The 222632-nt window shown below is 64.0% G+C and carries 234 protein-coding genes, 3 tRNA genes and 4 pseudogenes; 81 read left to right on the top strand and 160 right to left on the bottom strand.

The features are described 5' to 3' along the window. Positions 1–212: 212 nt before the first annotated feature. Positions 213–1451, bottom strand: a complete 1239-nt coding sequence (locus IVB50_RS19615) for an MFS transporter (RefSeq protein ID WP_247297033.1) — start codon at positions 1449–1451, stop codon at positions 213–215. A gap of 129 nt (positions 1452–1580) precedes the next feature. Between IVB50_RS19615 and IVB50_RS19620 the strand changes: the two genes are divergently transcribed. Next, positions 1581–2189 carry a TetR/AcrR family transcriptional regulator gene (locus tag IVB50_RS19620; protein WP_085384428.1) on the top strand — a complete coding sequence of 203 codons (609 nt, stop codon included), beginning with the start codon at positions 1581–1583 and terminating at the stop codon, positions 2187–2189. A 438-nt stretch (positions 2190–2627) separates the two neighbouring features. On the opposite strand, the gene IVB50_RS19625 is transcribed toward IVB50_RS19620, so the two are convergent. Beyond that, complete coding sequence (locus tag IVB50_RS19625) at positions 2628–2819, bottom strand: hypothetical protein (RefSeq protein ID WP_085386298.1); 192 nt, start codon at positions 2817–2819, stop codon at positions 2628–2630. Positions 2820–3100: 281 nt separating this feature from the next. Here IVB50_RS19625 and IVB50_RS19630 point away from each other — a divergent pair, with 281 nt between their 5' ends. Then, positions 3101–3472, top strand: a complete 372-nt coding sequence (locus IVB50_RS19630; protein ID WP_085384430.1) for a hypothetical protein — start codon at positions 3101–3103, stop codon at positions 3470–3472. Positions 3473–3713: 241 nt separating this feature from the next. Here IVB50_RS19630 and IVB50_RS19635 read toward each other — a convergent pair whose 3' ends face one another. After that, a complete protein-coding gene (locus IVB50_RS19635; RefSeq protein ID WP_018455158.1) occupies positions 3714–5087 on the bottom strand; it encodes a PleD family two-component system response regulator in 1374 nt (457 codons plus the stop codon). Positions 5088–5101: 14 nt separating this feature from the next. Beyond that, positions 5102–5467, bottom strand: coding sequence for a response regulator (locus IVB50_RS19640; RefSeq protein WP_007603272.1), 366 nt, complete (start codon positions 5465–5467; stop codon positions 5102–5104). A gap of 266 nt (positions 5468–5733) precedes the next feature. Between IVB50_RS19640 and IVB50_RS19645 the strand changes: the two genes are divergently transcribed. From IVB50_RS19645 to IVB50_RS19655, 3 genes and pseudogenes are all read left to right on the top strand, one after another. After that, on the top strand, positions 5734–6045 hold the full coding sequence (locus IVB50_RS19645) for a DUF3572 domain-containing protein (protein ID WP_027518410.1): 312 nt from the start codon (positions 5734–5736) through the stop codon (positions 6043–6045). Further along, on the top strand, positions 6042–7331 hold the full coding sequence (locus IVB50_RS19650; protein WP_085395620.1) for a DNA polymerase IV: 1290 nt from the start codon (positions 6042–6044) through the stop codon (positions 7329–7331). The genes IVB50_RS19645 and IVB50_RS19650 overlap by 4 nt, the downstream gene beginning before the upstream one ends. Beyond that, positions 7331–7737, top strand: a pseudogene (locus tag IVB50_RS19655) (ACT domain-containing protein). The gene IVB50_RS19650 and the pseudogene IVB50_RS19655 overlap by 1 nt, the downstream one beginning before the upstream one ends. A gap of 9 nt (positions 7738–7746) precedes the next feature. On the opposite strand, the gene IVB50_RS19660 reads toward IVB50_RS19655, so the two are convergent. Together IVB50_RS19660 and IVB50_RS19665 are read right to left on the bottom strand one after the other, a co-directional pair. Next, the gene (locus tag IVB50_RS19660; protein WP_007603265.1) at positions 7747–8148 is read right to left on the bottom strand and encodes a RidA family protein; all 402 of its coding nucleotides are present in this window, start codon (positions 8146–8148) and stop codon (positions 7747–7749) included. Positions 8149–8213: 65 nt separating this feature from the next. Further along, positions 8214–9059, bottom strand: coding sequence for a cell envelope integrity EipB family protein (locus IVB50_RS19665; RefSeq protein ID WP_007611285.1), 846 nt, complete (start codon positions 9057–9059; stop codon positions 8214–8216). A gap of 234 nt (positions 9060–9293) precedes the next feature. Here IVB50_RS19665 and IVB50_RS19670 point away from each other — a divergent pair, with 234 nt between their 5' ends. Genes IVB50_RS19670 through IVB50_RS19685 form a run of 4 tightly spaced genes read left to right on the top strand, consistent with a single transcriptional unit; the run spans position 9294 to position 12293 of the window. Beyond that, positions 9294–9761 (top strand): RidA family protein, encoded by a 468-nt coding sequence (locus IVB50_RS19670; RefSeq protein ID WP_007611287.1) that lies wholly within the window; start codon positions 9294–9296, stop codon positions 9759–9761. 5 nt (positions 9762–9766) lie between these two features. Next, positions 9767–10513: a glycerophosphodiester phosphodiesterase gene (locus IVB50_RS19675; protein WP_018455163.1), complete on the top strand. Its 747-nt coding sequence runs from the start codon at positions 9767–9769 to the stop codon at positions 10511–10513. Between the two features lie 54 nt (positions 10514–10567). Next, positions 10568–11812, top strand: coding sequence for a GNAT family N-acetyltransferase (locus IVB50_RS19680; RefSeq protein WP_204511402.1), 1245 nt, complete (start codon positions 10568–10570; stop codon positions 11810–11812). Between the two features lie 52 nt (positions 11813–11864). Then, complete coding sequence (locus tag IVB50_RS19685) at positions 11865–12293, top strand: HIT family protein (protein WP_018455165.1); 429 nt, start codon at positions 11865–11867, stop codon at positions 12291–12293. 109 nt (positions 12294–12402) lie between these two features. On the opposite strand, the gene tsaA is transcribed toward IVB50_RS19685, so the two are convergent. From tsaA to IVB50_RS19705, 4 genes are all read right to left on the bottom strand, one after another. Beyond that, entirely contained in the window at positions 12403–12894 is a 492-nt protein-coding gene (gene tsaA / locus IVB50_RS19690; RefSeq protein WP_018455166.1) for a tRNA (N6-threonylcarbamoyladenosine(37)-N6)-methyltransferase TrmO, read from the bottom strand. 31 nt (positions 12895–12925) lie between these two features. Further along, complete coding sequence (locus tag IVB50_RS19695; RefSeq protein ID WP_018455167.1) at positions 12926–13276, bottom strand: AzlD domain-containing protein; 351 nt, start codon at positions 13274–13276, stop codon at positions 12926–12928. After that, complete coding sequence (locus IVB50_RS19700; RefSeq protein ID WP_018455168.1) at positions 13273–14013, bottom strand: AzlC family ABC transporter permease; 741 nt, start codon at positions 14011–14013, stop codon at positions 13273–13275. The genes IVB50_RS19695 and IVB50_RS19700 overlap by 4 nt, the downstream gene beginning before the upstream one ends. Before the next feature lie 107 nt (positions 14014–14120). Next, entirely contained in the window at positions 14121–15065 is a 945-nt protein-coding gene (locus IVB50_RS19705; RefSeq protein WP_039799356.1) for a lytic transglycosylase domain-containing protein, read from the bottom strand. Between the two features lie 115 nt (positions 15066–15180). Between IVB50_RS19705 and IVB50_RS19710 the strand changes: the two genes are divergently transcribed. Beyond that, complete coding sequence (locus IVB50_RS19710) at positions 15181–16221, top strand: TRAP transporter substrate-binding protein (protein ID WP_204513945.1); 1041 nt, start codon at positions 15181–15183, stop codon at positions 16219–16221. 42 nt (positions 16222–16263) lie between these two features. Here IVB50_RS19710 and IVB50_RS19715 read toward each other — a convergent pair whose 3' ends face one another. Further along, complete coding sequence (locus tag IVB50_RS19715; protein WP_018455171.1) at positions 16264–16464, bottom strand: hypothetical protein; 201 nt, start codon at positions 16462–16464, stop codon at positions 16264–16266. 76 nt (positions 16465–16540) lie between these two features. After that, positions 16541–16837, bottom strand: a complete 297-nt coding sequence (locus IVB50_RS19720; protein WP_085351377.1) for a hypothetical protein — start codon at positions 16835–16837, stop codon at positions 16541–16543. 233 nt (positions 16838–17070) lie between these two features. On the opposite strand from IVB50_RS19720, the gene IVB50_RS19725 reads away from it, so the two are divergent. Further along, positions 17071–17709 carry an HAD family hydrolase gene (locus IVB50_RS19725; RefSeq protein WP_085351376.1) on the top strand — a complete coding sequence of 213 codons (639 nt, stop codon included), beginning with the start codon at positions 17071–17073 and terminating at the stop codon, positions 17707–17709. 5 nt (positions 17710–17714) lie between these two features. Here the strand turns inward: IVB50_RS19725 and IVB50_RS19730 are convergent, their stop codons facing one another. Beyond that, the gene (locus IVB50_RS19730; RefSeq protein WP_085384438.1) at positions 17715–18755 is read right to left on the bottom strand and encodes a phenylacetaldoxime dehydratase family protein; all 1041 of its coding nucleotides are present in this window, start codon (positions 18753–18755) and stop codon (positions 17715–17717) included. A 26-nt stretch (positions 18756–18781) separates the two neighbouring features. After that, the gene (locus IVB50_RS19735) at positions 18782–19798 is read right to left on the bottom strand and encodes a carbon-nitrogen hydrolase family protein (protein WP_018455175.1); all 1017 of its coding nucleotides are present in this window, start codon (positions 19796–19798) and stop codon (positions 18782–18784) included. 197 nt (positions 19799–19995) lie between these two features. On the opposite strand from IVB50_RS19735, the gene IVB50_RS19740 reads away from it, so the two are divergent. The 5 genes from IVB50_RS19740 (at position 19996) to IVB50_RS19760 (ending at position 24245) form a co-directional block, all read left to right on the top strand. Then, positions 19996–20952, top strand: a complete 957-nt coding sequence (locus tag IVB50_RS19740) for a helix-turn-helix domain-containing protein (RefSeq protein ID WP_018455176.1) — start codon at positions 19996–19998, stop codon at positions 20950–20952. 98 nt (positions 20953–21050) lie between these two features. Then, positions 21051–21287 carry a hypothetical protein gene (locus IVB50_RS19745; protein ID WP_247297034.1) on the top strand — a complete coding sequence of 79 codons (237 nt, stop codon included), beginning with the start codon at positions 21051–21053 and terminating at the stop codon, positions 21285–21287. 116 nt (positions 21288–21403) lie between these two features. Next, positions 21404–22429 (top strand): aldo/keto reductase, encoded by a 1026-nt coding sequence (locus IVB50_RS19750; RefSeq protein WP_085351373.1) that lies wholly within the window; start codon positions 21404–21406, stop codon positions 22427–22429. A 26-nt stretch (positions 22430–22455) separates the two neighbouring features. Further along, positions 22456–22677 carry a hypothetical protein gene (locus IVB50_RS19755; RefSeq protein ID WP_162496372.1) on the top strand — a complete coding sequence of 74 codons (222 nt, stop codon included), beginning with the start codon at positions 22456–22458 and terminating at the stop codon, positions 22675–22677. A gap of 146 nt (positions 22678–22823) precedes the next feature. After that, positions 22824–24245 carry an MFS transporter gene (locus tag IVB50_RS19760; protein WP_051112982.1) on the top strand — a complete coding sequence of 474 codons (1422 nt, stop codon included), beginning with the start codon at positions 22824–22826 and terminating at the stop codon, positions 24243–24245. A gap of 46 nt (positions 24246–24291) precedes the next feature. On the opposite strand, the gene IVB50_RS19765 is transcribed toward IVB50_RS19760, so the two are convergent. From IVB50_RS19765 to IVB50_RS19785, 5 genes are all read right to left on the bottom strand, one after another. Beyond that, positions 24292–24600: a cupin domain-containing protein gene (locus IVB50_RS19765; protein WP_018455180.1), complete on the bottom strand. Its 309-nt coding sequence runs from the start codon at positions 24598–24600 to the stop codon at positions 24292–24294. Further along, entirely contained in the window at positions 24540–24836 is a 297-nt protein-coding gene (locus tag IVB50_RS19770; protein ID WP_245288412.1) for a hypothetical protein, read from the bottom strand. The genes IVB50_RS19765 and IVB50_RS19770 overlap by 61 nt, the downstream gene beginning before the upstream one ends. A gap of 81 nt (positions 24837–24917) precedes the next feature. Beyond that, the gene (gene clpA / locus IVB50_RS19775; RefSeq protein ID WP_018455181.1) at positions 24918–27323 is read right to left on the bottom strand and encodes an ATP-dependent Clp protease ATP-binding subunit ClpA; all 2406 of its coding nucleotides are present in this window, start codon (positions 27321–27323) and stop codon (positions 24918–24920) included. A gap of 290 nt (positions 27324–27613) precedes the next feature. Continuing rightward, the gene (clpS, locus tag IVB50_RS19780) at positions 27614–27946 is read right to left on the bottom strand and encodes an ATP-dependent Clp protease adapter ClpS (RefSeq protein ID WP_018455182.1); all 333 of its coding nucleotides are present in this window, start codon (positions 27944–27946) and stop codon (positions 27614–27616) included. Between the two features lie 781 nt (positions 27947–28727). Continuing rightward, complete coding sequence (locus IVB50_RS19785; protein WP_007603238.1) at positions 28728–29066, bottom strand: phasin family protein; 339 nt, start codon at positions 29064–29066, stop codon at positions 28728–28730. Positions 29067–29439: 373 nt separating this feature from the next. Between IVB50_RS19785 and IVB50_RS19790 the strand changes: the two genes are divergently transcribed. Next, positions 29440–31287, top strand: coding sequence for a D-alanyl-D-alanine carboxypeptidase (locus IVB50_RS19790; protein WP_247297035.1), 1848 nt, complete (start codon positions 29440–29442; stop codon positions 31285–31287). Between the two features lie 224 nt (positions 31288–31511). Here IVB50_RS19790 and IVB50_RS19795 read toward each other — a convergent pair whose 3' ends face one another. The 4 genes from IVB50_RS19795 to IVB50_RS19810 form a co-directional block, all read right to left on the bottom strand. Next, on the bottom strand, positions 31512–32237 hold the full coding sequence (locus IVB50_RS19795) for a DnaJ domain-containing protein (protein WP_018455184.1): 726 nt from the start codon (positions 32235–32237) through the stop codon (positions 31512–31514). Positions 32238–32290: 53 nt separating this feature from the next. After that, positions 32291–33040: a hypothetical protein gene (locus tag IVB50_RS19800; protein WP_018455185.1), complete on the bottom strand. Its 750-nt coding sequence runs from the start codon at positions 33038–33040 to the stop codon at positions 32291–32293. 121 nt (positions 33041–33161) lie between these two features. Beyond that, positions 33162–34022: an alpha/beta fold hydrolase gene (locus IVB50_RS19805; RefSeq protein ID WP_007603233.1), complete on the bottom strand. Its 861-nt coding sequence runs from the start codon at positions 34020–34022 to the stop codon at positions 33162–33164. A gap of 345 nt (positions 34023–34367) precedes the next feature. After that, complete coding sequence (locus IVB50_RS19810; RefSeq protein ID WP_018455186.1) at positions 34368–35291, bottom strand: division plane positioning ATPase MipZ; 924 nt, start codon at positions 35289–35291, stop codon at positions 34368–34370. Positions 35292–35572: 281 nt separating this feature from the next. Between IVB50_RS19810 and panC the strand changes: the two genes are divergently transcribed. Next, on the top strand, positions 35573–36424 hold the full coding sequence (gene panC / locus IVB50_RS19815; RefSeq protein WP_085395610.1) for a pantoate--beta-alanine ligase: 852 nt from the start codon (positions 35573–35575) through the stop codon (positions 36422–36424). On the opposite strand, the gene IVB50_RS19820 is transcribed toward panC, so the two are convergent. The 4 genes from IVB50_RS19820 to IVB50_RS19835 form a co-directional block, all read right to left on the bottom strand. Then, positions 36421–36861, bottom strand: a complete 441-nt coding sequence (locus IVB50_RS19820; protein ID WP_085395609.1) for a DUF1489 domain-containing protein — start codon at positions 36859–36861, stop codon at positions 36421–36423. The genes panC and IVB50_RS19820 overlap by 4 nt on opposite strands. A 42-nt stretch (positions 36862–36903) precedes the next feature. After that, complete coding sequence (locus IVB50_RS19825; protein ID WP_247297036.1) at positions 36904–37869, bottom strand: hypothetical protein; 966 nt, start codon at positions 37867–37869, stop codon at positions 36904–36906. Between the two features lie 159 nt (positions 37870–38028). After that, positions 38029–38232, bottom strand: coding sequence for a hypothetical protein (locus IVB50_RS19830; protein ID WP_007611353.1), 204 nt, complete (start codon positions 38230–38232; stop codon positions 38029–38031). A gap of 327 nt (positions 38233–38559) precedes the next feature. Further along, the gene (locus IVB50_RS19835; RefSeq protein WP_018455191.1) at positions 38560–39222 is read right to left on the bottom strand and encodes a glutathione S-transferase family protein; all 663 of its coding nucleotides are present in this window, start codon (positions 39220–39222) and stop codon (positions 38560–38562) included. 124 nt (positions 39223–39346) lie between these two features. On the opposite strand from IVB50_RS19835, the gene IVB50_RS19840 reads away from it, so the two are divergent. The 3 genes from IVB50_RS19840 to IVB50_RS19850 all read left to right on the top strand — a co-directional run bounded on the left by IVB50_RS19840 (position 39347) and on the right by IVB50_RS19850 (position 43486). Then, a complete protein-coding gene (locus IVB50_RS19840) occupies positions 39347–40060 on the top strand; it encodes a DUF599 domain-containing protein (protein WP_018455192.1) in 714 nt (237 codons plus the stop codon). A 1111-nt stretch (positions 40061–41171) separates the two neighbouring features. Next, the gene (locus tag IVB50_RS19845) at positions 41172–42437 is read left to right on the top strand and encodes a glycosyltransferase (RefSeq protein WP_247297037.1); all 1266 of its coding nucleotides are present in this window, start codon (positions 41172–41174) and stop codon (positions 42435–42437) included. Next, the gene (locus IVB50_RS19850; protein WP_018455193.1) at positions 42434–43486 is read left to right on the top strand and encodes an HlyD family secretion protein; all 1053 of its coding nucleotides are present in this window, start codon (positions 42434–42436) and stop codon (positions 43484–43486) included. Before IVB50_RS19845 ends, IVB50_RS19850 begins: the two co-directional genes overlap by 4 nt. A gap of 1180 nt (positions 43487–44666) precedes the next feature. Here IVB50_RS19850 and IVB50_RS19855 read toward each other — a convergent pair. The 4 genes from IVB50_RS19855 to mgtE form a co-directional block, all read right to left on the bottom strand. Continuing rightward, on the bottom strand, positions 44667–45650 hold the full coding sequence (locus IVB50_RS19855) for a hypothetical protein (RefSeq protein ID WP_018455195.1): 984 nt from the start codon (positions 45648–45650) through the stop codon (positions 44667–44669). Positions 45651–45699: 49 nt separating this feature from the next. Continuing rightward, positions 45700–46518, bottom strand: coding sequence for an aldo/keto reductase (locus IVB50_RS19860; RefSeq protein WP_247297038.1), 819 nt, complete (start codon positions 46516–46518; stop codon positions 45700–45702). A gap of 172 nt (positions 46519–46690) precedes the next feature. Further along, the gene (locus IVB50_RS19865) at positions 46691–47008 is read right to left on the bottom strand and encodes a helix-turn-helix domain-containing protein (RefSeq protein ID WP_018455197.1); all 318 of its coding nucleotides are present in this window, start codon (positions 47006–47008) and stop codon (positions 46691–46693) included. Positions 47009–47230: 222 nt separating this feature from the next. Continuing rightward, positions 47231–48652 carry a magnesium transporter gene (gene mgtE / locus IVB50_RS19870; protein ID WP_018455198.1) on the bottom strand — a complete coding sequence of 474 codons (1422 nt, stop codon included), beginning with the start codon at positions 48650–48652 and terminating at the stop codon, positions 47231–47233. Positions 48653–48768: 116 nt separating this feature from the next. Between mgtE and IVB50_RS19875 the strand changes: the two genes are divergently transcribed. Together IVB50_RS19875 and IVB50_RS19880 are read left to right on the top strand one after the other, a co-directional pair. Beyond that, positions 48769–49542 carry a polysaccharide deacetylase family protein gene (locus IVB50_RS19875; protein ID WP_162496377.1) on the top strand — a complete coding sequence of 258 codons (774 nt, stop codon included), beginning with the start codon at positions 48769–48771 and terminating at the stop codon, positions 49540–49542. 190 nt (positions 49543–49732) lie between these two features. Next, the gene (locus tag IVB50_RS19880; RefSeq protein ID WP_018455200.1) at positions 49733–51064 is read left to right on the top strand and encodes a polysaccharide deacetylase family protein; all 1332 of its coding nucleotides are present in this window, start codon (positions 49733–49735) and stop codon (positions 51062–51064) included. Positions 51065–51067: 3 nt separating this feature from the next. On the opposite strand, the gene IVB50_RS19885 is transcribed toward IVB50_RS19880, so the two are convergent. Then, the gene (locus IVB50_RS19885) at positions 51068–51442 is read right to left on the bottom strand and encodes a hypothetical protein (protein WP_018455201.1); all 375 of its coding nucleotides are present in this window, start codon (positions 51440–51442) and stop codon (positions 51068–51070) included. 287 nt (positions 51443–51729) lie between these two features. On the opposite strand from IVB50_RS19885, the gene IVB50_RS19890 reads away from it, so the two are divergent. Next, the gene (locus tag IVB50_RS19890; RefSeq protein WP_240543306.1) at positions 51730–51987 is read left to right on the top strand and encodes a hypothetical protein; all 258 of its coding nucleotides are present in this window, start codon (positions 51730–51732) and stop codon (positions 51985–51987) included. Positions 51988–52008: 21 nt separating this feature from the next. Here IVB50_RS19890 and IVB50_RS19895 read toward each other — a convergent pair whose 3' ends face one another. The 7 genes from IVB50_RS19895 to IVB50_RS19925 form a co-directional block, all read right to left on the bottom strand. Beyond that, the gene (locus IVB50_RS19895; RefSeq protein WP_018455203.1) at positions 52009–52197 is read right to left on the bottom strand and encodes a hypothetical protein; all 189 of its coding nucleotides are present in this window, start codon (positions 52195–52197) and stop codon (positions 52009–52011) included. Between the two features lie 10 nt (positions 52198–52207). Further along, positions 52208–52537 (bottom strand): four-helix bundle copper-binding protein, encoded by a 330-nt coding sequence (locus IVB50_RS19900; RefSeq protein WP_007611368.1) that lies wholly within the window; start codon positions 52535–52537, stop codon positions 52208–52210. Positions 52538–52638: 101 nt separating this feature from the next. Beyond that, entirely contained in the window at positions 52639–53583 is a 945-nt protein-coding gene (locus IVB50_RS19905) for a cation diffusion facilitator family transporter (RefSeq protein ID WP_018455204.1), read from the bottom strand. Between the two features lie 18 nt (positions 53584–53601). After that, positions 53602–54507 (bottom strand): NAD(P)/FAD-dependent oxidoreductase, encoded by a 906-nt coding sequence (locus tag IVB50_RS19910; RefSeq protein ID WP_026232902.1) that lies wholly within the window; start codon positions 54505–54507, stop codon positions 53602–53604. Continuing rightward, positions 54504–55580: a flavodoxin family protein gene (locus IVB50_RS19915; RefSeq protein ID WP_018455206.1), complete on the bottom strand. Its 1077-nt coding sequence runs from the start codon at positions 55578–55580 to the stop codon at positions 54504–54506. The genes IVB50_RS19910 and IVB50_RS19915 overlap by 4 nt, the downstream gene beginning before the upstream one ends. An 80-nt stretch (positions 55581–55660) precedes the next feature. After that, the gene (locus tag IVB50_RS19920; protein ID WP_026232903.1) at positions 55661–55861 is read right to left on the bottom strand and encodes a hypothetical protein; all 201 of its coding nucleotides are present in this window, start codon (positions 55859–55861) and stop codon (positions 55661–55663) included. Positions 55862–55863: 2 nt separating this feature from the next. Beyond that, entirely contained in the window at positions 55864–56070 is a 207-nt protein-coding gene (locus IVB50_RS19925) for a hypothetical protein (RefSeq protein ID WP_018455208.1), read from the bottom strand. A gap of 309 nt (positions 56071–56379) precedes the next feature. On the opposite strand from IVB50_RS19925, the gene IVB50_RS19930 reads away from it, so the two are divergent. Further along, on the top strand, positions 56380–56664 hold the full coding sequence (locus IVB50_RS19930; protein WP_018455209.1) for a hypothetical protein: 285 nt from the start codon (positions 56380–56382) through the stop codon (positions 56662–56664). A gap of 47 nt (positions 56665–56711) precedes the next feature. On the opposite strand, the gene IVB50_RS19935 is transcribed toward IVB50_RS19930, so the two are convergent. The 5 genes from IVB50_RS19935 to IVB50_RS19955 all read right to left on the bottom strand — a co-directional run bounded on the left by IVB50_RS19935 (position 56712) and on the right by IVB50_RS19955 (position 62429). Next, positions 56712–56924 (bottom strand): hypothetical protein, encoded by a 213-nt coding sequence (locus IVB50_RS19935; RefSeq protein WP_018455210.1) that lies wholly within the window; start codon positions 56922–56924, stop codon positions 56712–56714. A gap of 138 nt (positions 56925–57062) precedes the next feature. Beyond that, complete coding sequence (locus tag IVB50_RS19940; protein WP_018455211.1) at positions 57063–57809, bottom strand: Crp/Fnr family transcriptional regulator; 747 nt, start codon at positions 57807–57809, stop codon at positions 57063–57065. Beyond that, on the bottom strand, positions 57809–60976 hold the full coding sequence (locus tag IVB50_RS19945; protein WP_018455212.1) for a CheR family methyltransferase: 3168 nt from the start codon (positions 60974–60976) through the stop codon (positions 57809–57811). Before IVB50_RS19945 ends, IVB50_RS19940 begins: the two co-directional genes overlap by 1 nt. A 170-nt stretch (positions 60977–61146) precedes the next feature. Next, the gene (locus tag IVB50_RS19950; protein WP_018455213.1) at positions 61147–61413 is read right to left on the bottom strand and encodes a hypothetical protein; all 267 of its coding nucleotides are present in this window, start codon (positions 61411–61413) and stop codon (positions 61147–61149) included. Between the two features lie 8 nt (positions 61414–61421). Next, positions 61422–62429 (bottom strand): chemotaxis protein CheB, encoded by a 1008-nt coding sequence (locus IVB50_RS19955; protein WP_018455214.1) that lies wholly within the window; start codon positions 62427–62429, stop codon positions 61422–61424. An 89-nt stretch (positions 62430–62518) separates the two neighbouring features. Here IVB50_RS19955 and IVB50_RS19960 point away from each other — a divergent pair, with 89 nt between their 5' ends. Beyond that, complete coding sequence (locus IVB50_RS19960) at positions 62519–62929, top strand: response regulator (protein WP_083926391.1); 411 nt, start codon at positions 62519–62521, stop codon at positions 62927–62929. A 331-nt stretch (positions 62930–63260) separates the two neighbouring features. Here the strand turns inward: IVB50_RS19960 and IVB50_RS19965 are convergent, their stop codons facing one another. Continuing rightward, positions 63261–64043 (bottom strand): SDR family NAD(P)-dependent oxidoreductase, encoded by a 783-nt coding sequence (locus IVB50_RS19965; protein ID WP_018455217.1) that lies wholly within the window; start codon positions 64041–64043, stop codon positions 63261–63263. 171 nt (positions 64044–64214) lie between these two features. Between IVB50_RS19965 and IVB50_RS19970 the strand changes: the two genes are divergently transcribed. The 5 genes from IVB50_RS19970 (at position 64215) to IVB50_RS19990 (ending at position 69057) form a co-directional block, all read left to right on the top strand. Beyond that, a complete protein-coding gene (locus IVB50_RS19970) occupies positions 64215–65390 on the top strand; it encodes a zinc-dependent alcohol dehydrogenase (protein ID WP_018455218.1) in 1176 nt (391 codons plus the stop codon). 12 nt (positions 65391–65402) lie between these two features. Then, positions 65403–65945, top strand: a complete 543-nt coding sequence (locus IVB50_RS19975) for a hypothetical protein (RefSeq protein WP_018455219.1) — start codon at positions 65403–65405, stop codon at positions 65943–65945. 27 nt (positions 65946–65972) lie between these two features. Continuing rightward, the gene (locus IVB50_RS19980; protein ID WP_018455220.1) at positions 65973–67577 is read left to right on the top strand and encodes an alpha-amylase family glycosyl hydrolase; all 1605 of its coding nucleotides are present in this window, start codon (positions 65973–65975) and stop codon (positions 67575–67577) included. Between the two features lie 143 nt (positions 67578–67720). Beyond that, positions 67721–67900: a hypothetical protein gene (locus tag IVB50_RS19985; protein WP_018455222.1), complete on the top strand. Its 180-nt coding sequence runs from the start codon at positions 67721–67723 to the stop codon at positions 67898–67900. Next, positions 67897–69057, top strand: coding sequence for a DUF305 domain-containing protein (locus IVB50_RS19990; protein ID WP_018455223.1), 1161 nt, complete (start codon positions 67897–67899; stop codon positions 69055–69057). Before IVB50_RS19985 ends, IVB50_RS19990 begins: the two co-directional genes overlap by 4 nt. Before the next feature lie 12 nt (positions 69058–69069). Here IVB50_RS19990 and IVB50_RS19995 read toward each other — a convergent pair whose 3' ends face one another. After that, on the bottom strand, positions 69070–69678 hold the full coding sequence (locus IVB50_RS19995) for an isochorismatase family cysteine hydrolase (RefSeq protein ID WP_018455224.1): 609 nt from the start codon (positions 69676–69678) through the stop codon (positions 69070–69072). Between the two features lie 34 nt (positions 69679–69712). Next, positions 69713–72034, bottom strand: a complete 2322-nt coding sequence (locus tag IVB50_RS20000; RefSeq protein ID WP_018455225.1) for an FdhF/YdeP family oxidoreductase — start codon at positions 72032–72034, stop codon at positions 69713–69715. A 177-nt stretch (positions 72035–72211) separates the two neighbouring features. Here IVB50_RS20000 and fdhD point away from each other — a divergent pair, with 177 nt between their 5' ends. Then, the gene (gene fdhD / locus IVB50_RS20005) at positions 72212–73024 is read left to right on the top strand and encodes a formate dehydrogenase accessory sulfurtransferase FdhD (protein WP_085395603.1); all 813 of its coding nucleotides are present in this window, start codon (positions 72212–72214) and stop codon (positions 73022–73024) included. 186 nt (positions 73025–73210) lie between these two features. On the opposite strand, the gene IVB50_RS20010 is transcribed toward fdhD, so the two are convergent. Both IVB50_RS20010 and IVB50_RS20015 read right to left on the bottom strand, forming a co-directional pair. After that, positions 73211–73295, bottom strand: a tRNA-Leu gene (locus tag IVB50_RS20010). 219 nt (positions 73296–73514) lie between these two features. After that, positions 73515–73757 (bottom strand): FliM/FliN family flagellar motor switch protein, encoded by a 243-nt coding sequence (locus tag IVB50_RS20015; RefSeq protein ID WP_026232906.1) that lies wholly within the window; start codon positions 73755–73757, stop codon positions 73515–73517. 79 nt (positions 73758–73836) lie between these two features. Here IVB50_RS20015 and lipB point away from each other — a divergent pair, with 79 nt between their 5' ends. After that, positions 73837–74574 carry a lipoyl(octanoyl) transferase LipB gene (lipB, locus tag IVB50_RS20020; RefSeq protein WP_026232907.1) on the top strand — a complete coding sequence of 246 codons (738 nt, stop codon included), beginning with the start codon at positions 73837–73839 and terminating at the stop codon, positions 74572–74574. 184 nt (positions 74575–74758) lie between these two features. Next, on the top strand, positions 74759–75472 hold the full coding sequence (locus IVB50_RS20025) for a DNA helicase (protein ID WP_018455229.1): 714 nt from the start codon (positions 74759–74761) through the stop codon (positions 75470–75472). 57 nt (positions 75473–75529) lie between these two features. On the opposite strand, the gene IVB50_RS20030 is transcribed toward IVB50_RS20025, so the two are convergent. Then, entirely contained in the window at positions 75530–75952 is a 423-nt protein-coding gene (locus IVB50_RS20030; protein WP_018455230.1) for a 4-oxalocrotonate tautomerase family protein, read from the bottom strand. A 112-nt stretch (positions 75953–76064) separates the two neighbouring features. On the opposite strand from IVB50_RS20030, the gene IVB50_RS20035 reads away from it, so the two are divergent. Both IVB50_RS20035 and IVB50_RS20040 read left to right on the top strand, forming a co-directional pair. Then, positions 76065–76919, top strand: coding sequence for a LysR substrate-binding domain-containing protein (locus IVB50_RS20035; RefSeq protein ID WP_018455231.1), 855 nt, complete (start codon positions 76065–76067; stop codon positions 76917–76919). 147 nt (positions 76920–77066) lie between these two features. Beyond that, on the top strand, positions 77067–78587 hold the full coding sequence (locus IVB50_RS20040) for a PAS domain-containing sensor histidine kinase (RefSeq protein ID WP_026232908.1): 1521 nt from the start codon (positions 77067–77069) through the stop codon (positions 78585–78587). 8 nt (positions 78588–78595) lie between these two features. On the opposite strand, the gene IVB50_RS20045 is transcribed toward IVB50_RS20040, so the two are convergent. From IVB50_RS20045 to IVB50_RS20060, 4 genes are all read right to left on the bottom strand, one after another. After that, positions 78596–78895, bottom strand: coding sequence for an acylphosphatase (locus tag IVB50_RS20045; RefSeq protein ID WP_018455233.1), 300 nt, complete (start codon positions 78893–78895; stop codon positions 78596–78598). Further along, positions 78892–79758, bottom strand: coding sequence for an isocitrate lyase/PEP mutase family protein (locus IVB50_RS20050; protein ID WP_018455234.1), 867 nt, complete (start codon positions 79756–79758; stop codon positions 78892–78894). Before IVB50_RS20050 ends, IVB50_RS20045 begins: the two co-directional genes overlap by 4 nt. 163 nt (positions 79759–79921) lie before the next feature. Further along, positions 79922–81937 (bottom strand): acetyl/propionyl/methylcrotonyl-CoA carboxylase subunit alpha, encoded by a 2016-nt coding sequence (locus tag IVB50_RS20055; RefSeq protein WP_018455235.1) that lies wholly within the window; start codon positions 81935–81937, stop codon positions 79922–79924. 183 nt (positions 81938–82120) lie between these two features. Beyond that, the gene (locus tag IVB50_RS20060) at positions 82121–83191 is read right to left on the bottom strand and encodes a putative zinc-binding peptidase (RefSeq protein ID WP_018455236.1); all 1071 of its coding nucleotides are present in this window, start codon (positions 83189–83191) and stop codon (positions 82121–82123) included. Positions 83192–83407: 216 nt separating this feature from the next. Here IVB50_RS20060 and IVB50_RS20065 point away from each other — a divergent pair, with 216 nt between their 5' ends. Beyond that, the gene (locus tag IVB50_RS20065; RefSeq protein WP_018455237.1) at positions 83408–85885 is read left to right on the top strand and encodes a PAS domain S-box protein; all 2478 of its coding nucleotides are present in this window, start codon (positions 83408–83410) and stop codon (positions 85883–85885) included. 286 nt (positions 85886–86171) lie between these two features. Beyond that, positions 86172–87422 (top strand): arsenic transporter, encoded by a 1251-nt coding sequence (locus tag IVB50_RS20070; RefSeq protein ID WP_018455238.1) that lies wholly within the window; start codon positions 86172–86174, stop codon positions 87420–87422. Between the two features lie 9 nt (positions 87423–87431). Here IVB50_RS20070 and IVB50_RS20075 read toward each other — a convergent pair whose 3' ends face one another. Continuing rightward, positions 87432–88796, bottom strand: coding sequence for an MFS transporter (locus IVB50_RS20075; RefSeq protein WP_018455239.1), 1365 nt, complete (start codon positions 88794–88796; stop codon positions 87432–87434). 25 nt (positions 88797–88821) lie between these two features. Beyond that, a complete protein-coding gene (locus IVB50_RS20080; protein WP_018455240.1) occupies positions 88822–89586 on the bottom strand; it encodes a GntR family transcriptional regulator in 765 nt (254 codons plus the stop codon). Between the two features lie 179 nt (positions 89587–89765). Between IVB50_RS20080 and IVB50_RS20085 the strand changes: the two genes are divergently transcribed. Genes IVB50_RS20085 through IVB50_RS20095 form a run of 3 tightly spaced genes read left to right on the top strand, consistent with a single transcriptional unit; the run spans position 89766 to position 92802 of the window. Next, positions 89766–90965 carry a mandelate racemase/muconate lactonizing enzyme family protein gene (locus IVB50_RS20085; protein ID WP_018455241.1) on the top strand — a complete coding sequence of 400 codons (1200 nt, stop codon included), beginning with the start codon at positions 89766–89768 and terminating at the stop codon, positions 90963–90965. Between the two features lie 11 nt (positions 90966–90976). Then, a complete protein-coding gene (locus IVB50_RS20090; RefSeq protein ID WP_018455242.1) occupies positions 90977–91744 on the top strand; it encodes an SDR family oxidoreductase in 768 nt (255 codons plus the stop codon). 26 nt (positions 91745–91770) lie between these two features. Further along, positions 91771–92802 carry an L-idonate 5-dehydrogenase gene (locus IVB50_RS20095; protein ID WP_026232909.1) on the top strand — a complete coding sequence of 344 codons (1032 nt, stop codon included), beginning with the start codon at positions 91771–91773 and terminating at the stop codon, positions 92800–92802. Positions 92803–92815: 13 nt separating this feature from the next. Here the strand turns inward: IVB50_RS20095 and IVB50_RS20100 are convergent, their stop codons facing one another. Beyond that, on the bottom strand, positions 92816–93688 hold the full coding sequence (locus tag IVB50_RS20100) for a DUF3280 domain-containing protein (RefSeq protein ID WP_018455244.1): 873 nt from the start codon (positions 93686–93688) through the stop codon (positions 92816–92818). 190 nt (positions 93689–93878) lie between these two features. Between IVB50_RS20100 and IVB50_RS20105 the strand changes: the two genes are divergently transcribed. Both IVB50_RS20105 and IVB50_RS20110 read left to right on the top strand, forming a co-directional pair. Then, entirely contained in the window at positions 93879–95264 is a 1386-nt protein-coding gene (locus tag IVB50_RS20105) for a HAMP domain-containing sensor histidine kinase (protein WP_018455245.1), read from the top strand. Next, positions 95261–95923, top strand: a complete 663-nt coding sequence (locus IVB50_RS20110) for a response regulator transcription factor (RefSeq protein WP_247297041.1) — start codon at positions 95261–95263, stop codon at positions 95921–95923. The genes IVB50_RS20105 and IVB50_RS20110 overlap by 4 nt, the downstream gene beginning before the upstream one ends. A 4-nt stretch (positions 95924–95927) precedes the next feature. Here IVB50_RS20110 and IVB50_RS20115 read toward each other — a convergent pair whose 3' ends face one another. After that, on the bottom strand, positions 95928–96770 hold the full coding sequence (locus IVB50_RS20115) for a hypothetical protein (protein WP_018455247.1): 843 nt from the start codon (positions 96768–96770) through the stop codon (positions 95928–95930). A gap of 210 nt (positions 96771–96980) precedes the next feature. Between IVB50_RS20115 and IVB50_RS20120 the strand changes: the two genes are divergently transcribed. Genes IVB50_RS20120 through IVB50_RS20130 form a run of 3 tightly spaced genes read left to right on the top strand, consistent with a single transcriptional unit; the run spans position 96981 to position 100113 of the window. Further along, entirely contained in the window at positions 96981–97859 is an 879-nt protein-coding gene (locus tag IVB50_RS20120; protein ID WP_247297043.1) for an IclR family transcriptional regulator, read from the top strand. A gap of 36 nt (positions 97860–97895) precedes the next feature. Next, positions 97896–98870: a tripartite tricarboxylate transporter substrate binding protein gene (locus IVB50_RS20125; protein WP_026232910.1), complete on the top strand. Its 975-nt coding sequence runs from the start codon at positions 97896–97898 to the stop codon at positions 98868–98870. A gap of 22 nt (positions 98871–98892) precedes the next feature. Next, positions 98893–100113: an ABC transporter substrate-binding protein gene (locus IVB50_RS20130; protein WP_204511431.1), complete on the top strand. Its 1221-nt coding sequence runs from the start codon at positions 98893–98895 to the stop codon at positions 100111–100113. A 120-nt stretch (positions 100114–100233) separates the two neighbouring features. On the opposite strand, the gene IVB50_RS20135 is transcribed toward IVB50_RS20130, so the two are convergent. After that, positions 100234–100725 (bottom strand): SRPBCC family protein, encoded by a 492-nt coding sequence (locus IVB50_RS20135; protein WP_018455251.1) that lies wholly within the window; start codon positions 100723–100725, stop codon positions 100234–100236. Between the two features lie 2 nt (positions 100726–100727). Further along, complete coding sequence (locus IVB50_RS20140; RefSeq protein WP_018455252.1) at positions 100728–101144, bottom strand: metalloregulator ArsR/SmtB family transcription factor; 417 nt, start codon at positions 101142–101144, stop codon at positions 100728–100730. Positions 101145–101512: 368 nt separating this feature from the next. Between IVB50_RS20140 and IVB50_RS20145 the strand changes: the two genes are divergently transcribed. Continuing rightward, positions 101513–102568: a serine hydrolase gene (locus tag IVB50_RS20145; RefSeq protein WP_018455253.1), complete on the top strand. Its 1056-nt coding sequence runs from the start codon at positions 101513–101515 to the stop codon at positions 102566–102568. 70 nt (positions 102569–102638) lie between these two features. Here the strand turns inward: IVB50_RS20145 and IVB50_RS20150 are convergent, their stop codons facing one another. Continuing rightward, positions 102639–103460 carry an outer membrane protein gene (locus IVB50_RS20150; protein ID WP_018455254.1) on the bottom strand — a complete coding sequence of 274 codons (822 nt, stop codon included), beginning with the start codon at positions 103458–103460 and terminating at the stop codon, positions 102639–102641. A gap of 266 nt (positions 103461–103726) precedes the next feature. Then, a pseudogene (locus tag IVB50_RS20155) lies at positions 103727–104430 on the bottom strand (SDR family oxidoreductase). Positions 104431–104550: 120 nt separating this feature from the next. Between IVB50_RS20155 and IVB50_RS20160 the strand changes: the two are divergent. Continuing rightward, a complete protein-coding gene (locus IVB50_RS20160) occupies positions 104551–105393 on the top strand; it encodes a GNAT family N-acetyltransferase (protein WP_018455256.1) in 843 nt (280 codons plus the stop codon). An 18-nt stretch (positions 105394–105411) separates the two neighbouring features. Here the strand turns inward: IVB50_RS20160 and IVB50_RS20165 are convergent, their stop codons facing one another. Then, complete coding sequence (locus tag IVB50_RS20165; protein WP_026232911.1) at positions 105412–105852, bottom strand: hypothetical protein; 441 nt, start codon at positions 105850–105852, stop codon at positions 105412–105414. Positions 105853–106134: 282 nt separating this feature from the next. Between IVB50_RS20165 and IVB50_RS20170 the strand changes: the two are divergent. Beyond that, positions 106135–106419, top strand: a pseudogene (locus IVB50_RS20170) (hypothetical protein). Between the two features lie 53 nt (positions 106420–106472). On the opposite strand, the gene IVB50_RS20175 reads toward IVB50_RS20170, so the two are convergent. From IVB50_RS20175 to IVB50_RS20200, 6 genes are all read right to left on the bottom strand, one after another. Beyond that, the gene (locus IVB50_RS20175; RefSeq protein WP_026232912.1) at positions 106473–106763 is read right to left on the bottom strand and encodes a hypothetical protein; all 291 of its coding nucleotides are present in this window, start codon (positions 106761–106763) and stop codon (positions 106473–106475) included. A gap of 19 nt (positions 106764–106782) precedes the next feature. Continuing rightward, the gene (locus IVB50_RS20180; protein ID WP_245288414.1) at positions 106783–106959 is read right to left on the bottom strand and encodes a hypothetical protein; all 177 of its coding nucleotides are present in this window, start codon (positions 106957–106959) and stop codon (positions 106783–106785) included. Between the two features lie 321 nt (positions 106960–107280). Beyond that, a complete protein-coding gene (locus IVB50_RS20185) occupies positions 107281–107658 on the bottom strand; it encodes a curlin (protein ID WP_018455263.1) in 378 nt (125 codons plus the stop codon). A gap of 32 nt (positions 107659–107690) precedes the next feature. Next, on the bottom strand, positions 107691–108083 hold the full coding sequence (locus IVB50_RS20190) for a curlin (RefSeq protein ID WP_018455264.1): 393 nt from the start codon (positions 108081–108083) through the stop codon (positions 107691–107693). Positions 108084–108202: 119 nt separating this feature from the next. Beyond that, a complete protein-coding gene (locus IVB50_RS20195) occupies positions 108203–108604 on the bottom strand; it encodes a hypothetical protein (RefSeq protein WP_018455265.1) in 402 nt (133 codons plus the stop codon). Positions 108605–108769: 165 nt separating this feature from the next. Continuing rightward, entirely contained in the window at positions 108770–109429 is a 660-nt protein-coding gene (locus tag IVB50_RS20200; protein ID WP_018455266.1) for a response regulator, read from the bottom strand. A 635-nt stretch (positions 109430–110064) separates the two neighbouring features. Between IVB50_RS20200 and IVB50_RS20205 the strand changes: the two genes are divergently transcribed. The 5 genes from IVB50_RS20205 (at position 110065) to IVB50_RS20225 (ending at position 116580) form a co-directional block, all read left to right on the top strand. After that, a complete protein-coding gene (locus tag IVB50_RS20205; protein ID WP_026232913.1) occupies positions 110065–111492 on the top strand; it encodes an efflux RND transporter periplasmic adaptor subunit in 1428 nt (475 codons plus the stop codon). Beyond that, positions 111489–112214, top strand: coding sequence for an ABC transporter ATP-binding protein (locus IVB50_RS20210; RefSeq protein ID WP_018455268.1), 726 nt, complete (start codon positions 111489–111491; stop codon positions 112212–112214). The genes IVB50_RS20205 and IVB50_RS20210 overlap by 4 nt, the downstream gene beginning before the upstream one ends. Next, entirely contained in the window at positions 112211–113434 is a 1224-nt protein-coding gene (locus IVB50_RS20215) for an ABC transporter permease (protein WP_018455269.1), read from the top strand. The genes IVB50_RS20210 and IVB50_RS20215 overlap by 4 nt, the downstream gene beginning before the upstream one ends. 48 nt (positions 113435–113482) lie before the next feature. After that, entirely contained in the window at positions 113483–113800 is a 318-nt protein-coding gene (locus tag IVB50_RS20220; protein WP_026232914.1) for a LuxR C-terminal-related transcriptional regulator, read from the top strand. A 914-nt stretch (positions 113801–114714) separates the two neighbouring features. Next, a complete protein-coding gene (locus IVB50_RS20225; RefSeq protein ID WP_018455272.1) occupies positions 114715–116580 on the top strand; it encodes an alkaline phosphatase family protein in 1866 nt (621 codons plus the stop codon). Positions 116581–116637: 57 nt separating this feature from the next. Here IVB50_RS20225 and IVB50_RS20230 read toward each other — a convergent pair whose 3' ends face one another. After that, on the bottom strand, positions 116638–117210 hold the full coding sequence (locus IVB50_RS20230) for a hypothetical protein (protein WP_018455273.1): 573 nt from the start codon (positions 117208–117210) through the stop codon (positions 116638–116640). 392 nt (positions 117211–117602) lie between these two features. Between IVB50_RS20230 and IVB50_RS20235 the strand changes: the two genes are divergently transcribed. Beyond that, entirely contained in the window at positions 117603–118262 is a 660-nt protein-coding gene (locus IVB50_RS20235; RefSeq protein WP_018455274.1) for a peroxiredoxin, read from the top strand. 56 nt (positions 118263–118318) lie between these two features. Here the strand turns inward: IVB50_RS20235 and IVB50_RS20240 are convergent, their stop codons facing one another. Continuing rightward, complete coding sequence (locus IVB50_RS20240) at positions 118319–120049, bottom strand: Cache 3/Cache 2 fusion domain-containing protein (RefSeq protein WP_018455275.1); 1731 nt, start codon at positions 120047–120049, stop codon at positions 118319–118321. Between the two features lie 95 nt (positions 120050–120144). Here IVB50_RS20240 and IVB50_RS20245 point away from each other — a divergent pair, with 95 nt between their 5' ends. Beyond that, entirely contained in the window at positions 120145–121644 is a 1500-nt protein-coding gene (locus tag IVB50_RS20245; protein WP_346771307.1) for a deoxyribodipyrimidine photo-lyase, read from the top strand. 66 nt (positions 121645–121710) lie between these two features. After that, positions 121711–122025, top strand: a complete 315-nt coding sequence (locus IVB50_RS20250) for a hypothetical protein (RefSeq protein ID WP_018455277.1) — start codon at positions 121711–121713, stop codon at positions 122023–122025. 62 nt (positions 122026–122087) lie between these two features. On the opposite strand, the gene IVB50_RS20255 is transcribed toward IVB50_RS20250, so the two are convergent. The 3 genes from IVB50_RS20255 to IVB50_RS20265 form a co-directional block, all read right to left on the bottom strand. Further along, on the bottom strand, positions 122088–122828 hold the full coding sequence (locus tag IVB50_RS20255) for a hypothetical protein (RefSeq protein WP_026232915.1): 741 nt from the start codon (positions 122826–122828) through the stop codon (positions 122088–122090). A 98-nt stretch (positions 122829–122926) separates the two neighbouring features. After that, the gene (locus tag IVB50_RS20260; protein WP_018455279.1) at positions 122927–123799 is read right to left on the bottom strand and encodes a DMT family transporter; all 873 of its coding nucleotides are present in this window, start codon (positions 123797–123799) and stop codon (positions 122927–122929) included. Positions 123800–123901: 102 nt separating this feature from the next. Beyond that, positions 123902–124348, bottom strand: a complete 447-nt coding sequence (locus tag IVB50_RS20265; RefSeq protein WP_007603109.1) for a hypothetical protein — start codon at positions 124346–124348, stop codon at positions 123902–123904. 289 nt (positions 124349–124637) lie between these two features. Here IVB50_RS20265 and IVB50_RS20270 point away from each other — a divergent pair, with 289 nt between their 5' ends. Beyond that, positions 124638–124901 (top strand): hypothetical protein, encoded by a 264-nt coding sequence (locus IVB50_RS20270; RefSeq protein WP_018455280.1) that lies wholly within the window; start codon positions 124638–124640, stop codon positions 124899–124901. A 50-nt stretch (positions 124902–124951) separates the two neighbouring features. On the opposite strand, the pseudogene IVB50_RS20275 reads toward IVB50_RS20270, so the two are convergent. Then, positions 124952–125393, bottom strand: a pseudogene (locus IVB50_RS20275) (host attachment protein); the annotation flags it as partial. Positions 125394–125705: 312 nt separating this feature from the next. On the opposite strand from IVB50_RS20275, the gene IVB50_RS20280 reads away from it, so the two are divergent. The 3 genes from IVB50_RS20280 (at position 125706) to IVB50_RS20290 (ending at position 127691) form a co-directional block, all read left to right on the top strand. Beyond that, positions 125706–125978: a hypothetical protein gene (locus IVB50_RS20280; RefSeq protein WP_018455281.1), complete on the top strand. Its 273-nt coding sequence runs from the start codon at positions 125706–125708 to the stop codon at positions 125976–125978. 438 nt (positions 125979–126416) lie between these two features. After that, positions 126417–127382, top strand: a complete 966-nt coding sequence (locus IVB50_RS20285; RefSeq protein WP_026232916.1) for a helix-turn-helix domain-containing protein — start codon at positions 126417–126419, stop codon at positions 127380–127382. A gap of 156 nt (positions 127383–127538) precedes the next feature. Continuing rightward, positions 127539–127691 carry a hypothetical protein gene (locus IVB50_RS20290; RefSeq protein ID WP_018455284.1) on the top strand — a complete coding sequence of 51 codons (153 nt, stop codon included), beginning with the start codon at positions 127539–127541 and terminating at the stop codon, positions 127689–127691. 50 nt (positions 127692–127741) lie between these two features. Here IVB50_RS20290 and IVB50_RS20295 read toward each other — a convergent pair. The 3 genes from IVB50_RS20295 to IVB50_RS20305 all read right to left on the bottom strand — a co-directional run bounded on the left by IVB50_RS20295 (position 127742) and on the right by IVB50_RS20305 (position 129230). Next, a tRNA-Arg gene (locus IVB50_RS20295) sits at positions 127742–127818 on the bottom strand. A gap of 152 nt (positions 127819–127970) precedes the next feature. Further along, on the bottom strand, positions 127971–128501 hold the full coding sequence (locus IVB50_RS20300; protein ID WP_018455285.1) for a hypothetical protein: 531 nt from the start codon (positions 128499–128501) through the stop codon (positions 127971–127973). Positions 128502–128660: 159 nt separating this feature from the next. Continuing rightward, positions 128661–129230, bottom strand: a complete 570-nt coding sequence (locus IVB50_RS20305) for a hypothetical protein (RefSeq protein ID WP_018455286.1) — start codon at positions 129228–129230, stop codon at positions 128661–128663. A gap of 179 nt (positions 129231–129409) precedes the next feature. On the opposite strand from IVB50_RS20305, the gene IVB50_RS20310 reads away from it, so the two are divergent. Then, positions 129410–129793 carry a VOC family protein gene (locus tag IVB50_RS20310; protein WP_018455287.1) on the top strand — a complete coding sequence of 128 codons (384 nt, stop codon included), beginning with the start codon at positions 129410–129412 and terminating at the stop codon, positions 129791–129793. A gap of 45 nt (positions 129794–129838) precedes the next feature. Here IVB50_RS20310 and IVB50_RS20315 read toward each other — a convergent pair whose 3' ends face one another. Further along, positions 129839–130336, bottom strand: coding sequence for a hypothetical protein (locus IVB50_RS20315; protein WP_018455288.1), 498 nt, complete (start codon positions 130334–130336; stop codon positions 129839–129841). A 256-nt stretch (positions 130337–130592) separates the two neighbouring features. On the opposite strand from IVB50_RS20315, the gene IVB50_RS20320 reads away from it, so the two are divergent. Next, a complete protein-coding gene (locus tag IVB50_RS20320; RefSeq protein ID WP_018455289.1) occupies positions 130593–130943 on the top strand; it encodes a GrlR family regulatory protein in 351 nt (116 codons plus the stop codon). Positions 130944–131039: 96 nt separating this feature from the next. Here IVB50_RS20320 and IVB50_RS20325 read toward each other — a convergent pair whose 3' ends face one another. The 9 genes from IVB50_RS20325 to IVB50_RS20365 form a co-directional block, all read right to left on the bottom strand. Continuing rightward, on the bottom strand, positions 131040–133727 hold the full coding sequence (locus IVB50_RS20325) for a PAS domain S-box protein (protein WP_018455290.1): 2688 nt from the start codon (positions 133725–133727) through the stop codon (positions 131040–131042). Between the two features lie 124 nt (positions 133728–133851). Continuing rightward, a complete protein-coding gene (locus IVB50_RS20330; protein ID WP_018455291.1) occupies positions 133852–134778 on the bottom strand; it encodes a DMT family transporter in 927 nt (308 codons plus the stop codon). Positions 134779–134858: 80 nt separating this feature from the next. Beyond that, positions 134859–135674, bottom strand: coding sequence for an NUDIX hydrolase (locus IVB50_RS20335; RefSeq protein ID WP_247297045.1), 816 nt, complete (start codon positions 135672–135674; stop codon positions 134859–134861). A 4-nt stretch (positions 135675–135678) separates the two neighbouring features. Next, a complete protein-coding gene (locus IVB50_RS20340) occupies positions 135679–136632 on the bottom strand; it encodes a dihydrodipicolinate synthase family protein (protein WP_018455293.1) in 954 nt (317 codons plus the stop codon). 28 nt (positions 136633–136660) lie between these two features. Then, positions 136661–137539 carry an SDR family oxidoreductase gene (locus IVB50_RS20345; RefSeq protein WP_247297047.1) on the bottom strand — a complete coding sequence of 293 codons (879 nt, stop codon included), beginning with the start codon at positions 137537–137539 and terminating at the stop codon, positions 136661–136663. 150 nt (positions 137540–137689) lie between these two features. Beyond that, complete coding sequence (locus tag IVB50_RS20350; protein WP_018456496.1) at positions 137690–138550, bottom strand: MaoC family dehydratase; 861 nt, start codon at positions 138548–138550, stop codon at positions 137690–137692. A gap of 208 nt (positions 138551–138758) precedes the next feature. Continuing rightward, complete coding sequence (locus IVB50_RS20355; protein ID WP_018456495.1) at positions 138759–139148, bottom strand: OB-fold domain-containing protein; 390 nt, start codon at positions 139146–139148, stop codon at positions 138759–138761. Beyond that, complete coding sequence (locus IVB50_RS20360) at positions 139148–140305, bottom strand: thiolase domain-containing protein (RefSeq protein WP_007611536.1); 1158 nt, start codon at positions 140303–140305, stop codon at positions 139148–139150. Before IVB50_RS20360 ends, IVB50_RS20355 begins: the two co-directional genes overlap by 1 nt. 404 nt (positions 140306–140709) lie before the next feature. Next, positions 140710–144201: an indolepyruvate ferredoxin oxidoreductase family protein gene (locus tag IVB50_RS20365; protein ID WP_018456494.1), complete on the bottom strand. Its 3492-nt coding sequence runs from the start codon at positions 144199–144201 to the stop codon at positions 140710–140712. A gap of 280 nt (positions 144202–144481) precedes the next feature. On the opposite strand from IVB50_RS20365, the gene IVB50_RS20370 reads away from it, so the two are divergent. After that, a complete protein-coding gene (locus tag IVB50_RS20370; protein WP_018456493.1) occupies positions 144482–145708 on the top strand; it encodes a c-type cytochrome in 1227 nt (408 codons plus the stop codon). Between the two features lies 1 nt (position 145709). On the opposite strand, the gene IVB50_RS20375 is transcribed toward IVB50_RS20370, so the two are convergent. Beyond that, a complete protein-coding gene (locus tag IVB50_RS20375; RefSeq protein ID WP_018456492.1) occupies positions 145710–146363 on the bottom strand; it encodes a trimeric intracellular cation channel family protein in 654 nt (217 codons plus the stop codon). A gap of 164 nt (positions 146364–146527) precedes the next feature. Here IVB50_RS20375 and IVB50_RS20380 point away from each other — a divergent pair, with 164 nt between their 5' ends. After that, the gene (locus IVB50_RS20380) at positions 146528–146920 is read left to right on the top strand and encodes a hypothetical protein (RefSeq protein WP_018456491.1); all 393 of its coding nucleotides are present in this window, start codon (positions 146528–146530) and stop codon (positions 146918–146920) included. Positions 146921–146977: 57 nt separating this feature from the next. On the opposite strand, the gene IVB50_RS20385 is transcribed toward IVB50_RS20380, so the two are convergent. The 3 genes from IVB50_RS20385 to IVB50_RS20395 are packed head-to-tail and all read right to left on the bottom strand — an operon-like array spanning position 146978 to position 148535. Continuing rightward, positions 146978–147787 carry an isocitrate lyase/phosphoenolpyruvate mutase family protein gene (locus IVB50_RS20385; protein WP_018456490.1) on the bottom strand — a complete coding sequence of 270 codons (810 nt, stop codon included), beginning with the start codon at positions 147785–147787 and terminating at the stop codon, positions 146978–146980. 51 nt (positions 147788–147838) lie between these two features. Beyond that, entirely contained in the window at positions 147839–148189 is a 351-nt protein-coding gene (locus IVB50_RS20390; RefSeq protein ID WP_018456489.1) for an antibiotic biosynthesis monooxygenase, read from the bottom strand. Between the two features lie 37 nt (positions 148190–148226). After that, positions 148227–148535: an NIPSNAP family protein gene (locus IVB50_RS20395; RefSeq protein WP_007603076.1), complete on the bottom strand. Its 309-nt coding sequence runs from the start codon at positions 148533–148535 to the stop codon at positions 148227–148229. 165 nt (positions 148536–148700) lie between these two features. Between IVB50_RS20395 and IVB50_RS20400 the strand changes: the two genes are divergently transcribed. The 3 genes from IVB50_RS20400 (at position 148701) to IVB50_RS20410 (ending at position 151059) form a co-directional block, all read left to right on the top strand. After that, positions 148701–149399: a winged helix-turn-helix domain-containing protein gene (locus IVB50_RS20400; RefSeq protein WP_018456488.1), complete on the top strand. Its 699-nt coding sequence runs from the start codon at positions 148701–148703 to the stop codon at positions 149397–149399. A 197-nt stretch (positions 149400–149596) separates the two neighbouring features. Then, positions 149597–150604 carry an alpha/beta hydrolase gene (locus IVB50_RS20405; protein WP_018456487.1) on the top strand — a complete coding sequence of 336 codons (1008 nt, stop codon included), beginning with the start codon at positions 149597–149599 and terminating at the stop codon, positions 150602–150604. 203 nt (positions 150605–150807) lie between these two features. Next, positions 150808–151059, top strand: a complete 252-nt coding sequence (locus IVB50_RS20410; protein ID WP_007603074.1) for a hypothetical protein — start codon at positions 150808–150810, stop codon at positions 151057–151059. 146 nt (positions 151060–151205) lie between these two features. Here the strand turns inward: IVB50_RS20410 and IVB50_RS20415 are convergent, their stop codons facing one another. Both IVB50_RS20415 and IVB50_RS20420 read right to left on the bottom strand, forming a co-directional pair. Then, positions 151206–151484: a twin-arginine translocation signal domain-containing protein gene (locus IVB50_RS20415; RefSeq protein ID WP_018456486.1), complete on the bottom strand. Its 279-nt coding sequence runs from the start codon at positions 151482–151484 to the stop codon at positions 151206–151208. Positions 151485–151612: 128 nt separating this feature from the next. Continuing rightward, the gene (locus IVB50_RS20420) at positions 151613–151927 is read right to left on the bottom strand and encodes a hypothetical protein (RefSeq protein ID WP_018456485.1); all 315 of its coding nucleotides are present in this window, start codon (positions 151925–151927) and stop codon (positions 151613–151615) included. A gap of 129 nt (positions 151928–152056) precedes the next feature. Here IVB50_RS20420 and IVB50_RS20425 point away from each other — a divergent pair, with 129 nt between their 5' ends. Further along, entirely contained in the window at positions 152057–152704 is a 648-nt protein-coding gene (locus IVB50_RS20425; protein WP_018456484.1) for a glutathione S-transferase family protein, read from the top strand. A gap of 91 nt (positions 152705–152795) precedes the next feature. Then, positions 152796–152948 (top strand): hypothetical protein, encoded by a 153-nt coding sequence (locus IVB50_RS20430; RefSeq protein WP_018456483.1) that lies wholly within the window; start codon positions 152796–152798, stop codon positions 152946–152948. A 10-nt stretch (positions 152949–152958) separates the two neighbouring features. Here IVB50_RS20430 and IVB50_RS20435 read toward each other — a convergent pair whose 3' ends face one another. Together IVB50_RS20435 and IVB50_RS20440 are read right to left on the bottom strand one after the other, a co-directional pair. Continuing rightward, positions 152959–153306 carry a hypothetical protein gene (locus IVB50_RS20435; protein ID WP_018456482.1) on the bottom strand — a complete coding sequence of 116 codons (348 nt, stop codon included), beginning with the start codon at positions 153304–153306 and terminating at the stop codon, positions 152959–152961. A gap of 124 nt (positions 153307–153430) precedes the next feature. After that, positions 153431–154963: an acyl-CoA carboxylase subunit beta gene (locus IVB50_RS20440; protein ID WP_018456481.1), complete on the bottom strand. Its 1533-nt coding sequence runs from the start codon at positions 154961–154963 to the stop codon at positions 153431–153433. Positions 154964–155112: 149 nt separating this feature from the next. Here IVB50_RS20440 and IVB50_RS20445 point away from each other — a divergent pair, with 149 nt between their 5' ends. From IVB50_RS20445 to IVB50_RS20455, 3 genes are all read left to right on the top strand, one after another. Continuing rightward, positions 155113–155517 carry a DUF4260 domain-containing protein gene (locus IVB50_RS20445; RefSeq protein WP_018456480.1) on the top strand — a complete coding sequence of 135 codons (405 nt, stop codon included), beginning with the start codon at positions 155113–155115 and terminating at the stop codon, positions 155515–155517. Positions 155518–155657: 140 nt separating this feature from the next. Next, complete coding sequence (locus IVB50_RS20450; RefSeq protein ID WP_026233187.1) at positions 155658–156251, top strand: hypothetical protein; 594 nt, start codon at positions 155658–155660, stop codon at positions 156249–156251. A gap of 78 nt (positions 156252–156329) precedes the next feature. Beyond that, on the top strand, positions 156330–157325 hold the full coding sequence (locus IVB50_RS20455; RefSeq protein WP_018456478.1) for a dienelactone hydrolase family protein: 996 nt from the start codon (positions 156330–156332) through the stop codon (positions 157323–157325). A gap of 146 nt (positions 157326–157471) precedes the next feature. Here IVB50_RS20455 and IVB50_RS20460 read toward each other — a convergent pair whose 3' ends face one another. From IVB50_RS20460 to IVB50_RS20485, 6 genes are all read right to left on the bottom strand, one after another. Then, positions 157472–157699, bottom strand: a complete 228-nt coding sequence (locus tag IVB50_RS20460) for a hypothetical protein (RefSeq protein ID WP_018456477.1) — start codon at positions 157697–157699, stop codon at positions 157472–157474. A 102-nt stretch (positions 157700–157801) separates the two neighbouring features. Beyond that, on the bottom strand, positions 157802–158128 hold the full coding sequence (locus IVB50_RS20465) for a hypothetical protein (protein ID WP_018456476.1): 327 nt from the start codon (positions 158126–158128) through the stop codon (positions 157802–157804). Between the two features lie 62 nt (positions 158129–158190). Then, the gene (gene blaOXA, locus IVB50_RS20470; RefSeq protein ID WP_026233186.1) at positions 158191–159009 is read right to left on the bottom strand and encodes a class D beta-lactamase; all 819 of its coding nucleotides are present in this window, start codon (positions 159007–159009) and stop codon (positions 158191–158193) included. A 69-nt stretch (positions 159010–159078) separates the two neighbouring features. Next, positions 159079–159339, bottom strand: coding sequence for an EscU/YscU/HrcU family type III secretion system export apparatus switch protein (locus IVB50_RS20475; RefSeq protein ID WP_007603059.1), 261 nt, complete (start codon positions 159337–159339; stop codon positions 159079–159081). After that, complete coding sequence (locus IVB50_RS20480) at positions 159336–160934, bottom strand: flagellar hook-length control protein FliK (protein ID WP_026233185.1); 1599 nt, start codon at positions 160932–160934, stop codon at positions 159336–159338. Before IVB50_RS20480 ends, IVB50_RS20475 begins: the two co-directional genes overlap by 4 nt. A 56-nt stretch (positions 160935–160990) precedes the next feature. Then, a complete protein-coding gene (locus IVB50_RS20485) occupies positions 160991–161785 on the bottom strand; it encodes an ATP12 family protein (RefSeq protein WP_026233184.1) in 795 nt (264 codons plus the stop codon). Positions 161786–161859: 74 nt separating this feature from the next. Between IVB50_RS20485 and IVB50_RS20490 the strand changes: the two genes are divergently transcribed. Beyond that, complete coding sequence (locus tag IVB50_RS20490) at positions 161860–162306, top strand: hypothetical protein (RefSeq protein WP_018456472.1); 447 nt, start codon at positions 161860–161862, stop codon at positions 162304–162306. 50 nt (positions 162307–162356) lie between these two features. Here IVB50_RS20490 and IVB50_RS20495 read toward each other — a convergent pair whose 3' ends face one another. The 6 genes from IVB50_RS20495 to IVB50_RS20520 form a co-directional block, all read right to left on the bottom strand. After that, the gene (locus IVB50_RS20495; protein ID WP_018456471.1) at positions 162357–163571 is read right to left on the bottom strand and encodes an RluA family pseudouridine synthase; all 1215 of its coding nucleotides are present in this window, start codon (positions 163569–163571) and stop codon (positions 162357–162359) included. After that, entirely contained in the window at positions 163568–163717 is a 150-nt protein-coding gene (locus tag IVB50_RS20500) for a hypothetical protein (RefSeq protein ID WP_018456470.1), read from the bottom strand. Before IVB50_RS20500 ends, IVB50_RS20495 begins: the two co-directional genes overlap by 4 nt. Continuing rightward, positions 163714–164004, bottom strand: a complete 291-nt coding sequence (locus IVB50_RS20505; protein WP_018456469.1) for a helix-turn-helix domain-containing protein — start codon at positions 164002–164004, stop codon at positions 163714–163716. Before IVB50_RS20505 ends, IVB50_RS20500 begins: the two co-directional genes overlap by 4 nt. After that, positions 164004–164351, bottom strand: a complete 348-nt coding sequence (locus tag IVB50_RS20510; RefSeq protein ID WP_018456468.1) for a type II toxin-antitoxin system RelE/ParE family toxin — start codon at positions 164349–164351, stop codon at positions 164004–164006. The genes IVB50_RS20505 and IVB50_RS20510 overlap by 1 nt, the downstream gene beginning before the upstream one ends. Before the next feature lie 63 nt (positions 164352–164414). Next, positions 164415–165749 carry a replication-associated recombination protein A gene (locus IVB50_RS20515; protein ID WP_018456467.1) on the bottom strand — a complete coding sequence of 445 codons (1335 nt, stop codon included), beginning with the start codon at positions 165747–165749 and terminating at the stop codon, positions 164415–164417. Next, complete coding sequence (locus IVB50_RS20520; RefSeq protein WP_018456466.1) at positions 165746–167152, bottom strand: DegQ family serine endoprotease; 1407 nt, start codon at positions 167150–167152, stop codon at positions 165746–165748. The genes IVB50_RS20515 and IVB50_RS20520 overlap by 4 nt, the downstream gene beginning before the upstream one ends. A 310-nt stretch (positions 167153–167462) precedes the next feature. Between IVB50_RS20520 and IVB50_RS20525 the strand changes: the two genes are divergently transcribed. Next, on the top strand, positions 167463–169076 hold the full coding sequence (locus tag IVB50_RS20525; protein WP_247297049.1) for an OprO/OprP family phosphate-selective porin: 1614 nt from the start codon (positions 167463–167465) through the stop codon (positions 169074–169076). Between the two features lie 81 nt (positions 169077–169157). Beyond that, a complete protein-coding gene (locus IVB50_RS20530; protein ID WP_247297051.1) occupies positions 169158–170171 on the top strand; it encodes a zinc-binding alcohol dehydrogenase family protein in 1014 nt (337 codons plus the stop codon). Positions 170172–170202: 31 nt separating this feature from the next. Here IVB50_RS20530 and IVB50_RS20535 read toward each other — a convergent pair whose 3' ends face one another. The 33 genes from IVB50_RS20535 to rpsL all read right to left on the bottom strand — a co-directional run bounded on the left by IVB50_RS20535 (position 170203) and on the right by rpsL (position 190731). Beyond that, positions 170203–170496 carry a DUF1330 domain-containing protein gene (locus tag IVB50_RS20535; RefSeq protein ID WP_204511511.1) on the bottom strand — a complete coding sequence of 98 codons (294 nt, stop codon included), beginning with the start codon at positions 170494–170496 and terminating at the stop codon, positions 170203–170205. A gap of 9 nt (positions 170497–170505) precedes the next feature. Then, entirely contained in the window at positions 170506–171294 is a 789-nt protein-coding gene (locus tag IVB50_RS20540; protein ID WP_247297052.1) for an SDR family oxidoreductase, read from the bottom strand. Positions 171295–171453: 159 nt separating this feature from the next. After that, positions 171454–171870 (bottom strand): 50S ribosomal protein L17, encoded by a 417-nt coding sequence (rplQ, locus tag IVB50_RS20545; protein ID WP_018456461.1) that lies wholly within the window; start codon positions 171868–171870, stop codon positions 171454–171456. A gap of 120 nt (positions 171871–171990) precedes the next feature. Beyond that, a complete protein-coding gene (locus IVB50_RS20550) occupies positions 171991–173022 on the bottom strand; it encodes a DNA-directed RNA polymerase subunit alpha (RefSeq protein WP_007603046.1) in 1032 nt (343 codons plus the stop codon). A gap of 111 nt (positions 173023–173133) precedes the next feature. Then, positions 173134–173523 (bottom strand): 30S ribosomal protein S11, encoded by a 390-nt coding sequence (rpsK, locus tag IVB50_RS20555; protein WP_007603045.1) that lies wholly within the window; start codon positions 173521–173523, stop codon positions 173134–173136. A 122-nt stretch (positions 173524–173645) separates the two neighbouring features. Further along, positions 173646–174014: a 30S ribosomal protein S13 gene (rpsM, locus tag IVB50_RS20560; RefSeq protein WP_018456460.1), complete on the bottom strand. Its 369-nt coding sequence runs from the start codon at positions 174012–174014 to the stop codon at positions 173646–173648. 187 nt (positions 174015–174201) lie between these two features. Beyond that, complete coding sequence (locus IVB50_RS20565; protein WP_247297053.1) at positions 174202–175083, bottom strand: adenylate kinase; 882 nt, start codon at positions 175081–175083, stop codon at positions 174202–174204. Between the two features lie 264 nt (positions 175084–175347). Then, entirely contained in the window at positions 175348–176679 is a 1332-nt protein-coding gene (gene secY, locus IVB50_RS20570; RefSeq protein ID WP_007611601.1) for a preprotein translocase subunit SecY, read from the bottom strand. Positions 176680–176831: 152 nt separating this feature from the next. Beyond that, entirely contained in the window at positions 176832–177317 is a 486-nt protein-coding gene (gene rplO, locus IVB50_RS20575; protein WP_018456458.1) for a 50S ribosomal protein L15, read from the bottom strand. Between the two features lie 73 nt (positions 177318–177390). Further along, the gene (rpmD, locus tag IVB50_RS20580; RefSeq protein ID WP_007603038.1) at positions 177391–177597 is read right to left on the bottom strand and encodes a 50S ribosomal protein L30; all 207 of its coding nucleotides are present in this window, start codon (positions 177595–177597) and stop codon (positions 177391–177393) included. A 25-nt stretch (positions 177598–177622) separates the two neighbouring features. Next, entirely contained in the window at positions 177623–178210 is a 588-nt protein-coding gene (gene rpsE / locus IVB50_RS20585; RefSeq protein ID WP_007603037.1) for a 30S ribosomal protein S5, read from the bottom strand. A gap of 47 nt (positions 178211–178257) precedes the next feature. After that, on the bottom strand, positions 178258–178620 hold the full coding sequence (gene rplR, locus IVB50_RS20590; protein WP_007603036.1) for a 50S ribosomal protein L18: 363 nt from the start codon (positions 178618–178620) through the stop codon (positions 178258–178260). A gap of 11 nt (positions 178621–178631) precedes the next feature. Continuing rightward, positions 178632–179165: a 50S ribosomal protein L6 gene (rplF, locus tag IVB50_RS20595; RefSeq protein WP_007603035.1), complete on the bottom strand. Its 534-nt coding sequence runs from the start codon at positions 179163–179165 to the stop codon at positions 178632–178634. A 16-nt stretch (positions 179166–179181) separates the two neighbouring features. Continuing rightward, positions 179182–179580: a 30S ribosomal protein S8 gene (rpsH, locus tag IVB50_RS20600; protein ID WP_007603034.1), complete on the bottom strand. Its 399-nt coding sequence runs from the start codon at positions 179578–179580 to the stop codon at positions 179182–179184. A gap of 14 nt (positions 179581–179594) precedes the next feature. After that, positions 179595–179900 (bottom strand): 30S ribosomal protein S14, encoded by a 306-nt coding sequence (gene rpsN, locus IVB50_RS20605; protein ID WP_007611604.1) that lies wholly within the window; start codon positions 179898–179900, stop codon positions 179595–179597. A 46-nt stretch (positions 179901–179946) separates the two neighbouring features. Beyond that, positions 179947–180504 carry a 50S ribosomal protein L5 gene (gene rplE / locus IVB50_RS20610; RefSeq protein WP_007603032.1) on the bottom strand — a complete coding sequence of 186 codons (558 nt, stop codon included), beginning with the start codon at positions 180502–180504 and terminating at the stop codon, positions 179947–179949. Next, positions 180497–180811: a 50S ribosomal protein L24 gene (rplX, locus tag IVB50_RS20615; RefSeq protein WP_007603031.1), complete on the bottom strand. Its 315-nt coding sequence runs from the start codon at positions 180809–180811 to the stop codon at positions 180497–180499. The genes rplE and rplX overlap by 8 nt, the downstream gene beginning before the upstream one ends. Continuing rightward, on the bottom strand, positions 180811–181179 hold the full coding sequence (rplN, locus tag IVB50_RS20620) for a 50S ribosomal protein L14 (RefSeq protein WP_007603030.1): 369 nt from the start codon (positions 181177–181179) through the stop codon (positions 180811–180813). The genes rplX and rplN overlap by 1 nt, the downstream gene beginning before the upstream one ends. A gap of 83 nt (positions 181180–181262) precedes the next feature. Then, entirely contained in the window at positions 181263–181511 is a 249-nt protein-coding gene (gene rpsQ / locus IVB50_RS20625; RefSeq protein ID WP_007603028.1) for a 30S ribosomal protein S17, read from the bottom strand. Positions 181512–181524: 13 nt separating this feature from the next. Continuing rightward, positions 181525–181731 carry a 50S ribosomal protein L29 gene (gene rpmC / locus IVB50_RS20630; RefSeq protein WP_007603026.1) on the bottom strand — a complete coding sequence of 69 codons (207 nt, stop codon included), beginning with the start codon at positions 181729–181731 and terminating at the stop codon, positions 181525–181527. 5 nt (positions 181732–181736) lie between these two features. Continuing rightward, on the bottom strand, positions 181737–182150 hold the full coding sequence (rplP, locus tag IVB50_RS20635; protein WP_007603024.1) for a 50S ribosomal protein L16: 414 nt from the start codon (positions 182148–182150) through the stop codon (positions 181737–181739). A gap of 32 nt (positions 182151–182182) precedes the next feature. Then, the gene (rpsC, locus tag IVB50_RS20640; RefSeq protein WP_007603023.1) at positions 182183–182908 is read right to left on the bottom strand and encodes a 30S ribosomal protein S3; all 726 of its coding nucleotides are present in this window, start codon (positions 182906–182908) and stop codon (positions 182183–182185) included. Between the two features lie 18 nt (positions 182909–182926). Further along, positions 182927–183313 (bottom strand): 50S ribosomal protein L22, encoded by a 387-nt coding sequence (gene rplV, locus IVB50_RS20645; RefSeq protein WP_007603022.1) that lies wholly within the window; start codon positions 183311–183313, stop codon positions 182927–182929. Between the two features lie 10 nt (positions 183314–183323). Beyond that, a complete protein-coding gene (gene rpsS, locus IVB50_RS20650; protein ID WP_007603021.1) occupies positions 183324–183602 on the bottom strand; it encodes a 30S ribosomal protein S19 in 279 nt (92 codons plus the stop codon). A gap of 12 nt (positions 183603–183614) precedes the next feature. After that, a complete protein-coding gene (gene rplB, locus IVB50_RS20655) occupies positions 183615–184448 on the bottom strand; it encodes a 50S ribosomal protein L2 (protein ID WP_007611609.1) in 834 nt (277 codons plus the stop codon). A 12-nt stretch (positions 184449–184460) separates the two neighbouring features. Next, positions 184461–184763, bottom strand: coding sequence for a 50S ribosomal protein L23 (locus IVB50_RS20660; RefSeq protein ID WP_007603019.1), 303 nt, complete (start codon positions 184761–184763; stop codon positions 184461–184463). Further along, a complete protein-coding gene (rplD, locus tag IVB50_RS20665; protein ID WP_007603018.1) occupies positions 184760–185380 on the bottom strand; it encodes a 50S ribosomal protein L4 in 621 nt (206 codons plus the stop codon). The genes IVB50_RS20660 and rplD overlap by 4 nt, the downstream gene beginning before the upstream one ends. A 1-nt stretch (position 185381) precedes the next feature. Beyond that, positions 185382–186095, bottom strand: coding sequence for a 50S ribosomal protein L3 (gene rplC / locus IVB50_RS20670; RefSeq protein ID WP_007603016.1), 714 nt, complete (start codon positions 186093–186095; stop codon positions 185382–185384). Positions 186096–186148: 53 nt separating this feature from the next. Then, positions 186149–186457: a 30S ribosomal protein S10 gene (gene rpsJ / locus IVB50_RS20675; RefSeq protein WP_002712302.1), complete on the bottom strand. Its 309-nt coding sequence runs from the start codon at positions 186455–186457 to the stop codon at positions 186149–186151. An 82-nt stretch (positions 186458–186539) separates the two neighbouring features. Further along, positions 186540–187730: an elongation factor Tu gene (gene tuf, locus IVB50_RS20680; protein ID WP_018456453.1), complete on the bottom strand. Its 1191-nt coding sequence runs from the start codon at positions 187728–187730 to the stop codon at positions 186540–186542. Between the two features lie 40 nt (positions 187731–187770). Then, a complete protein-coding gene (fusA, locus tag IVB50_RS20685) occupies positions 187771–189843 on the bottom strand; it encodes an elongation factor G (protein WP_026233180.1) in 2073 nt (690 codons plus the stop codon). Positions 189844–189873: 30 nt separating this feature from the next. Beyond that, positions 189874–190344: a 30S ribosomal protein S7 gene (gene rpsG, locus IVB50_RS20690; RefSeq protein ID WP_007603009.1), complete on the bottom strand. Its 471-nt coding sequence runs from the start codon at positions 190342–190344 to the stop codon at positions 189874–189876. A 15-nt stretch (positions 190345–190359) separates the two neighbouring features. Beyond that, positions 190360–190731 carry a 30S ribosomal protein S12 gene (gene rpsL / locus IVB50_RS20695; protein WP_007603006.1) on the bottom strand — a complete coding sequence of 124 codons (372 nt, stop codon included), beginning with the start codon at positions 190729–190731 and terminating at the stop codon, positions 190360–190362. Between the two features lie 640 nt (positions 190732–191371). Here rpsL and IVB50_RS20700 point away from each other — a divergent pair. Next, positions 191372–192610 carry an NAD(P)/FAD-dependent oxidoreductase gene (locus IVB50_RS20700; RefSeq protein WP_018456451.1) on the top strand — a complete coding sequence of 413 codons (1239 nt, stop codon included), beginning with the start codon at positions 191372–191374 and terminating at the stop codon, positions 192608–192610. Here IVB50_RS20700 and IVB50_RS20705 read toward each other — a convergent pair. The 13 genes from IVB50_RS20705 to IVB50_RS20765 form a co-directional block, all read right to left on the bottom strand. Continuing rightward, positions 192538–194559, bottom strand: a complete 2022-nt coding sequence (locus IVB50_RS20705) for an ABC transporter ATP-binding protein (RefSeq protein WP_018456450.1) — start codon at positions 194557–194559, stop codon at positions 192538–192540. The genes IVB50_RS20700 and IVB50_RS20705 overlap by 73 nt on opposite strands. Before the next feature lie 132 nt (positions 194560–194691). Continuing rightward, positions 194692–196752 carry an FAD-dependent oxidoreductase gene (locus tag IVB50_RS20710; protein WP_018456449.1) on the bottom strand — a complete coding sequence of 687 codons (2061 nt, stop codon included), beginning with the start codon at positions 196750–196752 and terminating at the stop codon, positions 194692–194694. Between the two features lie 191 nt (positions 196753–196943). Continuing rightward, positions 196944–201140: a DNA-directed RNA polymerase subunit beta' gene (rpoC, locus tag IVB50_RS20715; protein WP_026233179.1), complete on the bottom strand. Its 4197-nt coding sequence runs from the start codon at positions 201138–201140 to the stop codon at positions 196944–196946. 128 nt (positions 201141–201268) lie between these two features. Further along, positions 201269–205384 (bottom strand): DNA-directed RNA polymerase subunit beta, encoded by a 4116-nt coding sequence (gene rpoB / locus IVB50_RS20720; protein ID WP_018456447.1) that lies wholly within the window; start codon positions 205382–205384, stop codon positions 201269–201271. 482 nt (positions 205385–205866) lie between these two features. Then, complete coding sequence (gene rplL / locus IVB50_RS20725; RefSeq protein WP_007602994.1) at positions 205867–206244, bottom strand: 50S ribosomal protein L7/L12; 378 nt, start codon at positions 206242–206244, stop codon at positions 205867–205869. 54 nt (positions 206245–206298) lie between these two features. Next, positions 206299–206817 (bottom strand): 50S ribosomal protein L10, encoded by a 519-nt coding sequence (rplJ, locus tag IVB50_RS20730; RefSeq protein WP_026233178.1) that lies wholly within the window; start codon positions 206815–206817, stop codon positions 206299–206301. Positions 206818–207394: 577 nt separating this feature from the next. Then, positions 207395–208342, bottom strand: coding sequence for a 2-hydroxyacid dehydrogenase (locus IVB50_RS20735; RefSeq protein WP_018456445.1), 948 nt, complete (start codon positions 208340–208342; stop codon positions 207395–207397). A gap of 90 nt (positions 208343–208432) precedes the next feature. Continuing rightward, on the bottom strand, positions 208433–209125 hold the full coding sequence (gene rplA, locus IVB50_RS20740) for a 50S ribosomal protein L1 (protein ID WP_007602988.1): 693 nt from the start codon (positions 209123–209125) through the stop codon (positions 208433–208435). Between the two features lie 6 nt (positions 209126–209131). Continuing rightward, the gene (gene rplK / locus IVB50_RS20745; RefSeq protein ID WP_018456444.1) at positions 209132–209560 is read right to left on the bottom strand and encodes a 50S ribosomal protein L11; all 429 of its coding nucleotides are present in this window, start codon (positions 209558–209560) and stop codon (positions 209132–209134) included. A gap of 130 nt (positions 209561–209690) precedes the next feature. Next, positions 209691–210245, bottom strand: coding sequence for a transcription termination/antitermination protein NusG (gene nusG / locus IVB50_RS20750; protein ID WP_007602985.1), 555 nt, complete (start codon positions 210243–210245; stop codon positions 209691–209693). Beyond that, entirely contained in the window at positions 210245–210436 is a 192-nt protein-coding gene (gene secE, locus IVB50_RS20755) for a preprotein translocase subunit SecE (RefSeq protein WP_007602984.1), read from the bottom strand. Before secE ends, nusG begins: the two co-directional genes overlap by 1 nt. Positions 210437–211052: 616 nt before the next feature. Then, positions 211053–211280: a hypothetical protein gene (locus IVB50_RS20760; protein WP_198293367.1), complete on the bottom strand. Its 228-nt coding sequence runs from the start codon at positions 211278–211280 to the stop codon at positions 211053–211055. A 233-nt stretch (positions 211281–211513) separates the two neighbouring features. Further along, positions 211514–211589 (bottom strand) — tRNA-Trp (locus IVB50_RS20765). Positions 211590–211751: 162 nt separating this feature from the next. Between IVB50_RS20765 and IVB50_RS20770 the strand changes: the two genes are divergently transcribed. Then, positions 211752–212987, top strand: a complete 1236-nt coding sequence (locus IVB50_RS20770) for a serine hydrolase domain-containing protein (RefSeq protein WP_018456441.1) — start codon at positions 211752–211754, stop codon at positions 212985–212987. Positions 212988–213153: 166 nt separating this feature from the next. Here the strand turns inward: IVB50_RS20770 and IVB50_RS20775 are convergent, their stop codons facing one another. Then, a complete protein-coding gene (locus IVB50_RS20775) occupies positions 213154–213921 on the bottom strand; it encodes an SDR family oxidoreductase (protein ID WP_018456440.1) in 768 nt (255 codons plus the stop codon). A 67-nt stretch (positions 213922–213988) separates the two neighbouring features. Then, the gene (locus IVB50_RS20780; protein WP_018456439.1) at positions 213989–214687 is read right to left on the bottom strand and encodes a histidine phosphatase family protein; all 699 of its coding nucleotides are present in this window, start codon (positions 214685–214687) and stop codon (positions 213989–213991) included. A gap of 134 nt (positions 214688–214821) precedes the next feature. Here IVB50_RS20780 and IVB50_RS20785 point away from each other — a divergent pair, with 134 nt between their 5' ends. Both IVB50_RS20785 and argE read left to right on the top strand, forming a co-directional pair. After that, positions 214822–215607: an SDR family oxidoreductase gene (locus tag IVB50_RS20785; RefSeq protein ID WP_018456438.1), complete on the top strand. Its 786-nt coding sequence runs from the start codon at positions 214822–214824 to the stop codon at positions 215605–215607. Between the two features lie 1015 nt (positions 215608–216622). Next, a complete protein-coding gene (gene argE / locus IVB50_RS20790) occupies positions 216623–217795 on the top strand; it encodes an acetylornithine deacetylase (RefSeq protein WP_018460214.1) in 1173 nt (390 codons plus the stop codon). Between the two features lie 201 nt (positions 217796–217996). On the opposite strand, the gene IVB50_RS20795 is transcribed toward argE, so the two are convergent. The 3 genes from IVB50_RS20795 to IVB50_RS20805 all read right to left on the bottom strand — a co-directional run bounded on the left by IVB50_RS20795 (position 217997) and on the right by IVB50_RS20805 (position 221139). After that, positions 217997–218623, bottom strand: a complete 627-nt coding sequence (locus IVB50_RS20795) for a LysE family translocator (RefSeq protein WP_018460215.1) — start codon at positions 218621–218623, stop codon at positions 217997–217999. Positions 218624–218712: 89 nt separating this feature from the next. Next, positions 218713–219771, bottom strand: coding sequence for a phosphotransferase family protein (locus IVB50_RS20800; protein ID WP_018460216.1), 1059 nt, complete (start codon positions 219769–219771; stop codon positions 218713–218715). A gap of 132 nt (positions 219772–219903) precedes the next feature. Next, positions 219904–221139, bottom strand: coding sequence for an acyl-CoA dehydrogenase family protein (locus tag IVB50_RS20805; RefSeq protein WP_018460217.1), 1236 nt, complete (start codon positions 221137–221139; stop codon positions 219904–219906). Between the two features lie 223 nt (positions 221140–221362). Here IVB50_RS20805 and IVB50_RS20810 point away from each other — a divergent pair, with 223 nt between their 5' ends. Beyond that, positions 221363–222025 (top strand): TetR/AcrR family transcriptional regulator, encoded by a 663-nt coding sequence (locus tag IVB50_RS20810; protein ID WP_018460218.1) that lies wholly within the window; start codon positions 221363–221365, stop codon positions 222023–222025. A gap of 3 nt (positions 222026–222028) precedes the next feature. On the opposite strand, the gene IVB50_RS20815 is transcribed toward IVB50_RS20810, so the two are convergent. Then, positions 222029–222421: a RidA family protein gene (locus IVB50_RS20815; RefSeq protein WP_026233970.1), complete on the bottom strand. Its 393-nt coding sequence runs from the start codon at positions 222419–222421 to the stop codon at positions 222029–222031. Positions 222422–222632: the final 211 nt, after the last annotated feature.

Genomic DNA, 222632 nt, shown 5'->3' on the forward strand with positions numbered 1-222632 from the left:
CGTCCCCCCAGCGCGGTTTCCTCCTTTGGAGGCTTTCGGACGCCGGCCCCCGTGTGCGCGGCAACACCGTCATGGGGCCGGCATCCGAAACCCTTCACAATTACGGAAGTCCCAAATTGGGCGCGGCGCTGGGCACTGATCGGGGCAGCGGTACCACTCCGTTTGATGATGCCGCGCTCCACGAAGTTCGCTCAAGCCGCTGGACGCCTCGCCTACGCCGTCCGCAACACCGGCGCCGGCGGCTGCGACGGCCGGATCAGCGCAAACGCGACCTGGATGATGCCGCCGGCCAGCCCCAGCGCGACGCCGATGCGCCAGGCCATCGTGTACGAGCCGAGCGCGTCGTAGAGCAGCCCGCCTCCGTAGGCACCGAGGAAGCTGCCGATCTGGTGGCTCATGAAGGCGAGGCCCTGGATCATCGCCTGCCAGCGCAGGCCGAACATCTCGGCAACCGCGCCCGCGACCAGCGGTCCGACACCCATCCACAGGAAGCCCATGATTGCGCCGAACAGCAAGGTCGAGGCAGGCGTCGCCGGCAACATGAAGTACCAGGCCAGCGCCAGCGAGCGCAGGACGTAGATGCCGCCGAGCAGCGCCAGCTTGTTCCAGCGCTGGCCGGCCCAGCCGAAGAACAGCGAGCCGAGCACGTTGAAGCCGCCGATCATCCCGAGCGTCTGCGCGCTCAGCATCGGATCGAGGCCGCAGATCGCGAGATAGGACGGCAGGTGCGTGGTGAGGAACACGAGCTGCATGCCGCAGACGAGATAGGCGCAGGTCATCACCACGAAGGACGCATTGCCGAAGGCGGTCTTCGCTGCAATCATCGCCGTGGCATCGACGATCTCGTCAGTCGCGGGCTTCGGCAGCGGGACCGCGTCGACGCGCCCGGCATACCAGGCCGCCGGGATCATCAGCACCGACATCACCACGAAGCCGGCCAGCCCAATGCGCCAGCCAAAGCCCTCGTTGAGCATCTGCCCGATCGGCGCTGACAGCAGCGCGCCGAGCGAGCCCGCGCCGGAGACGATGCCGAGCACGGTGGAACGCACCGTCGCGGGCACCGCGCGCGCCGCCACCGACATCGCGATTGCCGCCGCGGTGCAGGCGAGCGAGGTGCCGATCAGCACGCCGGCGCCGATCATGATGGCGACGAGACCGTTCGCGGTTGCCATCAGCACCAGGCCCGCGATGTACATGAACGAGCCTGCGATCATGATCGGACGGAAGCCGTAGCGCGTGGTCATTGCCCCGGCGAGCGGCTGGAGAAAGCCCCAGGCGAGGTTCTGCACGGCCAGCGCCAGCGTGAAATCGGAGATCGACAGATGGATGTCGTGGGTCAGCGGCTGCATGAAGATGCCGAGGCTCTGCCGCAGCCCCATGCTCAGCGTCAGCATGATCGAGGCGCCGATCAGGATGGGCAATGTCGGGCGCAGGACCTGCAACAGGGGCATTTTTGTCTCCCTCATCGGCGCGGCGCGAGCGCCGTCGTCTGCAATATCAGTTGATTTTGGTTACACAGACCTGTGTACTTAGGCTATGAATAGCGTGCGCTGTCAAGCAAACAGGACATTCACCGCCGCATGGCTCCCCCGCCCGCCCCACAGACGATGAAAGAGCGGATTCTCGAGACCGCCGACAAACTGTTCTATCTTCAGGGCATTCGCGCCATCGGCGTCGACACCATCGCGGCCGAGATCGGCATCTCCAAGCGCACGCTCTACAACCACTTCCCCTCCAAGGACGCGCTGATCGCCGCCTACCTGGAGCGCCGCTTCGTGCAGCCCCGCCCCTCCGACAAGCCCCCGGCCGAGCAGATCCTCGCCACCTTCGATTCGCTGGAGCGCCGCTTCGCCGCAAAAGATTTTCGCGGCTGCCCGTTCGTGAATGCCGTCGCCGAACTTGGCCCGGCGGACCGCGCCGTAAAGAAGATTGCCATCGCCTTCAAGGAAAGCCGCCGCACCTGGTTTCGCGATCGCCTCAATGAGCTCGGCGTTGCGAACGCAGAGGCACTCGCAACGCAGCTTGTGCTGCTGGTCGACGGCTCGATCGCGCAGGACCTCGTCCGCGACGACCCCGCAATGGCCCGCGCCGCGAAGGAAGCGGCGACGGTGCTGCTGCGGAATGCGGGGGTGACGGTGGGAGATCAGACTACGGTGAAGCGAGGCAAGCGGCCGGCCCGGCATCCCTGAAGCAGCTGCAACATCAGAACCCGCCGCTCGCCGCAAGAAGTACGGATCGGAAAGCACGCACCGCAAGGTCCGTTTGCCGTGCTTCACCCTTCGATCTCTTGAAGCGAGTGGACTGAGAGGAACCATCGTCATTTCGGCGTAGTTGACCTTCTTTACACCGGAGAAGGTCATGAATCGAAAATCGCTTCTTCTTACAGCCGCACTGTCCTTCGCTGTTGCCGCTCCCGTCTTCGCACAAGGCGGCGGCGGAGGTGGTGGCGGCGGAGGCGCGGGTGGCGCAGCTGCGAGCGGCGGCGCGTCCGGATCATCCGCCAGCTCAGGCGCAGGCACTGGCACGTCTGGCGCCGCCAATGGAGGCCACTCGGCGCCATCCGGCATGGGCACAAACGGAACCTCAACCGGCGCTCACACCAACAACTCTCCAACCAACCCGAACGTTCAGCCCCCGACGCCGAACGGGAATACCGCGAGCACACCGACCACCACCGGCGCGGGCAACACCGCGTCAGGATCGACACAGGCGGGCACGCCAAACGGGACCGACAGGTCCGGTATCACGTCCACCAACGGCGCCAACAGCGACAACAAGAACCAGATGAGCCCCGCGGAGCAGGCAAGAACGGGGATCAAGACGCTTCCACAGGATCAAACTCCAGGAGCCGTCAGTGCGCCGGGTGTTGGCGTCGGTCATGCGGCGAACGGCTTGCCGATCGGTACGCCCGGTTCAGGGACCAGCAACGTCGATCAGAAGTGACCCGGACTTTCTCCATCTCCACAGGGCCCGCTACGGCGGGCCCTTTCTGTGACGTCCTGAAGGGAGTGGACGAGGCCTGGGCTGCGAGGGCGAGACATGGAGTAAACTTGGCATCAGGCGGCCCTGCCGATACACTGGTTTTTTTTGGGGCGTGCCCATGATTAGATTTTCGTCGTTGCTGCCAATTTCATTTCTGATCATCTGCACCCCGGCCTGGGCCGACGAGATGAAGATCCAATTCACGTTTGGACCTCCGCGGCCCTGCACCACCGTCTTTCCCAATCCCGAAATCAAGATGAAGAGTGTTCCGCCCGGCACGCGCACGATCGTCGTCAAGTTTCGCAGAGAGAAGAACTACGAGATGGGGGGCCAGGAGATCCCATTTCCTTCAGACAACATCGTGAAGCCGGAGAGCTTGCGAACCTGGGGCCCCTGCAATTCCGGCCTGTACACTTATGAGGTCATCGCGAAGTCCAGCACGGGCGCGGCCCTGGCCAAGGCAGAATGGTCGGAGCCCTATCCTCCCTGACCTGAAGGGTGGACGCCCGCTTGTTCGCCGTGGCGTGCCGGATTCCTCGCTAGCGGGATGACAGCAGAGTTTGTGGATGTTGGATGCTAGCAGGATGCTCCTGTTTTGCCCGACGAGTCAAACGGCAATGCTGTGCGCATCAGCCGTTTTGCAGCCGACGTAAGCCATTGATCCGACTAGTGTCGGCTACTGTGCATGGGGTTGTTTTCGCGTTTTTTTAAGCGGGCGTGTGCCAGCGGCCTCACGCCGCGTGCGACACCACGCGATTGCGGCCGTCGTGCTTGGCGCGGTACAGGGCGGTATCGGCGCGCTTGAGCACGTCGCCAACCGCCTCGCCCTTCTGCTCCAGCGTGGTCAGGCCGATCGAGATCGTGACCTCGATGCGCTTGGTGCCCTTGTGGATCGCAAAGGGCTCGCCGGCGATCGAGCGGCGCAGGCGCTCGGCGACCATGCCCGCGACGTGGAGATCGGTCTCCGGCATCACGATGACGAATTCCTCGCCGCCGTAGCGACAGGCAAGGTCGATGCCGCGGATCGACTTGCGCACCCGCACGGCGAATTCGCGCAGCACGTCGTCGCCGGCGTCGTGGCCGTAATTGTCGTTGATCGACTTGAAGTAGTCGATGTCCAGAATCATCAGCGCCAGCGGCTTGCCGCGCGTTGCGGCCTGCTCGGCCAGCGTCGCGAGATGGCTCTCCATGTAGCGCCGATTGTGCAGCCCCGTGAGCGCGTCGGTGATCGCCATCTCGATCGAATTCTGCACGTTGTCGCGCAAATGGTCGGTGTAGCGGCGACGGCGGATCTGGGTGCGGGCACGCGCCAGCAGCTCGATCTTGTCGATGGGACGCAGCAGATAGTCGTTGACGCCGATCTCGAGCCCGCGCAGCAGCCGCGTCGCGTTCTCTGGGTCGGCGATCGCCAGGATCGGCACATGCCGCGTGCGCTCCAGCGAGCGCGCCTGGCTGCACAGCCGCAGGCCGTCGAAATTGTTGAGGTCGAGCGAGACGATCAGCAGATCGTAATTGCCCTCGGCGGCGTGGAACAGCGCCTCCGTCGGGTTCGGCTCGACGTCGATGGTGTGCTCGGCGGCAAGGATCGTCGCCAGCCGCTCATAGGAGGACTGGCGGTCGTCGACCAGCAGGATACGGCCGCCCTTGCCGGTGTCGGAGATCGCACTGCGCTCGGGCGCCTGCATGCCGATCTCGAGCGAGGTGATGGCGCGCATGCGCAGCTCGTCCGTCATCATCTTCAGCCGGGTCAGCGAGCGCACGCGCGCGATCAGCACGACATCGGAGACGGGTTTTGTCAGGAAATCGTCGGCGCCGGCTTCCAGCCCGCGGTTGCGGTCGGACGGGCTGTCGAGCGCGGTGACCATCACGACGGGAATGTGATGCGTGGCCGGATCGGTCTTGAGCCGGCGGCAGACCTCGAAACCGTCCATGTCCGGCATCATGACGTCGAGCAGGATGATGTCGCATTCGGCGCGGGCGCAGATCGCCAGCGCCTCGGTGCCGTTCGCGGCGGTCATCACGTCGAAATATTCGGCGGACAGGCGGGCTTCGAGCAGCTTGACGTTGGCAGGGACGTCATCGACGACGAGAATACGCGCGGACACTGTGAACTCACTTCCTATCCGATGAAACGTCGGACCGTCTCAATGAATTTGCCGACCGAGATCGGCTTGGACAAATAGGCCTCGCAGCCGCCCTCGCGGATGCGCTCTTCGTCGCCCTTCATCGCGAACGCCGTGACGGCGACGACGGGAATGCTGCGCAGCTCCGGATCGTCCTTGATCCAGCGCGTCACCTCCAGGCCCGAGACCTGCGGCAATTGGATATCCATCAGCACGAGGTCGGGCCGCATCTTGCGAACGAGGTCGAGCGCCTCGTAGCCGTTGCTGGTGCCGGTGGTCTGGTAGCCGTGCGCCTCCAACAGGTCGCGGAAGAGCTTCATGTTGAGCTCGTTGTCTTCCACGATCAGGACGGTCTTAGCCATCCCGCCCTCCTGATTGGTCCGCAGACCGATGCATGTGACGCCTCAGGCGCCGGTCGCCGGCGCTTCGAAAACTGGATTCAAACTAGCCTCGAATTCGCTTGAGTTTCGTTAAACCCGAGGGCCGACTTTCTGCGATGTGGTTTCCAGTTGCTTGTCGGGGGTCGCAAGACTTGGGTAAGAGACTGGGCAAGAGACTTGGAAACGAGACTCGGGCATGGTGGCCCCAAAGTAGACACCGAAAGTTAACGGAAAGGCAAACCGGCCACGTGAAAAAGCCTGTTCACAACCCGCGCGAAGTCGCTGAAATCGTTGCGCTTCAGGCGCTGTCTTTCGTCGCGGGCGAACCCGAGCGGCTGGGCCTGTTCCTGGCCGAGACAGGGGTCGGCCCGGAGATGCTGCGCAATGCCGCCTCGGACCCCAATTTCCTGCTGAGCGTGCTCGATTTCGTGATGCGCGACGACGCCACCGTGAAGGCTTTTGCCAGCACGGCGGAACTGCATCCGACCAACGTTGCCGCAGCGCGGCAGGTTCTCGGCGACGCGCTCGGCGACCCCAATTGGGAGCGCGACGTGCCGTGACCTCCTTGGAGACGGCCGGGCCCCGCTGCTTCTGCCGGGATTGTTCGGCCGATCTGGATATGGGCGTGCGGCGCTGTTCCGCCTGCGGTTCCCCCCGCCTCGCCCGCCACCGCGCGCTCGCAAGCCTGACCATCGCCCATATCGACTGCGACGCCTTCTACGCGACCGTCGAGAAGCGCGACAATCCCGACATCGCCGACAAGCCCGTGATCATCGGCGGGGGCAAGCGCGGCGTGGTGTCGGCCGCCTGCTACATCGCCCGCACCTACGGCGTGCGGTCGGCCATGCCGATGTACAAGGCGTTGGAAGCCTGCCCGCATGCAGCCGTGATCCCGCCGAACATGGCGAAATATGTCCGGGTCGGGCGCGAGGTGCGCCAGGCCATGCAAGCGCTGACGCCGCTGGTCGAGCCGCTTTCGATCGACGAGGCGTTCCTCGATCTCTCCGGCACCGAGCGGGTGCACGGCATGATCCCGGCCAAGGTGCTGGCGCGGTTCGCACGCAACATCGAGCGCGACATCGGCATCAGCGTCTCGGTCGGCCTCTCCTGCAACAAGTTCCTGGCGAAGATCGCCTCCGACCTGGACAAGCCGCGCGGGTTTGCTGCGCTCGACCAGGACGAAGCGCGCCTGATGCTGGCGGAGAAGCCGGTCGGTTTCATTTTCGGCGTTGGACCCGCGACGCAGGAGCGTCTGGTGCAACGCGGCTTCCGCATCATCGCGGACCTGCAGAAGGCCGACGAGATCGAGGTGATGCGGCAGTTTCCGAGTGACGGCCGCAGGCTGTGGCGACTCGCGCGCGGCATCGACGACCGCCGCGTCGAGCCCGATCGGGGCGCCAAGACGATTTCGAGCGAGACGACGTTCGAGACCGACATCCGGGACTTCGCGACGCTGGAGAAGATTTTGTGGCGGCTGTGCGAAAAGACGTCGTCTCGCCTTAAGAGCAGCGAGCTCGCCGGCCTGACCGTCACGTTGAAGCTGAAGACCGCCGATTTCCGCCAGCGCACCCGCTCGCAGTCGATCACGGCCCCGACGCAGCTTGCCGCGAAGATCTTCTCGATCTGCCGCGAGATGCTGGCGAAAGAGATCGACGGCACCGCCTTCCGCCTGATGGGCGCCGGCGTCAGCGCCCTGCGCGAGGGTTCAGTCGCCGACGACACCGACATGCTCGACCGCCGCGCCGCCCATGCCGAGCGCGCGGTGGACAGCTTGCGCAAGAAATTCGGCAGCGCCGCAGTGATCCGCGGCATCGCGTATGAGGGGCCGGAAAAGGCGCAGGAGTGATGACAGGCGAACGCGACCTCCACGCACTGCTGAGACACATGAAGCCGGAGATGCGGCCGGGCATCTTCGTGTTCTGCACGATCCCGACGAACGAGCCAGTTCCCGCAGCGCTCAGTCCACTGCTGACGTTTTGCGAGCAGGAAGGAACGACGCTGGTGCTCCTGCGCGAAGAGGCCGAAGCGGCAGGACTACGCCACGCATTGCATCGTGCCTGATCACCCTGACGGTTCACTCCGCACTCGATGCGGTCGGCTTCCTGGCGGCGATCACGGCACGTCTCGCCGCAGCCGGCATCAGCGTGAACGCCGTGTCGGCGTTTCACCACGATCATTTGTTTGTGCCGGCAGACAGGGCCGACGACGCGATGGTTCTTCTGCGAGAGATGTCCAACGCAACACACTTGTAGCGAAAGATCTCAATCCGCGACAGCCACCGCTTCGATCTCGATCATCCATTCCGGCGCGGCGAGCGCCGAGACGCCGACCAGCGTGCTCGCCGGCGGCTCCATACCTTCGAAGAAGGCCGAGCGGGCCTTGCCGATGATCGGGCGCAGCTCCGGCTTGTAGTTCACGACGAAGGTCGTGATCTTCACGATGTTGGCGTAGCTCGCGCCGGCCGCCTTCAGCGCATGCCCGAGATTCTGCATCACCTGCGTGGTCTGCGCCGCGAGATCGCCCTCGCCGACAATCCGCCCCTCCTCGTCCACCGACACCTGGCCGGAGATGTAGATCGTCCGCGCCCCCGTGGCGGTGACGACATGCGAATAGGCGGGATTGTGATGCAGGCCGCTGGGACGGAGATGATCGAGCTTGGGCATGACGAGCCTCCCGGATGTTTGTGGTTGGGAGGAGCGTAGCCAGAGACCGCGTTGCAGGCCAGCCCTCAATTGCAGGGCTTGCTGTCCTTCGCGTCGAACTTGCCCATCGCGCCCGAAATCACAAAATCGTTGTAATCGAGCACAAGCTGGCGCGAGACGCCGTTCTCGTAGAGCTCGAACGCCATCGCATAGACCGGCGTCTGCTCGCCTTCCTTCTGCTGGGCCTCACGATCGAAATAGCTGACGGTGACGGGCCAGCGCTTGAGGGACTTCATGTGCTCGTCGGACGTCGAGGGATCGGGCGAGCCTTCGCGTTCGGCGGGGATCGGCTGGCCGATCACGGTCAGCGTGTTGTAGACCTTTTGGCCATCGTCGGAGCCGTCATAGACGGAGAGTTCGAGCAGCGACTTGCCGTCCTTGGCGGCGGCAATGATGCGCTGGATCTGTTCGGTCGGGAATACGATCTTGCCGTCGAGCGTAAAGCTCTTCGGGGCCGGCAGCTTCAGCTTGACGTTGATGTGGTCGCCGTCGCGCTCAGCCGAGCCGTCGACCCGGCCGGCATCCGCCTCGTTCATCCGCGTCTCGATCTTGAAGCGGTAGCTTTTGCCGCCGGCGTCCTCCCAGGAATTGGAGCGGAGGTCGCTGAGCGTGACCTTGCCCTCGCCGCTGTCGAGCTCGGAAACCTGGCGGAATTCGGAGGTGTAGCCCTCGCACGAACTTCCGGTGAAATTGTAGAGGATGCGGCCGCGCGCGCTGTTGATCGAATTCGAGCGCGATTTCACCAGGCTCAGATCATAGAGCGCCTGATGCGCGAGAAACGGACCGTTCGCGGCCAACGCCCCGCCTCCGGGGCCGAGAGCGGCCGCCGCGAGCGCCGTCACACCGAGCGAAGTCCGGAAAAGGTGCAGCATGTCTGGTTCCTGAGGAAAGCGCAGATTCGACATTTTAATGACCGTTCCATTGCGTCGCAACTGAGGCCGTTTCACGTAAAGTTGCGGCCTTTGCGTTGAACCTCCTGCCCTGCCTCAACAAAATGCCACCCCCGACGGTTGCTTGCATGTGGCGGCACGATGGGCGAAACAGGGCCCGCCCGGCCTGCAAGGGATGCGCCGGGGCGGATGGATTTTTGGACAACGAGGTCGGACATGGCGGGCACGGTCGAGCAGAAGCTGGCGGAACAGGGCATCAAGCTGCACGAGGCCCCCACCCCCGTGGCAAACTACGTGCCGTTCGTGCGCACCGGTAATCTGCTGTTCGTCTCCGGCCAGGTTTGCTTCGATCCCGCCGGCAAGCTGATCGCCAAGGGCAAGCTCGGCGCCGGCGTGACCATCGAAGACGGCGCCGCGGCCGCCCGCGGCTGCGCCGTCAATCTGCTGGCCCAGGTCAAGGCGGCGCTGGGCGACCTCGACAAGGTCGTGCGCGTGGTGCGCCTCGGCGGCTTCATCAACTCGGCGCCGGACTTCCTGGACGGGCCGAAGGTCCTCAACGGCGCCTCCGACCTGATGGTCGCCGCCTTCGGTGACAAGGGCCGTCATGCCCGCACCACTGTCGGCGTCGCCTCCCTGCCCGCGGATGCGGCGGTCGAGGTCGAAGGCGTGTTTGAGGTCGCCTGAGGCGAATGCGCGCTCCTGATTGGCTGACAGCCCGCCCGGTCGCCCATCGCGGCCTGCACGACATTTCCCGCGGCATCGTCGAGAACATGCCGGGCGCGGTGCAGGCTGCAATTGCGGGCAATTTCTCCATCGAGGTCGACATCCAGCTCTCCGCCGACGGCGAGGCCATGGTGCATCACGACCATGCGCTCGGCCGCCTGACCGAGGCCACCGGCCCGCTGGTCGAGAAAACCGCCACTGAACTGAAGGCGCTCACGTTCAAGGACACGGCCGAGCGGATGATGTCGCTCAGCGACCTCTGCGCCCTTGTTGGCGGCCGCGTGCCGCTGGTGATCGAGGTTAAGAGCCGTTTTGACCGCGACCGCAAGCTGGTGAAGCGGATGGCCGAAGTGCTCGCGTCCTATGATGGCCCCGCGGTCGGCATGTCGTTCGACCCGGACCAGGTGCTGGCGCTGCGCGAGCTGCTGCCATCCCGCCCCCGCGGCATCGTCGCGCAACGGAGCTATCAGGACGACTACTGGGCTCATCTGACGCAGCAGCAGCGCGACAGCATGCTGTACCTGCGCCATGGTTTTCAGACCCAGCCGCAGTTCGTCGCCTTTAGGGTCGACGACCTGCCCGCCCCCGCCCTCTGGATCGCCCGCAATGTGTTCGGCTGCGCTCTACTGGGCTGGACCGTGCGTACGACCGAGCAGCGGACGCGGGTCGCGCAATATGCGGATCAGATGATCTTCGAGGGCTTCGTACCCTAGGCTTGATGTTTCCCACTCTTGAAGTCGCTGCTGCAATGCACGATCTTGGGCACGATGGCACCATCCGAAATCACCCTTGAGGCCGTACCTTCCATTGGCGAAGTATCGCCGGACGACTGGGACGCCTGCGCCAATCCCGGCGGCAAGTCTTGTAATGGGCATGGCAAGGGAACCTCATCCGGACTTCCAGGGGATTCCCTCGGCCTCTCAAAGCCCGGCTATAACCCCTTCGTCTCCCACGCGTTTTTATCGGCCGTTGAGAAATCGGGTTCGGCCACGATCCGCACCGGCTGGGGACCGCGGCATCTCGTGGCCAAGGTCGACGGTCGCGTCGCCGGCGTCGTGCCCTGCTATCTGAAATCGCACTCGCAAGGCGAATATGTCTTCGACCGCGGCTGGGCCGATGCCTATGAGCGCGCCGGCGGGCGGTACTATCCGAAGCTGCAGGTTTCGGTTCCGTTCACGCCGGCGACGGGACCGCGGCTGCTGGTCCGCGACGGCGTTGACCGCGAGCACATCATGGAAGCGCTGGCGAGCGGGTTGGTGGCGCTGTGCGGTGTCAGCAAGGCTTCCTCGGTGCACGTCACTTTCGCCCGCGAGGCGGAGTGGAAGCTGCTCGCCGAGCACGGCTTCCTCCAGCGCACCGACCAGCAGTTCCATTGGCACAACGAAGGCTTTGCGAGTTTCGACGATTTCCTGGCGACGCTGAACTCCCGCCACCGCAAATCGATCAAGCGCGAACGGCGCGATGCGCTGGCTGCCGGGGTCACCATCCACTGCCTCACGGGCAAGGAGATCACCGAGGATGCCTGGGATGCGTTTTTCATGTTCTACATGGAGACCGGCTCGCGCAAATGGGGCCGCCCTTATCTGACGCGGGAATTCTTCTCGCTGATCGGCGAAACCATGAGCCAGGACGTGCTGCTGGTCATGGCATGCCGCAACGATCGCTGGATCGCGGGCGCGATCAACTTCATCGGCTCGGACACGCTGTTCGGCCGCAACTGGGGTGCGGTCGAGCATCATCCCTTCCTGCATTTCGAGGTCTGCTATTACCAGGCGATCGACTTCGCCATCAAACGCGGTTTGGCGAATGTCGAAGCCGGCGCGCAGGGCGAGCACAAGATCGCACGCGGCTACCTGCCGCGGACCACCCACTCCGCTCACTTCATCGCTGATCCGGGCTTGCGCCGCGCCATCGACGATTACCTCAAGCGCGAGCGCGCCTATGTTGCGGAAGCCGGACGGGAGCTGGCCGAGCTCGGCCCGTTCCGCAAAGGCGCCGACGAGGCGCCTTGACGGTTCGTTGCGGCTGGTGACAGTAAGCGCAAAATTCCAGGGAGCCGCCGCCATGACCGCCTACGACCCCGACAACATCTTCGCGAAGATCCTCCGCGGTGAATTCCCCTGCCACAAGGTTTACGAGGATGAGCACGTGCTCGCCTTTCTCGACATCATGCCGCGGGTACCGGGCCACACGCTGGTGATTCCAAAAGCTCCTGCCCGCAACATCCTCGACATCAAGCCGGACGACTACGCCCACGTCGCCCGCGGCGCACACAAAATCGCTGCCGCAGCGATGACGGCGTTCAAGGCCGACGGCATCACCGTGCAGCAGTTCAACGAGGCGGCCGGCGGACAGGTGGTGTTTCATCTCCACATGCACGTGATGCCGCGCCACGACGGCGTGGCGATGCTTCCGCCCGCCAGCCGCAAGGAAGACGTCAAGGTGCTGGAAGAGAACGCGACCAAGCTGATCGCGGCGTTGAAGGCGGGCTGACGCTCTCCACTCGTCATTGCGAGCGCAGCGAAGCAATCCAGACTGCCTCCGCGGCTACAGTCTGGATTGCTTCGTCGCAAGAGCTCCTCGAAATGACGGAGGAGACACTTCACTCCGTCTGAAAATCTCCCGGCTGCGGGGCGGCCAGCGGCGTGAACTCGCAACGATCTGGTTTGATGTCGATCAGCGGCGTGTTGTCGAGGCAATCGAGCCCGCGCACCAGAATCGCGTTGCCTTCGATGCCGACCAGCTTCACGATCGACGTGCCGATCGGATTAGGGCGCACCGGCGAGCGCAGCGAAAACGTGCCGCGGGTCTTCTCGTTGTTCTTAGGGCTTTGCAGGACGATGTCGCGGCGCGACTTGTCGAGCCAGTAAAGCACTTCGAGATTGCTGTAGAAATCGACGCCCTTGATCGCCGGCACGAACGGCTCGAAGATCTCGAGCCGACATATCGGGCCGTCTGTCCGGCCCTGCCGCGGGGTCTCCATCCGCGAGCTCCAGGGCGTGCGGATGCGGCCGATGAAGACGAGTCCGGCATCTTGCGTCGGCGGCAGCTCGATGGAGACTTCACCCTCGCGGAGCTGGTTTTCGCGAACCATATGTCCAATTCCCTGCTGTTCGCCGGCGGTTTTAGCCCAACCACCACTTGCCGGCCAGCATGAAGACTTCGCCCGCGACCACGCCCGCGAAGATCGAGCGGCGGGCCAGCAGGAAGACGACGAGGCCGGCGCCGACCGCACCGTAGCGCAGGGCGTCCGGCACGCTCGCAAGCGCCCCGGGGGGCTCGACCACGATCTGGGCGATGACGCCGGCCAGGGTCGCCGTGGCGACCGCCCGTACCCAGACCAGAAGCTCGGAGCCCTCGTCGATGCCGCCGCCGAACCACAGGCCCAGCATGCGCCATATCTGGTTGGGAACAACGCCGGCGACGAACAGCACCGCCAGCGCGTGCCAGTCGCCGATGAGCTGCGCAAAGCTCATGCGCGCACCTCCCGCCACCAATGCGCGCCATAGGCAATCGTGCCCGCCACGAGCCCGCTGACGAGGATGTCGAGGCCGGAATTGATCTTCGCGGCCAGTGGATACAGCAATATGCCCAGCGCGAGGGCGACGACATCGGCGAGCTCGCGGCTGTTGCGTGCGGTCGAGAACAGGAAGGACAGCGGCGTCAGCAAAAGGATCGCCGCGCCAAGCGTCTGAGTCAGATTGGCGGCAAGGAAATAGCCGACCGCATTGGCGGTGAGACACACCGAGACAAGACCGAAGCCAAGTCCGTTGACGAAGGCGATCCGGCGTTCACGCGGTACCTGCGGCAGGAAGCGATGGCATTCGACCCACAGTGTCACCGCGGTGAGATGCGCCGCGAAAAACAGCTCGCGCCGTTTCGTCGTCGGCGTGCGCATCAACGGCAGCACCGAGACCACCATCGGAAACAGCCGGATCGCACTGACGGTGACCGCGATCGCGGACTGGACGATCGTCGCGCCGGAGCCAAGCGTGGTGATCAGGATGATCTGCGCCGGACCTGCCCAGACGAACAGCGTCGAGCAGAGCGCCCAGAGCAGGCTGAAATGTGTGTCGTGGGCGAGCGCGCCGATGCCGAGATAGGTCACGAACAGCACGAGCGTGAGGATGGTCTGCGTGATCGAGCGCAGCCCCCACGCAAAGGCGCGCCAGGGACTTTGCCATTGAGGTGAATTGAGCGGAGGAAGCGCCACGGGGAGTCTTGGCCGGATGAGGAATCGTGCCCGCATAACGGGCAATGCGGCGCCTCGCGTCAAGAAAAGCGCACGGCGGGGCTGGCATGCACGCTGGGACAGATGCCCTACCCGCTCACACCGCGATTCTTCAGCACGAAGCACGCCCCGCCGGCCTTGCGGATGCGACCGCAGAGTTCATCCGCCTCGCTCCGCGTATCGGCGCCGATGCGCACCTGGTAGAAGGCGCGCGTGCCGCGGCTGCGCATCACCGAGCTGAGCAGGCTCGGATCACGTTCGCCGATCACGGCGTTCAGCCGCGTGACCGCGCGGGAGTACATCGCCAGCGCGCGGTTGCGGTCAAAGCCCGCGGCGAGCTGCACGCCCCAGACCTTTGCAGCCGCAAGCTCCACATGCTGCTCGAGCTCGGCGACGAAGGCATTCGGCGCGCGCTTCAAAAGCGCCATCAGATCGCGGCAGCTCGTCGGCGGCACGCTGGGCGGCCCCTTGCCGGTCGCGCCTGCCTTGGCCCACGCATCGACGCTCGTGCCGGTGATCGCAAGAACGTAATTGCGGGTCTGCTCGGGCATGCCGCCGGTGCCGGCGAGCCATTCCTGCACCCGGCGCGGCCCGGCATTGTAGGCGGCCGCCGCCAGCCCCAGATTGCCGAACTGGTTGCGCAGCTCGTTCAGGAATTCCGCCGACTTCGGCAGCGCCTGCACCGGATTGAAGGGATTGAGCAGCCCGCGCTCGCTCGCGGTGCCCGGCATGAATTGCGCGATCCCCTGCGCCCGCTCGCCGCTGCGCGTCACCGGCCCGACCGCATCGGTCTGGAAGCGGCTTTCCTGCCAGATCACGCGGGCGAAGAACTCCAGCGGAAGATTGGCATCGCGCGCCGCGGCCTCGATGATCAGGCAGATCGACTCCCGCGTGTCGCTCTCCCGCGCACCGGGCTTCTCCGGCTGCACAGCGAGTTCTTCGACGCTTGGGATGGCAACGTCGGTCTTGGCGGACGAACTGTCCCATGCCGCGGCCTGGGTCGACGAGACAAGCAGCGCGGAGATGATGCACATCGCAATCTGCACCCATCGCGCGCAGGCACGGCGGTAGCGCGCCTCGGCGCGGCATGCGACAGTGTGATCAACAATGTTGTGGCATCGTGCCATGGTTCGACGGGTCGCCAATATTATGCTGCCTGACCTGCTTCTCCCAATGCGTTACCCCGCCAACCGGATCCGCGCGATCCTTGTCCTCGCCGCGCTCATCCTGAGCGTCGCGCCAGCCGCCGCGCAGGTGACGTCTCAAGTCGCGTCTCAAGTCAATTGGCGGATGACCACGGAATACCCTGAGAATAACATCTCCGGGATTGGGCTGGCGACTTTCGCCAGCCGCGTCTCCGACCGTACCCACGGCTTCGTGACCGTGACTAACGCCTTCGACAACCAGCTCAAGATCAACTCGGGCGAGATGCCGCGCGCGGCGCTGGACGGCCGGATCGCGGGCGGCGATGCCTTCGCGGGCGCGCTCTCGGGCCTCGACCCTGTGCTCGGATTGTCCACCCTGCCTTTTCTCGTGCAATCGGTGGATCTCGCCCGGGCCACCAATCTGCGGGCGCGACCGCTCTATGAGAAGGCGCTGGCTGCGCGCGGCCTCAAGCTGCTCTATGTGACGATCTGGCCGGCCACGGGCCTCTGGTCGGAGCAGTCGCTCGACGGTGCTGACGACCTGCCGAAACTGAACCTGCGAACCTACGATGCCAATTCCACCGAGGTCATGCGCGCAGCCGGCGCGAACGCGCAATTCCTGCCGATGGATGCGGCGCTCGCCGGACTGAGGGAACACCGGCTGAATGCCTTCCTCACCTCCGGCGACGGCGGCGCGGGACGCAAATTGTGGGACTTCCTGCCGCATTTCACGGCCATCAACTACGCGATGCCAATCTCGATCGCCTTCGTCCGCAGCGACGCCTTTGCCGAACTGTCCGAACCGATGCAGCGCGAGGTGCTGGCGGCGGCGGCCGAGACTGAGCAGAGCCAGCTGGCGCTATTGAGCCACCGCACCATCGAGAACTATGCGCGCATGCGCGACAATGGCGTCCATATCGCCGAGCCGGCGCCTGCGTCCCTTGTCACGGAGCTGCGGAAGGCAGCAACGGGCGCGATCACCGCCTGGGAAACCCGGGCAGGCGCGGAGGCGACCGCCATCGTCGAATGGGCGAGACAGCAATGAGGGAGCGGTAGCGGCGCTCCGCTGGTCTCGCTGCCTACCGCCTTAGTTTTTGACCGCAACCGGGATTTCGCCCCGGATGGCGCGGTCGAGGGCATCAATCAGCGCCTGGATCTCGATAAACTTGTTGCGCGCTCGCTCGGCCGTGTCGCGCACAAAGGGGGCGGCCAGCACTTTCGCATGCGCGTCCCTGTCCTCGATCATGCGCTCACGGGCCTTCTTCAGGGTTTCAAGTCGCTCGCTCATCCGGCCTCTCCTGAAAAAATCGTCTCGATCCCTCGTCCGGACTCGTTGATCGACGAGCGCGGCGAACGAGCAACCCTCAACAGCCGCGGCAGATGTTCTTCAGCTTCGCCGCGGTTCTGGCCTCTTCCGCCACGAACGGGTCCTTGTAGGCAGCACGGGACCCATCGCCTTCCGCAGCAGCGGGCTTTTTTTCCTTCGGAGGAAACGCAGCATCGTAGCAGGCGAGACGTCCGCTCGTGCTTTCGATCGCCCGGCAGTCCGGTCCTGCCGCGACAGCGCCTTGCGACAGTGTGCCAAGTATCAATGTGCCAAGCATCAATGCGACGAGAAGCGCTCTCCGGCGGATCCAGTCGACCAGACGAAATCGAGTCATGCACGCTCCTGCTCAGTCGGCGGGAGCGCTGGTGACCCTCAGTCACCGGTCGATGCCAATGGAAAGGCGGTGATGGCGCGACTCTACGCTTCCCTCCCGCGAATAGCGAGCTTTAAGGGATACGCGGTATCGGGAAGGCGATTTTCGGCGTGACAATGGTTGCGCGTTTGCCTTGGCCCCCGGCCTCGTTTAGGTCTGGCAATAGGCGGCGGTATCAACACAGGCGCGACAATATGGTGACCATTTATTTCGATCTCGACGGCACGCTGACCGACCCGAAGCCCGGGATCACGCGCTCGATCCAGTACGCCCTGGAGCGGCTCAACGTTGCGGTTCCGAGCGAGGACGAGCTGACCTGGTGCATCGGGCCGCCGCTGCATGCCAGCCTGCAAAAGCTCACGGGCAGCGCGGAACTCGCCGACCGGGCGCTGCTGCTCTATCGCGAGCGCTTCAGCGACGTCGGCCTGTTCGAGAACGAAGCCTATGCCGGTATCGTGGACACGCTGACAACGCTTGCCGCGACAACACCGCGCATGTTCGTGGCGACCAGCAAGCCCGCGGTCTACGCCACCCGTATCGTCGAGCATTTTGGCCTCAAACCGTATTTCGAGCGGGTGTTCGGCTCCGAACTCGACGGCACGCGCGTCGACAAGCGCGACCTGCTGCGCTACGCGCTCGACGAAGCCAGGGTCGATCCCGCCAGCGCGATCATGATCGGCGACCGCAGCCATGACGTGGTCGGCGCCCGCACCAACGGCATGACCGCGATCGGCGTGCTCTATGGCTACGGCAGCGAGACCGAGCTGCGGGACGCCGGCGCGCATCACATCTGCGCCGCGCATCCCGAGCTGCTCGGCCATTGCGTGATCTAACTCTATCAAGCGGCGACGGTCTCCACCGCCGCCAGCATGCCGGTCTTGGCGTGACAGTTCAGGTACTCGAAGAACTGCTCGTCGGCAGCAGCCACGGTGACCTCGTGGTAGAGCCGCAGTTTTGCCGAGGGGCCGAGCGTCGACAGGTACTTCATCGCGGCGCCGAATATCCTGACGTGGGACGGATGCGATTCCGCCCACCGCTCCAGCGCCGCCAGGCTCTTCCACCAGCTTTGACCGTAGGACTTTTCACTCGCGTCCCCGCCGGCTGCAAGCACGCGCATGTAACGGTTGGCGTAACAGCCGATGCCAAGGCCGTCATCGCGCAAGAAATCCATGCCCTCGCGCAACACCGGTTCGACGTCGTCGAGATAGAGCTTTCGTTCAGAGGTCTCGGTATCGCTCCAATCCTGGCCTGATCGGATCAGACAGAGATTGTCGTGCGCCTTCACGCGCAGCCGCGCGCCGTCGCGGATCAGCTCGGGATTGCCGCCCGGCGACATCGGGCCGGTCTGTGACAGCGGGATGCGGTCGCGCATGCCGCCCCAATAGGCGTGCTCCTGCACCTCGCCGCTCATGCCGCCGGAGATTGCGGCGACGCCCTCGGGCCGGCCGAGCGAGGAAAACAGCGTCTCGTGCCGCGCCACCGTGGGGCGCAGCACCTCGATGAACGTGCCGATGCCCTCGGGCTGCGCTCCGGTCCAGGCCTCGCGCGCCGATGCAAACCATTTGTCGAACCGCGCAATGTCGTCCCAATAGGCCACCGAGACGACGTTCTCGTAGCCTGCCTGATCAACATATTGCGCCCGGTCCCAATGCGAAGGACCGCCTTCCGCGGCAAACCGCGCCGCGATTTCGGCGAGAGCGTCCGTTGCAGCAGCTGCCGCCGTGCCGCGATACTGAAGGCCGAAATAGGCCATCACGACCCGGTTCACGGAAGGCTTATAGCGCGCCACGAAGGACGGGTATGGCGGCTGGTAATCGTCCGGCACGCGCTTGTGGCGCGTGCGCGGCGTCTCGAGATGCAGAGGAATTGCGGATTCCATGATCGTGCCTCCCTCGATTGCGGCGATCAGCTCGCCGCCGCGGCAATGTCCGTGGGCTCGACGGTGTCGACCGGCAGCGCAAACTGCTCGACGCGCTGGTATCGCTTCTTGTTGAGCAGGAGCCGGGTCACGTCGGGGCGCGAATAGTGCCCGGCTGGATCAGCGGCGTTCTTGGCGACGCCGATGGCGCCAAGATCGATCTCGGCGATCAAGAGGCCCTCCTGGTCCGGCGCGAGCTTATCGCCGATCTGGCTGCCATCGGGGCCGTAGATCGCAGCGAAGCCGCCGCCGGCATGCAGCAGCGCGTGCTTGTCCGGCCGATCACAGAGCTCGTCGATCATGGCTTGCGAGACCGTCGCGCAAGGCGCGAGCACGAAACAGGAGCCCTCGACCGCATAGACGCGCGAGGCGGCGTTGTTCACCTCGGCGCCGAGCGCCGGCGCGAAAGGATCGTAGAGCGAAAAGCTCGGCCAGGCCGCGACATGGACCTGCTCATTCTGGGCATACATGGCGTATTTCGACAGCGGCTGGAGATGCTCCCAGCAGCACAGGGCGCCGATGCGGCCGATGTCGGACCGCGCGTGCACGGCGAGATCGCTGCCGTCGCCCTCGCCATAGACCGTGCGCTCGGCATGGGTCGGCCGCAACTTGCGGCGCTTTGCGATGGTCTCGCCATCGGGCCCGATCAGCCATTGCGCCAGATAGAGACTGCCGCCGTCGCGCTCGGACAGACCGAGCACGGCAGTGAGCTTGGCCTTGCGCACGGCGTCGCGCAGCCGCTCGGCCTGCAGACTGTCATAGGACAGCGAATTGTCGAAATAGCGTTGCACGAAGCCACGACCGATCGCCCAGGCCGGCGAATCCATCCAGATGTGCCAGGGGTAGCCGGGGATGAAGGCTTCCGGAAAAGCGATCAGCTTGGCGCCCTTCTCGGCGGCGTCCCTGATCAGGGCGATTGACTTGTCGATCGAGGCGTCGAGATCGAGCCAGGCGGGCGCCGCCTGCACCACCGCGACCTTGTATTTCGGATGTTCGATGCCCATTCCCGCCTCCCTTGCCGGTTGATCGGAAGCCAGGTCCGATGCAGTCTATTTGACCAAGCCGGGCGGCGGGCGCTCGACCGCGGCGGAACAAAAACTCGACCGGACGGGATTCACCGACCCGGTACGGGATTTGCCTTCGTCAGTCGGGACCAGCGCCGACACGCGATTTTGCGGGATGTGAAAGGGAGGCTCTGCAGATGCCAATCCAGTTCACCACGGACGACAGCCCAGGCCACCGCCGGCTTGCGCTCTGGCAGGAAATCGTTTGCGACGTCTTCGTCGGGCTCGACTGCAGGTCCGATCTTGGCAGCGCCTTTCGCGGCACGGTCACCCGGGCGCCACTGGGCAAGGCGGAATGCTCCGAGGTCTGCTCCGACCGTCAACACGTGTTGCGCACGCCGTCGCGCATCGCGCGCTCGGATCAGGACTTCATCCTGATCGCGCTCGGCAATCGCGGCGCCGGCGGCGTGGTGCAGGACGGCCGCGAGGCCGTGGTCAGTCCGGGAGAGTTTGCGCTCTATGACACCACCCGTCCCTACGAGCTGAAATTCGACGGCATCTTCACGCAGACCATCTTCAAGGTGCCGCGCGAGATGCTGCAGCGCCGGCTCGGCGCGACCGAAACTCTTACTGCCACCTCTTTCGGGCCGGACTCGCCACTGCAGAGGATCGCCTACGATTTCATCTACCGGCTCTGCCAGAGCGCGGATCAGATCGATCTGCACCACGCCGCCGCTCTGTCGGAACAGGCCGTCGATGTCCTGGCGATGGCGCTGGGCGAGCGGCTGGGCAAGACGCCGCTGCCGTCCTCGACGCATCGCTCCGCCCTGCTCTACCGATTGAAGGCGCATATCCGGGCTCATCTTGCCGATCCCGACCTCTCGCTGTCCGAGACCGCAGCGGCGCTCGGCATCTCGTCCCGCTATGTCAACGATCTCCTGGCTGACGAGGACACCTCGTTCCAGCGCTACGTCCTCGGTGAGCGCCTCGCTCAATGCAGGCGCGACCTCGCCTCCCCCGTGCTCGCTCACCGCCACATCAGCGAGATCGCCTTCGCCTGGGGCTTCAACGACCTCTCGCATTTCGGCCGCGTCTTCCGCGAGCATTTCGGGATGTCACCGCGCGACTTCCGGCAGAGCCAGTCGCGGCATTGACGTCCGGGCAGCCAATGGCCCGAGCCTTCGCTTCAGGCGAAGGCCGTGCTCGTGAATTCCAGATTGTCAGGTGCTGCAGCCGGGATCAGGCTCTGCACATGAGAACCAACGCCACGATAAGCGGATCGGAAGTCTTGCTCGGCGTGATCGCGATCCGGCTCGCGGTGCTTGTTGCGGTGGGCTGGAGCCTGACGCTCCTGCCGCGGCCGGCGCGCGAGAGCGAGGCCACCTGCCTTCAATCACCAGTAACGAGGGGCGCGGCTCCGCTTCCGGCGACGACGGGCAGCCCGCGCGTGACTGACGCGGCATTCGATGACATGCGTCTGCACGACTAGGCCGTTTCCAAGCAAGGCCGGTATGTGAGCGCGAGGTAGGACACGGCGCAGCCTTGCATTACGATCCGGCACAGAGGTCGCGGGGATCAATCAGCGGCCAGCCGAGGAGCAAATCGATGGAATACCGACGCTTGGGCCGCTCGGGCCTCATGGTGCCCGCCTTGAGTCTTGGGACCGGCACCTTCGGCGGCGTGGGCCGCCTCGCTGCGTGGGGCACCACCGACGCGACCGAAGCCCGGCGCCTTCTGGATATCTGCCTCGATGCCGGCGTGTCGATGTTCGACACCGCGAACGTCTATTCGCTCGGCGAGTCCGAGCGCGTTCTCGGCGAAGCCATCAAGGGCCGCCGCGACAAGGTTTTGGTTTCGACCAAGGCGACGTTCCGCTTCGGCGACGGCCCCAACGACATCGGGTCGTCGCGGCAGCATCTGCTTACAGCCATCGACGCTTCGCTGAGCCGGCTCGGCACCGATTACATCGACCTGTTCCAGCTTCACGGCTTCGACGCCTTCACCCCGCCTGAAGAGGTGCTCGCGACTCTCGATGTGCTCGTGCGCGCCGGCAAGATCCGCTACGTGGGCGTGTCGAACTTTTCGGGCTGGCACCTGATGAAATCGCTTGGCGTTGCCGACAAGCATGGCTTCCCGCGTTACGTCGCCAACCAGACCTATTATTCACTGATCGGGCGCGACTACGAATGGGAGCTGATGCCGCTCGGCCTCGACCAGGGCCTCGGCGCGGTGGTCTGGTCGCCGCTCGGATGGGGACGCCTCACCGGAAAGATCCGCCGCGGCCAGCCAAAGCCTGACGTAAGCCGCTTGCCCAAGACGGCCGAGTTCGGCCCGCCCGTGCCGGACGAGCACGTCTATCGCGTCGTCGATGCGATCGACGAGGTCGCCAGGGAAACGGGCAAGAGCGTCTCGCAGATCGCGCTGAACTGGCTGCTGCAGCGTCCGACCGTCTCGACGCTGATCATCGGCGCGCGCAACGAGACGCAGCTGCGCGAAAATCTCGGCGCGGTCGGCTGGTCATTGACCAAGGACCAGATCGCCAAGCTCGATGCGGCGAGCAAGGTGACGCTGCCCTATCCTTACTGGCACCAGCGCACAACTTTCACCGACCGCAATCCGCCGGCGGTGTAGAGACCGGCACGCCGGCGCAGTCCGGCTTGAGCTGCATCAAGCCGGCCCGCGCCGACAGTGGCATCGTGCGCTCACGCGAGGCAGCCGATGCGCCGATTTGCCATGAAGGCCCTGTTCACCGCTCTCAATCTCAACCGCGCCGAGCGGAGCGGATCGATTGGGAGCGCACCATCCTGATCGTCTCGACCGCGGTGACGGTTGGGCTCGGCGCGCTCTATGTGTTCGGGAAGTCGACCTCCCGCTGGTGAGCCGCGAGGCCATGCCGACCCATGCCCGCGCTGCCGGGAGACCCGCTCCCGGCGCAGGAACCGCCCGTATCCTGCCGGGTTGCGATGCATCTCGCAATTTCCTAATCCGGAGACGAACCACGGCTCGAATCAAGCACGCCGCCATCATGTTGCCAGCCTCCATGGAGCACGCCGACGGCCTGCCGCAGCCGCAGCGTGGCCAGGCGGTCCTGACCATTGCGCTCGGCATTATCATGGCAGTGGTCGACAGCGCCATCGCCAACGTCGCGCTGCCGACGATCGCGGCCGACCTCGACGCCAGCCCGGCGTTCTCGATCTGGATCGTCAACGGCTACCAGCTCGCGATCACGATCTCGCTGCTGCCGCTGGCTTCGCTCGGCGAGATCGTCGGCTATCGCCGCGTCTATCTGGTCGGCCTGGTGCTGTTCACATTTGCCTCCGCACTCTGCGCGCTGGCGCACACGCTGCCGCTCCTCACGATTGCACGCATCGTGCAGGGGTTCGGCGCGGCCGGCATCATGAGCGTCAACGCAGCGCTGGTGCGTTTCACTTACCCACGCAGCCAGCTCGGCCGCGGCATCGGGCTCAACGCTCTCGTCGTCGCCTTCTCAGCCGCGGTCGGCCCGACGCTCGCCGCCGGTATCCTGGCGTTCGGCAGCTGGCCCTGGCTGTTCGCCATCAACGTTCCGCTCGGCGTGGTGACATTGGTGCTGGGCCTGCGCAGCCTGCCGCACACCAGGCCTGCGAGCCATTCCTTCGACTGGCAGAGCGCGGGGCTGTCCGCGATCACCTTCGGCGTCGGCATCGCGGCCGTCGATAGCGTCGGTCATGGCGAAGCCGCGATCACCTGCCTCGTGCAGTTCGCCATCGCGCTCGTCGCCGGCGCGCTGCTGATCTACCGCGAGACCCACATGGCCTCGCCGCTGCTGCCGATCGACCTGTTGCGCATCCCCGTGTTCGCATTGTCGATTGCGACTTCGATCGCCTCGTTCTGCGGGCAGATGCTGGCCTTCGTCGCGATCCCCTTCTATCTCCAGAGCCGCTTCGGCTATTCGGCGGTGCATATGGGCCTCTTGATCACGCCGTGGCCGATCGCGGTGGCGTTCGCAGCCCCCCTCGCCGGCCGCCTGGTGGAGCATTATCCGGCCGGCCTGCTCGGCGGCATCGGCCTTACGCTGTTCGCCTGCGGCCTCGCTGCGCTCGCCTTGCTGCCGGCTGCGCCCACGCCGCTCGACGTGGTCTGGCGGATGGCGCTGGCCGGCGCCGGCTTCGGCCTGTTCCAGACCCCCAACAACCGCACCATGATCGCGGCCGCCCCGCGCGAGCGTGCCGGCGGCGCCAGCGGCATGCTGGGGACGGCGCGGCTGCTTGGGCAGACCACCGGCGCAGCGCTGGTGGCACTCTTCCTCGGCCGCTATCCGATCGAGGGAACCAGGATCGCGTTGCTGACCGGCGTCGGCTTCGCGCTCTGCGGCGCAGCGCTGAGCATGTTGCGGCTGTCGTCCGCGGGTGCGCGCGGCGCCGAGCATGTTCGCGTGCAGGACGACCAGCGCCTGCGCGGCGAATAGCGCGCGACCATTTGGGAAGGCCGATTTCGGCTGCGTCCGGCGCGCCTCACATCTTCACCATCTCGGTGCGATATTTCGGCAGCAGTGCTGCGATCAGCTTGCCTTTCTCGGCCATCTCTTCCGGGGTCGGCTTCGGCGGTGGCGATGTGCGGCCTTCGACGGGAAAGCCAACCGCCAGGAAGAATTCGTCCTGTCCCGCTGGCGCGCACATGCAGAGCATACGGGCCGTCTTGCCGGACACGTTCTTGAACGCGTGCGGCGCGTTGGCCGGGACGTTGACGGTCGACCCCGCACTTACGGTATGGGACTTACCGCGAAAGGTGAATTCAAGTTCGCCTTCGAGCAGCGTGAACATCTCCTCGAAGTCGTGGCGGTGCGGCGGGGCCCGCCGCCGGCGGGCACCAGCATGTCGACCAGGCAATAGCGTCCTGCGGTCTGCGCGCCCGACACCAGAACCGTGTAGGTGCCGCCGGCCACAGAGATATGCGGCACGTCAGCGCCGTCGGGATCGGCGACCGTCAGGGCGCGGCCGGGATCGTCGGCGGGGATCGAGGAAGCTGACGACGAGTTTGCAGAAGGCGTGTTGGTCATACCGGATCTTCTTGCTTATATTTGGCTGCCAACGAGAAAGGCCGGCTTCTCAGCCGGCCTTTTCAATTCATCGCGCGCAGATCAAGCCTTGACCAGCGGGCTCTTGGTCGGCCCCTTCGAGCCGCCGGGGCCACCGGGCTTGGACTTGCCCGGCGGGCGCTTGCGGGCACCCGGGAGCTTCTCCTGCTTCGGCGTGACCGGACCCTCGACGAACTCGAAGCCGATCTTGTCCTTGGTCTCGTCGGCCTCGTCCTTGACCAGAACGACGCGGACATGGCCGCCACCCTTGAGCTTGCCGAACAGCACCTCGTCGGCCAGCGGCTTCTTGATGTGCTCCTGGATCACGCGAGCCATGGGACGTGCGCCCATCTGCTCGTCGTAACCATGCTTCACCAGCCAGGTCTTGGCGGGATCGGACAGCTCGATGGTGACATCGCGATCGCCGAGTTGCGCTTCGAGCTGAAGCACGAACTTCTCGACCACCGTACCGATCACCTCAACGCTGAGATGGCCGAACGACACGACGGCATCGAGACGGTTGCGGAATTCCGGCGCGAACTGCCGGTTGATCGCCTCGTGGTCGTCGCCTTCCCGCTTCGAGCGCGTGAAGCCGAACGCCTGCTTGGCGAGATCGGACGCGCCCGCGTTCGTGGTCATGATCAGGATCACGTTGCGGAAGTTGACCTGCTTGCCGTTGTGGTCGGTGAGCCGGCCGTGATCCATGATCTGGAGCAGCACGTTGTAGAGATCGGGATGCGCCTTCTCGATCTCGTCGAGCAGCACCACGCAATGCGGATGCTGGTCGACACCGTCGGTGAGCAGGCCGCCCTGATCGAAACCGACATAGCCGGGAGGCGCGCCGATCAGGCGCGACACGGTGTGCCGCTCCATGTATTCGGACATGTCGAAGCGCAACAGCTCGACGCCGAGCGACGCCGCGAGCTGTTTCGCGACCTCGGTCTTGCCGACGCCGGTCGGACCCGAGAACAGATAGCAGCCGATCGGCTTCTCCGGCTCGCGCAGGCCGGCACGCGCCAGCTTGATCGAAGCGGCGAGCGACTCGATCGCCTTGTCCTGACCGAACACCGTGCGCTTCAGGGTCTGCTCAAGATGCTTGAGCACCTCGGCATCGTCCTTCGACACGCTCTTCGGCGGGATCCGCGCCATCGAGGCGATCGTGGTCTCGATCTCCTTGATGCCGATGGTCTTCTTGCGCTTGTTCTCGGCGACCAGCATCTGCGCCGCGCCGGATTCGTCGATCACGTCGATCGCCTTGTCCGGCAGCTTGCGGTCGTGGATGTAGCGCGAAGAGAGCTGCACCGCAGCCTCGATCGCCTCATTGGTGTATTTCAGCCGATGGTAGTCTTCGAAGTACGGCTTGAGGCCCTTGAGGATCGCGATCGCGTCCTCGACCGTCGGCTCGTTGACGTCGATCTTCTGGAAGCGCCGCACCAGCGCGCGGTCCTTCTCGAAGTGCTGGCGGTATTCCTTGTAGGTGGTCGAGCCCATGCAGCGGATGGTGCCGGAAGCCAGCGCGGGCTTGAGCAGATTCGAGGCATCCATCGCACCGCCCGAGGTCGCGCCCGCACCGATCACGGTGTGGATCTCGTCGATGAACAGGATGGCGTTGGGATGCGCCTCGAGCTCTTTCAGCACCTGCTTCAGGCGTTCCTCGAAGTCGCCGCGATAGCGCGTACCGGCGAGCAGCGTGCCCATGTCGAGCGAGAACACGGTCGCAGCCGCCAGCACCTCCGGCACCTCGCTGTCGACGATGCGCTTGGCCAGGCCCTCCGCGATCGCGGTCTTGCCGACGCCGGCCTCGCCCACGAACAGCGGATTGTTCTTCTGCCGGCGACACAGCACCTGGATCGCGCGGTTGATCTCGGAATTGCGTCCGATCACCGGATCGATCTTGCCGTCGCGCGCCTTCTTGTTGAGGTTGACGCAATAGGTCTCGAGCGCCTCGCCCTTCTTCTTGGCGTCCTCGCTGCCCTTGGTCTCGGTCTCCTCGTCGACACCGCGCACCGGCCGCGCCTCGGAGACGCCCGGCCGCTTGGCAATGCCGTGGCTGATATAATTGACGGCGTCGTAGCGCGTCATGTCCTGCTCCTGCAGGAAATACGCGGCATGACTCTCGCGCTCGGCAAAGATCGCGATCAGCACGTTGGCGCCGGTCACCTCTTCGCGACCGGACGACTGCACGTGGATCACCGCGCGCTGGATCACGCGCTGGAAGCCTGCGGTCGGCTTGGCGTCATCGGCGCCGTCCGTCACCAGGTTCTCGAATTCGGTCTCAAGATAATTGACGAGGCTCGTACGGAGCTTGTCGAGGTCGACGCTACAGGCGCGCATGACGGCGGCTGCATCGGAGTCGTCGATCAGGGAGAGCAAAAGATGCTCGAGCGTCGCGTATTGGTGATGACGCTCGTTTGCGATCGCCAGTGCACGATGCAGGGATTGTTCAAGGCTTTGGGAAAAAGTCGGCATTCGCGTCCTCTATGGCCCCCACCATCATGATCGCCATCGCCCGGTCAGGCAACAACAACCTTTGTCACATATAGTTATACAAGATCGCGGCGAAAGACCGGTTCCGCGACTCAGGCGGCTGCACAGCTACGGTATTTTTTGATGCAAAACCCGTTCCGGTTTGGGCACGATCAGCACCGGTCCGAAATTCCGTAGTTTTGCCCTCTGCAACGAACATCGCGCGCAGACATCACGCGGCAATCACACTGCGACATGCACAAGAACCGGCTTCGAATGCGCCGTAACGTGTCTTACTTCTTTTCCATCACGCATTGCAGCGGATGCTGGTGCTTGCGCGCGAAATCCATCACCTGCGTCACCTTGGTCTCGGCGATCTCGTAGGTGAACACGCCGCACTCCCCGATCCCGTGATGATGAACGTGCAGCATGATCTTGGTTGCGGCCTCGGCGTCCTTCTGGAAGAATTTCTCCAGCACATGAACGACGAATTCCATCGGCGTGTAATCGTCGTTCAGGATCAGCACACGGTACAGGTTCGGCCGTTTGGTCTTCGGCTTGACCTTGGTGATGACGGACGTGTTTGGCGCGGAAGGACCGCCGGAACGGTTCTCGTCGTTGCTCATCAGGGCAGCGTGGGCGGCGGCGGCCGCGGAGGGATCTGGTCTGGAAGACAGTTGCGGCATGGCTCAGGCGTTCAAATTCCCCACGGAAGCGTATGACGGTTCGCCGCGCAGCCCCGGCCTTCGGAGCTTCGCACAGGCGCACCGCCTTTTTGGATCGCCGCTTCCAGCCGGTCCGGTCCAAACCGGATCGGCCTCACCGAATATGGGCCTGCCCCCGGCTCGCCGCAAGCGTGCGGCAGTTCGGCCGATGCGGCCATGGCGGTCCCGATTCCCGGTCCGGGCGATCCTCACCAAGGTTAATCAATCCGGACTGATTTGACAAAAGCTTCCGCCCCGCCGGTTTAGAAGATGTTCACCAGGAACCCGGCCAGCAACGCGGCTGCGGCGGTTTCGCGCGGGCTATCTCCGGTTATCTACGGACCAATTTACCCTCAATGGCGTGACGCGAAAACGGGCAAAGGCACAGATTTCCGGGGATCGTCACGCCTCGCAGATCGACGCGCGGCAGAAGAAGCTGTGCGATAACGCCAAGGCGGCGAACATCAGGATCCATACGGTGCAGGTGAACACCGGAGCGACCCGACCTCCCGCGTGCTGCAGTATTGCGCGAGCCGCACCGACAAGTTCTATCTGATGACGAAGGCAGATCAGACGTCTCGATGTTCAAGGAAACCGGCACGCTGTGGAAGCTGCGATGGCGCGCTGAGACCTACACTTCGAGACAAACAAAAAAAGCCCGGCTACTGCAGCCGGGCCTTTGATTCCAGGACGTCAGGAAACGTTAGCTGGCGGCCGGGGTGAACTTCGACACGATGGTCTCGACCGGCTTGAACGCCTGCTTGGCGAGGTCGCTGTAAAGGCCGGCGATCTTCTGCGATTCCGCGACGAAGGACTCGTAGGCGGAACGGGCGAATTCGGTCTGCGCTTCGACGGCCTTGTCCAGCGACTTCACGCCGGAAAGCTTCTCGACGAAGGACTTGGTGTCTTCGAACGACTTCTTGGTGTAGTCGCCATAAGCGCTGGCGATCGCCTGAAGGCCGTGCTGCATCGACGTCGCGGAGGCGACGTACTGCTCGAAGTGCTCTTTCCCGTAGCCCTGAAAGTCTTCAACCTTGAACATTCGGAATCCTTTTCCCTAGCCTGTCGGAAGCCCCGGCTCCCTGACTCTGCTCACGATTAGTGCAACGCACAAAAAAGTCAAGAATTTTGTGCGTCGCACAAAATTTGCCAAGATTCCCGGGGTTTCCCGCAATGGTTCCTTAAGCTTTTGGAAACCGCGGCCCCCTACCTTGATTCCCTGGACGTGTTCAACTTCCACAAGCGGCCAAAAGCCGTTGGAGAACATCACCTTAGCCAGAACAGCGGCTCAGGTCCAACGTCCCCCGCGGCGAACATCTGCGGAGGACAGCCTGAGCAGGTAATGATCCCGGGTCCCTTGGGCACAATTTCGCCTCACGAGCCGGTGATCAAGTCACAAACGGGGACGGGGTTTCATGCTTCGTAAAAACTTGTCTTCCTCGCGCTTGGCGCGGGTTGGCGTTTTTGGGCTTCTTGCGGTCACGAGTGCAGTCATCTTCACCACCGATGCTGCCGAGGCGCGGCGCCACCGGCGTCACTACGCGCAACACCGCGTGCAGCGCGATGTGTCCGAGAGTTCCAGCCCGAAATTCGCGTCGATCATCGTCGACGGCAACTCCGGCTCCGTGCTTCAGGCCACGAGTCCCGACGGGATCCGCCATCCGGCCTCGCTGACCAAGATCATGACGCTCTATCTGCTGTTCGAGCGCCTCGAGTCCGGGAAGATGAAGCTCGACACCGAGATGCCGGTGTCGCAGCACGCCGCCGATCAGGATCCCACCAAGCTGAACCTGCGTGCCGGCCAGACCATTCGCGTCGAGGACGCGATCAAAGGTCTCGTCACCCGCTCCGCCAACGACGCAGCCGTTGTGATCGCGGAAGCAATTGGCGGCGACGAGGACGACTTCGCCCAGATGATGACGCGCAAGGCGCGTTCGCTCGGCATGTCCAGGACGGTTTACCGGAACGCCAACGGTCTTCCCAACGACGAGCAGGTCACGACCGCGCGCGACCAGGCCACGCTCGGCCGCGCCATCCAGGAGCGCTTCCCGCGCTACTATCGCTATTTCGCGACCTCGACGTTCAACTGGCGCGGACAGTCGATCCGGAACCACAATCATCTGCTCGGGAATGTCGAGGGCGTGGACGGCATCAAGACCGGCTATACTCGCGCCTCCGGCTTCAATCTCGTGACCTCGATGCGCCGCGGCAACCGCCACCTGATCGGCGTGGTGCTGGGCGGCCGTAGCGGCGGCTCGCGCGACGCCATCATGCGTAACCTGCTCGCGGAGAACCTCGATAAGGCCGCGACCGCCCACACCGTCGCCGCGGTCACCGAACGCAACGGCTCCGACGCCGCTGCCGAAGTCGCCGATACATCGGACACCCCGGCCCGTTCCGCTCCGCAGGTCCAGGCGTCGGCTGCCCCTCCTCCCGAAGCAGCCCCGTCGCGTCTCGCCGCGCGCCTTTCGACGCTTGCGGCTGCGGCTGCCGCGGTGCCGTCGGCTCAGCCCAGATCTGAAGCCAATAGGCCTGAAGTTCGGCCGATAGAATCCAAGATCGAGCCTGCGCCGCTCACCAATGGCGTGATCTCGAGCCAGCCGCTCTCGATCATCCCCGGTTCGTCCGAACCGATGAAGCCGGTCCGGGTCAAGACCGTCCAGGTCAAGGCCGGCGCGGTGAAGGTCGCCTCCGCCGCCCCGGCTCAGATCGCACCGCAGGTCACGAGCACGATCGCATCCCGCTCCGAAGTCGCCGAAACCTCCGGTGCCGTCGTCGCCCGCGCAGACCTCATCAACAAGCCCGAGGCCAGCCAACCGGAAGCTCCGAGGGCCGAGATCACCCGTGCCGAGCTGCCGCGGCAGCCGGCGGGCTTCGGCACCGGCAACGGCACCCTCGGCGTCTTGCCGGCCGCCACCGCCGCCGCACCCGCCCCGGCTGCTGCGAAGCTCGCATCAGCCGACCCGGCGCTGCAGCCGATCCAGATGAGCGCCACCACGAAGCCGGTTGCTACCCACAGCGGCTGGATCGTTCAGGTCGGCGCGCTCGAGAGCGAGAACGAAGCCCAGCAGCGCATCGACGCGGCGCGCAGCTCGGCTCGCGGCCTGCTCAGCAAGGCCGATCCGTTCACCGAGCCGGTCGTCGCGAAAGATAATCGCAAGCTCTACCGCGCCCGCTTCGCCGGGCTCGACCGGGACCAGGCCGAAGCCGTCTGCCGCACCCTGAAGCGCGCCGAGATCTCCTGCATGACCGTCCGCAACTGAACTTTCGCACCGCTCCAATGAAAATGCCCGCGCCTTGCGCGGGCATTTTCATTTTCGGGATGCGGTGACCGACGAGGCTGTTCCACGACAACCTCTCGTCAAGGATTTACGGTTAAAACTTTACGCAAGGGATCGACCACGCCGACAATGGCGGGCATCGGGGCGACGGCAAACAGAGCAAGCAGAGCTCACGCGGGACGAGCGTTTGTAGCGTGGTGCCGGAGTTAGCCGTTATGCGTGCGAAGCAGAGTATCCTTGGCCTCGTTTACACGGGCAGCGAGATACGTCGAGCCCCCCTGGTCGGGATGCAGTTTCTTCATCAGGGACTTGTGAGCCCGGCTGATGTCGTCACGCCCCGCCCCCGGCTGCAGGCCAAGGATCTGATAGGCCTCCTCCGTCGTCATTTTACCGCTCGCCACCGTGCGGCGCTGCCCCCCTGCCGCGTCGCCCTGCGCGTTCTGACGCCAAGCGGGAAACCGGCGGTCCAGATAGCTTTCAAGTAGGGCCACGCTCTCGGCGTCGAACGCCGGGACCATTGCCAGCAGGGCCGCGAGATCAAACTCATCGAGATCGCGCCCGGCGTGAGGCCCGGCGACGATCTGGCCTCCGAGCTGGCCGGAATCGTGATCGAGCCGCATATCCAGGAATTGCGAGCGCACGCGCGAGGCCTGACCGGCCGGGCGCGTCGCGCCCCCGCCGAACAGCCCGCCGATATTGCCGAAGCCGGCGTTTGCCATCGGTGTCCAGCCCAAGAGCCCGGCGCCGAATATCCCGAGCGGGATCGCCACCACCAGTTCGCCCTTCAAGCCCGTGAACGCTGCGACAGCCAGCGCCACCACGCCGCCACCGAACCTGATCGCGCGTGCCAGCACGGCCGGATTGGCCGAACGGAACATCTGGAGCAGCAAATAAAGGGTGATAATGGCGATAGCGCCGGCGATCAGGGTCATGGCCGGAATATAGTCGGCCTACCGCCAAAAAGCATCGTGTCCTTGCGCCAGCGCTACTTCATCTGGCCGATCAGCCTGGCCGCGCCACTGGCGGTCTTCGCCAATTGCAACAGCGCCTCGCGTCCGCCGGCCGCGTAGGCGGCGGCTGCGCGCAACAGCTCGCGCAACTGCGCCGCCGCGCCCGGATCGAACCGGCACCAAGCGCCGCCGGTCAGGCGCGCGATCTCGCGAAAGGCCTTCTCGGCCACCGCGTCATGGCCTTCCTGAAAGACGAACACAGGCACTTTGAGCATGCCGAGCTCGCCTGCCTTGGCGCAGAGCTGGTCGACGTTCTCCTCCATGGCGTCGCCGACGAAGACGACGGCGCGCACGCCGGATGCGACGGCCTCGCGCCGCGCCTCGCTCAGCACCTTGCCGATCTGGGTGTCGCCGCCACGGCAATCGATCTTGCTCATCAGCGCCGCCAGCCTGGCGCTGTCGGAGATCCATCCCGTGGCGCGGCACTCGTCGAAGCCGCGATAGTAGACGAGCCGGATGTCGAGACTGCCGAGCGCGGCGGTCTCACGGAACATGTCGGCCTGAAGCGCGCAAGCCATGTCCCAGGTCGGCTGCCGGCTCATCGTCGCATCCAGCGCGAAGATCAGCCGCCCTTTTGCACCGGGCGCATGCGGTGACAGCGCGCGCGCGTTGGCGACGAAGGCGGCGATGTCCTCCGAGGTCGAGGTCCCCGCCTGCGGCACAGCGTCGCCTGGTTGCGCCGAGACGGCATCGCGGCCGCGCGGTTTGATGGGTTCGCCGGACATTTCCTTGACCCTTGCGTGAGCGGCTAATGTGGTCAGCACATGCAGCCCGGTCAATGCGCAAAGCCCCCGCAGGCGGCAGCCGGCGGAGGCTTTGAAATTGGTATCGACGACGAGGAAGGCGTCAGCTCTTGGCGGGCGCCATCAAAGCGACCGGCCCGGGCTCGAGAATCTTGGGTGGGGACGATTGCGTGTCGACCGGCGCCACTTCACTGTCGGTCGCGCTCAGGAACTTGTCGAGCATGCCCTGGATCGAGTTCTTGGCAGCATCCGGACCGGTGTCGCGCATGTCGTTGTGCTGGAATTCGGTCTTCACGACCTGGATGCCGGCCTTCTCGCATTCTTCGTCGGTCGGGATCACACCCGCATCGGCCTTGAACTGCGGATCGGTGGAGCGGAACGACAGGATCTTGAACTTCCCGGCGGTGACGAAGGGCACGCGAAGATTGTCGAGTGTGACGACCTTCTTGACCTCATCCGGATACTGCTTGGCGAAATACATCGTGATGTCGCCGCCCATGGAGTGGCCGACCATCGTCACCTTTTCGTAGTCGGCGTTGGGCTGAACCTTCTTCATCTCCTGCATGGCGAGATGGATGTTGGCGACGCCGCGCAGGATCTGCGGCAGCCGGCCGACATAGATCTCGCCCGGCTTGGTCACCATCGGTGGATCGGTCGGCAAATCATGCTGCGGGCTGACGACGAGGTAGCCGCGCGCGGCGAAAATGTTGGCGAGGAAGCCGTACTCGGTGTTCTTGACGGTGTTGCCGTGGTTGATCACGGCGACCGGCATCGTGATCATGCCGGCATTGGCCTGCATTTCCTTGTCACGACGGATCGCGATATCGACGGGCACCGCACGGTTGTCGCGCGAGGCATCGTAGAAGGTGATGGTCTCGTGCCTGATTGCCCACTTGCTCGCCGTGAAATAGGCGACGCCACAGAGGGCACTGACCGAAACCAGAACGGCAATTCCACGCTTCATTTTCGTCCTCAGCCTCAGGCTCTTGCGGCCTGAATCCCTGTTGAAAATCGTGTTCTTCCGGAGCTCTTCGGCCCCTGGTCGCCTATTCCCTAATATATGTCACAGCCGCGTGACAGGAAGGCCAAATATTGTGAACCGGCAGCCCTTTCATTGTGCGGCGCACACGTTTCTTGGGCATCTCGCTCTCACACGGCTACGTCAGGGTGCACGTCACCATCCGACGCAACCTGTCTCGATCGGGTTCCGTTTTGCAGTAAACACGGGGTGAAAACGGTTGAGCGCGGGCTCGGTTCCCCGGGGGAGACCGGCCTCTTGATCGACTGGAAGTAGCGATGTACCGCCGCCTCAAGCGCCGAGGATGTCGTGGACCTCGAGCGGCTTGTCGACCTGGTTGAACCACTCGGCGCGATTGGCCGCGCGGCGACGTCCGCGCTCGTCGAGCGGAAGCTTGAGCTGGCGGAGCAGGCTCGTCACCTCCTCCCGTGCGGTGAGATGGCCGAGATTTGGCCGCATGCCGAGCGTGGCCTCGTCGATCTCGTCCAGCGCGGTCAGACCGCGCGGGAAGAACTCGCGATAGACGACCCGTTCGGCGAAGCCGTCGACGTAGCGGAAGCCGAGCCGCAGCGACAAATCCTTCAACCCATCGGCAACGAGCTGCTTGTTGCGGGAGCCGAGCATCGACAGGCGGTTGCGCACCACGATCCAGTCGGTGGTCGCACCGTCGAGCTGGCGGCGCTTGCGCCTGACATCCCGCACCATCTCGGCGTAGTGGCTCTCGCCTGTCACCGCGTAATTGGCGGGATCGACAGTGCCGAGCACATCGAAATCGAGGAAGCTGTCATTGATCGGGGTCACCAGCGTGTCGGCCATCGAGTGCGCAAGCCGCATCAGGTAGCTGTCGGTGCCGGGCGTATCGATGACGATGAAGTCGAAGCTGCTCTCGACCGCCGAGACCGCCTCCATGAACTGAAGGAACTCCGAATTCTCGTTCTCGGCAACCTGCATCGTTTCGCCAAGCTTGATGCAGCGATGCAACGGCAGTTCGAGGTCGAGCTTGGTTCGGCGCGCCCAGGCGGAACGGTTGTTGATGTAGTGAGTAAAGCTCTGCTGACGGCAGTCGAGGTCGATGGTGGCGACGCGCTGGCCGGCTTTGAGAAGCGCGACTGCGATGTGCAGGGCGGTGGTCGACTTGCCGGAGCCGCCTTTCTCGTTGCCGAGCACGACCACATGCGCCGAGCCGGACTGGCCTTGGCTAGCTTGCACAAGCATCGCGATCCTCAACACCCCTAACGAATATCTTCGAGTTGGCCGCGTCTGCGGTCAAGTGAAATGCGTGACAGGCAAGACAAATCGCGGCGCGCTGACCTTCATCATGAATCGCGGCGCCGCTTCGCGTCTGTGATCCAGCCCACAATGCCGCGACGCTTGCGCGGCTTTGCGCGGGATGCTGTGCCGCATCCGGATGCATGGCGTCCATGGTCGCCGCTTGTTAAGGTTAGCCTGCCGGGCGCCGGAACGCGCCCGTCGATTCCCAATCCCGTCGAGTTCTGATGTCACGCAGCCCCTTGATCGCCCGCACGGTCCCCACCTTGCGACGCGCCGTCGACAATCTTCGCAAGCGAAAGGCGACGATCGCGCTGGTCCCGACCATGGGAGCGCTCCATGACGGCCATGTGTCGCTGGTGCGCCTGGCCAAGCGGCGCGCGAGCCGCGTCGTGGTGTCGATCTTCGTCAACCCGACCCAGTTCGCTCCGACCGAGGATTTTGGCGCCTATCCGCGAACCTGGAAGGCCGATCTCGCCAAGCTCGCCGCCGAGGACGTCGATATCGTCTGGCATCCCGGCGCCGAGGCCATGTACCCGGAGGGCTTTGCCACCCGCATCATGCCGGAGGGACCGGCGCTGGCTGGCCTCGAGGACCGCTTCCGCCCGCATTTCTTCGGCGGCGTCGCCACCGTCGTCGGCAAGCTGTTCACCCAGTGCCGGCCGGATGTCGCGATCTTCGGCGAGAAGGATTTTCAGCAGTTGCGGGTGGTGGCGCAGATGGCCCGCGACCTCGAGCTCGGCGTCAAGGTGATCGGCTCCCGCACCGTGCGCGAGCGCGACGGGCTCGCGATGTCCTCGCGCAACGTCTATTTGTCGCCACAGGAGCGGCAGACCGCGACCACGCTATACCGCGCCATGAAGGAGAGCGCCGGGCGCATTCGCGCCGGCGAAGCGGTCGCGCCCGCAATGGCGCGCGGTGCCGCGATGATCACGGCGGCCGGCTTTGAGCTCGACTATTTCGAAGTGCGCCATGCAGCGACCTTGGCACAGGTCAGCTCGCGCAACGACGGACCGCTGCGCATCCTGGTCGCGGCCAAGCTCGGCACCACCCGGTTGATCGACAATATCGCGGTTTAGAGCAGCCCGAGATCGCGCAGTTCGCGCCGCATCGGCTCCGGCATCGCCGCGATCGAGCCGGCGGCGGACTTGCCGAGATCGGGCGGCACCGAATCGTCGGCGAGATAGCGCCAGCCCTGGAACGGGCGCATCGGCCGCGGCGACACCGGAATCACCTTCGGCTGCATCACGATCCGGCAGCGCCCGATGCCGTCCTTGTCGCGGAACGGCTCGATGCCGATGATCTTTTCGCGCGCGGCGACCTCGCCCTTGATCACCCAATAGAGCGACCCGCCCGACAGGATCTCGGCGTCGCGCTTGGGCACCATGCGGGTGATGTGGATGTGATGTTGCGGCAGACCCTTCTTCTTGGCGGTCTGGATCCGTTCGGCGGTCCACTCCTTCAATTCCTTGACGGATTCGCAGCCGACGGCGAGCTTGATCAGATGTAGTGGCATGCCCCAGCATTAGCCGGACAGCCACGCATTTGGAATGCCGATCTACTCGTTATCCGCAGCCGGGGCAGCCGCGGCCGGCGGCGTGAGCGGAACCGGTGCTGCCGCCGGCGCCCGCGCAGCCTTCGGCGCAGGCGGCTTCTTCGCGGCGGGAGCTGCGGCCTGCGCCGAGGCCGCTGCGGGGGCGCGCGGAGCCGCCGCGTTTGCGGTGGGCGCCGCCTGACGCGTCGGCGGCTCGGGATTCATGATGCTGACCGGCGGCGTCGACGAGGCACTCGGGAAGTCGGCATTGGTCGGCTTGCCCGTCGGCATCGACGGCGGCAGTCCCGCAAGTGCGGCAGTGGCCGGCAACGATTGCGCTGCTGCAGGCGCATTCCAGGTCGGGGCGTAGCGCGCGACCAGCGTGTCGTAGAGATGGGAATCCATGTTGGCGGCGACCTGCTGCTGGTCGGTCAGCGAGCGGAAGGCCGCACAGTCGAACTGCGTGCAGCCGTCGCGCACGACCAGTACCTGCGCGACCAAGCCATAGCGATCACGCTCCAGCGATTTGCGCAGCACCTTGATGTCGGGCGTCAGGCTCTTCTCGGCGGTCGCGGCATCGCCGAGCGCCGTCAGACGGTCGATCCTGGCCGCGGTCGTGGAGACGGCCGCAGCGGCCACGTCCGGCGCGCCGAACAGCGCCTTCTCGCAGCCCATGGCCACGGCATCGCCGGCGAGATCGTCGAGACAGGACAACGCCGGCAGGCTCGCGGTCATCGCCGCCTGTGCGCGCGCCTCGGTCGGCGTGGTCTGCCCCGCCGGTCCATCGACGCGCACAACAGCAGCCAGCGCGATGGCAATGGCGAGCAGCGCAAGGACGGTCAGCGCGCCGTTGGCGACCGATCGTTCGGCGCGCAGCAGCGTGACCAGGAGGATCAGCCCGAAGAAGCCGGCAGCCACCAGCATCATCCACATTGGAAAGGCCGGCGAGCGCCAAATTTGGTCGAGCGACGAGGCCCATGCCCAGTTCATGCGCGACGTCCCCTCACGCGAGCAGAGAGCGAATGGTCAAAGCGAGTACCGAGAGTCGGCAACTGCCCCCGGCCCACCTTTTGAAGGTGAAGCGGGCCTTTTGACGGCGGCAGAATACAAATTCCCGGGGACGCGCCAATGCGCGGATAGCGTCGGCCTTCAGGACAGCGCGAGCTGGCTTTCCTTGGCGACACGTTCGAAGGCTTCGGTCGAGCTCTTGATCCGGTACTGACAGTCGTCACCATCGGTCGGCAGGAGGCGGATGACCTCATACGAACCGCTGGCAGCGGGGCGTGCGACATTGCTGGCGGTGAACAATACGCGCGCGCCAATAGGGAATTTGTGCTTCAACACCCTCTCCATCACTCAAACAACGCCTGCCACGCCCATGGTCCCACTGCGTCGGCCGGCCGGAAACCCGGCCGCTGTATAGCATGCGACGAGCGTTTTTGGCCAGCAGTATGCGACATGGCAAACGTGCGAATTTTGCAGTTATTTCAGAGTGATGCCGTCAGCCGACGATACCGCTGGAACCGGTTCTTCCGGGGGTATGGGGCAAACGGCCGTCGGGGCTGGCGTGATCCACCATCTTGGGCGGTTCCTGGGCCGTGAGGTCCCTCTCCCTGCCGACCATCCTGGCATGGAGCGCCGCCGGCTTGCTCGACGTCGAGCGAGGCCGATCACCGCAGATTACACGTTCTCGAACTTTTCGATGACAAGCGTTTCGGCGAGCGCGTCCCGGGTCCATTCCTGGAACGCCGGAAGCGCCAGCATCGTGTCCATGTAGGCCTTGGTCTCCGGCGTGACCTCAATCGCGTAGGTGCGAAAGCGGTGCACGACCGGGGCATACATCGCATCCGCTGCGCCGAAGCGCCCGAACAGGAACGGTCCATTGGCGCCATACCGGGCCCGACATTCGCGCCAGATCTCCTGCACGCGCGCGATATTGGCCTCGGCGTCCGCCGACAGCGTCACGGGGCGCACCGGACGGTGCAGGTTCATGCCGCATTCGTTGCGAAGGGCCATGAAGCCGGAATGCATTTCGGCGCACACCGAACGGGCATGGGCGCGCGCGGCGGCCTCGTCCGGCCACAGCTTCACTTCCGGATAGCGCTCGGCGATGTATTCGATGATGCTGAGCGAATCCCACACCGTGATGTCGCCATCGACCAGCACCGGCACCTTGCCGGCGCGGCTGAACGAGATGATCTGCTCCTTGTCCGCGGGATTGTCGGTGTAGAGCGGGATGAGGGTCTCCACGAACGGAATGTCGTTGGCGCGGAGCGCGAGCCAGGGCCGCATCGACCATGACGAGTAATTCTTGTTGCCGATTGCGAGTTTCAGCGCAGCCATGTCATCAGTCCTTCTCGATACGCCTTGAAGCGAGCCGCTTTTAACGCCATCGCCTGCCGCCAATCAATCGTTGCTGCACCTCGCCATGCGTGGCAAGCGTTGCGATCCTCTCCGGGAGACTGACATGAGCAGGCATTGGGTCGACATCACAGCCGTCGGCTTCTTCATCATCGAATGGCTGGTCTACGCCCTGACGCTGGAGCAATCGGCCTATGGCCGCGACAGCCTGTCGGCGCGCATGAACCGCTACCGCGAGGTGTGGGTGCGCCGGCTACTCGACCGCGACGCGCGCATGGTCGACATGCAGATCATGGCCTCGTTGCAGAACGGCACCGCCTTCTTCGCCTCCACCAGCCTGATCGCGCTCGGCGGCGCGCTGGCGCTGCTGCACGCGACCAACGACGCGATCACGATCTTGAGCAAGCTGCCGATCGATCTCAGTACCTCGCCGGCGATGTGGGAGCTGAAATGCGTCGGCCTCGTCCTGATCTGCGTCTATGCCTTCTTCAAATTCGCCTGGTCGTACCGCCTGTTCAACTATGTCGCGATCCTGTTCGGCGGCATGCCGGCAGCCGCGCAGCGTGACACGCCGGAGGCCGAAGCTCATGTGATCCGCACCTCGCGCCTGTTCGAATCCGCCGGCCGCCATTTCAACCGCGGCCAGCGCGCCTTCTTCTTCGCACTCGGCTATCTCGGCTGGTTCGTCAGCCCCTGGGTGTTGTTCGTGACCACGGCAACCGTGGTGATCGTGACTTGGCGGCGGCAGTTCGCCTCGAGCGCGTGGGAAGCGATGGCGCCGGAGGTGGTGAATGGCGAGGAGACGCGGCGCGGTCCCTGACGCGCTCGTGTTGCGGCTCTGCAGTGCACCGCTGAGTAGCGGTGCGTCCACAAGAGCGAATGTGGCGCACCCTCTCTCCACATCGTCATTGCGAGCGCAGCGAAGCAATCCAGAATCCCCCCGCGGCGGCAGACTGGATTGCTTCGCTGCGCTCGCAATGACGGAGCATGAGGCGGCAGCGCCACTTTTCCAGCTCGCATCTTGAATTGCGACTATAGCTTCGCACCTTCGCGGCGCATTTTGCCCGAGTCTGGCCACTTCACCCTCTTGTCCCAAGAGGCACAGGGAAGTCTGCGGTCATAGTCCTAAGCCGGCGTCTCGATCTGCTATGTGCAGCGATTGCCGCATGGAACTCCCTAAAGTCGCTTTGATCTATCTCAATTCTCTTACAGACGCGGGCATCAACTTGAGAGAGTCGCGTCATCGCTCCGCCGCGCCGGCCGGGCGGTTGGGCGCTTCCAGGGAGCTCGATATGATCAAGTCGCTCGGAATTGCCACATTCGCCTTCTGCTTCGCAGTATCGGCTCAGGCGATGACACCTGCCCCGATTGCACAGCCCGAAAGCCTCGTTACGGAAGTTGCTGCTGCCTGCGGCGTCGGTAGGACACGTATCAACGGCGTGTGCGTAGCACGGACGACGGTCCGTCATACCCGTCGGGCGGTCCGCAGATGTGTGAGAGGAACAACGTGCTGATTGCTTGTCCTTCAGGACAATACCGCAAAGTGGTCTCGCCATGATTAAAATAGAAGAGTACCGACCCCAACGGTACATCAACGGCCCCCGGCCTCAGCCCTCCAGACTGAGGCCGTCTTGCGCCTGAAAGGTTGGCCGGACCGGTCACCTTGTCGGATTTATCGACCCGGCAACAGCATGAAACCGCAATGCTGATGCCAGCAGGCCAACAAAATCAAAACTCGAGAGCACGCTTCCATCGTCAATTGGCCAAGCCGATGCTGGAGGTGAATAGCGCAGACACACAAAGCAAATGTTTACGCAATTTACCACTCGACCATCAACGCGATGGTCTTCATTTTCCCATCTGATAATTGCCTTGCGCGCCTTGTTTGGTCGGATGCTCGGAATGGTCCTTTCGCAGCGGAGGTGGCCGGCATGTCCGAAATGGTAGAAGTGCTCGCCGGAACGAGTTTGTTTCTGCTCGCCTTCTCGCTGCTGATATTCGACATACCCCGCTACACCTTATCGCTGGTGTCTCTTGCTCTGTTCAGCTCGAAGCGGCGAAGCGCCAGTGGGACGGTTTGCGAGGCGACGGTAAGCGTGATTATCCCGACCTTCAACGGCGGCTCCGGGCTTGCTCCTTCGATCAGCTCGCTGCGCCGGCAAACCCTGCGACCTGTCGAAATCATCGTCGTCGACGACGGCTCCACCGACCAAACACGCGCGGTCGCGGAGCGGGCGAGAGCGCAGGGGCTGGTTGATATGGTCATCTGCCGTGGGACCCGCTGCGGCCGCAGCGCTGCCATCAACGCTGCAGCACGGTTTGCCCGCGGCGATCTTCTTCTGACCGTAGATGCCGACACTGTCTTCGAACCGAACGCGGTTGAGCGCCTCGCGGCTGCGTTCGGCGATGCGCTCGTCGCCGGCGCAAGTTGCAACATCGCGATCAGCAATGAGCGCGATTCGATATGGACAGGACTTCAAAGCGTCGAATACCTGATGTCGATCACTGCGGGGCGGTCGATCCTCGACGTGGTGGATGCGATCGCGTGTCTGTCCGGCGCCTGTTCCATGTATCGGCGGGATATCTTCACGCAGCAGGGCGGGCTCGACGTCGGCCCTGGCGAAGATATGGAGTACACCTTACGGCTCCGCAGGCTCGGCTATGTCATTCGGTTCGTGTCCGACGCCTGGGCGGAAACAGCCGGCCCCGCAAGCGGCATCAGTCTGTTGTGCCAGCGCGCACGCTGGGATCGCGATGCTCTGCGCATCCGTTTCATGATGTATGGCGAGCTGAGTTTTCGCCATCCGCTAGAGCGTTTACCGGACACGATCCAACGGCTGGATTTCATCGTCTTCGATCTCGTTCCGACGCTCAGCCTGCCGTTCTACTTGGCTTACATTGTGCTGTTGTTCGGCCCGGATGCCGTGTTGTTTCTCTCGGCGCTCTACCTGCTGCTCCTCTGGATCTCGGTCTTCAATATGGCACTCGTGTTCGCCCTATTCCACCGATCCGTCGGAAACTTTGGCTGGAAGATGGCGCTGATCTTTCCCTTGTACCAGGGCGTCTATCTGAAATGCGCGCGGTTCTTTTCCTACTCTTCGGAAATCATCTTTGCCTCGTCGCGGAACGATGATTTCGTGCCACCGCGCGTTCGCTGTGCACTATTCGGAGATCGGACAAAAGAGTTGGCCAAATGACGGTGGCCCTGACGCGACTCGATCCGCATATTCCCGATCCTATCGAGAGCCGTCGGCGCGCGGCCGGACGGACCGTCCGCGCCGCCTATGCGACAATCGTATTCGGCATACTCGCATTCTTTGTCGTGTATTTCGGGAGGCCAATTCTCTATCTCGGCGGCCCGGGCAGCGTGTCCTCGCCAAGATATTTGGTTTCACTGCCCTACATCGTGCAGATCAACAGCATCACCGTGGTGAGAGGTGGATCGGTCAAGGCCGGCGAAGAAATCGGAAGGGTGCGGTCTCCGCAGCACGATGAAATCGTCGCTACTTATATGCGCTCGCTCGCGGACATCGCCGGCCGCAAAGCGGAACTGCGTGTCAAAGCCCGGGTTGCGCGCGAATCTCTCAACGCGGCGCGCTCACATCTGCAGCTTGCTGAGGAAGCTGTCCAACTTATCGCAACCTCATCGGCCGCGAGCCTGAATTACCGCATTGACATGTCGCGGGAGCGCGCCCTGGCGAACAAAGCCGTGGTCTCGCAGGAGGCGGAAGCCGCCGAGGCCAGCACTCAATTGGCCGCTCTCGACGAATTCAGCCGGCAACTTTCTGATTGCCTCGAAAAGGTTGAAAGCAGCTTTGCCGACGGAAGAGTCTTTTCACCCATAGCTGGCATCGTCGCGAACAATCCAGCGCGTGCCGGCCAGTCACTGGTGGCGGGCACTCCGATCGCAGAAATTCTCGACCCCACCGATGTCTTCGTCGACTGGTACGTTCCCAACGAACGCCTGTCCGACCCGAAAGTCGGCAACGAAGTCTTTGTCCTGTTCGGCAACCGGCGAATTCTGGGCGAGATCGTGGAAATTCTGCCGGTGTCAGACGTGTACCCCGGAGCGGGCTCATCGGCGGCGCGCGAGCGTACCGCCTCGCAAATCGCGCGAATTCGGTTCAGCCCAGGCGCGCATCCCCCGGCGCTGAACTCGGCCGTCGACGTTCACATGCACTACACACAACTCAGCGCGCGCATCGCTTCCATGCTGGTGAAACTATTCGGGCTCGACGAGCTGTGAGAGGGAGCGAGGTGCAGCATGCAGATCGAAGCGAACCAAACGGGTTGCCCGGCTTGCGGCTCCTCCGCGCTGATGTTGTTTCCAGTATTCCACCACATGATCTGCGCCTATGTTGGTCCGGAGTATGACTTCACGCCAAACATCGCGGGATATACGTGCCCGAAGTGCTGCCGCGACATTGTGTCGGCCGACCCAGCTTGCGAGATCGTGGGCACTAGCGCGCGGTGCACAAGGTGTTGGGTCGAGATGGTGGTGTCCCCAGCGTGTGCTCCGGCTGACTTGTAAGGATTAGCGGCGATCTCGGCTTATCCGTCGCTCAAGTGCGACTGCGGCGAGCAGAGTTGGACAGAGAACAAGCATAGGGTAGCTTCAGCAGCCAGGTAGAGCTGCCTTGGTCGGTAGCACGATGCCCGACTGTAACTACGATAGTTTCAACGGTCTCGCCTGTCTCCACAGGGCGAGTGAAGTTTGAGACAAATGGTTGCAACTCAATCGGTCAACAATGCCGCGCGAGTTGACGAAGGCGGAATTTTCACCACTTTTCCCAAGCGCGCCCGCGCTCCCACACACGGCGTTCTGGACCCAACGCGGTTGGCCGACATTGTGGCGATGGTCGCCGAGCAGGCACAAACTGCATAGACACCCGGTCGTAGCGGAGGCATCATAGCACCCGGTTGGCGTGTATCGGAGGACACCATGATCAGCTTGATCCGCGTTTTCGATATCGCCGTACTCACGTTGGGCATGTTCAACGTCTTGCTGGTGGCATTGATTATCTTTGCATTTTGATGCTCCCGCCGACGCGGCAATCGCCGTGCACGCGCGGCGGCTGCGCTTCAATTTCGCCGCCCGACTCAGGCTGAGGTTGTATTCGCTGCCGGCGTCTCGTCTGTGGCGGTTTGACAGGCGGCGCCGTGACGAAGCTTTGCAGCGCCGCTCGTCGGCACGAAGCTTTGGGCTCACAGAGAGCAATCCGCCCTGCCCTTGGCCTCTCGCACCCGAACGCTGCCGCGTCCACCGCAAGCCGGCTCGCGAACATGACGACCACAAGATCGCCCCTCAAGGATGAGCCGGGATGGCCAACACATACGCCGTGTCCGAATTTCGGCAAAGTGGAATATATTTGCGAAGATGGATTGACAGCAGAGCGACAAAGCAAGGCCGTAGCCCAAGCGAGAGTTTAGCCGCCGAAATCCCGCGGGCTGAACGGCAGGTCCATCACCTTCCATTCCCCGTATTTGTCGGCCGGCAACATCTTGTAGGGCTGGCAGGCCTGAAGCGCGCTCATGGCGGACTTCACGAGCGCGACGCCCTTTGCGGACGGCGGGGCTTCGATCAGGATCGGCTCGCGCGCCAGCGTGCCGTCGGTCGCGAGCACGGTGCGCAGTTTGATGTTGACGTTGTCGGTCGGCGCGACCCCAGCCGGCAGCTTGGCGCAGCTTCGCAAATGACGACGCAGCTCGGCGATGATTTCGACCGGCAGCTTCGCCGCGATTGAATCCTTGGCATCGCCGCCATCGTCTTTGGAGGCGTCTTTCGGCAGCTCCGTCGGCAATTCCGGCGGCAGGCCCAGCATGACGCCGTATTTGACAGTGACGTCGGGCTCCGGCGCCTGATAGGACGGCGGCGGCGCGGCCTCCGGGTGCTGCATCGCTTGTGGCAGTAGCTGTGGCGCCGGGGGCTGCGGCGTCGCCTGAGGCGGCGGCGACTGCGATGGCTGAGGCTGTGGCTGTGGAGGCTGCGGTTGCGGCTGCGCATTTGCCTCGCGCTGCTGCGGCGTCTGTGAAGGCTGTGGCTGCGGCTGTTTCTGCTGCGGCGGTTCAGGCGAGGCCTGCTGCTTCGAGGACTGTGCCGCAGCCTGCTGCTTCGCCTCGGGCTTCGGCGCGGCCGCCGCCTTGTCCTTATCGTTCAAATCGAACTTCGGCAGTTTCAGGTCAGGGGTCGGCTCCGGCGGCTTCGCCTTGAGTTTTTCCCCGGTCTTCTCCTCGGCTTTGGCCTCCTCCTGCTTCACCTGCTCCGGCGTCACGATGCTGACGGAAACCGATTCGGGCGGGCTGGCGTGAAACGGATGGACTTCGCTGATCACGATGATCAGCGCGACCAGCGTCAGATGGGCGATCGCCGACGCTGCAATGTCCGTCCGTATGATCTTCCGCAGTTCCATCGCCTGACTTCAGGTTGCCAAGCTGGTCCTAGCATACGGCAGGCCCCTCTCAATCCCATTTTGGCGCGAAGGCGAAATCGGTCAGGCGGCCCCTGGGACTGGCCAGCGCGGCGATCTGGGCCATCTCGTCGTCCGAAAGCTCGAAATCGAAGATCTCGATGTTTTCCGACAGGCGTTCGACGCGCGAGGTGCGCGGGATCGCAGCAACATTCTGTTGCACCAGCCAGCGCAGGCAGACCTGCGCCGGCGTCTTGTGATGCAGACGCCCGATCTCGGCGAGCGTCCGGTCGGTCTTGATCCGCCCCTTGGCGATCGGGCTGTAGGCGACCAGCGCGAGCCCGTGCTGATCGCAGGCCGCCCTCACCTTCGCCTGGTCGAGATAAGGGTGGTATTCGACCTGGTTGCAGGCCAGCGGCTCCGGCGACAACGCCACCGCCTGCTCGATCAGCGCCACGGTGAAATTGGAAACGCCGATGTGGCGGGTCAGGCCCATGCGCTTGGCATGCGACAGCGCGCCCAGCGTCTCCTCCAGCGGCACGTGCGAATTGGGCCAGTGCAGCAGCAGGAGATCGACGGAGGGAAGTCGCATGCGCGCCAGGCTCTCCTTGACCGAGCGCTCGAGATCGTGGGGCGCGAAATGATTGGTCCAGACCTTTGTCGTCAGGAAGATGTCGTCGCGGCGCACGCCGGAGGCGCGCAAGCCGTCGCCGACCTCGCGCTCATTCTCGTAGACCTGTGCGGTATCGATGTGGCGATAGCCGAGCCGCAGCGCCGGCTCGACCACACGGGTGCACATGCGCCCGCTCAGCTCCCAGGTCCCCAGCCCGATCGCCGGTATCCTTGCGCCATTGGTCTCGACGAACAGCATGAGGAATCCTCTCTGTCGCGGTCGCCCCAAATCATGATCCAGGCGTCATTATGAACCCGGCTGGCAACACTGCCAACGGGCGACACCGGCCGCCGGGTCGGATCTTGCGCGCAATGCTAACGGGAGGTTCGTGCCAGGCCTTGACGTCAGGCCTTGAGGTCAGGCCTCGAGCTCAGGCTTTGGCGAGCGCCTGGAATACGGTGTCAGGCGCATGCGCGATCACAGCGAGCAGCGCGCGGGCGGGTCCCCGCGGGGCCCGCTTGCCCTGCTCCCAATTGCGGATGGTCTCGACGGGAACGCCGAGCTTGGCCGCGAACTCCATCTGGGTCAGGCAGGCACGGCGGCGCAAATCGCGCACGGCGAGCGAGCTGGTGTCGGGCGGCGCTGCGTTAGGTACGGGCTGGATTGGAAACGGCTGGACCGGAAACTCCTGCCCATCCCGCAACTCGACGATCCGTCCGTCCGCCTTCAACCGCACACGCATGCTCATTCCCCCAAGCAAGGCGATGATGCGGCAGCTCGCTTAAGTTCGGATTAAAGATGATGGCTGCGTATACGGTCTCGTGCCCCGGACGCAGCGCAGCGCTTCTTCAGCGGTGCGCTGCAGAGCCGGGGCCCATGTCGCTGCAATACTGTGCCGCTTCTGGGTCCCGGTTGCGCAGCAACGCCAAGGGCGTTGCAGCGCGCCGGGGAGACGAGAGTGCGTGTAGCCCTACCTCAACCCGAACCACAACGTCGCGATGCCGAGGAAGGAGAAGAAGCCGACGACGTCAGTGACGGTTGTCACGAACGTGCCGGAGGCCACGGCCGGATCGGCCCTGACACGTTCGAGCGCCATCGGGATCAGGATGCCTCCGAGTGCGCCGGCGAAGAGGTTCACGATGATGGCGAGCCCGATGACCAGGCCGAGGCCCGGGATCCTGAACCAGGCCACCGCAGCGACGCCCGTGATCACGGCAAAGGCGAGACCGTTGACGAGGCCGACCAGGCCCTCGCGCACCACCACGCGCCAGGCATTGGAGGAGCCGAGCTCGCGCGTCGCCAGCGCCCGCACCGCGACCGTCATGGTCTGGGTCGCGGCATTGCCGCCCTGGCTTGCGACGATCGGCGCCAGCACGGCGAGCGCCACCATCTTCTCGAGCTGCCCCTCGAACAGGCCGAGCACGGACGACGCCAGAAAGGCGGTGGCGAGATTGACCAGCAGCCAGTTGAACCGCGCGCGTGCAATGGTGAACACGGTGTCGGACAGCTCTTCGTCGCTGTTGACGCCGCCGAGCGCCTTGAGGTCCTCGTCCGCCTCTTCCTCGATGACGTCGACGACGTCGTCGACGGTGATGACGCCGACGAGGCGGTCCTGGGTGTCGAGCACCGGGGCTGCGACGAGATTGTACTTGCCGAACATGCGCGCCACCTCCTCCTGGTCCTCCAGGACGGAGACGCGGCGGCGATCCTCGTCGGTCAGCTCGGCAAGCGCCACCGGGCGGCGGGCGCGCAGCAGCACGTCGAGCGAGACCGCGCCTTGCCAGTGCTGCTCCTTGTCGACGACGTAGATCTCGTAGAACCGGTCGGGCAGATCCGGCGTCTCGCGCATGTAGTCGATCGCCTGCCCCACGGTGAAATCCTGCGGCACTGCGATGAACTCGGTCTGCATCCGGCGGCCGGCGGAGTTCTCCGGATAAAGCAGGCTGCGCTCGAGCACGACGCGCTCCTTGAGCGGCAGCTTCTCGAGGATCTCCTCCTGATCGGCCTGATCGAGCGTTTCCAGCAGCTCGACCGCGTCGTCGGATTCGAGCTCGCGCACACCTTCCGCGACCGTCTGCGGCGGCAGTTCCTCGAGGATCTCCTCGCGCACGCCCTCGTCGAGCTCGTTCAGCGCGGAGAAGTCGAAATCGCGCCCCGTCAGCTCAACCAGGCGGACCCGATCGTCGGGCTCGAGAGCCCCAATGAGATCGCCGAGATCGGCCTCGTGCAGCTCGGCAACGCAGGCGCGCAGCGCGGCGCTGTCGCCGGCCTCGATCGCATGGGTAATTTCCGCGACGAATTCGTGACGAATTTCGCCGTCTTCATTGCGCATCGGCACGTGGTCGAGTACCGATTCCGCGGCAGATGCGGCACCGTCCAGATGTTCATCCATGGCGCGCCTCGCCGTTCGACAGGTTGGAACGAGTGGTCTGAGCTGACGGTTCAGGCAATACCCACAAGGCAACTCTGAGCGCAATGACAAAGATGCTTCGACTGAGGTGGACCTCGATGTCGGCAGGCGCAGCCCTCGCCGCCCTCACCGGCATCGCCTCGAGTGAAGCCGCCGAGTGCCCGCGCAAGGACGCGCTCGGCACCTCCCGCATTCTGAGCGTCGACGCCAAGACCGCGCCGCGCGTGGGCCTGAAGAGCTTTCCGCAGACGCTGGAGCTTGCCGATCACGAGGTCGTGCTGACCTTCGACGACGGGCCGCATCCGCCGACGACGTCGAAGGTATTGGTGGCACTGGCGCAGGAATGCGTGCGCGCGACCTTCTTCCTGATCGGCCTGCACGCCTCCGAACACCCTGACATGGTCAAGCGCATCGCGCGCGAGGGCCACAGCATCGGTCACCACACCTTCTCGCACCCGTTCATGGCGCGCATTCCGTTCGACAAAGCGAAGAGCGAAATCGACCGCGGCATCGCGGCCGTCGAGCTGGCTCTGCACGGCACCTCGACAACGACGCCCGCGACCCCGTTCTTCCGCTTCCCCTATTTCGAGGCGACGCCAGCCGAGCTTGACCTGCTCCAGTCCCGCGGCATCGTGGTGTTCGGGGCCGACCTGTGGGCCAGCGACTGGAACGAGATGACGCCGGAGCAGGAAATGAAGCTCGTCACCGAGCGGCTCGCCGCCGCCGGCAAGGGTATCATCCTGTTCCACGATCCCAAGGCGCGTACGGCTGCGATCATGCCGGCCTTCCTGCGGTATCTGAGGGAGAACCGCTATCGGGTGGTTCACGTCGTGCCGGCGGGTGCATCACAGAAGAGTGCCGACGCGCATTGATGCCGGAATGTCACGCCGGTGCAAAATGGGGTGATTTGGGCCCTATTAACAGTCTGTTCATGCTACGCCATGCAAGTATCAAGGGGACTTGTCGCGGCAGGGTTCTGGGTAACGGTTCTTGCGCCTGAACCGTTTGCCGATGTCTCCGACCTACTATGGCGGCAATCGCTTAAGAGGGCAGACGGGGTTCATGATCGGAAGTAGCGTTGTTGCTCGGACGCGATCGTGGATCGTCCTTTGCCTTGGCAGCTTCCTTGGCAGATTTCTTGGCGGATTCCTTGGTGTCCTGACCATCGGCTCGCCGGCCATTGCGGCCGACTGCCCCGGCCATCCGGACGCGCTCGGGACCTCCCGCACGCTCGTGGTCGATCCGCACGAGCATCCCCGCATCGGCACCATGCAGTACCGCGAGACGCTGCCGCTGAAGGACCATGAAGTCGTCCTGACCTTCGACGACGGTCCGTTGCCGAAATATTCCAACCAGGTGCTGCAGATCCTCGCCGACGAGTGCATCAAGGCGACCTTCTTCATCATTGGCGAACAGGCCAAGGCGAACCCGGAAGGCGTGCGCAAGCTGGTCGCAGCGGGCCATACCGTCGGCACCCACAGCATGACGCATCCGCTCACAATGGACCGGATGCCGCTCGACAAGGCCGAGGCGCAGATCAATGGCGGCATCGAGTGGACATCGGCCGCAATGACCGATCCGTCCAAGCTCGCGCCGTTCTTCCGCATTCCCGGCCTGATGCGCGCCGACGGCGTCGAGAACGTTCTGATCTCGCGCGGCATCCAGGTCTGGAGCGCCGATTTCCCGGCGGACGACTGGCGCCATGTGTCGCCCGATCGCGTCTATCAGCTCGCAATCCAGCGGCTTGAGGCCAAGGGCAAGGGCATCCTGCTGCTGCACGACATCCAGGCCCGCACGGTGGCGGCGCTGCCGAAGATCATCCGCGACCTCAAGGCGCGCGGCTATCGCATCGTGCACGTGGTGCCCGCGACCGCCGAGCAGCTGGCGACGCCGACAACGCCGGTGGAATGGCTGCTGCATCCGCCGACCGAGACCACACCGATCGCGCGCTGGCCGGCCGTGCCGAACTTCGTGTTCGCGCAGACCAAGACGCTTCCGGCACCCTCGCTGGCCGACCTCAACGCACAGGCCGCGCACCAACCGCTGCTGCCGCGCAAGACCATGGCGCTCGCCAATGTCGCGGCCACCCTGCCCGCGCCTGGCCGCGATCTCTTTGCGATCCCGGAAGGCTCGGTCGAGGTGCTGCTGTCGACGACCTTGTCGCGGCGCGCCGCGACGCGCCTGGCAATGGCGGCCGAGACGCCTCCTGCGGCCAAGGTCAAAGCCGGCAAGTGGCACGCTCGCCGCACCGCGCGCGCTGCTCATGGCACACCGAACCACGCCGCAGAGACCGAGGGCACTGCAGCCAAGAGCACTGCCCCCAAGAGCGCCGCGCCCAAGAGCACAGCGCCGCGCCCGACCCGTGTGGCAAGCCTGAAGAAGCGCGCGCAGTAGAGCTTACTGTCGCATGATGTTGGCGACGCAGAGCAATACGATCAGCGCCAGGAAGAACAGGTCCATATAGGACTTGACCTCGCCGTCGCGCCGCAGCCGGGCGACGTCAACCACGACCTGCTTGCGCACACTCGTTCCGCCAGTGCCGTCATTGAGCGGAGCCTGAAGGCGCTTGGTCTCGGCTTCCAGCTTCTCGATCTTCTGGTAAAAGTAGAACGCCCGCAGCGTCGAAGCTGCGCGCATGCCGGTATAGACCAGCACCAGGATCGCGATAATCGCCCGGTTCTGGTACTTCTCCATGAAATTCAGGCTGAAATAGACCATCGCCATGAATGCGAAGTTGGTCACGAAGCGATAGACGAAGCTTAAAAAGACCATGCGGGCTTAAGCCTTGAAGGGTGGCGCAACCGACCGTGTTGCAAATGCGGGGATCAGGAGCCCAGACCGGAACAGCCGGCCTGAATGCCATGCAGCCCCGTCTACGCCAACTTTGTTTCAACAAAGATACTATTGCCCCGGCGATGCCGCCTTTTAGCCACGCCCGGCCATAATGCAAGCCGGAGCCCCGGCCGTCGAGCCGTCCGCGCGCCTGTTGGCTGCAACGGCTCCTTGGAGATTTGGCGGAAGTCCCGATAGACTGGGGTCGCCACATGTGGGGTCTGCCGATGCCGAAGAAGGGAATCACCGGCCACGACGACTGGGTTCTGACCGAGGCGCTGGCGACTGCGCTGGTCGCGCTGGAGCAGCTCGACACCAAGCACCAGCCGAGCGCGCATATGGACGACATCCGCAAGATGCTCGCGAACGGCAAGGAGCCGGCGGCGGTGACCCTGCATCTCGCCCAGGCCAAATGCCGGCTTTTTCCCGACCTCGATCCGCTGGAGATCTACCGGGAATACGGCATCGGCGAGGAATATGGCTGAGGGCGCCGTTGACGGCCGGACCTAAGGCCCGCCGGCGACCGATCCGGCGATCACCATGACCAGCGCGGCCAAGTCGATCTTGCCGTTGACGATCAGCTCCTCCGAGGCTTTCGCGTCGTGCGCCCGTTCGACCTTCAGCGATTGCGGCCGGTTCGCCGCCTGCCGCTTCAGCTCCTCGACGATGGCTTCCGTGAGTTTCTCTTCCAGCATGGGCTTGTCCTCAGGCCGCCATCGCACGGCAGGATTGCGCGCAGGAGCGGCACATGGCGACGCACTCGTCCATGCCGCCGACCCGTTCGCAATCCTCGGCGCATTCGCTGCAAATTTCGGCGCATTCGCCGCATGTGTGCCGGTGATGCGGCGTATTGATCAGCATGAAATGCGCCGCCGTCCGGCACATTTCGGCGCACGCCATCATCAGGCGGAAATGCTTGGGCTCGACGTGCTTGCCGCCGGTCTCGAGGCAATGGTTCATCGCGGTGCCGAGGCAGGTCTGATAGCAGCTCATGCAGAGCGCGATGCAGCGCGTCATGTCTTCGGATTGAGCCATCCGGTGTCTCCATTGCTCGCCCCCTGCACCGGTCAACCAGGGGGATGTTGTGATCGTTCCTGCCGTCGTGCCGATTGTGACGTCCAGGGAACCTCGCAAAGCTAGCCGTAACGCCTGGCGCGCACCGCCCGGTAGCGAGCATCGGTCTGCGGCTTGATGAACAAGGCGGCCACGCTTGGATGGCGTTTGCGTATCTCGGTCTCGATCGAAACGACGCATCGCTCGATATCGTCGGCGCGCTTGTCGTCCGCAAATTCGATGCTGAGGGCCGCAACGATTTCGGCCGGCGACAGCTGCACCGTCAGCAGGCCGTTGGCCCTGAGCACGCCGGGCGACCGCCTTGCGATGTCGAGGACCGATCGCGCAAGTTCCGGATCGGCGGGCTCGCCGATCAGCAGGCTCTTGCTCTCGCGCGCGAGACCGATCGACACGATCGCCAGCAATATCCCGATCATGATCGAACCGATCCCGTCCCAGACCGGCTGGCGCAGCCATACGGCCGCGGCAGTGGCCGCCGCGGCAATGGCGATGCCGACCAGCGCCGCGCTGTCCTCGAGCAGCACCATGAATGCCGGAGGATCCTTGCTGCGAACGAAAGCCTGGTAATACCCGAACCGCTGGCCGTCGGAGCTGAAGCGCCGCAGGGCAACCAGCCAGGAACCGCCTTCAAACAGGAACGACAGCCCGAGCACCACGAAGCTGACGATCGGACTTTCGATCGGCTCGGGTGCGGCGACATGCAGAATGCCCTGATACAGCGAGACACCGGCGCCCAGGGCGAAGATCAGCAGCGCAACGATGAAGCTCCAGAAATACAGCTCGCGCCCATAGCCGAGCGGATGGGATTCGTCGGGCGAGCGGCTCGCGCGCCGGTAGCCGTAGAGCAGCAGGATCTCATTGGTCGTATCGACGAGCGAATGCACCGCTTCGCTCGTCATGGCCGAACTTCCCGTCCACGCGGCGGCGCCGATCTTCGTGACCGCGACCAGGACATTGCCGAAGAGCGCCGCATAGACCGCGGTCTTCGAGGATGATTCTGTTGCCAATGTCCGATACCCCGTTCCTCATGCCAGCCGCCGCGGCAGGCTGTTGTGGATCGTGCAGGCGGCGAGCGCGGCGTGGCCGAACGCGACCGATATCTGGTGCAGGTCGGTGACGACGTCGCCGATGCCGTAGAGCCCGTCGACCGAGCTGCGCTGATGGTCGTCGACTTTCAGATGGCCGTCTGCGGTGTGTTCGGCCCCAAGCGTCATCGCGAGATGCGAGCGCACTTCCGCACCCATCACCGGGTAGACCATCTCGAATTGCGCCGTCCGGCCATCGGCGAAGACGGCTTCAACGCCGTCGTCTCGCCGCCTCAGGCGCAGGCCGGGCGCGACGACGATCTCGACACCGGCTACATTGAGCTCCGCTGCCGCGGGCTTCCCGTCATCCTCGCCCGTTGCCAGCAGCGTCACGTCGCGCGAGTAGCCGCGCATGAAGAGCGCCTTGCCGGCGGCGCGGTGAAGCGGACCGACGATGCCGATGCGACGGTCGATCGCCTCGAAGGCGTCGCAAACGGGACAGTAGCGCAACAGCCCGTCCGCGACGGCCGCGCGCCATTCGTCGAACGGCGGATGGGCGTCGACGATGCCGCAGGCAAGGATGACGGTGGCGGCCGTATGCGCGCCGCCGTTCCAGATCGCCTGAAAACCGTGATCGTGTCGTCGCAAGCTGGTGACCTCGGCATCAACGCGCGTGACCGCGAGCTCGCCCAGTTGCGCGGACATGCGCGCGAGCAGGTCAGTGCCGGAGAGGCCGTGGACGAAGCCCGGCACATTGTGACTGCGCGGGATCAGCGCCGCCCGGCTCGCGCCTGCGTCCACGACACAGACGCGGCGCCGAAATCGCGCGAGGTAGATCGCAGCCATCAGCCCGGCCGGGCCGCCGCCGACGATCAGGCAATCATACGGCTGATCATTCGCCATCATTTGGGGTTTGGATCCGACAGGCCCGCACCGGGCTCGCGAAGCTGTCCGCTCCGCGCCAGGCGGACCGCGTTGCCGAGTGCGCGCGCGACGTTCTGCACCTCCGTCTGGAATGCCCTGTCGTCATCGAGGTCGCGGTGCGAGGTGGCGTATGGCTCCATGTAGCCGACATAGCCATCGAGCTCGGCGAAGCGGCCCGCCGAGATCAACTGCATATCGGTCAACCAATCCGACAAGGCCCGGCGCACGCCCTCGGCACCGACCGCATCGCCGTGAACGACGAGGCCGAAATGACGGCCGGCGAGATGGCGCGGATAAGGCCAGCCCTTCAGCTCCAGCGCCTTCGCCTCGGCCGCCTTCTTGCCGTGGGTCGAGGTCGGATCGGGATTGCCGCCGTCGGCGCAGACCATGCGGTCCATCATCGCCTTCAGTCCGGCGGGTACGTGATACCAGTTCACCGGCGTCACGATCAGGATGCCGTGGGCCGCGACCCACAGCGGATAGATATCGTTCATCCAGTCGTCGGTCTGCCCCAGCGAATAGTTTGGATAGCAGCTGCACGGCCAGTGGCAGAGCGGCATCGCGGTTCCGACGCAGGATTTGCAGGGATGGATCGTCTTGCCGAACTCCGAGGCCAGGCGCGACAGGTCCAGGATGTCGACGGCAAACCCAAGCTCGGCAAAGACCGGCTCGGCGAGTTCGACCAGACGCCAGGTCTTGGACATCTCGCCGGGACAGGTGTGCTCGCTGCGGGCCGAGCCGTTGATGATGAGGATGCGCGGCGTCTCGTCCGCATCGTCATGGCGTCGCTGCGCCGCCAGGATCTTCGCGCGCGCATCGAGCCAGTCGATGGCGATGTCGTAATCGGGATCGGAGAATCCCGCGCCCGCCTTTCGCGTCAGCGGGGCCTTGCGTGAATCGCTGTAGGCGTCCCAGGCCGCGCCGACGATGGCGTCGAGCTCGCGCTGGAGCGGTGCAAAGGCGGGATCGACGAACCGGCTCCTGTAGCGGCGCTCGAAGGCCTCGCGCGAGAGCTTGACGGGCGGCATCCCCTTGCGAATGTCGGCTTCCGTCATGCTGGCTCCTCGCGAGGTCGGTACAGTTCGACCAACCCGGGGCGCAGCGCGCGGTTCCTTCTCGCTCTCCTCTCGTCGCCCTACTGGCGGACAACTTCCGGCGGCACATCGAACTGCGCGATGCGCTGGTCCAGCCGCCACAGTTCGATGCGGTGCACCAGCACGAGCGATGCGGCCTCGCGCTTGGCCTGCTCATCATCGTCGCAGACCAGGTTGATGCATCCAAACACATGCCCGTCCGGATCGATCTGGAACGCGCGGTAGTGCTTGATGCTCCGCATCGTCACCCTCCCCGTCTCGGGTAGACAGGTTCGCTCAGCCAGTCCGTCAGGTTCGAGGTCACCTCGTTCTGCTTGGCGCGCTGAAGCAGCATGTCGCGCTCCTTGCCGGGCGGCAGGCTGCGCGCACGCTCGCGAGCGGTTTGGGCGAATGCCGCCAACCGCTCCTGGAGCGATTGGGTCTGTTTCCTGCGGTTGCGTTTCGCGGTCATTGTACTTTCACAAAGCCCTTCAGATGGAAGGATTGGGATGGGAGGAATTGGCCCCGGCGGGAGGTCGGCGCCGGGGCCAGAGTTTCGTGCCGGTTGGGGCGGCCCAGCCCGGCAGTGTTGGCAGCTTCGGCCGCAACCGCAGGTTCCGGCATTTCAATAAGTTAACGGTGCGTGATTTTGCTGGTGCGAAACGAAACGGCCGAGCAGCGACGGATGCGCGCATTCCCTTCGCGCGCCGGCACTGCCTCGAGTGCGCCGGAACCGAAATGCTGATTCGCTTATTGATGAGGGACTTGAAGGAGGATCATCATGGTGAAAGCAGCATGGAAACAACCGGGTTCACCGATCGGCCGCAAGGGCCCGCGCAAGGCAAACCCCGCGTACAAGCGGCGGGCGCGCGAACGATGGACACCTGCGGACGTGAGCAAGCTGAAGCAGCTCGCAAAAGGAAACACGCCCACGGGCGTCATGAGCATCAAGCTGCAGCGTCCGGTCGCGGCCATTCGCAGCAAGGCGCAGCGCGAAGGCATTTCGCTCAAGCCCGTCAACCGCTCGCCTTACAACAGGCGATCCAAAGCAGCGAAGCGGCGCTGAGCGAGGCACCCATCCCGGCGCAGCTAGACGTTTAGTGTCGTCGGCTCCTATTCCGACGGCGCGCGGTGCCGGAGATCCTGTCCTTCCCGGTCGTCGCGGAGGGCCTTGAGCTCCGAGCGCAACATCGCGCTTTCCATCACCACCCGGCGCACCTGGCGCGTGGCGTGATCAAGCTGGTCCGCGACCGCTCTGCGCTGCGCCCGGAGGGCGCGGCTTGCTTCGATCGCGCGCTCAGCGCGGGCAAGCAGGACGTCGTTCATGGAACGACAATACAGGATTCGGGACGAAACTGCCTTTACGTAAGTTACGTCAATTACTCAAAACCAGCCATCCGCTCAAAAAACATTCGCGAACGCTAACCTGGATCAAGTACGACCGTTCCCCAACCGAGCAAACGCTTAGCTCCGTCGATAGAGTTGCAGATAGCTCGGCGAGAACAGCGCCGCGTCCTTGAGCGCATCGAGATCGGTGATGGTCAGCGTGCGATCGCGCAGCACGATCAGACCGGAAGCACGCAACTCCTGAACCGTGCGGTTGAGATGGACCACCGACAGGCCGGTGGCGTCCGCAAGATCCATTTGCGTCACCGGCATCACGCAGGAATTGCCCTCGACCATGCCGACAGGACGCAGCCGCTCGATGATTTCGCAGAACAGATGGGCCACGCGTTCGAAGGCCACCCGGCGGCCGAGATTGATGGCCCATTCGCGCTGGATCGCGTTGTTGACAAGCGTCTCGCACCAGAACGCTTCCGCCAGCGCGCGGTCGCTCGCCACCAGACTCTCGAACCGCGCGCGCTTGATTTCGGTGTAGACGACCGGCGTCATCGCCGCGATGGAATGATCCATCACCGACAACAGGAACGCGTGCGCGTCGCAACTTTCGCCGGGAAAGAGAAAATTGACGATCTGGCGCCGCCCGTCCTCGAGCGTCTTGTAGCGGCAGAGCCAGCCCGACAGCACGAGGCGCACGCTGTCGACCGGATCGCCCTCCGAGATCAGATCCTCGCCCGCTCCTGCGCGCTGGATTCCCTCGAGCATTGCATATTCGAGCGAGGTGCGGGCCTCCGTCGACAGCGGCCTCAGCACGTTCAGCCGGCGAATGACCGGGTCCACCTGGCTGCGATCTAGCGTCGACAAGGGCATCAGCTGGCCACCGCCGGTGTATGAAACGCCCGCTTGCTGAGGGGAATGGTGATCGTGCATTCCAATCCCTTGGGACTGAATGCCAACCTGGTCTGCCCCTTGAACTCGAACGCGAGTGTGCGCTCCAGAAGCTCGGTCCCAAATCCTTTGTGCGGCGGCGGCGCAACCGGCGGCCCACCGCGCTCCCGCCACTCGAACACCAGCTCCGCCGGGTCGGTGCCCTGCTCGAGGCGCCAGGAAATCTCGATGCGACCGTTCGGCCGGCTCAGGGCGCCGTATTTGAGTGCGTTGGTCGCGAGCTCGTGAATGGCAAGGGCAAAGGTTTCCGCTGCCTTCGACTGAAAACGCACCGGGGGACCGCTGACACGTACCTGCTCGCCCTCCCTGGCATTATAGGCCAGCATCTCCTCGACGGCGAGGTATTCGAGATCGACGCCGCCCTCGGGATCGCGGGTCACCAGCGCCTGGGTACGGGCGAAAGCGTTGAGCCGGCCGTCGAGATGAGAGGCAAACTCCTCGACCGTCGAGCTCGTATCGGCCGTGCGACGGGCGATCGAGCGCACCACGCCGAGCGTGTTGCGGACCCGATGCTGGAGCTCGGCCAGCAGCAGGCGCTGCCGCTCCTCGGCGCGGGTCATGGCGGTGATGTCAACGAAGGTGATCACGACCCCGGCGATGAAGTTTTCGATGCTGCGATAGGGCAGGATTCGCACGATGTAGCGCGTGCCGCTGTCCGGCGCCCTCAGCTCGCGCTCGGCGCTGGCAAGCGTCCGCAGCACGCTGCGAACGTCGTCATAGAGGTCCTCGATCGGGACGCGCGCCTTGATGTGCGCGATGGGCCGGCTAATGTCGGTTTCTACGAGATGCAGAATTTGCGTGATCGCCGGCGTGAAGTTCATCACGCGCAACTCGTTGTCGAGGAATACGGTCGCGATCTGCGTGCTCTCCAGGAAATTCCGGAGGTCACTGGTGGCGCGCGTCAATTCCTGGACGCGGTGAGCAAGCTCGCCGTTGACGGTGGTCAGCTCCTCGTTGACCGACTGCAATTCCTCGCGCGAGGTTTCGAGTTCTTCGTTCGCGGACTGGAGCTCCTCGTTGAGGGACTGGTATTCCTCGTTCGAGGACTTCAGCTCCTCATTGGTGCTTTCGAGCTCTTCGATGGTCGCCTGAAGGCGCTCCCGCGTCGCCCGCAGCTCGCCTTCGATACGCTCGACATGCTCGGTCTGCACCAACGCATTGGGCTTGCCTGCGCCGGCATCGATGGCGCGCACCGGGCCGTCCTTGAACAGGACGACAAAATTGCGATCGCCGCTGCCGCTCTCCTGGATCGGCTCCACCGTGATGTCGACGGGAATGTGCTGGCCGTTGGCGCCGAGCTGCACCTGTTCGGCATGGGCGGGCTCGTTGGTCTCCGCCGCGCGGCTGAGCACCGCCCGCAGGTCCAGGCGGAGATCGCGGTGGACGAGTTGGAGCAGATCGAGCGTGGCGGCGCCTGCCGTCGGCTCGATGTAGCGTCCGGTGCGCCCGGAAAAGTGCAGGACCTGAAAGTTGCTGTCGGCGATGACATAGGCGGGCGCATAGCGCTCCGCGATCCGCTGCGCGCGACGCTCCAGCCCGATATCAGGGCGGAAGGAGCGCGCCGGCGCTATCTCGAGGTTTGCCCTCCCCGCGGCGGTCGTGATCGGAAATTCCGGCGGCAGCCGGGTTCCGGTCTCGAGCTTCTTGAAGATGCGGGCGCGGCGGTCGACCGGTACGAACAGTTTTGGATGCCGCGTGACGTTCTCGGAATTGCCGAGGAACAGGAACCGATCCGGCAGAAGGGCGAAGTGGAATAACGGGATCACCCGGTTCTGCAATTCGGCATTGAGGTAGATCAGCAGGTTGCGGCAGGAGACGAGATCGAGCTTGGAGAACGGTGCGTCCTTGATCACGTTGTGCTGCGAGAAGATGCACATCTCGCGCAGCTCCTTGACCACGCAATAGGTGTCACCTTCGCGCACGAACCAGCGCGCCAGGCGCTCGCCGGTCATCTCCGCTTCGATCTTGGTGCGATAGCGGCCGACGCGCGCAGCCGCCAGCGCCCGTCCGTCGATGTCGGTCGCGAAGATCTGAACCTGCGGTGGCGAGTCCATTTTGGCCATGTACTCGCGCAGGAGGATAGCGATCGAATAGGCCTCCTCGCCGGTTGCGCAGCCGAGCACCCAGACGCGAACCTGCTGGCTCGCGTCCTTGCCTTCGAAGAGCTTCGGGACGATCTGGTTCTCCAGCACCTCGAATTCACGCTTGTCGCGGAAGAATTCGGTGACGCCGATCAAGAGGTCGTTGAAGAGGTGCTGCGCCTCGTCCTGGTCGTTGCGCAGGAAATCGACGTAAGCGGAAATGTCGCCGATCTGGACCACCTGCATCCGCCGCTGCACGCGACGCAGGAAGGTGTTCTGCTTGTAGCCGTGGAAATCATTGCCGGTCTTGCTGCGCAGGATGTCGGCGATGCGCGACAGCGAGGTCGCTGCAGCGGCCAGCACCTCATCGAACCCCTGCTTCTCCTCCAGCCGCCGCAGATGACGGGCATAGACCTGGATGTGCTCGGCGATGTCTTCGGCGGTCAGCACGTAGTCGGCGATCGCCGCCGGCGTATCGGCGTCCTTCAGATGATCCGCGTCGTCGCTCGCGCCTTTTTCGGCGATGGCAAGGCCGCCGTGGTCCTTCAGTGTCGCGGTACCCAACGTGCCATCGCCGCCGATGCCGGACAGGATCACGCCGATCGATTGCTCGGCGCGTTCTTCCGCCAGCGACACCAGGAAGCTGTCGATCGTCGCCCGCTCGCCGGGCGCCTGCTCGGCCGGGCGGACGCCGAAGCGACCGTCCTGGATCGTCGTGATCATCGCCGGCGGGCACAGATAAATCGTGCCACCCTCGATGGTCTGGCCGTTGCCGACGTCGGAAATCTTGCCACCGTGGGAATTTCGCACGATCTGGCGCAGCCGCGGCTCGTCGAGGGCCTCATGATGCTGGAATGCGAGCACGACGGCCTGGTCGGCGCTTACGGTCAGCCTGGAAAAGAACCGCTCGACGCTATCCAGAGCTGTCGGCGCGGCGCCCACCCCGATGATCAGCGGAGACCTGGTCTGGCGCTCTCTTTCGACCGACTGGTCGCCGATTTCATGCATGGTCTCGGTAGCTCTCATTCATTGACGGGAACCAGAGGACGCCCGCTCGCCGCAAATAGCAGAATTGATATTATCCCAACAGGTGCAAGGCGGAAACGTCACGCTGCGTTCCGTACAGCGAGCATTGGGCATTAGGCATTGAGCTTGGGTGGCCTGCCAACGCCCCCAGATCACTCCGGACCGACTTGCTGCCGAAGATAGGCGATCCGCTGCTCGATCAGGACGCGATGGCGCAGCCATTCCGTGAGGGTCTGCTTCAGCGCCTCGACCAACCGTTCCGCCTGGCCCGCGTCGTGGCCGCCGGCACTGAGCTCGCGGATGCGCGCCTCCTGATCGAGGATGCGCCGCGAACCCTCCTCGATATCCCGATCGGCCTTGATCAGATGGCGGCGCTCGGTATCGAGCTGCTCGGTCCATTCGGCGAGGGAAATGGCCATCGCGACCCTCAAGCCTCCCGCTTGCGAATGGGAGGATCGAGCGACTTTAGCACAACGCGCCGGATCATGTCGGCATATTCGCGATATTCGGCAGCGCGCGCCTGGTACATCTCGGCCACCGCCGGCCGGCCGTTGCGCCGTCCGTCGGCGGCCATGCGCTGCACCAGCTCGGCCCGCTCCTCGATGATGCGCAGTGCGACCCGCAGGGCTTCATCCACTTGCCCCTCCTGCTCTTTTGCGAGGACGTCGGCGGCGAAGGCGTGACCGACCTGGCAACGGAAGCGCATCGGGTGCGATTCCTTCATCTCGGACAGGACGCCCCCGCAGGCCGGACAGGTCAGCGCAACCGGATCGGCCATCGAGACGAGACGGTCACTGCCGATCCGTTCGCCGGCCGCGATCTCGACCTCGAGCCGGATCTCCGGCGGGATCGGCAGTGCGGCGCCGGCAGCCTCCCTGGCGAGATCAGACAGCACGTCGCCCATTCCGGCGCCGGGAACGCAAAGATCGATGATGGTCGCCTCGAGGGCGCTCCTTGGCATTTCATCGGCGATGGCATCCGAGGGGTCCTGAACCACCGAAATCCCGCCGCAACGCTTGATGGCGTTGAGACCGGCCGAACCGTCCGACAACAGGCCGCTGAGCAGCACACCGATCACACGTGGGCCGTAATTGATGGCGGCCGAGCGAAACAAGGCATCGATGGCCGGCCGGACCATGTTCTCGCGCGGGCCGCGCCCGAGGAATACGCGATCCTCGGACAGCAGCAGATGGTGGTCCGGTGCGGCCAGATAAACCCGGCCTGGCTCGATCTTCATGCCGTTTTCGGCCTGCCGGACCGGGAGCGGACCGGCGCTGCTGGCCACCGTCGAGAGAATGCCGATGCCCTGCGCCGGGATGTGCAGCACGATGAACACCGCCGCGGGCAGATCCGGCGGCAGCCGGCCCAGGATCTGCTTCAGCGGCGCGGTCGCGCCGGCCGAGCCACCTATGACGATGATGTCGCGGTTGCTCATGGAACCCACTATCGGTTGTATTCGTTTGTACCAAGGCGGGTCACCGCCCTATGTTCCTATGAACCGGCAACGAAGGGGTGGAAGGCACCATGGCGATGTCGCCTCGATCGTCAGGTCCAGAGTCGGCGCTCAGCGGGCGACGCATCTTCATTGTCGAGGACGAATATTTTCTCGCCGACGATATTGGCAGAGCATGTCGCGCGCTCGGCGCAGACATCGCGGGCCCGGTGGGCGATCTCAACGACGCACTCCGTATCCTGCACGACGGCAGTGTTCTGGATGCCGCCGTGCTCGACGTGAACATCCGCAGCGAGATGATCTTTCCGGTCGCGCGCGAACTGAAGGCACGGAACGTCCCCTTCCTCTTCACGACCGGATACGACAAGGTCACGATCAGTCCGGAATTCCACGACGTGCCGATCCTGGAGAAACCGATCGATATGCCTGCGATGGCACAGAGGCTGGCGGCGCTGATCGCCGATCCGCACGGCCGAGCCTGACGGCGATCAGAACAGATGCGCGAAAGCGAGCCAGGCGGTCACCGCCAGACACAGAAGCACCGCAGCATAGGGCAACGCGATCCGCAAATCAGCAGCCCTCCCGGTCATCAACCCATCATCATCCAGACGATCGCCGCCATCATGACGAGAAAACCCGTGATTGCCGTTGCGACAAAGGCCTGTTCGACGCGATCCATCGGCATCACAGCCCCCTTTTTCCAGCCGAACCAGTCTGACGGCGCGGGGAGCTTTGCGCATTAGGCTATGTGAATCGGCGTCCTCCTTATCGGTCCGCGCCGCACCGGTTAGCTTAGATTGCGACGGTATCGTTCTACGACTTCGCCGTGCCCGGCTCCGCCATCTTGCGATGCTGCTTGGCCAGCATCTCGTTCGGCGTGACGTTGGCGATCGTGGTCTGGATCTTGTTCTTCATTCCGGTCACGATGTCGGACTCCCCGCGCAACATGGCGTCGAAGCCGGCCTTCGCCACGTCGTAGGCACTGTCCTTCGGCTCGGTGCCGACCTTGGTATCCATCATGTCGGCGCGGCGGAAGAACTCCGTTTCCGTGGCGCCAGGCATCAGGCAGGTGACGGTGACGCCGCTGTCGCGCAACTCCTCGCGGAGCGCGAATGAGAATGAATCAAGAAACGCCTTGCTGGCGTTGTAGACCGCCTGAAAACTGCCCGGCGTGAATCCCGCGATCGAGCCCGTGATCAGGATGCGCCCCGAATTGCGGCGAAGCATCGCGTTGCCGGCGCGATGGATCAGATACAGCGTGCCGGTGATGTTGGTGTCGACGAGGTGCTTGATCCTGGCAAAATCCTGGTCGAGGAAGGCCTTGCCAAGACCAACGCCGGCATTGGCCAGCAGCGCGTCGATCGGCCGGTCGCCGACCGCGGCGCAGAGCTCGTCGACGCCTTCGGTGGTGGCGAGATCGGCCTGGACCGGTTCGACGCTGCTGCCGAGCCTGCGCAGATCGACGGCCACCCTCTCGATCTCGGGCTCGTCCGCCGCGATGACAAGGTTGAAACCTGCTTGGGCACAGCATCTGGCGAGTTCCAGCCCGATGCCGGTGGAGGCGCCGGTGACGACGGCAAGTTGATTGGCGGGCATGAGCGTATCCTTCGCTAATCCTCGAGGGGGATTGATGACGCTCCAATCACCGCAATGGGCGCTCGTTCCTATCGGGGACGCACGCTGGTGCGGCGCAAAGATTTTGCACTGTGCAATAGCAACCATCGTTCGTTGTTCGACTTGGTTGCCTCGTAGCTCGGGAGAACAGAGATGAAGGCGCTGGTTTGGCACGGCAAGGAAGACATACGCTGCGACACCGTCACCGATCCGGAAATTCAGGACGCGCGGGATGCCATCATCAAAGTCACGAGCTGCGCCATCTGCGGCTCGGACCTCCACCTCTTTCACAATTACATTCCGGGCATGCTGCCCGGGGACATCATGGGCCACGAGACCATGGGCGAAGTGGTCGAGGTCGGCTCGGGCGTCGACGGCAAGCTGAAGAAGGGCGACCGCATCGTCGTGCCCTTCACAATCATTTGCGGCGAATGCGACCAGTGCAAGCGTGGCAATTTCTCGGTTTGCGAAACCACCAATCGCAAGAGTCATCTCGCTGAAAAAGCGTTTGGTCATTCGGGCGCCGGCCTGTTCGGCTATACGCACCTGACCGGCGGCTATCCCGGCGGCCAGGCCGAATATTTGCGCGTGCCGTTCGCTGACGCCACGCACATCAAGGTGCCCGCGGGCATTCCCGACGAGCAGTTGCTGTTTCTCAGCGACATCTTCCCGACCGGCTGGCAGGCCGCCGTGCAATGCGACATCGAGCCGACCGACACGGTCGCGATCTGGGGCTGCGGTCCCGTGGGGCAGATGGCGATCCGCAGCGCCATCCTCCTCGGCGCCAACCAGGTGATCGCGATCGATTGCCTGCCCGAGCGGCTCAGCATGGCCGAAGCGGGCGGCGCCACCACCATCAACTTCGAAACCGAAAGCGTCCTCGAGCGACTCGAGGAGCTCACCGACGGCAGAGGCCCTGAGAAGTGTATTGATTGCGTCGGGATGGAGTCGCATGTGATGGCGTCCCTGCCCGACACGCTGCTCGACCGCGCCAAGCAGATGGTCATGGTGGAGAGCGACCGGCCGCATGTGCTGCGCGAGATGATCTATGTCTGCCGGCCCGGCGGCATCATTTCGGTGGCAGGCGTGTACAGCGGATTCTCCGACATGCTGCCGATGGGCGCCTTCATGAACAAGGGCCTGACGATGCGCACCGGCCAGACCCACGTCAACCGCTGGACCGACGACCTGCTCCATCGCATCGAGGAAGGTCAGATCGATCCGTCCTTCGTCATCACCCACACCGTCCCGCTTAGCCAAGGCCCCGAGATGTACCAGGTGTTTCGCGACAAGCGCGACTCCTGCGTCAAGGTCGTGCTGAAGCCCTGAGGAGCAAGACCCATGTTTCATTTCTCCAACATCGTTCGCACCAAGGGCGACCCGAAAATCGTCGAGGGCGGCCCGAGCCTGAAGCGGCCCGAAGACCAGCTCGCCCGTGCGCTCGGCTGGTTCAGCATCGGTCTCGGCGTCGTGGAATTCTTCGCGCCGCGGCGCGTCACGGAAACGCTGGGCATGGAGGGCCATGAGACGCTGGTCCGCACCTTCGGCCTGCGCGAGATCCTGGCCGGGGTCATGACGCTCTCGGTCGAGAAGAACGCCGGCCTGTGGGCCCGCGTCGGCGGCGACGGCCTCGATGCCGCCGCGCTGCTCTCGGGGCTGACCGCGGACAATCCCAAAAAGGGCAATATCGCGCTGGCGCTGCTGATGGTCGGCGGCATCGCGATGCTCGATTACCGCGCCGCGCAGGACACCAAGCCGCAGCGGCCGCAGCGCGACGCACGGCGCAAGCTGTATCCGAACCGCAGCGGCTTTCCCAAGGGCATCGAGAGCGCCCGAACCGCGGCCAAGCAGATCGCAGCGCACGCCGCGACGGAACGGACCTGAGAACGCGCGACGAGGTGATGCAAGACAATGAGCGAAGCGTCCCGTAACGAAGGTGCGTGGTGGGAATCCGCCGTCATCTACGAAATCGCACTGATCTCGTTCCAGGACTCGGACGGCGACGGCAAGGGTGATCTCGCCGGCCTGACATCCCGCATCGACTATCTGAAATGGCTCGGCGTCGACGCGGTGTGGCTGACGCCGGTCTACAAGAGCCCGTTTCGCGACCTGGGCTACGACATCTCCGACTACTGCTCGATCGATCCTGCGTTCGGCAGCCTCGAGGCGTTCGACCGCCTGCTCAAGGCCCTGCACGCGGCGGATATCCGCGTGATCCTCGATCTCGTGCCCAATCATACCGCGAACGATCACGCATGGTTCGTCGAGAGCAGCAGCTCACGGAACAGCGCGAAGGCCGATTGGTACATCTGGGCCGACGCAGCCGAGAACGGCGGCCCGCCGAACAACTGGCTGAGCCGCTTCGGCGGCAGCGGCTGGGAATGGTGCGAGGCGCGGCGGCAATATTACTATCACTCCTTCCTGGTCGAGCAGCCTGATCTGAACTGGCGCAACCCGCAACTGCGCGCCGCGATCGCCGACGTCATGCGCTTCTGGCTCGATCGCGGCGTCGACGGCTTTCGCGTCGATGCCAGCGCGGTCCTGATCAAGGACGCGCTGCTGCGCGACAATCCGCATAACCCGCAAGCGAAAGGCAAGCCGCCGCCGCAGCGCCAGACGCCCGTCTTTACCGACGACCGGCCGGAGACGATGGATTGCATCGAATTCATTCGCGAGGTGATCGACGGCTATCCAGGGCGGATGTTGTGCGGTGAAGTCCAAGGCAAGACCGACCGCATCGGCCACTTCTACGGCAACGACCGACCGCGCCTGCATCTGCCCCTCAATTTCGCACTGCTGGACTCGCAATGGGACGCGCTGTCCCTGCAAGCAACGATCGACGCGTATTTCAACGCCATCCCGGATCATGCATGGCCGGTCTGGGTGATCGGTGGTCACGACAAGCAACGGATCGCGAGCCAAATCGGCGAGCCGCAAATGCGCGTGCTGGCGATGCTGCTGATGACGCTGCGGGGAACGCCCTTCTTCTTCATGGGCGACGAGATCGGCCGCAAGCGCGTTCCCATTCCGCCCGACCGCGTCCACGATCCCTTCGAGAAGCTCGTGCCGGGGTATGGCCTTTGCCGCGATCCCGAACGCGCGCCGATGCGATGGGATGACAGCAGCAACGGCGGCTTTACAACCGGCGATCCATGGCTGCCGCTCGAGCCGCGCGACGGCGCGGCCAACGTGGCCGCGCAGCAGCGCGACCCACGTTCGATCCTGGCGCTGTTTCGCGCGCTGATGCGACTGCGGCGCGAGCGCGCGTGCCTGCGCCACGGCGGCTACGAGCCCCTACGCGCGCAGAACGACGTTCTTGCCTACAGGCGGACGGATGGCGGCAAGGAAATTCTGGTCGCGCTCAACATTGCCGCCGAGCCGCGGAAATTGCATTGGCAAGGTCGCGGCCGCCTGCTGATGTCGACGCATCTCGACCTGCCGTCCGAGCCGCTGCCGGACGCCTCCATCCTGCTCCGCGGCAATGAAGGCGTGATCATCGAACTCGAGCCACGGTGACGGCCGAGGAACCATCCGCGCGTCAGAGAGTCTCATCAACGCCTCCGACGTCCCCCCTGCCGGAGGCTGAATAGACGAAACCGCAGCCCCGGCGCTCACCCCCTTCAAGCGCCGGGGTGGCGGCGTGAGCCAGGAGGCGGATCATGAGCAAGACCAAGGGCCTCGGTCAGCGGATCGCCGGCAAGACGAAACAGGCCGTCGGCGAGATCGTCGGGGATCAGGATCTCCATGAGGAAGGCAAGCAGCAAGCGGAGCGCGGCCGGGACGAACAGAGCAAGCCGAGCGAGCTCAATCCGTTGAAGAAACTCAATCAGCTGACGTGAACGCCGCCGCGCCGTCAGCCATTTCCAAGTCAATTCGCACCGGTGATGAAGCCGCCTCACGGCGACGCTCGCGCTGGGTCGCCGCTGCCGAACTCGGCCTGGTCAGCAGCACCTTCTCGACCATCGTCAGCCAGCTGTTCGCCGCGCGCATCGGACGCGATGCCGCCGTCGACTGGATGACGGTCGCCGCCATCCCCGCGCGCGATTGGGCGATCAGCGCAGAGCCGTCGTGGAGCGCGATCCTTGTCGGGATCGCCTTCCACCAATGGGCGGACTTCTCCTGGGCTCTGGTGTTCTTCGGTGTGCTCGGGCGCTGGACCGCCGACCTGCGGCCGCTGACGATCCTGCTGCTCGCGCTGCCCTGGGCCGTGTTCTCGTCAAGCATGGAATGGTTCGTGCTGGTGCCCCTGTTTCCGTTTTGGCAACCGCTGTTCACGCTGCAGCAGCCCTACTGGATCGGCCTGCTCGTCCACGGCTCCTCGGCCGTGATGTACCCCCTGTTTGCCCGGCTGCGCTGGACCGGGGGAGCAGCACCCGCGCGCGATGTTCGCTTCACCAATGCCTGGATCACCGGCGCGCTGGCTTTGATCGCACTGCTCGGCGCGGCTGCCTTGTTCGGCAGCCATGGTTACGAGCCGCAGTGGGCGGGCCGCGACAGGGACGCGGACCAGACTTACATCCGCCACATGACTGCGCATCACGCCCAGGGCATCGCGCTGGCCCGGATCGCCACCGAGCGCGCGCAGGACCCGCATCTGCGAAAGCTGGCGATGCTGATGGTCGCAAGCCAGACCGGCGAGAACCGGATTTTCGAGACGTGGTGGCTGAGCTGGTTCGACACCGAGATGCCCGATTGCAGCTCGGACGAACGTGCCGCCATGCCGGGCTTCCTGACACAGGCCGAGATGCGACAGGTCAAGGCCGCGCCGGCGGACCAATTCGACACGGTGTTCGTCGAGACGATGAGCAAGCATCACGCAGGCGCGGTCAGGATGGCCGACCAGATGTGGCATAGCCGCGGCGATCTGCGCCTGCGTGTGATGGCCCACGCCATCCGCCATGAGCAACAGGGCGAGATCGCGCTGATGCACGGCGCCAGCGGCATTGCCGCCGTCGCCGCCGCCTTCCGCAACATGCTCGGCGACAATGTCAATTGAGCGGGTCGTGCCCTACTCGCGCCAGAACTCCGCCAATTCCTCGGCGGTCATCAGATCGACCTGGCCGTGAAAGCGGGTGCGATACATCGTCATCAGCGCATCATGGCCGACGTCGGACGAGCTGCACAGCGCATCCTCGACGATGACGACCCTGAAGCCGAGATCGACGGCGCTCAGGACCGTCGAGAGCACGCAGACGTCCGTCTCCGCCCCGGTGATGACGACCGTGCCGACGTTCTTGTCGATCAGCAGGCTCGCGAGGCCAGGATTGCTGAACGCGGAATAGGCCGGCTTGTCGATGACGGCAGCCGGCGGAACGAAGCGGCTCAGAGCCGGCACGAGTTCGAGGCCGGATGGCGGCAGATGTTTGCGGGTCGCTTCGCGCCAGCGACGAAAATAGCGCTGCCACTGTCCGGGACGATCTTCCGGATCTTCCGGCGTGATGAATCGCGTGAAGATCGTTCTGGCCTGATGGCGCGAAACGATCGAGGCGATCGTCGGCAACACTCGCGCCATCCATGGCGTCTCCCAAAGGCCACCCGGAGCGAAGATGTTCTGCATGTCGATGCACAAGTGAACGGCGTCGCTGATGTCGGTCACGTCCGACGCGCTGTCTCTCATCGTCCTTCACTCCTGTGGGCGTGATCGACGGCGTTCACGACGCCGAAATCGGAGCCTCTCCGGCCTCGACGATCTCTGGAAGGATGTCCTTGAACAGACGCACCGGAATGGATTTTGCCGCAGGGACCTTGCTGCCCTCCGCGTAATGCCAGAGCGGAATGAGCACGTTGCACTCCGGATAATAAGCCGCAATGCTCCTGCGCGGGATGCCATAGGGGACGATTTGGAGTTCGCTCAGGCTGCGTTCGACACCGTCGCCCGCCTCCGTCACCAGCGTGACGGTATCTCCTGCTTTCAACCCGTCTCCCTCCATGTCGGCGGGATTCATGAACACGACGTAGCGGCCGCCCTCGATGCCGCGAAAGCGATCGCCTTCGGCGTAGATCGTCGTATTGAACTGCCCGTCCGCGCGCAGTGTCATCAGCTCATAGACGCGGTCGGTCTCGCGCGGCGGCGCGAAGGCCGACTTCGGAACGGTGAAGTTGGCCTTGCCGTTCGGGGTCTTCCACTTCCGCTCGCGCGCCGCGAGCGGCCGCGCAAAACCGCCGGGTTCGAACATGCGCGCATTGAAGTCCTTGAACTGGTCGGGATAGGTGCGCTCGATGGCGTCCCGAACCCGCGAATAGTCGGCGACCCAGGCGTCCCAATCGATCTTGGGGTTGGGCTTCAACGTTGCCTTTGCCAGGGCGGCGACGATCGCCGGCTCCGACAGGAGATGGTCGGCCACCGGCTTGCGCTGGCCGCGCGATCCGTGAATGCAGGTGGTGGAATCCTCCATCGACACCGCTTGTGCGCCGCTGGCCTGCCGGTCGATCTCGATCCGGCCGAGGCACGGCAGCAGATAAGTGACCTCGCCCGGCACGAGGTGGGTCCGGTTGAGCTTGGTCGCGATCTGCACCGACAGGCGCAGGCCGGACCAGGCGGGCTCCATCAGGGACCGCTCCGGAACGGCGCGCAGGAAATTGCCGCCGAGGCCGACGAAGCCGCGAACGTCGCCTTTCAGAATACCCTGGCAGGCGTCGACGGTGGACAGTCCCTCCCACCGCGGCGGCTCGAAACCGTAAAGCTCCGCAAGCTTGTCGAGCGGCACCAGCTTGGTCTTCTCGGAGATGCCGACGGTGCGCTGGCCCTGCACGTTGGAGTGGCCCCGGATCGGCAAAATGCCCGCGCCCGGCTTGCCGATATTGCCGCGAAGCAGCAGCAGGTTGACGATCATCTTGTTCGTCTCGACGCCGTGCTTGTGCTGGGTGATGCCCATGCCGTAATTGGCGATCACAGCCTTGGCTTCCATATAGGTGTTCGCGGCTTCGCGCAGCGCACCGCGCGAAAGCCCCGAGGCCCGTTCGATCTCGTCCCAATCCTGTGTACGGCAGAATGCGGCGAACTCCTCGAAGCCGGCCGTGTGCTGCTGGATGAATTCGACATCCACCACGCGCGCAGCTTCATTCTTGCGCGCGAGGTCGTCCGCCTCGATCACCCATTTGCAAATCCCGACGATCGCCGCAGCATCACCGCCGACCCGCACCTGATAATATTGCGAGCTGATGCGCGTGCCGCCGGCGATCATCTGGACCGGATTTTGCGGATTGACGAAACGCTCCAGGCCGCGCTCGCGCAGCGGATTGAAAGATATGATCGGCACGCCGCGCTGCGCCGCCTCCTGGAGCGGATGCAGCATGCGCGGCGCATTGGTGGTCGTGTTGTGGCCGAAGAAGAAGATGCAACCGGTAGTCTCGAAATCCTCCAGCAGAACGGTCCCGACCGGAACTCCGATCACCTCCGGCAGCGCCACCGACGTGGTTTCGTGGCACATGTTCGAGCTGTCGGGGAAATTGTTGGTGCCGTACATGCGGCCGAATAATTGGTACATGTAGCTGGTTTCGAGCGAGGCACGTCCAGACGTGTACATCACGACCGAACGGGGATCGAGCCGGTTCAGCTCGGCGCCGATAGCCGCAAAGGCCTCCTCCCAGTCGACCGGCAGATATTTGTCGCTTGCCCTGTCGTAACGCATCGGCGTCGTCAGGCGCCCCTGCTCCTCCAACTGATGATCGGACCAAGTTCGTAGTTCAGCCAGCGTATGTTGCGCAAAGAACTCCGGTGTCACGGTCTTGCGCGTAATCTCCCAGGCGGTCGCCTTGGCGCCGTTTTCGCAGAACTCGAACGGACGCGGCTTGGCCGGCTTGGCCCAGGAGCAGCTCACGCACATGAATCCGTCCGGCTTGTTCTGCTTGAGCAGGATCTCGCTGCCGAGAATGGCGACCTCTTCCTGTGTCAGGATACTGGCAACGGCTTTGAGCGAGCCCCAGCCGCCTGCCGGCGCATCATAGTTCTCGACCTTTGCCTTTTGCCGCATGGCGTTTCCTTCAATCGCAAGCCCTGCACGCAAAACCCGAGATGGGATGGCAAGTTCCAAGCGTTCGGAACCTTGCTCCGGTTCGTGCGTCGATGAATCGACGTAGGACGAACACCCATGCACGGCTCTCGATCCGGCGCACACGATCGCGCATCCATGCCCACGGCATCCGTGAGAATGCCCCGGCTGACGTCGAGCGGAACGCGGGATGAGCGGATGCTGGCGGAGGAATGTCCCGTGGCACTCGTCTACGACGGAACGACCGTCGCCGTTGTGATGGCAACTCCCGCCGATCTGACCGATCTTGCTGTGGGATTCAGCCTGACCGAAGGGATCATCGGGGACATCGGCGAGATCGAGGAGCTCACGGTCGTTCCCGGTCGCGACGGCATCGAACTGCGGCTATGGCTGCGAACGAACGCCGGGCGCCGCCTGAAGGAGCGCCGGCGACATCTGGTCGGGCCGACGGGTTGCGGCCTGTGCGGCATCGACAGCTTGCGGGAAGCCGGGCGGATCGTTCAGTGCGTCGAGCAGCCAGCGAACCTCACGGCGGAGCAGATCAGCACGGCCGTCGCAACCCTCAGCGAGTCACAGATCCTCAACTACAAGACACGCGCCGCTCACGCCGCGGGTTTTTTCGAGCCAGTCGGCAAGACCATGACGGTGCGCGAGGACGTGGGGCGCCACAACGCCCTCGACAAGCTTGCCGGCGCTCTCGCGACGGAAGGAGCATCCGGCCGCGCTGGCGCCGTCATTCTCACCAGCCGGATTTCGGTCGAGATGGTGCAAAAAACCGCCGCGATCGGCGCCGGCGTCGTCGTTGCCATGTCTGCACCGACCGCGCTCGCAGTCCGAACGGCCGAAGCCAGCGGGATCACGCTTGTCGGCATAGCGCGGGGCGACGAATTCGAGATCTTCAGCCATCCGGCGAGGGTGTTTAAGCCCGCCGCCACGCAGATCGAGCCGGAGTCTCGACCGCAGGCAAACTAAGGGAACCCGGACGTGAGGGCATAGCGAACTTCGCCAGGCAACTTCATGCCCGATCGCGCCGAGGGAGCGAACCCTCGGCCGCGAGATCGAGCATCGAAGACTTGGGGAGGCCCCGTTCCAGGGTCCGCAGCGCGAACAGGGCGGGCACCGAAAATCGCGAAACAATCTTTCGCGTGTCTGTTTGCTTGGTGCGCTCGGAGGGACTCGAACCCCCACGATTTTACTCACTGCCACCTCAAGGCAGCGCGTCTACCAATTCCGCCACGAGCGCTTTGGGGATGCCGGCTTGAGGCTTGAAGGCCAACCGGATCAACGGCGCCGATCTAACAAATCCGTCAGAGGGGTACAAGCCTCCAAAGGCCCTGAATTCCACAAGCTTGGCAGGAAAGTTCCGGCTCCTTGCGCCGGGATCGGCCTTTTCCGCCTGCCCGGCCGCTACTGCGTGCCCAGGCCGCGACGCGTGCCCGGGCCGCGACGCCTGCCCGGGCCGCTACCGTGTGCCCGGGACACGTGGCAGCATCTGCTTGACCTCGACCGCGATGCGGTTGCGGTCGACCAGCACGACCCCGGAGGCGACCGGCAAATTATTGGCCAGAACCTTGACCTCGTCGGCCTCGGTTGCGTCCAGCTCGATGATGGCGCCGCGGGAAAGACGCAATACCTGATGGATCGGCATGATCGTCGTCCCGAGGACGACCATGAGGTCCACGGTGACTTTGTCGAGAGTAGGCACTTCAGCACCACCGCAACTTGGGACTAGGACTAGGGACTGGTATTTGCTCCTGGGATCATCACCCGGTTATGGTTAGCCAATGGTTAATTCGCCCCAACACCCCCGCCAAGAGCTCGATTTGACGCCGTTTTCCGCTTCCACCGGCGAGCCGGTGGAATGGCGGATTTCGGACGCGCCGGTGCCCTATCCGGAGGCGGTCGCCGAAATGGAGGCGCGCGTCGCGGCGATCGCGGCCGGTGCAGCCCCGGAGCTGGTCTGGCTGCTGGAGCACCCCCCGCTCTACACGTCCGGCACCTCGGGCAAGACCACCGACCTGCTCGATGCCCGATTCCCGACCTTTGCCACCGGGCGCGGCGGCCAGCTCACCTATCACGGGCCCGGCCAGCGCGTGGCCTATGTCATGCTTGACCTGAAGCGCCGCCGGCCGGATGTCCGAGCCTATGTCGCGAGCTTGGAGGAGCTGATTCTGCGAACGCTCGCCGCCTTCAACATCCGTGGCGAGCGGCGCGAGGACCGGGTCGGCGTCTGGGTCAAGCGGCCCGACAAGGGACCCGAGCACGAGGACAAGATCGCCGCGATCGGCGTCCGGCTGAAGCGCTGGGTCTCGTTTCACGGCATTGCCATCAATGTCGAGCCGGAGCTGTCACATTTCGCCGGCATCGTGCCCTGCGGCGTCGCCGATCCCCGCTACGGCGTCACCTCGCTGGTCGATCTCGGCCAGCTCCTGACGATGAGCGATGTCGACGTGGCGCTTCGGCAAGCCTTCGAGGAGCTGTTCGGGCCGACCCAGGCGCTGATGCCGGAAGCAGCGGCCTAACTTCGGTCTCCCTCATTCTCGGCAAACCCGGAATCAGCTACCCTCGATTCCGGTGTCGCCTACGCCTCCCTCCTCCGCCGGGAAAGCAGATGTCATGCCGGGCGAATTGATCATCGGACCGACTGTTCGAGCGCCAAGGCATAAGGAGGGGTTGCGCTTCAGCTTGCAATGGGAGGTTTTTGCGATGAGACTGTCTGCACCCATTTATCATCTGAAACGAAAAGCGAAGCGCTTGTCCCACGAGGTAGGCATCCCGCTGCACGATGCGCTCGACCGCGTCGCTGCGACGCAAGGCTTTTCCGCATGGAGCCTGCTCGCGGCGAAAGCGGCCACAGCGACGCCGGCCAACCGGCTTTTCCCGCAATTCCAACCGGGTGACCTGGTGCTGGTGGGCGCGCGTCCCGGCCAGGGCAAGACCCTGATGAGCCTCGGGCTTGCCGTAGAGGCGATGCGGTCGGGCCACCGCGCCGCGTTCTTCTCGCTCGAATACACCGAGAAAGACGTTCTGGATCGCTTTCGGGCGATCGGCGTGGATCTGGCGGAGTTCGAAAAACTCTTCGAGGTCGATTGCTCCGACGCCATCAGTGCCGACTACGTCGTCAAGCAGATGGCCGCAGCACCGCGCGGCACGGTCGTGGTGATCGACTATCTGCAGCTGCTGGACCAGCGGCGGGAAAATCCCGACCTCACCGTTCAGGTGCGCGCGTTGAAATCATTCGCGCACGACAAGGGATTGATCGTCGTCTTCATCTCGCAGATCGACCGTTCCTATGATTCCTCGCTCAAACCCTGCCCTGACCTGGACGATGTCAGGCTGCCGAACCCGCTCGACCTGAAGCTGTTCGACAAGACCTGTTTCCTGAACAAGGACGAAGTTCAGTTTCGCATAGCGAGCTGACGATCCCTGGCAACGGTTCAGGCCGCGGGTGCGGTTATTCACCCGCGGCCTCCCTCCTCACGCCTTCTCCGGCGAAACCTCGAGCTTGCCGGCGATGTAGCGCCGCTCCTGGGTCAGGCCGCCAAAGCCATAGGCGTCGCCCTTGACCTCGTCGACATGCAGATAGGTCTCGTGATGCAGCGGGCCCAGGATCCCGGCCATGCGCTGGAACATCGCGGCGAGATAGGCGGCCTTCTCGTCCTTGGTGTTGGTGCCTTCGCTGACGTGAATGTCGATCCAGTAGCTCGCGAGCTTTTGCTCTGCGAGCGACTTGCCGCCAGCGAACCAGTCGCTCGCCTCCACCGACTTCACGATAATGGCCGTGACCTCAGGGTCCTTGTGCAGGATTTTTGCGGTGAGCTCGGATACGGCGCTCGCGATGTCGGCCTTCAGCGGCGGCGACTGGCGCGGGGTGGTGTAGGACACGGTGATCAGCGGCATGGTCGTTCTCCTCGGATGTCGCGCAGGTGTTGCGCGGCGTTCATGAGAAGCTAGACCCGCCCTCGACATCTTGGTATCTTATCTCTGTTGATACCAGTGATAAGAAATCGTAATGATAGCAACGCTCGACATCGCCACCGTCCAGGCCTTCCTGCTGGTCGCCGACCTCCAGAGTTTCACGCGGACCGCCGAAGCGCTCGGCACGACCCAGGCGGCTGTCAGCCTCAAGCTGCAACGGCTGGAGACGCTGCTGGGAAAACGTCTCGTCGAGCGCTCGCCGCGCGCGGTCCGGCTCACGGCAGACGGCGCGACGTTCCTGGAGCGCGCCCGCGCGCTGATCGCGGCGCATGACCGCGCGCTATCGGGCGAGGCCTCGGTCGCGCAGTCGCTCTCGCTCGGCATCTCCGACCATGCTGCGGGGCCGGAGCTGGTACCCCTGCTCGAACGCCTGCATGCGATGTCGTCGAACCTCACGCTTGCCGTCATCATCGGCTTCTCGCGCGAGATGCAGGAGGCCTATGATGCGGGCCGACTGGATGCGGTGATCGTGCGCCAGGAAGGCAGCCGGCGCGGCGGAGAGACGCTGGCCGAGGACGAATTCGGCTGGTTCGCGTCACGACGCTTCACCGTGCCAAAGGGGCAGCCTTTGCCGCTCGCGACGCTCGCCCCGCCCTGCGGCGTCCGCGCCATCGCTGTGCGCGCGCTCGACAAGGCCGGCCTGAACTGGCGTGAGCGCTTCGTCGGCGGCGGCGTCACCGCCGTGGTTGCAGCCGCGCTCGCCGGACTTGCAATCGCGCCGCTGGCGCGACGGATCGCGCCGGCAGGCCTGGTCGACGTCGGCCCCGCCCACAAGCTGCCGAAACTCGGCAGCTCAAAGGTGATGCTCCATTCGAAGGTCAGCGATCCCGCAAAGCTGGCGGCGCTGCGTGCGGTGGCGGCGACGTTCCGTAGCGTGGCGGCGGTCTGACGCGCACGGCTTTCCGGCTCGAATGCGGGCGAGCGTCTGCTGGCTTGCGTCCTGCATACGGACGCGCAATGTTGCCTAAAAATGTTCCAACCTCCGGGAACAATCCGCCACCTACTGCGTTTGCCCCCGTTGAGGCAGGGTCCGGGAATGGTCGAGAAGTCTAGTCAGCAGAGGGATTTGTTCGAAAGCGAACGCAGTTTCCGCCTGTTAGTTGAAGGAGTTGCGGACTACGCACTCTACATGCTGGATCCCACCGGGAGAATCACCAGCTGGAACATTGGCGGCGAGCGCATCAAGGGCTATTCACCCGGGGAGATCCTCGGCCAACACTTTTCCCGGTTCTACACCGAGACCGACCGCGCCAACGGCAAGCCCGCCCGTGCGCTCGGCATCGCGCGGGAAAAGGGCCGCTACGAGGAGGAAGGCTGGCGCGTCCGCAAGGACGGCACCTTCTTCTGGGCCAGCGTCGTGATCGATCCGATCTACGAGGCCGGCGAGCTGGTCGGCTTCGCCAAGATCACGCGCGACATCACCGAGCGGCGCAATACCCAGCTCAAGCTCGAGGCGATGCAGAAGCAGCTCGCCGAATCCCAGAAATTCGACGCGCTCGGCCAGCTCACCGGCGGGGTCGCCCACGATTTCAACAACCTCCTGATGATCATCAGCGGCAGCCTCCACATGCTGAAACGAGGGGCCGACGACGAAGCCAAGCTTCAGCGCGCGATCTCGGCCATCGAAACCGCTACCAGGCGCGGCGCCGCGCTAACCAACCAGCTCCTCACCTTCGCGCGGCGGCAGAGCGTCAATCCGCAGGCGATCGACTTCGCCGACCGCATCGCGGCGATCCGCGAGGTACTCGATGCCGGCGTCGGCAGCTCCGTGCGCCTGGCTTTCGACGTCAGCGACGACGTCTGGCCGATCAGGACCGACGTTTCCGAGCTCGAGACCGCGCTGCTCAACCTTGTCATCAATGCCCGCGACGCGATGCCCGACGGAGGCACGGTGACGATCGCAGCGCGCAATCTCGTGCTCGACGAGGACCCCCTCGTGGGCGAATTCATCGCGATCGACGTCACCGATACCGGCCTCGGCATTCCCTCCGACGTTCTCGACAAGATCTTCGAGCCGTTCTTCACGACCAAGGCGATCGGAAAAGGCACTGGCCTCGGTCTCTCCCAGGTGCACGGCTTCGCCCATCAGGCCGGCGGCACGGTCCGGGTCGCGAGCGCGCTCGGCAAGGGCACGACCTTCACCATCCTGCTGCCGCGCGGAGAAGACGAGCCATCGCGTGAGGCGGCGGGAGAACCGGCGTTCCAAGGCAGCGGCACGGTGCTGCTGGTCGAGGACAATCCGGACGTCGCCGCCGTCAGCATCGGCCTTCTGGAGCAGCTCGGCTATCAGGTGCACCGGGTCGCGGACGCCGAAGCCGCCTTGAGCGAGATCGAGAAGAACGGCGTCGACTTCGTGTTCTCGGATATCGTCATGCCCGGCAAGATGGACGGGCTCAGCCTCGCCCATCACCTCCGCCAGATCCGCCCCGGCCTGCCGATTCTGCTCGCCACCGGCTACAGCGAAGTCGCCGCAGGCGTGCGCGGCGATTTCCCGATCCTGCGCAAGCCCTACGAGATCCACGAATTGAGCGAAGCGATCGCCAAGCTGCCGCGGTGATTCTTTAGCTACACCGTCGGCAACACCGAAAACGCCTCGCCTGCTCGGCGCAAGTTCAGTTCATCGACGTCGGCCGTCTCGCTGGTGACGCTGTCGACGCGCGAGGACGGCGGGCCTTGGCGGCACAGCGCAACCATGTCCGCGACGTGCTTCGGCGGCCCCGCGAACAGCGCTTCGACGCTGCCGTCACGGCGGTTGCGGACCCAGCCTTCGAGACCGCACGTCGTCGCCTGATACTCGAGCCAGGCCCGGTAGCCTACCCCCTGCACGCGGCCGCGGATCATGACCTGGAGGATCGCCCGGCTCATTGTTTCAGTCCGAGGACATCGGCGCTCCGCGCCTTGACGTCGGCCTCCCGCGTGACGCGGCTGGTCAAGTCCGACGATGGGAGACCTTTGAGATTCTTCGGCGCAGTGCCGTCGCGTAGCGCCTTCTGCGTCTCGTAGACGGCCTGCGTTGCGGCCGCGATCGGCGCGTGGCCCTGAAGCGCGATGCGCACGCGCTGGCCAGCGAGGTATTCGAGCACGTTCAACTCCTCCGGCGCGCCGCCGAGCACGATCGGCAGGCGCGTCGCAGACACGATGGCCTCGAGCTCGGCGCGCGACTTGATGCCGGTGAAGAACAGCGCGTCGACGCCGGTAGCCTCATAAGCTCTGGCGCGGCGGATCGCATCCTCGATCGAGGTGATCGAGGCCGCACCGGTGCGGCCCATGATGACGAGCGAGGGGTCGCCGCGGCCGTCGAGTGCCGCCTTCATCTTGCCGACGCCCTCCTCGAGCGAGATCAGCTGCGTCTTCGCTTCGCCGAAGCCAGCCGGCAGCAGCGTGTCCTCGATGGTGAGGCCGGCGGCGCCCGCCGTTTCCAGCTCCTGCACCGTGCGACGCACGTTGAGCGCGTTGCCATAGCCGTGATCGGCATCGACCAACACCGGAAGCGCTGCAGCACGCGACATCCGCCGCATCTGCTCGGCAAGTTCCGTGAGCGTGATCAGCGTGATGTCGGGGTCGCCGAGCACCGCGAGCGAAGCCACCGAGCCGCCGAACATGCCGAGCGGGAAACCGAGATCCTCGGCGATGCGGATCGAGATAGCGTCGTAGACCGAGCCGGGATGGACGCACGTCCCGCCCGACAGGATCGATCGCAGTTTTTCGCGGCGGGAACGAAAGGCCATGGTGATGTCTCGGTTAGGTCACGGAGGCCGCAGCATACTCCGTCATTGCGAGCGAAGCGAAGCAATCCAGAAATGCATCCGCAGAGACAGACTGGATTGCTTCGTCGCGGAGCCTGTCATCGGGCCGCGCTTCGCGCGGACCCGGTGGCTCCTCGCAATGACGTTACGCAAATTCCAAAATCAGCGCATCCACCGCGAGCGTCGCGCCGGCGCTGGCGTGGATCTTCTTCACCGTGCCGTCCTGCTCGGCGCGCAGAACGTTCTGCATCTTCATGGCTTCGACCACCGCGAGCGTCTCGCCGGCCTTGACCTCCTGCCCTTCGGTCACCGCGATCGAGACCACGAGACCGGGCATCGGACAAAGCAGCTTCTTGCCGGTGTCGGCAGCCGTGGTCACCGGCATCAGCCGCGCCGAGGCAGCTTCCGCTTCGGTCCAGACATAGACCGGCACCTCGACGCCCTGATGCGCGAGGCGGATACCGTTCGCGATCGGGCGCACCTGCACCGCGACGACATGCCCGTCGATGGTGCCCTGCCAGACAGGATCGCCCGGCTTCCACGGCGACTGCAACAGATGCGCATTGCCGGTCTTGCCGTCAGCATTGACGAAACGCACCGCGACCGCCTCGCCCTCGCGCGCGATCTCCAGCAGGATCTCCTGGCGGTCGAGCCAGACCGCACGGCGACGCTCGCGCTGCACGATGCGGCCGCCCATCTGCCCCGAGATCTGCCGCTTGCGCTCGCCGAGCACGTGATCGATGGCGGCGCCGACCGCAGCGAGCCGCCGTGCGACCTCGCCTTCAGGCACGCGCACGGCAAAGCCCTTGGGGAATTCCTCGGCGATGAAGCCGGTGGAGAGCCGGCCTTCGCGCCAGCGCGGATGATGCATCAGCGCCGACAGGAACGGGATGTTGTGGCGGATACCGTCCACATAGAACGAGTCCAGCGCAGTGGCCTGCGCCTCGATCGCGGCGGCGCGCGACGGCGCGTGGGTGACGAGCTTGGCGATCATCGGATCATAATGGATCGAGATCTCGCCGCCCTCCTGCACGCCGGTGTCGTTGCGCACGGTGATGCCGTCCTGGCTCGCTTCCGCCGGCGGACGGTATTTCACCAGGCGCCCGATCGAGGGCAGGAAGTTGCGGAACGGGTCCTCCGCGTAGAGGCGCGACTCCACTGCCCAGCCGGTCAGCGTGACGTCCTTCTGCGCAATGGCGAGCTTCTCGCCGGCGGCGACGCGGAGCATCTGCTCGACGAGGTCGACGCCGGTGACCAGCTCGGTGACAGGATGCTCGACCTGGAGGCGCGTGTTCATCTCCAGGAAGTAGAAGCTCTTGTCCTGCCCCGCGACGAATTCGACGGTGCCGGCGGAGTCGTAATTCACCGCCTTGGCGAGTGCGACCGCCTGCTCGCCCATCTTACGGCGGGTGGCTTCGTCGAGCAGCGGCGACGGCGCTTCCTCGATGACCTTCTGGTTGCGGCGCTGGATCGAGCATTCGCGCTCGCCGAGATAGATCACGTTGCCGTGCTTGTCGCCGAGCAGCTGGATCTCGATATGGCGGGGATCTACGATGAACTTCTCGATGAAGACCCGGTCGTCACCGAACGAGGCCTTGGCCTCCGCCTTGGCGAGGTTGAACCCTTCGGCGACCTCGGAGGTCGAATGCGCGATGCGCATGCCCTTGCCGCCGCCGCCGGCGGAGGCCTTGATCATCACGGGATAGCCGATCTCGTCAGCGATCTTGACCGCGTGCGTAGCGTCCTCGATGACGCCGAGATAGCCGGGCACGGTCGAGACTTTTGCCTTCGCGGCAGCCCTTTTGGATTCGATCTTGTCGCCCATCGCCGCGATCGCGCCCGGGTTGGGGCCGATGAAGACGATGCCGGCCGCCTCCAGCGCGCGCGGAAACGCCTCGCGCTCGGACAGGAAGCCGTAACCGGGATGCACGGCCTCGGCGCCGGTCTTGCGGCAGGCCTCCACGATCTTCTCGATCACCAGATAACTCTCGGCCGCAGCCGGCGGGCCGATCAGCACGGCCTCGTCGGCCATCTCGACATGGAGAGCGTCGCGGTCGGCCTCGGAATAGACCGCGACCGTCTGAACTCCCATGCGGCGAGCGGTCTTGATGACCCGGCAGGCGATTTCGCCGCGATTGGCGATCAGAATGCGTTTGAACATGCTTTTCTTGAGTCTCGACCTTGGGCGGGACCCTTCCCTGGCCGTTGGAGCCTATGGGAGGGGCCGTGTGGCTCCCGTGGTACATCAAAATAGGCTGGAGGCAACGGTCAAAATCCGGCCCCTCTGGCGTACCAGCGCAAGACCGAAGCAAGACCGAAACGGGCCTGACAGGCCCCGGACGGCCTACGGCTTCCCGGCCTTGCCCACGTTCCGGACCAAGCCGTGAATGAAGCCGAGCTTGTCGACAACGACCGGCGAGAGGATGAACGGATAGAGATCGCGCATGCCCATGGCACGGTTGACGCTGTTCATGGCGAAGGTGAAGGGCAGCCATGCGTTGACGATGGCCTCGACGTCCCTCGCTTCGTACGGGTTGAAGCGGATGCGCGCCGTCAACTCCCCGTCGCGGTCCACCTTGGGCCGCACCTCCATGCCGAACTCGCTAGCCATCTCCAGAGTGTCGACGATGTGAAGATAGTGCGCCCAGGTCTCGGCGAAATCTTCCCAGGGATGCGTGGTCGCGTAGGCAGAAACGTAGTTCTGCTGCCAGTCCGGCGGGGCGCCTTCGGCATAGTGGCGCTGCAAGGCCTGACCGTAATCGGCGGAATCGTCGCCGAACACAGCGCGGCATTCGTCCAGCATGCCGCCGTCGCGCACCAGCACGTCCCAGAAATAGTGCCCGACCTCGTGGCGGAAATGCCCGAGCAGCGTCCGGTAGGGCTCGCCCATCTCCAGCCTGCGCCGCTCGCGCTCGATGTCGTCGGCCTCGGTCAGCGCGATCGTGATCAGGCCGTTGTCGTGGCCGGTCAGGACCTTCTGCCCGCTCTGCGGATCGTCGGCGAGGAAATTGAAGATCAGGCCATGTTCGGGATTGTCCTGCCGGGTCTGGAGCGGCAGCTTCCAGCGGATCAGGGAATAGAACAGCCGGTGCTTCGCCATCTCCAGCTCGCGCCAGCCGGCGAGTTGCGCCTGATCCGACAGATCCGGCACGACGCCGTTATGCCGGCAGGCGCGGCAATAGCCGGTGGTATCACCTGCATCCGTCAGCCAGTTGCAGGAATCATATTCGGCATTACGGCACGGCATGCGTCCGCTGCCCTTGTCGGCGAGCGTGGCCCAGACCTCTCCGTCGGGCTCGATCGCCGACATCGTCTCCTTCTCCGGCAGGAACGCGACCCGATGGCCGCAGCGTTCACAGGTGCGGTTCTCGAAATAGAGGACGTTGCCGCAGGCCTGGCAGACAAAAAGCTTCAAGATTTAGCCTCTTCGGAAAGGGAGCTTTTGGGAATGACAGTTGTGGCGCCTCGCGGATACGCGCGCGGCGGGCTCATCGTTCCAATGTTCGGAACAAATAGCCAGACCTTGGCGTTCGCTCATGCCCACCATACTGCATCCGGCGACGCCTTTCTTTCCATATTCCCTCTGAGCAATGGCCATCGCGCTACGTCTGTGTGAATATCGGTCCGCCACGTGCGCTCTCGCATCACAACGGCCAACGCCTTGAACGATCCTTTGCCCGAGACCATCGCCGCCGAAAAGCTGCGCCAGCACCTGGAAGATGTTGCGCGCGAGCGCGACAACGCCTATCGCGCGCTCCAGGAGCGCGAAGCCGAACTTGCGCGCATCCAGCGCATCGGCAAGGTCGGCGGTCTCGAAGTCGATTTCCGCGAAGGCTTCAAGAACCGCCGTTCGCCGGAATATCTGATGCTTCACGGCCTGCCGCCGGAAGCTGCCGACGAGTCGCACGAGGACTGGATCAATCGCATTCATCCCGGCGACCGGGACGCTACGGTGAAGCACTTCATCGAAGCGCTGTCCGGCACCAGTGAGGACTATACCGCAGAATACCGCATCATCCGCCCCAGCGACGGCGAGACCCGCTGGATCCGCGTCGTCGCCAAGATCGAGCGGGACGGTGGCGGCCGCGCCCTTCGCCTCGTCGGCGCCCATATCGACGTCACCGACCAGATGCTGGTGCGTGAGACCCTGCGCGAGAGCGAAGAGCGCTTCCGGCTGATCGCCGACAGCGCCCCGGTGCCGATCTGGGTCACCAAACTCGACCGCACACGGTCCTTCGCCAACCAGGCCTATGTCGATTTCGTCGGCCTGCCCTACGACCAGGCCATTGCCTTCGACTGGCGCAAGGTGCTGCATCCGGACGACCTGCCCCACGTGCTACAGCAATCCGTTCAGGGCGAAGCATCACTCAAACCGTTCGTGCTGGAAGCCCGCTACAAGAACGCCGCCGGCGAATGGCGCTGGCTGCGTTCGGAATCGCAGCCGCGCTGGGACCCGACCGGCAGGCATATCGGCTTCATCGGCGTTGCCCATGACATCACGGTGGCCAAACAGGCCGAGATCGAGCTCCGGCAGCTCAACGAGACGCTGGAAGAACGCATCGTCCAGCGCACCGCCGAACTCGAATCCAACGAGGCGCGGCTGCGCGCCATCCTGGAGACCAGCAACCAGTATCAGGGCCTCGTCAATCTCAGTGGCGAGCTGCTTTACGCCAACACGACCGTGCTCGACGCCATCAAGGCGAGCCCTGCGGATGTGATCGGAAAGCCGTTGTGGCAGACGCCCTGGTTCAGCACGACGGAGGGCATGGGCGCACGAGTGCGCGAGGCCTTCGACACCGTGCTCAAGGGCGAAGCCGTGCGGATGGAGATGCGCCTGCGCCTTCCCATCGGGGAGCGCGATTTCGAGTTCGGCATGCGCCCGGTGCTCGACCGCCACGGCAACATCACCGGCGCGGTGCCTGAGGCTGTGGACATCACCGAGCGTCGCCGCGGCGAGGAAGCGTTGCGGCAATCGCAGAAGATGGAGGCGATCGGCCAGCTCACTGGCGGCGTCGCGCACGACTTCAACAATCTGCTCACCATCATCCGCTCGGCCACCGATTTCCTGCGCCGCCGCGAGCTGCCGGAGGAGCGCCGTCGCCGCTATGTCGATGCTATCTCGGACACCGTCGAGCGTGCCTCCAAGCTGACCGCCCAGCTGCTGGCGTTTGCGCGCCGGCAGCCGCTGAAACCGCAGATCTTCAACGTCGGCAGCCAGGTTGAAGGCGTGGCGCAACTGGTCCGGCCGCTGGTCGGCGGCCGCATCGAAATCGCGGTGGAGGTTCACGATGGCGACTGCTTCACGGTCGCCGATATCGCGCAATTCGAGACCGCGCTAATCAACCTCGCCATCAACGCCCGCGACGCCATGGACGGCGAAGGCCGTCTCACCATAGCGGTCCGGAAAGTTCAGGGAATCCCCGACCTCCGCACGCAACCGGCGCGCGGCGGCGACTATGTCGCGATCTCCGTTGCCGACACCGGCAGCGGCATCGCGCCCGAAAACATCGAAGCCATCTTCGAGCCGTTCTTCACCACCAAGGAGGTCGGCAAGGGCACCGGCCTCGGCCTGAGCCAGGCCTTCGGCTTCGCAAAGCAGTCCGAGGGCGACATTGCCGTGACGAGCACGCATGGTGAAGGCGCGACCTTCACCATCTATCTGCCGCGGGCACACAGCCCCGCGACAGATCAGGAAGCCGCGGCGCTGACCTATGAGGCCGCGGCCACCGGGCGCGGCTATCGCGTGCTCGTGGTGGAAGACGACGACGAGGTCGGCCGGTTCTCCACCGAGCTGCTGGAAGACCTCGGCTATGTCGTCCGCCGCGCCGCCAACGCCAATGCGGCGCTCGCCATTCTCGGCGAGAACGAGTTCGCCGTCGATCTCGTTTTCTCCGACGTCATCATGCCCGGCATGAACGGCGTCGAGCTCGCCGGCATCATCCGCGAACGCTATCCGGGCCTGCCCGTCGTGCTCACCTCTGGTTACAGCAACGTTCTCGCCGAGAACGCCGATCGCGGTTTCGAGCTGATCCAGAAGCCGTATTCGGTCGAAGCGCTGTCGCGCATCTTGCGCAAGGCAATCACGGCAAAGCCGTCGATGGCGCGATGAGTGTTATGGTCGCACGAAGCTGCCACAAACTCCGTAGTTGCGAGCGCAGCGAAACAATCCAAAATCTTTCCGCGGAAACAGTCTGGATTGCTTCGTCGCTGCGCTCCTCGCAATGACGGCGCTATCGTGCCGCTCCAACCCAACGGGCTTTTGAACAACATTGTGGACTGAAACTCGGGCCGAGACGCGGCAATCGCAGATAGCCGTCCGCGCTCGCGGGGGGAAGACATCGACATCGGCTTCCGCTATCGCTGCCGAATGAACCGACACATCTCAAGGATCGAACGTGCCGTCTAACGCCATCTGGGCCTGGAGCATCATCGTCGTCGCGACCGCAGGCGTCATCATCCGGCCCTTTCGCCTGCCGGAGGCGATCTGGGCCATCATCGGCGCCAGTGCGCTCGTGCTGTTCGGTCTGCTGCCCTGGCGGGATGCGCTCACCGGCATCGAGAAAGGCGTGGATGTCTATCTTTTCCTGATCGGCATGATGCTGATCGCCGAGCTGGCGCGGCTCGAAGGCCTGTTCGACTATCTCGCAGCGCTCGCCGTGGAACATGCCGGCGGCTCGCCGCAGCGGCTGTTCCTGCTGATCTACATTGTCGGCACGCTCGTCACCGTCCTGCTCTCGAACGACGCCACCGCGATCGTGCTGACCCCCGCCGTCTATGCCGCGACGCGTGCGGCCGGCGCCAAGCCGCTGCCTTATCTCTTCGTCTGCGCCTTCATCGCCAATGCCGCGAGCTTCGTGCTGCCGATCTCCAACCCCGCCAATCTCGTCGTGTTCGGCGCCCACATGCCTGCGCTCACCGAATGGCTGCGGCTGTTCGCCCTGCCCTCGGCGGCCTCGATCCTGCTGACTTATGTCGTGCTGCGCCTGACCCAGCACCGCGCCCTGAAGGAAGAGACGATCGCGCGCAGAGTGCCGCATCCCAAGCTCGGCCGCGGCGGCAAGCTGACGGCCATCGGCATCGTGGCGATCGGCGTCGTGCTGGTCACGGCCTCCGCGTTGGACAAGCAATTGGGCCTGCCGACCTTCGTTTGCGGCGTGGTGACAGCCGCAATCGTGCTGCTGCTCAACCGGCAATCGCCGCTCCCCGTGCTGCGCGGCGTCTCCTGGAGCGTGCTGCCGCTGGTCGGCGGATTGTTCGTGATGGTGGAAGCGCTGATCAAGACCGGCGTGATCGGGCAGCTCAGCGCGCTGCTGCATGAAGCTGTCGGACAATCCGTGACGAAGGCGGCCTGGAGCGTCGGCATCGCCACCGCGGTCGCCGACAACATCGCCAATAATCTTCCCGTCGGTCTCGTTGCCGGCTCGGTCGCCGCCAGCGATCACTTGCCCGCGCCGGTCGTGAGCGCCATCCTGATCGGCGTCGATCTCGGTCCCAATCTGTCGGTGACCGGTTCGCTCGCCACCATCCTGTGGCTGGTGGCGCTGCGGCGGGAGAAGATCGAAGTCGGCGCCTGGCCGTTCCTCAAGCTCGGACTGCTCGTGACGCCGCCGGCCCTGATCGCGGCCTTGGCGGCCGCGATCAGGTAACTTGCGAGATCAGTCGTTCTCGTAGCCGTAGACTTCCGGCAGGATGAAGATTGCGGCAAGCAATCCGATCAGCGGGAAGATCGCGACGAACAGCGTGGCATTCGCCTGCCCAATCGCCGCGAACAACGACGGGAACAGGAAGATCGCGAGGAACGACGGCAGCTTCACGAACATGTAGGCGAAGCCGCTCGCGGTGCCGCGATATTTCGGCTTGGCGACCATGGTCGGGATCGTCATGCAGTTGGAGGCATCCCAATAATGGCCCCACAGCATCGCGGCAGCCGCGAACGGCAGCAGGATCTTGTTGTCGGTGTAGAGCGCGAAGGCCGCGACCAGCAGCGAGACCAGCACGATCGAGAAGCCCGTGATCGAGATGCCGCGGTGGCCGATTTTCGGGGTCAGCAGCGGACCGACCCAGCCCGACACGGCAGCGAAGGAGAACAGCGCCATCGTCACCAGATTGATGCCGAGCACGCTCGACACGCCGACCATCACGAAGAGCACCGGCAGGTAGAACGCGAAGGTCGAGAACTCGCTGGCCTGCGCGAAGCAGGCGATCCAGCCGTAGATCGTGGCGCGCCAGCGGATCGGATCCTTCTTGAGGTCGGCGAGGAAGTCGCGGGTGGACACCTTGGGCACCTCCACGTCATGGTCCGGCAGCATGGCGAGGTCGTCGTTGAACATCTCGCGCGCGACCTGCTTGGCCTCGCGGTAGCGTCCCTTCTGCACCAGCCAGACCGCCGTCTCCGGCACGTCGTGCCGCATGATCAGGATGATCAGCGCCGGCAGCGCGCCGAGGCCGAGCGTCACCCGCCATAGCGTTTCGTGGTTGATGTCGAGCAGCAGGAAGATCACGATGACGCCGATCGTCAGGACCTCACCGACCGCGAACATGAATTGCCAGCGGTTGCCCATGACTTCGCGCTCACCCTTGGCCATGGATTCCATGATGTAGGTGTAGCCGGTCGAGATGTCCGAACCGAGCGGAACGCCGAGCAAGAAGCGGATCACGACGAGCCAGAACACATTGGGCACGAAGGCCTGCGCCAGCGCCAGCACGATGAACAGCACCATCGTCACCAGGAACATGACGCGGCGGCCGATCTTGTCGGAGAGCCAGCCGCCGAGCAGCGCACCGATCAGGGCGCCGCCTTGCGTACCGGCCGCGGCCAGGCCCAGCATCAGCGGATCGGGATTGAACTGCTCCTTGATGAAGATCAGCACGAAGGCGATCGAATAAAGGTCCCAGGCTTCGACCAGGATCGAGGCCATCATCAGCCAGCCGACCTTGTTGCCCTTGGGACTGTAGTTCGTGATGAGGTAGCGGACCGCGGCTTCGCTCGCGGTCGGTTGTGGCATCGCCATCGTCGACATCTTTGGTCCTCTCTTCAAAACTTTCTTACGTGCCAAGCAGCGGCTCGATGCTGCAATCGAGCAGGCGCGGGTCGATCCCGACCTCCATGCCGGTGAACATCTCGCCCATGTAGTCGATCAGTGCATCGCTCGCCTTCACCGCGTCCTCGACGCGGCGGCCGGCGACCGCGGCGAGAATGGCGAGGTGACGATCGATCGTGCCTGACAGTTCGGCCTGTCCCGGCATGAACCGGTGGTGGATGTAGCCGATGCGCCGGTACAGCGTGTGTAACGGCCGTAGCGTGTGCACCAGAAACGGCTCGCCTGCCGCCTCCAGCACCAGCGCGTCGATGCGGCGGTCAATACTGTTGAACTCGTCGAGGGTCAGAGTGGCGCGGCGCTCGCGCAAAAGGCGCTCGATATGCAGCGCCTGATTGCGGTGCGAGAGGCTGGCGCGATCGGCCGCAAGCCGGATCACGAAGCGCTCCATGTCGCGGCGCAAGGCCAGCAGCATGCGCTCGCGTGCCAGATCGATCGGCGCAATGCGCAGACCGTGGCGCGGTCGGATGATGATCAACGTATCGGCGGAGAGACGATTGACGGCGTGATGAACCGGCGTACGGCCGAAGCCGGTGATGTGCTGCAATTCCAGCATCGTCATGAACTGGCCTGGCTTGAGCTCGCAATGGACGAGCAGCTCTTCGATCCTCTGGTAGGCGAGCTCGAAGAAGTTGAGACGGTTGCGTCGGAAGGGCTTGCCCTCGCCGTCGTCGTTCCTCACCACCTCGAGCGCGCGCTTGCGCGTTGCCATGCCGTCTCTCCCTCAGCCCGCGCCGTCGTTGCTGGATGGCGCCTTGTTGGTGATATCCCTAAAACATGTTGTGATATATTACAAGCGAGCGTAAGAGTTCGCACGCGCCCGCACCATGTTGCGGTGCGGAATGACAACAAGACGGCGCTGCGCGCGCCTGCGACGGGAGGAGTATTGCCGTGAAGATCACGTCGATAGAGACGCTGCGCACCGAAGAATTCTCCAACGTCATCTGGGTGCGCGTCCACACCGACACGGGCATGATCGGCCTCGGTGAAACCTTTTATGGCGCCGGCGCAGTCGAGGCGCAGATCCACGACACCTTTGCCGGCCGCCTGCTCGGCCGCAATCCGCTGCACATCGAGGCGATCCATCGCGACATGCTGAACCTGCCGATGGCGCAGTCGTCCACCGGCGTCGAATATCGCGCGGCTTCGGCAATCGACATTGCGCTGTGGGACCTGTTCGGCAAAGTCTGCAATCAGCCGGTCCACCAGATGCTCGGCGGCCTCTGCCGCGACAAGCAGCGCATCTACAACACCTGCGCCGGCACCCAATATGTCCGCTCCACCAATATCAGCCCGGTCGCGAACTGGAATCTTGGCGCTGCCAAGAGTCCCTACGAAGACCTCGACGGCTTCATGCACCGCGCCGACGCGCTTGCCGAAAACCTGCTGGAGAGCGGCATCTCCGCCATGAAGATCTGGCCGTTCGATCCGGCGGCGCAGGAGAACAAGGGTCTCTACATCTCCGCCGCGCAGATGAAGCAGGCGATCGAGCCGTTCGAGAAGATCCGAAAGGCGGTCGGCGACAAGATGGAGATCATGGTCGAGCTTCACTCGCTGTGGAACCTGCCAACCGCAAAACAGATCGCGCGCGCGCTCGAGCCCTACAAGCCGACCTGGTACGAAGACCCGATCCGTATGAACTCGCCGCAGGCGCTGGCCGAATATGCCCGCTGCACCGACGTCTGGGTCTGCGCCAGCGAGACGCTGGGGTCGCGCTTCCCCTACAAGGACATGCTCGACCGCGACGCTATGCATGTGGTGATGGCGGATCTGTGCTGGACCGGCGGCCTCACCGAGGGCCGCAAGATCGCGGCGATGGCCGAGACCTATCACCGGCCCTTCGCACCCCACGACTGCATCGGCCCGATCGGCTTCATCGCCGCCATCCACATGTCGTTCAGCCAGCCCAACACATTGATCCAGGAATCCGTGCGCGCCTTCTACAAGGGCTGGTACAACGAGCTCGTGACCACCATGCCCACGATCAAGGACGGTTTTGTCTATCCGATGGAAGGCCCCGGCCTCGGCGTCGACCTTCTGCCCGCCGTCTTCGACCGCTCTGATCTGACCGTGCGCCGTTCCAACGTCTGAGGATTCTTGAGATGAGCACCGCCCTCTTCGATCTTTCCGGCCGCACCGCGCTCGTGACCGGCTCCTCCCGCGGCCTCGGCCGCGCCATTGCCGAGGGCATGGCCAAGGCCGGCGCCAAGCTGATCATCAACGGCGTCGATCCCAAGCGTGTCGAGCAGGCCGTCGCCGAGTTTCGTGCCGCCGGACATCAGGCGGAAGGCGCCCCGTTCAATGTCACCGACGAGCCTGCGATCGTCGCCGCCTTCAACGACTTCGACAAAAAGGGCATCGCGGTCGACATCCTCGTCAACAATGCCGGCATCCAGCACCGCAAGCCGCTGGTGGAGTTCACCACCGACGAGTGGCGCAAGGTGATCGAGACCAACCTCACCAGCGCCTTCGTCATCGGCCGCGAAGCGGCCAAGCGCATGATCCCGCGCAAGCACGGCAAGATCATCAATATCGGCTCGCTCGGCAGCGAGCTCGCGCGTCCCACGATTGCGCCTTACACCGCCGCCAAGGGCGGCATCAAGAACCTGACCCGCTCGATGGCGGTGGAATGGGCCCAGCACGGCATCCAGGCCAACGCGATCGGCCCCGGCTATATGCTGACCGACATGAACGAGGCGCTGGTCAACAACACTGATTTCAACAACTGGCTGATGGGCCGCGTTCCCTCCAAGCGCTGGGGCCGACCGGACGAGCTGGTGGGCGTTGCGATCTTCCTGGCGTCGGAGGCCTCGACCTATGTCAACGGCCAGATCATCTATGTCGATGGCGGCATGATCGCCGCGATGTGAGCCGCGAAACGCTGAGGGAGCCAACCATGCACGCCGTCGTCATTCACGCACCGAAAGATCTGCGGATCGATAGCTATCCAGATGCAGCGCCCGGTCCGGGCGAAGTCCGCGTCAAGATCGCGAACGGCGGCATCTGCGGCTCCGATCTGCACTACTATCATCACGGTGGCTTCGGTGTCGTGCGCATCCAGCAGCCGATGGCGCTGGGGCACGAGATCGCGGGCGTGGTCGCAGCCGTCGGTGACGGCGTCACGAACGTGAAGCCGGGCACTCGGGTCGCGGTCAATCCGAGCAAGCCGTGCGGCCGGTGCCTGCATTGCCAGGAAGGCATGCGCAACCAGTGCCTCGACATGCGCTTCCTCGGCAGCGCGATGCGCTTTCCCCATGTGCAGGGCGGCTTTCGCGAATTCATCACGGTCGATGCGGCGCAGGCCGTTCCGATCGCCGACGAGCTATCGCTGGCGGAAGCCGCGGTCGCCGAGCCGCTCGCGGTGTGCCTGCATGCCGGCAAGCAGGCCGGGCCCCTGCTCGGCAAGCGCGTGCTGATCACCGGCTGCGGCCCGATCGGCGCGCTGATGATTTTGGTCTCGCGCTTCGGCGGCGCGGCCGAGATCGTGGTCACCGATGTCGCGGAGGCGCCGCTTGCGGTCGCCAGGAAGCTCGGCGCCACTTACGCCATCAATGTCGCGGCCGGCGCGACGGCGCTCGATCCGTGGCGCACCGGCAAGGGTGTGTTCGACACGCTGTTCGAAGCCTCGGGCAACCAGGCCGCACTCCGCACCGCGCTCGACGTGCTCAGGCCCAGGGCCACGTTGGTGCAGCTCGGCCTGGGCGGCGAAATGACGCTGCCGATCAACTCCATCGTCGCCAAGGAATTGCAGCTCCGCGGCACCTTCCGCTTCGATCCCGAATTCGAGCTGGCGGTGCGGCTGATGGGCGAAGGCCTGATCGACGTCAAGCCGCTGATCACGGCGACCATGCCGTTCGAGAACGCGGTCGCAGCGTTCGAGCTCGCCAGCGACCGCTCGCAGTCGATGAAGGTGCAATTGACGTTCTGATCGATGAGCGCTGCTATTGGTTCTCGATCAGCCGGTCGCTGACCAGCCGCACGGCGCCCCGTTTCCAGGAATAGTCCGCGCCCAGGCGCAGGCCGCTGTCGCCGCGTGCCAGCACCGCGCCGGTCCTGGCATCGCGCACCTGGAAGCCGAGCGTGTATTCGGTGCGGCTGACCCGCCGCACCACCCCGATCAGAGACTGATCCGCACCGAGCCCTTGCGCCATCGCCGCTTCGCAGCCGCCGCAGTCGCGTAAAGCGCGTGCCTTTACCGCCTCCTCGTTCGCGCTGCCGACATCGACGAGGCGGTAGCGGCCGGATTGGCCAAGGGCATCGCGCACACTGCCGGTCACTTCGGCCAGATAGGATGCATCTGCGGCCGCGAGACCGGCGGCCGGCGCCGCGGTGTTGTCCTCGAGCTCGAATTCGAACACCGCCAGCGCGATCGGCGCGGGTGCGCCGAGCGCGGCCATGATCTCGCGGGACACGAAGATCTCGGCACGCTCCCATGATTCATCATTGTCGCCGCGGAAGGTGTAGAGCTTGTCCATCACGACCTTCCTGGCGCCAACGTCGATCACGGCGACCTTGGCCCATTGCACCAGTGTGCTCGTCTTCTGGATGCCGCCGATCACCTTGAACGCCGCGCCGTCCTGGGCCGAGGGCACCAGCCGGTAGCGCCGGTCTCCGCCGATATCTTGCCGGAGCGCAGCCATGAAGGCCGCCAGCCGTCGCTCGTGGGCGGCGGTCTGGTTGGCAGGCTCCGCTGACGTATCGGTATAACTGAAATCGTCCATGGCGACGCCGACGGCAGTCTCGGCACCAAGCGCATAAGCCGGCGGAAGGACGACAAGGAGACAGACTGAGAGGATCAACCGGCGCAGGTGCATAAATGTGCCTCGTATGACGGAGCGGCGCACAATCTGGACGGCGTAATCAGGGCTCGCAGCAGCGCCGGTCCCGGCGATGACCGGGAAAATTTCACGACGGTGCACCGCACTCACGCCTGACGGCTTTGCGCTAGGTGCGTTCTGCCGTTTAATGCGGGCGCGACAACCCGTTCGCACCAGGTGCCCGCCGATGTGGAACCGCCCGAGGTTCGATCTCAAAGTCCGTCTGACGTTGCGCGTGGCCGCGATATCGGCCGCCTGCTTCGCCGTTATCTCCGCCTATTTCCTGATTACGGCCGACCGCGCGGCGCATGCGCGCCTCGACGACATCGCCGCCATCGTCGCCAAGACGCTGGAGCTACAGCAGGGCAAGATCCAGTGGGTCGCCAGCCCGCGCTCGGACTTTCCCAACCTCGACCCCGTTTCGGCCTATGTGATGACGCCCGGCCTGTGCCTGGCATTCCGCGGCACGAGCGGCGACATCCTCCAGCGCTTCTGCAGCGGCGCGCCCGCCCCGGCAAACCCACCGCCGCAAGCCTTCACGGCCTTCTATCGCAGCCTGTTCGACCCCGGCCGCGAAGCGGCACGGCCTGTGATCGTGCGCGGAGCGAAGCTTGGCGACGCCGTGGTCTCGGTCGAGCCGGCCGTGCAGACGGCGGAGGCCTGGCACGAGGCCGGCCGCCTGATGCTGGCGCTGGCGATCGCGCTGCCGCTGCTCTGCGCCCTGGTCTACGCCGCGCTGGCACGCGCGCTGCGCCCCACCCGCATGATCCGCACCGGCCTGGAGCGGATTGCCGCCAACGACCTCACCACGCGGCTGCCGCCGTTCGACCTTGCCGAGCTCTCCGCGATCCGCGACGGCTTCAACCATCTCGCCGAAAGCCTCGAGACCGCACTTGCCGAACGCAGCGAGCTGACGCGGAAGCTGATCGCGCTCCAGGACGAGGAGCGCCGCCATCTCGCGCGCGAGCTGCATGACGAGTTCGGCCAGTCGCTCGCCGCCATCCGGGCGCTCGCCTCCTCCGCCCGCCAGACCGCCGCGCAGGACTGCCCTTCCTTGCTTGGCGAATGCGACGGCATCGCGCGGACCGCAACCGGCATGATGGAGACGTTGCGCGGCACACTGTTCCGGCTGCGGCCGCCGGATGTCGAGGAGCTCGGGCTCGTCGCCAGCCTCGAAGGCCTGGTCGCGGGCTGGAACGGGCGCAGCCGCGGCGAGACGCGCTTCTCGATCCGGTTCGACGGCGCATTCGAGACCCTGCCGGCCACGATCAGCGCCAGCCTCTACCGGATCGTGCAGGAGGCGCTCACCAATGCCGCCAAGCATGCCGTCGCCACGCGGGTCAGCCTGGAATTGACGATGGGGGCGAGCGAGATCGCGCTTGCGATCGACGATGACGGACGCGCGACCGATCCCGTCGCGAAATCCGGAATGGGCCTGCTCGGCATGCGCGAGCGCGTCGCGGCCTTGCGCGGCCAATTGAGCTTCGAGGCCAAGCCGAACGGCGGCTCCGCACTGCGCGTCGTCATTCCGCTCGCAGCCGCCGATCGGCCGCCGCTGGAGCACGCCGCATGAGCGCGGCCGGCGCGACCATTCTGCTGGTCGACGACCATTCCGTCGTCCGCGAGGGCTATCGCTCCGTGCTCCAGAAGCAGCCGGGACTTCGCGTCATCGCCGAAGCCGCCGACGGCGCCGAGGCCTATCGTCTCTACAAATCGGAGGCGCCCGACCTCGTCATCATGGATCTGAGCATGCCCGGCATCGGCGGCATCGAGGCGGTCAGGCGCATCAGGCAGTGGGACAAGGGCGCGAGGATCCTCGTCTTCACCATGCACGAGAATGCCGGCTTTGCCGTGCAGGCGATCCGCGCCGGCGCCAGGGGCTACGTCACGAAGACCAGTCCGCCGGAGACGCTGGTGCGCGCCGTGATGGACGTGCTTGCCGGCAAGATTGCGATCAGCCCCGACATCGACCATGAGCTCGCGCTGAGCCGGCTGGCCGGGGAAAGCTCTGCCGCCGACGTCCTCACGCCGCGCGAGTTCGAGGTGCTGCGGCTACTGCTCGCCGAGAATACGACAGAGGAGATCGCCGAGACGCTCCATGTCAGCCCGAAGACGGTGGCGAACCTGCATTCCCTGATCAAGGACAAGCTCGGCGTCGGATCCGACATCGAGCTGGTCCGGCTGGCGCTGCGCCAGGGCATCTTGACGGAGGTCGATCTCGGCGAGACCTGATTGCTCAAGCCAGATAGCGCGTGAGATAGCCTTCCATCGCGTAGAGCGCACAAAGCGCAAGGCTCGACCACACGGCGGCGGTGAAATACAGGAACATCCAGGTCAGCTCGCCCTTCCAGTGCGCGATGTCGTGGGTCACGACCCAGCGCGTCGAGACGTCATGCAGGCCTTCGAGGAAGCCGAGCAACCGGTTGCCCTCTTCATACCCTGCCCGCCAGCGGCTGAGATACATCGGCACGTCGACGGTGACGAGGAAGGCCAGGAAGCAGGCGATGCCGACGATGCCGGCAATCAGCGCCCAGCGCACCGGCCCCTGGAATTCCGGCATCAGCCGGCACAGCGCGATGCCCGCGAGGAAGAATGTCACCGCCCACAGCGAGTTCTCGATCGCGTTGAAAAGGAAGTTTGTCGTCACCACCGCATACCAGGAGAAGCACTCCGCGATGATGATGATGGGCACGATCACCCACGCGATGTTCACAACCGTCTCGGCGCCCGTCATGGTCCCGAGTTGATGCAGGATGACCGCCCATTGCGCCGCGAAGCACAGTTCGGCCACGGTCGCGACCGTGCGGCCGACGAAGACGCTGGAGAGCCAGGTGTCGAACAGACAGATGCGCTGCACGTCGGCGCGCGGCAGGAACGAGCGGAAGGCGCAGCCGAAGACATAGCCGGCGCAGAGCAGGAACATCAGTCCGATGTCGGAGCCGCCACTGATGCTGCCGGCGGACGTGGGATAGAACGCGCGGTACAGCATGAACCAGGCGAGAATGTTGGCAGCACTGACCAGCGTCAGGGACCCCCACCACCACGCGAGGGGATTTGTCCGCGCCTGCCACTGCAACATGAATCGCTCCGCTGTAATCGATATGACATTCAGTCGTAATAATCCTGTCACAACAACCCACGGAATCACGACGAGAATCTGTGTGCGGCGGAGCTCGTCGCGCACATTTTATCCGCACGGGCAACGCCGCCGCGTGTCCGGATAGTGGACACAAAATACAATTTTATGAATCTATTGGACAACCGCCCCGACCGGGTTCATTAATCCTGGATGGCCAAAACCGCGTCCAAACCGATCCGCGCCTCCTCGTCCGCTGCCGCCGTGCTGGCGGACAGCATCGACGACGCCGCGTTCGCGACGACGCTGGCAAGGGGTCTCGTGGTGCTCGAAGCGTTCAAGGCGGGAGCGACGCAGCTCGGCAACATGGAGCTGTCGACGCTGACCGGGATTCCGCGTCCAACGGTGGCGCGGCTGACGCATACGCTCGCCGAGCTCGGCTACCTCCGCTACGATTCCGAACGCGCCAAATATCGCGTCGGCGCGCGCGCCCTTCGCATGGCGCATCCGCTGCTCGCCGACATGCAGTTCCGCCAGGTCGCGCGGCCCATGATGCAGGAGCTCGCGCAAAGCGTGCGCGGCACGGTCTCGATCGGCCTGCTCGATGCGACCTCCATGATCTATGTCGAGACCGCGCGCTCCGGCGACGTCGGCCCGCACGTCCCCGACATCGGCATGCCCATTTCCGTGGTGATGACGGCGATGGGCCGTGCCGCGGCGGCGACCTTGCCGCAGGCCGATGCCGCGCTGCTCGAAGAGCGCATTGCAAGCGAGGACACCGAGCTGTGGTCGGCCTTCCGCGAGACATACCGCGCCGGCCTCGCACAATGCATCAGCCGTGGCTTCTGCACCTGCTTCGGCGAGTACATCGCCTCGATCCATGCCGTCGCCGCGCCGCTGTTTCATGCGCGTGAGGCGAAGCAGGCCTTTTCGATCAATTGCGGCATCCCCGCATTCCGGCTCCAGCCCGGCCAGCTGGAGGGCGAGATCGGCCCGCGCATTGCCGCTCTTGCCGACAGCATCCGCACCATGATTGGGGCGGCACCGACGACCGAAACACAAAAGCAGAACAAGAAGAGCGCCAGGCGATGAACAAGACAATCGGCGCTCCGCCATCGGGAGGCCACCATGACCATCACACGGCGAACATTTTTGGGCACCCTCGCTCTTTCGATATCCGGACTTCCATTCGCCGCACGCGCTGAGGACGCCTGGCCGTCGCGTATGGTGCGGCTGATCTCGCCTTACGGGCCCGGCGGCTCCAACGACATCTCGCTGCGGCTGCTGGCCGAAGAGTTCGGCCGCAACCTGCACCAGCAGTTCATCGTAGAGAACAAGCCGGGCGCCGGCACCCGCATCGCCAACGACACGGTCGCGCATGCGCCGGGCGACGGCTATACCCTCCTCTATGTCGCGGCGCCCTACGCGACCGCCGAAGCGCTGTTCGGCAAGCTGACCTATGAGCGCAAGGATCTGCAGCCCGTCGCGATGGCTGTGATCGCGCCGCTGTTCCTGATCATCAGCGCGGATGCGCCGTTCAAGACGCTTCCCGAATTGATCGCCTACGGCAAATCGAAGCCGGATGGCCTGACCTTCGCCTCGCCCGGCGCCGGCTCGCAGCCGCATCTTGCCGGCGAACTCCTGTTCAGGGATGCCGGCGTCAAGGGTCTCAACATTCCCTTCCGTGGCGATGCCGCGTCCTACACCGAACTGCTCGCCGGCCGCGTCGATGCCACGCTGACGGCGCTGCCGACCGCACTGCCCTACATCCAGAGCGGAAAGTTCATCGTGCTCGGCGTCGCCTCGGCCGAACGCAGCGCGCTCTATCCGCAAGCGCCGACCCTGCGCGAGCAGGGTTTTCCCAACGTGGCCGCGGCCGGCTGGTACGGTTTCATGGCGCCTTCGACGACGCCGCGGGCCATCGTCGACAAGCTGCAGGCCGAAGTCTTGCGCGCGCTGGCCGAGCCGGTGGTCATGGACAAGCTGACCGCCCAGGGCCTCGAAGTGCGCGCCGGCACCGCGGCCGAGTTCGGTCAGTTCATCGACAACGAAACAAAAAAGTGGACCGGGCTGATCCGCGAGGCCGGTCTCAAGGGCGAGTGACGGTCACGAACAGGGAATGGAAATGAAAAACGTACTTCTCAACCGTGTCCCGGCAGTCGCGATCGTTCTCGCGCTATCGATCCCGGCGGCACAGGCCCAGAAGAAATACGATCCCGGCGCATCCGACACCGAGATCAAGGTCGGCCAGACCGTCCCGCTCAGCGGGCCGGCCTCGGCCTATGCCGTCATCGGCAAGACCCAGGCCGCCTACATGAAGATGATCAACGACCAGGGCGGCGTCAACGGCCGCAAGGTCAATCTGATCCAGTATGACGATGCCTATTCGCCTCCGAAGACGGTTGAGCAGACCCGCAAGCTTGTCGAAAGCGACGAGGTGCTGCTGACCTTCCAGATCATTGGCACGGCGCCCAATGTCGCCGTGCAAAAATATCTCAACGCCAAGAAGGTCCCGCAGCTCTTCGCGGCAACGGGCGCGGCGCGTTTCACCGATCCGAAGAACTTCCCCTGGACCATGGGCTTCAATCCGTCCTACCTCGTCGAGGGCCGGATCTACGCGCAATATCTTCTGAAGAACCATCCGAACGCCAGGATCGGCGTGCTCTATCAGAACGACGATCTCGGCAAGGATTACCTCGCCGGCTTCAAGGCAGGTCTCGGTGACAAAGCGAAGATGATCGTCGCCGAGACGTCCTACGAGATCACCGAGCCGACCATCGACTCGCAGATCCTGCGGTTGAAGGATGCCGGTGCCGACGTGCTGTTCAGCGCCACCACGCCGAAACAGGCCGCGCAGGCGATCAAGAAGGTGGCCGAGATCGGCTGGAAGCCGCTGCACATCATCGACATCAACGCCTCCTCGGTCAGCGCGGTGCTGAAACCTGCCGGACTCGACAACGCCAAGGGCGTCGTCAGCGTCGGTTATGTCAAGGATTCAGCCGATCCCGAATGGAAGGACGATCCCGGCATGAAGCGATATCTCGCCTTCATGGCCAAGTACTACCCGGAGGGCGACAAGGATTCGAACCTGAACGTCTACGGCTATATCACCGCGCAGCTGCTGGTGCAGGTGCTGAAGCAATGCGGCGACGATCTCACGCGCGAGAACGTGATGCGCCAGGCCGCCAGCCTGAACAACATCGCACTCGACCTGACGCTGCCGGGCATCTCGGTGACGACGACGCCGACGGACTACCGCGTCAACAAGCAGTTCCAGATGGTGCAGTTCGACGGCCAGCGCTGGCAGAAACTCGGCGACATCGTCACGGACGACGCGAAGGAATGAAGCGCCCCTCATCCCGAGGGGCGCGCGCCTTGAAGAATGAAGGCTTCACCAATGGTCCTCGTGCTTCGAGGCGGCCGCTCCGCGGCCTCCTCCGCATGAGAGAGGAAGTGGCTGCTCGCCCTACCTCTTCATCCCACTCACATAGGCCGCGAGCTTGTCGAGTGTCTGGTAGCCGTATTCGACGGCACCGAAGTTGATCATGCCGTCGCGCTGCGCCGCGCTCGACGCCAGCTGCCGCATCATCAGAACCGTCTTGCCGTTGCTCTGCTCGGCGAAGGTGACGGTGAAACGGAACATTCCGGGATCCTCGTCCTGGTCGGTACCGTGATCCATCTCCATCAGCGACGGCCGTTCGATGCGGCGAAAGCGCATGCGGTTCGGGTAGACCGTGCCGTCCGGGCCGATCATGTTGAAGCGCCAGACGCCGCCGACCCGCACGTCGATCTCGAAGGTCTCGAGCTTGAAGCCCTTCGGGCCGAACCATTGCGGCAGATGCTTCGGGTCGGACCACGCTTCGAACACCAGATCGCGCGGCGCGTCGATCACGCGCGACATCACGATCTCACGGTCGAGCGACCATTGCGACAGAGCGGGATTGGCAGAATTCGTCATCGTCAGGAACCTTTCCGTCTGGTTGTCTTGTCGGTTGTCTTGTCGATCGGCTTGTTACTTGTCTTGGTCGCCCGTTTGGCAGCCGCCCGCTCTTTCTTCAGCTTCATTACATAGGTTTCGAAGCGATCGAGCCGCGCCTCCCAGATCGCACGCTGGTGCTGGAACCAGTCCTCCGCAGTGAGGAGCGCGTCAGGACTGAGGCGGCAGGTGCGCACGCGGCCGGATTTCGCCGACAGGACGAGACCGCTCGTCTCCAGCACATGGATGTGCTTCATGAAGCTCGGCAGCGCCATCGCGAAGGGATCGGCGAGTTCGCCGACCGACGCCTCGCCGGCGCAGAGCCGCATCACGATCGCCCGCCGGGTGGGATCGGCAAGGGCCGCGAAAACCTGATCGAGCCGGGATAGTTGGTTAGCCATGGGGCTAACTATAGGGCTGCCATGATCTCGCGTCAACAATTGTTAGCCAATTAGCTAAGTTAAATTCGCCGACTGGTAGCCTGGATGAAGGGAAGCGAATCGGGGCCGCTAGCTCGGCTGCGGCACTTTCCGGATTGCGCTTCGCTCCATCCGGGCTACCGACCACTCGCGCGGAACCCACCACGCGCAATCGTGAATAGGGAGGCTCGGTCCTTCCCGCTACAAGGGACCGGGGGCGCATCGAATCTTGCGCCAGAGCCGTGTCGTCTGTTGTCACCTCATCGTATCTCACCCGACGGGCGCTCGCCCGGGCTGCGCTCGTTCCCGTTGCGCTTGCATGGCCGCGCGGGGCCGCCGCGGATTCCGACATGATCGCGCAGATGCGCGACATCGTTGCGAACGAACTGACGCCGACCGCGACGCCGGACCAGCCGGGCGGTCTCGCCGCTGCACTTTATGCCGGCAGCCATGTCGAGTTCTTCAATTACGGCTTTGCCGACAGCGCCACGCGAAGGCCGGTCACGCCGGACACGCTGTTCAATCTCGGTTCCCTACGCAAGCCGTTTGAGGCGACGCTGGTTGCGCTCGGCACCCTCCGCGGCGAACTGCGGCTCGACGATCGTCTGGCGAAATATCTCCCGGAGCTCACCGGCGACTATGTTCGCCGCATCACTGTCGGCGAACTCGTCACGCACACCTCAGGCATGCTGCTGCCGACCGATCATCCGCCGTGGCCGAGCGACGCGTTTTCCCGCGCGCAGCTCATCGATATGTTCAACAGCTGGAGACCGCAAGCCGGCGAAGTGCCCGGCAAGCAGCGCGTCTACAGCCACGCCGGCTACGTGCTGCTTCAACTCGTGCTCGAGCGCTGTTACGGCGCTCCGATCGCAACCCTGTTTGAACAACACATCCTCAAGCCGATCGGCATGAATGCGACCTCCGTGCCCGAACGCGGCGAGGACAGCCGTGCCGTCATGGACGACGCCTGGATGCAGCTCGCGGTCCAGGGCTACTCGGATCAGGGCATGGCAATCGGCCCCATCGGCAACCAGCAGAGTTATTTTGATTTCCCCGGCACCGGCCAGATGTTTTCTTCGCCGCGGGATCTCGCCGCATTCGTTGCGGCCTGCGTCGATGGGCGGTCGACCGAGCCTCACTTGCGCGAGGCCCTGCGGATGACGCAGCACGAGATTTTCCGCGTCGACGACAAGTTTGGGCAGGGAATGGCCTGGGAGACGGTGCGTCTGCCGGGCGTCACCGTCGTCGACAAGCCGGGTGGGCTCAACAACGCCTCTGGCTATATCGGCCTGGTGCCGGCGCAGCGGATCGGGATCGTCCTGCTCGCCAATCGGGGCGAATATCCGCACGAGATCGCGCGCTACAGGATCCTGCCAGCATTGGCGCATCTGGTGGCATCGCACTGAATCCGCCTAGCGAAAAACGGAAAGCCCCGGCTAAGCCGGGGCTTTCCACGCCAGGTCGGAACGGGAATGCTCAGTACCTGGCAACGACGGGTCCGCCGAACTTATAGTTCACGCCGACGCGCACGATGTTCGATTTGAGATCGACCGAGTGGGTGAAGACGTTGGTCGGAAACGCGCCGCCAAGCAGATTGGTGCTGGTCACGGTGCTGCGTCCGAGGTCGACGTAGAGATATTCCGCCTTGAGCGACCAGCCGCCGCCGAAGGCATATTCGGTGCCGACACCTGCGGTCCAGCCGAGGCGTGTGTCGCGGAACGCGGCCGACTCCGTCGCCGCAGCGAACGTGTCCACGAAGTTGAAATTGCCCTTCACCTCGGCGATCGCCGCACCGCCGGTGGCGTAGAGCAGCCAGGTCGGAGCCGCGAGGAAGCCGATGCGGCCGCGGATGGTGGCGAGCCAGTCGGCCGAGACCTGCGAGGACACGGTGAAGCCGGTCGGGGCGCAGCAGGGATAGAGCGCCGAGCCGGATGCACTGCCCTTCAAGCCGAAATAGTTGATATCGCCTTCCAGGCCGAGCACGGCGTTGTTGAGTTGCCAGTTATAGCCGGCGGTAAGACCGCCGGTGACGCTGGAGCTGTTGACACGCTGGGCGCCGACTGCAGCAATCGCGGTAACACTGGTGTCCGCGAAATAGCCGGCAGGATCGAACGCGGTCGAGGTGGCCGGATCGGCGCTGCCCCATTGCCCGCCGACATTGCCGCCGACGTAAAAGCCGGTCCAGCTGTAGGCCGTCGCCATCATCGGCGCCTTGGTGTAGTGCGCCGCGAGGTCGGCCGCCTGCACGGATGCGGAGCCCAAAACAACCGCGGCAACCGCCAGCAAAAACTTCTTCATTCCAGTCTCCTTGCCCCGCGCGATTGATCTCGCGTTTCGAATGCGCGGGCGGAAGTTGTCCGGCGCAGATTGGGCATAGGCTGCCGGTCCCTCGCCGTCTTGGGCTGCGGCGAAGTTCATAGGGACTGTGACGTAGCGTGAGCCGTGCGGCACGCGAACGCGTGACGGGTGTGACTGGAGGGCCACGCGTCATCCCTCCTCCGTGACGCGCGACGCACACCACTGTCGCATCGCGACAACCCGCGCGCGATCCGACGCTCCGCGTCTCAGACCGAACGCGTCAGTCCGCCGTCGCCGCGGATGTTCTGTCCCGTGATATAGGCCGCGCCGTCGGACGCCAGGAACGAGATCGTCGCGGCGATCTCCTCGACCTTGCCGTAGCGCCGCATCGGCACGCTGTCGCGGCGTGCATCCAGCTGCGGCAGGCTGTCGATCCAGCCCGGCAGCACATTGTTCATCCGGATGTTGTCGGCGGCATGGGTGTCGGTGAAGATCTTCGTGAAGGCGGCGAGGCCAGCGCGGAACACCGCAGAGGTCGGAAACATCGCGCTCGGCTCGAACGCCCAGGCGGTCGAGATGTTGATGATGGCTCCGCCCTTTTGCGTTTGCATGATTGGCATCACCAGCCGGGTAGGACGGATCACGTTGAGCAGATAGGTGTCGAGGCCGGTGTGCCACTGCTCGTCGGTGATCTCCGTGATCGCCGCCCGGGGCCCATGGCCCGCGCTGTTGACGAGCGCGTCGATGCGTCCCCATTTGGCCATCGCGCCATCGACAAGCCGCTTCAGATCGTCGTTCGATTTGTTGGAACCGGTGACCCCAACCCGCCGAGCTCGGCTGCCAGCGCCTCGCCCTTGCCGGAGGAGGACAGGATGGCGACGCGAAAGCCGTCGGCTGCGAGCCGGCGCGCAGCCCCAGCCCCCATGCCGCTGCCGCCGGCGGTCACGAGTGCGACCTTCTCTGCTGCCATCTCTGCTGCCATGAGCGATCATCCTTTGATATCGTGGAGGCGAGCCGTGGGCCCGGCCTATCATGAGGCCTTCTACCGCCGGACCGGCCGGAAGGTCCACCGTCGAAGGCGACTTGAAAGATGAGCGATTTGGAGATCCGCAATTTGCGCCCCGAGGAGATCGCCATCGCCGTCGACTGGGCCGCGGCCGAGGGCTGGAATCCGGGCCTCTCCGACGCCGCCTGTTTCGCGATCCCGGACGCGAAGGGCTTCTTCGTCGGCGAGATCGACGGCGAGCCGGTCGCGACCGTCTCCTGCGTCAACTACGACGATCGCTTCGCGTTTCTCGGCTTCTACATCGTGCGATCGGGTTTTCGCGACAGAGGCCACGGCCTGCGCATGTGGAACGCGGCGATCGCGCATGCGGGCGCTCGCGTGATCGGCCTCGACGGCGTGGTGGCGCAGCAGGATAATTACAGAAAGTCCGGCTTCCAGCTTGCTTACGCCAATATCCGCTATGGCGGCATCGTCGCCGCGCCATCGAGGCCGCCCGCCGATGTCGTTGCGCTCGACACGATCCCGCTCGCGCTCGTTGAAGCCGACGATGCAACGGTTTTTCCGGCTCCGCGCAGTGCCTTCCTGCGTGCCTGGATCGGCACATCAGGACATGTCGGGCGCGCGCTGCTGCGCGACGGCAAGCTCGCTGCATGGGGCGTGATCCGGCCGTGCCGGATCGGCCGCAAGATCGGCCCGCTCGTCGCCGACGACCGCGCGGCGGCGGACGCGATCGTGCAGGCCTTGCTGGAAAGCGCAAACGGCGGCGAGATCTTCCTCGACGTTCCCGCCGTCAATCGCGAGGCGATTGCACTCGCGGAATCGCTCGGGCTGAAGCCGGTGTTTGAGACGGCGCGGATGTACACGGGGCCGGTCGCGCCGCTGCGGATCGACCGCGTCTTCGGCGTGACCAGTTTTGAGCTGGGCTAGCTGAGCCGAACTCGCTGCTCAGTAGCAGCGCATGATGTTGACGGTGTGCTCGCCGCCGCCGCGGCCGGGCACAGTGACCTGCTCCGTCGGACAGCTCGGCACGTAGGGCCGGTCTGACGGCACCACGTTGGGCGGGAAGCGATGCGTCCAGTCCCAGGGAACGTCGTACGTATAGGTGTAGCGCACGTCGCTGGAGACGGGTTGGGCGGTCTCGGCGAAAGGCTGGCCGTAGCCAGCATTGTCATAGTAGAACCCGCCGCCGCCCGGCCAGTAGACCCAGGGCGTGTTGCGGCCACGGAACCTGGCGCCCGGCGCAATCGGCGGACGCGCCGCCGGACCGGAAGGCGTGGCGGCATGCGCGACGGTGCCACCGGGCCTGGCAAAACCGACGCTGGGGGCAAGGAGCAGCGCGGCTGCGCTGAGCGAGGCGAGCAACGCCCCAAATGATCTCGACATCATGATACGCACCAACTCGTTTGGCTTCGCGAATAGCGGCTCCCCACCGCACGCTAGGCCGGGCTGTCGCCCACCCGCAAACGTATAATTAATTATTGGTTAAGGCACGGGATGAACAGGGAACAAGCTGCGGCAAGACGCCCGGGATTCCGGCTGATGTCGCTCGTGTTCCCGGGAAACGGACTTCATAACCAGTTGATCGGAGTTGATCGCTTCGGCCGACAACACCCGGAACGCTCCCGCACTGCGGTCGTTGGCTCCCGACACCAGCAAGGAGCATCTCCAATGCAGAACAAATCAAAACTCCTCTGCCTGATCACGGCTTCCCTCGTCGCGGGCACGACGGCCGCCTCGGCCCAGGGCTATGATTGAAACGGATCCCGCGCGGGTTGGGATCGCACCGCCCCCGCTTACCAACCGGTTCAGCCACGCGCGTACTATCCTGATGTGGCCGGACCTTACAGTGCGCTCAACGGCACCAACCATCCCGCGCCGAGCTCGACGCAGGGCGATGTCGGCCCGGAGGGCAACAACAACGGCACCCTGACCGGCGTCTATCGCAGCTGGTAACGCCCGCTCACGATGAGGCCCATCGTCCATCACGGACGATGGGCCTTCGTGCGTCAGCGGCCCTGCTGCTTGCGTAGCCAGTCCAGCATGTCCTGTGGATTTCCGGTGCTCTGCGTCACAATGGCGGTGTTGCCGCCGCTGCGACGATAGACCATCGTGCGCCCAGGCTCCTTCTCGATCTTGACCTCAGCCTGCGCCGGATCGCCGCTCTGGGTGATGACGGATGTGCCATTCTCGTCCTGAACCATTGTGGTATGGCCGTCACCTGACTCGCCAGCTCCGGCCGGCCCGGCTGTCATCGCCGTCATGATGCTCATTCCTGCTGCAAGTACGATGAACCTCATGTTGCACCTCACCTTCTGATCACCGGCTGAACTGAAATATCGACAGCCAGTTGAAGCGCCCGAATTGTCGCACCGTTCCCGTGTTCATATCGCCGATCTGGAGCAGGAGGGCATTGGTGGAATTGCAGACCTGAGTGATATCGGCGATGTTGCTCACGCCCGACTGACCGATCGCCAAATTGGTGGTGCCACCCACCTGGATCACATCGACATAATTTCGCGTGCCGTTCTGGATGATCGTCGCATCGACCGTTCCCGTGCCACCGATCTGGATGACACGCGCAATATTGATGCTGCTGTTCTCCTCGATCGTGACCGGCTGGACGTCGTTGCCGAATTAGCACGATCGTTTCGATGCTCACGTTGCGGTTCGTCACGCCGCGCTGGACGGATCCGGCGGATGCCTCGGACGCGACGCTGACGGCGGCGAGCAATGCCGCCAATGCCAGGAGCAGTCTACCGCATATCATTGCCTTGCCCCCATTGCATTTCTGACGACGCTGAGGTCGCGCCAAACTCAATGGCTATTCTGGACAACAGTCGCCGAGTTGAACGCACCGAACTGGGACAGGAAACTGCTGGTCGACTGGCCGGCCTGGCCGACAAACGCGACATTGTTCACGCCCGCCTGCCCGACCGATGCCGACGTCGTCCCGCCGAATTGCAGGATTCCGGTCGCGTTGTTCGTGCCGTTTTGAGTGACGGTCGCGCTGGTGCTGCCGCCTATCATGAACACGCCGGCCATGTTGAGTTGACTGTTCTGGTTCAGCACGACCGGCGGGCCGCCGAGCGACACGATGGTCTTGATGTCGGCGGTCTGGGCACCGGCCGATCCGGCGCCTATGCAACACAAGGTGAGAAACGCGCCGCAGGCGGCGCCGGAAAAATGTCTCATGACATGCCTCGCGACTGAAAATGGATTTGCGATCAAGGAGTCTGCTGCAAAATCGTCGAGCCGTTCAGGATTCCGAGCTGTCCGACGGCCGCCGCGTTGTTCGCGCCGAGCTGGCCGATCAGGCTCGAATTGGAGCCACCGGCCTGGCCGAGTAACGCGGTGTTGGACGCCGTCGCGGTGGTGCCGCCCTGCCCGATCACTGAGGTGTTGACGGTCAGGAGCGAGCCCGTCTGCAGGGTGGTCGCAGTATTGGTGGCGCCGAACTGCATCGTGGTGGCGCTGTTGTTGGTGCCGCCACTCTGCGAGATGAAGGAGTTGTTGGTGGTGCCGAATTGCAGCACGCTGGCCGAGTTGCCGGCCTGGGCATCGACAGCGGTCAGCAAGCCGAACGCGACGATCGTGGCAACGAGATATTTTTGATGCATGACATTTCCTCCGCGAAAGTCGGCGGACAAGCTCTCACCGAGTCGTCCCGCCCGAGGCGGTGCTTTCCAGGATGGCGCGGACGCGCCGCAGATGACGCGTCCGGCCAAACGGGGCTGGCTTAGTGCGCCGTCTGCGAGACGGTGCTGCTGTTGACGCCGAACACGCTGAGCTGTCCGACGGCGGCGGCGTTGTTCTGAAGCGCGGCAGGCCCGAACGAGTTCTGGGTAATCGCGCTGCCGTTGTTGCCGAACGCCACTTGGCCGGTCGTCGCCGAGTTCTGCACGCCAACCTGGTTGACCGTGCTGCCGTTGTTGAGCGAGGCCGCGCTGGTGCCCTGCATCGTGGTCGCGCTGTTGATGATGCCGAGCTGGCTGGTCGACGAGCTGTCGTTGGTGAGGCCCTGCTGCGAGACGCTGGAACCGTTCACGACGCCCACTTGCACCGTGGTCGCAGTGTTGGCGGCCTGCGCGGCGGAGGAGAGGGCGAGCACGGCAACGGAAGCAAAAAACAATTTGCGCATGGAATATCCTTTCTGGCTAAGATCTCTGACTGGGTTCGGATGCCGTCTTGGAGGAGGCCGACATCGCAGGACCGACTTTGAACCGATCGTGCTGCGTGCGACAGACTGCAGTTCATGCTAATCGGTACGGACTAGACGTTGCGCGGCGCCTTGGTGCCTGCGGCACTAGCTGTACGGTTGTCCCGTGCCGGTTCGTGTCGTCTCTTCTTCGCGTCCCATGCTGTCGACCAACCGCACCACCTCGATCGGCGAGCGAAGCTCCAGCTTTCGCATCATCCTGGTGCGATGGACCTTGGCCGTCACTTCGCTCACCCCGAGCCTCGCCGCGATCTGCTTGGCGACGAGACCTTCGGCCATCAACAGCATGATCTCCCGCTCCCTCGCCGTCAGCGTCTCGACGCGCTGGCGCGCTTCGCGCACGCTATCTTCGCGTTCGAGCCGCCTGCGGTCGCGCTCGATGCCGTGCCTGATCGCGTCGAGGATCTCCTGTTCGCGAAAGGGTTTTGGAAGAAACTCGACTGCGCCGCGCTTCATGGCCTCGACCGAGACGCGGACGTCGGAATGGCCGCTGATGAAGACGATCGGGATAAGCACGCCCGTCTCGGCGAGCCGGCGCTGAAGCTCGAGGCCGGTCGGCGCCGTGCCGGGAAAGCGGACGTCGAGCACAAGGCATGAAGGCCCGCCGGAAATAGTCTCCCCGAGAAACTCGTCGGTCGACGCAAACAATTTCACCTGATGCCCGGTCTCCTCGCAGAGACTTCCTATCGCGGTTCGAATCTGGATCTCGTCGTCAATGACATAAACTGTGGCTTGACCTGAACTCATGGAAACGGGCTCCCCGGATTGGGGCTCGATGAACAAGCAACGAGCCATCCATTCTTCTTGCAAGCGAGATCAAGGTGCTTGGATGAATTCGCGGGGATCGAGCGAGTCGCTCCGATCCGCCGCTTCGACGTCTTAGGCCCAACACCCCTTCAAGACGAGTGAAGGTGTTCACACATCGGGTTTCGTGATTGCGGGGATGCGCCCTCGCGACCTGCGGCATCATGGCGAGGCGCGATATCGGCAATGCTGCGATTGGGAATGCGACGACCGGAAACGCGACGATCTGGCGTGGGAACTTCGGTATCGCCGAGTGCGTCATGGCGTCGCCACCCACGTGCCGACTTGAACGCCGGGCGCTTCGGCCAGAGCAGACGAGACGTTCAGTCAGCTTGTCGAGTTCGATACCGCGCGCGTCATATCGATACGCTCCGTATGCATTTCGGGCAAGTCGTGAAAAATAGCACCCGCGGACTTTACTTCTGGATCATCAAGCGCACCCGACCGTCGCCCCGGCAGCGGCGACACACTGACGATCGCCTGCGTTTTCAAGATTTACAACCATAGCGGGTTTACAACTATAGCGCGATCTCTGCCTTTGCCGCCAACGATGCCATTTCTAGAGGCGGGTTTTTGATATGCGATTTGTGCCAGTTATTGCCTTGCTCGGAACTGCATGTGGCCTCGCCGCGGTCTACGCCGCGGGGCCGGCCGTCATCACCGACGCGGCCGGGGCCGCGGCGCAGAAGGCGGCCCTCGCCTACGCATCGAGCCAACGGCTGCTCAGACCCGTGGGGCTGGAAGCACGGAGCTTCGGATCGGACGCCCCCGTATTCCGCTTTGCCTCAATCCAGCGCGGCAGCATCGAGCAGACCATCACCGTCACCGGAGCCCTGCAGCCGGTCAAGACGATCGAGGTGGGTTCCCAGCTCTCCGGGCAGCTCGCCCGGGTCTATGTCGATTTCAACGACACGGTCAGCAAGGATCAGCCGCTCGCCCTGATCGATCCGCGCAGCTTTGCGGCCAAGTTCGACGAAGCCCGGGCCTCTCTGGCCGTTGCCAATTCTCTGGTCGACGTCGCGCGGGCCAAGCTCGATCGCACCAGGATCGATCTGCAAAACGCAAGGGGTAGCCGGGACGTGCTCGCCGCCAAGCTCGAGAGCGCCCAGGCAGTCAAGAGCTCGGCGCAAAAGACCTTGCAGCGGAAGCAGGCACTCCAGTCGCAAAACGTGGTGGCCACGACGACGGTCGACGACGCGCAGACGGAGTTCACCGCGCGTCTGGCCCAGGAACGCGAGGCCGAGGTTCTGATGTCCCTCAACTCCTATGCAGTGGATGGGGCGCAGGCCGACGTCCGCCGGATCGAGGCGGAATTGCAGCAGGCACGCATGGCCGTGCCGGAAAAGGCGGCCGTTCTCGCTGCGGCCCAGGCCGATCTCGACCGCACCGTGATCCGCTCGCCGATCGATGGCGTCGTCGTCGGCAGGTTCGTCAACGAGGGCCAGACCCTCGCGGTCGGACTGGAATCGCGCACCACGTTTGTGGTCGCGCATCGACTGGAGGACATGGAAATCCACGCGCAGGTCGACGAAGCCGATATCGGGCGCATCGCCCCCGACCAGCGCGCGCATTTCACGGTGGATGCCTACCCGGACCGTCGCTTCGAGGCGGTCGTGCGGCAGGTGCGCAAGGCGCCGCAGAACCAGCAGCACGTCGTGACCTACACCGTCGTCCTGGCGACCTCCAATCTCGACGGCGCGTTGCTGCCCGGCATGACCGCCCTGGTAAAGATCGTGATCGAGCGGCAGGACGACGTGCTGAAAGTGCCGCTTGCTGCATTGCGCTTCCAGCCCTCGGGCACGCAGCCGGATGCCGCGGCACGCAGCGGGGTGTGGGCGCGCACCGCCAGCGGCTCACTCCGGCGTATTCCGGTGACCGTCGGCGCGGCCGGCACCGAACAGGTCGCACTCAGGAGCGGAGACCTCGTCGAGGGCAGCCAGGTCGCCGTGGGTCAGGCCATCCGGCCGGCCGGCATGGAGTTTCTCGGCATCAGGTTCGGATCATGACGGCCCTCCCGCCCCTCATCAGCCTGCAGTCGGTCTCCAGGACCTATCGCGCCGACGGAGTGGCGGTGACTGCGGTGCGCAATGTCAGTTTCGACATCGAACGAGGCGAGATCGTCGCCGTGATGGGACCGTCGGGCTCAGGAAAATCGACGCTGATGAACATGATCGGGCTGCTCGACCTGCCGAGCGAGGGCGCGCTCTATCTCGAGGGAGCCGACGTCGCCGATCTCTCGGAAGACCACCGGTCGTCCCTCCGCGCCCGCAGCATCGGCTTCGTATTCCAGTCCTACAATCTGCTCGCTCGCCACAATGCGATTGAGAACGTCGCGCTGCCGCTGGTCTATTGCGGCATCAGCCGCAAGGAACGTCTGGTCCGCGCCGAGCAGAGCCTGGAGGCCGTCGGCATGGTGCACCGGGCCCACCACTTCCCGCGGCAGCTCTCGGGCGGTGAGCAGCAGCGCGTCGCGATCGCGCGCGCACTGATCGCCTCCCCGCTGATCGTGCTCGCCGACGAGCCGACTGGCGCGCTCGACAGCCGTACCGGCGCCGAGATACTGGCCCTGTTCGCCGCTCTCAACCGGACCGGCCAGACCATCGTGATGATCACGCATGATCCCGGCATCGCGACCCAGTGCCGGCGCACGATCCGCCTACACGACGGCGAGCTCGTCGCTGACGAAACGCTGGTCCCGATCCTGCCGAAACGGAACGCTGCGCCATGACCATGCTCCAGGGCTTTCAGATCGCTTTGCACGCCTTGCGCCTGAATCCGTTGCGCAGCATCCTCACCATGCTCGGCATCGTGATCGGCGTCGCCTCGATCGTGACGGTGTTTGCGATCGGATCCGGCGCGCAGCTTCGCCTGCAGGAGCAGATCCGGTCAATCGGCGCCAACGTGCTGATGATCAACCCCGGCGCGGTCTACCAGGGCGGCGTGCGTCTCAAGGATGGCAGCAAGCTGACCATGACCGAGAGCGACGTGCAGGCGATCCTCGAGCAGATCCCCGAGATCCAGGCAGCGGCCGGTTCGATTGCAGGAACGGCCCAGGTCATTCACGAGAGCAAGAACTGGAACACGACCATCAACGGGACGACGACCGGGCACTTCATGGTGCGCGACTGGCAGCTTGCGACCGGCCGCTATTTTTCCGGCAGCGAGGAGGCAGCAGCCGGCAAGGTCGTGATCCTCGGCAGCACGGTGGCGCATGAGCTGTTCGCGCCCGGCGAAGACCCGATCGGCGCACAGATCAGGATCATGAAGGTGCCGCTCGAAGTGGTCGGCGTTCTCGATCGCAAGGGACCGGCGCAGGACGACGTCGCCTTCGTGCCGCTCACCACGGCCAAGCTGCGCTTCCTCGGCAGCGCAAGCAACATCAACCGGGATTCGGTCGCCTATATCATCGCCAAGGTGGCCGCGGACGGACAGATGGCGGGGGCGCGAACGGAGATCGAAAACCTGCTGCGGCAGCGCCACCGTATTCCCGCAGGCCAGGAGGACGACTTCAAGGTCCAGGATCCGGCCGCCGCCATGGAAGCGCAGCAGGGAGCGATCCGCACCGTCGCGCTCCTGCTCGTCGCCATCGCCTCGGTCTCGCTGCTCGTTGGCGGCATCAGCATCATGAACGTCATGATCGTTTCGGTCACCGAGCGCACGCGCGAGATCGGAATCCGCCGCGCGCTTGGCGGGCGGATGCGGGACATCCGTCTTCAGTTTCTCTGCGAGGCCCTCGTGCTCTGCCTGCTCGGCGGCGCGATCGGCGTCGGTGCCGGCGTCACGCTCTCGATGACGGTCGCTCGCATGGCAGGATGGATCACCTCGATCGACGGTCAGGCGATCGGCCTTGCCCTCGCCTTCTCGATCGCGACCGGCCTGATCTTCGGTTTTTATCCCGCCCACAAGGCATCCAAGCTCAGTCCGATCGAGGCACTCAAGACGGAGTGAGAACATTCTGGGGTGTTCGCATCGACCAAAGGCCACGAAGGAGCAGTTATGAGTCGGGATCCGAAACATTCGATCACACCAACGCCGCGCGAGCGGGACCTGATGATGCTGATCGCACGCGGAATGCAGAACAAGAACATCGCGTACGAGCTCAAGATCTCGGAGAACACGGTGCGGGCGCATATCGGCAACATCATGCGCAAATACCGCCTTCAGAACCGGACCCAGATCGCGATCATCTTTGCCCTGCACGCGGCGCCGCCATCGCTTCGCCGCAACCTGGCCAATGGCGGCCGCAATTCCACGACGGCCGCGCCGGCCAAGGCGGTCGCTCAGAATACGCCGGTGCCGACGGCACCGGATTGACCGCTCGGCCACAATCCCTTGCGTCATTTCTGGCGAAACACCCAAGTCCGGGGTCAACGCAACGGCGACAAAATATTTCTCTTTATTAGAATTCGGATTTTTGTTAGGAATTTCTCAACCCGGCCCAAGGAAGAGGGGCGTATCGCGATCGTCACGAACGCGGGCCGGACGGCGGTGGACGTTAGTCACATCGGCGCGAATGGCTTCGCAGGGCGGCTAACCGTGAGCGAAGGCGTCGCGCACACGACCGGTGCGATCGGCGTACGGCAAAATCGTGTGGTCCTGACGCCCGGGGTCTGTGCGTCAAGCGTTGCGGTGATGTGGGTTGCCCAACCGGGCACACGCATCAGCCATCCGCAAGGCGACGGGGGCAATAGTGCATCGCTCCCCGGGGAGAGCACGACATAAGCCGTAAAGCCACTGCGCAGGGAAGGCCGGATGTTGGGCTTCACCTGTATGCCGCTGTGCATTGTTCTTACGACAATCTCGCACAGTGGACCGCGGGTGCCAGCCGGCACCCGGTCTTCCCTGCGCCCTCTTTCATTTTGAGGGTGAGGCGACCAAGCAAAGCTCGGGCGAAATGCGCCGCGAGAGGGCGAAGGTGTGTCTGCCACTCGGAATGCGAATCGAAGCGCGACGCTGCCAGCCACTCACTCCGTCATTGCGAGCGCAGCGAAGCAATCCAGTCTGCCGCCGGGGAAAGATTCTGGATTGCTTCGCTGCGCTCGCAATAACGATGCTGAAGCAGCGCGTGCCGACACCGCGATCTCGTGCCGCCGGACGCCGCGCAGAGCGGGGCCCCTGTCCTTCTTTACATGGCGCTCCGCTCTTGTAACAAAACCGTCATGCAGCGAAACTAAATGAAGCCGGGGGCCGCGGTTGGCGGCCAAGCCGCCTCGCAGGGAGAGATTTTGATGCGCCGTTCGCTGGTGTTGCTGTCAGCCGGACTGACAGTGTTGTCCGCAGGATTTTCGACCGGACCTGCCTCCGCAGAGAACAACACGCCCCGTAACCTGATCCTGTTCATTCCGGACGGTCTGCGGGCGCTGAAGGTCACGCCTGAGACCGCCCCCGCAATGGCCGAAATCCGCGACAAGGGCGTCAACTTCAAGAATTCGCATTCGCTGTTCCCGACCTTCACCATGGCCAACGGCTCGGCGATGTCGACCGGCCATTATCTCGGCGATACCGGCGTGTTCTCCAATACGATCTGGACCAACTACACCTCGGTACCCGCCGGCGACACCGTGGTCCCCTTCATCGAGAACGACGCCGTGCTTGGCGACATCGACGAGCATTTCAAGGGCGACTACCTCAACGAGGACACGATCCTGAAATTGGCCCGCGACAAGGGCTACAGCACCGCCGCGCTCGGCAAGCATGGTCCGACCTATCAGTTCGACCACACCGACAAGCCCGAAAAGGCCGGCCTGCATTCGGTCGTGTTCGACGATGCGACCGGCGGCAAGAACGGCGTGGCGCTGTCGGACGAGGTCAAGGCCGCTCTCACCAAGGCCGGCCTGCCCCTCGCCACGCCGCCGCGCGGCGACAACTCCAAGGCGGGCGATGCCAAGACGCCCGGCACCACGGCGGCCAACGTCGCGCAGCAGGCCTATTTCGCCGACGTCGCGGCCAAGGTCGTGCTGCCGATGTTCAAGGCGCGCAACAAGCCGTTCGTGCTGGTGTTCTGGTCGCGCGACCCCGATGGCAGTCAGCACAACACCGGCGACAGCCTCAACCAGATCATGCCCGGCATCAACGGGCCGACCTCGATGGCCGGCATCAAGAATGCCGACAACAACCTCGCCCAGCTCCGCAAGGCGCTGGACGAGCTCGGCCTTGCCGCCACCACCAACATCATGGTCCAGGCCGACCACGGCTTCTCGACCATCTCCAAGGAAAGCAAGACCAGCCCCTCGGCCAAGGTCAGTTATGACGACACGCCGAAGGACTTTTTGCCGATGGGTTTTCTGGCGCTCGATCTGGCGAAGGCGCTCGACCTGCCGCTGTTCGATCCCAACGACAAGAACGCCAAGGTCGAGGGCAACAAGCATCCCAAGGCCGGCAACGGCGTGCTCGGCAAGGATCCGGAAAAGCCCGATCTCGTCGTCGCCACCAATGGCGGCTCTGACCTGATCTATTTGCCGACCAAAGACAAGAAGCTGGCGGCCAAGACCGTCAAGCTGCTGCTTGAGCAGGATTACGTCTCCGGCCTGTTCGTCGATGACTCGCTCGGCCGCTTCCCCGGCACGCTGCCGCTGTCGAGCATCAACCTGCGCGGCAAGGCGGCGACGCCGACGCCGGCGATCGTGGTCAACTTCCGCTCCTATGCCAGCGATTGCGGCGAGGCGCCGACCAACTGCTCGGTGCAGGTCGCCGACACCGTGCTGCGCCAGGGCCAGGGCATGCATGGCAGCTTCAGCCGCGGCGACACCATGAACTTCATGGCCGCGATCGGTCCGGACTTCAAAGCCGGGTATGTCAGCGAGATCCCGGTCAGCAATGCCGACGTCGGCATGACGGCCGCTCAGCTCCTCGGTCTGCGCGCTTCTCAGAACGGCGGTCTCGTCGGCCGCGTGATGTCGGAGGCGTTGTCCAACGGCATCGTGCCGAAGGCCTACAAGGGGGTCGAGAAGTCGAAGAAGTCCGAGAACGGCCTGCAGACCGTGCTGAACTTCCAGCGCGTCGGCAGCCAGAGCTATTTCGACACGGCCGGCTTCCCCGGCCGCACGCTCGGGCTGGAGCCGGACGCCGGCAAACAAAAAACGGCGGGGAAATAACCCCGCCGTTCAAATGCGTCCTTCGTGAAAGGCGCAGAATTTTACATGCCCAAAATCTTACATGCCGATGTCGAACACGTTCGGCAATTGGCCCGCCAGAGGCAGCGCGGTGGCGCCCAGGAAGGTCGCCACCATCGCCATCAGGCGACGGTTGTTCTGGCGCTTGCCGCGCATCTGGCCGGCGATCCACTCCAGCATTTCGCTGTTGACCTTGGAGGCATAGGACGGCGCCCAGCTCTCGATGTCGGACTCGGCCGACAGCGCCACGCTGCGCGGCGGCACCTTCAGGCCGGAGGCGCTCGCCGCATAATGAGCTACCGCCTTGGCGAGCAGGTCGTCGAACTGGCCGCCATCGGTGCGCTCGGTGGCGGCTTCGTTGATCTCGAACAGCACTTCGGCCTCAGTGCGGCTGACCGGCTGGTCGTTGACGGCCGTGGCGGTGAGGATGCGGGCGCACCAGGCGGTGTCATCGGCATCGAGCGAGCGGGAGAAGTGCACCCTTCCCTTGGTGGTCGGGCCTTCGCCCGTGATCACGCCGTCGCGCACGATGGTCAGTGCATGGGCCGAGGTATCGCGGCAGGATGGTTCGAGGGACGGTGACTCAGCAGACTTATGCGCAGCGGCAGACATAGTTCACTTCCAGATTTCTTCTGATCGGCCAGCAATTTCATGCCGGCGTAAAGGGGTGGTTAATGATTCGGTACCGGGATCGCGACTCTTTGAGATAGTTGCCAATTGGTCGCTGTCAGGACCATTTTGGTTCTGGCAAGCGCCGGGCGAGCGTGATGGAAGTCATAAAAGGCTTTCTCGGGGCAATCACGCCCGTATAGCCCCGGTGGAGATGTTTCGCCGCGGGCGCGGCTGTAACAAAAAGGTGCTAGGAAATCAGGCCTTCAAAGAAGGAATTCACATTTTACTTGAAGCGGTTCAGTTAGCGTTCACTTGGGATCGCGGAGACCCTATAATGCCCGCGACGGTCAAAGATGAATTCGCAAGTAAATTCAATAACATGAGGTAGAACCATGACACTTCCGATTGGCACCACCGCCCCCGACTTCGAAGCCGAGACCACCGAAGGGAAGATCAAGTTCCACGACTGGATCGGCAATAGCTGGGCGCTGCTGTTCTCGCACCCGAAGGACTTCACACCGGTTTGCACGACCGAGCTCGGCGCGCTGGCCAAGCTGAAGCCGGAATTCGACAAGCGCGGCGTCAAGCTGATGGGCCTCTCGGTTGATCCGGTCGACCGCCATTCCAAATGGTCGGAGGACATCAAGGAGACGCAAGGCGCGGCCCCGAACTATCCGATGATCGGCGACACCGATTACAACGTCTCCAAGCTCTACGGCATGCTGCCGGCCGCGATTTCGGGCGATCCCCTCACCCGCACGGCCGCCGACAACCAGACGGTCCGCAACGTCTTCATCATCGGGCCGGACAAGAAGATCAAGCTGGTGCTGGTCTATCCGATGACGACGGGTCGGAACTTCCAGGAGATCCTCCGCGTGATCGACTCGCTCCAGCTCACCGCCAAGCACCGCGTCGCGACCCCGGCCGACTGGTCGCAGGGTGACGACGTCATCATCGCGGGCTCGGTCTCCAACGACGAGGCCAAGACGATCTACCCGCAAGGCTGGAAGGAGCCGAAGCCCTACATCCGGATCGTGCCGCAGCCGAAATAACGGAACTGTCATTCCGGGCGATGCGTCAGCGCCGCCCGGGACGACGATGTTAGCTCTTACGCCGCGCGCACGCGCTCGAGGAAGCCCTCGACCTCGGCCTTCAGGTGCAGGCTCTCGCCCGACAACGCCTGGGCGGAGGCAAACATCCGGCTGGACGTCTCACCGGTCTCGTTCGCACCCTCGGCGGCCTGACGGACGTTGACGGCGACATCGGCCGTGCCCGATACCGCCGCGCGAACGCTGACGACGATGTTTTGGGTCGCGCTCTTCTGCTGCTCGACCGCCGCCGAGATCGAGCCCGCGATGCCGCTGATGCGCTCGATGGTCTGGCTGATCGCCTTGATGGCGACAACCGATTCCTCGGTCGCAAGCTGCATGCTGGCGATCTGGTTCGAGATCTCGTCGGTCGCCTTGGCAGTCTGGCCGGCGAGCGTCTTGACCTCCTGGGCCACCACCGCAAAACCGCGGCCGGCATCGCCCGCGCGCGCGGCCTCGATGGTCGCGTTCAGTGCCAGCAGGTTGGTCTGCTCGGCGATCGAGGTGATCAGCTTGACGACATCGCCGATGCGCGCGCCCGCCTCGGAGAGCTGCGCGATGCGCTGATCGGTCGCCTCGGCCTGCCGCACGGCCTCAGCGGAAATGACGTTCGATTCCTGCACCCGCCGGGTGATTTCGGAGATCGATTGAGACAGCTCGTCCGAGGCCGACGCCGCCGAACGCACGTGCTCGGAGGCGCTTTCGGAAGCTCCGGCCGACCGCGCCGACAGATCGGCGGTGGAGCGCGCAGTGTCGGTGAGCTGCCGCGCCGTCCGCTCGAATTCGCCTGACGATGTCAGCACCTTGTCGAGAATGCCGCCAACACCGCCCCGGAACTCCTCGACGAAATTGCGCAGCTCGGATTTGCGCTGCTCGGCGGCCGCAGCCGAAGCGGCCGCCTGCTCGCTGCGCATCCGCGCCCGCTCCTGCGAATTGCTCCTGAACACCGCGACCGTGCGGGCGATCTCGCCGATCTCGTCGGCGCGATTCTCGCAATCGATCTCGACGTCGCTCTGGCCTTCGGCGAGCGCGGTCAGCGAGCGCGTCACTGAGGTGAGCGGCTTGGTGACGCGGCGGACGACCAGCAAGGTCAGAACCAGCACCAGCAGCGCCGCGAGCCCGGCGGCGATCGCCATGCTTTCGATGGTGTGGGCCAGCATGCTCTCGAATTGGGCCATCGGGATGCCGACATAGAGGATGCCGGCGACCTTGCCGCTGGCGTCGGCGATCGGGAAATAGGCGGTCATGAAGGACTTGCCGAACAGGGTGGCCGGGCCCTTGTAGGCCTCCCCACGACGCAGCAGCGCCTGCGCCGGATGATCGGCGGCAAGCTGGGTCCCGACGGCGCGGTCGCCATTTTCCTTCTTCACGTTGGTCGACCGCCGCACGAACTGCCCGCTCGCATCGTCGAACACGAACAGGGTCGCGTTGCCGCCGACATAGGACACCGCGCGATCGACGATGGCGTGATCCCTGAAGTCCGGCATCTTGGGAATCTCGGCGCGCGCCACCGCGCCATCCCGCATCGTGATCTTCGCATCGGGAACGATTTCGGCAAAGGCCAGGGCCAGCGTCCGCAGGCTAACCTCGATGTCGCGGAGCGCACGATCGTTGAAAGCGGAGCTGAGCGACCAATAGCCGGCGCCAACCACGAGCGCCGTATTCATGGCGATCAGCAACACCGCGCACAGGAGCGCCTTGGTGCCAAGTTTGAATTGCGGCAGAAACTTCGCCGTTGCTCGTCCGTACATGAATGAAATCACCTCCGTAATTCCTGCATACTCGTGCAATCGGCTTACGGTCGCATTAATGACGGTTCCATCGCAGCACGCGACATGCTTTCCAAATCGTTAATGAGGCCACCCTGACCACGCCCAGAACTACGCTAAGCACTACGCCAAGCGCTCCGCCTATCATCGTCTGGCTTCGCGACGACCTCCGCCTGTCCGACCACCCCGCCCTCCACGCTGCCGCCAAGGCGGCTGCGAAGACCGGCGCGCCGGTGATCTGCCTCTATGTGCTGGACGATTCGGCCGGGCGAGCGCCGGGCGCCGCGGCGCGCTGGTGGCTGGCGCAGTCGCTGCGGGCGCTCGGCGCCGACATTGCCACGCGCGGCGGTTCGCTGATCCTGCGCAAGGGGCCGGCAGCCAGGGTGATCGCGGAGGTGGCGCGTGAGAGCGGAGCCCGCACGGTCCACTGGAACGGGATCGCACAGGCGCCGCATCAGGCGATTGAGCGGCAGCTCGAATCCGCGCTGGCAAAGATCGGCGTGGACTCGCAATGTTTCCCCGGCGACCTGCTCGTTCCGCCCGCGGTAATCCGCAACAAGGAAGGCCGCGGCTTTCGCGTGTTCACGCCATTCTGGCGGCGCGTGCTGGCGCTCGGCGATCCGCCAAAGCCCCTGCCGGCGCCGAAGGACCTGCGTCCTGCGCCGACGGTCGCCAGTGACACGCTGGAGACCTGGAAGCTCGAGTCTGGCAAGCCAGATTGGGCCGGCGGCCTGCGCGAGACATGGACCCCGGGCGAAGCTTCCGCCCGCGCTCGCCTGCGCGACTTCCTCAAGCACACCGCACAAAGCTATGTCGGCGATCGCGACCGCCCGGACCGAGAGGGCACCTCACGCCTGTCACCGCATTTGAGGTTCGGCGAGCTCAGCCCGCGCCAGGTCTGGCACGCCGCGCGGTTCGCCGCGGCGGAAAATCCCGCGATCGGACCCGGCGTCGACAAGTTCCTGAGCGAGCTCGGCTGGCGTGAGTTCTGCCGGCACCTGCTGCACGACCACCCCAATCTTGCAACCGAAAACCTGCAAGCGAATTTCGACGGCTTCTCATGGAAGCCCGATGCCAAGGCGCTCTCCGCCTGGCAGCGCGGCCGCACCGGCTATCCCATCGTCGACGCCGGCCTGCGCGAACTCTGGCACACTGGCGTGATGCACAACCGGGTCCGAATGGTGGTCGCCTCGTTCCTAGTCAAGCACCTCCTGATCGACTGGCGCGCCGGCGAAAGCTGGTTCTGGGACACGCTGGTCGATGCGGATGCCGGCAGCAATCCCGCCAACTGGCAGTGGGTCGCGGGCTGCGGCGCCGACGCGGCGCGCTATTTCCGCGTGTTCAATCCGGTGCTCCAGGGCGAGAAGTTCGACCCGGATGGAGCCTATGTGCGACGCTGGGTGCCCGAGTTGAAGGATGTGCCACCCGAGCTGATCCATCAGCCCTGGCAGGCGACACCGATCGAGCTTGCGAGCGCCGGCGTCACGCTCGGCAAGAGCTATCCGCATCCGATCGTCGATCATGCCAAGGGACGAGAGCGCGCGCTCACCGCCTACGCAAAGATCCGCAAAGGTTGAGCGTTGCTTTGACACAATTATGAAACGCGCTATCGTCACCGCTCCATGCAAACCGTGGGGGACGATATGGACGACGACAAGCCGATCACCGAACAGGCGATGGACACGATCACCACCGCCGTGGAAGCGACCAAGGACGCCGCTGTCACTGCGGTGAAGCAGGTCAGGAAAGCCGCCAAGAAGGCTGCGAAGAAGGTAGCGCCGAAGAAGGCGTCCAAGAAGAAAGCCAAGAAGGCTCCGAAGAAAACTTCGAAGGCCACCAAGAAGACTTCGAAGAAAGCTGCAAAGAAGTCGTCGAAGAAGGCGGCCAAGAAAACAGCAAAGAAGGCCACCAAGAAAGCTGCCAAGTCGAAAAAGAAGGCCACGAAGGCCAAGCGCTGATCGCAACGCTCAAGTCTCCGGGGGCGGACGCGCCCGGAGACGGCTCCAGCGATACCCTACCCTCACCGCTTGGCTGCGCGCCGGCCCGGGTGATGCTCGCCTTGCGGATCGCGAAATTCGCTGCGATGGCCGCGCCGGTCCTCGGCGTTGAAGCGCCGGCGCTTCTCGGGCGAGCCGAACTGCTTGATCGATCTCCTGCCGTTCACCTTTTTGATGACGTAGCCGCCCTCGGTCATCGAGAACGGCTCCTTGAGCAATCCCATGTGGTCGAACTTCGTGCCGCGGGGATGCTTGAAGGGTTCGAACCAGGACGGATAAACGAAGTTCGACATCGGGAGATCGTTGACGACGAAGGCGTCCTCTTCCACTGCGTCGCAGACCTCGTAGGCGTATTGGGTGTGCCGGGTCTTGTCGGCCCACAGATTGGCCATAGGGTCGAGCACCATCTCGAACAGCTCATGCGAGGCTGCCAGACTGACCGGATCGTCCTTGGACAGCGCCTTGAGGAAGATCTTCGAGATCGGCTGTCCCCGATGCGTCAATTCATGCCGCCCGAGGAAATTCTTGTGGGTCGCATCGTCGAAATAGACCAACTGCCAGTCAGTGGGCTTCGGCTTGCGGGTAACGTCGAGATCGACGGGGTAGCCCCAGACCGGCAGGAAGTGCTCGTCATAGCATTTCTGCAGCGCGGCCGTGAGCCGCGCCATCATCTGCTCGCTCATCATCTCCTCTGCATAATTAATGCAGGCAATCCGGACTGGCTTCAGGGACCTGCCAAGCAATGCGCGTCTCGCCTTCTTCATGGAAAATCACCTGTGAAAGGGGCACTGAAATGCGCCGACCCTAGCACGAACGCGCCGCGCACGTCAGGGATGTATTCGAGCGGCTTGGCCCGCCGGCCCTAGAAGCGTCGGTTGACCACGAACACCGCGGCCGCGCACATCACCATGCCCGCGATCGCCAGCGCATCGAGCTTTTCTCCGAACAGCAGATAAGCCATCAGCGCCGTCACGGCGGGCACCAGATAGAACAGGCTTGCAACAGACGTGGCGGCGGCGTGGCGGATCAGCCAGTACAGCAGCCCGATCGACCCGATCGAGAGCGCCACGGCGAGCCAGGCCAGCGCGAGCATGAACTCGCGCGTCCAGTGCACCACGCGGTCCTCGAACAGGAACGCGCCGATCGCGAAGAAGATCGTGACGGACACGTACTGCACGAGATTGCCGGCGCGCCAGTCGATGTGGTTGCAGTAGCGGCGCTGATAGAGCGTGCCGAGCGTGATGCTGATCAGCGAGACCACCGAGGCGAGCCAGCCGAGCCCGGCTTCGCCGGTCATGGGACGGCCGTGCAGGATCAGCACCACGCCGCCGAGGCCAAGCACGAGCCCCGCCCATTGCACCGGCGTCACCTTCTCCCCGAGCCAGCGGTTGGCGATGGTCGAGGTCAGGATCGGCTGAAGGCCCGGAATGAGCGCGGACAGCCCGGCCGGAATCGAGTGAGCGATCGCGATTGCGGTGCCGCCGAGATAGAAGCCATGGACGAGAATGCCCGCGACTGCGCTGTGCGCGATGCCGATACGATCCGGCCATTTCGGTCGCGCGATCGCGACGATGATCGCCATCAGACCGACCACGAACGCCATGCGGATGGCGAGGTAGGTCAAGGGATCGGCATTGTTGACGACGTATTTGGTGCCGATGAAGCCCGTGCTCCAGAGCAGGACGAACAGGATCGGCGCGGCGCGGGCGGCCAGGGCTTCTTGATTGTGGTTCATTGCCGACCTCATTGCCTCACAGGGGGCCGATGCGGCAATGCGAATTTCGGCCAATTTCGTCCGGGCGATGCTGCGCTGCGACGGACCGGACGGCTCAGCGGCTCACCATTCGTCCGGACAGGGATCGATGATCTTCCAGAGCTCGACGCCGTTCTTGATCTTTTTCATGTCGGTGGTGAGCCCGCCATTGCGGCGAATCCAGTCCTTCACCGTGTCGGGGTAGTAGGCCATCAGGTCGGACGTCCCCTCCGCGCTGGTGACCTTGATGCCGAAAGTGAAGGCCTTGTCGTAGTAAGCCTGGTGGAAGCCGAGGCTGGCGCGCGGCGTCACGCAGATCTTGTTCATCGGCACGATGCCGAGCACCAGGGTGCAGGCCGAGTTGCAGATGCCGTCGATGATGACGCGTTCGCCCTTCTCGCGGACGCGCTTGTACTTGGCCTTGTACTCCTCGACATAGCCGCCGTGGTCGCGGGTAATATGCAGCTCGGCCCGCGCCGGCGTGGCGGCGACGACCGAGAGCAACAGCAGGCTCAGAAGCGTGATGCGCATGGCGAGGTGACGGCGAAAGCCTTCAGGAATGGACCGGTCTATGAACCCCGAGAAGCCGGCAACAGGAGTCTTGAGCTAATTCTCTTTGGTCATACTTGTGTGGGGAATTCGTTAAGCATCTCGAAAAGGCTAAAAATGGGCAAGTCCGGACCACAGAACCGGCAATTCTGTCACACCCACCCCGGAATCTGCGGGATTGGCGTCGATTTCCGGGCTGCAGACGGGTGTTCCGGCCGCCCGAACTGGCTATAAACGGCTGACCTATTCGTGCGGGTTCCGGAGATTCGAGATGAGCAAGTTGAAGCTTGTAGCCGCGGTTGCTGTCCTGTCGGCCGCAATCCTTGCCCCTGGCCTCGCAGAGGCGCGGGGATACCACCGGTACCATCGCCACTACACGAACCCGCTGCCCTACCCGATCAGCTATCTGCACAATTACGGGCCCGGCATCACGCCCGGGACGTTCGCCTTTTACGACGGCCCGTCGACCAACCATTGCTACCAGAGCGCAGCCGCCTATGTCGGCCAGGACCGCCGTCGGCACCCCTGCTTCTGAGGGGTGCAGGCGCGTCCTCTGCGGGGGCCGCTATTTGGCGGCGCGGACAGCAGTAATTGCTTCTCGATCTCGTAGACCGGCAGTTTGACGAGGTCCTTGCCGACCTCGCCCTGGAGTGCCTTGCGCACCACATCCGAATAATCGGCGCGAATCATCCCAAGCGCACGCGGCGAGGCCACCATGGTCAAGGCCGAGGTTCTCGCCTGAGCTGACGGCGGAATCGAGCCGTCCGGCCAGGCCGCGCAGGAAGGCGCGCTCGGCCTCGTCGTGCCAATCAGTCTGCTCCACCGAGCTGCGCGTGCTACCGGCCGCGCCGTGGAGCCTGCCCGGCGCGTCGGTCCCTTGCGCACCGGTCGAGGGATTGGGCTGTTCGTGCACCTCCCTGGTGTGGAGGTTCGGAAACATCTCGTCGCCGAGGTTTTCCAGAATAAGCGCCTTGCGCCCGTCGCACACGACCAGCCAGTCACCCTTGTCGATTCTCATTTGGTCCATTGCACAGCTCCAAAGCCACCTCGCTAGCCAGCTCATCGAAATGCTCGAAAGCTGGCCACGACGCCAAGCTTAGGGACGAAGCTGCACCGACGAATTGCGCGGGATCAAGGACGGCGGCGATGTCCTGCGGAGCGCAACGCAAGCGCAGCATTGGTCAAGAGCGCGAACCTGGGATAGTCTGGCGGAGCTAAAGGTCAGGCCTGCGGCGGGCTGGGCTGAAGACCTGTTCATCAGCATTACATTTCGGTCCCGCCACAATTTGATCAGAACAAACTTCGATATCCCTGTATTGCGTAAGCGGAGAAAGACATCATGAAGCTGAGAATTGGCCTCGTCGCCGCGTCCCTGTTCGGTGCGTTGGTCGCATCATCGGCGGCGTCTGCCATGCCCATCGCGCCTGCTCCTGCGACGCCGCAGGTCTCCGACGTCGAGCAGGTCCGCATGGTCTGTGACGCCTGGGGACGCTGCTTCTGGCGCCCGAACTACTATGGATACTACGCCCCGCGGCCCTATTACGGTCCCCGATATGCACCGCGCTTTTACGGTGGCCCTCGCTATTACGGACCACGCTATCGCCGCTGGTGATTCTAAAGGGGCCCTTCGGGGCCCCTTCGCTTTTGCGAGATCAAGGATGTTGGTCTGGAGTCATTCCAAAACTGATCTAGATCAAAGACGCAATCCGCCACGCCGTCATTCTCCGACGATGGTCGATTTGATCGTTTTTCGATGTCCCCAGACGGGCATGAATGTGCAGACACATCTGGAGAAGCAACTGAGACAGGAGGCACAGAGCTTTGCCTCCTTCGCCTGTCCCGCCTGCACGCGGCTGCATTTCATCGACCTCGCCTCCGGCCAGCCGATGACTCGAGATCGTTGACGACGACACCGATCCGCCAAGCTTCATGCCATGATGTCCGCAATACTACGGCCCGGAATCCGGTTTACTGAAGCGCGATGTTTCGCCATTGATGGCGATGTTCCGACGTTCATTTGATTGTCATATTGCAGCAGCCGGTCGCACGCATGTTGTTCGACGCCCTCGCCCCATCCTCGGCGCTTCAATTGATCGGCTTTGCCGACGTCGATGCGTTTCGGCCCATCGAGTCGATGGAAGATGCGAGAAGCATTCCGCTCGACGTTCGGAATTTCGCGGCGGCTCGTGCTGTCGTCTCCCTGCCCGGCTGCCGCATCGTCATGATGCGCTCGTTCGCGCGCATCCTCGACGCCGCCTATCGGATGCCCGGGGGGATGGTGATCCTGCCCATGACGGACGACCTTCAGGTCAATTCCAAGGGCATGGATCTGGACGCGCGTTTCTTCATCGCGCTCCGCGGCAGCGATGAATGCCATTTCGTCGAGCGCCGGACCAATCATCATGCGATGATCATCTTCTCACCCGGCATGAGCGACCGGGGCTGGTTCGATCAGGCGGACGACTTGCGGGCCTATGTCGCGAACCGCCCCGCTTTGCTCCACATTCGGCAGCTCCTGCTCGACATTCTGCGAACCGCGTCGGTGCAGCCGGCCCTGTTCGAAACGACCGAGGTCGCCGCCCATCTCCAGGAAGGCCTGCTGCTCGCGCTCGACGATCTGTTTCGCATTGATTCGCTCTCGGACCGGAGTGCCTCCGTCCAGGGCGAGCGGTCGATCAAACTCGTGCAGCGGATCGACGATTACGTCGCAGCACATCCGACTGCTCCGATCTATACCGCCGATCTCGCCGGCGAGTTTGGCGTCTCGATCCGGACGCTCGGCGGCGCCGTCAGCAAGGTGCGTGGCATGAGCCTGCATCAATACATTCGCCTGAAAAAATTGTGGGCGACGCGGTCTCGCCTTCTCAAAGGCGGGGGTGCCAACGTCGCCACATGCGCGCGCGCCCAAGGCTTTCACCATTTGGGGGAGTTTGCCGCAGCTTACCGCGCGACCTTCCACGAAGCGCCGTCCGACACGCTGGCACGGGGCCGGCAAGCCGGTCCGACGGCGCGCTGACCAGATAGGCTCCGGCCTTCCGACGCGGCGCGCGCCTCAAGGGAACCAGTTCCTTCGAACCGAATTATCCAAGCAGTGCGCCGGCGGCGCACTGAAGCACCCCGCGCCCCACACGCGGGTTTTTTCTCGCCGTCAACCAAGTGGTTCAGGAAAAAAATGTCTATCAGCCGCAACGTATTGTTTCTGATCATCGGTGCTCTGGTCGTCACGGCGGCCGTGCTCGGCTACAATCTCTACCAGACGAAGAAGCAGCCCGATGGCCTGCAAATCAATGTCGGTCCCAACGGGCTGAAGATCCAAGGCAAATAGAGGCGGCTCACGGCCTCGCGCCAGATCCGAGAAAACTCTGGCCCTGCAAGTGGCGCGCTCGGAGAGATTCGAACTCCCGACCCTCGGAATCGAAATCCGATGCTCTATCCAGCTGAGCTACGAGCGCCCTGGCCCAGATCTTGGACCGTAACCGAGACGCCCCAGATAGCTGCTGGCGAGCCAGCAGGCCGGGCGACGTTCGGATGGGTTCGAATTAGCAGAGAGGCCGGCCAATAAAAAGCCCTTCCGGCCTCGATTCGGGACGGGTCAGACCCGCCCTCACCAGGTGCTGTTGAAGAAGCCGAAATGCGGCTGCTGCGCCATCACCATCATCGGCCGCCCTTGCTGCGGCACCGGATGCGTTCTGGCGACCTTGCGCTTGGGCTGCTGCGCCGGGGTCTGAGGAGGCTGGGCCTGCGCCTGAACTTGCGGCTGAATTTGCGTCTTGGCCTCGGTCCTCTTGACCGCAGCGGTATCGGCCTTCGCGGCCGGCGTGAATTGGGCGAACGTCTCGCGGACCCGCGCCTTGGCTGATATCTCGGCCAAAGCGGGTGACATGCTCTCCACGGGCGGCTGGGGAGCCGCGACGGCGGCGATCTTCGCCGCAGGGGCGGCAAGCGTCGGCTGACTGGTGTCGAGTACGACACGCTCCGGCAGGTGGCGATCGGACCGGATCCGAATCAACGGCTGTTCGTTGCTTGCGGTTGCGATAGCCTGCGTCACAGGCGAAGTCGGCAGAACGTAGTTCGCCGCGAACAGCAGTGCGAGCAAGGCTCCACCGACGAAGAAGAAATACCGAAAGATGGGCATTGGCCACGCTCCGCCCGCCGCATCCCCGCGTGGGCTCTCCGCCTTAACAGGCGATCATTTAATTAGTTCCTGGCCCAGCCGTTCGGTTCAAATGGCGACGCCAAGTTTTTCGGCCAACCCCCAGGACAGTAACTTTTCCGCTACCCGGCACTGCCGGCCTTAGGTCCGGCGTGCTGCCACAAGCGAACACTTCGCCTGATCGGCATTCACGTTGACGAAGCCGACAGGAATGCGCGCAAAAGTCTTGCGGCTCTTCATGCTGACCGGATCCGCCAGAACGCGGGTGCGGTCGGTGAGATGACTGCCATCACGCCGCGCAAAAGCGCAGACGATCTCGACATCCTTTACGGCATAGTCGTTGTCGTTGCGCAGCGTGAGCGTCACCAGCGCCTTCGATCCAAGGCCGCCGCGGCGCCAGGTCTGAGATGAAATCCTGATCCGGCCGAGTTCTGCCATTGTCGGAATCTGAGCTTCGGAGGCCGGCGACACGGCGACCGCATCGCGCGAAGGCGCCGTCTCGACGGCTGCCACGTCAGACCTCACCGGTTCGGCACTGTTGCCTCTGGAGACGGGGAGCAGCATCCAGATGCCGCAACCGACGATGATGGCCGCCAACAGCCACAGCAGGCCTCGCCCAAATGAAACGCTCGCGATCGTCACCGCCCGCGCCAGTCGTTCGCCGGTCCCGGCGAAACGCCCTAACCCGATGCGGTCAAACCCAGCGCTCATGGTTGCCTCACCGATCGCAGCGGAAGCACGTTTCGACAACGGATTCGGCCACTGCTTACTTAATCCGGAAGGCGAACTAAGGTTCCCGCGCAGCTGCCGAGTCGGCAAGAGCGGTGGCGGTCACGGGCCGAGCCCGCTAACATGCGCTGCAACATCAAGATCCGTCGGGAGAACACGAAATGCCAGTCGTCACTTGGGATCACGTCCATCTGCGCAGCCCCGATCCGGAGGCCACGGCGGCCTGGTTGCGGGACATCCTCGGTGGCGAGATCGTGCAAGCGCCCGGACGGATCGACGTGAATCTCGGCGGCGCAAGGATCTTCATTGCGCCCCTCGAGGGCGACAATGCGGTCAACCCGCCGCCGCCGCACCCGCATCAAGGCCTCGACCATTTCGGTCTCACGGTGAAGGACATCGACGCCGTCGCCGCCGAGCTCAAGGCCAAGGGCGTCACTTTCACGCGCGAACCGACCACGATCCGCCCCGGCGTGCGCATCTGCTTCATCCGCGGCCCCGAAGGCATCTCCATCGAGCTGCTCGAGCGCGACAAGAAATATACCTGACACGGCGCGCGCCGCTCACCGGGCGACGTTGCCTCCCGGCGTGCCTCAAGTCATGCTGCCGGGCATGAAGCAGCGGACGGCGACGCCCATGTAGCCATAGATCGGCCAGACCATGGTGCGCCCCACCCGGCTCGGCTCCGAGATCACGGCCTCCTCGGGCACCTCGACCCAGACGAGCTCCTGCGGTCGGCCGTCGATCACGTAGCCATAACGCGGGACGCGGACCCGATAGTGCCCGTCCTTGCTGTCCCAGTCGGTGTCCGAGAGCGCCGAGCCGTCGGCATCGGAGCAACAAGGCCCCTTGCCGCTTCGCAGTCCGTCGAACCAGGCCTTCAATTCGGCATTGGCGTTGACGAACTGGCCGCGGTCGCGCGCGTGGCCGAAGGGGGCCGCGAGTGCGATCAGGGCCAGGACGCATGCTAGGCTCGCCACGGTTCGCCAGCATGCCGCGCCGCCGATCCGCCGTTGTCGTGTTTCGCAAATCGTGGGACGCACACTGTACAGACGCGGCTTCTCGCCGCCGGAATCGATCCAGTTGCTCACGTTTGTCTTGCTCCAGCACCCCGCGGCCAGTGCAACAATGGTTATGCATTTCGCGGGCCAACTTGATTCGCAACGACTGGCCTCGCTTCATGATCAGACCGTCATGGCAGTGTCATAGACAAGCCGGGACAATTACGGCTCACGGGCAAGCTCGCAAGGTCGGCGGCCAAACTGCCGCGTTGCGTGGCCGCATGCCCTTTGGCATAAATGCCTACCGGCTACGCCATTGGGCGATGGCGGCCGGCCTCGGGACGTTATGAAGAACGGCCTCTATTCGATTCACGTGAACCTGCTCGATGGTCGGGTCGGCAAGGGCAGCGGCGTGATTCTTTTTCGCGACGGCAAGATTCTTGGCGGCGATGCGTACCTCTATTACACCGGCAGCTACACGGTGAAGGACAACACCTTCAAGGGTGAGGTGCTGGTCCAGCGTCACACCTCGCCGCGGGGCGACGACAATCCGCTGTTCGGCGGGCCTGCCGCGGTCGGCATCGGTGTCAGCGGCACGTTCACGGAGACGCGCGGGGACATGACGGGCACCGCGCTGGTCGGCAAGGCCAGCCAGATTTTCGGCGCGACGCTGCACAAGCTTGCGGAGGTCGACTAGGACTTCGGTTCTGATTGAATCAACCAAAGCTCTCAATTGTTGATTCGACGCGTTTTCATCACGCGAACGGCATCCACTTCGCTCGAAAACCGCTAGCTATTCGGCGGCCTGCTCGAGCGGCGCCACGCGCGGCAGGATGATCTGGATACGTGTGCCGCTGCCCGGTTCGGAATCCAGATCGAGCCGTCCGCCGAGCCTGTTCGTGACGATGCTGTAGACGATGTGCAGCCCGAGGCCGGTGCCGCCCTGATCGCGCCGCGTCGTGAAGAACGGATCGAAGGCACGGCGGCGGACGTCGAGCGACATGCCGCAGCCATTGTCGGAGAAGATGATCTCGACATTGTCCTTGCCGGACTCGCGCACCTGGATGTCGATGGTCCCCGGCCGGCCGTCCGGGAAGGCGTGCGCCACCGCGTTGAGAAACAGATTGGTCAGCACCTGGCCGTAGGGTCCGGGATAGCTGTTCATGGTCAGATCAGGCTGGCACTCGACGTTGAGCGTCAGATTGTGCTTGCGAAGGCCGGGCCGCAGACTCATCACCACCTGCTCGGTGAGGTCACCGAGATCGAAGCTGCGCTGGTCCGAATAGTTGCGGTCGGCGGCGACCTGCTTGAACGACTGGATCAGCTCGGCGGCGCGATTGAGATTGGCGACGAGCTGCGAGGACGCGTCGCGGCTGGTATGGAGAAAGTCGTTGAGCGTGGAGCGGCGCAGCTCGCCGCGTTCGACTTCGGCGGTGAACATCGCGGTCTTGCGCTCCAGCGCGGAGGCGACCGTGAGGCTGATGCCGACGGGATTGTTGACCTCGTGCGCGACGCCGGCGACGAGGCGCCCGAGCGCCGCCAGCTTCTCCGCCTCGATCAGCGAGGCCTGGGTCTCGCGCAGATTGCGCAGCGCGGTCTCGGCGGATTCCTTGGCTTTCCGCATCTCCTGCTCGCCGCGCTTGCGCTCGCCGATGTCGAGCGCCACGGTGACGATCCGCTCGATCTCGCCTTCGGCATCGAGCAACGGCAGCTTGTTGACGAGCCATTGCCGCATGTGGCCGGAAGAATCAATGTACTCCTCTTCGTAGAAGCCGAGGCCCTTTCGCAGCGTCAGCACGCGCTTGTCGCTCTCGTCGGACTTGGCCGCGCCGTAGCGCGACATCAGGTCGGCCGTGGTGCGGCCGAGCGCATCGCCGGGCTCGATTCCGAAGATGCCGGCCATGTAACGGTTCATCAGCACGTAGCGCAGGTCGCGGTCCTTGACGTTGATGACCGCTGGCACGGTGTCGATGACCTGCTGGAGCAGGCGCCGTCCTTCGGCAATGGCGTCTTCCGCGCGCTTCTGGTCGGTAATGTCGCGCAGCGTGCCCTCATAGCGGACGATGTTGCCCGCCTCGTCGCGGACGCCGGTGGCACTGTCGGACAGCCACAGGATGTCGCCGCCGCGCTGGCGCACCTGGTATTCGAACTCGCGCACCATTCCGTCGCGTGCCATCAGCCGCTGATATTCGACGCGAGCCTCGGGATTGACGTAGATGGTGTGGGCGATGTCGTTGATGCTGTCGATGAGGTCTTTGGGGCTGTCATAGCCCATCATCCGCGCCAGCGCCGGATTGGCGTTGAGGAGGTCGCCGGCCGGCGTCGTGACATAGATGCCGTCGACCGAGCCCTCGAACAGTTTCCGGTAGCTCTCTTCGGCAAGGCGTTGCTCGGTCAGTGCGCGCACCGCCGCCTCGCGTGCCGTGTCGGCCTCCTCCAGCGCACGGCGGAACACTTCGGCCGCCCGCGCGATGTCGCCGATCTCGTTGTCGAGGTCGGCGGACGGGATCGAGGTGTTCTTCTCGCCGGCTGCGAGCGCGCGGATCGACCGCGCGATCTGGGCGAGCGGACGGACCGTCCGCCGCACCACGAAGCCGGCCGCGAGAATGCCGATCAGCACACCGATGGTACCGAGCACGATGCTCTGCCAGCGCGCCTCCGTCAGCGTGCGGGCAAAGTCGCGCGACAGCACGTGACCGCGCCGGGCGCTGACCTCGCGCAGCAATTCGGTGACACGGCCGATCAGCCGACCCTCGGTTCCCAGCACCTCGCGGTCGATGTCGGCGATCTGCCGTTCACGGACCGCGACCGCGATGATCGCCTCGGCGTACTCGTTGACCGCCGATCTGAGCTTGGGATCAGTGACGCCCATCGCCCGCATGCTCTGCGCCGCCTGCTCGGCCGCGGACGGGTTGCGCGCAAGCAACCCAAGCGCGATCCGGCTCTGCGCTTCCGACAGGCGGGACGCCAGCTCTCGGTCCGCAGTGCCGGAGACAGCTGCGTCGAACTGGTCGCGGAGCGGCGGCAGCCCGGCAAGCAGCTGGGCGCGGCGGTCGATCAAGGTCGAGATCCGCTCCAGGCCGCTGCGATAGGTCGCAAGCCGCTCGCTGACGCCGTCGATCATATCCTGCTGCTCGGGCACGAGCTCGATGCGGGTCTTCTTCAGGATGTCACTGAGCGTCGAAGCCGCCTCGCCCACCTGCTTGAACTGGATGCCGGCGCCAGGGTCGGTGACGAAGTCGCGCGCGGCGAGCCGCAGCTCGTTCATGCGGCGGTCGATGTCCTCGGCGAGGTCGCCGACGCTCTGCAGCCGCTGCAGCTCGGCGAAGGTCGTGTCGATGTGCCGGATCGCAATCACGCTCGCGGTCGAGGTGACGATGATCACCGCCAGCACCAGAAGGAAGCTGCCGAACGTGAGCTGGCCGATGGAGAGCGAGAAAGTTCGCTTTTTCTCAGGGGTCGGCGTCAATTCGGCGGACATTGGTGATGTGTGGACCGGGCCATTGGAGCTCCAATATACGACGTATTGCAGTCCCGGGGGAACATGCGTCTGGCCGCCGAATATCCTTAATGTTGAAGCCCTACCGGCCTCCTTGGCCCCGGTTTTATGACGTTTTGACGCCGGCCGGCCGCCGGGCCGGGATGGTCATGGCGGCGACGCCGAGGACGACGCAGGCAAGGCCGATCCAGGCGGTCCGGCTCAGGCTCTCGCCGAGGAAGGCGACGCTGATGGCAACCCCGATCGGCACGCGGAGATAGGCCTGCGCGGTGGTGCCGACCGAGCCCAGGGTCTGGATCAGGCGGAAATAGATCACGAAGGCCGCGGCCGTCGAGAAGGTCGCCAGCGCGAGCAGCGCCAACACGGAACTCAGCGAGGGCGACAGCGTCCAGGGCTGCTCGACGATGAGCGAGGCCGGGAGCAGCGCCGCCGCCCCCGCCAGCAACGAGCCGGCCGCGGGCGCCATGGGATCGAGGCCCTTGAAGCCGCGACCGAAGATCGCGGCGCAGGCGTAGCAGATGGTGGCGGCAACGATCGCGGCCTCCGCGACGAGGCCGCTTCCAACATTATGGAAGGCATCGACGCCGACGATCAGCAGGATGCCGGCCATGCCGGCGACCACCCCGACCAGCTTTCGCGGTGTCGTCGCCTCGTGACGCGTCACAACGGCCGTGAGCAGGAAGGTGAAGATCGGGCCGGCCGAGTTGAGGATGGTCGCAAGTGCGGCATCGACGTGGCGCTCGCCCCAGGCGATCAATGTCCAGGGGATCACGCTATTGAGCACGGCCTGGAAGGCGAAGCGTCGCCAGGTCGCGGCATCCGTCGGCAGCCTGATGCCCCGCGCCCACATGATCGCGAGCAGCAGCAGGCCCGCAATCGTTGTGCGCGCCGCGATCAGCGTGATCGGCGGAATGGTGGCGACGCCGAGCTTGATGAAGGTGTAGGAGCCACCCCAGAGCGTCGCGAGCGCGAGGAGCAGCGCCAGCTCGACGGCGATATTGTTGTCCTGCCGATTGCCCTGTCGGTTGTCCATGTCGCGCGCTCGATCCCGTTGTCAGGGACGGAACCTAGCGCGTCTGCCCTCGCCGATACTTCGCTTTGTATCGAAGTGTCCTAGCCGATGGCCCCGACCTCGAACACCTCACCGTCATAGCCGGCCTCGCGGGGAATGCGGAGCTGACGGCCGGTTTCGGTCTTGGTCATGACAGGCATCACCGTCACGACGGACATGCCGCGGGCGTGCTCGAGCGCTGCGCTCACGCTGCCCTGCTTGGCGAGCCGGATCAAATTGCGCGTTGTCGGGAACGGCAGCTTAAAGCGGCCGCTCTCGCCGCCCTCCACCGCCTCGCGCGGCGAGACCCAGATCGAATCGGTCGACTCCCGGCCATCATGCGCGCCGAGCTGGTCGGGCGGTGCTGCCGCAAGGAAGAACCAGGTGTCGAAACGTTTTGGCATGCCCTCCGGCGTGATCCAGTGCGCGTAAGGCACGAGCGTATCGAGCGCGAGCTGGAGGCCGTTGTCGGCCAGAATGCTCAGGAAGCTGATCTTGTGCTCGTTGAGCGCGACGCGATGCGCATCGGCGATCTCGCCAGCGCGCCTGGCGTCAACAGGCGTGCCCGAATCCTTCGAGCGCGCCAGCAGGATGCCGCTTTCCTCAAAGGTCTCACGGATCGCGGCGATCCGAAAGCCGCGATCCGCTTCGCTCAGGCCCTCGCCGCCTGAATACAAGTCGGAGCGCTTGACGATCTCCTGATCGCCGGCATCGACGCTGCCACCAGGAAACACCAGCGCGCCCGAATTGAACTCGATCTGATGATGGCGGACCATCATGAAGACTTCGATTTCGTCGCGGCTCTTGCCGTCGACCGTCACGCCGTCGCGCAGCAGGAGGATCGTCGACGCAGGGCGTGATGCTGATGCCTCGGCCATTCGACTAACCTGCGGCGCTGGATTGCGGGCCGAGATTGGCGCGCTTGTCGACGCGGGCGACGCGCGACAGCAGGTAATCGACCTCCGCCTTCGCCATCGGGGTGATGGTGGCGCCGGGCTTGCGCTGGGCGCTGGAGGCAATGATGCCGCGCTTCTGCAGCACGTATTTGCGCACGGCAAGGCCCGCGCCGGGCTGCTGCTCGTAGCGGATCAGCGGCAGATGCGCGTCGAACAGATCATGGGCGGCGTCGCGCTTGCCTTCCTTCGAAAGCCGCACGACGTCGATCAGGAGTTCGGGGAAGGCATAGCCGGTCATGGCGCCGTCGGCGCCGCGCTCCATCTCGAAGTCCAGAAAGAGCCCGCCATTGCCGCAGAGGATCGAAAGCGGCCGCAGCGAGCCGTCCTTCTGGAAATTGCGCAGCGTCGAGATCTTTTCCAGCCCCGGCCAGTCCTCGTGCTTGAGCATCACGCAGTTCGGATTGTCGGTGACGATCTTGCGGATCACGGCCGGGGTGAACACCACCGACAAGGTCAGCGGATAGTCCTGGAGCACCCAGGGCACGTCGGGGCCGATGGCCTCGGCCGCCTGCTTGTAATAGCCGACGATCTGGTCGTCGGTCCGCAACGACGGCGGCGGCGCGATCATGACGCCGGCCGCGCCCGCATCCATCGAGGCCTTCGCCAGCGAGCGCATGGTGGCAAAGCCCGGCGCGGAGACGCCGACGATCACCTGCATCTTCTTGGCGCGCTTGACGAAGCGTACCGCCACCTGTTCGGCCTCGGCGGCATCGAGCTTCGGGGCCTCACCGAGGATGCCCAGCACAGTGACGCCGTCGCAGCCGACCTCCTCGTAGAAATCGGTCAGGCGGTCGATCGAGCGCTCGTCGATCCGGCCGTCATCGTGGAACGGCGTCGGCGCGATTGCGAAGGTGCCCTTGGCGTCGGCGGTAAGTTTCATCGTTGTCCTTGTTTCTCTCTGTCGATGGCTAAAACCGCCGCGCCCCCATCTTGATCTGCTCTTCGGAGAAGAAGATCTCCTTGGCATGATCGGCGATGTCCTGGGCCTTCCAGCCCGTGTGCGGCGGCTTCCAGCCGTCCATTTCCATCATCCGGATTTCGCGCACGCCGCGGGGCCCGGACACGCCCAGCACCTTGCCGGTCTGGTCACCGGACAAGTCGCTGACCATGTATAGCACGGCCGGCGCGATGCCGTCCGGACCCAGCGCCGCGCCGGGGTTCTCCTTATAGCGGGGCAGGTCTGCGGTCATGCGGGTCAGCGCGCCCGGCGCAAGCGTCCAGATCCGGATGTTGTATTTGCGGCCCTCGATTGCCAGCACGTTGGACAGGCCCCAGATGCCGCCCTTGGCCGCGCCGTAATTGCTCTGGCCGAAATTGCCGATCAGGCCCGAGGTCGACGAGGTGTTGACGATGACGCCGCCGCCGTTTTCCCGCATCCAGCGAAATACCGGCATGGTGCAACAAAAGGTGCCCTTCAGATGCACCTTGATGACCTTGTCCCAGTCGGACTCAGACGCCTTGGCGAAGGTCTGGTCGCGCAGAATGCCGGCATTGTTGACGAGGATGTCGGCGCGGCCGAAATGCTTGATGGCGTCGTCGAACACCGACTGGCCGCCTTCCATGGTGGAGATGTCGGCGCCGTTGGCGACCGCCTTGCCGCCTTCGGCCTTGATCGCATCCACCACGAGCTGCGCCATCGATGTGTCGGCGCCGGAGCCGTCACGGGGCCCACCGAGGTCGTTGACGACGACGGAGGCCCCTTCCCGCGCGAACAGCTTTGCGTAGGCCTCACCGAGCCCCCCGCCCGCGCCGGTGATCAGCGCAACCTTGCCGTCGAGTAGTCCCATGGTGGCTCTCCCTGTTTTGTTCTTTTGCTCCGTCATGGCCGGGCTTGTCCCGGCCATCCACGAACTTGATCGCCAACCGCGCGAAGAACGTGGATGCCCGGGACAAGCCCGGGCATGACGAAATAACTCAGAGCGCGACGAGCGGCATCATCACCCCAGCACCGTCTTGCCGTTCTTGATCACAGTGACGCCGCGCGACTTTACCTTGGCTTCGAACGAGATCACGCTGCCGTCCTTCCAGAGGTCCATGGTCACGGTCTCGCCGGGATAGACCGGCGAGGAGAACCGCGCGACGTGCTGGCGGAAGGCGGAAGCGTCGTAATCGGCATAGGTCTGGAGCACGCCGCGGCAGGTGATGCCGTACGTGCACATGCCGTGCAGGATTGGACGTGGGAAGCCGGCCTTCTTCGCGAACTCAGGGTCGGAGTGCAGCGGGTTGCGATCGCCGCAGAGACGATAGACCAGCGCCTGGTCGGGACGCGTCACGATGTCGATGGTCGTGTCGGGTGCGCGGGACGGGCTCTTGTGCGGATCCGGCTGGGTCAGGTTCGGCCCGCCAAAGCCGCCGTCGCCGCGGGCGAAGCGGGAGGCGACCAGAGTTGCCAGCTTCTCGCCCTTCTCGTTCTTGAGCACGGTCTGATGGCTGATGACCACGCCCTTGTCCTTGCCCTTGTCGTAGACTTCGACCACGGAGGAATCGGCGGTGATGTGCGCGGCGACCGGCAGTGGCTGGTGGAAGGTGATGTCGCGCTCGCCGTCCACCACCATCACGCGGTTGAGGTTCATCTCGCCAGGCCCCGCGCCCCACGCGGCGACGGATGCAAAAGTCGGCACCACCTTGAGCGGTCGCGGCGTCAGCGTGCCCTCGTTGACGAAGGCGAGCTCGTTCTCGTCCATCGGATCGGCGCCAAGCCCAATGCCGTAGGCATAGAGCATCACTTCGCGGTCGGTGTAGGCATATTTCTGGCCGAGGTTTTTGAGGCCTTTGAGTTCGTCGTATCTGGCGGACATTTTTGTTGTTTCCTCCCGGCAGTTTCAGCGAATGGCGGCGCCCATTGATGCGCCCTCTCCCCTTGCGGGAGAGGGATCCAAGGTGCTCGCAACAAACTCGTTTGGGTGAGGGGTTCGCTCCGCATCGAACAATCTCTCGGTGGAGAGAGACCCCTCATCCGGCGCTTCGCGCCACCTTCTCCCGCAAGGGGAGAAGGGAAGAAAGCGACTACGCCGGCGTAAAAAACGGCAGCGGCGCGCCGTCGGTCGGCTTGAACACCACCTTCACCTTCTGGCCGATCTTCAACGTCGTCAGATCGCAATCGACGAAATTGGTCTGGAGCGATGGGCCTTCCTTCAGCGTGACGTAGCCGATCGCGTAAGGGCCGGTCGGCGACTTCCGCATCAAGCTGTAGGTGTAGATCGTACCCTCGCCCGAAGACTGCTCCCACACCGTCTTGTCGGAGTAGCAGAACGGGCAGATCGCACGCGGGAAATAGTGCGCCTCGCCGCACGCGGTGCAGCGCTTGATCATGAACCTGCCCTCTTTGGCCGCATCCCAGAACGCGGCTGTCTCAGGGTTCGTCACCGGGGCCGGATATTTCTTGGCTTCGCTCATCACACGCGCTCCAGAATGGCCGTCGAGGCGGCGTGGCGAACACCCAAAAGTCCGCCGGTGCCGTGGGCGATGGCGAGATCGCAATTCTTGACCTGCACCTTCGGATGCGCCTCGCCGCGCAGTTGCCGCACGGCCTCGAGGATCTTGGTCATGCCGCCGCGATTGACGGGATGGTTGCTGCAGAGGCCACCGCCATCGGTGTTGAACGGCAGCTTGCCGACGCCCGAGATCAGATTGCCGTCGGCGACGAACTTGCCGCCCTCACCTTTCTTGCAGAAGCCGAGGTCTTCGAGCTGCATCAGGACGGTGATGGTGAAGCTGTCGTAGATCGAGGCGTATTTGATGTCCTTCGGCGTGATGCCGGCTTCCTCGAAGGCACGCGGGCCGGACCAGATGCCGGCGGAGTATGTGAGGTCGAGATCCTTGCCGCCGCGCGGGCCCTTCATCGCCTCGCCATGTCCGATCAGCCTGACCAAAGGCTTCTTCAGGCTCTTGGCGATTTCAGGCGTGGTCACGATCAGCGCGCCGCCGCCGTCGGAGACCACGCAGCAATCCATGCGATGCAAGGGATCAGAGATCATCGGCGAGTTCAGGACGTCCTCGACGGTCACGACGTCCTTGAGCATCGCATGCGGATTGTATTGCGCATGGTGCGAGGCCGCGACCTTGATCCAGGCGAGCTGCTCGCTGGTGGTGCCATAGTCGTGCATGTGGCGCATGGCACACATGCCATAGGCATTGTGCGTGGTCGCGCCGTAAGCCGTCTCGAAATCGGCCTCGGCGCCCGCCGCGCGCGGCGGCATCGCCCCGGTGCGCGGCTTGCCGGCCAGCGTGATCAGCGCGATCGAGCACTTGCCCGCGGCGATCGCTTCAGCGGCATGGCCGAGATGGATGATGTAGGAACAGCCGCCGGTCTCGGTGGAATCGACATGGCGGAGTTTTTTGGTGTTCAGCCCGAGATAATCAACCATCGGCCAGGCGCCGCCCGGGGCGTCGCCCGCGCAGAAATAGCCGTCGACATCGTCCTTGCTGAGCCCGGCATCCTCGATCGCGCCCTTGGCGACCTCGGCATGGAGTTGCGCGGTGGATTTGTCCGGCGCGTGCCGGGTCGGGTGTTCGTAGATCCCGGCAATGTAGGCCTTGCCCTTGATGGTCAAATAAGGTCTCCGCTGGCGTTTCTCACTTCCGGTTTTTTCTGAACCGCTGCCGCCCTGTTGGCAAGCGCGGAAATATTCCGTCGGGCGAGAGGGCAGCGGGCTGGCGCAAATGGCCGCCGCATCATCCGAGGTGCGGTGGAAGGCCCTGCTGCCGCAGTCGTCGTTGCGAGCGCAGCGAAGCAATCCAGGAATCTTTCCGCGGACGCACTCTGGAATTGCTTCGCTGCGCTCGCAATGATGGGAACGACGGGCAGAACCCTAAAGCTGTTTTGCCCGACGGCACAAGTGATTTCGTTTTATCGAAAAATGTTTTTTCGCGAAAACAACCCCATGCACAGTAGAACGGTGGTTGATTTCAAACAGGAATTTGCAGGGTGGATTAGCGAGTCCACCCCACGAAAATTCTACTCCGCCGCGATCTGCCTCGGCGCCGGCGGCGGGTTCGCGAGGTCGGCGGCGAGCTGGGCGTAGCGGGCCTTGGCGTCTGCTACGGCCTTCTCCTTCACCGGGCCGTAGCCGCGGATGCGGTCGGGCAGCGAGAGCAGCTCCACCGCGGTATCGATCGTCAGCGGCGACAGCAGGCCGAGCACGGTGGCGACGTCCTTCTCGTAGCCGGCGATCAGATCGCGCTCGAGCTTGCGGTCGGCACTGCGACCGAAGATGTCGAGCGGCGTGCCGCGCAGGAACTTGAATTTTGCCAGCACGCGGAACACCGGAAGCATCCACGGGCCGAAGGAGCGCTTCTTCGGGCGGCCGAGCGCATCGACGCCCCTGCTCAGAATGGGCGGGGCCAGGTTGAAGTTGAACTTGAAGTCGCCTTCGAACTGGTCGCGGAGCTGCTTTTCGAAGGCGCCATCGGTGTAGAGGCGCGCGACCTCGTATTCGTCCTTGTAGGCCAGCAGCTTGGCGTAGTTGACCGCAACGGCGCGGGTCAGCGCCTCGTCATAGCCGCCCTGCCTGGCGACGTCGCTGACCTGATCGACCAGCTTGCGGTAGCGTTTCGCGAGGCGGCCGTTCTGGTACGCCGTGAGATGCCTGGTGCGATGCTCGATGACCTCGTCGAGCGTCATTGCGTCCAGGGACTTGGGCGCAACGACCTCATCCGTTCCCTTCAGCATGCCGGCAAGCCGTGCGGGATCGGCGACCGCGAGGCGGCCGAGGCGGAAGGCTTCCTTGTTCATCTTGATCGAGACGCCGTTTACCTCGATCGCCTGCTCGATCGACTCCGCTGACAACGGCAAGAGGCCCTTCTGATAGGCGTAGCCCATCATCATCATGTTGGTGGCGATGCTGTCGCCGAGCAGCTGTTCGGCCGGCTTGGTGAAGTCGAAGAATACCGAGTCCTTGTGCAGCGCGGTTTCCAGCAACCCGTTCAGCTTGCGGGTCTGGAAGTTGAAATCGCGGTTGAGGACGAAGTCGGCGGTGGGAATGACGTGGCTGTTGATGATGCCGCGGGTGCGGCTGCTGTCGCAGAGCGAGATGGTGTCCTTGGCAACCGCGACCACCTCATCGGCTGCGAGCACCACATCGGCCGTACCGGTGACGATGCGCGAGCAGGTCACCTCGGCCGGATGATCGGACAGGCGGACGTGGCTCAGCACCGCCCCGCCCTTCTGCGCCAGGCCCGACATGTCGAGGATCATCGAGGCCTTGCCCTCGATATGGGCGGCCATGCCGAGCAGCGCGCCGATCGTCAGCACGCCGGTCCCGCCCACGCCGCCGACAGCGATGTTGTAGGGCTTGTCCAGGTTGGGGCGCGATGCCGGCTCGGGCAGATCGCCGATATCGCCGACGCCCGCCGGCGCGCGCTTGCGCATCTTGCCGCCGTCGACGGTGACGAAGGACGGACAAAAGCCTTTGACGCAGGAATAATCCTTGTTGCAGGTCGACTGGTTGATGGCGCGCTTGCGGCCGAACTCGGTCTCGAGCGGCTCGACCGAAATGCAGTTCGATTGCACCGAGCAATCGCCGCAGCCTTCACACACCGCGGGATTGATCAGCACACGGCGCGCCGGATCCTCCATCGTGCCGCGCTTGCGGCGGCGCCGCTTCTCGGCGGCGCAAGTCTGCACGAACACGATCGCGGACGCGCCCTTGACTTTCCGCAGGGTCTTCTGGACCGCGTCGAGTTCGTCACGATGCGCGGTCTTGACGCCGGGCGCGATCTCGTTCGCCGGATAGGCGTCGGGATCTTCTGAGACCAGATAGATCTCGCGGATGCCTTCGCTGTGTAGCTGGAAGGTGATCTGCTGCGGCGACAATTCCCCGTCGACATGCTGGCCGCCGGTCATCGCGGTCGCGTCGTTGTAGAGGATCTTATAGGTGATGTTGGCGCCGGAGGCGATCGCCTGGCGGATCGCGAGGCTGCCGGAGTGGAAATACGTGCCGTCGCCGAGATTGGCGAAGACGTGCTCTTCCTTTGTGAAGGGGGCAACGCCGACCCACGGCACACCCTCGCCGCCCATGTGGGTGAAGGTCTCGGTGGAGCGATCCATCCACAGTGCCATGAAGTGGCACCCGATGCCGGCAAAGGCGCGACTGCCTTCGGGCACCTTGGTCGAGGTGTTGTGCGGGCAGCCGGAGCAGAAATAGGGGGTGCGGGCGACAGGCGCGGTCGCCTGCATTTGCGATGCCTGGCGGCCGTTGAACCAATCGGCCTTGGCGCGCAGCATCGTTGCAATTTCGGGATTGAGATCGAGTCGAAGCAGCCGCTCGGTCAGCGAGCTCGCCAGCGAGGCGACGCTGAGTTCTTCGGCAAAGGGAAGGAAGCGCTTGTCGTGATCGTCCATCTTGCCGATAATGCGGGGACGGACATCGTCGCGCCAGTTGAACAGCTCCTGCTTCACTTGGTTCTCGACGATCTCGCGGCGCTCTTCGATGATGAAGATTTCCTCGAGTCCTACAGCGAATTGCCTGACGCCTTCCGGCTCCAGAGGCCACGGCATGCCGATCTTGTACAATCGAAGTCCGATCTTGGCGGCGACCTCGGGCGTGATCCCGAGCTCGCGCAGCGCCTGACGGATATCCTCGTAGCTCTTGCCGGACGCCATGATGCCGTAGCGGGCGTTGGGCGAGTCCATGGTGACGCGATTGACCTTGTTGGCGCGTGCAAAGGCGATCGCGGCAAAGCCCTTGTAGTCCTGCAGGCGGCGGTCCTGGGCGAAGCGGTCGTCGGGCCAGCGCAGATTGAGGCCGCCTTCGGGCATCTCGAAATCGGTCGGGATCACGAACGGCGTCATCTCGTCGGTGAGGTCGATCTCGGCGGTGGTCTCCACCGTCTCCGTGATCACCTTCATGCCGACCCAGCAGCCCGAGTAGCGCGACATCGCGATACCCAGAAGACCCATCTCGATCATCTCGTGTACGCTCGACGGGTAGAGATAGGGCATCAGCGCCGACATGAAGGCGTGGTCGGATTGATGCGGGACCGTCGAGGATTTTGCGCCGTGGTCGTCGCCGGCGAGACACAAGACGCCGCCGTTCTTGGCGGAGCCCGCGGCATTGCCGTGGCGGAAGACGTCGCCGCAGCGATCGACGCCGGGGCCCTTGCCGTACCAGATGCCGACCACGCCGTCATACTTGGCGCCGGGCGAGAGGTTGAGCTGCTGCGAGCCCCAGACCGCGGTCGCGGCCAGATCCTCGTTCACGCCGGGCTGGAACTTGATGTTGTACTGCTCGAGATGCTTGCGCGCGGCGAAGAGCTGCTGGTCATAGCCGCCGAGCGGCGAGCCGCGATAGCCGGAGATGAAGCCGGCGGTGTTCAATCCCGCGGCACGGTCGCGCCGGATCTGGGCCATCGGCAGCCGGACCAGGGCCTGAATGCCCGTCGTGAAAATATGTCCGGTGTCCTGGGTGTATTTCTGATCGAGACTGATCGGACCCTGGTTGATGCCCATTATGTCCTCTTCCGCCCTTTTGAGCGCTTGGCTGCTTAAGCCGTTGCCTGCCCGTTGTTTTTAGCTAGGGCGCGCCGACCATTTCCGCCACTCTATGTCGGATATTTCACGCTCCGCATCACAATTCTGGACCAAAGGGAGCGCCGGGTAAAAATCGCAATTTCGTGGCTGCATTGGCATCCGCGATTTTCATTTTGTGTCACCATACCCCCGCCGTCGCGCAACGAATTGACGCCCCGTCATCCGGGACGGCGTCGATGGGTCGCAGGAGAGGCTTTCGATGCGGACGATTCTCACTGGCCTGGCTCTCGTGGGCCTGGCGTTGTGCAGTGCGGTTGCGAGCGCGGCCGGCGCCGCCGAGCCGTCACCGGAGCTGATCGCCTACGGCAAGTCGCTGGTGGAGGCCGGCGACTGTGCCGGCTGCCACACCGCCGATCCCGCCAAACCGTTCGCGGGCGGAAAGCGCATCGACACACCATTCGGCGCGATCTATGCCCCGAACCTGACGCCGGACCGCGACACCGGCATCGGCGCCTGGACCGACACCGATTTCACTCGCGCCGTGCGCACCGGTGTCGCCCCAGACGGCTCCAACTATTACCCGGCGTTCCCCTATCCCTATTTCACGCGGATGACGAAGGACGACACGCTGGCGATCCGGGCCTATCTCGGAACGCTCGCGGCCGTCACCAGCCGCAACAAGCCGCCGGAACTACGCTGGCCGTTTGGCTATCGCGGCCTGATGCGGATCTGGAACATGGTCTATTTCAAACCCGGCCTGTTCGAACCGGACCAGAGCCAGAGCGCGGCGTGGAATCGGGGCGGCTATCTCGTCACCGGGCTCGGTCATTGCGGCGCCTGCCATACGCCGAAGAACTATTTTGGCGCGGACAAGCAGGCGCAGGCCCTCGCGGGCAACGAGGTGGGCGGCTGGTACGCGCCACGGCTCGATGGCGCCGCCCGCACCGGGCTGAAATCGTGGAGTGTCGAAGACATCACGGAATATCTTCAGAGCGGGCGCAACGCCAGGAGCCATGCCAGCGGGCTGATGGCGGAGGTGGTCGTCAATTCGACTTCGAAGATGAGCGATGCCGACGTGCGCGCGATCGCGGTTTACCTGAAGAACCTGCCGCCGGCACGGCGTGAGACGATCGTGACGCCGCCTGACGATGCCGAGATGAAGGCCGGCCAGGCCATCTACGCCAAGTTCTGCATCGCCTGCCACGAGGCCGACGGATCCGGCGCACCGCGCATCTATCCGCCGCTGCCCGCCAACGCGCTGCTGCAATCGGTCAATCCGTCCTCGACCTTGCGCATCATCCTCGACGGCGCCCACACCGTGACGACCCCGCGCGCGCCCAACACCGGGGAGATGCCGGCCTATTCCAACCAGCTGTCCGACGCAGAGATCGCGGCGGTGACGAACTACATCCGCAATTCCTGGGGCAACGCCGCGCCGCTGGTGACGCCGGCGCAGGTGGCGAGGGCGCGGAAGCAGGAGCCGTAGCTCAAGGCTCCCGCTCCTCCTCTTCCGTGAAGACGAATTTCGGCATCTCCCATTTGTAGCGCACCGCCAGCAGGCGGAAGCTGATGCCGAGGACGAATGTCAAAATGGTCCAGAGCTCGGCGTTCAGCTTAAGACCGAACGCGGTGGCATAGAACAATCCCGTCACCACCGAGACGCTGGCGTAGAGCTCGGAGCGGAACAGCAGCGGCACGTCGTTGCAGAGCACGTCGCGCAACACGCCGCCGGCGCAACCGGTCACCATGCCGGAGACGATGACGATCGGCAGCGTGGCATCCATCTGCCAGGCGATGTCGCAGCCGGTCATGGTGAAGACGACGAGGCCGATGGCATCGAGCACGATGAAGGCCAGTTTCAGCCGGTGCACCAGGCGCGCCATCAGGATGGTGAGGAAGGCGGCGCCTCCGGCCAGTGCGAGGTAGATGGGGTTCTGCACCCAGGCCAACGGATAATGCCCCAGGAAGAGATCGCGCAAGGTGCCGCCGCCGAGCGCCGTGATGCAGCCGAGGAAGCAGACGCCGAGCCAATCCATGCTGCGGCGGCCGGCAGCGAGCGCGGCGGTCATGCCTTGCGCCGCGACCGCAACCAGCGACAACAGATTCAGCACGCTATAATCGCTCGGCGGCAAGCTCCACATCGCTTTGTTCCCTTCCGTCAGCGGAGCTTACGCGTCAGGTTCCCCAGCGAACAGGTTCCCGATTCCCGCCGCGGGCGCAACATGCGACGAAAGCATTAAGGAGGGCGGAACAGAATCTCGCATCCACGGGTTGTCCCGCCGCAATAATCGAGGAGAACCAATCGATGGCTGACGACCGTTTTATCAACGATCCGTACCGCCCGAATCTCGCCGATGATGAGTATCGCAATGCGGCGCGACGGGATGCCCAGCTTCAGGTCGACCCGGAGCTTGGCGAAGGCCCCGCCTCCAGCGGCAAAGTAGCCCTGTTCGCAGTGGCAATCGCCTTGGTGCTGGGTGCCGTATTCTACGGCCTGAACAACACCGGCACCAGCAACCAGGCCAGCACCACGCCGGCGACGCAGACAGCGCAGCAGGCACCGGCCACCAATCCGGCCGCACCTCCCGGCATGCGCGACGTGACGCCGCGCACCAATACCGGGCCGGGCGTGACCACGGGCGCCGCGCCGAGCAAGGCGGCCCCGGATACGCCGGCACCCGCTGACGGCGCGAAGTAACGAATTGCAACAATATGCAACAGCGGCGGGATTCAGATCCCGCCGCTTTCGTTTGTCTTAGCTGAACATCTTGTTGAGCTCGCCGCCGGGATAGCCGCTCGCCAGCTCCGCGAAGGTCCCCTTCTCCGCCATTTCCTTCGCGGCCCGCATGAAGCCGCCCCAGGCGGCGCGAGCGAGTGAACCGCCGACGCTGATCCGGCGCACGCCAAGATCGGCAGCTTCCTGCAATGACAGCCCGGAGACGCCGATCAACAGGTTGAACGGTTTGGGTGCGACAGCCTTCACCACCGCGGCGATGTCCTCGCGGCTCTTCAGGCCCGGCGCGTAAAGGCAATCGGCGCCAGCATCTGCGTAGGCCGTCAGCCGGTCGATGACCAACTTGAGGTCGGTCACGCCCCACAGATAGGCCTCGCAGCGGCCGACCAGCAGCACGCCGCTATCGCCGATCGCCTTGCGCGATGCCTTGATGCGCTCGACTGCGAGCGCGCGCTCGTAGATCGGCTTGTCCTTGTCGCCGGTGGAATCCTCGATCGACAGGCCGGCAACGCCGGTGCGCACACAGCGCTCGACATTCTCCGCGACCTTGTCCGGCTCGACCGCAAAGCCGCCCTCGAAATCAGCGTTCACGGGGATGTCGACCGACGTGCTCAATGCCGCCAGATGCTGACAGACGTCCTCGACGGTGACGTGGTTGTCGGCTTTGCCGATGGTCCAGGCAAAGCCCGCACTCGACGACGCGAGTGCCTTGAAACCGAGATGCTGCAACGCTTTCGCGCTGCCGACGTCGACCGGATTGGGCAGGATGAAGCAGCCGCTCTCGTGCAGCTTCCTGAAGGCCGCGCGCTTGTCAGCAGTTGTCACGTGCATGTTTCTCTCCCTTGTTGGCCGCGCAGAGATGGGGACGTGCCGCCACGAGCGCTAGTGCGCGTCGTGCACCGCGCGGCTGTCCTTTGGCGCCTGTTCGCGATCATTCATGCTGTAGTCACGGATGACGCTGGCGATACGCAAGTGATAATCGGCGAAGATTTTCGCGCGGCCCTTGGCCTGGGTGCGGCGATGCTCCATCGTGTTGCGCCAGGCTTGCACGGCCGCCTCGTCCCGCCAGAACGACACCGATAAGATCTTGCCCTTCTCGGTCAGGCTTTCGAAACGCTCGACCGAGATGAAGCCGTCGATGGTTTGCAGGATCGGCTTGAGGTCGGCCGCGAGGTCGAAATAATCCTGGCGGTGTTCCGGCTTCGGCCAGACCTCGAAGATCACGGCGATCATGGGCGTCTCTCCTGTCGTTGATGGCCTACGATAGCACTTACAAAACCACTTGGCGCAGAAACGTGCGCTCTTCCGCGAGGATGAATTTGTGCTCCTCGGCGAAGTGGAAGTTGGCCATGCCTTCCGTATCCTGACGCAGCCGGGCGCGATAGGCCTCATACGCAGCCAGACTCTCGAAGGTAATCAGCGCAAACGCGATGTTGTTGGTGCCCTCGTGCGGCATGAAATAGCCGATCAGATCGCCGCCGCATTTCGGGATGATGGTGAGCCAGCGCTTCGAATACTCCTCGAACTGCGCGCGCTTGAAGGGATCGAGCTGGTAGCGGATGAAGACGGTGACGGACATGATGGGCTCCTCTGGTTCCACACCGCCATTGCGAGCGCAGCGAAGCAATCCAGGAATCCCTCTGCGGAGGCAGCCTGGATTGCTTCGTCGCTTCGCGCCTCGCAATGACGAACAACCCCACGCTACGCGCTTGCCCGACCTCAATGCTTCGGCTACCATCGAAGCATGAAATCAGGTCCCGACATCGCCATGATCGCCTCGCTCGTCGGCGATCCCGCACGCGCCAACATGCTCACGGCGCTGATGAACGGCCGCGCGCTCACCGCGAGCGAGCTGGCGCAGGAGGCCGGCATCACGCCGCAGACCGCGAGCTCGCATCTTTCCAAGCTCGAGGCCGGTGGCCTGATCGAGCCGGAGAAGCAGGGCCGCCACCGCTACTACCGCCTCACTGACGACGATGTCGCCGGGGTGCTGGAGGGGCTTGCGGGCCTCGCCGCGCGGACCGGCCATATGCGCGTGCGCACCGGGCCGAAGGATCCGGCGCTGCGGCGTGCCCGGATCTGCTACGACCATCTCGCCGGCGATCTCGGCGTGCAGATGCTCGACACCCTCCGCGCGCAAAACCTGGTCAGGCAGAAGAAGCAGGAGATCGAGCTGACGGCCGAGGGCGAGCGCTTCCTGGCGAAGCATTTGCAGATCTCGCCCGACATGCTCGCCCATCCCCGCCGGCCGGTCTGCAAGGCCTGCCTCGACTGGAGCGAGCGGCGTCACCATCTCGCGGGCACGCTGGGCGCCGCCATGATGCAGCGTTTCGCCGAGCTGAAATGGGCTGCCCGCGACGCCACGCCCGGCAGCCGCGTGGTGAATTTTACGCGCACCGGCGAGAAGCAGTTTGCCGCGTTGTTCGGGACTGCGAAGGACTGAACACAAGCGCGTGTAAGCGTCTCTCGTCGTCATGGCCGGGCTTGACCCGGCCATCCACGTCTTTAGTGCAGTTTGCGTGGCACCACGTGGATGCCCGGGCCTTCGCCTCGCCGAAGCGGCTTCGGCCGCGCAGGCGGGCCAAGCCCGGGCATGACGGAGAATGTGTCTCCTAGCGCCAACATGACTCAGAGCCTTCAATGATCCGCCTCCTCCCGGCCGTGCTTTGCACGGCTCTTCTCGCCGCTCCTCTTACATCCCACGCCGCCGACACCGCCCCGCGCGAACCCTACGGCATCGCGCTCGAAGGCTTTGCCTATCCCTATCCCGTGCACCTGCTGCCTGTTGTCAATGACGGCGAGCAGCTCAGCATGGCCTATATGGACGTGCCGCCTGCGCAGCCGAACGGCCGCACCGTCGTGCTGCTGCACGGGCGCAATTTCCCGTCGAGCTACTGGGCGCCTGTTATCAAGATGCTGAGCGAGGCCGGCTTCGGCGTCGTGGTGCCGGACCAGATCGGCTTCGGCAAATCCTCGAAGCCGAAGGGCGAATTGCATTTCGACAATCTGGCGCGCAACACCATCGCGCTGCTCGATCACCTCAAGATCGACAAGGCCGAGATCGTCGCCCATTCGCTCGGCGGCATGCTGGGCGTCCGCATCGCCCGCGCCTTTCCCGATCGCGTCGCCCACCTTGTTCTGACGGCCCCGATCGGACTGGAAGATTACCGCCTCTATGTACCGCCGACGCCGACCGAGAAGATCATCGAGACCGAGGACAAGCTCACGGCCGATGGCTATCGCAAGCAGCTTCAGACCAATTATGCGATCAAGCTGCCGCCGGACGCGATCACGCCGTTCATCGACGCCCGCTTCAACATCGAGGGCAGCCCGGATTATCCGCGCTGGCTGCGTGCCTTCGTCAGTTCCGGCCAGATGATCTATCGTGAGCCGGTGGCGCACGAGATCGCACTGATCACCGAGCCGACGCTATTCATCATGGGCGCCGACGACCACAACGCTCCGGGCCGGCCGAACGCGCCGGAGGCGCTGCGCGCGAAAATGGGAGAGAACGCCGAGCTAGCGAAGGCACTCGCGGCGAAGATGCCGAATGCGCGGGCCGAGGTGATCCCGGACACCGGCCATCTCGTCTTCCTCGAGGCGCCTGAGAAGTACAGGGAGCTAGTCCTGGGCTTTCTCGGCCGCTAGCGTCATTGCTGTCGTCCGGAGCCGCGTGCGGGGAATGTTCATGCCGCATTCAGGTCATGATTGGCAGATTTGGCTGGCGTCGTGTCGGCATGTTGCGATTTTAACGTGTCGAATCGTGTCTTTTGATTCATGGTGCGCCGAAAAGCGCCAAGCCCTCCTACCTGCCCCCAAAACCTACACCCAAGGACGAGAAGGAAGATCAAATGAAATACCTGTTTGCCGCCGTGATGCTCGCCAGCGCGGTCGTTGGTTTCAGCGAGGCGGCGAGCGCCGCCGGCGGTTGCGGCCCCGGCTGGTACCGCGGCGCCTATGGCGGCTGCCGCCCGATGCGCGGTCCGGTCGTTGTCCGCCCGGGTCCGATCGTGGTTGCGCCGGCCCCTGTCGTGGTCGTGCCGCGCGCCCGCGTGTGCCCCTACGGCTTCCGCTGGTACGCCGGCCGCTGCCGCCCGTTCTGATCTCGTTTTTTTCGCATTGCGAAATGGCCGCGCGGCGAAAGCCTGCGCGGCCATTTTCTTTTTGAGCGCCTGACGTCGCACCGGGATGTTTCGAATCAGAACGGGGACCGCGATCGCGGTCCCCGTTCAAGCCTGGTGCGCGAAGCTTACCAATGGCGGCGGTGCCATCGCCGGCGATGCCAGCCCCAGTGACGGCGGCGCCAACCCCAATGGCGATGGCGGCCGTGCCAGTGCACCTGCTCCGGCTTCAACTGCGCGGCTTCTTCGCTGCTGGTGACTGCGGGATGAGCGTCGGGATTGCCTTGCGGCATGCGGGGGTCACCGAGCGGCTGCGGCGCCAGCGGCGCAGCCTTTGCGGCGGTCGTGAACGCGGCAGCTCCGGCCGCGACACCGATTGCAAATTTTAAAAAGTTCCGGCGCTCCATGACTTCTTTCCTCTTGGATGGTCGTGCCAGTGATGCAGAGGCGAGTGTCGTGGTGACGACATGAACCGAAGCTGAATCGCGCGTTCAGCTTCGCTGCGACTCCGACGGTGACAGCCCGCCGCCGGGCGCTACTTGCCAAACTCCTGCGCCAGCACCAGCAACTCGCGCGTGCGCGTCACGTCGGGCCAATCGCGGTTGAAATCGGCCACCAGTTGCGTCAGCGCTTCGCCCTTCAGCATGGCGTGCAGCGCAGCCTCGCTCGCGAACTGATACATCGCCTGATGCAGTGAGGGATCGTCGAGGCTCCAGAACCGCCAGGCCTTGCTCACGCCGAAGGCCTTCATCGCGTCGGGCAGATGTTCGGTCTCGTACCACCTGTCGAAGGCGGCGCGCTTGCCGGCATCGGTGACGACGGCGCGGACGACGAAGAAGGCTGACGGCATCGGATTTTCCTCCTGTTGTTTGGGGTGAGACTAGCCGATGACGTCGGCGACGACAAAAAAGGACGGCACCGGTGTCGGAACGCGCATCTCTCACCCGTCCTATGCCTGGACAGCAGACGGAGACACCACATGCCCGACCTCACGCTCACCACCTTCGACTGGGTTCCCCCGCCCCCGCGCGGTTTCGTGCGCGACCTTCGGGTGCGCTGGGCGCTCGAAGAGGCCGCATTGCCCTATCGCGTCGCGAGCGCGCCGTTCGACGGGCGCGGCGCCGAGCATCTTGCGCATCAGCCGTTCGGGCAGTTGCCGTGGCTGACCGACGGCGATCTCTCGATCTTCGAGAGCGGCGCGATCCTGCTGCATCTCGGCGGCCTCAGCGCGAAGCTGATGCCATCCGATCCGCGCGGCCGCAACGAAGCCACGGAGTGGCTGTTCGCCGCGCTCAATTCGGTGGAGATGGCGAGTCTGCCCTGGACGATGTCGAAGTTCATGGGTCACCCGAGCGATACGGCCGCGTGGAAATTCGTCGACGACTTTCTAAAACTCCGCCTCAAGCACATGGAGGCGGTGCTGGCCAACCGCGAATGGCTGGCAGGCACGTTCTCCGTCGCCGACATCCTGATGTCAGACGTGCTGCGCATCGTCGATCAGTTCGATGGCCTCGCGGACAGTCCCGCCTGCCGCAACTACCTCGCGCGCGCCACAGCCCGCCCGGCTTTCGCAAAAGCCCATGCGGATCAGATGGCGCATTTTGCGGCGGCGGACGCGACCCGCTGACGCCGCGCGGGGGTGTGACGTGCCTCACATAATTAACTCGGCGACGGCCCTAGGCTCACAGCCATCAAATCATCCCTGCGGAAGGTGACACATGGCCCGCATCGCATATCTCAGAGACCAGCTTGCCCGCGCCGAACGGCTGGCAAAGGCGATCCTCGACCGGCAAACCGCGGAGCAGCTTCAGGCGTTCGCAGCCGAATGCCGCGAGGAGTTGCAGGTGCTGTCGCGCAGGGCTGCGGCTTAAGGCTGCTCGGTTACACGAGCTTCATCGGCGTATCGGCGACCACGCGAAGGTCGATGCGGCTGATCAGTTGAGACCGAAGCGCCTCCGCATCCCCGATCGCACTCTCCGTCTGCCGCAACGTGCTGACGTTCGAGCCGAGCGAGACGATCCCACCGAGCACCAGAGCGATCGATCCGAGCGCGGCGGTCTGACCCATCCCAAGCAAACCGAAGATCGTGATCAACAACAGCGCGCCGCCGCTCCCGATCGCGAGCTTGGACGCCAGGATGTACTTGCGGCATCGCTCGGCGATCTCGGCCAAAGCCTCGATCCGCGCTTCGATGTCTGAAATCTCGTCGGTCGGATCGTCTTCGGTCATTGGATTTGGATCGAGGATGCCAACTCAGAAACAGAATCGGTAGCCCGCATGAGCAAAGCGACATGCGGGACTTGGATAGACAAACCCGGATGTCGCTACGCTCATCCGGGCTACAAGTGCGCCCTCACAACGGCAAATTGTCGTGCTTCTTCGCCGGCGTTTCCACCTTCTTGTCCTTCAGCATCGACAGCGCCCGCGCGATCCGCTTGCGGGTCGAGTGCGGCATGATGACGTCGTCGATGTAGCCGCGCTCGGCGGCGATGAAGGGGGAGAGGAAGCGGTCTTCGTATTCCTTGGTTCTTGCGGCGATCTTGTCGGGGTCGCCGATGTCGGCGCGGAAGATGATCTCGACCGCGCCCTTGGCGCCCATCACCGCGATCTGGGCGGTCGGCCAGGCGTAGTTCATGTCGGCGCCGATCTCCTTGGAGGCCATGACGTCGAAGGCGCCGCCATAGGCCTTGCGGGTGATGATGGTGACCAGCGGCACGGTGCACTGCGAGTACGCAAACAGCAGTTTGGCGCCGTGCTTGATCAGGCCGCCATATTCCTGCGCGGTACCCGGCAGGAAGCCCGGCACGTCGACGAAGGTGACGATCGGGATGTTGAAGGCATCGCAGAAACGCACGAAGCGCGCCGCCTTGCGCGAAGCGTCGGAGTCGAGCACGCCGGCCAGCACCATGGGCTGGTTGGCGACGAAGCCCACCGTGCGGCCCGCGATGCGGCCGAAGCCGGTGACGATGTTCTTGGCGAAAGCATCCGCGATCTCGAAGAAGTCGCCCTCGTCCACGACCTTCAGGATCAGCTCCTTCATGTCGTAGGGCTTGTTCGGATTGTCGGGGATCAGAGTGTCGAGCGACATGTCGAGGCGGCCGATGTCGTCGAAGCTCGGCCATTCCGGCACGCCGTCCGTGTTGTTGGACGGCAGGAAGTCGATCAGGCGCCGCATCTGCAACAGCGTTTCGACGTCGTTCTCGAAGGCGCCGTCGGCGATCGAGGAGCGCGTGGCGTGCACCGAGGCGCCGCCGAGCTCTTCGGCCGTGACGACCTCGTTGGTGACGGTCTTCACCACGTCGGGGCCAGTGACGAACATGTAGCTGGTGTTCTTCACCATGAAGATGAAGTCGGTCATCGCAGGCGAATAGACGTCGCCGCCGGCGCAGGGGCCCATGATGACGGAGATCTGCGGGATCACGCCGGAGGCGAGCACGTTGCGGCGGAACACGTAGGAATAGCCGGCGAGTGCTGCGACGCCTTCCTGGATGCGGGCGCCGCCCGCATCATAGAGGCCGATGATGGGCGCACGCGCTTTCATCGCCATGTCCTGAAGCTTTGTAATTTTCAGCGCGTGCGTTTCCGACAGCGAGCCGCCGAACACGGTGAAGTCCTTGGCGAAGACAAAGGTCTTGCGGCCGTTGACGGTGCCCCAGCCGGTCACGACGCCGTCGCCGGGCACCTTGTTCTTCTCCATGCCGAACTCGGTAGAGCGGTGCTCGACGAACATGTCGAATTCCTCGAACGATCCCTTGTCGAGCAAGAGCTCGATGCGCTCACGCGCGGTCAGCTTGCCGCGGGCGTGCTGCGCCTCGATGCGCTTCTCCCCACCGCCGAGCTTTGCGCCGGCGCGACGGTCTTCAAGGGCGTCCAGGATGTTCTTCATTTGCTCCCGCCAGTTCTTAGCCTAAATGCGATTGCCGGGGGTTCTAACACGGCATTTTGCGGGCCGGGAAGCGGCTTTCGGCCCCGCAGGGCTGCCTTGCCGCAGCGGGAAAGCGCAAGGAATTACAAAGTTTTGCCTGGGAGACGAGCATGACCGAAGGAACGGCTGAGACCGGCGCGGCGACGGGCGGCGTCAACATCCTGCTGCGGCTGGAAGGCCTGACGCTGTTTGTGGGGATGGTGATGCTCTACTGGACCTGGGACGGCTCTTGGGCAGTCTTTGCCCTGCTCTTCCTTGTCCCCGATCTGAGCTTCCTCGCCTATCTTGCCGACGCCAAACTCGGCGCGATGGTCTACAACGCCGCCCACAGCTACATGGCGCCGGTCGCGCTGCTGACGCTCGGCTTCGGCCTCGCCTCGCCACTCACCCTGTCCATCGCCTTGATCTGGCTCGCCCATATCGGCATCGATCGGGCACTGGCCTACGGCCTGAAATATTCGGCCGGGTTCGGCTTCACCCATCTCGGCCGGATCGGCTGGCAGAAGGATACGTGACGCAGTTGCAAATCTGGTCCCGCCCGGTTGACCGGGCGCGGCGATTCAGGCTTGCTCCAGGCTTGCGATCAGGCGCCGAATGTTGCGTGAGCTCAGTCGGTACGGCGGCGGTCATCATTTCCGGCTGCAAGCATCACCCCATGTCCGCGACGGTCGTTCCACTGCCGCCGAACCCATCGTCCGAAACCACCGACTTCCTGCGGCGCATGGCCAGCATGGTGTCGGGGCGGAACGGCGAGATGTTGCTGCGCGCGGTCGCGCTGATCGAGTCGCTGACGCAACGGGCGATGTCGGCGGAACGCCTCTATCACCGGGAGCACGAAGAGAACACGCGCAACAGCGAGCTGCGCGAGACCGGTGAGATGGCGTCCGACGCCATGGTCAAGCAAATCGACGGGCTGCGCAGCCAGCTTGCCGAGGTCACCGCGGCCGCGGCGGCCGAGCGCGCGGCATTCGATGCAGAGCGCGGCAAGCTGCTCGGCCTGATGCAGCACGCCGAGAACCATATCGGCCAGCTCACAAGCGAGCTGCAGACGCTGCACGCCTCGGTCGATAGCTTCAACGAGACCGCAATCTCCGTGCCGATCGAGGTGCTGCGGCTGGCGCGCACCCAGTTCGATTTCCTCTCCGCCGGCTTTGCCCGCAAGGGCGACGTCATCTCGCAGGCGATGAGCGAGATTGGCGGTTTTGCGATCGACCAGGCGCTGACGGTGAAGAAGGCCGATCCCGCCTGAGGCGAACCGCCGGCTTGCGTCAATTTGACAGCGCGCAGGCCTGTTGTTCTACTCACTGAAAATCACGGGGAGGATCCGATGCCGACAGCATTCCGCGTCGCCATGGCGCTCTGCATTTCAACGCTGTTCGCCGGCATAGGCGCCAACGCGCAATCGCTTCCCAGGGAAGTCGCCACCCGCGCCGAGATCTACCCGATCTCCTCGCTCACCCTCTCCGACCAGCAATTCCTCAGCGGCGACGCCGCGGCCGGAAAGCCGGTGACAGTCGCCGGCGAACTGCGCGTGGCGCAAGGCAGCGGAAAACTCCCCGTCGTGGTGCTGATGCACGGCTCGAGCGGCGTCGGCGCAACGACCGACGCCTGGGTGCACGCGTTCAACGCCATGGGCATCTCGACCCTCGTCATCGACGGCTTTACCGGCCGCGGGCTGACGGTGGTGGGGCCGAACCAAGCCCTGCTCGGCAGGCTCAACCTCGTCATCGACATCTACCGCTCGCTGGAGATCCTTGCAAAGCATCCCCGCGTCGATCCTGATCGCATCGTGCTGATGGGCTTTTCACGCGGCGGACAGGCGACGCTCTATGCGAGTCTCGACCGCTTCCACAAGCTATGGAACAAGTCCGGCATCCAGTTCGCCGCCTACATTCCCTTCTATCCCGACTGCTCCACGACCTATCAGAACGACACGGACATCGCCGCGCGCCCGATCCGCATCTTCCACGGCACGCCCGACGACTACAATCCCGTGAAGAGCTGCAAGGCTTTCGTCGAGCGACTCAAGACGGCCGGCCGCGACGTGGTGCTGACCGAATACCCCGACAGCGCGCACGGCTTCGACAGTGGGCTGCTCGGCGTCAATACGGTTGCCGTGTCCACGGGCGCGCAGACCGTGCGCAACTGCCAGATCCGCGAAGGCGACGGCGGCGTGCTGATGAACGCCGATACGAAAGCGCCGTTCACCTACCAGGACGCTTGCGTCGAGCTCAATCCGCATGTCGGCGGCAGTCCAACGACTGCCGCCGAGTCGCGCAAGGCCGTTGAGGAGTTTTTGCAGGCGCTGTTCAAGCTGGGTTGAGAAGCATCTCGGCCTGCATGGTTCGAGACGCCCGCTTTGCGGGCTCCCCACAATGAGGGTCTGTCTTCTTACCGCAAACAAGTCCTCATCCTGAGGAGCCTGCGAAGCGGGCGTCTCGATGGATGGCCACAACAAAACTGCCTCCGCTACGGCTCGCCCGGCTTGAACGGCTCCTGCTTGTCCGGCGGCACGGTCTCCTCCGCCATTGCGAGCAACATCGCGACCATCACGTAATTGCCGGCGAGCGCGGTGAGGTCGACGATCTGCTGGTCGTTGAAGACCTTCTTCGCGCGCGCATAGGTTTCGTCGCCGACCTTCTTCGTCGTGGTGAGCTCGGTGACGAAGTCGTAGACGACGGCCTCCTCCTCGGCCATGTTCGCAGGCCGCTTATTGGCCTTCAGCTCCGCGATGATGTCGGGCGACAGGCCCGCCTTCGCCGCGAGCGGCGCATGGGCGTACCACTCGACCTGCGAGCGCTATTGCCGCCCGATGATCAGGATGGCGAACTCGTTGAGTTTTGTCGGGACCGAGGTTTCCCAGCGCAGATAATGGAACAGGTCGAACAGGCGCTGGCCGAGCACCGGGCTGCGGATCATCGGATTGTAGGGACCGCCGATGCCGACGCTCGAGACCTTCATGATCTGCTCGCCGAGCGGCTTCTGCTTGGCGTCGAGCTGGTCCATGGTGAGCTGAGGAAAGCGCGGCTCCCTGCTGGTGACGGGACCGGCAAACATCGTGGCGGCGAGCCAGCCGCCTGCGGCGGCAAGCGTGAGCGACGGCAGCCAGAGTGGCGTTGAGTTCATGTTCTCCTCCCGGTTTTTCTTGACCCGGGGGATGCTAGTCGAGCGGCGCCAGCGCGGTATCGCTAGATAGCGCCGATCTCGGCAAGGCAGGCTTGCGTCAGCGGCATGCGCTCTCCGACCAGGCGCGGCTCCTTGCAGTCCATGTTGAGCGCGAACACGGTGTGCGCTTCGCCCTTCTCGGCCCAGCCCACCATCCAGCCAAGCGATGGCTCGCCGCGGTCGGCGCCAAGCAGCCCGGACTTGGCGCGAATGACGCTATCGCCGACCTTGGTCACCGGCAGGATGTCAGCGACGAGATCCTGGCTGCGTTTCGAGATCGGCAGTGCGCGGCGGCGCAGCCGGTCGATGAAATCGACCTGCTCGACCGGATCGATGCGCAAGGCGCCGGTGAGCCAGAACTGGTCGATGCCGCCGCCGATGTCGCGATTGCCATAGTCGAACAGATCGACGTATTTTTGCATGCGCTCTTGCCCGATCCGGCGCGCGATCTCCTGATAGACCGGCACCGCGCTCACGAGAATCGCGCTGCGCAGCGTGTGGTCCTTGTTCCAGGCCTCGATCGGCCGCTTCACGCCGTCCCAGGGAAATACGTCCTTGTCGGGGTCAGTGACCACGCCGGTTTCGAGCGCAATCAACGAGTTCGGAATCTTGAAGGTCGAAGCCGGCAGCTTCGCCTCGCCCGAACGTTCCTTGTCGCTCGCAACGACCAGATAGTCCTCGACCTTGTAGCCGACGAACGTCCCGGCCGTGTTAAGGTCGGTGAAGCGCTTTGCGAGGCTGTCACGGATCTCGTTGCGCGGCGGCGCGACATGGGCGAATGCACGCGCTGGCAAAGCGGCAGCTGCGACGAGAAGGCCGAGAGTGGAACGGCGGGTAAGCACTGGCGATGTCCGTTACGCGATGAAGATGGCCGCGACCATGCAGCCGCTATCGTGGTGAAACGATGACAGCTACCGCCTGCCCGACAGCCGCAGCACGAACACCAGCACTTCGGCGACGGCCTTGTAGAGGTCGGGCGGAATCTCCTCGCCGAGCTCGACCTTGGAGAGAGCACCGGCCAGGATCTCGTTCTCCTCGATCGGGATGTCATTGGCCTTGGCGATCTCGACGATCTTTTCGCCGATCGTGCCCTTGCCCTTGGCGACGACGACCGGCGCGTTGCTGCCCTTCTCGTAATGCAGCGCAATCGCAAGCTTCGACGGGTCGCTCATGTGGCGCGATCCAGAAAGTGACCGGCGCGGGCCGGTGCGGGCTGTGGCGGGGTGCCATCGCGGACCAGGATGTCGCCGGGCTTGAGCTCGGCCCTGGTCAGGGCCTGGTTGAGCTCGCCGATTCCGGCGCGAAGCTGCTGTGCGGTCGTCGGCCGCTCCGCCCACATCCGCACGAAGGTCTTGTCACCGTTGAGCGTAATCAAAGCGTGCACGGGGCCGGCCGGCTCGACATTCAGCGAGAAGCGCGCGCGCCAGGCGCGCCTGGCGGGATCGGCGGATTCATTGCCGCCGTCGCGCGAGATCTCGAACTGCGCCATTGCCGTGCCCTGCGGCGTTGCGAATGGAATCTCGAAATTCCACTGCGGCACGCTCGGATCGATCCTGTGACCGCTGGCGTCGGTGCGATCGGGGAGCGAAGCAACCTGGAGCAACGTCTGGCGCGCGAGAGCGGCATCGGTGTCATCGAGCAGGCGATGCACGGTCGCAGCGAGCGGCGTATCCGGTACGAGTGACGGCGAGGCAATGAATTGCGGCGACGGCAGCGCGCCGCGAACCGGTGGTGGCGTCGCGCGCGCGGCGGCTTCGAAAATATGTCCGTCGGGTACGGCCTTGTTCGAGCCCGGCACGTTTCCCGTCATTCGCGGCAGGCTTTGCGTGATCTCTTGCAGGAGGCTCGCGGCAAGGCCTGCGGTCATGGCCCGCGGCACCGCAGCCTGCGGAGCACCGCCAGCAATGTCCGCCAACACAGAGGCTGCAAGATTGACGCTGCGCGGCATTTGCGGTGATTGGGCGATCTCGGGTTCGGGTGCGGACAATGCGGCCTGCGTCTCCGCGGCGACGAGCTGCGGTGTCGCCACAGTACCAGCCGGAAGGGCGGCACCTTGCGCCTGTGGCGCGATCGCCTCGAGCGTCGTCAGCGTTTGGCGCAGCACCAGCAATGCCGCCTTCAGGTCCGGCATCGTGCCGGAGGACGGCGTCGGGCCCTCGGCGAGCGAGGCCTCGAGGAATAGGCCGGATTTTTGGAATGCGGATTCAATGTCGCCGCCATCGAGCCCGGTGTTGAGCGGCGTCTGCTGCGCCAGCACGCCCAGGATCGCCTGCTTCAGCCCCGCCGGAAGATCGCTGCCGGTGACGACCGCGGCCAGATTGGCGAACAGCGGCGCCTGGCTGGCCTGCTTTGTGACCGCCTCGGCCGAAGCTGCGGTAACGGCGACCTGCTCCGATGGCGTCAGCACGTTGCGTCGCGCGCTCGCCGACGGAGCAATCGGTGGGCTGTCAACCAGCGAGGCCGCAGCCGGCGTCAGCGTGACCTGATCGGCGGTCGCCTCGCCTGCCGCGCCCATGACGGCGAGCCGGATGGTGCCGCCGTTCTGCGATACCGCAAGCTGGAGATTTTGTCCTGGTGTCAGCAACACCTCGGACATCACATCCATCGAGAGGTTGGCGATCGCGATCCGAACCAGATTGCCGGCGAGCACGCTGACCACTCTGGCGTCCACCACGCTGCCGGCCTGCAGCACAAGATCGGGCGTCACCGCGTCAGCAACAGAGCTGGCGGCACTGACGGGAACGATCAAGCTTATCGGCGTCGGCATGGCGAGGGCCCGGGGAGCGTAGGCCCTACCCTAAGGCCGCCCTCGTAAACCTCTCGTTAAGGACCTTTGGCCGCGGGCGGGTTCACAGCGGCCAAAACCGTCACGGCGGCCTGAAAGTCCCTGAGGCGGGCGGCGCGGCGGCCGGCGGCTTCCTCGTCGACTCCCCATTTCTCGTCATTCCAGTCCTCATCGACATAAGCCGCCGCCCAGACCTGGCTGGCATCGCGCACGCCATGGGCCAGCGCCAGCGCCAGCAGGGCCGAGCCGGTCAGGGTGGTGATCACATGGAGGGCGGCGACCGACCAGGCATCCCCCGGCAGCGCCGCACGCGCGGCCTGGACGGCCGCCTCCGGCTGCGTCACAGGCATGACGCCTTCGGACAGGATGAAATGCGCTCCCAGCGTCTCCGCGGCCCAAAACAACACGGGATCCCAATGCGCGGCCTCGCGGGCGAGGAGCCCCTCGGGATGGCCGGCGCGATAGAACAGCAGATCGGACTGGAGATACTTTGCGAGGTCGTCGCTGACGAGATCGACGCGGTCGACGACGCCCTCGACCACGCTATTGGCGATCCGCGTCAGCGGCATGGTCATGGGATTGATCGTCTCTTTCTGATCCGCCCACTCGGCAGCCACTGCGTCGGCTAGCACGCGCGCAGGGATGATCACCTGGCGGCCGGACGGCGTGCGGATCGCCTTGCCGTCAAGCGTGATGGCAAAGCCGCCCTCAGCCTCAGCGACCCCCACCTCCTTGTAGAAGCGCTTGCGCAACGGCACGCGCGAAGCCTGGCGGACCAACTCCTGCGGATCAAGCGGGGATCGCCCCGCAGCTTCATCGAACAATTCGCGCATCTGGTTTTCGGCCCTGATCACTCAATGCTAGGCTTGTAAGGTAAGAGCGACGACCGATAAAGCGAGCGGCAGGTATGAGGGAACTTGCAGGCATTGCGGCTCTCCTTGCCGGGTTTTGGCCGGCCGCGGCGCAGGCCGGCTTTCGGGCTCCGGAATCGGTGGTCCGCAACGTCTACGCTCATTACGGCCAGGGCGCGCCGGAGCTCTCAAAAGGCCTGCCGCGGGATGGCGCCACCGCCCGGCAATTCTTCGACCCCTCCTTGTGCAAGGTGTGGTCCGCGCCGCGGGTCGAGCCCTACGATTTCCTGGTGCAGAGCCCGAGCTGGAAGCTCGGCCCCGTCGCGATCGCGGTCGTTCGCAGGCAATACGACAAGACCTATGTCGCGGCGAGTTTCGACAATCGCGGCCGGCCGGTGACTCTGAACTTCATCCTGGTCAGCGGACCCGAGGGCTGGTTGATCACGGATGTCGAGAGCCCGCACGATAGCCTGCGGATGTTTCTGGAGCAGTTTCGGAATTGAGCGGGTTTCATGATTCGGGGCGCAGCGAAGCAACCCAATAGCAAACTCAACTACTCCTCCGGCGCGTTCTCGATCGGATCAAACCGGCTCGCATCGAGCCCGAGCAGGTTCCATGACTGCTGCATGTGCTGCGGCAGCGGCGCGGTGGCATCAATGAAGCCGCCGCGGGGATGCGGGATGACGATGCGGCGCGCCAACAGGTGCAGCCGGTTTTGCAGGCCGCCCGGCAGTTGCCAGTTCTCGATGTTGAAATATTTGGGATCACCGACGATGGGGTGGCCGATATGTTCCATGTGGGCGCGCAGCTGGTGGGTGCGCCCCGTCACCGGCTTCAGCGACACCCAGGTCAGCTTGTTGCCGGCGGTCTCGACCACCGCATAATATGTCACCGCGTGGCTTGCGCCCTCATCGCCATGCTGGGCGATGCGCATGATGGTGTCGTCCTCGCTCTCCTCCTTGGCAAGGAAGGTCGAGATGCGGCCCTGCTTCGGCTTCGGCAGCCCCGGCACCAGCGCCCAATAGGTCTTTCGCGCCGACCGCGAACGGAAGGCGCCGGTCAGATGCGAGGCGGCAAAGCGAGTCTTGGCGACTAGGAGACAGCCCGACGTCTCCCTGTCGATGCGGTGTACGAGGCGCGGCTTCTGGCCCTTGGAATCGCGCATCACCTCCAGCATCTGGTCAATGTGTCGCGTCATGCCAGAGCCGCCCTGCACGGCAAGTCCGGCCGGCTTGTTCAGCACGAGAACGTCGTCGTCCTCGTAGATTGTCATCTCCTTCAGCGCGGCAAGCGTCTTTTGCGCCGCCTCCGACTGCGGGTTGGGTGCCTTCGGCGTGTCGAGCTTCAGCGGCGGAATGCGGACGCTCTGGCCCTCCTCCAGGCGGTCCTTGCTGTCGACGCGCTTGCCGTCGACGCGCAGCTCGCCTTTACGAACCACCCGCTGGATGTGGGAGAACGACAGGCCGGGAAAGTGCGCTTCAAGGAAGCGATCGACGCGCATGTTGTTCTCGTCGGCCGTCACCTTGACGGTCTGCACCTTGGTCGGCAGCAATGCCTCGACGGGCTTTGCCGGTGCACCCTTTTCCGGTTCGGCTTTGGGCGCGCGCCGGTCAACGCGCTCGCTCGCAAAGCGCGGCGGCTTCGTGCCCGGCTTGCCGCCAGGCCGCAGCCCAGCAGGCTTCGCGCTGCGCGCCTTGAACGGACGCGCCTCCTTGCGCTCATCGCGCTCGCGAGGTTTCGGGTTCATTCTCTTGATGCGGCGGCTCATGCGGTTTTTCCAAGCTTTGGTGTCAACTGTGTATCGGCGCGCCGAGGCAGTGACGCGACTTCCGCGCCCATCTCGTTCTCCGCCAGCCGCAGGTCATATTGCTGTTGCAGGTTCATCAGGACGGCGCCTGGCACGAGCGAAGTCATACCAATTCGACTCGTAGTGTACGGCCAACCGCACTTGCGGCGCGTTGCAGTGTATCCAGCGTCACCGAGGGGGTCGCGGGATCAAGGAGCCGATCGAGCTGACGACGACTGGTCCTCATGCGTGCGGCCATCGCCGTCTTCGTGATTCCCTGCGTCTTCATCGCCTCCGTCAATTGCTCAGCGATAAGCTCCTTGAGAGCACGCTCCTCACAAGTCCCAAGTATACCTTGCTCGGTAAGAAACTCGTCGAACGTTTCTTTGCTCACGTGCGCTTTGCTTTTCGTCATCACGTCACCTCTCGCCTGCGCTTCAGCGCAAGATCAATATCCCGCTTTGGCGCTTTCTGCGTTTTCTTGATAAAGCCGTGGAGCAGGATCATCTGACCGTCTTCCAAACAGAAGATCACTCGCGCAATCCGGTTGCTGTCGAGATCACTTCGAACCTCCCACAATCCATCCCCCAGCGGGGCACAATGCGGGCGTCCGATCGGCCAACCGAATTCGACTTTCTGAATATCCTTCCCGACAGTTTTTCGATCTTCAGAAGGCAAATCCAATATCCACTCGCGAACAGGATTTCGACCTGTCGAGCTGACGTAGAATCTCGCGGGAAGCTTCTTCGTGCGATCGATCATTCGGCTGCGCTTATGTGTCATTTTTGACACGTAAACGCAAGCGCCTTCTCAGCGACGCAGAACCTACTTCCCACCCCGCTCCTTCCGCAACTTCGCCCAATAATCCAGCCGCTTGCGGATCTCCCGCTCGAACCCCCGCTCGGGCGGGTCGTAGAAGGTCTGGCGGCCCAGGGCTTCCGGGAAATAATCCTGGCCGGAGAAGGCGTCGGGCGTGTCGTGGTCGTATTCGTAAGATGCGCCGTAGCCTTCCGACTTCATCAGCTTGGTCGGCGAGTTGAGGATGTGTTTCGGCGGCAGCAGCGAGCCGGCCTGCTTTGCGACCTGCATCGCCTTGCCGAAGGCGGTGTAGACGGCGTTCGATTTCGGTGCGGTGGCGAGATAGACCACCGCCTGCGCGATCGCGAGCTCGCCCTCGGGATGACCGAGGAAGTCGAAAGCGTCCTTGGCCGCGTTGGCGATGGCCAGCGCCTGCGGATCGGCAAGCCCGATATCCTCGACTGCCATGCGCACGACGCGGCGGGCCAGGAACAGAGGGTCCTCGCCGGCATCGAGCATGCGCGCGAGATAATACAGCGCGGCATCGGGATCGGAGCCCCGTACCGACTTATGCAGCGCCGAGATCAAATTGTAATGGCCGTCGGCCGACTTGTCGTAGATCGGCGCCCGGCGCTGCAATATCTCCTGCAACTGCGCGGCGTCGAAAATCTCGTCCTTGCGCGCGGCGCGCCAGACTTCCTCGACGAGCGTCAGCGACGCGCGGCCGTCGCCATCGGCCATGCGCACCAGCACGGCGCGCGCTTCCTCGTCGAGCGGCAGCTTGCGGCCCTCGACCTCCTCGGCATGCGCAAACAGCTTTTCGATCGCGGCCGCGTCGAGCGAGCGAAACACCAGCACGCGCGCCCGTGACAAAAGCGCCGCGTTGAGTTCGAAGGACGGGTTTTCGGTGGTGGCGCCGACCATCACCACCGTGCCGTCTTCCATGACCGGCAGAAACGAATCCTGCTGGGCGCGGTTGAAGCGATGGACCTCGTCGACGAACAGCAGCGTGCCCTTGCCCATCTCGCGGCGTGCACGCGCGGCCTCAAAGGCCTTCTTCAAATCGGCGACCCCGGAGAACACCGCAGAGATCTGCTCGAAATGCAGATCGGTGGCGTCCGCGAGCAGCCGCGCCACCGTGGTCTTGCCGGTGCCGGGCGGGCCCCAGAACACCAGTGAGCCCAGCGTACGCGTTTCCAGCATGCGCGTCAGCGCGCCGTCGGGACCCAGAATGTGATCCTGGCCGACGACCTCCGACAGCGCGCGCGGCCGCAGCCGATCCGGCAGCGGATGCGGAGCCTCGTGATCGAGCCCCGCCGCGGCGAAGAGAGTTGGCGTCTCCTGTGGTCGCTTCGGACTCATCCGCCCAGCGTGACGTTGATCTGCTGGCCGCCACGCACTAGCGTGATGCGCCAGATGCGCTGGCGCTCGGCCGCCGCCTTCTCGAGATCGCTGGTCTTGCTGATCTTTTGGTTGTTGACCGCCAGGATGACGTCGCCCTTCTGGAAGCCGACATTCGCGGCCGCACTGTCGCCGCCGAGATCGGTGACCACGACGCCTTCGGTGTCGGCATCCAGATGCAGCTCGTCGGCCAACGCCGGGGTGATGGTCGAGACCTTCGCACCTTGGAGAGGCGAGCGCGCGGTGATGACGAGCTCGTTGCGGCCGGCATCGGGCGCGGCGTCCAGCGCCACCGTCAGCTTGATCGGCTTGCCACCGCGCTGCACGTCGATCTGCGCCGAGCCGCCAAGCGGCCGTGTGGCGAAACGATAGTCGAAGGCGTTGGGATCATCCACGGTCTGGCCGTCGATCGAGACGATCAGGTCGGAGGATTTCAGCCCGGCCTTGGCCGCCGGCCCGTTCGGGACAACGCTTGCGACCAGCGCACCGGTGGGCGAACGCAGGCCGAGACTCTCGGCGATCTCCGGCGTCACCGCCTGCAACTTCGCCCCGAGCCAGGGCCGCTTCACCGCCTTGCCGCCGCCCTTGGCGGAGGCGACGACGACGCGCACCATGTTGGCGGGGATCGCGAAGCCGATGCCCTGCGAGCCGCCGGAGCGCGAATAGATCGCGGTGTTGATGCCCGCGAGCCTGCCGTTCATGTCGACCAACGCGCCGCCGGAATTGCCAGGATTGATCGCCGCGTCGGTCTGGATGAAGAACTGGTAGTCGGTGATACCGACCTGCGTGCGCGCCAAGGCCGAGATGATGCCGTGAGTCACGGTCTGGCCGACGCCGAAGGGATTGCCGATCGCCAACACGACGTCGCCTACCATCAGCTCGTCCGAATTGGTAAATTCGAGAGCCGGAAACTTCTCCTTGGTGTCCTTCAGACGCAGCACCGCGAGATCGCTGCGAGAGTCCTTCAACACGATCTCGGCCTCGAACTCACGCTTGTCCGACAGCGACACCTTGACCTGGTCGGCGCCTTCGATGACGTGGACGTTGGTGACAACGAGCCCCGACGCATCGACGATCACGCCCGAACCGAGCGAGCGCTGCACCTGCTCCTGCTGCTGGCCGGGCACGCCGAAGAAGCGGCGGAAGATGGGGTCGTCGAGAAGCGGGTTGCGGTTCTGCACCACCTTGGCGGCGTAGACGTTGACAACCGCCGGCTGCACCCGCTGCACGATCGGCGCATAGGACAGCCGCAGTTCGGCGGGCGAGGACGGCACACGGCGGTCCTGCGCGGCGGCCGGATTGAAGTTGGCCGAAAAAGCTATGCACAGTGCCGTGACGACGGCGGTCCAGGTCGATCGAAACATTCCTACCTCTTGGAAAAGACGCCGGAATATAGGCGCGTTCGCCCCCCATTAGAAGGGCGCCCGGCGGCATATTCGACCCCCTTTGGCGTGTCCGGCCTGCAAGCTGTGCGTGCGAAATAGCAATTTGCCGGGGCTGTGGATTGGCATGATGTGCGTCATCTTGCATGGTGGTGCAAGGCGGATTCGGTTGCGGCGAATTTACACCAGTGGGAACCGCGCAACCGGCCGCAGCGTCGCGGGGTAGTCATCGATCAAACCTAGGCTCTCCGCCAGCGACTTGGGGAAGTTCGTCAAACGATGGAGTCATGACGTGAGCAGGACAAGAATTGCAGCCACGGCGATGGGTCTCGCCGCCGCACTGGCAGCCTCGCAGGCCCAGGCCCAATCGGCGAGCAGCAGCGACCAGGAGATCGCGCTCCTGAAGCAGCAGCTGAAGATGCTGGAGCAGAAGCTCGACAAGCTCCAGAGCCAGACCGCCGCGAATACCGCGGCCACAGCGAAGGCCAGGCTTGAGGCGAAGGCGGAGGCGAAAGCCGAAGCGCGTTCCGAAGCGAAGGCCGCCGTCGCCAACGCCAACGCGGCGATCCCGCTCAAGGGACCGGCGCCCGCATCCGGCGTCGTCGTGACAATGCCGAACAACCGACCGACCATCTGCACTGCCGATGGGGCTAACTGCGTCGGGATCACAAGCCGCGTGCATTGGGATGTCGGCGGCTACGACTATCGGCCCAACACGGCGGCGACCGTGCCGCAAAAGCTCGACAGCGGCGAGAACGTCCGCCGCGCGCGCATCGGTGTCGCCGGCAAGTTCTTCCACGACTGGAATTTCGCGCTGGTCTACGACTTCGGCGGCTCCTCCGACGGGTTTGGCGGCGCAGCTCCGGGTTCGCTGCCCGGCGGCGGCGTCTCCGGCATCGAGAACGCCTATCTCAGCTATACCGGCCTGAAACCGTTCGGCGGCAAGATGGCCATCGAAGGCGGCATCATGGACCTGCCCTACACCCTCGATGAGGCCACGAGCTCCAACGACATCATGTTCATGGAACGCGCCTCGGCGGGGATCGTCGCCACGAGCATCGCTGCGGGCGACTTCCGTTCGGCGGTCGGCACGCGCTGGTACAACGACGTGTTCTGGGCTGGCGCCTATGTCACCGGTCCCGCCACCGGTGCGATCCACTCAGCGTCGAGCGTTGCGCCGAACGGCACCACGGAACAATACGGCGCGGTCGCGCGTGTCGCCGGCCAAGTCCTCAGCGGCAAAGACTACTCGGTCCATCTCGGCGGCAATGCCGAATGGCTGATCCAGCCGACGCGCAATCTGGTGACGGGTGCACAGACGGTGACGCTGAACGATCGTCCGGAACTGCGCATCGATCCCACGGCGCTGGCTACGACCGGCGCAATCGCCAATGCCTCCGGCGCGCAGGTCTACAGCGTCGAAGCGGCCGCCACCTATGGACCGCTGATCCTGCAAGGCGAGTATTTCTGGTACAACATCGATCGCAGCGCCAATACCGGCCTGCCGCCGCTGGGTGCGCCAAGCCTCAAATTCCAGGGCGGCTATGCGCAAGCCGGCTACGTGCTGACGGGCGAGGGTCGCAGCTATAATGCGGCCAATGCGGCCTATGGCGGCGTCAAGCCGGCACACCCGTTCTCCCTCGAGGGCGGCGGCTGGGGCGCGTGGGAGGTCGCGGGACGCTTCTCCACGATCGACCTCAACGATCAACTCGGGACCGCAACCGGCATCGCAGGCGGCCGGCAGACCGTCTACACGGCAGCGCTGAACTGGTATGTCAACGGCAACGTCCGTTTCATGCTGGACTATCTGCATGGCACGGTATCGAGGCAGGCCACGCCGATCTCGACCGCCGATGTCGGTTCGAAGTTCGATGCGGTCGCGATGCGGACGCAGTTCGCGTTCTAGGTCTCGCTTGTCATCCCGGGGGCGCGCGAAAACGCGAACCCGGGACCCGGCATCTGCAACACTATCTGAAGGAGACAAGCCATGAAGGCCGTCGGCTACAGGAAGTCGCTTCCGATCGAGGATCAGGACGCGCTGTTCGATTTCGAGACCGCCAAGCCCGAACCCAAGGGCCGTGATATCCGCGTGGCTGTGAAGGCGATCTCGGCCAATCCGGTCGATTACAAGGTGCGCAAGCGCGCAGCCCCGCCCGAGGGCGAGACCAAGATTCTGGGCTATGACGCGGCCGGCGTTGTCGACGCCGTCGGTCCCGACGTCACGCTGTTCAAGCCAGGCGACGAGGTATTTTACGCCGGCTCGATCCTGCGCCAGGGTACCAATTCCGAATTCCACCTGGTCGACGAGCGCATCGTCGGCAACAAGCCGAAGAGCCTGTCGTTCGCGCAAGCCGCCGCCCTTCCCCTCACCTCCATCACCGCTTGGGAGCTGTTGTTCGATCGGCTCGGTGCGGTGCCCGGCAAGAGTGTCGATCCGCGCACGCTCTTGATCACGGGCGGCGCTGGCGGCGTTGGCTCGATCCTGATCCAGCTCGCCCGCCGCCTCACCGGGCTGACGGTGCTCGCGACCGCGACGCGGCCGGAGTCGCAAAAATGGTGCCTCGATCTCGGCGCGCATGCGGTGATCGACCACGGCCAACCGATGAAAGAGCAGGTCGAGAAGCTTAAGCTGCCGCCCGTCGCGCTGGTGGCGAGCCTCACATTCACCGACCAGCACTACAAGAGCATCGCCGAGTTCATGGCGCCGCAGGCCAGATTCGGCCTGATCGACGATCCCTCGGAATTCACTGTGAGCGCGTTCAAGGGCAAGGCCATCTCGGTGCATTGGGAATCGATGTTCACGCGCTCCTCCTTTCAAACCGCCGACATGATCGCGCAGCATCATCTGCTCAACGAAGTCGCCGACCTCATCGACAAGGGCGTCTTGCGCACGACGCTCGACCAGACCTTCGGCACCATCAACGCGGCCAACCTCAAGCGCGCGCATGCACTGCTCGAGAGTGGCAAGTCGCGCGGCAAGATCGTGCTGGAGGGGTGGTAGCGGCCACTCACTCCGTCATGCCCGGGCTTGTCTACGGTGCCACGCCCTCGACAAACAGCAGCCGACGCTCCAGCGCCGTGTGCCGCAGCTTCAGCGCCTCGGCGTACTCGGCCGAGGCATACCATTCCTGCGCCCGCGCCATCGATGGGAACTCCACGATGATGATGGTCTTGGGCGGCGGGCCGCCCTCCACCAATTCGGCGGCGCCGCCGCGCACGAGATAGCGGCCGCCATATTGCGCGATGGTTGCTGCGGCCAGCTCGCGATAGGCTTCCATCGCGGCTCTGTCGCGTACCTCGACCTCGGAGATCACATAGGCCGGCATCCGCAGGCCTCAGGCAATCGTATTGATGATGCCGCCCTCCGCACGCAACGCCGCGCCGTTGGTCGCCGAGGCCTCCTTCGAAGCCGCATACACCACCATGTTGGCGATCTCATCGACGCTGGCGAAGCGCTGGAGCAGCGAGCTTGGGCGATGTTGTTTGACGAAATTGGCCGCGGCCTCATCGACCGACTGGCCGTTCTGCTTGGCAAGATCCTTCACGAACGTCTCGACGCCCTCCGACATTGTCGGGCCCGGCAGCACGGAATTGACGGTGACGCCGGTGCCCCGTGTGAGCTGCGCCAGGCCCCGCGCGACCGAGAGCTGCGCCGTCTTGCTCATGCCGTAGTGGATCATCTCGACGGGAATGTTGAGCCCGGACTCCGAGGAGATGAAGACGATTCGGCCCCAGTTGCGCTTGAGCATGCCTTTCATATACGCACGCGAGAGACGCACGCCGCTCATCACGTTGACCTCGAAAAAGCGGCTCCAGTCCTCGTCCGGAATGTCGAAAAAGTCCCTCGGCTCGAAGATGCCGGCATTGTTGATGAGGATGTCGACGTCTGGCAGCGCCGCGGCCAGCGCCTTGCAGCCCGCCGCGGTCGAGACGTCGGCGGCGATGCCGCGGACCTTTCCGCCCGCCCCTTCCAGCTTGCGCACGGCCGCATCGACCTTGTCCTGGCCGCGTCCGTTGATCACGACGCTCGCACCCGAGCCGGCAAGGCCCTTGGCGATGGCGTGGCCGATGCCGGCAGTCGAGCCGGTGACGAGGGCGGTCTTTCCGGATAGGTCGATGTTCATGCGTGATCTCCGTTGATGCTTGCGGAGATATTGGGCGCTGCCGGCACGATAGCAATCGGCACTCACCGACGCGTGAGGAGCGGGACGTAACCAACAGGACGGCCAATAAAAAAGCGGCGCCCGAAGGCGCCGCTTTCTGAAAACTCTCTGCCGGTCGGCTTATGCCGCCTCGGCTTCCTTTTCCTGCACCGGACCGGAATCCAGGCCCTTGGCATCGACATCACGATCGACAAACTCGATCACGGCCATCGGGGCGTTGTCGCCGTAGCGGAAGCCGGCCTTGATGATGCGGGTGTAGCCACCCTGGCGATCCTTGTAGCGGGGCGCGAGCGTGTCGAACAGCTTCCTGACCTGATCCTTGTCACGCATCTCCGAGATGGCCTGACGGCGCATGGCCAGCCCGCCCTTCTTGCCGAGGGTAATCAGCTTCTCGACGATCGGACGCAATTCCTTCGCCTTCGGCAGCGTGGTGACGATCTGCTCGTGCTTGATCAGCGCGGCGCACATGTTGGCGAACATCGCGCGGCGATGCTCAGCGGTGCGGTTGAGCTTGCGATGAACCTTGCCGTGACGCATTTATCTATTCCTTGAATTTCATTCGTCGCGACGGTTCGTCGGACCAGTTGCTCAGGTGGGCTGCCTGCGTTCGCCCGCTAAGGCGCGATGAATTCGCGCCTCAGCCTGTTGTCGTTCGGATCAGTAGTGATCCTCGAAGCGCTTGGCGAGCTCGTCGATGTTCTCCGGCGGCCAGCCCGGCACTTCCATGCCGAGGTGCAGACCCATCTGGGCCAGCACTTCCTTGATCTCGTTCAGAGACTTGCGGCCGAAGTTCGGAGTGCGGAGCATTTCCGCTTCGCTCTTCTGCACGAGGTCGCCGATGTAGACGATGTTGTCGTTCTTCAAGCAATTGGCCGAGCGCACCGACAGCTCGAGCTCGTCCACCTTCTTGAGGAAGGCCGGGTTGAAGGCGAGGTCCGGGATGATCTCCTGGGCGACTTCCTTGCGCGGCTCTTCGAAGTTGACGAACACGTTGAGCTGATCCTGCAGGATGCGCGCCGCGTAGGCCACGGAATCATCCGGCGTCAGTGCGCCGTTGGTCTCGATCGTCATGGTCAGCTTGTCGTAGTCGAGGATCTGGCCCTCGCGGGTGTTCTCGACCTTGTAGGAGACCTTGCGGACCGGCGAGTACAGGCTGTCGACCGGGATCAGGCCGATCGGTGCGTCCTCGGGGCGGTTGCGCTCGGCGGGAACGTAGCCCTTGCCCGTTGCGACCGTGAACTCCATACGGATCTCGGCGCCCTCATCGAGCGTGCAGATCTGCAGGTCGGGATTGAGCACGACGACGTCGCCCACGGTCTGGATGTCGCCGGCGGTGACGACGCCCGGTCCGGACTTCTTGACGACCATGCGCTTGGGGCCTTCGCCCTGCATCTTGATCGAGATGTCCTTGATGTTGAGCACGATGTCGGTGACGTCCTCACGGACGCCCGCGATCGAGGAGAACTCGTGCAGCACGCCGTCGATGTGCACCGACTGCACTGCCGCGCCCTGGAGCGAGGACAGCAGGATGCGGCGTAGCGCGTTGCCGAGCGTCTGGCCGAAGCCGCGCTCGAGCGGTTCGGCGACGATGGTCGCGAAACGGGTCGGATCGCTGCCGGGCTGTACCTGCAGCTTGTTCGGCCGAATCAGTTCTTGCCAATTTTTCTGGATCGTCACTGTTTCACCCATACAGGCCAGTCAGACTGCTGTTGCAGGCACTGGCGTTGGAGAAAGGCCGCAGATCATTTCCACGGCTTTGCAAAAAATCATCGCGGGCGCCAATGCGCCCGCAATCTGGTATCAAACGCGCCGACGCTTACGGGGACGGCAACCGTTGTGCGGGATCGTGGTCACGTCGCGGATCGAGGTGACGGTGAAGCCCGCGGCCTGCAGCGCCCGGAGCGCCGATTCGCGGCCCGAACCGGGACCGGCGACTTCGACTTCCAGCGTGCGCATGCCGTGCTCCTGCGCCTTCTTCGACACGTCCTCGGCGGCAACCTGTGCGGCATACGGGGTCGACTTGCGCGAGCCCTTGAAGCCCATCGTGCCGGCGGAGGACCAGGCAATCGTGTTGCCCTGCGCGTCGGTGATGGTGATGGTCGTGTTGTTGAACGACGAGTTCACGTGCGCGACGCCGGAGGCGATGTTCTTGCGCTCACGACGACGAACGCGGGTGGCTTCCTTGCCCATAGACTACCTTTCCTGAAGATCTCAACGCCGCCGTAATGCCAGCGGCTACACCTGTGGAACGAAAGGCGCGTGGCGAACGGGTCATCCCCGGGTCGCCACACGCCGTGATTGGATGCGAAAACTTACTTCTTCTTGCCGGCGATGGCCTTGGCCGGACCCTTGCGCGTACGCGCGTTGGTGTGGGTACGCTGGCCACGCACCGGCAGACCGCGACGATGGCGCAGGCCGCGATAGCAGCCGAGGTCCATCAGACGCTTGATGTTGATGCCGACCTCACGACGCAAATCGCCCTCGACCATATAGTCGCGGTCGATCACTTCGCGGATCTGGAGCACTTCGGCGTCGCTGAGCTGATTGACGCGACGATCCACCGGGATCTTCACCTTCTCCAGAATCTCACCGGCGATCTTCTGACCGATGCCATGGATGTACTGGAGCGCGATCAGCACGCGCTTGTTGGTCGGGATGTTCACGCCGGCAATACGGGCCACGGCCTTCTCTCCTGTCGCCAATCCCTCGTCAGGAATCGGGCTTTAAGTGCTTGGTTTCTCGGGCAGGTGTTCACAAACGCGAACACGACGCCCACCCCTAGTCTTCCTGGGGCCCGGCATCGTTTGAAACTATCCGACTTGGATGCGGGGCTTATTAGGGGATTCAGGGGGCTTTCGTCAACCGCTGCTAGCGCTTAGCTCGCCTTTTCGTGACCTTTTTTGCGACCTTTTTGGCACCTTTCTTGACAGCCTTCCTGGCGGTCTTTTTGGCTGCCTTCTTCTTCCCCGCCTTCTTGGCGGCTTTCTTGACGATTCTCTTGCCTGCCGTCGTAGCCTTCTTGGCCGCCTTCCTGGATTTGGCAGCCTTTTTGGCCGCTTTCGCAGGCTTTTTGGCCGATTTCTTCGCCGCCTTGGCCTTTCTGGCCGGGGCCGCCTTTGTCGCACTCCGGGCGTGCGTCTTGCCATGCGTCTTGGGCTCGACCGCCCCGAGCGCCAGGAGTTGGCGATGGATGGCGCGGGTGACCTCATCGATGGCCATCATGCCGTCGATGGTCGAGAGCTTGCGCCGCTCGGAATAGTAGTGAATCAGCGGTTCCGTTTGGCTGCGGTAGCTGGCGAGGCGCTTGGTCAGGACCTCCGGGGTGTCATCGAGCCGGACCTCTTCCCCGCGCTCGCGCATCTGGGCGACGCGAGTCTCGACGCGATTCAGGAGCGCGCTTTCGTTGACGCGGAGCTCGATCACGGCATCGAGCTTGAGGTGCTTGTGCTTGAGCAGCTCATCCAGCGCCTCGGCCTGCGGCACGGTCCGCGGGAAACCGTCAAGGATGAAACCGTTTTTGGCATCCGGCTGATCGATCCGATCGGAGATGATCCCCACCACGACATCGTCTGGCACGAGACCGCCGCTGGCCATGATCTCCTTAGCCTTGAGCCCGACCGGCGTTCCGGCCGCCACCGCTGCACGCAACATCTCGCCGGTCGAGAGCTGGACGATGCCATAGCGCTGCACCAGCAGCTGCGCCTGGGTGCCCTTGCCCGATCCCGGTGGCCCCAGAAGTATAATTCTCATCGGCGTACGCCCCCCGATTGGTGCGCGATACGTCGCGCGCCCGTGTTTTGAAGTCCAGTTACAGTGCAAATCATAATCAGCGCCGCACCGCTACCCATATCATAGGGGAGCAAATGGCCGGACGCCAAGAAGCCTTTGAAATCAATGCTTGCACGACAGGAAGAGCGACTCTGCCGAGGCGACCGAATGGCCGGCTCGCCGTCCGCGCGCATTGCACGCGCGGCGAATCGGCGGCGCAATCGCGCCGCCCGAGGGACGCCGCGCTTAACGGCGGCGGCCGCGCAGCTTCGACTTCCGGATCAGGCCTTCGTACTGATGTGCCAGGAGATAGCCCTGCACCTGCGCCACCGTATCCATGGTGACGCTGACGACGATCAGCAGCGAAGTGCCGCCAAAGTAGAACGGCACCGACGCGTAGGAGATCAGGATTTCCGGAATCAAGCAGACGATCGCCAGATACACCGCGCCGAGCACGGTGATCCGCGACAGCACGTAGTCGATATATTCCGCGGTACGCTCGCCGGGGCGGATACCCGGAATGAAGCCGCCGTGCTTCTTCAGATTGTCCGCGGTCTCGGTCGGATTGAACACGATCGCGGTGTAGAAGAAGGCGAAGAACACGATCAGCGCCAGATACATGATCAGGAACAGCGGACGGCCGTGGCCGAGCTGGGTGTTGATCCACTGGAACCATTCCGGCCCGCTGCCCGCGTTGAAGTTCGCGACCGTGGTCGGCAGCAGCAGCAGCGAGGACGCGAAGATCGGCGGGATCACGCCCGAGGTGTTGAGCTTGAGCGGCAGATGCGAGGACTGCCCCTCGAACATCTTGTTGCCGACCTGGCGCTTCGGATACTGGATCAAGAGCCGGCGCTGGGCGCGCTCCACGAACACGATGAAGGCGATCACGGCCACCGCCATGATGATGACGACCAGAATCAGGCCGGTCGACATCGCACCCTGACGGCCAAGCTCGAGCATGTTGGCGAGCGCCGCGGGCAGCTCGGCGACGATGCCGGAGAGAATGATCAGGGAAATGCCGTTGCCGATGCCGCGCGAGGTGATCTGCTCGCCCAGCCACATCAGGAACATGGTGCCGCCGGTCAGCGTGATCGCCGTCGACAGGCGGAAGAACATGCCGGGGTCGCTGACGACGTTGCCAGCGCCTTCGAGGCCCACCGCAATGCCGTAGGACTGGAACGCGGCCAGGATCACCGTGAGATAACGGGTGTACTGGTTGAGCAGCTTGCGGCCGGACTCGCCTTCCTTCTTCAGCGCCTCGAGCTGCGGCGAGACGGTGGTCAGGAGCTGGATGATGATGGACGCCGAGATGTACGGCATGATGTTCAGCGCAAAGATCGCCATGCGGTGAATGCCGCCGCCAGCGAACATATTGAACATGCCGAGGATGCCGCCCGCCTGGGAGCGGAACACCTGCTCCCAGATGTTGGGATCGATGCCGGGCAACGGGATGTAGGTCCCGAGCCGATAAACGAGCAGCGCGCCCAGGGTGAACCAGATGCGCTTCTTCAGTTCGTCGGCCTTGGCAAACGCACCGAAATTGAGATTGGCTGCCAGTTGTTCCGCTGCAGAGGCCATCTTGGACTTTCTCCCGCCGCTTATTGCGCCGTTATGCCCGCGGCCGGGCTACATTATACCGGACACCGGACATTATCTGGGGCTACGGCTTCGATAAGTCCATCGTCCCGCGTGCGTAAAGGCCCGCGAGCCGCGGGCCGATGACGCAGTTGTTACGCCGCCTCGCCTTCTTCCTTGGCAGGCGCGAGGATCTTCACCGAGCCGCCGGCCTTCTCGACTGCCGCGATCGCGGTCTTCGAGGCACCGTGCACTTCGATGTTGAGCTTGGCCTTGAACTCGCCGCGGCCGAGCAGCCGCAGGCCGCCCTTGGCGCGGCGCAGCACGCCGGCCTTGACCAGGGATTCGACGTTCACGACGCTGCTGGCGTCGATCTTTTTGGCATCGACCGCATCCTGGAGCCGGTCGAGATTGATCTCGGCGAACTCGACGCGGAAGATGTTGTTGAAGCCGCGCTTCGGGAGACGGCGATGCAAGGGCATCTGGCCGCCTTCGAAACCCTTGATGCGCACGCCCGAACGCGCGGTCTGGCCCTTGCCACCGCGGCCGGCCTGCTTGCCCTTGCCCGAACCAATGCCGCGGCCGACGCGCATACGCTTCTTGCGCGAGCCGGCATTGTCGGCGATATCGCTGAGCTTCATCGCCCTGCTCCTTGTTTCTTGCGCATGACCTTCACCGAAAACGGGTCCCCGCTCCGGGATCGTGCGCCTTTGCTTACTTCTCGTCGACGATGCGAACGAGATGGTGAACTTTCAAGATCATGCCACGGACCGCCGGGGTGTCCGGCAGTTCGCTGGTGCGGCCGATCTTGTTGAGCTTGAGCCCGATCAGCGTCGAACGCTGCGAGTGATGGCGGCGGATCGCGCTGCCGGTCTGCTCGATCTTGATCGTCTTTGCGGTCGTAACGGCACTCTTGGCCATAGGCGTCTACTCCGAAAAGCTTCCGTTATTCGGCAACCGCCTCGGCGTCACCACCGATACGGCGGGACTGGAGGGTGGACACCTTGATGTTGCGGCGGGCAGCGACCGAGCGCGGCGAATCCTGATGCTTCAGCGCATCGAAGGTCGCGCGAACCATGTTGTACGGGTTCGACGAGCCGATCGACTTCGCAACCACGTCCTGGACGCCGAGCGTCTCGAACACGGCGCGCATCGGACCGCCGGCGATGATGCCGGTACCGGCCGGAGCTGCGCGCAGGTAAACACGGCCCGCGCCATGACGGCCGGCGATGTCGTGATGCAGCGTGCGGCCCTCGCGCAACGACACGCGGGTCAGGTTGCGCTTGGCGGATTCGGTTGCCTTGCGGATCGCCTCGGGCACTTCGCGCGCCTTGCCGTGACCGAAGCCGGCGCGGCCCTTCTGGTCGCCGATCACGACCAGCGCTGCGAAACCGAAGCGCTTGCCGCCCTTGACGACCTTGGCGACGCGATTGATGTGGACGAGCTTGTCAACGAACTCGCTGTCGCGCTCTTCCCTGCGTTCACGTCCGCCGCCGCGTTGATCGCGTCCACCACGCTGTTCGCGTTCTGCCATGGTTTTTCCAGTCCTTCAGAGGCTTACGCCTCAATCCTCAAATTCTGTTAGAAGCTCAGCCCGCTTTCACGCGCCGCGTCGGCAAGAGCCTTGACGCGCCCGTGATAGAGATAGCTGCCGCGATCGAACACGACTTCCTTGACACCCTTCTCGGCGGCGCGCTCGGCCAGCAGCTTGCCGACCGCCTTCGCCGCATCGATGTCGGCGCCGGTCTTGCCGCCATCGCGCATCGACTTCTCGAGCGACGAGGCAGAGGCCAGCGTCTCGCCCTTCAGGTCGTCGATGACCTGGGCGTAGATGTGCTTGGACGAGCGGAACACCGACAGGCGCGGACGGCCGCCACCCGAGCGGCGCAGCTTCAGACGTACACTGCGCTTGCGCCGGGCATTCGTAACCTTGGCTTTCGACATGACCGGCTCCGTTACTTCTTCTTGCCTTCCTTGCGGAAGATGAATTCGCCAACATACTTCACGCCCTTGCCCTTGTAGGGCTCCGGCGGACGATAGGAGCGAATCTCGGCGGCGACCTGGCCGACGCGCTGAATGTCGCTGCCCGTCACCGTGATCTCGGTCGGCTTCGGCACGGTAATCGTGATCCCTTCCGGGATCGCGTAGACCACATCGTGGCTGTAGCCGAGCGCGAGCTGCAGGTTCTTGCCCTGCAGCGCGGCGCGGTAACCGACGCCGGTGATTTCGAGCTTCTTCTCGAAACCCTTGGTGACACCCTCGACCAGATTCGCGACCTGGGCGCGAGCGGTCCCGTACAGGGCCCGCGCGCGGTTGGTCTCGACCCGCGGGTTCACCTTGACCTGGCCGTTGTCGAGCTTCACCTCGACGTCGTTATGGACGACGAACTGAAGCTGGCCCTTCGGCCCCTTCATCTTGACGGTCTGCCCGTCGACGGTCGCGGTCACACCCGACGGCACCGCTACCGGTCTTTTGCCAACACGTGACATGGATCAAAAATCCTTCTCAGAACACCGTGAAGAGAACTTCGCCGCCCACGTTCGCTTCACGCGCACTGTGGTCAGCCATGATTCCCTTCGGCGTCGACAACACCGAAATGCCGAGTCCGTTATTGACCCGCGGCAGGTTCTTCACCGAGGCGTACACGCGACGTCCGGGCTTGGAGACACGCTCGATCTCACGGATAACGGGCTCGCCGTCGAAATACTTCAGCTCGATCTCGATCTCGCTGCGGCCCGAGGAATGCTCGAGCGTCGCGTAACCGCGGATGTAGCCTTCGCTCTTCAGCACCTCGAGCACGTTCTCGCGCATCTTCGAGCCAGGCGTGGAGACCTTGTTCTTGGAGCGCATCTGCGCGTTACGGATGCGGGTGATCAGATCGCTGATTGGATCGTGCGTAGACATCTAAACGACCCTCCTTACCAGCTGGACTTCACGAGGCCCGGGACCATGCCCTTGGAGCCAAGGTCCCGCATTGCGATGCGGGACAGTTTGGTCAAGCGATAGTTCGAGCGCGAACGGCCCGACAGCTCGCAACGCAGACGGATGCGGGTCGCCGACGAGTTGCGCGGCATTTCCGCCAGCTTCAGGGTCGCAGCGAACCGCTCCTCCATCGGCAACGTCTTGTCGGCGATGATCGCCTTCAACCGCTCGCGCTTCGGGGCGGCGTTCTTCGTCATCCGCTTGCGCCGGTTGTTCTTCTCGATTGAACTCTTCTTTGCCATGCTTGGCTCCTGGGTATCCGCGTTTGAGAGGCTTTAGGTCAGCGTCTCACTGCCGGAACGGGAAATTGAATGCGGTCAACAAGGCCCTCGCCTCGTCGTCGGTCTTGGCCGTGGTGCAGACGGTGATGTCCATACCGCGGGATTCCGTGACCTTGTCGAAGTCGATCTCGGGGAAAATGATGTGTTCCTTGAGGCCGAGCGAGTAGTTGCCGCGGCCATCGAAGCTCTTCGGGTTCAAGCCGCGGAAGTCGCGGACGCGGGGCAGCGCGACCGTCACCAGACGATCGATGAACTCGTACATACGGGCCTTGCGCAGCGTGACCTTGCAGCCGATCGGCTGGTTCTCACGCAACTTGAAGGTCGCGATCGCGATCCGCGAATAGGTCACGATCGCCTTCTGGCCGGCGATCTGGGTCAATTCCGCAGCGGCGTTCTCGGCCTTCTTGCGGTCGTTGACGGAATCGCCAACGCCCATGTTCAGCACGACCTTGTCCAGGCGCGGAACCTGCATGACGTTCTCATAACCGAACTTCTCGGTCATTTCCGTCCGGATCTTCGCGTCGTATTCCGCGCGCAGGCGCGGTGTGTAAGCGGCCTCAGCCATCGATCTCAGCTCCCGAGCTCTTGGCGATGCGGACCTTCTTGCCGTCCGCCAGAATCTTGAATCCGACGCGGGTCGGCTTCCCGTCCTTGCCGACATACGCGATGTTGGACAGTTGGATCGGCGACTCTTTCGAGATGATGCCGCCCTCCTGGGCCTGCGTCTGCTTCTGGTGACGCTTGACCATGTTGATGCCGCGCACCAGCGCCGTACCGGCGTCGGGACGCACTTCGAACACCTCGCCGGTGCGCCCTTTGTCGCGGCCGGTCAGCACGACGACCTTGTCGCCCTTGCGGATCTTCGCAGCCATCACAGCACCTCCGGCGCGAGCGAGATGATCTTCATGTGGTTCTTGGCGCGCAGCTCGCGCGGCACGGGCCCGAAGATACGGGTACCGACCGGCTCGGACTGATTGTTGATCAGAACGGCGGCGTTGCGGTCGAAGCGGATGACCGAACCGTCGGCGCGGCGAATGTCCTTGCGGACGCGCACCACGACGGCCTTCATCACGTCGCCCTTCTTCACCTTGCCGCGCGGAATAGCTTCCTTGATCGAGACAACGATGATGTCGCCGATCGTGGCGTAGCGGCGCTTGGAGCCCCCGAGCACCTTGATACACATGACACGGCGTGCGCCAGAATTATCGGCCACGTCGAGGTTGGTCTGCATCTGAATCATTGATGCACCTCGTCCTCTTCTCTTTGCGCCAGCCCAGCCGGCGCTCAACATTAACCTGAAGTCAGTCGAATAAAGCCAACAGATCAGGCGCTTTTCTTGTGTTCGCCCCGGATCACGACCCAGCGCTTCAACTTCGAAATCGGCTTCGATTCCTCGATCCACACCATGTCGCCCGGCTTGAACTCGTTGCTCTCGTCGTGCGCGTGGTAGTTCTTCGAACGGCGGATCGTCTTCTTGTAGATCGGGTGCGTAAAGCGGCGATCGACGCGCACCACGATGGTCTTGGCTTGCTTGTCGCTGACGACCACGCCCTGCAAAGTACGTTTCGGCATCTTCGTAAGCCTCTTACTTCTTCTTCGCGCGCGTCTGCGCGGCGACGGTCTTGATCCGGGCGATGTCACGGCGGGCTTCGCGCAGGCGCGAGGTGTTCTCGAGCTGCCCGGTGGCGCGCTGGAAGCGCAGGTTGAAGCGCTCCTTCTTCAGGTTCAGGATGGCGTCGTCCTGCTGATCGGGGCTCAACGCGCGGATGTCTTCGATTTTCATCTGGGCCATGGCCATTACTCCGCAATGCGCTCGACGAAGCGCGTCTTGATCGGCAGCTTGGCTGCCGCCAGGGTCAGCGCTTCACGCGCCGTCTGGGTGTTGACGCCGTCGATCTCGAACAGCACCCGGCCCGGCTTGACGCGCGCGACCCACAATTCCGGCGCGCCCTTGCCGGAACCCATGCGGACTTCGGCAGGCTTCTTCGACACGGGAACGTCGGGGAATATGCGGATCCAGACGCGGCCGGCGCGCTTCATGTGGCGGGTCAGCGCGCGGCGAGCGGCTTCGATCTGGCGCGCGGTGACGCGCTCAGGCTCGGTCGCCTTCAGACCGAACTGGCCGAACGCCAACGTCGCGCCCGAAGACGCAACGCCGTGGATACGGCCCTTATGCGCCTTCCGGAACTTCGTTTTCTTAGGTTGCATCATGGCTTCAAGCCCTCAAATTCTCTGTGCTGGCGTCAGGCTGCAGCGTTGTCCCGGCGCTGCCGGCCGCCGCGATCGCCGCCGCCACCAGTCTCACCTTCGGCCATTCTCTTGTCCTGGGCCATCGGATCGTGCTCGAGGATCTCGCCCTTGAAGATCCAGACCTTGACACCGCAGGTGCCGAAGGTCGTGAACGCGGTCGCAACCCCGTAGTCGATGTCTGCGCGCAGCGTGTGCAGCGGCACGCGACCTTCGCGGTACCACTCCATGCGCGCGATTTCCGCACCGCCCAGACGTCCCGAGCAGTTGATGCGGATGCCTTCCGCACCGAGACGCATCGCTGACTGCACGGCGCGCTTCATGGCGCGGCGGAACGCCACGCGGCGCTCCAGCTGCTGCGCGATCGACTCGGCCACCAGCGTCGCATCGAGCTCCGGCTTGCGGATTTCGACGATGTTGATGACCACGTCGGACGCCGTGATGTCCGCGACCTTCTTGCGCAGCTTGTCGATGTCGGCGCCCTTCTTGCCGATCACCACGCCCGGACGAGCCGAGTGGATGGTGACGCGGCACTTCTTGTGCGGACGCTCGATCACGATGCGGGCAACGGCTGCCTGCTTGAGCTCCTTGTGCAGGATCTCACGAATCTTGACGTCCTCGTGCAGCAGCTTGCCGTATTCCTGCTTGCCGGCGTACCAGCGGGAATCCCAGGTCCGGTTGATGCCGAGACGCAGACCGATCGGATTGATCTTTTGACCCATCGTGTTCTCCTGCGTCCCTTAAGCCGCTGCTGCGGCTTCGACCTGACGAACGATGATCGTCAGCTGTGAAAATGGTTTGTAGACACGGCCCGAACGGCCACGGCCGCGGGCGGCAAAGCGCTTCATCACGAGGCCGTTGCCGACGAAGGCCTGCGCCACGACGAGATCGTCGACGTCGAGGTCGTGGTTGTTCTCGGCGTTGGCAATAGCCGATTCCAGGCACTTCTTCACGTCAACCGCGATCCGCTTGCGCGAAAACTGCAGGTCGGCGAGCGCAGCAGCCGCCTTCCGGCCGCGAATGAGCTGGGCGACCAGGTTGAGCTTCTGCGGGCTCACCCGCAGCATCCGGGCGACCGCCTTGGCCTCGTTCTCGGCGAGGCTCCGTTCGCGCTTAGGTTTGCTCATCGTTTAATCCTCAAGCCTTCTTGGCTTTCTTGTCCCCGGAGTGGCCATGGAAGGTGCGGGTCGGCGAGAACTCGCCGAACTTGTGACCGACCATTTCCTCGTTGACGGCCACCGGCACGTGCTTCTGACCGTTGTAGACGCCGAAGGTCAGGCCGACGAATTGCGGCAGGATCGTCGAGCGACGGCTCCAGATCTTGATGACGTCGTGACGGCCGGACGAGCGCGCGGCATCTGCCTTCTTGAGCAGAGAACCCTCGACGAACGGGCCTTTCCAGACTGAACGAACCATGTCCGGCGTTCCTTACTTCTTCCGCTTGTGGCGGCTTAGGAGAATGAATTTGTTGGTCGACTTGTTGGAGCGGGTCTTCTTGCCCTTGGTCGGCTTGCCCCACGGAGTAACCGGGTGGCGGCCGCCCGAGGTACGACCTTCACCACCGCCGTGCGGATGGTCGATCGGGTTCATCGAAACGCCGCGGTTGTGCGGCTTGCGGCCCAGCCAACGGTTGCGGCCGGCCTTGCCGATCGACGTGTTCATGTGATCCGGGTTCGACACCGCGCCGATCGTGCCGCGGCAACGGCCGTGCACCAGGCGCTGTTCGCCCGAGTTCAGGCGGATGATCACGTAGTCCTGGTCGCGACCGACGAGCTGGGCGTAGGTGCCCGCGGAACGGGCGAGCTGGCCGCCCTTCCCGATCTTGACCTCGATGTTGTGGATGATCGTGCCGACCGGCATGTTGCCGAGCGGCATGACATTGCCCGGCTTCACGTCGACATAGTTGCCGGCGACGACGGAATCACCGACGGCCAAACGCTGCGGCGCCAGGATATAGGCCTGGGTGCCGTCTTCGTACTTGACCAACGCGATGAATGCGGTGCGGTTCGGATCGTACTCCAGCCGCTCGACCGTCGCGGGCGCATCGACCTTGTCGCGCTTGAAATCGACGGTACGCAACGTTCGCTTATGACCACCGCCGCGGAAGCGCACGGTGATGCGACCGGTGTTGTTACGGCCGCCGGAGGAGTGCTTGCCTTCGGTGAGCGCCTTGACCGGCTTGCCCTTGTAGAGGGCCGAACGATCGACCATGACCAGCTGGCGCTGGCCCGGCGTCGTGGGATTGAATGTCTTCAGTGCCATCGTCGTACGACCTTACAGACCGGTGGTCACGTCGATCCGGTGACCCTCTTCGAGAGTCACGATCGCGCGCTTGGAGTTCGACTGCGAGCCGAGATTGCCGCGGAAGATCTTGGTCTTGCCCTTGCGGACCAGCGTGTTGACACTCTTGACCTTGACGTCGAACAGCTTCTCGATCGCTTCCTTGATCTGCGGCTTGGTCGCCTTCGCGGCCACCTTGAACAGCACCTTGTTGTGCTCCGAGGCGATCGTGGCCTTTTCGGTCACGACCGGCGACAGGATCACGTCGTAGTGGCGAGGCTCGATGTTCTTCGTCATTTGAAGCGCGCCTCCAGCGCATCGATGGCGGCCTTGGTCAGAACAAGCTTCCGACGGCGCAGGATGTCATAGACGTTGATGCCCTGGATCGGCAGCACGTCCATGTTCGGGATGTTGCGGGCCGCAGCGGCGAAGCCGTTGTTGAGCTCGGCGCCGTCGATGATCAGCGCGTTGGTCAAACCCAGACCGGAGAAATGACCGAGCAGCGCCTTGGTCTTGGCAGCTTCCAGCGCGGCCTTGTCGATCACGATGAGATCGCCGTCCTTGGCCTTGGCCGAGAGCGCATGCTTGAGGGCGAGCGCACGGACCTTCTTCGGCAGGTCGGTGGCGTGCGAACGCACCACCGGACCGAAGGCACGGCCACCTCCGCGGAACTGCGGCACCCGGGCCGAGCCGTGACGAGCACCACCGGTACCCTTCTGCTTGTACATCTTCTTGCCGGTGCGCCAGATCTCGGCGCGGCCCTTGGCCTTGTGCGTACCGGCCTGGCGCTTGTTGAGCTGCCACTGCACGCAACGTGCAATGATGTCCTGGCGCGGCTCGAGGCCGAAAATGGTGTCGGAAAGCTGGACCGAGCCGGCTTCCTTACCTTCGAGGGTCGTGACCTTCAATTCCATCTCACGCCTCCTGCGCAGCCGGAGCAGCGTCCGCTTCGCCAGCAACCTTGAACTTGCCGGGCTTCGGAGCTTCCTTAGGCAGCGGCTTCTTGACGGCGTCGCGCACGCGGATCCAGCCGCCCTTGGAACCCGGAACGGCGCCTTCGACGAGGATCAGACCGCGCTCGACATCGAGCTGAACGACCCGAAGGTTGAGCGTGGTGATGCGGTCAACGCCCATGTGACCGGGCATCTTCTTGTTCTTCCAGGTCTTGCCCGGGTCCTGACGGCCACCGGTCGAACCGATCGAACGGTGAGAGACCGACACGCCGTGGGTGGCGCGCAGACCGCCGAAGTTCCAGCGCTTCATACCGCCGGCAAAACCCTTACCGACCGAAGTACCGGTGACGTCGACGAACTGACCGACGACAAAGTGGTCGGCCAGGATCTCGGCACCGACGGGGATCATCTGATCCGCGGAGACGCGGAATTCCTCGACCTGCCGCTTCGGCTCGACCTTCGCGACCGCGAACTGGCCGCGCTCCGCCTTGGGCATGTACACGGTCTTGCGGCTGCCAGAACCAAGCTGGAGCGCGACATAACCGTTTTTCTCTTCGGTGCGGTGGCCTACGACCTGGCAATTGCCGAGCTTCAGCACGGTCACGGGGATATGTTCGCCGGCCTCTGTAAAGACCCGCGTCATCCCGACCTTTTGTGCGATCACTCCGGAGCGCATCGGCGTGCTTCCTGTTCTTTCTGTCCGCTAGTGGCGAACGTGATCCAAAAATCTTAGAGCTTGATCTCGACGTCGACACCGGCGGCCAAGTCGAGCTTCATCAAAGCATCGACGGTCTGCGGGGTCGGATCGACGATGTCGAGCAGGCGCTTGTGAGTGCGCATCTCGAACTGCTCGCGGCTCTTCTTGTCGACGTGCGGCGAACGGTTGACGGTGAACTTCTCGATGCGGGTGGGCAGCGGAATGGGTCCGCGGACCTGCGCGCCGGTGCGCTTCGCCGTGTTCACGATCTCGCGGGTCGACGTATCGAGGATACGATGGTCGAACGCCTTGAGACGGATGCGAATGTTTTGGCCGTTCATTGCCGTGGTCTTTCTTCAATGGGGTGGCGAATAGCGAATAGCGAATGTCACATTCGCTATTCGCCGATCCCTATTCTCGTAATTACTCGATGATCGAGGCGACGACGCCGGCGCCGACGGTGCGGCCACCTTCGCGGATCGCGAAGCGGAGCTTCTCTTCCATCGCGATCGGCACGATCAGGTGCACTTCCATCGCGATGTTGTCGCCCGGCATCACCATCTCGGTGCCTTCCGGCAGATGCACGACACCGGTCACATCGGTGGTGCGGAAGTAGAACTGCGGACGGTAGTTGGTGAAGAAGGGAGTGTGGCGGCCGCCCTCTTCCTTGGTGAGGATGTAGGCCTCAGCCTTGAACTTGGTGTGCGGCTTGACCGAACCCGGCTTGCACAGCACCTGGCCGCGCTCGACGTCCTCGCGCTTGGTACCGCGAAGCAGCGCACCGATGTTGTCGCCGGCCTGGCCTTGATCGAGCAGCTTGCGGAACATTTCGACACCGGTGACCGTGGTCTTCTGCGTGGCGCGCAGACCGACGATCTCGATTTCCTCGCCGACCTTGACGATACCGCGCTCGACACGGCCGGTCACGACGGTGCCGCGGCCCGAGATCGAGAACACGTCTTCAACCGGCATCAGGAACGGCAGATCGACCGGACGCTCCGGCTGCGGAATGTAAGCGTCGACCTGCTTCATCAGCTCGAGGATGGCGTCATGGCCGAGCGTCTTATCGGAATCTTCGAGGGCGGCAAGCGCCGAGCCCTTGATGATCGGGATGGTGTCGCCCGGGAATTCGTACTTCGAGAGCAGCTCGCGGACCTCGAGCTCCACGAGCTCGAGCAGTTCCGGATCGTCGACCATGTCGCACTTGTTGAGGAACACGACGAGCGCGGGAACGCCGACCTGGCGGGCGAGCAGGATGTGCTCGCGGGTCTGCGGCATCGGACCGTCGGCGGCCGACACGACCAGGATCGCACCGTCCATCTGGGCGGCGCCGGTGATCATGTTCTTCACGTAGTCGGCGTGGCCGGGGCAGTCGACGTGCGCGTAGTGGCGGTTCTTGGTCTCGTATTCGACGTGCGCCGTCGAGATCGTGATGCCGCGCGCCTTCTCTTCCGGCGCCTTGTCGATCTGGTCGTACGCGGTGAACGTCGCGCCGCCGGCTTCGGCGAGGACCTTGGTGATCGCCGCGGTCAGCGACGTCTTGCCATGGTCGACGTGACCGATGGTGCCGATGTTGCAGTGCGGCTTGTTACGTTCAAACTTTGCTTTGGCCATTTGACTCTCCGTTCAATCGTCAGTTCGAGACCGACGACAATCAGGCAAACTTCTTCTGGACTTCTGCCGACACGTTGGCCGGCGCTTCTGCGTAGTGGTCGAACTGCATGGTGAAGGTTGCGCGACCCTGGCTCATCGAGCGCAGGTTATTCACGTAACCGAACATGTTCATGAGCGGCACCATCGCGTTGATGACATTGGCGTTGCCGCGCATGTCCTGACCCTGGATCTGACCGCGCCGCGAATTCAGGTCGCCGATGACGGAGCCGGTGTAATCTTCCGGGGTCACCACTTCGACCTTCATGATCGGCTCGAGCAGGACGGACTTGCCCTTCTGCAAGGCTTCGCGGAATGCAGCACGCGATGCGATTTCGAAGGCGAGCGCCGACGAATCGACGTCGTGATACTTGCCGTCGACGAGCTGAACCTTGACGTCGACCACGGGGAAGCCCGCGACCACGCCGGAACTCAGCACGCTGTTGATGCCCTTCTCGACGCCGGGGATGTATTCCTTCGGCACCGCACCGCCGACGACCTTGGACTCGAACTCGTAGCCCTTGCCGGGCTCGTTCGGCTCCACGATGATCGACACTTCCGCGAACTGTCCGGTACCGCCGGTCTGCTTCTTGTGGGTGTACTTGACTTCGGACCTCTTGGTGACGCGCTCACGGAACGCCACCTGCGGCGCGCCGATGTTGGCATCGACCTTGTAGGTGCGGCGGAGAATGTCGACCTTGATGTCGAGATGGAGCTCACCCATGCCCTTGAGGATGGTCTGGCCGGACTCCTGATCGGTCGACACGCGAAAGGACGGATCCTCCGCGGCGAGCTTCGCCAGCGCCACGCCCAGCTTTTCCTGGTCGGCCTTGGACTTGGGCTCGATCGCGATCTCGATGACGGGCTCGGGGAATTCCATCTTTTCGAGGATCACCGCCTTGTCGGGATCGCACAGCGTGTCACCGGTGCGCGCTTCCTTCAGGCCAGCCAGTGCGACGATGTCGCCGGCATAGGCTTCCTTGATGTCTTCGCGGTTGTTCGCATGCATCAGCAACATGCGGCCGATGCGCTCCTTGCGGTCGCGCGTCGAATTGATCACGCCGGTGCCCGACAGCAGCGTGCCGGAATAGATGCGGCAGAAGGTGATGGTGCCGACGAACGGGTCGTCCATGATCTTGAAGGCCAACAGAGCCAGCGGCTCCTTGTCGTCCGGCAGGCGAACGACCTCGTTGCCGTCTTCGTCGACGCCCTTGATGGCGGGCACGTCAACTGGCGACGGCAGATAATCCACGACCGCGTCGAGCAGAGGCTGCACGCCCTTGTTCTTGAACGCCGAGCCGCACAATACCGGAAAGAACGCGCCAGTCAGCACGGCCTTGCGGATCAAGCGCTTCAACGTCGGCTCATCGGGCTCCTTGCCGTCGAGGTAAGCGGCGAGAACTTCGTCGTCGAGCTCGACGGCGGCTTCCAACAACTTCTCGCGATATTCCTTGGCCTTCTCGACCATGTCCTCGGGAATATCGATGTCCACGAACTTGGCGTCGAGCTTCTCTTCTTCCCAGACCACGCCCTTCATGCGAACGAGGTCGACCAGGCCCTTGAAGTTGTTCTCGGAGCCGATCGGAAGCTGGATCGCGATCGGCTTTGCGCCGAGGCGGTCAACGATGTCCTGCATGCACTTGTAGAAGTCAGCGCCGGTCTTATCCATCTTGTTGGCGAAGACGATGCGCGGAACTTTGTACTTGTCGCCCTGGCGCCAGACCGTCTCGGTCTGGGGCTCGACGCCCTGGTTCGAGTCGAGCACGCACACGGCGCCGTCGAGCACGCGCAGGCTGCGCTCGACTTCGATGGTGAAGTCGACGTGGCCGGGAGTGTCGATGATGTTGAGACGCTTGCCTTCCCAGAACGCGGTGGTCGCGGCCGACGTAATCGTAATGCCGCGCTCCTGCTCCTGCTCCATCCAGTCCATCGTCGCGGCACCTTCGTGCACTTCGCCGATTTTGTGGCTCTTGCCGGTGTAATAGAGGATGCGCTCGGTGGTCGTGGTCTTGCCGGCATCGATATGCGCCATGATACCGAAGTTGCGGTAATTCTCTATGGCATGAACGCGGGGCATGGAGTGTTCCTTAGATTCCGTGTGTCGCCGTTACCAGCGATAGTGCGAGAAGGCGCGGTTGGCTTCCGCCATCCGGTGCACGTCTTCGCGCTTCTTGACGGCGTTACCCCGGTTGTTCGACGCATCCAGGAGCTCCGCAGAGAGCCGCTCGGTCATCGTCTTCTCGTTGCGATCGCGCGCAGCCGAGATCAGCCAGCGAATGCCCAGCGCCTGACGGCGCACCGAGCGAACTTCGACCGGAACCTGATAGGTCGCGCCGCCGACGCGGCGGGAGCGCACTTCAATCGTCGGCATGACGTTCTCGAGCGCCTGCTCGAACACGCCGAGCGGGTTCTGCTTTGTCTTGCTTTCGATGAGGCCGAACGCGCCGTAGACGATGCCTTCGGCGACCGACTTCTTTCCGGCGTACATTACCGAATTCATGAACTTCGTGACGATGATATTCCCGAACTTCGGATCGGGAAGGACTTCGCGCTTTTCGGCAGAATGGCGACGAGACATGGACCTGGTTCCCGCTTACTTCGGACGCTTGGCGCCGTACTTCGAACGGCGCTGCTTACGGTTCTTGACGCCCTGGGTATCCAGAACGCCGCGGAGGATGTGGTAGCGCACGCCGGGCAAGTCCTTGACGCGACCGCCGCGGATCATGACCACCGAGTGCTCCTGGAGGTTATGGCCCTCACCGGGGATGTAGCCGATCACCTCGAAGCCGTTGGTCAGGCGCACCTTGGCAACCTTACGAAGCGCCGAGTTCGGCTTCTTCGGGGTCGTGGTGTAAACGCGTGTGCAAACACCGCGCTTCTGCGGCGACTGCTGCAGCGCCGGCACCTTCTTGCGCGACTTCTGCACTTCCCGCGGTTGAGCGATCAGTTGGTTGATCGTCGGCATCCTGGCATTACCCTTTGTGTTCTGCCGCGGCCCGTCACCGGGTCCGCAAATTCTTTCGAGCTACCCGCCCGACGAGGCCGCCTTCCGCGGAACAATCCGCACAAAGCGAAATCGCGCCAACCACCCATCAACGGGCGGAAAGCGCTTCGACGCCACAGAGGACCGCAGTAGTTGAACCGGTCAGCTTGAAGCTGCGGCCCGCGCACCGAGGTCATGCATCCGAATTCGATCTCGAGAGAACATGCTCAAGAGAACTAAAATCGCACTGGCATTGCCTAGCTATGATCGACAGCGTTTGAGCGGCATTCGTCGAGGTTGGTGCCTGTCTTGGTGATCCCAGGGGATCAAACAGGTGGCCCGTTCCGACGTTGGCGATGCTCACCGCCTGTCGTTAAGTGAGGGGGTTCTATAAGTGGGAGTCGGTCAAGTCAAGGCGAAACGTCAGTCAGAAGCGCTTCCCGCACCTGCCGAAATCGCTTCTTGGGCCGCTCGCTGCGCCTTCGTGAGATGGAAACGAAGAGCGCGTCGCGCCACCTCGAAACCTATTTATACCCGGGCTAAATATACTTTTATAACCATTGGCTAAGGCTTTCTTTCCTGTTGGAGCGCCAATGTGCCGCCTTGGGCAGAGATTAGCGCCATGCGGTACACCGACATTGCCATTATCGGCGGGGGATTGTCCGGCTCGACCGCCGCCGCGATGCTCGGCCGTAGCGGCATTTCGACCATCCTGATCGATCCGCATGAGAGCTATTCGGCGGACTTTCGGGTCGAAAAACTCAGCGGTCACGTGCAGGTCGGGCGATTCCTGCAGACGGGAATCGCCGAATCGGTGTTGCACCGCGCGACCTTTGTGTTTGAGAACTGGATCGCGCGCTTCGGCCGCCTTCTCGACAAGGCGCCGAGCCGGCAGTCCAACATCCTCTACGATTCCCTCGTCAACGCTGTCCGCGACGAAATTCCTGCCGGCGTCGAGCGCATCTGCGCCAAGGCTGTCTCGGTTGAGACGAGTGCGGAGCGGCAGAAGGTCACTCTCTCCAACGACGCGATGGTCTCCGCCCGGCTGGTCGTGCTCGCCAACGGACTCAATGTCGGCCTGCGCCACCAGCTGGGAATCGCCCGAAAAGTCGTCAGTGCCTGCCATTCGATTTCGATCGGGTTCGACGTGGTGCCCGCGGGACGGGACTCGTTCGACTTCCCTGCGCTGACCTATTTCTCGGAACGGCCGAGCGACCGCATCCCCTACCTCACGCTTTTTCCGATCGGGACGCGGATGCGCGCCAATCTGTTCGTCTATCGCAGCTTCGACGATCCCTGGCTGCGTGAGCTGCGCCGCGCGCCGGCCGAGACGTTGAACGCTGCGCTGCCACGGCTCAAGCACATCACCGGACCATTCGACATTCCCAGTGAGCTGAAAATCCGTCCGGTCGATCTCTATGTGAACGATGCCAGCGGCCAGCCGGGTCTCGTGCTGGTGGGCGATGCCTTCTCGACCTCCTGCCCGGCCGCCGGCACCGGGTGCGACAAGGTCTTCACCGACGTCGAGCGGCTCTGCAACGTCTATATCCCGCAGTGGCTGGCCTCCGACGGGATGGATACAAGCAAGATCGCCGCCTTCTACGCAGACCCGGTCAAGCGGGAGTGCGACGATTGGTCGGCCGCGAAGGCCTTCGATTTCCGCTCAGTCTCCATTGCGACAAGCCCTTATTGGACGGCGCAGCGCTGGGCACGCTTCATTGCCTGGTCGGTTCAGGGACTATTGCGGCCGCTTGGAGCAGCCTTCGATCTGGAGCCGAACTTCCTCGGTCACTCCTCCTCATCGTCCTCGTCGAGGTCGTCTTCATCCTCGTCGTCTTCGTCGCTGTCCTCGTCGACGTGAGCCGGCGCGCCATGCGGTTGGTGGATCTGGTCGTTCCACAGCTTGCGATAGGTGCCGTTCTTGGCGAGCAGCTCGGCATGTGAGCCGCGCTCGATCGCCCTGCCCCCTGAAATCACGATGATCTCGTCCATCTCGACCACCGAGGTCAGGCGGTGGGTTGACCAGATCATGGTGCGGCCCTTGGCGACCTTCAGCAGCGTGCGGTTGATCGCAGCTTCCGTGGTCTGGTCGAGCGCCGAAGTGGCTTCGTCGAGCAGCAGCACGGAAGGATTACGGATGACCGCGCGCGCGATCGCGATGCGCTGGCGCTGGCCGCCCGACAAGGTATCGCCGCGCTCGCCCACCGGCGTGTCGTATCGTTGCGGCAGGCTCATGATGTAACGGTGGATCTCGGCTTTCTTGGCCGCCTCCTCCACCTCCTCATCGGTCGCGCCCTCCTTGCCGAGCCGAATGTTCTCCCGGATCGACATGTTGAACAGCATATTCTCCTGGAACACCACCGCCATGCTCCGGCGCAGGGAGTCCAGCGTCACCTTGCGGACGTCGACGCCGTCGATGGTGACGCGCCCCTCGTCCGGCACATAGAGCCGCAGGATCAGATTCAGCAGCGTGCTCTTGCCGGAGCCGGACGGACCGACGATGGCAATGCGCTTGCCGACATTGAGCTTGAGGCTGAGATTGTCCAGCACTGGCGTCTGGCTGCCTTCGTACTGGAACGTCACGTGGTCGAAGGTGATGTCGTTGGTGATGCGGGGCAGATCGGGCGCGCCGGCACGATCGGCGCTGCGCGTGGGCTCGTCGAGCAACTCCTGCATATGACGGATCGCGGCTGCCGCGGAGATCGACACGGGGATGAAATGCATCACATGGGCGATGTTGTAGGACACCTCCCAGAACGCACTCTCGAAGGTGACGAAGGTGCCGATGGTAATCTGCCCCTTCGTCGCCAGATATGCGCCGATCGCGAGCACGACGAGATGCAAGAGCAGCACCGAGATGGTGACCGTCCGCTCCACCATGGTCGACAGGAACGCCGCCGAGGCCATCCTGTTTCGCGTCTCGTCGTTGCGGAATTTGAAGAAGCCGAACATCCGGCGTTGCAGGCTGAACGCCTTGATCACGGCCTGCGCCGCCACGTTCTCCTGCACCATGCCGAGCAGCGCAGATTCATTGAGCTTCTGCTCGTAATTCGCCTGGACAGCCTTCGGCGTCAGCATGCGGGGACCGATCAGCGTGATCGGGAACACCAGCAGCGCAACCGCCGCGAGCTGCCAGTTCAGGAACACCATCAGGATGATGCCCGCGATCAGCTCCAGGAACGGCAATGCCGCGCTGTTGGCGAAGGTCTTGACCGAACCCTCGAAGGCCGCGAGGTCGACTGAGAAGCGCGACAGGATCTCGCCGCGCTTGGTGCGGCCGAAATAGGCCGCCGGCAGGTCCTGGACGTGCTCGAACAGCCGTTTGCGGACGTCGGAAATGATGCACGCCGCGAGCCGCGCATCCCAGCGCTCGTACCAGACCGCGACGATCGAGGTGAATATGCCCGCGACCGCGAGCACGCCGAGGATCTTGTACAGCGCCTGAAAATCCTCCTCGCCGAGCGCGTCGTCGATCAGGTACTTCAGGCTGAGCGGCATGATGACGTTGAAGAGCGTCTCGACGAAGACGCCGAACGCCACGAAGGACAGCATCTGCTTGTAGTTGAACAGGAAGGGTTTGACGAAACCCAGGATGGTCGCGAGCGCGCCGGCGGCCTCCCGCGCGGTAAAGACGACGAGGTCCTCGTCCTCATCGTCGTCATCGAGCTCCAGCCCGCCATCCTCCTCGTCTTCATCGTCCTCGTCGTCTTCAAGGTCCGGCTTGGCGGTAGGGACAAGCTTGTCGTCGAGCTCGGCCGCCTCTTCCGCGGCGAGCTTCTGTTTGTCGGGCGGGAGGGGCTTGGACGCCATGAAACCAACCGATGCTGACGGCCGGCATGACCGCAGAGAAAGCAGGAAATAGCGCCAACCGCTACTGCATCGATTCTATGCGATCAAGATGAATTCGGCAAAACAATTGGCGAAGGCGCCCGCTTCAGGCGGCTAGTCGTCTTCCTCATCCTCGACCTTGTCGAAAAAGGAATAGCGCAAGGAATCGGCGTCGGCGTACCACTGGCCCGGTCCCTTGTTGGCGGCGAGCGTCGTCTCCCAGAGCGCGTCCGTGCAGTCCTTGCGGTGCATCGACAGCTCGAAGCCGTTGCCGAAGAACAGTTCGGACCATTCCCACCAGGTGCCGAGCTTCTTGACGCCGCGCAGAAGGTCGTAGCGGTCGATCAGTGCCGGCGCCATGTCCGAGGTGATCGAGCCGAACACGAGCCCGGTCTTGACCACACGGTTCAGCTCCCTGATCGCACGGACCACCTGCTTCGGGGAAACATGGCAGAGGCTGGTCTCGAACACGAAGTCGAACGCACCATCCTTGAACGGCATGTCGGTGATCGAACCGAGCTTGTTGTACTTCCTCAGCGCCTTCGGCGTTCTGGCGTGAATGGTGCGGTTGTTCTCGATACCGAAGGCATCGATGCCGCGATCACGTAGCGCGCCGACAAGCTCGCCGCTGGCCGAGCCCGCGATCAAGAGCTTCGTGCCTTTGGCCTTGCCCCAGACGATGCCGATCAGTTTTGTGAGATAGTCGGGATCCGTGAAGTGTTGCCACACCTCGCTGTAGGGGCCCTGGCCGCGATAATTGTCAAAATAGGCACGATCGATCTTGTCCGAGAGCGGCTTGTCGTCCTGCGAACGCTCGCGGCGCAAGCGCATCATCTCGGTCAAGATGATGTCGGTCGCCGCGTCCGAGGAATCGAGCAGGCCGTTCAGCGTCGAGTCGAACAGATAGTCGCCGACCACCACGATTCCGGGATGTTCCTTCGGCTCGGGCCGGTGGTTGGTCATGACGTCGCGCACGGGCAAGCCGCCCGGAATCGCGTTCACCGAGGACAGCCAGCGGTGGATCTTGCCTTCCATGAAATGCGCGCGTGCATCGCCGAGCGATGCCGGAAGCGATTTCAGCGCGGCATCGATCAGCTCCCGGTCGGAGAGATTCGCAAAGGCCAGCGCATCGGAGCCCGGAATCAGCCAGTTCAGCACGCCGTGCTTGCCCACATCATGGCGGGCGCCCTCGTTATAGACGCAGCAACCGCCAAAGGCTTCCGACATGAACCAGGCGCCGGCGATCTTGTCGCCCCAGAACGGCGTGTCGAACAGGATCGAGACACGCAAATAGTGCGCAGGACGGTCGAAGTACGCGACGTGCTTGACCATCGACTTGCGGAGCTGTTCGCCTTCCCAGCCGACGGTCCCAAGCCAGGAATGCGGCAGACAGACCAGCACAAGGTCGAAGTCGCGCGTCTCCGGCCCCTTGCCGTTCATCATCTTGAGTTGATAGCGGCCGGTCGGCGCCTTGCCGACCGTGAGGATTCGGTGATTGAGCTGGATGTCGGCATTGACCTCCGACTGGAGGCACTCGATGAGCTGCTCGTTGCCGTTCTGGATGGAATAGAGGCCGATATAGCCGTCGACATCCATCAGGTAGTTCTTGAGCGCGTTGAGCCCGTTGGTGTTGTGGCTCTCGGTCGCGAGGTCCGAGCGCGCCATCACCTTGAAGAATCGCTTTGCGGTCTCGTCCTCGACCTCCTCGTCGAGCACCTGTTCGGCGGTCTTGTAGGCCCAGGGATTCTCGTTGTCGTGCGCGCCGACACCCTCGTAGTACTCGATCGGCGTCATCGCCTCGGCGCAGCGCTTACGGAACGCCTCGATTGCGGCTGCGGTCTTGGCACCGTATTTGCGGCGCATGCCCGCGACGTCGTTGAGGAGCTCACCGCCGAACTGCACCTGCTCGGCATCCATCGGAATGGTCTGCAGGCCGAAATGCTGGATCAACTCGCGCAACGGATCCGGCCCGGTCATCGAGTAGTCGTAGATCTCGGCAACGCCGGCCTCGTACATCGCGGGCGCGGAATCGAATTTGCGCGTGACGATCTTGCCGCCGAGCCGGTCGGATGCCTCGTAGATGGTGACGCGGCAGAGGTCGCCAAGCTTGCGCTTCAGATACCAAGCGCTCATCAGCCCGCCGGGGCCGCCGCCTACGATTGCGAGATCAAGCATGAGAATTCCGTGGTCTCCGGCCCGCCCCCTTCACGGGACCACCGGTCTAAGCTCTCCTAGCAGAAGCGCTTTTGCGCCTGAAGGAAAGATGAACAAAGGTTGATCCTGCACCGCAACAGGGAAACAAAGCAGCAAAAAGGCCGGCTTTCGCCGGCCTTTTCAGTGTCCTCGGTATTCCTACGGATGAACGATCATTCCGCAGGTGGCAGCGCCATCGGCTCCACTTCCGGCGCCGGCGGCACGACCGCCGCCTGCTTCTCGCGCTCGTCGAGGATCATCTTGTCGCGCTTCACAGCGACTTCGCGGATCTTCGCCATGGAGGCGCCGGTGCCTGCCGGAATCAGCCGGCCGACGATGACGTTCTCCTTGAGGCCTTCGAGCGGATCGACCTTGCCGTTGACCGCCGCTTCCGTGAGGACTCGGGTGGTCTCCTGGAACGAGGCCGCCGAGAAGAAGGAGCGGGTCTGAAGGCTCGCCTTGGTGATGCCGAGCAGAACCGGCGTCCCCGTGGCGATCTTCTTGCCCTCTTCCTTGGCCTTCGCGTTGATCTGGTCGAACTCGATCTTGTCGATCTGCTCGCCCGAGATCATGTCCGTGTCGCCCTGGTCGGTGACTTCCACCTTCTGGAGCATCTGACGGACGATCACCTCGATGTGCTTATCGTTGATGAGCACGCCCTGGAGCCGATAGACCTCCTGGATCTCGTTGACCAGATAGGCCGCGAGTTCCTCGATGCCCTTGACCGCCAAAATGTCGTGCGGCGCCGGATTGCCTTCCACGATGAAGTCGCCCTTTTCGACGACGTCGCCGTCCTGAAGGTGGATGTGCTTGCCCTTCGGGATCAGGTACTCGCGCGCCTCTTCGGTCTTGTCCATCGGCTCGATCGAGATGCGACGCTTGTTCTTATAGTCGCGCCCAAACCGGATGGTGCCCGCGATTTCGGCGATGATCGCCGCATCCTTCGGACGCCGAGCCTCGAACAGTTCCGCCACCCGCGGCAGACCGCCGGTGATGTCGCGCGTCTTGGCGCTTTCGGTCGAGACACGGGCGAGAATGTCGCCCGCCTGGACCTTGGCGCCGACATCGACCGACAGAATGGCATCGACCGACAGCATGTAGCGGGCATCGCCGCCACGGGCGAGCTTGAGCACCTTGCCGTCCTTGCCCTTGATCACGATGGCGGGACGCAGGTCCCCGCCGCCGCGCATCGAGCGCCAGTCGATGACCACGCGCTTGGCAATACCGGTGGCCTCGTCGAGCGTTTCCGAGATCGACTGTCCCTCGACCAGATCCTCGAAGCCGATAGTACCTTCGACCTCGGTGAGGAGCGGACGGGTGTAGGGATCCCATTCCACGATACGCTGGCCACGCTTGACCATGTCGCCCTCGTCGACGTGCAGGCGCGAACCGTACTGAATACGGTGCGTCGCACGCTCGGTGCCGTCGGCATCGACGATCGCGATCACCATGTTGCGAACCATCGCGACCAGGTGGCCTTCGCTATTGCGGGCGATGGCCTTGTTCCTGATCACGATCTTGCCGTCGAAGTTGGATTCGACGAAAGATTGCTCGTTCAGCTGCGCCGCACCGCCGATGTGGAAGGTGCGCATGGTGAGCTGGGTGCCCGGCTCGCCGATCGACTGGGCCGCGATGACCCCGACCGCTTCGCCGTGGTTGACCGGCGTGCCGCGAGCGAGATCGCGGCCGTAGCACTTGCCGCAGATGCCGTTGACGAGCTCGCAGGTCAGCGCCGAGCGGATCTTCACCTCCTGGACGCCGCCCTGATGGATGGCATCCAGATGGCTCTCTTCCATCAGCGTACCGCGCTTGAAGATCACCTTGCCCGTGCTGTCACGCACGTCTTCGCAGGCCGTGCGTCCGAGGATGCGCGAGCCGAGCGAAGCGACCACGGTGCCGGCATCGACGATGGCGCGCATCTTGATGCCGAGCTTGGTGCCGCAATCGTCCTGCGTGATGATGCAATCCTGCGCGACGTCGACGAGACGACGGGTCAGATAGCCGGAGTTCGCGGTCTTCAACGCGGTGTCCGCGAGGCCCTTGCGGGCGCCGTGGGTCGAGTTGAAGTACTCGAGCACCGAGAGGCCTTCCTTGAAGTTCGAGATGATCGGCGTCTCGATGATCTCGCCCGACGGCTTGGCCATCAGGCCGCGCATGCCGGCGAGCTGGCGCATCTGGGCCGGCGAACCGCGGGCACCGGAGTGAGCCATCATGTAGATCGAGTTGATGTCGGCATCCGCCCCACTCGCCGTCTTCTTGGTCGAGGAGATCTCCTTCATCATCGCCTTGGCGATTTCTTCCGTTGCCTTCGACCAGGCGTCGACGACCTTGTTGTACTTCTCGCCATGGGTAATCAGACCGTCGTTGTACTGCTGCTCGAAATCCTTCGCCAGCGTACGGGTAGCGTCGACGATCTTCCACTTGGAGTGCGGCACGACCATGTCGTCCTTGCCGAACGAGATGCCGGCCTTGAACGCGTTGTAGAAGCCGAGCGCCATGATGCGGTCGCAGAAGATCACCGTCTCCTTCTGGCCGCAGTGGCGGTAGACCTGGTCGATGACGCCGGAGATCTCGCGCTTGGTCATCAGCTTGTTGATGATCTCGTACGGAACGCGCGGGTTCTTCGGCAGCAAATTGCCCAGCATGACGCGGCCGGCGGTGGTCTCGATCCAGCGCCTGGAGATCTTGCCGGTCTCGTCGATGCCTTCCCACCGGTACTTGATCTTGGTGTGGAGGTGGATGACCTTCGCGTGCAGCGCGTGCTCGAGCTCCGCCATCTCGCCGAAGATCTTGCCCTCGCCGGGCAGGCCTTCGCGCATGATGGAGACGTAGTAGAGACCGAGCACGATGTCCTGCGACGGCACGATGATCGGCTGGCCGTTCGCCGGATGCAGGATGTTGTTGGTCGACATCATCAGGACGCGCGCTTCCAGCTGCGCTTCCAGCGACAGCGGAACGTGCACGGCCATCTGGTCGCCGTCGAAGTCGGCGTTGAACGCGGCGCAGACCAGCGGGTGGAGCTGGATCGCCTTGCCCTCGATCAGCACGGGCTCGAACGCCTGGATGCCGAGGCGATGCAGCGTCGGTGCGCGGTTGAGCAGCACGGGATGCTCGCGGATGACCTCGTCCAGGATGTCCCAGACCTCGGGCCGCTCCTTCTCGACCAGCTTCTTGGCCTGCTTCACGGTGGTGGACAGGCCCTTGGCGTCAAGCCGCGAGTAGATGAACGGCTTGAACAGTTCGAGCGCCATCTTCTTCGGCAGACCGCACTGATGCAGGCGCAGCTCGGGACCGACCACGATCACCGAACGGCCCGAATAGTCGACGCGCTTGCCGAGCAGGTTCTGACGGAACCGGCCCTGCTTGCCCTTGAGCATGTCGGCGAGCGACTTCAGCGGACGCTTGTTGGCACCGGTGATGACGCGGCCACGGCGGCCGTTGTCGAACAGCGCGTCGACAGCCTCCTGAAGCATGCGCTTCTCGTTGCGGATGATGATGTCCGGCGCGCGCAGCTCCATCAGCCGCTTCAGGCGGTTGTTGCGGTTGATGACGCGGCGGTAGAGATCGTTGAGGTCCGAGGTCGCGAAGCGGCCGCCATCCAGCGGCACCAGCGGACGCAGGTCCGGCGGAATCACCGGAACCACCGTCATGATCATCCATTCCGGCTTGTTGCCGGAGTGGCGGAACGCTTCCACGATCTTCAGGCGCTTGGCGAGCTTCTTGTGCTTGATGTCGGAGTCGGTCTCCTGCATCTCCGCACGCAAGGTCAGCTCGAGCTTCTCGAGGTCCATGCCCTTGAGCAGCTCGCGAATCGCTTCCGCGCCGATCATGGCGGTAAAGGAATCCTGGCCGTATTCGTCCTGCGCCTTCAGATACTCGTCTTCCGACAAGAGCTGACGGTCCTTCAGCGCGGTGAGGCCCGGCTCGAGCACGACGTAATATTCGAAATAGAGGATCCGCTCGAGATCCTTCAACGTCATGTCGAGCAGGAGGCCGATGCGCGAGGGCAGCGACTTCAGGAACCAGATGTGGGCGACGGGGGCCGCGAGCTCGATATGGCCCATGCGCTCGCGCCGGACGCGCGACAGCGTGACCTCGACCGAGCACTTCTCGCAGATGATGCCCTTGTACTTCATGCGCTTGTACTTGCCGCACAAGCACTCGTAGTCCTTGATCGGCCCGAAGATGCGGGCGCAGAATAGGCCGTCGCGCTCGGGCTTGAAGGTACGGTAGTTGATGGTTTCCGGCTTCTTGATCTCGCCGTACGACCAGGACAGAATCTTCTCGGGGCTCGCGATCGAGATCCGGATCTGGTCGAAGACCTGAGCCGGCGTCGTCGGATTAAAGAGATTCATAATTTCTTGGTTCATCGTCTTCTCCTCGCGTGCCGGTCGCCTCCGGCAGCAAATTCGAAAATCACTATGCGGGGCGCCCTGCCCTCGCGATTCCAGGACTGGGCGCCGATGCCCGGCCATTCAGGCCGGGCATGAGGGTCGTATTACTCGGCCGCTTCCGCCGTCCCCGGTCCGACCTTGGAATTGTGCAGATCGACGTTGAGGCCGAGCGAGCGCATTTCCTTGACCAGCACGTTGAACGATTCCGGAATACCGGCCTCGAAGGTGTCGTCGCCACGCACGATCGCCTCGTACACCTTGGTACGGCCGGCGACGTCGTCCGACTTCACGGTCAGCATCTCCTGGAGCGTGTACGCCGCGCCGTAAGCCTCGAGCGCCCACACTTCCATTTCGCCGAAGCGCTGACCGCCGAACTGCGCCTTGCCGCCCAGCGGCTGCTGGGTAACGAGCGAGTACGGACCGATCGAACGCGCGTGGATCTTGTCGTCGACGAGATGGTGCAGCTTGAGCATGTAGATGTAGCCCACCGTCACCTTGCGGTCGAAGGCGTCGCCGGTGCGGCCGTCATAGACGGTCGACTGGCCCGAAGCGTCCAGACCGGCAAGCTTCAGCATCTCCTCGATGTCGGCTTCCTTGGCGCCGTCGAACACCGGCGTCGCGATCGGAACGCCGCGGCTCAGATTGTGGCCGAGCTCGATCAACTCGTTGTCGTTGAGCGACTTGATCGTCTCGTCCTCGCCGTAGACCTTCTTCAAGGTTTCCTTCAGCGGCCGGATGTCCTGCTTCGACAAATAGGCATCGACCGTCTGGCCGATACGCTTGCCGAGGCCGGCACAGGCCCAGCCGAGATGGGTCTCGAGGATCTGTCCGACGTTCATGCGCGATGGCACGCCGAGCGGATTGAGCACGATGTCGGCATGCGTACCGTCTTCGAGGAACGGCATGTCCTCGATCGGCACGATCTTCGACACCACGCCCTTGTTGCCGTGGCGGCCGGCCATCTTGTCGCCGGGCTGGATCTTGCGCTTCACCGCGACGAAGACCTTGACCATCTTCATCACGCCGGGCGGCAATTCGTCACCGCGCTGAAGCTTTTCGACCTTGTCGAGGAAGCGCTGTTCCAGCCCCTTCTTCGACTCGTCGTACTGCTTCCGCATGGCCTCGATCTCGGCCATCAGCTTGTCGTTCGGCGAAGCGAACAGCCACCACTGCGACTTCGGGTACTCCTCGAGCACCGCACGGGTGATCTTGGTGTCCTTCTTGAAGCCCTTCGGACCGGCGATGCCCTGCCGTCCTTCGAGCAGCTCGGCAAGACGGTTGTAGACGTTGCGGTCCAGGATCGCCTGCTCGTCGTCGCGGTCCTTGGCCAGACGCTCGATCTCTTCCCGCTCGATCGCCAGCGCACGCTCGTCCTTGTCGACGCCGTGCCGGTTGAACACGCGCACTTCGACGATGGTGCCCTGCACGCCCGGAGGAACGCGCAGCGAGGTGTCGCGGACGTCGGAAGCCTTCTCGCCGAAGATGGCGCGCAGGAGCTTTTCTTCCGGCGTCATCGGGCTTTCGCCCTTCGGCGTGATCTTGCCGACCAGGATGTCACCGGCGCGTACTTCCGCGCCGATGTACACGATGCCGGCTTCGTCGAGGTTCTTCAGCGCTTCTTCCGAGACGTTCGGAATGTCGCGGGTGATTTCCTCGGGTCCGAGCTTGGTGTCGCGGGCCATTACCTCGAATTCTTCGATATGAATTGAGGTAAACACGTCTTCCTTCACGATCCGCTCGGAGAGCAGGATCGAGTCTTCGAAGTTGTAGCCGTTCCACGGCATGAACGCGACGAGCACGTTCCGGCCGAGCGCGAGCTCGCCGAGATCGGTCGACGGACCGTCGGCGATGATGTCGCCCTTCTTGACAATGTCGCCGACCTTCACCAGCGGACGCTGGTTGATGCAGGTCGACTGGTTGGAGCGCTGGTACTTCATCAGCCGGTAGATATCGACGCCCGACTTGGTCGGATCGAGATCTTCCGTGGCGCGGATCACGACGCGGGTGGCGTCGATCTGGTCGATCACGCCCGAACGGCGCGCCGCGATCGCAGCACCCGAGTCACGCGCAACCACGCCTTCCATGCCGGTGCCGACGAACGGCGCTTCGGCGCGAACCAGCGGCACCGCCTGGCGCTGCATGTTCGAGCCCATCAGCGCGCGGTTGGCGTCGTCGTTCTCGAGAAACGGGATCAGCGCGGCCGCGACCGAAACGAGCTGCTTCGGCGACACGTCCATGTAGTCGACCTTGTCCGGGGTGACCGGCAAGACTTCGCCGGCGTGACGGCAGACCACGAGATCTTCGGTGAAGCGGCCCTTCGGATCGAGCGGCACGTTGGCCTGCGCGACCGTGTAGCGGCCCTCTTCCATCGCCGAGAGGTACACGACCTCGTCGGTGACGCGGCCGTCCTTGACCTTGCGGTAAGGCGTCTCGACGAAGCCGTACTTGTTCACGCGCGCGAAGGTCGCGAGCGAGTTGATCAGGCCGATGTTCGGACCTTCCGGCGTCTCGATCGGGCAGATGCGGCCGTAATGCGTCGGATGCACGTCGCGGACCTCGAAGCCGGCGCGCTCGCGGGTCAGACCGCCCGGTCCAAGTGCCGACAGGCGGCGCTTGTGGGTGATCTCCGACAGCGGGTTGGTCTGGTCCATGAACTGCGAGAGCTGCGAGGAGCCGAAGAACTCGCGCACGGCGGCGGCCGCCGGCTTGGCGTTGATCAGGTCCTGCGGCATGACCGTGTCGATGTCGACCGAAGACATGCGCTCCTTGATCGCGCGCTCCATGCGGAGCAAGCCGATGCGGTACTGGTTCTCCATGAGCTCGCCGACCGAACGCACACGGCGGTTGCCGAGATGGTCGATGTCGTCGATCTCGCCCTTGCCGTCGCGCAAATCCACCAGCGTCTTGATGACGGAGAGGATGTCTTCCTTGCGGAGCGTGCGTTGGGTGTCGGGCGCATCGAGGTCGAGGCGCATGTTCATCTTGACGCGACCGACCGCCGAGAGGTCGTAGCGCTCGGCGTCGAAGAACAGTGACTGGAACATTGCCTGCGCCGAATCCAGCGTCGGCGGCTCGCCGGGACGCATCACGCGGTAGATGTCGAACAGCGCGTCCTCGCGCGTCATGTTCTTGTCGGCCGCGAGGGTGTTGCGGATGTAGGCGCCGACATTGACGTGGTCGATGTCGAGCAGCGGCAGCTCCTTGTAGCCGTGCTCGTTGAGAACCTTGATCGACTTGTCGGTGATCTCTTCACCGGCTTCCGCGTGGATCTCGCCGGTCTTGGGATTGACGAGGTCCTCGGCGATGTAGTTGCCGACGAGCTCAGCATCCGAGAGGCGCAGCGCCTTCAGCCCCTTCTCCTGCATCTGACGCGCACCGCGCACGGTGAGCTTCTTGCCGGCTTCGAGCACGACCTTGCCGGTATCGGCGTCGATCAGGTCGTTGATGGTCGAGTAGCCGCGGAAACGATTGGCGTCGAACGGAACGCGCCAGCCTTCCTTGATCCGCTTGTACTGGATCTTCTTGTAGAAGGTGCTGAGGATCGCCTCGCCGTCGAGACCAAGCGCGAACATCAGCGACGTCACCGGAAGCTTGCGGCGACGGTCGATACGCGCATAGACGATGTCCTTGGCGTCGAACTCGATGTCGAGCCAGGAGCCGCGATATGGGATCACGCGAGCGGCGAACAGCAGCTTGCCCGACGAATGGGTCTTGCCCTTGTCGTGGTCGAAGAACACGCCCGGCGAACGGTGCATCTGCGAGACGATGACGCGCTCGGTGCCGTTGACGATGAAGGTGCCGTTCATCGTCATGAGCGGGATGTCGCCCATGTAGACGTCCTGCTCCTTGATGTCCTTGACCGACTTCGCGCCGGTTTCCTCGTCGATATCGAACACGATGAGGCGTAGCGTCACCTTGAGGGGGGCCGCGAAGGTCATGCCGCGCTGGCGGCACTCGTCGACGTCGTATTTCGGCGGCTCGAACTCGTAGCGGACGAATTCCAGCATCGAGGTGCCCGAGAAGTCGGAGATCGGGAACACCGAGCGGAACACCGCCTGCAAGCCCTCGTCCGATCGACCGCCCTGGGGCTCGTCGACCATCAAGAACTGGTCATAGGACGCCTTCTGAACCTCGATGAGGTTCGGCATCTCGGCGACTTCCTTGATGTGTCCGAAGAACTTGCGAACGCGTTTGCGACCGGTGAATGTCTGCTGCGCCATCGTGGCCTCTCATTTTCGTCGCCCGATTTGGGCGCGCCCTCCGGAACGCGGCGACCGCCGCTCCCCGGGTTGAATTTTTCGAACCCGTCTTGGGGGCCGGAGACTCAGTTTCAGGTAGGAATGTCCTGAATCTGTTCTTCAGACCTTCAAAACGCAAAACGACGCGCGGGGCGCAGGAGCGCGCCCGCCCGTCACAACCAACCTCTTCACGGACTGCAAAAGCCCGAAATAGCTTGCTCTCCCAACGGCTTACAGGGAATGCGGCATCCCTGCCCACCGCGCTTTCGTGCTGCCGACCCGATATGGGGCGACATTAGTGCAGATTCGAGGGACAAACCCTCAAATCCCCACACTTTTTCGTGTTCGGCCTGCGTCGGGTCGTTCCGTCGCACGCCTTTTGCATCTGGCCCGCCCTTTCAGGGAGCGGACCGAGACCCCGGTTGCGATGATGCTCACCGGGATCTCGTGTCAGTAAGCGCTGCTTACTTGAGCTCGACCTTCGCGCCAGCCTTCTCGAGCTGGGCCTTGAGCTTCTCGGCTTCGTCCTTGTTCACGCCTTCCTTGACAGGCTTCGGCGCGCCCTCGACGAGGTCCTTTGCTTCCTTCAGGCCCAGGCCGGTGATGGCGCGGACTTCCTTGATGACCTCGATCTTCTTGTCGCCGGCAGCGGCAAGAACGACCGTGAACTCGGTTTTCTCTTCGGCCGGAGCGGCGGCAGCGCCACCACCAGCCGGGCCGGCCACGGCGACAGCCGCGGCAGCCGAAACGCCCCACTTCTCTTCGAGGAGCTTCGCGAGTTCGGCAGCTTCGAGCACGGTGAGGCTCGAGAGGTCGTCAACGATCTTCTGCAGGTCAGCCATTGTTCAGTTTCCTTGAATGTAAGTCTGGTTCGGGTTTGAGTTTTGCGAAGGGCGTCAGGCCGCTTCGCTCTTTGAGGCATAAGCCTGAATGACACGCGCGAGCTTGCCCGCGGGCGCGTTGGCGAGCTGAGCGATCTTGGTCGCCGGGGCCACAAGCAGGCCGACGATCTTGGCGCGCAGTTCGTCAAGCGACGGCAGCGAGGCAAGTGCCTTCACGCCGTCGACATTCAGGACGGTCGTTCCCATCGAGCCGCCAATGATGACGAACTTTTCGTTCGCCTTGGCGAATTCGACGGCGACCTTTGGCGCCGCTACCGGATCGTCCGAAGTGGCGATCACGGTCGGTCCCTTCAGCATGGGGCCGATGGCAACGACGTCAGTGCCTTCAAGAGCAATTTTGGCGAGACGGTTCTTCGAGACCTTCACCGAGGCGCCAGCCTGCTTCATCTGCGAGCGCAGCTTCTGCATCTGGGCAACGGTCAGGCCGGAATATTGGGCAACGACCGCGACGCTCGTGGTCTTGAAGACCCCATTGAGCTGTTCGACCGCTTCCTTTTTTGCCGCTCGTTCCACAGCAAGCTCTTTCCGGTTGGCGGTCATCGCGAAAGCGGGACCGCCGGGTTGCACCCATCGTCCCGCCCAAACCTGAACCTCAGGGCCAAACCCATCGGACACGCCGGGCAAGACGACAATTCAAAGCCTGCCCTCCGAGAGCCCGTTAGAGCCCACGGCGTGTCGAGGTCCGAACCAAACCCATTCCGCAACCGACCCTAAGGTGGCCACGAAGTGAAATCCGGTCTTCACCCGTCTATGCAGGCCATGCGATTAAGCCGTTGAGAAATCGGAATTCCCCGCGGGCGCCTGCAGTCTTGGACAGGACAAGGTCAGCCGGCGAACCGCCCGACCTCTGCCCGCACCCCACACCCGACGGTTTTCCCTCCCTTTCCAGCAAATCCTCACGGACGCCCTGAAAAGGAATGATCTCCATCGCTTGTTTTCGGAATGCGTGCACGAACGCGCCAGCCGAGGCCGGCACGTCCGGAAGCGGTTCTTTAACCGCTCGGGGCCTGCTTGCCAAGAGCAAAATTCACACCAGTTCCAATCCGTTGCCGCTCGCGCTTAACCATGGCCGAAAAGGGCCGGTTTCCGCTCATTTGACCGCGTAAGGCAACTTCTTGCCCTCGAAAAACGCGGTCAGGTTCGCCAGCACGCAGTTCTGCATGGCGACGTGCGATTCCAGGGTGTGGCCGCCAATATGGGGGGAGAACACGACGTTGGGCAGTGCCGTCAGCGCGTCAGGAGCGTGCGGTTCCTTGTCATAGACATCGAGACCGGCTCCAGCGATGGTCTTCTGGGTGAGCGCCAGCACCAGGGCTTTCTCATCGATCACCGAGCCGCGGGAGATGTTGACGACATAGCCGTCCGCCCCGAGGCGCTTGAGGATATCGGCGCTGACGGCATGCTGGGTCTCGGCTCCTGCCCGGACCGCGATCATCAGCACGCTGCACCAGTCGGCCAGCGCCTCCAAGGTCGGGAAATATTGATAGGGCAGATCGTACCTGCTGCGGCTGAAATAGCCGATCTCGCTCTCGAAGGACGCGCAGCGCGCTGCGATCTTGCGGCCGATCTCGCCCATGCCGTAGACCCCGATGCGGCGGCCCGGCATCCCGGCCTGCGGGCGCATCATCGGCGAGGGCTTTGACGCGGCCCAATCGCCGCTTCGGACGTACTGGTCGGCCACCAGGATTCGCCGCGTCGCCGCGAGCATCAGGGTCATCGCGATGTCGGCGACGGAGGCCGCATTGGCACCCGGGCTATGTCCGACCGCAATATTGCGGGCAGCAGCGGCCTTCAGGTCAACACCGTCATAGCCGGTGCCGTAGCAGACGATGGCACCGAGCTTGGGAAACAGGTCCATCGCCTCCGCGCCCAGCGGCGTTCCGCCGGCGGTGAGCACTGCACGGATATCGCCGAGCGCGTCGGCCGAAAACATCTCCCGCGCCGGCTTGCCGCCGGTGTCGAGCAGCTCGAACCGCTCGGCGAAGCGCGCCATCATCGTCTTGGGAAAGCGCGAGTAGATCAGGACCTTGTCAGTCATTGTTCTTGTTTCCGGTGAACGCCGTCACAAACGACGAGGGGCGGAATCGGTTGCCCAATTCCGCCCCTCGCCTCATGTCATTTGCAAACCTTAGCCGAGAATGGTGCCCGGCTCGACCTTCACGCCGGGGCCCATCGACGAGGACACCGCAACGCGCTGGATGTAGGTGCCCTTGGAACCGGCCGGCTTGGCCTTGGAGACAGCGTCAGCCAAGGCCTTGATGTTTTCGACCAGTTTTTCCTCGGTGAACGAGGCCTTGCCGACGCCAGCCTGCAGGATGCCGGCCTTCTCGACGCGGAACTCGACCGAGCCGCCCTTGGCGCCCTTCACGGCGCCGGTGACGTCCATGGTCACGGTGCCGATCTTCGGGTTCGGCATCAGGCCGCGCGGGCCCAGCACCTTACCGAGACGACCGACCAGCGGCATCATGTCGGGGGTCGCAATACAACGATCGAAATCGATCGTGCCGTTCTGCACCTTCTCGACCAGGTCCTCGGCGCCGACGACGTCGGCTCCGGCAGCCTTGGCCTCGTCGGCCTTGGCGCCGCGGGCGAACACGCCGACGCGGAGCGTACGGCCGGTGCCGTTCGGCAGGGTCACAACGCCGCGGACCATCTGGTCGGCGTGACGCGGATCGACGCCGAGATTGATCGCGACCTCGATGGTCTCGTCGAACTTCGCTTTCGCGCGTTCCTTGACCATCTTGATGGCGTCTGCGAGCGGGTAAAGCTTTTCGCGATCAATACCTTCGCGGGCTTTGTTCAAACGTTTTCCGATTGCCATGACCGCTTACCCTGCCACTTCCAGACCCATCGAGCGGGCAGAGCCCTCGACCATCTTCATGGCCGCTTCGATGGAATCGCAATTGAGATCCTTCATCTTCTTCTCGGCGATCTCGCGCACCTGCGCTTTGGTCACCGCACCCGCCTTGTCACGGCCCGGCGCCTTGGAGCCGGACTGGATCTTGGCAGCCTGCTTGAGGAAGAAGGACATCGGCGGCGTCTTCATCTCGAACGTGAAGGAACGATCGGCGTAGATCGTAATCACGACGGGAATCGGGGTGTTTTTCTCTTCCTTCTGGGTCTGGGCGTTGAACGCCTTGCAGAACTCCATGATGTTGAGACCGCGCTGACCGAGCGCGGGACCGATCGGGGGCGAAGGATTCGCCGCACCGGCCGGGACCTGAAGCTTCAGGTATCCGGTCACTTTCTTTGCCATGTATCACTCCTGTTGGGCCGGCCTGGGCCGGCGGTTTCAGGTTCGTGGTCTGGGTCGGAGGCGGCTGGCGACCGCCCTCTCCCTCCCACGGCCTCTTGTTACGCGAGACCGAAGCCTCACGCCTACCCGATCAGACCTTCTCGACCTGACCGAATTCCAGTTCGACCGGCGTGGCGCGGCCGAAGATCGACACCGCGACCTTCACGCGCGAGCGCGCCTCGTCGATTTCCTCAACCACACCCGAGAACGAGGCAAACGGGCCATCGGCCACGCGCACGTTCTCGCCGATCTCGAACGACACCGACGCCTTCGGCCGTTCCACGCCCTCCTGCACCTGGTGCAGAATGCGCATGGCCTCGGCTTCCGAGATCGGCATCGGCTTGTTTTCCGCGCCGAGGAAGCCGGTCACCTTCGGCGTGTTCTTGATCAGATGAAACGCCTCGTCGGTCAGCTTCATCTTCACCAGCACGTAGCCCGGGAAGAACTTGCGCTCGGCGTCGATCTTGCGGCCGCGGCGCACTTCCGTGACCTTCTCGGTCGGAACCAGCACCAGCTCGAACAGCTCCTCGAGCCCGCGCTGCTTGGCCTGCTCGCGGATCGATTCGGCGACCTTCTTCTCGAAGTTCGAATAGGCGTGGACGATGTACCAGCGCTTGTCAGACAATTGAGCCGTTGCTGTTGCCATCAGTGAATGCCCAGAAGGAAGGTGATGAGGACGCGGATGATCTGGTCGGCGGCGAAGAAGAAGATCGAGGCCACGGCGACCATGACGAACACCATGATGGTGGTGATCGTGGTCTCGCGGCGGGTCGGCCAGGTGACCTTGGCGGTCTCCGAGCGGACTTCCTGCAAGAACTTGAACGGGCTGACTGCCATCGTTTGATGTCCAACGTCCGTCGACAGACGCGAATGAATTTCAGGGATCCGAACAGCCGCCGTTGGCCCAGCCCTCTGTCGAAGGATGAGCCGGAAATCGGGCTCGATTGTTCGGGGATTCAAAGCCGCGCCGGAAATCCGCGTCTAACGGGCCGGCTGCGAGTGCGCGGTATCTACTTCGGATGGGACCAAAGGTCAAGATAGAGAGGGCCCGCGCGCCCAAAACGACCTCCGCGGGCGAACGACCAGAGATCAGGCCGATCAAGGGCTTATCTGCCGCCTGCAAAGCGCAGTCCCAGCGCCTCAGCCGGTTCCTCGCAGAACGAGACCACCGGGGCCCCTCACCTGCAGCCCCTTTTGGCGACCCCCTCAAGGTCAGTCGGCCCGATCGATCGTCGAAATGCTCGGCAACGGCACAACGAACTTTCCGCCCTCGGCGAAATAGCCGCCTCCAGTCGGCCGCAGGGTCGCGGCATGGCTGAGGACAAGCTCTTCAACTAATACGAACGTCAGGACGTCTTGCCGACGTTCGGGAATTTCAATTCCGCCGCCGAACTGCCGGGCACGATGCGAGCCGGCTACGACACGTGTTCAGCCATATCATCAACCTCGCGCGCTACGTGCTCGGATCGCCGCCGGCAGTCGCCGAAAGCAACATCGAGAGCTCGGGCGCGGCGACCGTGACACTCGACTCGACGGCGTCGCCTGCGCGCTGCAGCTCGCGAATGGATCCAAAGGCGTCTGGCGCGAGGGGCTGAGCAACGCGTTCGAGCTGGGCGCGCTGACCATCGAATTGCCACCGCCTTTTGCCGAGCAGGAGGCGGAGGTCGTTCTCCATCAGCAAGGACAACCCACGGAATTGTCTCGCGGCAAGGTTGGGCGTTTCGGCGTCAGGCCGAGGCATTCGTCGCCGATATCGTGGAGCAGAGGACGCCGTGGCTTCCGGCGCAGATTCCGTGGCCGACATCGCCCTTCGGAGGCGATCTGGAAACGGCAGATCATCGCCTAGGGCTGCGCCATCCAGCAATATCCAGCCGACGGCTAATCGCCCACATCCCAGTTAAGTGTTTGATTGGTTGGCAGGAGTGGCAGGGCTCGAACCTGCGACCCCCGGTTTTGGAGACCGGTGCTCTACCAATTGAGCTACACTCCTACGGACCCTGCGTTGCCGCGCGGATCAGGCCGCTTTGAAGCACAAGGGGCGGCCGGATTGCAAGGCCGGATTGCAAGGGTGAAGCGCGCTGGCTTCGCTTGTTTGTGCCGCGCCTTCTGGGCCACAGTCCGCTCCGAACAATAATAAGCACCGGGAGTACCCATGACTGCCCAAGCGTCCGCGACAGCCGCCCCTCGCCCCTCGATCGCCGCGAAGACCCCGCCTCTGCCGGAATCCCGCCCCGAGACGCTCGGGCTGTCGCGCCCTCGCCTCGAGACCATGTCGGACGCCTTCAAGCGCGAGATCGACAAGGGAACCGTGCCGGGCGTCACCGTGCTGGTGGCACGGCACGGTCAGGTCGGATGGTTTGAGGCGCTCGGGAAACAGAGCCCGACGGGCGCGGCGCCGATGGCGCATGATTCGATCTTCCGCATTTTCTCGATGACCAAGCCGATCGTGTCGGTCGGCGTCATGACGCTGGTCGAGGACGGCCACCTGCTCCTTGCCGACCCCGTCGCGAAATTCATCCCGGAGTTCGCCAACCAGAAGGTCGGCGTGGTCAGCGGCGGCAAGCTGGAACTGGTTCCGCCGAAGCGCCCGATGACGGTGCAGGACCTGCTCCGCCACACCTCCGGCCTGACCTACGAGCACCAGGGCGACGGCCCCGTGCACAAGATCTATCAGGACTCGCGGGTGCGCAGCCGCAAGATCACCAATGCCGAGCACGCCGCCCTGGTCGCGAGCTTCCCGCTGGTCTGTCACCCCGGCGACGAGTTCAACTACAGCCGCTCCACCGACATCCTCGGGCGCATCATCGAGGTCGTCAGCGGCAAGTCGCTCGGCACGTACCTCACCGAGCGCATTCTCACGCCCTTGCAGATGGCCGAGACCGGCTTTGCGACAGCGGAGGTCAATGCCAACAGGCTCGCCGAGCCATTCGCGGCCGATCCCTGGACCGGCGACAAGGTCGCGCTGTTCAACATGCTCGAGCAGCCCATCATGGAGTCCGGCGGCGGCGGCCTCGTCTCCACCACGATGGACTATGCCCGCTTCGCGCTGATGCTGCGCAATGGCGGCACGCTCGACGGCAACAGGATCATCGGCCGCAAGACGCTGGAGCTGATGGCCTCCGATCATCTCGGCCCGAACGTCGTGACCAACGGCACGCTGCTGTCGCCTGGCCATGGTTTCGGCCTCGGGTTCGCGGTGCGGCGCGAAGCCGGCATCGCGCCCTTCCCCGGCAGCGTCGGCCAGTTTTTCTGGAGCGGCATCGCGGGGACGTTCTTCTGGATCGATCCGAAGGAGGATCTGTTCGTCGTGTTCATGAGCCAGGGCCCGGGGCAGCGCGATCATACGCGTACGCTGGTGCGGGATCTGGTGTACGCGGCGGTGGATTGAGGCGGCGCCGCTATGCGCGGCGCTGCATCACATTTTCGCTGTCATGCCCCGGCTTGACCGGGGCATCCAGTACTCCGGGGCGGATGTGGCGAGAGCGAGCTCTCCAACGAAGGCCGCGGAGTACTGGATCGCCCGCCTTCACGGGCGATGACACCTATTGGGGGCCTCAACTGATCGTCGCGCCGCCGTCGATCACCATGGTCTGGCCGGTCATGAAGTCGCCGGCCTTCGAGCCCAGGAACACCGCGGCGCCCGCGATCTCGTCGGGGATGCCGATGCGCAGCAGCGGCGAACGCGCAGTCGAGGCTTTCAGGTTCTCCGGATTGTCCCACAACGCTTTCGCGAAATCGGTCTTGATCAGGCCGGGCGCGATGCAGTTCACGCGGATATTGTGCGGGCCATATTCGCAGGCCAAATTGCGCGCGAGCTGCATGTCGGCGGCTTTCGAGATCGCGTAGGCGCCGAGGATGGTCGAGCCTTTCAGGCCGCCGATCGAGGAGACGATGATGATCGAGCCATCCTTGCGCTCGATCATCTGCGGCACCACCATCGAGATCAGCCAGTTGTTGGCGACGATGTTGTTGTCCAGGATCTTCCTGAACTGATCGTCCGAGATGCCGGCGAGCGGGCCGTAATACGGGTTCGACGCGGCGTTACAGACCAGCACGTCGATCTTGCCGAAGGCGCGGTTGCTCTCGTCGATGAGGTTCTGCAGATTTTCCTTCGACGAGATGTTGGCGGCGATCGCCACCGCCGTGCCCTTGCCGAACTTGTCGTTGATCCTCTTGGCGACCTGGTCGCAAACGTCGGCCTTGCGCGAGGAGATCACCACCTTGGCGCCGTGCTCGGCCATGCGCTCGGCGATCGCAAGCCCAATGCCGCGCGTCGAACCAGTGATGACGGCGACTTTCCCCTTCATGTCGAACAAGGTCATGTTTCTCTCCCAGAGTACGTTTTGATTGCTTGAAGCTTACGCCGCGTCCGCGCGACCGGGCAATTGCTCAGGCGAGCTTCTTGACTTCCGGTCCCGCGGGTTGATGCATCGCCGCATGCGCATCGTCCGCGATCCACGGCTGCTGGTTCACCATCGGCAGCCGCCAGACATTGCGTTCGGGGCTTGCGAAATAGTCGAGCCGCGTCACAGAGCAATTGTCGATATCGAACGCGAGCCCTCGCTCCGGCTGATTGTCGAGCGCCAGCCCCAGCGCTGCCTTGATGGTGCCGCCATGTGCGACCGCGATCACGTCCTGCCCGGCGGCCTCATTGTTGATCCGCTCGATGGTGCGGCGGGTGCGGTTGTAGAGGTCCATGAAGCTTTCGCCGCCGGGTGCAGGCTCGTTGATGTCGGCAAACCAGCTCGAGCCGACGGGACGGCTGGCGATGAACTCGGCGCGGTTCATGCCCTGCCAACGGCCGAGGTTTTGTTCGGCGAGGTCCGCCTCCCATTTCATCGATGCAGGCCTCGGGAATCCGGCCGCCCAGATCGCTTCGGCGGTCTGATGGGTGCGCATCAGATTGCTCGAATACCAGACCGCCTTGCGTGGCAGCACCTTGGCAACAGCATTGAAGACGTAGGTATCGCTGGTGTCGCAGGCGAGATCGGACTGACCGTAGATGTTGCCACCGTCATTGCGCACGGGCGCGTGACGGACCCACCACCAGCGTGTCGTGACCACTTTGGGCTTGTCTGCACCTGCCATCGAAACCCTTCCATCCCGTCTGATGTCGCTGTACGTCAGTAGCGAACGTGTCTCAAGACACTTTACCGTTTGAAATCTTGTTTGAAATTCCGTCGCGCGGCAAGCGTCGCGCGCGAACCAAAGGGAGAAACCGCATGGGCCGTCTGCAAGGCAAATCCGTCATCATCACCGGTGCCGGCAGCGGCATCGGCCGCGCGGCCGCGCTGCTGTTCACCAGGGAAGGCGCCAAGCTAATCGCGGTCGATCGCAGCGAGGCGGTGAAGGAGACGGTCGACGAGGTGAAGAAGGCCGGCGGTGTCGCGGAAGCCATGATGGCGGATGCGGGCTCCGAAAAGGACGTCATGGCCGTGATCGACAAGGCGGTGAAGACGCACGGCCGGCTCGACGTGATCTGGGCCAATGCCGGCGTCTCCGGCGGACTCGTTCCGCTCGGCGAGCAGACCGTCGAGCAATGGCAGGAAGTCTTGCGCATCAACCTGATCGGGCCGTTTCTCGCGGTGAAGCATGCGATGCCGCACATGGTGAAGCAGCAGTCCGGCGCGATCGTGCTCACCGCGTCCGTCGCGGGCCTCAAGGCCGGCGCCAGCGGACATCCCTATGCCGCGAGCAAGGCCGGCGTCATCTCCCTGGTGCAGACCACCGCCTATTCGCTCACCGGCACCGGTGTGCGCATCAACGCGGTGTGCCCGGGCCTGATCGAGACCGGCATGACCAAGCCGATCTTCGACCGCGCCAAGGAGCGCGGCACCGCCGACAAGATCGGCCAGCTCAATCCGCTCAAGCGCCCCGGCCAGCCGCACGAGCTCGCCGCGATGGGACTGTTCTTGGCCAGCGACGAGGCGTCGTACGTCAATGGCCAGGCCTTCCCGGTGGACGGCGGACTGACGGCGTCGATGCCGTATACGGGGAAGCCGGTTTAGTTCACGCACTCTCGCGTCCCGGAGGCGCTGCAGCTTTCTCACGCTGCTGCGCTGCGTCCGGGGCACGAGACAGAAGTTTTGGCGCGCAACTGCTTCAGCATCGTCATTGCGAGCACAGCGAAGCAATCCAGAGTCTTTCCGCGGCGTCAGCCTGGATTGCTTCGCTGTGCTCGCAATGACGGAGTCTGTGCTCGCAATGACGGAGTCTGTGGGTGGCAGGGTCGCGCTTCCATTCGCATTCCCGTTCGCAGACACACCTTCGCCCTCTCGCGGCTTGTTCGCCCGAGCTTTGCTTGGTCGCCTCACCCTCGAATGAAAGAGGGCGCAGGGAAGACCGGGCGCCGGCTGGCACCCGCGGTCCACTGTGCGAAGTTGCAGTAAAAAATCTGCACAGCGGCATACAGGTGAAGCCAAAACGTCCGGCCTTCCCTGCGCAGCGGTTTTACGGCTTATGCCGTGCTCTCCCCGGGGAGCGATGCACTATTGCCCCCGTCGCCTCATGGATGGCTGATGCGCGAACCCGGTCGGGCCGCCACATCACCACAAGACTTGACGCACAGACCCCGGGCGTCAGGACGACACGGTTTTGCCGTACGCTGTCAGCACCGGTCGTGTGCGCGACGCCTTCGCTCACGGTTGCCCGCCCTGCGAAACCATTCGCGCCGGTGTGGCCCAGCGTCCGCCGCTGTCCGGCCCGCGTTCGTGACGATCGCGATACGCCCCTCTTCCTTGGGCCGGGTTACGGCGACACATACGCCGTTTCCGAATTTCGGTAAAGTGGAATATTTTCAGCGGCGGGCGTTGACCTGCCGCTCGCGTGTTTTGCCCGTCGGCCAATGCAAGGGCTTGTAGCCCGGATGAGCGAAGCGACATCCGGGATTCCGACCACGAGCTGTCCCGGGTATCGCTTCGCTCACCCGGGCTACCGGTCTGTGTTGATTTGCTCTACCAGAGGCGACGTTGGTATGGTTCGTGCAAGCACTTCAGCTTCCATCCCCCTGACAAGAACGTGACAATGCCAAGCTCAAGACCCGACCGTATTCGCAAGCTGCTCGCCGACCTCGTCGGCTTCGACACGATCAGCCATCGCTCCAACCTGCCCCTGATCGCGCATATCGAGAGCTATCTCGCCGCACACGGCGTCAAGAGTGAGCGCATCGTCGACGAGACCGGACAGAAAGCCGCGCTATGGGTCACCATTGGACCCGAGGACCGCCCCGGCCTGGTGCTGTCGGGACATACCGACGTGGTGCCTGTGGTCGGCCAGGACTGGAGCCACGATCCCTTCAAGCTGATCGAGCGCGACGGCAAGCTTTACGGCCGCGGCACCACCGACATGAAGGGATTCGTCGCGGTGTGCCTTGCCATGGTGCCGGAGATGCTGGAGGCGAAGCTGACAACGCCGATTCATCTCGCCATCTCCTATGACGAGGAGATCGGTTGCGTCGGCGTGCGGCCGATGCTGCGCGAGGTCGCGAAGAAACGGATCAAGCCGCTCGGCGCCTTCATCGGCGAGCCGACCGAGATGAAGGTCATCATCGGCCACAAGGGCAAGCACGGCGTGCGCGCCACGTTCCAGGGCCTCGCCCGCCACTCCTCGATCGCGCCCGAGGGCGTCAACGCGATCGAATACGCCGCCGAGCTGATCGTCGAAATCCGCCGCCGCGCGTTGCAACTCGCAAGCACGAAAGCAACGAACAGCCTCTACGATGTCCCTCACTCGACGCTGCTCACCAGCATCGTGCATGGCGGCGCCGCGCTCAACATCGTGCCCGATACCTGCACGGTGGATTTCGAATGCCGCGGCATCGGCATAACCGAATCCAGGGAGGTGACGGATGCGATCGTCGCCTGGGCCAAGACCGAGATCGAGCCGGCGATGAGGGCGCGACACCCGGAGTGCGGCATCGACTTCGAAGAGATCCTCGATTATCCCGCCCTCGACACCGCCGCCGACGCCACCATCGTCACGCTGGCCAAGAGCCTCGCGGGGCGCAACGACCACGCCAAGGTCGCCTTCGGCACCGAGGCGAGCCTGTTCGCCAGCATGACCGATATCCCGTCAGTGGTGATCGGGCCCGGGTCGATCGCGCAGGCGCATACGCCGGACGAGTTCGTGGAGATGGCGGAGCTGGAGAAATGCGCAGGCTTCGTGGAGAAGCTGATCGCGCATTGCGTGAAGGGGTAAGGTGTTTCCGCGTCATTGCGAGGAGCTCTTGCGACGAAGCAATCCAGACTGCCACCGTGCGAAGATTCTGGATTGCTTCGCTTCGCTCGCAATGACGAGCGTCTGGAGACACCCGTAGTCCGCATGAGCATAGCGGCGACATGCGGGGCCGCTGTCCCGGATATCGCTGCGCTCATCCGGGCTACGAATGAGCGGTGCGCCTCATCGCTCCTGCAAAGCCAGCCGCACGCCGACGGCGCAGTAGATGGTCCCGACCACCTTGCCCTGCCATTTCACGACGGCTGGATGGCGGCGTAGCAAATTGCCGAGACGGCCGGCGCCGACGGCGAACACCACCGTGCTAAGGAGGCCGAGCAACACGAACACAGCACCGAGCAGCGCGAGCTGCAGCGTCGTCGAACCATGCTCGGGCCGGACGAACTGCGGCAGGAACGCGAGGAAGAACAGCGCGGTCTTCGGATTCAGCACCTCGGTCAGCACGGCCTGCCGGAATGCCCGTACTGCGCTGATCGCGGGCGCGCCGCCATTCACCTCGAGCGGCGTCTTGTCGAGCATGGCGCGAATGCCGAGATAGATCAGAAAGCCCGCGCCCGCGTATTTGACGACGCTGAACAGGAGCGCCGACGTTGCGATGATCGCAGAGAGGCCGACGATCGCCATGGTGGTGTGGACCACGTCACCAGCCGCAATTCCCGCGCCCGTCGCGATGCCGACCCTGGTCCCCGAGCTCGCGGCGCGCGCCATGGTGAGGAGTGTCGCCGGTCCGGGAATGAAGACGAAGCCGAGGACGATGAGGATGTAGGTGATGAGGGTGGTGTGATCGATCATGCGGGCATCTCTCTCGTCATTCTGTCCCGTGTCCAGACACGAGAGGAACGCAAGCAAAGGCGCGGCCGTCAGCCGCGCCTTCGGATTCCTTAAACCGCGCCCGCCTTCTGCGCGTACTCCCAAGACGCCTTCGACAGCGGAACGGTGCGCTTGGCTGACTCCAGCGCCTTGGCATTCGCCGCGGTGCCGTCGCGGACCCGGCCGGCGATGCCTTGCGTGATGCCGGCGAGACGGAACAGGTTGTAGGCGAAATACCAGTTGAGGTCAGGCACCGTCATCTTGGTGACGTTGCAATAGATCTGCGCGGCCTCCTCCACGCTCGGGATGTTGAGCGCCTTGAGGTCGGCGCCGTCCAGGCCGGGCATGACCCACTGCATCAGCAGATAGGTGAAGTCGGCCATGGGATCGCCGAGCGTCGACAATTCCCAATCGAGCACGGCCTGCACGCGTGGTTCCGTCGCGTGGAAAATCATGTTGTCGAGGCGATAGTCGCCGTGGACGATCGAGACGCGCGCCTGCTCCGGCACGGTCTTCGGCAACCATTCGGCGACCTTCTCGAACTCCGGAATGGTCTGGGTCTCGGACGCGCGGTACTGCTTGGTCCAGCGGTCGATCTGCCGGGCAAAGTAGTTGCCGGGTTTGCCGAAGTCGCCAAGACCGATCGCGACGGGATCGAACATGTGGAGTTTTGCCAGCGTCTCGATCTTGCTGGTGAAGATCTTTCGACGATCATCCCGCGTCTGGCTCGGCAGCGTCGGATCCCAGAACACCCGGCCGTCTTCCATCGACATGATGTAGAAGGCCGAACCGATGATGCTGTCGTCCTGGCACAGCGCATAGGCCTTCGCGACCGGAAAGCCCTGCTTTCCCAGCGCCGCGATCACGCGATATTCGCGATCGACCGCGTGCGCCGACGGCAACAATTTGCCGAACGGTTTTCGGCGCATCACATAGGAGCGGTTCGGCGTGTCGAGCCGATAGGTCGGGTTGGACTGGCCGCCCTTGAACTGGAGCACGACCAGCGGTCCCTCATAACCCTCGATGTTCTCGCGCAGCCAGGCTTCGAGCCGCATCTCGTCGATGCGATGACGCTCCTCGACCGGTTTGGTGCCCGAGAACTCTTCGTCTTTCCTGACGCCGTCAGCCACGATGACGCTCCCTCTTCAGTCCGAACATGATCCTAATCGGTAACCCCCAGCGCACTTGCGTCAAGCGGTCATCCGATCACGGATCATGCCCTGTCGTTTCTTCAAATCGGGAGCGCCAGCGTGCTCTCCCGCTTAATGACTGGAAGAGTTTGCATACTTCCGAACCTCGAGCCTGGCAATGGCGCGATTGTGCACCTCGTCCGGGCCGTCGGCGAGACGGAGCGTGCGGATGTGGGCATAGTCCTTGGCGAGGCCGGCTTCGTCCGAGACGCCTGCACCGCCGAACGCCTGAATCGCCTCGTCGATGATCTTCAGCGCCATGTTGGGGGCTGCGACCTTGATCATGGCGATCTCGGCCTGCGCGGTCTTGTTGCCGACCTTGTCCATCATGTCGGCGGCCTTGAGGCACAACAGCCGCGTCATCTCGATGTTGGTGCGGGCCTCGCCGATGCGCTGCTCCCACACCGAATGCTCGACGATCCGCTTGCCGAAGGCGGTGCGCGAGGTGAGCCGCTTCACCATTTTCTCCAGCGCCTCCTCGGCCTTGCCGATGGTGCGCATGCAGTGATGGATGCGGCCGGGACCGAGACGGCCCTGCGCGATCTCGAAGCCGCGGCCTTCGCCGAGCAGGATGTTCTCCTTCGGCACCCGCACGTTCTCGAGCAGCACCTGGGCGTGGCCGTGCGGCGCGTCGTCGAAGCCGAACACGGGCAGCATCTTCTCGACCTTGATGCCGGGGGTGTCGAGCGGAACCAGGATCTGCGACTGCTGCTGGTGTTTGGCCGCTTTGAAGTCCGTCTTGCCCATCAGGATCGCGATCTTGCAGCGGGGATCGCCGACGCCGGACGACCACCATTTGCGGCCGTTGATGACGTAATGGTCGCCGTCCTTCACGATGCTGGTTTCGATGTTGGTGGCATCGGACGAGGCCACGGCCGGCTCCGTCATGAGAAAGGCGGAGCGGATTTCGCCGTCCATCAGCGGACGCAGCCATTTGCGCTTCTGCTCCTTGGAGCCGTAGCGCATGAACACTTCCATGTTGCCGGTGTCGGGCGCGGAACAATTGAAGACTTCCGAAGCCCAGGAGATGTGGCCCATCTGCTCGGAGAGCAGCGCGTATTCGAGATTGGTCAGTCCCGCGCCGCGGAATTCGTCGTCCTCATGCTCGTTGGGCGGCATGAACATGTTCCAGAGGCCTTCGGCTTTCGCCTTCTTCTTGAGATCCTCGAGCACCGGGATCACCTTCCAGCGTTCGCCGCTGCGATCCTGCTCATCATAGACCGGCACCGCCGGGCGCACGTGCTTGGCCATGAAGGACTGCACGCGGTCGAGCCATTCCTTCTGCTTCGGCGACAGATCGAAATCCATGGGACGCTCCTCGTCTTTGCCAACTCGTTTTGGCGAACTTGTTTTGCGCCGGACTGTCCACCCGCATTATGCGGCCCGCAAGTGCGAATGCGCGGCTTGCGGACGTTTCGGAACTCATTCGCGCGTTTGCGAACGAGTCCCGATTGCGGATTGACTTTCCCGGCCTTCAAACGATAGTTTCATACAACTGTTTGAATTGCAACTCCCTCCCCGAGGGGCTTCCATGGCCAGCGATCATACCCGGACTGCCATTCTCGCCGCCGCCGAACGGCTCTATGCCGATCGCGGGTTCGGCGACGTGACGCTGCGCGACATCGTCGCGGAGGCCAATGTCAACCTCGCGGCGGTGAACTATCATTTCGGCTCGAAGGACGAGTTGATTGCGGAACTGTTCGTGACGCGCTCAATCGCCACCAACCGCGAGCGTCTGCGCGAATTGAAGGCGGCGGAAGAACAAGGCGGCGGCCGCGCGCCGATCGAGGTAATCCTGCATGCCCTGGTCGGCCCGACGCTGCGCGGCTGCCTTGGCCCCGAGAACCAGCGCTCGAGCGCGGCGCGCTTCATGATCCGCGCCTCGATCGAATCCGTGCCGCCGATCCGCCGCATCAAGAACCGCGAGATCGACCATTTGCGCAAATTCGCCGGCGCGATGCGAAGGTCCCTGCCCGACCGCAGCGACGTCGATATTTACTGGGGCCTGAATTTCGCGCTCGCCATGGCGCACCACACCATCCGCGAGAGCGAGCGGCTGACGAAACTGTCGGAAGGCAAATGCGACCTCGACGATGTCGAGGACGTGGTCGCGCGCGTCGTCAGCGTGGCGACGATGGCGCTGGTGGCGGGACGGACGGAGGCGAAGGCGCCGTCAAAAGTGGCGGCGCGCTAACCTTCACATCATCGCGATGCAGTCGATCTCGACGTCGAAGGGGCCGAACCATTCCCGCGTACAGACGAAGATCCGCGCCGGCGGATCGTGCGGGAAATAGCGCGCATAGACGGCGTTGAACGCGGCGAAGTGCTTGGTCGAGGTGCAGTAGACGTTGCACTTCATGACGTTGTCGAGGCTCGCGCCCGCCGTCTCAAGGCACAGCTTCATCTGCTCCATGATCAGCTCGCTCTGGCGTTCGATCGGCACGTCCGCGATCTCGCCCGTCTCGGGGTCGAATGGCGGCAGGCCGGCGACGAAGATCATGTTGCCGGCGCGCGTGACCGGCGAGACCGGCGCCTGCCGACGATCGAGGAAAGTCGAGATCGGTTCGACGCGGAGCGCTTCGCGTTTCATTTCGAGATTCATGGGCGGCCACCTTCGGTCCAAGCGAGATGACGGCTTGCTACAGCATGTTGCAGCCGTCATGCTTCGCTTCTGATCGAAGTTTGGTCGCCGAGCCGCCTAGCATTACAGTTGCTTTTGTTGCGGGCTTCTGAATCCATGGGCAACCATGATTCGAATGTCGTGGGCGCGGGCCGCGTCGGTTGAGGCGACGCTTGCGTTG

Source organism: Bradyrhizobium sp. 87 (assembly GCF_023073015.1).
Taxonomy (GTDB): domain Bacteria; phylum Pseudomonadota; class Alphaproteobacteria; order Rhizobiales; family Xanthobacteraceae; genus Bradyrhizobium; species Bradyrhizobium canariense_D.

Excerpts from the sequence above, each read along its gene's own strand:
- IVB50_RS19920 (WP_026232903.1), bottom strand. The coding sequence starts at position 55,861 with ATGCGGAGCATCAAGCACTACCGCGCGTTCCAGATCGATCCGGACGGG.
- IVB50_RS20115 (WP_018455247.1), bottom strand. The coding sequence starts at position 96,770 with ATGTTGCAGTGGCAGGCGCGGACAAATCCCCTCGCGTGGTGGTGGGGG.
- rpsQ (WP_007603028.1), bottom strand. The coding sequence starts at position 181,511 with ATGCCGAAACGTACTTTGCAGGGCGTGGTCGTCAGCGACAAGCAAGCC.
- IVB50_RS20205 (WP_026232913.1), top strand. The coding sequence starts at position 110,065 with ATGCGATTTGTGCCAGTTATTGCCTTGCTCGGAACTGCATGTGGCCTC.
- IVB50_RS20225 (WP_018455272.1), top strand. The coding sequence starts at position 114,715 with ATGCGCCGTTCGCTGGTGTTGCTGTCAGCCGGACTGACAGTGTTGTCC.
- rplK (WP_018456444.1), bottom strand. The coding sequence starts at position 209,560 with ATGGCAAAGAAAGTGACCGGATACCTGAAGCTTCAGGTCCCGGCCGGT.
- IVB50_RS20450 (WP_026233187.1), top strand. The coding sequence starts at position 155,658 with ATGTCCGCGACGGTCGTTCCACTGCCGCCGAACCCATCGTCCGAAACC.
- IVB50_RS20465 (WP_018456476.1), bottom strand. The coding sequence starts at position 158,128 with ATGAACTCAACGCCACTCTGGCTGCCGTCGCTCACGCTTGCCGCCGCA.
- IVB50_RS19675 (WP_018455163.1), top strand. The coding sequence starts at position 9,767 with ATGCGCGCTCCTGATTGGCTGACAGCCCGCCCGGTCGCCCATCGCGGC.
- rpsJ (WP_002712302.1), bottom strand. The coding sequence starts at position 186,457 with ATGAACGGCCAAAACATTCGCATCCGTCTCAAGGCGTTCGACCATCGT.
- IVB50_RS20310 (WP_018455287.1), top strand. The coding sequence starts at position 129,410 with ATGCCAGTCGTCACTTGGGATCACGTCCATCTGCGCAGCCCCGATCCG.
- IVB50_RS20160 (WP_018455256.1), top strand. The coding sequence starts at position 104,551 with ATGAGCGATTTGGAGATCCGCAATTTGCGCCCCGAGGAGATCGCCATC.
- rplV (WP_007603022.1), bottom strand. The coding sequence starts at position 183,313 with ATGAGCAAACCTAAGCGCGAACGGAGCCTCGCCGAGAACGAGGCCAAG.
- IVB50_RS19730 (WP_085384438.1), bottom strand. The coding sequence starts at position 18,755 with ATGGAATCCGCAATTCCTCTGCATCTCGAGACGCCGCGCACGCGCCAC.
- IVB50_RS20350 (WP_018456496.1), bottom strand. The coding sequence starts at position 138,550 with ATGTCCGCCAGATACGACGAACTCAAAGGCCTCAAAAACCTCGGCCAG.
- IVB50_RS19820 (WP_085395609.1), bottom strand. The coding sequence starts at position 36,861 with ATGCCACTACATCTGATCAAGCTCGCCGTCGGCTGCGAATCCGTCAAG.
- clpS (WP_018455182.1), bottom strand. The coding sequence starts at position 27,946 with ATGAGCAACGACGAGAACCGTTCCGGCGGTCCTTCCGCGCCAAACACG.
- IVB50_RS20105 (WP_018455245.1), top strand. The coding sequence starts at position 93,879 with ATGTGGAACCGCCCGAGGTTCGATCTCAAAGTCCGTCTGACGTTGCGC.
- IVB50_RS19915 (WP_018455206.1), bottom strand. The coding sequence starts at position 55,580 with ATGACGGAAGCCGACATTCGCAAGGGGATGCCGCCCGTCAAGCTCTCG.
- IVB50_RS20395 (WP_007603076.1), bottom strand. The coding sequence starts at position 148,535 with ATGTCCGTCACCGTCTTCATCCGCTACCAGCTCGATCCCTTCAAGCGC.
- rpsN (WP_007611604.1), bottom strand. The coding sequence starts at position 179,900 with ATGGCAAAGAAGAGTTCAATCGAGAAGAACAACCGGCGCAAGCGGATG.
- rplX (WP_007603031.1), bottom strand. The coding sequence starts at position 180,811 with ATGGCTGCGAAGATCCGCAAGGGCGACAAGGTCGTCGTGCTGACCGGC.
- tsaA (WP_018455166.1), bottom strand. The coding sequence starts at position 12,894 with ATGGTTCGCGAAAACCAGCTCCGCGAGGGTGAAGTCTCCATCGAGCTG.
- IVB50_RS19890 (WP_240543306.1), top strand. The coding sequence starts at position 51,730 with ATGCCGAAGAAGGGAATCACCGGCCACGACGACTGGGTTCTGACCGAG.
- IVB50_RS20400 (WP_018456488.1), top strand. The coding sequence starts at position 148,701 with ATGAAATCAGGTCCCGACATCGCCATGATCGCCTCGCTCGTCGGCGAT.
- IVB50_RS19710 (WP_204513945.1), top strand. The coding sequence starts at position 15,181 with ATGCTGCCTGACCTGCTTCTCCCAATGCGTTACCCCGCCAACCGGATC.
- IVB50_RS20095 (WP_026232909.1), top strand. The coding sequence starts at position 91,771 with ATGCACGCCGTCGTCATTCACGCACCGAAAGATCTGCGGATCGATAGC.
- IVB50_RS19770 (WP_245288412.1), bottom strand. The coding sequence starts at position 24,836 with ATGACCAACACGCCTTCTGCAAACTCGTCGTCAGCTTCCTCGATCCCC.
- argE (WP_018460214.1), top strand. The coding sequence starts at position 216,623 with ATGCCAAGCTCAAGACCCGACCGTATTCGCAAGCTGCTCGCCGACCTC.
- IVB50_RS20120 (WP_247297043.1), top strand. The coding sequence starts at position 96,981 with ATGGCCAAAACCGCGTCCAAACCGATCCGCGCCTCCTCGTCCGCTGCC.
- fusA (WP_026233180.1), bottom strand. The coding sequence starts at position 189,843 with ATGCCCCGCGTTCATGCCATAGAGAATTACCGCAACTTCGGTATCATG.
- IVB50_RS19985 (WP_018455222.1), top strand. The coding sequence starts at position 67,721 with ATGAGCAAGACCAAGGGCCTCGGTCAGCGGATCGCCGGCAAGACGAAA.
- IVB50_RS19695 (WP_018455167.1), bottom strand. The coding sequence starts at position 13,276 with ATGAGCTTTGCGCAGCTCATCGGCGACTGGCACGCGCTGGCGGTGCTG.
- rpsH (WP_007603034.1), bottom strand. The coding sequence starts at position 179,580 with ATGTCTACGCACGATCCAATCAGCGATCTGATCACCCGCATCCGTAAC.
- IVB50_RS19885 (WP_018455201.1), bottom strand. The coding sequence starts at position 51,442 with ATGGTCTTTTTAAGCTTCGTCTATCGCTTCGTGACCAACTTCGCATTC.
- IVB50_RS20240 (WP_018455275.1), bottom strand. The coding sequence starts at position 120,049 with ATGTACGGACGAGCAACGGCGAAGTTTCTGCCGCAATTCAAACTTGGC.
- IVB50_RS19760 (WP_051112982.1), top strand. The coding sequence starts at position 22,824 with ATGTTGCCAGCCTCCATGGAGCACGCCGACGGCCTGCCGCAGCCGCAG.
- IVB50_RS20535 (WP_204511511.1), bottom strand. The coding sequence starts at position 170,496 with ATGCCGGCCTATGTGATCTCCGAGGTCGAGGTACGCGACAGAGCCGCG.
- lipB (WP_026232907.1), top strand. The coding sequence starts at position 73,837 with ATGGTTAATTCGCCCCAACACCCCCGCCAAGAGCTCGATTTGACGCCG.
- IVB50_RS20550 (WP_007603046.1), bottom strand. The coding sequence starts at position 173,022 with ATGGGTGAAACAGTGACGATCCAGAAAAATTGGCAAGAACTGATTCGG.
- IVB50_RS20385 (WP_018456490.1), bottom strand. The coding sequence starts at position 147,787 with ATGCACGTGACAACTGCTGACAAGCGCGCGGCCTTCAGGAAGCTGCAC.
- IVB50_RS19955 (WP_018455214.1), bottom strand. The coding sequence starts at position 62,429 with ATGAGCAACCGCGACATCATCGTCATAGGTGGCTCGGCCGGCGCGACC.
- IVB50_RS20735 (WP_018456445.1), bottom strand. The coding sequence starts at position 208,342 with ATGACTGACAAGGTCCTGATCTACTCGCGCTTTCCCAAGACGATGATG.
- IVB50_RS20455 (WP_018456478.1), top strand. The coding sequence starts at position 156,330 with ATGCCGACAGCATTCCGCGTCGCCATGGCGCTCTGCATTTCAACGCTG.
- IVB50_RS20230 (WP_018455273.1), bottom strand. The coding sequence starts at position 117,210 with ATGTCTGCCGCTGCGCATAAGTCTGCTGAGTCACCGTCCCTCGAACCA.
- IVB50_RS20340 (WP_018455293.1), bottom strand. The coding sequence starts at position 136,632 with ATGAAACTTACCGCCGACGCCAAGGGCACCTTCGCAATCGCGCCGACG.
- rpmC (WP_007603026.1), bottom strand. The coding sequence starts at position 181,731 with ATGGCCCAGATGAAAATCGAAGACATCCGCGCGTTGAGCCCCGATCAG.
- IVB50_RS20135 (WP_018455251.1), bottom strand. The coding sequence starts at position 100,725 with ATGACGAATTCTGCCAATCCCGCTCTGTCGCAATGGTCGCTCGACCGT.
- IVB50_RS20185 (WP_018455263.1), bottom strand. The coding sequence starts at position 107,658 with ATGAGACATTTTTCCGGCGCCGCCTGCGGCGCGTTTCTCACCTTGTGT.
- rpsL (WP_007603006.1), bottom strand. The coding sequence starts at position 190,731 with ATGCCGACGATCAACCAACTGATCGCTCAACCGCGGGAAGTGCAGAAG.
- nusG (WP_007602985.1), bottom strand. The coding sequence starts at position 210,245 with ATGGCAACAGCAACGGCTCAATTGTCTGACAAGCGCTGGTACATCGTC.
- IVB50_RS20265 (WP_007603109.1), bottom strand. The coding sequence starts at position 124,348 with ATGCGCATCACGCTTCTGAGCCTGCTGTTGCTCTCGGTCGTCGCCGCC.
- IVB50_RS20300 (WP_018455285.1), bottom strand. The coding sequence starts at position 128,501 with ATGCCCATCTTTCGGTATTTCTTCTTCGTCGGTGGAGCCTTGCTCGCA.
- IVB50_RS20290 (WP_018455284.1), top strand. The coding sequence starts at position 127,539 with ATGTCTATCAGCCGCAACGTATTGTTTCTGATCATCGGTGCTCTGGTC.
- IVB50_RS19865 (WP_018455197.1), bottom strand. The coding sequence starts at position 47,008 with ATGAGCATGCGTGTGCGGTTGAAGGCGGACGGACGGATCGTCGAGTTG.
- IVB50_RS19935 (WP_018455210.1), bottom strand. The coding sequence starts at position 56,924 with ATGAACGACGTCCTGCTTGCCCGCGCTGAGCGCGCGATCGAAGCAAGC.
- IVB50_RS20660 (WP_007603019.1), bottom strand. The coding sequence starts at position 184,763 with ATGACGAAGAACATCGAGCCTCGCCACTACGACGTGATCCTGTCGCCG.
- IVB50_RS19750 (WP_085351373.1), top strand. The coding sequence starts at position 21,404 with ATGGAATACCGACGCTTGGGCCGCTCGGGCCTCATGGTGCCCGCCTTG.
- IVB50_RS20000 (WP_018455225.1), bottom strand. The coding sequence starts at position 72,034 with ATGCGGCAAAAGGCAAAGGTCGAGAACTATGATGCGCCGGCAGGCGGC.
- IVB50_RS19630 (WP_085384430.1), top strand. The coding sequence starts at position 3,101 with ATGATTAGATTTTCGTCGTTGCTGCCAATTTCATTTCTGATCATCTGC.
- IVB50_RS20150 (WP_018455254.1), bottom strand. The coding sequence starts at position 103,460 with ATGAAGAAGTTTTTGCTGGCGGTTGCCGCGGTTGTTTTGGGCTCCGCA.
- IVB50_RS19855 (WP_018455195.1), bottom strand. The coding sequence starts at position 45,650 with ATGGAACTGCGGAAGATCATACGGACGGACATTGCAGCGTCGGCGATC.
- IVB50_RS19740 (WP_018455176.1), top strand. The coding sequence starts at position 19,996 with ATGCCAATCCAGTTCACCACGGACGACAGCCCAGGCCACCGCCGGCTT.
- IVB50_RS20145 (WP_018455253.1), top strand. The coding sequence starts at position 101,513 with ATGATCGCGCAGATGCGCGACATCGTTGCGAACGAACTGACGCCGACC.
- IVB50_RS19790 (WP_247297035.1), top strand. The coding sequence starts at position 29,440 with ATGCTTCGTAAAAACTTGTCTTCCTCGCGCTTGGCGCGGGTTGGCGTT.
- IVB50_RS20175 (WP_026232912.1), bottom strand. The coding sequence starts at position 106,763 with ATGAGGTTCATCGTACTTGCAGCAGGAATGAGCATCATGACGGCGATG.
- IVB50_RS20520 (WP_018456466.1), bottom strand. The coding sequence starts at position 167,152 with ATGTTTCGATCGACCTGGACCGCCGTCGTCACGGCACTGTGCATAGCT.
- IVB50_RS20040 (WP_026232908.1), top strand. The coding sequence starts at position 77,067 with ATGGTCGAGAAGTCTAGTCAGCAGAGGGATTTGTTCGAAAGCGAACGC.
- IVB50_RS20260 (WP_018455279.1), bottom strand. The coding sequence starts at position 123,799 with ATGAACCACAATCAAGAAGCCCTGGCCGCCCGCGCCGCGCCGATCCTG.
- IVB50_RS19680 (WP_204511402.1), top strand. The coding sequence starts at position 10,568 with ATGGCACCATCCGAAATCACCCTTGAGGCCGTACCTTCCATTGGCGAA.
- IVB50_RS20460 (WP_018456477.1), bottom strand. The coding sequence starts at position 157,699 with ATGGCCGAGGAGGAGGCCGTCGTCTACGACTTCGTCACCGAGCTCACC.
- IVB50_RS20200 (WP_018455266.1), bottom strand. The coding sequence starts at position 109,429 with ATGAGTTCAGGTCAAGCCACAGTTTATGTCATTGACGACGAGATCCAG.
- rplL (WP_007602994.1), bottom strand. The coding sequence starts at position 206,244 with ATGGCTGACCTGCAGAAGATCGTTGACGACCTCTCGAGCCTCACCGTG.
- IVB50_RS19970 (WP_018455218.1), top strand. The coding sequence starts at position 64,215 with ATGAAGGCGCTGGTTTGGCACGGCAAGGAAGACATACGCTGCGACACC.
- IVB50_RS20035 (WP_018455231.1), top strand. The coding sequence starts at position 76,065 with ATGATAGCAACGCTCGACATCGCCACCGTCCAGGCCTTCCTGCTGGTC.
- IVB50_RS20810 (WP_018460218.1), top strand. The coding sequence starts at position 221,363 with ATGGCCAGCGATCATACCCGGACTGCCATTCTCGCCGCCGCCGAACGG.
- IVB50_RS20480 (WP_026233185.1), bottom strand. The coding sequence starts at position 160,934 with ATGCCGACGCCGATAAGCTTGATCGTTCCCGTCAGTGCCGCCAGCTCT.
- rpsS (WP_007603021.1), bottom strand. The coding sequence starts at position 183,602 with ATGGTTCGTTCAGTCTGGAAAGGCCCGTTCGTCGAGGGTTCTCTGCTC.
- IVB50_RS20195 (WP_018455265.1), bottom strand. The coding sequence starts at position 108,604 with ATGCGCAAATTGTTTTTTGCTTCCGTTGCCGTGCTCGCCCTCTCCTCC.
- IVB50_RS19615 (WP_247297033.1), bottom strand. The coding sequence starts at position 1,451 with ATGCCCCTGTTGCAGGTCCTGCGCCCGACATTGCCCATCCTGATCGGC.
- rplE (WP_007603032.1), bottom strand. The coding sequence starts at position 180,504 with ATGGCTGAGGCCGCTTACACACCGCGCCTGCGCGCGGAATACGACGCG.
- IVB50_RS20515 (WP_018456467.1), bottom strand. The coding sequence starts at position 165,749 with ATGAGTCCGAAGCGACCACAGGAGACGCCAACTCTCTTCGCCGCGGCG.
- IVB50_RS19850 (WP_018455193.1), top strand. The coding sequence starts at position 42,434 with ATGACGGTGGCCCTGACGCGACTCGATCCGCATATTCCCGATCCTATC.
- IVB50_RS19880 (WP_018455200.1), top strand. The coding sequence starts at position 49,733 with ATGATCGGAAGTAGCGTTGTTGCTCGGACGCGATCGTGGATCGTCCTT.
- IVB50_RS19960 (WP_083926391.1), top strand. The coding sequence starts at position 62,519 with ATGGCGATGTCGCCTCGATCGTCAGGTCCAGAGTCGGCGCTCAGCGGG.
- rpoC (WP_026233179.1), bottom strand. The coding sequence starts at position 201,140 with ATGAACCAAGAAATTATGAATCTCTTTAATCCGACGACGCCGGCTCAG.
- IVB50_RS19725 (WP_085351376.1), top strand. The coding sequence starts at position 17,071 with ATGGTGACCATTTATTTCGATCTCGACGGCACGCTGACCGACCCGAAG.
- rpsC (WP_007603023.1), bottom strand. The coding sequence starts at position 182,908 with ATGGGTCAAAAGATCAATCCGATCGGTCTGCGTCTCGGCATCAACCGG.
- IVB50_RS20140 (WP_018455252.1), bottom strand. The coding sequence starts at position 101,144 with ATGGCTAACCAACTATCCCGGCTCGATCAGGTTTTCGCGGCCCTTGCC.
- IVB50_RS19930 (WP_018455209.1), top strand. The coding sequence starts at position 56,380 with ATGGTGAAAGCAGCATGGAAACAACCGGGTTCACCGATCGGCCGCAAG.
- IVB50_RS19765 (WP_018455180.1), bottom strand. The coding sequence starts at position 24,600 with ATGTTCACGCTGCTCGAAGGCGAACTTGAATTCACCTTTCGCGGTAAG.
- IVB50_RS19980 (WP_018455220.1), top strand. The coding sequence starts at position 65,973 with ATGAGCGAAGCGTCCCGTAACGAAGGTGCGTGGTGGGAATCCGCCGTC.
- IVB50_RS20110 (WP_247297041.1), top strand. The coding sequence starts at position 95,261 with ATGAGCGCGGCCGGCGCGACCATTCTGCTGGTCGACGACCATTCCGTC.
- IVB50_RS20415 (WP_018456486.1), bottom strand. The coding sequence starts at position 151,484 with ATGGAGCGCCGGAACTTTTTAAAATTTGCAATCGGTGTCGCGGCCGGA.
- IVB50_RS20530 (WP_247297051.1), top strand. The coding sequence starts at position 169,158 with ATGAAGGCCGTCGGCTACAGGAAGTCGCTTCCGATCGAGGATCAGGAC.
- IVB50_RS20795 (WP_018460215.1), bottom strand. The coding sequence starts at position 218,623 with ATGATCGATCACACCACCCTCATCACCTACATCCTCATCGTCCTCGGC.
- IVB50_RS20075 (WP_018455239.1), bottom strand. The coding sequence starts at position 88,796 with ATGTCGACGATGGCGATGCCACAACCGACCGCGAGCGAAGCCGCGGTC.
- IVB50_RS20305 (WP_018455286.1), bottom strand. The coding sequence starts at position 129,230 with ATGAGCGCTGGGTTTGACCGCATCGGGTTAGGGCGTTTCGCCGGGACC.
- IVB50_RS20190 (WP_018455264.1), bottom strand. The coding sequence starts at position 108,083 with ATGCATCAAAAATATCTCGTTGCCACGATCGTCGCGTTCGGCTTGCTG.
- IVB50_RS20805 (WP_018460217.1), bottom strand. The coding sequence starts at position 221,139 with ATGGATTTCGATCTGTCGCCGAAGCAGAAGGAATGGCTCGACCGCGTG.
- IVB50_RS19620 (WP_085384428.1), top strand. The coding sequence starts at position 1,581 with ATGGCTCCCCCGCCCGCCCCACAGACGATGAAAGAGCGGATTCTCGAG.
- IVB50_RS20355 (WP_018456495.1), bottom strand. The coding sequence starts at position 139,148 with ATGAGCGAAGCCAAGAAATATCCGGCCCCGGTGACGAACCCTGAGACA.
- IVB50_RS20025 (WP_018455229.1), top strand. The coding sequence starts at position 74,759 with ATGAGACTGTCTGCACCCATTTATCATCTGAAACGAAAAGCGAAGCGC.
- IVB50_RS19845 (WP_247297037.1), top strand. The coding sequence starts at position 41,172 with ATGTCCGAAATGGTAGAAGTGCTCGCCGGAACGAGTTTGTTTCTGCTC.
- rplP (WP_007603024.1), bottom strand. The coding sequence starts at position 182,150 with ATGATGCAACCTAAGAAAACGAAGTTCCGGAAGGCGCATAAGGGCCGT.
- IVB50_RS20045 (WP_018455233.1), bottom strand. The coding sequence starts at position 78,895 with ATGAGCCGGGCGATCCTCCAGGTCATGATCCGCGGCCGCGTGCAGGGG.
- IVB50_RS19830 (WP_007611353.1), bottom strand. The coding sequence starts at position 38,232 with ATGGAGAGGGTGTTGAAGCACAAATTCCCTATTGGCGCGCGCGTATTG.
- IVB50_RS20210 (WP_018455268.1), top strand. The coding sequence starts at position 111,489 with ATGACGGCCCTCCCGCCCCTCATCAGCCTGCAGTCGGTCTCCAGGACC.
- IVB50_RS20125 (WP_026232910.1), top strand. The coding sequence starts at position 97,896 with ATGACCATCACACGGCGAACATTTTTGGGCACCCTCGCTCTTTCGATA.
- IVB50_RS19720 (WP_085351377.1), bottom strand. The coding sequence starts at position 16,837 with ATGACTCGATTTCGTCTGGTCGACTGGATCCGCCGGAGAGCGCTTCTC.
- IVB50_RS20345 (WP_247297047.1), bottom strand. The coding sequence starts at position 137,539 with ATGGGACTACTCGACGGCAAGGTTGCGCTGATCACCGGCGCGGGCGGG.
- secE (WP_007602984.1), bottom strand. The coding sequence starts at position 210,436 with ATGGCAGTCAGCCCGTTCAAGTTCTTGCAGGAAGTCCGCTCGGAGACC.
- rpsG (WP_007603009.1), bottom strand. The coding sequence starts at position 190,344 with ATGTCTCGTCGCCATTCTGCCGAAAAGCGCGAAGTCCTTCCCGATCCG.
- IVB50_RS20420 (WP_018456485.1), bottom strand. The coding sequence starts at position 151,927 with ATGCCGTCAGCCTTCTTCGTCGTCCGCGCCGTCGTCACCGATGCCGGC.
- IVB50_RS20130 (WP_204511431.1), top strand. The coding sequence starts at position 98,893 with ATGAAAAACGTACTTCTCAACCGTGTCCCGGCAGTCGCGATCGTTCTC.
- IVB50_RS19640 (WP_007603272.1), bottom strand. The coding sequence starts at position 5,467 with ATGGCTAAGACCGTCCTGATCGTGGAAGACAACGAGCTCAACATGAAG.
- IVB50_RS20220 (WP_026232914.1), top strand. The coding sequence starts at position 113,483 with ATGAGTCGGGATCCGAAACATTCGATCACACCAACGCCGCGCGAGCGG.
- tuf (WP_018456453.1), bottom strand. The coding sequence starts at position 187,730 with ATGGCCAAAGCAAAGTTTGAACGTAACAAGCCGCACTGCAACATCGGC.
- IVB50_RS20375 (WP_018456492.1), bottom strand. The coding sequence starts at position 146,363 with ATGTGGAGCTTGCCGCCGAGCGATTATAGCGTGCTGAATCTGTTGTCG.
- IVB50_RS20785 (WP_018456438.1), top strand. The coding sequence starts at position 214,822 with ATGGGCCGTCTGCAAGGCAAATCCGTCATCATCACCGGTGCCGGCAGC.
- IVB50_RS20445 (WP_018456480.1), top strand. The coding sequence starts at position 155,113 with ATGACCGAAGGAACGGCTGAGACCGGCGCGGCGACGGGCGGCGTCAAC.
- IVB50_RS19835 (WP_018455191.1), bottom strand. The coding sequence starts at position 39,222 with ATGGCTGCGCTGAAACTCGCAATCGGCAACAAGAATTACTCGTCATGG.
- rplD (WP_007603018.1), bottom strand. The coding sequence starts at position 185,380 with ATGGAATTGAAGGTCACGACCCTCGAAGGTAAGGAAGCCGGCTCGGTC.
- IVB50_RS20505 (WP_018456469.1), bottom strand. The coding sequence starts at position 164,004 with ATGACGAAAAGCAAAGCGCACGTGAGCAAAGAAACGTTCGACGAGTTT.
- rplO (WP_018456458.1), bottom strand. The coding sequence starts at position 177,317 with ATGAAGCTCAGCGATATCGCCGACAATGCCGGCTCGCGCAAGAAGCGT.
- IVB50_RS20475 (WP_007603059.1), bottom strand. The coding sequence starts at position 159,339 with ATGAGCGACCCGTCGAAGCTTGCGATTGCGCTGCATTACGAGAAGGGC.
- IVB50_RS20405 (WP_018456487.1), top strand. The coding sequence starts at position 149,597 with ATGATCCGCCTCCTCCCGGCCGTGCTTTGCACGGCTCTTCTCGCCGCT.
- IVB50_RS20500 (WP_018456470.1), bottom strand. The coding sequence starts at position 163,717 with ATGACTTCGCTCGTGCCAGGCGCCGTCCTGATGAACCTGCAACAGCAA.
- IVB50_RS19925 (WP_018455208.1), bottom strand. The coding sequence starts at position 56,070 with ATGACCGCGAAACGCAACCGCAGGAAACAGACCCAATCGCTCCAGGAG.
- IVB50_RS19800 (WP_018455185.1), bottom strand. The coding sequence starts at position 33,040 with ATGTCCGGCGAACCCATCAAACCGCGCGGCCGCGATGCCGTCTCGGCG.
- IVB50_RS20370 (WP_018456493.1), top strand. The coding sequence starts at position 144,482 with ATGCGGACGATTCTCACTGGCCTGGCTCTCGTGGGCCTGGCGTTGTGC.
- IVB50_RS19660 (WP_007603265.1), bottom strand. The coding sequence starts at position 8,148 with ATGCCCAAGCTCGATCATCTCCGTCCCAGCGGCCTGCATCACAATCCC.
- IVB50_RS19940 (WP_018455211.1), bottom strand. The coding sequence starts at position 57,809 with ATGCCCTTGTCGACGCTAGATCGCAGCCAGGTGGACCCGGTCATTCGC.
- rplF (WP_007603035.1), bottom strand. The coding sequence starts at position 179,165 with ATGTCACGTGTTGGCAAAAGACCGGTAGCGGTGCCGTCGGGTGTGACC.
- IVB50_RS19705 (WP_039799356.1), bottom strand. The coding sequence starts at position 15,065 with ATGTGCATCATCTCCGCGCTGCTTGTCTCGTCGACCCAGGCCGCGGCA.
- IVB50_RS19875 (WP_162496377.1), top strand. The coding sequence starts at position 48,769 with ATGTCGGCAGGCGCAGCCCTCGCCGCCCTCACCGGCATCGCCTCGAGT.
- IVB50_RS19810 (WP_018455186.1), bottom strand. The coding sequence starts at position 35,291 with ATGCTTGTGCAAGCTAGCCAAGGCCAGTCCGGCTCGGCGCATGTGGTC.
- IVB50_RS20380 (WP_018456491.1), top strand. The coding sequence starts at position 146,528 with ATGGCTGACGACCGTTTTATCAACGATCCGTACCGCCCGAATCTCGCC.
- rpmD (WP_007603038.1), bottom strand. The coding sequence starts at position 177,597 with ATGGCCAAGAGTGCCGTTACGACCGCAAAGACGATCAAGATCGAGCAG.
- IVB50_RS20055 (WP_018455235.1), bottom strand. The coding sequence starts at position 81,937 with ATGTTCAAACGCATTCTGATCGCCAATCGCGGCGAAATCGCCTGCCGG.
- IVB50_RS20090 (WP_018455242.1), top strand. The coding sequence starts at position 90,977 with ATGAGCACCGCCCTCTTCGATCTTTCCGGCCGCACCGCGCTCGTGACC.
- IVB50_RS19995 (WP_018455224.1), bottom strand. The coding sequence starts at position 69,678 with ATGAGAGACAGCGCGTCGGACGTGACCGACATCAGCGACGCCGTTCAC.
- IVB50_RS20250 (WP_018455277.1), top strand. The coding sequence starts at position 121,711 with ATGGACGACGACAAGCCGATCACCGAACAGGCGATGGACACGATCACC.
- IVB50_RS19665 (WP_007611285.1), bottom strand. The coding sequence starts at position 9,059 with ATGCTGCACCTTTTCCGGACTTCGCTCGGTGTGACGGCGCTCGCGGCG.
- rpoB (WP_018456447.1), bottom strand. The coding sequence starts at position 205,384 with ATGGCGCAGCAGACATTCACCGGTCGCAAACGCGTTCGCAAGTTCTTC.
- IVB50_RS20215 (WP_018455269.1), top strand. The coding sequence starts at position 112,211 with ATGACCATGCTCCAGGGCTTTCAGATCGCTTTGCACGCCTTGCGCCTG.
- IVB50_RS20700 (WP_018456451.1), top strand. The coding sequence starts at position 191,372 with ATGCGGTACACCGACATTGCCATTATCGGCGGGGGATTGTCCGGCTCG.
- IVB50_RS20100 (WP_018455244.1), bottom strand. The coding sequence starts at position 93,688 with ATGCACCTGCGCCGGTTGATCCTCTCAGTCTGTCTCCTTGTCGTCCTT.
- clpA (WP_018455181.1), bottom strand. The coding sequence starts at position 27,323 with ATGCCGACTTTTTCCCAAAGCCTTGAACAATCCCTGCATCGTGCACTG.
- rplR (WP_007603036.1), bottom strand. The coding sequence starts at position 178,620 with ATGTCGAAAGCCAAGGTTACGAATGCCCGGCGCAAGCGCAGTGTACGT.
- IVB50_RS20485 (WP_026233184.1), bottom strand. The coding sequence starts at position 161,785 with ATGCGCGAATTGTTCGATGAAGCTGCGGGGCGATCCCCGCTTGATCCG.
- IVB50_RS20330 (WP_018455291.1), bottom strand. The coding sequence starts at position 134,778 with ATGGACAACCGACAGGGCAATCGGCAGGACAACAATATCGCCGTCGAG.
- IVB50_RS20565 (WP_247297053.1), bottom strand. The coding sequence starts at position 175,083 with ATGAGAATTATACTTCTGGGGCCACCGGGATCGGGCAAGGGCACCCAG.
- IVB50_RS20540 (WP_247297052.1), bottom strand. The coding sequence starts at position 171,294 with ATGAACATCGACCTATCCGGAAAGACCGCCCTCGTCACCGGCTCGACT.
- IVB50_RS19900 (WP_007611368.1), bottom strand. The coding sequence starts at position 52,537 with ATGGCTCAATCCGAAGACATGACGCGCTGCATCGCGCTCTGCATGAGC.
- fdhD (WP_085395603.1), top strand. The coding sequence starts at position 72,212 with ATGCCCCGGCTGACGTCGAGCGGAACGCGGGATGAGCGGATGCTGGCG.
- IVB50_RS19945 (WP_018455212.1), bottom strand. The coding sequence starts at position 60,976 with ATGCATGAAATCGGCGACCAGTCGGTCGAAAGAGAGCGCCAGACCAGG.
- IVB50_RS20495 (WP_018456471.1), bottom strand. The coding sequence starts at position 163,571 with ATGAGCCGCCGCATCAAGAGAATGAACCCGAAACCTCGCGAGCGCGAT.
- IVB50_RS20285 (WP_026232916.1), top strand. The coding sequence starts at position 126,417 with ATGTTGTTCGACGCCCTCGCCCCATCCTCGGCGCTTCAATTGATCGGC.
- IVB50_RS19785 (WP_007603238.1), bottom strand. The coding sequence starts at position 29,066 with ATGTTCAAGGTTGAAGACTTTCAGGGCTACGGGAAAGAGCACTTCGAG.
- rplC (WP_007603016.1), bottom strand. The coding sequence starts at position 186,095 with ATGCGCTCCGGAGTGATCGCACAAAAGGTCGGGATGACGCGGGTCTTT.
- IVB50_RS20440 (WP_018456481.1), bottom strand. The coding sequence starts at position 154,963 with ATGAAGAACATCCTGGACGCCCTTGAAGACCGTCGCGCCGGCGCAAAG.
- IVB50_RS19840 (WP_018455192.1), top strand. The coding sequence starts at position 39,347 with ATGAGCAGGCATTGGGTCGACATCACAGCCGTCGGCTTCTTCATCATC.
- rplA (WP_007602988.1), bottom strand. The coding sequence starts at position 209,125 with ATGGCAATCGGAAAACGTTTGAACAAAGCCCGCGAAGGTATTGATCGC.
- IVB50_RS20255 (WP_026232915.1), bottom strand. The coding sequence starts at position 122,828 with ATGAAGAAGGCGAGACGCGCATTGCTTGGCAGGTCCCTGAAGCCAGTC.
- IVB50_RS19685 (WP_018455165.1), top strand. The coding sequence starts at position 11,865 with ATGACCGCCTACGACCCCGACAACATCTTCGCGAAGATCCTCCGCGGT.
- panC (WP_085395610.1), top strand. The coding sequence starts at position 35,573 with ATGTCACGCAGCCCCTTGATCGCCCGCACGGTCCCCACCTTGCGACGC.
- IVB50_RS20080 (WP_018455240.1), bottom strand. The coding sequence starts at position 89,586 with ATGGCAACGCGCAAGCGCGCGCTCGAGGTGGTGAGGAACGACGACGGC.
- IVB50_RS20770 (WP_018456441.1), top strand. The coding sequence starts at position 211,752 with ATGACTGCCCAAGCGTCCGCGACAGCCGCCCCTCGCCCCTCGATCGCC.
- IVB50_RS20705 (WP_018456450.1), bottom strand. The coding sequence starts at position 194,559 with ATGGCGTCCAAGCCCCTCCCGCCCGACAAACAGAAGCTCGCCGCGGAA.
- IVB50_RS20390 (WP_018456489.1), bottom strand. The coding sequence starts at position 148,189 with ATGATCGCCGTGATCTTCGAGGTCTGGCCGAAGCCGGAACACCGCCAG.
- IVB50_RS20775 (WP_018456440.1), bottom strand. The coding sequence starts at position 213,921 with ATGACCTTGTTCGACATGAAGGGGAAAGTCGCCGTCATCACTGGTTCG.
- IVB50_RS20435 (WP_018456482.1), bottom strand. The coding sequence starts at position 153,306 with ATGACCGAAGACGATCCGACCGACGAGATTTCAGACATCGAAGCGCGG.
- IVB50_RS20270 (WP_018455280.1), top strand. The coding sequence starts at position 124,638 with ATGAGCAAGTTGAAGCTTGTAGCCGCGGTTGCTGTCCTGTCGGCCGCA.
- IVB50_RS20780 (WP_018456439.1), bottom strand. The coding sequence starts at position 214,687 with ATGGCAGGTGCAGACAAGCCCAAAGTGGTCACGACACGCTGGTGGTGG.
- IVB50_RS20280 (WP_018455281.1), top strand. The coding sequence starts at position 125,706 with ATGAAGCTGAGAATTGGCCTCGTCGCCGCGTCCCTGTTCGGTGCGTTG.
- IVB50_RS20410 (WP_007603074.1), top strand. The coding sequence starts at position 150,808 with ATGAAATACCTGTTTGCCGCCGTGATGCTCGCCAGCGCGGTCGTTGGT.
- IVB50_RS19975 (WP_018455219.1), top strand. The coding sequence starts at position 65,403 with ATGTTTCATTTCTCCAACATCGTTCGCACCAAGGGCGACCCGAAAATC.
- IVB50_RS20325 (WP_018455290.1), bottom strand. The coding sequence starts at position 133,727 with ATGTCCGCCGAATTGACGCCGACCCCTGAGAAAAAGCGAACTTTCTCG.
- IVB50_RS20365 (WP_018456494.1), bottom strand. The coding sequence starts at position 144,201 with ATGGGCATCAACCAGGGTCCGATCAGTCTCGATCAGAAATACACCCAG.
- IVB50_RS19670 (WP_007611287.1), top strand. The coding sequence starts at position 9,294 with ATGGCGGGCACGGTCGAGCAGAAGCTGGCGGAACAGGGCATCAAGCTG.
- IVB50_RS19860 (WP_247297038.1), bottom strand. The coding sequence starts at position 46,518 with ATGCTGTTCGTCGAGACCAATGGCGCAAGGATACCGGCGATCGGGCTG.
- IVB50_RS20710 (WP_018456449.1), bottom strand. The coding sequence starts at position 196,752 with ATGCTTGATCTCGCAATCGTAGGCGGCGGCCCCGGCGGGCTGATGAGC.
- rpsK (WP_007603045.1), bottom strand. The coding sequence starts at position 173,523 with ATGGGCAAGGAAGCCACCCGCGTTCGTCGTCGTGAGCGCAAGAACATC.
- IVB50_RS20165 (WP_026232911.1), bottom strand. The coding sequence starts at position 105,852 with ATGATGTCGAGATCATTTGGGGCGTTGCTCGCCTCGCTCAGCGCAGCC.
- IVB50_RS20490 (WP_018456472.1), top strand. The coding sequence starts at position 161,860 with ATGAGGGAACTTGCAGGCATTGCGGCTCTCCTTGCCGGGTTTTGGCCG.
- rpsE (WP_007603037.1), bottom strand. The coding sequence starts at position 178,210 with ATGGCAGAACGCGAACAGCGTGGTGGACGCGATCAACGCGGCGGCGGA.
- IVB50_RS20815 (WP_026233970.1), bottom strand. The coding sequence starts at position 222,421 with ATGAAACGCGAAGCGCTCCGCGTCGAACCGATCTCGACTTTCCTCGAT.
- rplN (WP_007603030.1), bottom strand. The coding sequence starts at position 181,179 with ATGATTCAGATGCAGACCAACCTCGACGTGGCCGATAATTCTGGCGCA.
- IVB50_RS19950 (WP_018455213.1), bottom strand. The coding sequence starts at position 61,413 with ATGGCCATTTCCCTCGCCGAATGGACCGAGCAGCTCGATACCGAGCGC.
- IVB50_RS19805 (WP_007603233.1), bottom strand. The coding sequence starts at position 34,022 with ATGAAGCGTGGAATTGCCGTTCTGGTTTCGGTCAGTGCCCTCTGTGGC.
- IVB50_RS19895 (WP_018455203.1), bottom strand. The coding sequence starts at position 52,197 with ATGCTGGAAGAGAAACTCACGGAAGCCATCGTCGAGGAGCTGAAGCGG.
- IVB50_RS19795 (WP_018455184.1), bottom strand. The coding sequence starts at position 32,237 with ATGACCCTGATCGCCGGCGCTATCGCCATTATCACCCTTTATTTGCTG.
- IVB50_RS20320 (WP_018455289.1), top strand. The coding sequence starts at position 130,593 with ATGAAGAACGGCCTCTATTCGATTCACGTGAACCTGCTCGATGGTCGG.
- IVB50_RS20510 (WP_018456468.1), bottom strand. The coding sequence starts at position 164,351 with ATGATCGATCGCACGAAGAAGCTTCCCGCGAGATTCTACGTCAGCTCG.
- IVB50_RS20335 (WP_247297045.1), bottom strand. The coding sequence starts at position 135,674 with ATGGCCGAGGCATCAGCATCACGCCCTGCGTCGACGATCCTCCTGCTG.
- secY (WP_007611601.1), bottom strand. The coding sequence starts at position 176,679 with ATGGCCTCTGCAGCGGAACAACTGGCAGCCAATCTCAATTTCGGTGCG.
- IVB50_RS20030 (WP_018455230.1), bottom strand. The coding sequence starts at position 75,952 with ATGCCGCTGATCACCGTGTCCTACACCACCCCGCGCCAGTCGCCGCCG.
- IVB50_RS19825 (WP_247297036.1), bottom strand. The coding sequence starts at position 37,869 with ATGAACTGGGCATGGGCCTCGTCGCTCGACCAAATTTGGCGCTCGCCG.
- IVB50_RS19910 (WP_026232902.1), bottom strand. The coding sequence starts at position 54,507 with ATGATGGCGAATGATCAGCCGTATGATTGCCTGATCGTCGGCGGCGGC.
- IVB50_RS19715 (WP_018455171.1), bottom strand. The coding sequence starts at position 16,464 with ATGAGCGAGCGACTTGAAACCCTGAAGAAGGCCCGTGAGCGCATGATC.
- rplQ (WP_018456461.1), bottom strand. The coding sequence starts at position 171,870 with ATGCGTCACGGCAAGGTTCATCGCAAGCTCAACCGCACCGCTGAGCAT.
- IVB50_RS19965 (WP_018455217.1), bottom strand. The coding sequence starts at position 64,043 with ATGCCCGCCAATCAACTTGCCGTCGTCACCGGCGCCTCCACCGGCATC.
- mgtE (WP_018455198.1), bottom strand. The coding sequence starts at position 48,652 with ATGGATGAACATCTGGACGGTGCCGCATCTGCCGCGGAATCGGTACTC.
- IVB50_RS20235 (WP_018455274.1), top strand. The coding sequence starts at position 117,603 with ATGACACTTCCGATTGGCACCACCGCCCCCGACTTCGAAGCCGAGACC.
- rplB (WP_007611609.1), bottom strand. The coding sequence starts at position 184,448 with ATGGCACTGAAGACATTCAATCCCACGACGCCGGGCCAGCGCCAGCTG.
- IVB50_RS20425 (WP_018456484.1), top strand. The coding sequence starts at position 152,057 with ATGCCCGACCTCACGCTCACCACCTTCGACTGGGTTCCCCCGCCCCCG.
- IVB50_RS19745 (WP_247297034.1), top strand. The coding sequence starts at position 21,051 with ATGAGAACCAACGCCACGATAAGCGGATCGGAAGTCTTGCTCGGCGTG.
- IVB50_RS20050 (WP_018455234.1), bottom strand. The coding sequence starts at position 79,758 with ATGGCCTTTCGTTCCCGCCGCGAAAAACTGCGATCGATCCTGTCGGGC.
- IVB50_RS19735 (WP_018455175.1), bottom strand. The coding sequence starts at position 19,798 with ATGGGCATCGAACATCCGAAATACAAGGTCGCGGTGGTGCAGGCGGCG.
- IVB50_RS20430 (WP_018456483.1), top strand. The coding sequence starts at position 152,796 with ATGGCCCGCATCGCATATCTCAGAGACCAGCTTGCCCGCGCCGAACGG.